This window comes from Cupriavidus sp. 05N39, assembly GCF_056397325.1.
The window spans coordinates 56,838-245,198 of sequence record NZ_JBFTNE010000004.1 but is presented as its reverse complement, the minus strand read 5'-3'; the positions used below and the strand labels follow the sequence as shown (position 1 = coordinate 245,198).

General features: G+C 65.7%; 161 protein-coding genes, 1 tRNA gene, 1 other RNA gene, 4 pseudogenes and 1 riboswitch (1 of these 168 cut by a window edge). Of the genes and pseudogenes, 65 read left to right on the top strand and 102 right to left on the bottom strand.

Translation table 11 applies throughout. The annotated features are described in order from the left end of the window. Positions 1–83: 83 nt before the first annotated feature. A complete protein-coding gene (locus AC1DN0_RS03835; protein ID WP_428177847.1) occupies positions 84–701 on the bottom strand; it encodes a ferritin-like domain-containing protein in 618 nt (205 codons plus the stop codon). A 155-nt stretch (positions 702–856) separates the two neighbouring features. Here AC1DN0_RS03835 and AC1DN0_RS03830 point away from each other — a divergent pair, with 155 nt between their 5' ends. The 5 genes from AC1DN0_RS03830 (at position 857) to AC1DN0_RS03810 (ending at position 6,263) form a co-directional block, all read left to right on the top strand. Further along, positions 857–1,528, top strand: a complete 672-nt coding sequence (locus tag AC1DN0_RS03830; protein WP_441624979.1) for a sigma-70 family RNA polymerase sigma factor — start codon at positions 857–859, stop codon at positions 1,526–1,528. Then, on the top strand, positions 1,525–2,262 hold the full coding sequence (locus tag AC1DN0_RS03825; protein ID WP_477111282.1) for an anti-sigma factor: 738 nt from the start codon (positions 1,525–1,527) through the stop codon (positions 2,260–2,262). The genes AC1DN0_RS03830 and AC1DN0_RS03825 overlap by 4 nt, the downstream gene beginning before the upstream one ends. 107 nt (positions 2,263–2,369) lie before the next feature. Continuing rightward, entirely contained in the window at positions 2,370–3,779 is a 1,410-nt protein-coding gene (gene argH, locus AC1DN0_RS03820; protein WP_477145547.1) for an argininosuccinate lyase, read from the top strand. 205 nt (positions 3,780–3,984) lie between these two features. After that, the gene (locus tag AC1DN0_RS03815) at positions 3,985–4,527 is read left to right on the top strand and encodes a TRAP transporter small permease subunit (RefSeq protein ID WP_477143540.1); all 543 of its coding nucleotides are present in this window, start codon (positions 3,985–3,987) and stop codon (positions 4,525–4,527) included. Beyond that, entirely contained in the window at positions 4,524–6,263 is a 1,740-nt protein-coding gene (locus tag AC1DN0_RS03810) for a TRAP transporter large permease (RefSeq protein ID WP_441624985.1), read from the top strand. Before AC1DN0_RS03815 ends, AC1DN0_RS03810 begins: the two co-directional genes overlap by 4 nt. A gap of 82 nt (positions 6,264–6,345) precedes the next feature. On the opposite strand, the gene AC1DN0_RS03805 is transcribed toward AC1DN0_RS03810, so the two are convergent. The 16 genes from AC1DN0_RS03805 to apbC form a co-directional block, all read right to left on the bottom strand. Continuing rightward, positions 6,346–7,326 carry a quinone oxidoreductase family protein gene (locus tag AC1DN0_RS03805; RefSeq protein ID WP_477145546.1) on the bottom strand — a complete coding sequence of 327 codons (981 nt, stop codon included), beginning with the start codon at positions 7,324–7,326 and terminating at the stop codon, positions 6,346–6,348. Positions 7,327–7,503: 177 nt separating this feature from the next. Beyond that, positions 7,504–9,768, bottom strand: coding sequence for an Orn/Lys/Arg family decarboxylase (locus tag AC1DN0_RS03800; RefSeq protein ID WP_477145545.1), 2,265 nt, complete (start codon positions 9,766–9,768; stop codon positions 7,504–7,506). Positions 9,769–9,921: 153 nt separating this feature from the next. Next, positions 9,922–10,488, bottom strand: a complete 567-nt coding sequence (gene dcd / locus AC1DN0_RS03795; protein WP_017230746.1) for a dCTP deaminase — start codon at positions 10,486–10,488, stop codon at positions 9,922–9,924. 203 nt (positions 10,489–10,691) lie between these two features. Continuing rightward, positions 10,692–11,522: a formate dehydrogenase accessory sulfurtransferase FdhD gene (locus AC1DN0_RS03790; RefSeq protein WP_477111283.1), complete on the bottom strand. Its 831-nt coding sequence runs from the start codon at positions 11,520–11,522 to the stop codon at positions 10,692–10,694. 57 nt (positions 11,523–11,579) lie between these two features. Next, on the bottom strand, positions 11,580–12,122 hold the full coding sequence (locus AC1DN0_RS03785; RefSeq protein ID WP_477111284.1) for a superoxide dismutase family protein: 543 nt from the start codon (positions 12,120–12,122) through the stop codon (positions 11,580–11,582). Positions 12,123–12,135: 13 nt separating this feature from the next. Then, complete coding sequence (locus AC1DN0_RS03780) at positions 12,136–12,537, bottom strand: hypothetical protein (RefSeq protein ID WP_441624994.1); 402 nt, start codon at positions 12,535–12,537, stop codon at positions 12,136–12,138. A gap of 48 nt (positions 12,538–12,585) precedes the next feature. After that, positions 12,586–13,794 (bottom strand): formate dehydrogenase subunit gamma, encoded by a 1,209-nt coding sequence (locus tag AC1DN0_RS03775; RefSeq protein ID WP_477145544.1) that lies wholly within the window; start codon positions 13,792–13,794, stop codon positions 12,586–12,588. A 40-nt stretch (positions 13,795–13,834) separates the two neighbouring features. After that, positions 13,835–14,068, bottom strand: coding sequence for a hypothetical protein (locus AC1DN0_RS03770; protein ID WP_477111285.1), 234 nt, complete (start codon positions 14,066–14,068; stop codon positions 13,835–13,837). Further along, positions 14,065–14,733, bottom strand: a complete 669-nt coding sequence (gene fdh3B / locus AC1DN0_RS03765) for a formate dehydrogenase FDH3 subunit beta (protein WP_477111286.1) — start codon at positions 14,731–14,733, stop codon at positions 14,065–14,067. The genes AC1DN0_RS03770 and fdh3B overlap by 4 nt, the downstream gene beginning before the upstream one ends. A gap of 37 nt (positions 14,734–14,770) precedes the next feature. Continuing rightward, the gene (locus AC1DN0_RS03760) at positions 14,771–17,788 is read right to left on the bottom strand and encodes a molybdopterin-dependent oxidoreductase (RefSeq protein WP_441625002.1); all 3,018 of its coding nucleotides are present in this window, start codon (positions 17,786–17,788) and stop codon (positions 14,771–14,773) included. Positions 17,789–17,844: 56 nt separating this feature from the next. Then, positions 17,845–18,054 (bottom strand): formate dehydrogenase, encoded by a 210-nt coding sequence (locus AC1DN0_RS03755; protein WP_441625004.1) that lies wholly within the window; start codon positions 18,052–18,054, stop codon positions 17,845–17,847. A 207-nt stretch (positions 18,055–18,261) separates the two neighbouring features. Further along, positions 18,262–18,900, bottom strand: coding sequence for a TorD/DmsD family molecular chaperone (locus tag AC1DN0_RS03750; protein ID WP_441625022.1), 639 nt, complete (start codon positions 18,898–18,900; stop codon positions 18,262–18,264). A 107-nt stretch (positions 18,901–19,007) separates the two neighbouring features. Further along, on the bottom strand, positions 19,008–21,176 hold the full coding sequence (locus tag AC1DN0_RS03745) for a 4Fe-4S binding protein (protein WP_477111287.1): 2,169 nt from the start codon (positions 21,174–21,176) through the stop codon (positions 19,008–19,010). Positions 21,177–21,276: 100 nt separating this feature from the next. Next, complete coding sequence (locus tag AC1DN0_RS03740) at positions 21,277–21,930, bottom strand: DUF3306 domain-containing protein (RefSeq protein WP_477102993.1); 654 nt, start codon at positions 21,928–21,930, stop codon at positions 21,277–21,279. A 16-nt stretch (positions 21,931–21,946) separates the two neighbouring features. After that, on the bottom strand, positions 21,947–22,525 hold the full coding sequence (locus AC1DN0_RS03735; protein ID WP_477111288.1) for a DUF3305 domain-containing protein: 579 nt from the start codon (positions 22,523–22,525) through the stop codon (positions 21,947–21,949). 5 nt (positions 22,526–22,530) lie between these two features. Continuing rightward, the gene (gene apbC / locus AC1DN0_RS03730; protein WP_035863737.1) at positions 22,531–23,619 is read right to left on the bottom strand and encodes an iron-sulfur cluster carrier protein ApbC; all 1,089 of its coding nucleotides are present in this window, start codon (positions 23,617–23,619) and stop codon (positions 22,531–22,533) included. A 305-nt stretch (positions 23,620–23,924) separates the two neighbouring features. Between apbC and AC1DN0_RS03725 the strand changes: the two genes are divergently transcribed. Beyond that, on the top strand, positions 23,925–24,557 hold the full coding sequence (locus AC1DN0_RS03725; protein ID WP_035863736.1) for a YiaD family glycine zipper/OmpA-like lipoprotein: 633 nt from the start codon (positions 23,925–23,927) through the stop codon (positions 24,555–24,557). A gap of 313 nt (positions 24,558–24,870) precedes the next feature. Next, the gene (gene metG / locus AC1DN0_RS03720; RefSeq protein ID WP_477111289.1) at positions 24,871–26,940 is read left to right on the top strand and encodes a methionine--tRNA ligase; all 2,070 of its coding nucleotides are present in this window, start codon (positions 24,871–24,873) and stop codon (positions 26,938–26,940) included. Positions 26,941–27,044: 104 nt separating this feature from the next. On the opposite strand, the gene bamE is transcribed toward metG, so the two are convergent. The 3 genes from bamE to AC1DN0_RS03705 form a co-directional block, all read right to left on the bottom strand. After that, positions 27,045–27,593, bottom strand: a complete 549-nt coding sequence (gene bamE / locus AC1DN0_RS03715) for an outer membrane protein assembly factor BamE domain-containing protein (protein WP_477111290.1) — start codon at positions 27,591–27,593, stop codon at positions 27,045–27,047. Positions 27,594–27,651: 58 nt separating this feature from the next. Then, complete coding sequence (locus tag AC1DN0_RS03710; RefSeq protein ID WP_477111291.1) at positions 27,652–31,818, bottom strand: translocation/assembly module TamB domain-containing protein; 4,167 nt, start codon at positions 31,816–31,818, stop codon at positions 27,652–27,654. 64 nt (positions 31,819–31,882) lie between these two features. After that, the gene (locus tag AC1DN0_RS03705; protein WP_477111292.1) at positions 31,883–33,769 is read right to left on the bottom strand and encodes an autotransporter assembly complex protein TamA; all 1,887 of its coding nucleotides are present in this window, start codon (positions 33,767–33,769) and stop codon (positions 31,883–31,885) included. A gap of 202 nt (positions 33,770–33,971) precedes the next feature. Here AC1DN0_RS03705 and AC1DN0_RS03700 point away from each other — a divergent pair, with 202 nt between their 5' ends. The 3 genes from AC1DN0_RS03700 (at position 33,972) to panC (ending at position 36,065) form a co-directional block, all read left to right on the top strand. Beyond that, positions 33,972–34,160 carry a DUF3460 family protein gene (locus AC1DN0_RS03700; protein WP_035863727.1) on the top strand — a complete coding sequence of 63 codons (189 nt, stop codon included), beginning with the start codon at positions 33,972–33,974 and terminating at the stop codon, positions 34,158–34,160. Between the two features lie 34 nt (positions 34,161–34,194). Next, positions 34,195–35,076 carry a segregation and condensation protein A gene (locus tag AC1DN0_RS03695; protein ID WP_035863726.1) on the top strand — a complete coding sequence of 294 codons (882 nt, stop codon included), beginning with the start codon at positions 34,195–34,197 and terminating at the stop codon, positions 35,074–35,076. Between the two features lie 140 nt (positions 35,077–35,216). Then, positions 35,217–36,065 (top strand): pantoate--beta-alanine ligase, encoded by an 849-nt coding sequence (gene panC / locus AC1DN0_RS03690; RefSeq protein WP_035864067.1) that lies wholly within the window; start codon positions 35,217–35,219, stop codon positions 36,063–36,065. Between the two features lie 117 nt (positions 36,066–36,182). Here the strand turns inward: panC and AC1DN0_RS03685 are convergent, their stop codons facing one another. Next, positions 36,183–37,370: a PepSY-associated TM helix domain-containing protein gene (locus AC1DN0_RS03685; RefSeq protein ID WP_477145543.1), complete on the bottom strand. Its 1,188-nt coding sequence runs from the start codon at positions 37,368–37,370 to the stop codon at positions 36,183–36,185. A 220-nt stretch (positions 37,371–37,590) separates the two neighbouring features. Here AC1DN0_RS03685 and AC1DN0_RS03680 point away from each other — a divergent pair, with 220 nt between their 5' ends. Beyond that, a complete protein-coding gene (locus AC1DN0_RS03680; protein WP_477111293.1) occupies positions 37,591–38,142 on the top strand; it encodes an N-acetyltransferase family protein in 552 nt (183 codons plus the stop codon). On the opposite strand, the gene AC1DN0_RS03675 is transcribed toward AC1DN0_RS03680, so the two are convergent. Together AC1DN0_RS03675 and AC1DN0_RS03670 are read right to left on the bottom strand one after the other, a co-directional pair. Continuing rightward, a complete protein-coding gene (locus tag AC1DN0_RS03675; RefSeq protein WP_441635517.1) occupies positions 38,123–38,773 on the bottom strand; it encodes a nucleotide-binding protein in 651 nt (216 codons plus the stop codon). The genes AC1DN0_RS03680 and AC1DN0_RS03675 overlap by 20 nt on opposite strands. A 119-nt stretch (positions 38,774–38,892) precedes the next feature. Next, complete coding sequence (locus AC1DN0_RS03670) at positions 38,893–40,377, bottom strand: cobyric acid synthase (RefSeq protein ID WP_477111302.1); 1,485 nt, start codon at positions 40,375–40,377, stop codon at positions 38,893–38,895. A gap of 153 nt (positions 40,378–40,530) precedes the next feature. On the opposite strand from AC1DN0_RS03670, the gene cobU reads away from it, so the two are divergent. The 5 genes from cobU (at position 40,531) to AC1DN0_RS03645 (ending at position 45,652) form a co-directional block, all read left to right on the top strand. Next, positions 40,531–41,244, top strand: a complete 714-nt coding sequence (cobU, locus tag AC1DN0_RS03665) for a bifunctional adenosylcobinamide kinase/adenosylcobinamide-phosphate guanylyltransferase (RefSeq protein WP_477145542.1) — start codon at positions 40,531–40,533, stop codon at positions 41,242–41,244. Next, positions 41,244–42,242: an adenosylcobinamide-phosphate synthase CbiB gene (gene cbiB / locus AC1DN0_RS03660; RefSeq protein WP_477111294.1), complete on the top strand. Its 999-nt coding sequence runs from the start codon at positions 41,244–41,246 to the stop codon at positions 42,240–42,242. Before cobU ends, cbiB begins: the two co-directional genes overlap by 1 nt. Next, positions 42,239–43,318 carry a threonine-phosphate decarboxylase CobD gene (gene cobD, locus AC1DN0_RS03655; RefSeq protein ID WP_477111295.1) on the top strand — a complete coding sequence of 360 codons (1,080 nt, stop codon included), beginning with the start codon at positions 42,239–42,241 and terminating at the stop codon, positions 43,316–43,318. The genes cbiB and cobD overlap by 4 nt, the downstream gene beginning before the upstream one ends. An 11-nt stretch (positions 43,319–43,329) precedes the next feature. Next, positions 43,330–44,238, top strand: a complete 909-nt coding sequence (locus AC1DN0_RS03650) for a cobalamin-binding protein (protein ID WP_477111296.1) — start codon at positions 43,330–43,332, stop codon at positions 44,236–44,238. Positions 44,239–44,557: 319 nt separating this feature from the next. After that, entirely contained in the window at positions 44,558–45,652 is a 1,095-nt protein-coding gene (locus AC1DN0_RS03645) for an IS5 family transposase (protein ID WP_477111297.1), read from the top strand. A 322-nt stretch (positions 45,653–45,974) separates the two neighbouring features. Here the strand turns inward: AC1DN0_RS03645 and cobC are convergent, their stop codons facing one another. The 7 genes from cobC to AC1DN0_RS03610 all read right to left on the bottom strand — a co-directional run bounded on the left by cobC (position 45,975) and on the right by AC1DN0_RS03610 (position 52,656). Beyond that, a complete protein-coding gene (gene cobC / locus AC1DN0_RS03640) occupies positions 45,975–46,550 on the bottom strand; it encodes an alpha-ribazole phosphatase (RefSeq protein ID WP_477111118.1) in 576 nt (191 codons plus the stop codon). Further along, a complete protein-coding gene (locus tag AC1DN0_RS03635; RefSeq protein ID WP_441625319.1) occupies positions 46,535–47,299 on the bottom strand; it encodes an adenosylcobinamide-GDP ribazoletransferase in 765 nt (254 codons plus the stop codon). Before AC1DN0_RS03635 ends, cobC begins: the two co-directional genes overlap by 16 nt. A gap of 28 nt (positions 47,300–47,327) precedes the next feature. Further along, positions 47,328–48,368, bottom strand: coding sequence for a nicotinate-nucleotide--dimethylbenzimidazole phosphoribosyltransferase (gene cobT, locus AC1DN0_RS03630; protein WP_441625321.1), 1,041 nt, complete (start codon positions 48,366–48,368; stop codon positions 47,328–47,330). Positions 48,369–48,429: 61 nt separating this feature from the next. Beyond that, the gene (gene cobO, locus AC1DN0_RS03625; protein ID WP_477111117.1) at positions 48,430–49,071 is read right to left on the bottom strand and encodes a cob(I)yrinic acid a,c-diamide adenosyltransferase; all 642 of its coding nucleotides are present in this window, start codon (positions 49,069–49,071) and stop codon (positions 48,430–48,432) included. Beyond that, complete coding sequence (locus tag AC1DN0_RS03620; RefSeq protein WP_477145541.1) at positions 49,064–49,675, bottom strand: ATP-binding cassette domain-containing protein; 612 nt, start codon at positions 49,673–49,675, stop codon at positions 49,064–49,066. The genes cobO and AC1DN0_RS03620 overlap by 8 nt, the downstream gene beginning before the upstream one ends. A 5-nt stretch (positions 49,676–49,680) precedes the next feature. Further along, on the bottom strand, positions 49,681–50,679 hold the full coding sequence (locus tag AC1DN0_RS03615; RefSeq protein WP_441625327.1) for a FecCD family ABC transporter permease: 999 nt from the start codon (positions 50,677–50,679) through the stop codon (positions 49,681–49,683). A gap of 15 nt (positions 50,680–50,694) precedes the next feature. After that, a complete protein-coding gene (locus AC1DN0_RS03610) occupies positions 50,695–52,656 on the bottom strand; it encodes a TonB-dependent receptor plug domain-containing protein (protein ID WP_441625329.1) in 1,962 nt (653 codons plus the stop codon). Positions 52,657–52,751: 95 nt separating this feature from the next. Further along, positions 52,752–52,995, bottom strand: a riboswitch (cobalamin riboswitch). 219 nt (positions 52,996–53,214) lie between these two features. Here AC1DN0_RS03610 and AC1DN0_RS03605 point away from each other — a divergent pair. The 6 genes from AC1DN0_RS03605 (at position 53,215) to AC1DN0_RS03580 (ending at position 56,834) form a co-directional block, all read left to right on the top strand. Beyond that, the gene (locus AC1DN0_RS03605; protein WP_045235926.1) at positions 53,215–53,532 is read left to right on the top strand and encodes a hypothetical protein; all 318 of its coding nucleotides are present in this window, start codon (positions 53,215–53,217) and stop codon (positions 53,530–53,532) included. Next, the gene (locus tag AC1DN0_RS03600; protein ID WP_441625331.1) at positions 53,529–53,870 is read left to right on the top strand and encodes a cell division protein ZapA; all 342 of its coding nucleotides are present in this window, start codon (positions 53,529–53,531) and stop codon (positions 53,868–53,870) included. Before AC1DN0_RS03605 ends, AC1DN0_RS03600 begins: the two co-directional genes overlap by 4 nt. Positions 53,871–54,155: 285 nt before the next feature. Next, positions 54,156–54,366, top strand: a non-coding RNA gene (ssrS, locus tag AC1DN0_RS03595) — 6S RNA. Between the two features lie 202 nt (positions 54,367–54,568). Further along, entirely contained in the window at positions 54,569–55,063 is a 495-nt protein-coding gene (locus tag AC1DN0_RS03590; protein WP_441625333.1) for an EVE domain-containing protein, read from the top strand. 136 nt (positions 55,064–55,199) lie between these two features. Continuing rightward, positions 55,200–56,012, top strand: coding sequence for a sulfite exporter TauE/SafE family protein (locus AC1DN0_RS03585; RefSeq protein ID WP_441625335.1), 813 nt, complete (start codon positions 55,200–55,202; stop codon positions 56,010–56,012). A gap of 120 nt (positions 56,013–56,132) precedes the next feature. Further along, a complete protein-coding gene (locus tag AC1DN0_RS03580) occupies positions 56,133–56,834 on the top strand; it encodes an SIMPL domain-containing protein (protein WP_035876034.1) in 702 nt (233 codons plus the stop codon). A 78-nt stretch (positions 56,835–56,912) separates the two neighbouring features. Here the strand turns inward: AC1DN0_RS03580 and AC1DN0_RS03575 are convergent, their stop codons facing one another. The 8 genes from AC1DN0_RS03575 to AC1DN0_RS03540 all read right to left on the bottom strand — a co-directional run bounded on the left by AC1DN0_RS03575 (position 56,913) and on the right by AC1DN0_RS03540 (position 65,255). Continuing rightward, the gene (locus AC1DN0_RS03575) at positions 56,913–57,563 is read right to left on the bottom strand and encodes a nucleotidyltransferase family protein (RefSeq protein ID WP_477145540.1); all 651 of its coding nucleotides are present in this window, start codon (positions 57,561–57,563) and stop codon (positions 56,913–56,915) included. Beyond that, positions 57,560–58,603, bottom strand: a complete 1,044-nt coding sequence (locus AC1DN0_RS03570) for an XdhC family protein (RefSeq protein WP_477111115.1) — start codon at positions 58,601–58,603, stop codon at positions 57,560–57,562. Before AC1DN0_RS03570 ends, AC1DN0_RS03575 begins: the two co-directional genes overlap by 4 nt. A 4-nt stretch (positions 58,604–58,607) precedes the next feature. Then, a complete protein-coding gene (locus AC1DN0_RS03565; protein ID WP_477111114.1) occupies positions 58,608–59,807 on the bottom strand; it encodes a vWA domain-containing protein in 1,200 nt (399 codons plus the stop codon). Next, positions 59,801–60,694 carry an AAA family ATPase gene (locus AC1DN0_RS03560; RefSeq protein WP_441625343.1) on the bottom strand — a complete coding sequence of 298 codons (894 nt, stop codon included), beginning with the start codon at positions 60,692–60,694 and terminating at the stop codon, positions 59,801–59,803. Before AC1DN0_RS03560 ends, AC1DN0_RS03565 begins: the two co-directional genes overlap by 7 nt. Positions 60,695–60,713: 19 nt before the next feature. Further along, complete coding sequence (locus AC1DN0_RS03555; protein ID WP_441625345.1) at positions 60,714–61,307, bottom strand: SRPBCC family protein; 594 nt, start codon at positions 61,305–61,307, stop codon at positions 60,714–60,716. A gap of 67 nt (positions 61,308–61,374) precedes the next feature. After that, positions 61,375–63,789, bottom strand: a complete 2,415-nt coding sequence (locus AC1DN0_RS03550) for an aerobic carbon-monoxide dehydrogenase large subunit (RefSeq protein WP_477145539.1) — start codon at positions 63,787–63,789, stop codon at positions 61,375–61,377. Positions 63,790–63,825: 36 nt separating this feature from the next. Next, positions 63,826–64,344, bottom strand: coding sequence for a (2Fe-2S)-binding protein (locus AC1DN0_RS03545; protein WP_441625349.1), 519 nt, complete (start codon positions 64,342–64,344; stop codon positions 63,826–63,828). Between the two features lie 44 nt (positions 64,345–64,388). Beyond that, complete coding sequence (locus AC1DN0_RS03540; RefSeq protein ID WP_477111112.1) at positions 64,389–65,255, bottom strand: FAD binding domain-containing protein; 867 nt, start codon at positions 65,253–65,255, stop codon at positions 64,389–64,391. A gap of 240 nt (positions 65,256–65,495) precedes the next feature. Between AC1DN0_RS03540 and AC1DN0_RS03535 the strand changes: the two genes are divergently transcribed. After that, a complete protein-coding gene (locus tag AC1DN0_RS03535; protein WP_477111111.1) occupies positions 65,496–66,305 on the top strand; it encodes a LytR/AlgR family response regulator transcription factor in 810 nt (269 codons plus the stop codon). A 51-nt stretch (positions 66,306–66,356) separates the two neighbouring features. Here the strand turns inward: AC1DN0_RS03535 and AC1DN0_RS03530 are convergent, their stop codons facing one another. The 7 genes from AC1DN0_RS03530 to AC1DN0_RS03500 form a co-directional block, all read right to left on the bottom strand. Continuing rightward, positions 66,357–67,910 (bottom strand): malonate--CoA ligase, encoded by a 1,554-nt coding sequence (locus tag AC1DN0_RS03530; RefSeq protein WP_441625513.1) that lies wholly within the window; start codon positions 67,908–67,910, stop codon positions 66,357–66,359. Positions 67,911–67,985: 75 nt separating this feature from the next. Further along, positions 67,986–68,678 (bottom strand): enoyl-CoA hydratase/isomerase family protein, encoded by a 693-nt coding sequence (locus AC1DN0_RS03525; RefSeq protein ID WP_477145549.1) that lies wholly within the window; start codon positions 68,676–68,678, stop codon positions 67,986–67,988. Continuing rightward, positions 68,612–69,577: a Bug family tripartite tricarboxylate transporter substrate binding protein gene (locus AC1DN0_RS03520; RefSeq protein WP_477145538.1), complete on the bottom strand. Its 966-nt coding sequence runs from the start codon at positions 69,575–69,577 to the stop codon at positions 68,612–68,614. The genes AC1DN0_RS03525 and AC1DN0_RS03520 overlap by 67 nt, the downstream gene beginning before the upstream one ends. Before the next feature lie 92 nt (positions 69,578–69,669). After that, positions 69,670–71,127 (bottom strand): malonyl-CoA decarboxylase domain-containing protein, encoded by a 1,458-nt coding sequence (locus AC1DN0_RS03515; RefSeq protein ID WP_477111109.1) that lies wholly within the window; start codon positions 71,125–71,127, stop codon positions 69,670–69,672. 10 nt (positions 71,128–71,137) lie between these two features. Beyond that, positions 71,138–71,839 (bottom strand): GntR family transcriptional regulator, encoded by a 702-nt coding sequence (locus AC1DN0_RS03510; RefSeq protein ID WP_441625361.1) that lies wholly within the window; start codon positions 71,837–71,839, stop codon positions 71,138–71,140. Positions 71,840–72,183: 344 nt separating this feature from the next. After that, positions 72,184–73,023 (bottom strand): HpcH/HpaI aldolase/citrate lyase family protein, encoded by an 840-nt coding sequence (locus tag AC1DN0_RS03505; protein ID WP_441625363.1) that lies wholly within the window; start codon positions 73,021–73,023, stop codon positions 72,184–72,186. Next, positions 73,020–74,192 (bottom strand): CaiB/BaiF CoA transferase family protein, encoded by a 1,173-nt coding sequence (locus AC1DN0_RS03500; RefSeq protein ID WP_477111108.1) that lies wholly within the window; start codon positions 74,190–74,192, stop codon positions 73,020–73,022. The genes AC1DN0_RS03505 and AC1DN0_RS03500 overlap by 4 nt, the downstream gene beginning before the upstream one ends. Before the next feature lie 179 nt (positions 74,193–74,371). On the opposite strand from AC1DN0_RS03500, the gene AC1DN0_RS03495 reads away from it, so the two are divergent. Beyond that, positions 74,372–75,334, top strand: a complete 963-nt coding sequence (locus AC1DN0_RS03495; protein ID WP_477102998.1) for a LysR substrate-binding domain-containing protein — start codon at positions 74,372–74,374, stop codon at positions 75,332–75,334. 139 nt (positions 75,335–75,473) lie between these two features. Further along, on the top strand, positions 75,474–76,448 hold the full coding sequence (locus AC1DN0_RS03490; protein WP_441625369.1) for a Bug family tripartite tricarboxylate transporter substrate binding protein: 975 nt from the start codon (positions 75,474–75,476) through the stop codon (positions 76,446–76,448). Between the two features lie 41 nt (positions 76,449–76,489). Here the strand turns inward: AC1DN0_RS03490 and AC1DN0_RS03485 are convergent, their stop codons facing one another. From AC1DN0_RS03485 to AC1DN0_RS03475, 3 genes are all read right to left on the bottom strand, one after another. Continuing rightward, the gene (locus AC1DN0_RS03485; protein WP_477111107.1) at positions 76,490–78,301 is read right to left on the bottom strand and encodes a cytochrome P450; all 1,812 of its coding nucleotides are present in this window, start codon (positions 78,299–78,301) and stop codon (positions 76,490–76,492) included. A gap of 316 nt (positions 78,302–78,617) precedes the next feature. Continuing rightward, positions 78,618–79,430, bottom strand: coding sequence for a prolipoprotein diacylglyceryl transferase (lgt, locus tag AC1DN0_RS03480; protein ID WP_477145537.1), 813 nt, complete (start codon positions 79,428–79,430; stop codon positions 78,618–78,620). A gap of 86 nt (positions 79,431–79,516) precedes the next feature. After that, positions 79,517–80,527, bottom strand: a complete 1,011-nt coding sequence (locus tag AC1DN0_RS03475; RefSeq protein WP_441625373.1) for a LysR family transcriptional regulator — start codon at positions 80,525–80,527, stop codon at positions 79,517–79,519. 164 nt (positions 80,528–80,691) lie between these two features. Here AC1DN0_RS03475 and ilvD point away from each other — a divergent pair, with 164 nt between their 5' ends. Next, the gene (gene ilvD, locus AC1DN0_RS03470) at positions 80,692–82,365 is read left to right on the top strand and encodes a dihydroxy-acid dehydratase (RefSeq protein WP_441625375.1); all 1,674 of its coding nucleotides are present in this window, start codon (positions 80,692–80,694) and stop codon (positions 82,363–82,365) included. Between the two features lie 121 nt (positions 82,366–82,486). Here the strand turns inward: ilvD and AC1DN0_RS03465 are convergent, their stop codons facing one another. From AC1DN0_RS03465 to AC1DN0_RS03455, 3 genes are all read right to left on the bottom strand, one after another. Then, complete coding sequence (locus tag AC1DN0_RS03465; protein WP_441625377.1) at positions 82,487–83,071, bottom strand: hypothetical protein; 585 nt, start codon at positions 83,069–83,071, stop codon at positions 82,487–82,489. Further along, positions 83,068–83,511, bottom strand: coding sequence for a DNA polymerase III subunit chi (locus tag AC1DN0_RS03460; RefSeq protein WP_276289852.1), 444 nt, complete (start codon positions 83,509–83,511; stop codon positions 83,068–83,070). The genes AC1DN0_RS03465 and AC1DN0_RS03460 overlap by 4 nt, the downstream gene beginning before the upstream one ends. Before the next feature lie 73 nt (positions 83,512–83,584). Further along, positions 83,585–85,147: a leucyl aminopeptidase gene (locus tag AC1DN0_RS03455; protein ID WP_441625379.1), complete on the bottom strand. Its 1,563-nt coding sequence runs from the start codon at positions 85,145–85,147 to the stop codon at positions 83,585–83,587. 140 nt (positions 85,148–85,287) lie between these two features. Between AC1DN0_RS03455 and lptF the strand changes: the two genes are divergently transcribed. Genes lptF through AC1DN0_RS03440 form a run of 3 tightly spaced genes read left to right on the top strand, consistent with a single transcriptional unit; the run spans position 85,288 to position 87,989 of the window. Further along, entirely contained in the window at positions 85,288–86,412 is a 1,125-nt protein-coding gene (gene lptF, locus AC1DN0_RS03450; RefSeq protein WP_477145536.1) for an LPS export ABC transporter permease LptF, read from the top strand. After that, positions 86,409–87,563 carry an LPS export ABC transporter permease LptG gene (lptG, locus tag AC1DN0_RS03445; protein ID WP_276289849.1) on the top strand — a complete coding sequence of 385 codons (1,155 nt, stop codon included), beginning with the start codon at positions 86,409–86,411 and terminating at the stop codon, positions 87,561–87,563. The genes lptF and lptG overlap by 4 nt, the downstream gene beginning before the upstream one ends. A 21-nt stretch (positions 87,564–87,584) precedes the next feature. Next, the gene (locus tag AC1DN0_RS03440; RefSeq protein WP_441625382.1) at positions 87,585–87,989 is read left to right on the top strand and encodes a sirohydrochlorin chelatase; all 405 of its coding nucleotides are present in this window, start codon (positions 87,585–87,587) and stop codon (positions 87,987–87,989) included. A gap of 82 nt (positions 87,990–88,071) precedes the next feature. Here AC1DN0_RS03440 and cobA read toward each other — a convergent pair whose 3' ends face one another. From cobA to AC1DN0_RS03405, 7 genes are all read right to left on the bottom strand, one after another. Further along, positions 88,072–88,842: a uroporphyrinogen-III C-methyltransferase gene (gene cobA / locus AC1DN0_RS03435; protein WP_477145535.1), complete on the bottom strand. Its 771-nt coding sequence runs from the start codon at positions 88,840–88,842 to the stop codon at positions 88,072–88,074. Between the two features lie 39 nt (positions 88,843–88,881). Further along, positions 88,882–90,186 carry a sulfate adenylyltransferase subunit 1 gene (locus AC1DN0_RS03430; RefSeq protein ID WP_441625386.1) on the bottom strand — a complete coding sequence of 435 codons (1,305 nt, stop codon included), beginning with the start codon at positions 90,184–90,186 and terminating at the stop codon, positions 88,882–88,884. A 140-nt stretch (positions 90,187–90,326) separates the two neighbouring features. After that, entirely contained in the window at positions 90,327–91,289 is a 963-nt protein-coding gene (gene cysD, locus AC1DN0_RS03425) for a sulfate adenylyltransferase subunit CysD (RefSeq protein ID WP_477145534.1), read from the bottom strand. An 11-nt stretch (positions 91,290–91,300) separates the two neighbouring features. After that, positions 91,301–92,089, bottom strand: a complete 789-nt coding sequence (locus AC1DN0_RS03420) for a phosphoadenylyl-sulfate reductase (RefSeq protein WP_441625390.1) — start codon at positions 92,087–92,089, stop codon at positions 91,301–91,303. Next, entirely contained in the window at positions 92,086–92,667 is a 582-nt protein-coding gene (locus AC1DN0_RS03415; RefSeq protein ID WP_441625392.1) for a DUF934 domain-containing protein, read from the bottom strand. Before AC1DN0_RS03415 ends, AC1DN0_RS03420 begins: the two co-directional genes overlap by 4 nt. 18 nt (positions 92,668–92,685) lie before the next feature. Beyond that, the gene (locus AC1DN0_RS03410) at positions 92,686–94,365 is read right to left on the bottom strand and encodes a nitrite/sulfite reductase (RefSeq protein WP_441625394.1); all 1,680 of its coding nucleotides are present in this window, start codon (positions 94,363–94,365) and stop codon (positions 92,686–92,688) included. A 29-nt stretch (positions 94,366–94,394) separates the two neighbouring features. Continuing rightward, positions 94,395–95,168, bottom strand: coding sequence for a sulfite exporter TauE/SafE family protein (locus AC1DN0_RS03405; RefSeq protein ID WP_441625396.1), 774 nt, complete (start codon positions 95,166–95,168; stop codon positions 94,395–94,397). Between the two features lie 156 nt (positions 95,169–95,324). Here AC1DN0_RS03405 and AC1DN0_RS03400 point away from each other — a divergent pair, with 156 nt between their 5' ends. Both AC1DN0_RS03400 and AC1DN0_RS03395 read left to right on the top strand, forming a co-directional pair. Beyond that, positions 95,325–96,266 (top strand): CysB family HTH-type transcriptional regulator, encoded by a 942-nt coding sequence (locus AC1DN0_RS03400; RefSeq protein WP_477102999.1) that lies wholly within the window; start codon positions 95,325–95,327, stop codon positions 96,264–96,266. A 181-nt stretch (positions 96,267–96,447) separates the two neighbouring features. Beyond that, positions 96,448–97,599: a 50S ribosomal protein L11 methyltransferase gene (locus AC1DN0_RS03395; RefSeq protein WP_441625400.1), complete on the top strand. Its 1,152-nt coding sequence runs from the start codon at positions 96,448–96,450 to the stop codon at positions 97,597–97,599. Between the two features lie 178 nt (positions 97,600–97,777). On the opposite strand, the gene AC1DN0_RS03390 is transcribed toward AC1DN0_RS03395, so the two are convergent. Further along, positions 97,778–98,191 (bottom strand): DUF1484 family protein, encoded by a 414-nt coding sequence (locus AC1DN0_RS03390; protein ID WP_441625402.1) that lies wholly within the window; start codon positions 98,189–98,191, stop codon positions 97,778–97,780. A 130-nt stretch (positions 98,192–98,321) separates the two neighbouring features. Here AC1DN0_RS03390 and AC1DN0_RS03385 point away from each other — a divergent pair, with 130 nt between their 5' ends. Continuing rightward, entirely contained in the window at positions 98,322–98,876 is a 555-nt protein-coding gene (locus tag AC1DN0_RS03385) for a hypothetical protein (protein ID WP_441625404.1), read from the top strand. Positions 98,877–99,124: 248 nt separating this feature from the next. On the opposite strand, the gene AC1DN0_RS03380 is transcribed toward AC1DN0_RS03385, so the two are convergent. After that, the gene (locus AC1DN0_RS03380) at positions 99,125–100,009 is read right to left on the bottom strand and encodes a LysR family transcriptional regulator (RefSeq protein WP_441625406.1); all 885 of its coding nucleotides are present in this window, start codon (positions 100,007–100,009) and stop codon (positions 99,125–99,127) included. A gap of 129 nt (positions 100,010–100,138) precedes the next feature. On the opposite strand from AC1DN0_RS03380, the gene argC reads away from it, so the two are divergent. The 3 genes from argC (at position 100,139) to AC1DN0_RS03365 (ending at position 102,679) form a co-directional block, all read left to right on the top strand. Then, positions 100,139–101,068: an N-acetyl-gamma-glutamyl-phosphate reductase gene (argC, locus tag AC1DN0_RS03375; RefSeq protein ID WP_441625408.1), complete on the top strand. Its 930-nt coding sequence runs from the start codon at positions 100,139–100,141 to the stop codon at positions 101,066–101,068. 430 nt (positions 101,069–101,498) lie between these two features. After that, on the top strand, positions 101,499–101,759 hold the full coding sequence (locus AC1DN0_RS03370) for a hypothetical protein (protein WP_441625410.1): 261 nt from the start codon (positions 101,499–101,501) through the stop codon (positions 101,757–101,759). A gap of 122 nt (positions 101,760–101,881) precedes the next feature. Next, positions 101,882–102,679 (top strand): alpha/beta hydrolase, encoded by a 798-nt coding sequence (locus tag AC1DN0_RS03365; protein WP_441625412.1) that lies wholly within the window; start codon positions 101,882–101,884, stop codon positions 102,677–102,679. Positions 102,680–102,744: 65 nt separating this feature from the next. On the opposite strand, the gene AC1DN0_RS03360 is transcribed toward AC1DN0_RS03365, so the two are convergent. The 3 genes and pseudogenes from AC1DN0_RS03360 to AC1DN0_RS03350 form a co-directional block, all read right to left on the bottom strand. After that, the gene (locus tag AC1DN0_RS03360; protein WP_477142844.1) at positions 102,745–105,687 is read right to left on the bottom strand and encodes a bifunctional diguanylate cyclase/phosphodiesterase; all 2,943 of its coding nucleotides are present in this window, start codon (positions 105,685–105,687) and stop codon (positions 102,745–102,747) included. Then, on the bottom strand, positions 105,684–106,925 hold the full coding sequence (locus tag AC1DN0_RS03355; RefSeq protein WP_441625515.1) for an ABC transporter substrate-binding protein: 1,242 nt from the start codon (positions 106,923–106,925) through the stop codon (positions 105,684–105,686). The genes AC1DN0_RS03360 and AC1DN0_RS03355 overlap by 4 nt, the downstream gene beginning before the upstream one ends. A 505-nt stretch (positions 106,926–107,430) precedes the next feature. Beyond that, positions 107,431–107,643: pseudogene (locus tag AC1DN0_RS03350) on the bottom strand (tannase/feruloyl esterase family alpha/beta hydrolase); the annotation flags it as partial. 127 nt (positions 107,644–107,770) lie between these two features. On the opposite strand from AC1DN0_RS03350, the gene AC1DN0_RS03345 reads away from it, so the two are divergent. Beyond that, positions 107,771–108,466 (top strand): DUF2076 domain-containing protein, encoded by a 696-nt coding sequence (locus tag AC1DN0_RS03345; RefSeq protein ID WP_477145533.1) that lies wholly within the window; start codon positions 107,771–107,773, stop codon positions 108,464–108,466. A 135-nt stretch (positions 108,467–108,601) separates the two neighbouring features. Here the strand turns inward: AC1DN0_RS03345 and AC1DN0_RS03340 are convergent, their stop codons facing one another. The 4 genes from AC1DN0_RS03340 to AC1DN0_RS03325 all read right to left on the bottom strand — a co-directional run bounded on the left by AC1DN0_RS03340 (position 108,602) and on the right by AC1DN0_RS03325 (position 111,077). Next, complete coding sequence (locus AC1DN0_RS03340) at positions 108,602–109,585, bottom strand: Bug family tripartite tricarboxylate transporter substrate binding protein (RefSeq protein ID WP_441625417.1); 984 nt, start codon at positions 109,583–109,585, stop codon at positions 108,602–108,604. 73 nt (positions 109,586–109,658) lie between these two features. Then, positions 109,659–109,997 carry a uroporphyrinogen decarboxylase family protein gene (locus AC1DN0_RS03335; protein WP_477145532.1) on the bottom strand — a complete coding sequence of 113 codons (339 nt, stop codon included), beginning with the start codon at positions 109,995–109,997 and terminating at the stop codon, positions 109,659–109,661. Further along, positions 109,975–110,511: a hypothetical protein gene (locus AC1DN0_RS03330; RefSeq protein ID WP_477145531.1), complete on the bottom strand. Its 537-nt coding sequence runs from the start codon at positions 110,509–110,511 to the stop codon at positions 109,975–109,977. The genes AC1DN0_RS03335 and AC1DN0_RS03330 overlap by 23 nt, the downstream gene beginning before the upstream one ends. Positions 110,512–110,549: 38 nt before the next feature. Next, a complete protein-coding gene (locus tag AC1DN0_RS03325) occupies positions 110,550–111,077 on the bottom strand; it encodes a cysteine dioxygenase family protein (RefSeq protein ID WP_441625421.1) in 528 nt (175 codons plus the stop codon). Positions 111,078–111,213: 136 nt separating this feature from the next. Here AC1DN0_RS03325 and AC1DN0_RS03320 point away from each other — a divergent pair, with 136 nt between their 5' ends. Further along, a complete protein-coding gene (locus AC1DN0_RS03320) occupies positions 111,214–112,116 on the top strand; it encodes a LysR family transcriptional regulator (protein ID WP_441625422.1) in 903 nt (300 codons plus the stop codon). A 17-nt stretch (positions 112,117–112,133) separates the two neighbouring features. Beyond that, positions 112,134–112,757 (top strand): Crp/Fnr family transcriptional regulator, encoded by a 624-nt coding sequence (locus AC1DN0_RS03315; protein WP_441625424.1) that lies wholly within the window; start codon positions 112,134–112,136, stop codon positions 112,755–112,757. A gap of 713 nt (positions 112,758–113,470) precedes the next feature. On the opposite strand, the gene AC1DN0_RS03310 is transcribed toward AC1DN0_RS03315, so the two are convergent. The 3 genes from AC1DN0_RS03310 to argH (AC1DN0_RS03300) form a co-directional block, all read right to left on the bottom strand. After that, positions 113,471–113,839 carry a BON domain-containing protein gene (locus AC1DN0_RS03310; protein WP_441625426.1) on the bottom strand — a complete coding sequence of 123 codons (369 nt, stop codon included), beginning with the start codon at positions 113,837–113,839 and terminating at the stop codon, positions 113,471–113,473. A gap of 1,275 nt (positions 113,840–115,114) precedes the next feature. Then, on the bottom strand, positions 115,115–116,077 hold the full coding sequence (locus tag AC1DN0_RS03305) for a Bug family tripartite tricarboxylate transporter substrate binding protein (RefSeq protein WP_477111105.1): 963 nt from the start codon (positions 116,075–116,077) through the stop codon (positions 115,115–115,117). A gap of 31 nt (positions 116,078–116,108) precedes the next feature. Beyond that, positions 116,109–117,632, bottom strand: a complete 1,524-nt coding sequence (gene argH / locus AC1DN0_RS03300) for an argininosuccinate lyase (protein ID WP_441625430.1) — start codon at positions 117,630–117,632, stop codon at positions 116,109–116,111. 159 nt (positions 117,633–117,791) lie between these two features. Between argH (AC1DN0_RS03300) and AC1DN0_RS03295 the strand changes: the two genes are divergently transcribed. Beyond that, positions 117,792–118,685: a LysR substrate-binding domain-containing protein gene (locus AC1DN0_RS03295; protein ID WP_477145530.1), complete on the top strand. Its 894-nt coding sequence runs from the start codon at positions 117,792–117,794 to the stop codon at positions 118,683–118,685. Positions 118,686–119,053: 368 nt separating this feature from the next. On the opposite strand, the gene AC1DN0_RS03290 is transcribed toward AC1DN0_RS03295, so the two are convergent. From AC1DN0_RS03290 to AC1DN0_RS03265, 6 genes and pseudogenes are all read right to left on the bottom strand, one after another. After that, a complete protein-coding gene (locus AC1DN0_RS03290) occupies positions 119,054–120,634 on the bottom strand; it encodes an isocitrate lyase (protein ID WP_441625434.1) in 1,581 nt (526 codons plus the stop codon). Positions 120,635–121,147: 513 nt separating this feature from the next. Further along, positions 121,148–123,727: a penicillin acylase family protein gene (locus AC1DN0_RS03285; RefSeq protein WP_441625436.1), complete on the bottom strand. Its 2,580-nt coding sequence runs from the start codon at positions 123,725–123,727 to the stop codon at positions 121,148–121,150. Between the two features lie 202 nt (positions 123,728–123,929). After that, positions 123,930–124,617, bottom strand: a pseudogene (locus AC1DN0_RS03280) (Vgb family protein). A gap of 35 nt (positions 124,618–124,652) precedes the next feature. Continuing rightward, a complete protein-coding gene (locus AC1DN0_RS03275) occupies positions 124,653–125,882 on the bottom strand; it encodes a helix-turn-helix domain-containing protein (RefSeq protein ID WP_477145529.1) in 1,230 nt (409 codons plus the stop codon). 92 nt (positions 125,883–125,974) lie between these two features. Then, on the bottom strand, positions 125,975–126,793 hold the full coding sequence (locus tag AC1DN0_RS03270; RefSeq protein WP_477103002.1) for an alpha/beta fold hydrolase: 819 nt from the start codon (positions 126,791–126,793) through the stop codon (positions 125,975–125,977). A gap of 55 nt (positions 126,794–126,848) precedes the next feature. Continuing rightward, positions 126,849–127,865 carry a hypothetical protein gene (locus tag AC1DN0_RS03265; RefSeq protein ID WP_441625517.1) on the bottom strand — a complete coding sequence of 339 codons (1,017 nt, stop codon included), beginning with the start codon at positions 127,863–127,865 and terminating at the stop codon, positions 126,849–126,851. 334 nt (positions 127,866–128,199) lie between these two features. On the opposite strand from AC1DN0_RS03265, the gene AC1DN0_RS03260 reads away from it, so the two are divergent. From AC1DN0_RS03260 to AC1DN0_RS03240, 5 genes and pseudogenes are all read left to right on the top strand, one after another. Next, positions 128,200–129,234, top strand: coding sequence for an AraC family transcriptional regulator (locus AC1DN0_RS03260; RefSeq protein WP_441625444.1), 1,035 nt, complete (start codon positions 128,200–128,202; stop codon positions 129,232–129,234). Between the two features lie 245 nt (positions 129,235–129,479). Further along, complete coding sequence (locus AC1DN0_RS03255) at positions 129,480–130,082, top strand: DUF1326 domain-containing protein (RefSeq protein WP_441625446.1); 603 nt, start codon at positions 129,480–129,482, stop codon at positions 130,080–130,082. Beyond that, positions 130,079–130,894: a DUF2182 domain-containing protein gene (locus AC1DN0_RS03250; RefSeq protein WP_441625448.1), complete on the top strand. Its 816-nt coding sequence runs from the start codon at positions 130,079–130,081 to the stop codon at positions 130,892–130,894. Before AC1DN0_RS03255 ends, AC1DN0_RS03250 begins: the two co-directional genes overlap by 4 nt. Beyond that, positions 130,887–131,762 (top strand): DMT family transporter, encoded by an 876-nt coding sequence (locus tag AC1DN0_RS03245; protein ID WP_441625450.1) that lies wholly within the window; start codon positions 130,887–130,889, stop codon positions 131,760–131,762. The genes AC1DN0_RS03250 and AC1DN0_RS03245 overlap by 8 nt, the downstream gene beginning before the upstream one ends. A gap of 125 nt (positions 131,763–131,887) precedes the next feature. Then, a pseudogene (locus tag AC1DN0_RS03240) lies at positions 131,888–132,253 on the top strand (LysR family transcriptional regulator); the annotation flags it as partial. Positions 132,254–132,293: 40 nt separating this feature from the next. Here AC1DN0_RS03240 and AC1DN0_RS03235 read toward each other — a convergent pair. Further along, entirely contained in the window at positions 132,294–133,169 is an 876-nt protein-coding gene (locus AC1DN0_RS03235; protein ID WP_441625452.1) for a LysR family transcriptional regulator, read from the bottom strand. Positions 133,170–133,263: 94 nt separating this feature from the next. Here AC1DN0_RS03235 and AC1DN0_RS03230 point away from each other — a divergent pair, with 94 nt between their 5' ends. Genes AC1DN0_RS03230 through AC1DN0_RS03210 form a run of 5 tightly spaced genes read left to right on the top strand, consistent with a single transcriptional unit; the run spans position 133,264 to position 138,287 of the window. Then, positions 133,264–134,142, top strand: coding sequence for an HpcH/HpaI aldolase/citrate lyase family protein (locus AC1DN0_RS03230; protein ID WP_441625454.1), 879 nt, complete (start codon positions 133,264–133,266; stop codon positions 134,140–134,142). A 38-nt stretch (positions 134,143–134,180) separates the two neighbouring features. Further along, on the top strand, positions 134,181–135,182 hold the full coding sequence (locus AC1DN0_RS03225) for a tripartite tricarboxylate transporter substrate binding protein (RefSeq protein WP_441625456.1): 1,002 nt from the start codon (positions 134,181–134,183) through the stop codon (positions 135,180–135,182). A 37-nt stretch (positions 135,183–135,219) separates the two neighbouring features. After that, complete coding sequence (locus tag AC1DN0_RS03220) at positions 135,220–136,413, top strand: CaiB/BaiF CoA transferase family protein (protein WP_441625519.1); 1,194 nt, start codon at positions 135,220–135,222, stop codon at positions 136,411–136,413. A gap of 22 nt (positions 136,414–136,435) precedes the next feature. Further along, positions 136,436–137,296 carry an amidohydrolase family protein gene (locus tag AC1DN0_RS03215; protein WP_441625458.1) on the top strand — a complete coding sequence of 287 codons (861 nt, stop codon included), beginning with the start codon at positions 136,436–136,438 and terminating at the stop codon, positions 137,294–137,296. 25 nt (positions 137,297–137,321) lie between these two features. After that, on the top strand, positions 137,322–138,287 hold the full coding sequence (locus tag AC1DN0_RS03210) for a tripartite tricarboxylate transporter substrate binding protein (RefSeq protein WP_441625460.1): 966 nt from the start codon (positions 137,322–137,324) through the stop codon (positions 138,285–138,287). Between the two features lie 158 nt (positions 138,288–138,445). On the opposite strand, the gene AC1DN0_RS03205 is transcribed toward AC1DN0_RS03210, so the two are convergent. Then, complete coding sequence (locus AC1DN0_RS03205; RefSeq protein ID WP_441625462.1) at positions 138,446–139,075, bottom strand: hypothetical protein; 630 nt, start codon at positions 139,073–139,075, stop codon at positions 138,446–138,448. A gap of 335 nt (positions 139,076–139,410) precedes the next feature. After that, positions 139,411–139,848 carry a YciI family protein gene (locus tag AC1DN0_RS03200; protein ID WP_441625464.1) on the bottom strand — a complete coding sequence of 146 codons (438 nt, stop codon included), beginning with the start codon at positions 139,846–139,848 and terminating at the stop codon, positions 139,411–139,413. 434 nt (positions 139,849–140,282) lie between these two features. Here AC1DN0_RS03200 and AC1DN0_RS03195 point away from each other — a divergent pair, with 434 nt between their 5' ends. Further along, positions 140,283–140,633, top strand: a complete 351-nt coding sequence (locus AC1DN0_RS03195) for a DUF1428 domain-containing protein (protein WP_441625466.1) — start codon at positions 140,283–140,285, stop codon at positions 140,631–140,633. 712 nt (positions 140,634–141,345) lie between these two features. Continuing rightward, complete coding sequence (locus AC1DN0_RS03190) at positions 141,346–142,254, top strand: sterol desaturase family protein (RefSeq protein ID WP_441625467.1); 909 nt, start codon at positions 141,346–141,348, stop codon at positions 142,252–142,254. Positions 142,255–142,378: 124 nt separating this feature from the next. Here the strand turns inward: AC1DN0_RS03190 and AC1DN0_RS03185 are convergent, their stop codons facing one another. The 11 genes from AC1DN0_RS03185 to AC1DN0_RS03135 form a co-directional block, all read right to left on the bottom strand. Then, a complete protein-coding gene (locus AC1DN0_RS03185; RefSeq protein WP_441625469.1) occupies positions 142,379–144,055 on the bottom strand; it encodes a pectate lyase family protein in 1,677 nt (558 codons plus the stop codon). A 66-nt stretch (positions 144,056–144,121) separates the two neighbouring features. Continuing rightward, a complete protein-coding gene (locus AC1DN0_RS03180; RefSeq protein WP_441625471.1) occupies positions 144,122–144,556 on the bottom strand; it encodes a hypothetical protein in 435 nt (144 codons plus the stop codon). Continuing rightward, on the bottom strand, positions 144,556–146,730 hold the full coding sequence (locus tag AC1DN0_RS03175; protein WP_441625473.1) for an RICIN domain-containing protein: 2,175 nt from the start codon (positions 146,728–146,730) through the stop codon (positions 144,556–144,558). Before AC1DN0_RS03175 ends, AC1DN0_RS03180 begins: the two co-directional genes overlap by 1 nt. Then, entirely contained in the window at positions 146,612–147,196 is a 585-nt protein-coding gene (locus AC1DN0_RS03170) for an SCO family protein (RefSeq protein ID WP_441625475.1), read from the bottom strand. Before AC1DN0_RS03170 ends, AC1DN0_RS03175 begins: the two co-directional genes overlap by 119 nt. Before the next feature lie 306 nt (positions 147,197–147,502). Beyond that, positions 147,503–148,423: a glycosyltransferase gene (locus tag AC1DN0_RS03165; RefSeq protein WP_441625477.1), complete on the bottom strand. Its 921-nt coding sequence runs from the start codon at positions 148,421–148,423 to the stop codon at positions 147,503–147,505. A 366-nt stretch (positions 148,424–148,789) separates the two neighbouring features. Beyond that, positions 148,790–149,008, bottom strand: coding sequence for a hypothetical protein (locus tag AC1DN0_RS03160; protein ID WP_441625479.1), 219 nt, complete (start codon positions 149,006–149,008; stop codon positions 148,790–148,792). A gap of 18 nt (positions 149,009–149,026) precedes the next feature. Continuing rightward, positions 149,027–149,611: a glycerol-3-phosphate responsive antiterminator gene (locus tag AC1DN0_RS03155; RefSeq protein ID WP_035868188.1), complete on the bottom strand. Its 585-nt coding sequence runs from the start codon at positions 149,609–149,611 to the stop codon at positions 149,027–149,029. A 5-nt stretch (positions 149,612–149,616) separates the two neighbouring features. After that, positions 149,617–151,170, bottom strand: a complete 1,554-nt coding sequence (locus tag AC1DN0_RS03150; protein WP_477145528.1) for an FAD-binding oxidoreductase — start codon at positions 151,168–151,170, stop codon at positions 149,617–149,619. Continuing rightward, on the bottom strand, positions 151,167–152,846 hold the full coding sequence (locus AC1DN0_RS03145; RefSeq protein WP_441625483.1) for a glycerol-3-phosphate dehydrogenase/oxidase: 1,680 nt from the start codon (positions 152,844–152,846) through the stop codon (positions 151,167–151,169). The genes AC1DN0_RS03150 and AC1DN0_RS03145 overlap by 4 nt, the downstream gene beginning before the upstream one ends. Before the next feature lie 22 nt (positions 152,847–152,868). Further along, on the bottom strand, positions 152,869–154,392 hold the full coding sequence (locus AC1DN0_RS03140; RefSeq protein ID WP_441625485.1) for an FGGY family carbohydrate kinase: 1,524 nt from the start codon (positions 154,390–154,392) through the stop codon (positions 152,869–152,871). After that, the gene (locus AC1DN0_RS03135) at positions 154,389–155,849 is read right to left on the bottom strand and encodes an MFS transporter (RefSeq protein ID WP_441625487.1); all 1,461 of its coding nucleotides are present in this window, start codon (positions 155,847–155,849) and stop codon (positions 154,389–154,391) included. Before AC1DN0_RS03135 ends, AC1DN0_RS03140 begins: the two co-directional genes overlap by 4 nt. Before the next feature lie 269 nt (positions 155,850–156,118). On the opposite strand from AC1DN0_RS03135, the gene AC1DN0_RS03130 reads away from it, so the two are divergent. From AC1DN0_RS03130 to AC1DN0_RS03105, 6 genes and pseudogenes are all read left to right on the top strand, one after another. Beyond that, complete coding sequence (locus AC1DN0_RS03130; protein ID WP_477103004.1) at positions 156,119–157,270, top strand: zinc-binding dehydrogenase; 1,152 nt, start codon at positions 156,119–156,121, stop codon at positions 157,268–157,270. A gap of 726 nt (positions 157,271–157,996) precedes the next feature. After that, positions 157,997–159,304: a bacteriohopanetetrol glucosamine biosynthesis glycosyltransferase HpnI gene (gene hpnI / locus AC1DN0_RS03125; protein ID WP_441625491.1), complete on the top strand. Its 1,308-nt coding sequence runs from the start codon at positions 157,997–157,999 to the stop codon at positions 159,302–159,304. Then, the gene (hpnJ, locus tag AC1DN0_RS03120) at positions 159,301–160,722 is read left to right on the top strand and encodes a hopanoid biosynthesis associated radical SAM protein HpnJ (RefSeq protein ID WP_477145527.1); all 1,422 of its coding nucleotides are present in this window, start codon (positions 159,301–159,303) and stop codon (positions 160,720–160,722) included. Before hpnI ends, hpnJ begins: the two co-directional genes overlap by 4 nt. A 17-nt stretch (positions 160,723–160,739) precedes the next feature. Further along, positions 160,740–161,582 carry a hopanoid biosynthesis-associated protein HpnK gene (hpnK, locus tag AC1DN0_RS03115; RefSeq protein ID WP_441625495.1) on the top strand — a complete coding sequence of 281 codons (843 nt, stop codon included), beginning with the start codon at positions 160,740–160,742 and terminating at the stop codon, positions 161,580–161,582. 55 nt (positions 161,583–161,637) lie between these two features. Further along, a complete protein-coding gene (locus tag AC1DN0_RS03110) occupies positions 161,638–162,633 on the top strand; it encodes a lysylphosphatidylglycerol synthase domain-containing protein (protein ID WP_441625497.1) in 996 nt (331 codons plus the stop codon). A gap of 53 nt (positions 162,634–162,686) precedes the next feature. Next, positions 162,687–163,052, top strand: a pseudogene (locus tag AC1DN0_RS03105) (helix-turn-helix domain-containing protein); the annotation flags it as partial. A gap of 254 nt (positions 163,053–163,306) precedes the next feature. Here the strand turns inward: AC1DN0_RS03105 and AC1DN0_RS03100 are convergent. From AC1DN0_RS03100 to AC1DN0_RS03075, 6 genes are all read right to left on the bottom strand, one after another. After that, the gene (locus AC1DN0_RS03100; RefSeq protein ID WP_441625499.1) at positions 163,307–164,017 is read right to left on the bottom strand and encodes a hypothetical protein; all 711 of its coding nucleotides are present in this window, start codon (positions 164,015–164,017) and stop codon (positions 163,307–163,309) included. A 155-nt stretch (positions 164,018–164,172) separates the two neighbouring features. Then, positions 164,173–165,411 (bottom strand): hypothetical protein, encoded by a 1,239-nt coding sequence (locus AC1DN0_RS03095; protein WP_441625501.1) that lies wholly within the window; start codon positions 165,409–165,411, stop codon positions 164,173–164,175. 17 nt (positions 165,412–165,428) lie between these two features. Further along, positions 165,429–169,178 (bottom strand): tubulin-like doman-containing protein, encoded by a 3,750-nt coding sequence (locus tag AC1DN0_RS03090; RefSeq protein WP_441625503.1) that lies wholly within the window; start codon positions 169,176–169,178, stop codon positions 165,429–165,431. 67 nt (positions 169,179–169,245) lie between these two features. Next, positions 169,246–169,692: a hypothetical protein gene (locus AC1DN0_RS03085; RefSeq protein WP_441625505.1), complete on the bottom strand. Its 447-nt coding sequence runs from the start codon at positions 169,690–169,692 to the stop codon at positions 169,246–169,248. Positions 169,693–169,798: 106 nt separating this feature from the next. Next, positions 169,799–171,280, bottom strand: a complete 1,482-nt coding sequence (locus tag AC1DN0_RS03080; protein ID WP_441625507.1) for a hypothetical protein — start codon at positions 171,278–171,280, stop codon at positions 169,799–169,801. After that, complete coding sequence (locus AC1DN0_RS03075) at positions 171,277–172,770, bottom strand: hypothetical protein (RefSeq protein WP_477102534.1); 1,494 nt, start codon at positions 172,768–172,770, stop codon at positions 171,277–171,279. Before AC1DN0_RS03075 ends, AC1DN0_RS03080 begins: the two co-directional genes overlap by 4 nt. A 549-nt stretch (positions 172,771–173,319) precedes the next feature. Here AC1DN0_RS03075 and AC1DN0_RS03070 point away from each other — a divergent pair. Together AC1DN0_RS03070 and AC1DN0_RS03065 are read left to right on the top strand one after the other, a co-directional pair. Then, positions 173,320–174,486 carry an ABC transporter substrate-binding protein gene (locus tag AC1DN0_RS03070; protein ID WP_441625511.1) on the top strand — a complete coding sequence of 389 codons (1,167 nt, stop codon included), beginning with the start codon at positions 173,320–173,322 and terminating at the stop codon, positions 174,484–174,486. 12 nt (positions 174,487–174,498) lie between these two features. Continuing rightward, positions 174,499–175,392: an NAD(P)-dependent oxidoreductase gene (locus AC1DN0_RS03065; protein ID WP_477102533.1), complete on the top strand. Its 894-nt coding sequence runs from the start codon at positions 174,499–174,501 to the stop codon at positions 175,390–175,392. A 19-nt stretch (positions 175,393–175,411) separates the two neighbouring features. Here AC1DN0_RS03065 and AC1DN0_RS03060 read toward each other — a convergent pair whose 3' ends face one another. Beyond that, on the bottom strand, positions 175,412–176,344 hold the full coding sequence (locus AC1DN0_RS03060) for an alpha/beta hydrolase (RefSeq protein WP_441635340.1): 933 nt from the start codon (positions 176,342–176,344) through the stop codon (positions 175,412–175,414). 349 nt (positions 176,345–176,693) lie between these two features. Between AC1DN0_RS03060 and AC1DN0_RS03055 the strand changes: the two genes are divergently transcribed. Further along, positions 176,694–176,778: transfer RNA gene (locus tag AC1DN0_RS03055), tRNA-Leu, on the top strand. A 141-nt stretch (positions 176,779–176,919) separates the two neighbouring features. On the opposite strand, the gene AC1DN0_RS03050 is transcribed toward AC1DN0_RS03055, so the two are convergent. Further along, complete coding sequence (locus AC1DN0_RS03050; protein WP_035867302.1) at positions 176,920–177,261, bottom strand: cupin domain-containing protein; 342 nt, start codon at positions 177,259–177,261, stop codon at positions 176,920–176,922. 323 nt (positions 177,262–177,584) lie between these two features. Between AC1DN0_RS03050 and AC1DN0_RS03045 the strand changes: the two genes are divergently transcribed. After that, complete coding sequence (locus AC1DN0_RS03045; protein WP_441635342.1) at positions 177,585–178,100, top strand: hypothetical protein; 516 nt, start codon at positions 177,585–177,587, stop codon at positions 178,098–178,100. 10 nt (positions 178,101–178,110) lie between these two features. Here the strand turns inward: AC1DN0_RS03045 and AC1DN0_RS03040 are convergent, their stop codons facing one another. Continuing rightward, positions 178,111–178,980, bottom strand: coding sequence for a LysR substrate-binding domain-containing protein (locus tag AC1DN0_RS03040; RefSeq protein WP_441635344.1), 870 nt, complete (start codon positions 178,978–178,980; stop codon positions 178,111–178,113). A gap of 125 nt (positions 178,981–179,105) precedes the next feature. After that, a complete protein-coding gene (locus AC1DN0_RS03035) occupies positions 179,106–179,360 on the bottom strand; it encodes a hypothetical protein (RefSeq protein WP_441635346.1) in 255 nt (84 codons plus the stop codon). A gap of 381 nt (positions 179,361–179,741) precedes the next feature. On the opposite strand from AC1DN0_RS03035, the gene aspT (AC1DN0_RS03030) reads away from it, so the two are divergent. The 4 genes from aspT (AC1DN0_RS03030) to cls all read left to right on the top strand — a co-directional run bounded on the left by aspT (AC1DN0_RS03030) (position 179,742) and on the right by cls (position 186,644). Next, a complete protein-coding gene (gene aspT / locus AC1DN0_RS03030; RefSeq protein WP_477145526.1) occupies positions 179,742–181,454 on the top strand; it encodes an aspartate-alanine antiporter in 1,713 nt (570 codons plus the stop codon). 97 nt (positions 181,455–181,551) lie between these two features. Beyond that, positions 181,552–183,237 carry an aspartate-alanine antiporter gene (gene aspT / locus AC1DN0_RS03025; RefSeq protein WP_441635350.1) on the top strand — a complete coding sequence of 562 codons (1,686 nt, stop codon included), beginning with the start codon at positions 181,552–181,554 and terminating at the stop codon, positions 183,235–183,237. Positions 183,238–183,352: 115 nt separating this feature from the next. Then, positions 183,353–184,978 (top strand): bifunctional aspartate transaminase/aspartate 4-decarboxylase, encoded by a 1,626-nt coding sequence (locus tag AC1DN0_RS03020; RefSeq protein WP_477102532.1) that lies wholly within the window; start codon positions 183,353–183,355, stop codon positions 184,976–184,978. Between the two features lie 157 nt (positions 184,979–185,135). Beyond that, the gene (gene cls, locus AC1DN0_RS03015) at positions 185,136–186,644 is read left to right on the top strand and encodes a cardiolipin synthase (protein WP_477145525.1); all 1,509 of its coding nucleotides are present in this window, start codon (positions 185,136–185,138) and stop codon (positions 186,642–186,644) included. A gap of 74 nt (positions 186,645–186,718) precedes the next feature. Here the strand turns inward: cls and hutG are convergent, their stop codons facing one another. Next, positions 186,719–187,531, bottom strand: coding sequence for an N-formylglutamate deformylase (hutG, locus tag AC1DN0_RS03010; protein WP_441635356.1), 813 nt, complete (start codon positions 187,529–187,531; stop codon positions 186,719–186,721). Positions 187,532–187,627: 96 nt separating this feature from the next. Then, positions 187,628–188,361 carry the 3' portion of a formimidoylglutamate deiminase gene (locus AC1DN0_RS03005; protein ID WP_441635358.1) on the bottom strand. The gene runs 667 nt beyond the window's last position, so the window shows 734 of its 1,401 coding nt (coding positions 668–1,401); its start codon lies beyond the right edge, outside the window; its stop codon occupies positions 187,628–187,630.

The following is a 188,361-nucleotide window of genomic DNA, read 5'->3' as shown; positions in this document are numbered from 1 at the left end:
GGACGGCGCAGAGCATGGCTTGCCTTACAGCAGCTTATCTCCCGGCCAGGGCGGCAAGCGAGCCCACACCCCCCGCCTGCGGCTCAGCCAACGAACGCGCCCGGCACCGGATCTTCGCCGAGCACGGACAGCAGCACCGCCCAATGCATCGCCTCATCGCCCAGGATGCTGCCCGCGGCCTTGGTCAGCTCGCGGTTATGGAAATTTGGCAGCACGCCCAGATAAGCCGCGGTGGCACCTTTTTCCAGCCCGGCGGCAAAGCGCAGCACATCGGCCTGCGTCTTGAGCTGGTCGGTCGGGAAGCTGTACTCGGCCGGCTTCTTCGCCATCACCGGGCTGCCGCCCAGCTTGGACACGGTGCCCGCCAGCACTTGCGCGTGCGCCTTGTGGTGCGTCTGGAACTTGACCGCGGTATCCAGCACCGGCTTTTGCAGCAGGCCGCTCTCCGCGCCGACCTGATAAGCCGCGATGGCCTGGTATTCCAGCCCGAGGGCTACATTCAGAATGGCGATATCGTCCTTGGTGCTGCCGGACTGGGCCTGTGCCCAGGCGGGCATCGACTCGCCCAGGCTCATCACCGCCAGCGATCCAAGCGCAAATAGGCCGGGGACTTTGAGCAGGCCGCGCCGGCGCGCATCCGGCGCAACAAGGATGCGGCTCTCCGTGTCCTCGCTTGCCTGGCGCTTCGCCGCCTCGGTCATCGACTGCATGCGTTCCATGGTGTTCTCCTGTCTTGGGGTGAAGTGGCGCCTCGATTGCGTTGCGTTATCGAAGGGCAATCCGTTGAAATGCCGGCGCCTTTCACTTCTACGCACTGGCATCGCGATCGGATGCAACAACCGGTGCGATCGATGCCATGCCGCCGGCAAGCCGTGCCTATAATCCGGAAACGTCACTTGCCTCTTTTCACCAGGGATCCCCCACGGTGTCCTCCTCCGCCAACGCGTCCTTTGCCCCCAGGCCGGCCGATGCCGACCGGCTCGCTGCCTTGCTGCAAGCCGCGGCACTGGGCGACCGGCAAGCCCTGCGCCAGCTCTACGACGAAACAGCCACGAAACTGTTTGGCCTCGCGCTGCGTATCACCAACAGACATGACTGGGCCGAGGACGTAGTGCAAGAGAGTTTCGTCAGCATCTGGCATCACGCCGGCGATTACCGGCCGCACCTGGCTGCCCCGATGACCTGGATGACGGCCATCGTGCGCAACCGGGCGCTGGACTGCCTGCGCCGGCAGGCGGCAGCGCGCGCCAGCCAGACCGTGGAACTGGACGACAGCCTGGGCGAGTGGATGGCCGACGATGCGGCCGGCCCGGCCGAACTGGCGCTCGCCAGCCAGGAAGCGCGGGCGTTGAACCAGTGCCTGCAACGGCTGGAGCAGCCGCAACGGCAGGCGATCTCGCTGGCCTACCTGAAGGACATGAGCCATAGCGAACTGTCCGAACAGTTGCAGGTACCGCTGGGCACCATCAAGTCATGGATACGGCGCGGCCTGGAACGGCTGCGCATGTGCCTGGAAAGCCTGTCATGAATCTCAGCCGCCACCCCGACCTGATCGACCGCCTCGCCGCGCAGTACGCGCTGGGCGTGTTGCGCGGCGGCGCGCGCCGCCGGCTCGAGCAACTGGCGCGGCAGGAACCCGCCATCCGCGACGCGATCGGGCACTGGCAGGCGCGGCTGTCCGGCATCGCGGAGCTGCAGCCCGCCGCCGAACCGGTCGACAAGGTGTGGTGCGGCATCGAGCAGCGGCTGGGCTGGCAGCCCATGCCCGACGCGGCCGCCAAGGCTGGCATACCGGAGCACTGGTGGCGGCGCCTGTGGAACGTGCCAGGCTTCTGGCGCGGCGTCACCCTGGCGACGGCTGCCGTGGCCGCGGTGGCGATCGGGCTCAATATGCGCATGGCGCGCCAGCTGGATATCACGCCCCTGGTCAACGCCGTGGCCGTGCTGAACGACGACCGCGCCGAAGCCGCCGTGCTTGTGACGTGGGATGCCCGCTCGCATTCGCTGACGTTGCGCCGCCTGGATCACCTGCCGCTGAGCGACGAGCAGGTATTGCAGCTCTGGGCCTTGCCGGACGGTGGCAAGCCGCAATCCCTCGGCGTGCTCGGACACCAGCGGCAATTGCGCCTCGCGGTGGCGCAGGCGGTGGGCAAGGTGCCGGCGCTGGCCATCAGCGTGGAGCCGCCGGGTGGCTCGCCCGACCCCAACGGGCCGACCGGGCCCGTGGTGTTCAAGGGCCGCGTCATCGACAACACGCTTTAGGCAAGGCTGGGAGACGCCCGGCAGCGATATAATCCCGGTTTCGCCGATTTTTCTCGTTTGCCCCGCGGCCTGCCGCCGGCTTGCGAGCCAACCCAGCCTTACCGCCCATGACCTCCCAACTTGCCAAGAAAGGCGAAGCCTGGTCCGCCCGCTTCTCCGAACCGATGTCCGACCTGGTGAAGCGCTACACCGCTTCGGTGTTCTTCGACAAGCGCCTGGCCCTGTTCGATATCCAGGGCTCTCTGGCGCACGCCGCCATGCTGGCCAAGCAAGGGATCATCGCCGAAGCCGACCGCGCCGAGATCGAGCGCGGCATGACGCAGATCCGCGGCGAGATCGAGGCGGGCAACTTCGAGTGGAAGCTCGACCTGGAAGACGTCCACCTGAATATCGAARCGCGCCTGACCGCCCTGGTCGGCGACGCCGGCAAGCGCCTGCACACCGGCCGCTCGCGCAACGACCAGGTCGCCACCGATATCCGCCTGTGGCTGCGCAGCGAAATCGATACCATCATCGGCCTGCTGGGCGCGCTGCGCGGCGCGCTGCTGGACCTGGCCGAGAAGAACGCCGACACCATCCTGCCGGGCTTCACCCACCTGCAGGTGGCCCAGCCGGTCACCTTCGGCCACCATCTGCTGGCTTACGTGGAAATGTTCACGCGCGACGCAGAGCGCATGGCCGACTGCCGCCGCCGCGTCAACCGCCTGCCGCTGGGCGCCGCCGCGCTGGCCGGCACCAGCTACCCGATCGACCGTGAATTCGTCGCGCAGCAGCTCGGTTTCGACGGCGTATGCCGCAACTCGCTGGACGCCGTCTCCGACCGCGACTTCGCCATCGAGTTCTGCGCCGCCGCCGCGCTGGTGATGACCCACATCTCGCGCTTCTCCGAGGAGCTGGTGATCTGGATGAGCCCGCGCGTGGGCTTTATCGACATCGCCGACCGCTTCTGCACCGGCAGCTCGATCATGCCGCAGAAGAAGAACCCGGACGTGCCCGAGCTGGCGCGCGGCAAGACCGGCCGCGTCAACGGCCACCTGATCGGCCTGCTGACCCTGATGAAAGGCCAGCCGCTGGCCTACAACAAGGATAACCAGGAAGACAAGGAGCCGCTGTTCGACACGGTGGACACCGTGGCCGACACGCTGCGCATCTTCGCCGACATGGTGCCGGGCATCTCCGTCAAGCCGGAAGCCATGCGCGCCGCCGCGCTGCAGGGCTACGCCACCGCCACGGACCTGGCCGACTACCTGGTCAAGCGCGGCCTGCCCTTCCGCGATGCCCACGAAGCCGTGGCCCACGCGGTGCGCGCCTGCGACGACCGCCGCTGCGACCTGGCCGACCTCACCGTGACCGAGCTGCGCGAAGTCACCGGCCTGGGCGACAAGGCGGCGCTGATCGGCGACGACGTGCACGAGGTGCTGACGCTGGAAGGCTCGGTCGCGGCACGCAACCACATCGGCGGCACCGCGCCGGCGCAGGTTCGCGCAGCCATTGCCGCTGTACGCGCGACGCTTTAAGCGGACGCACTGGCGACACTGCAGCGCAGCATGCCAATGTAAGTTTCACGTAAGTAATGCTTTGAAAAAAAGCCGCCAGGGCGCATGCCCGGTGGCTTTTTTTTATCTGGTTCTATTTTTGCGCAATGCGGTAGGTATTAGCCCCAAGCGCCGAAGCATATTGTTACAGATAAACTAATTGCCGCAAAAACAGGGGAGACAACCCATGTATTACTTGCTTGGTCTGTCACGACAGATCGACAGGTTGAATCAGCACGCGGGCAGGCTTGCAAACATCATGATCCTGCTGTCGTGCCTGATCAGCGCAGGCAACGCCCTGCTGCGTTACGGCTTCAACCTTAGTGACAACTGGCCGCTTGAACTGCAGTGGTATATGTTCGCCATCGCGGTGATGTTCGGCGCCTCCTATACCTTCCAGCGCAACGAGCATGTGCGCGTGGACCTGATCTACGGCAACGTATCGGAGCGCGCGCAACACTGGATCGATATCTTCGGCATTATTTTCTTCCTGCTGCCTTCCTGCGTGCTGTTCATGTGGCTGTCGTGGGAATCGCTGTTCCTGCCCTCGTGGCGCATCCTCGAGCAATCCGGTAATTCCGGCGGTCTGCCGCGTTACCCGATCAAGCTGGTGGTGCCCCTCGGCTTCGGCCTGCTTGCCTTGCAGGGCGTATCCGAGCTGATCAAGCGCGTTGCCGCCCTCAAGGGCCTGGTGCGCATCGAATCGAAATACGAGAGGCCGGTGCAATGATTCCATTGGAATATATGCCGCCGCTGATGTTCGGCGGCCTGGTGGTATTCATGCTGATCGGTTTCCCGGTCGCATTTTCGCTGTCGGCCGTGGGTCTTGCCTTCGGCATCCTGTCCATCCAGTTTGGTTACTTCCCGGTCAGCTTCCTGCAGGCGGTGCCGAGCCGCGTGTTCGGCAGCGTGCTGGCCAACGAGTTGCTGCTGGCCATCCCGTTCTTCACCTTCATGGGGGCGATCCTGGAGAAGTGCGGGCTGGCCGAGGATATGCTCGACTCCATGGGCCAGTTGTTCGGCCCGGTGCGCGGCGGCCTGGGCTACTCGGTCATCATCGTGGGCTTTATCCTCGGAGCCATTACCGGCACCGTGGCGGCCCAGGTGATCGCCATGGCAATGATCTCGCTGCCGGTGATGATGCGCTACCGCTACAACATGAAGTACGCCACCGGCGTGCTGGCGGCGTCGGGCACCATCACGCAGCTGGTGCCGCCGTCGCTGGTGCTGGTGGTGCTGGCCGACCAGCTCAAGACCCCGATGGGCAGCGCCGACGTGGGCAGCATGTACCTTGGCGCCTGGGGCCCGTCGGTGATCCAGATCGCGCTGTTCGCGCTCTACACCTTCGTGCTGACCCGCATCAAGCCTGACTGGCTGCCGCCAGTGCCGGTGGAAGAACGCACGCTGCGCGGCTGGCCCCTGTGGCGCAAATGCCTGCGCGGCATCATCCCCTGCGCGGTGCTGATCTTCCTGGTGCTGGGCACGATCATGCTGGGCATCGCCACGCCGACCGAATCCGGCGCCATGGGCGCGGTCGGCGCGCTGGTGCTGGCGGTGCTGCGCGACCCCGGTTTCGGCAAGCTCGACCGCACCATCTACCGCATCGGCCTTGCCGCCACCGGCGTGGCCATCATCGTCGGCACCGTCGCCTTTGGCTCGCACGCCTTCCGCATCCCGCTGGCGGTGGTCTACCTGGTGATTGCCTGGCTGCTGCTGCGTGCCGGACAACTAAGCGCGCTGCGCGCGCTGATCATCGATGCCTACCAGTCCACGGCGCGCATCACGGCCATGGTGGTGTTCATCCTGATCGGCTCCACCTGCTTCTCCGTGGTGTTCCAGGGCGTGGACGGCGGCGCCTGGGTGGAGCATATGTTCACCTCGCTGCCCGGTGGCTGGATCGGCTTCCTGCTGGTGGTCAACCTGTTCATCTTCTTCCTGGCCTTCTTCCTGGACTTCTTCGAGATCGCATTCATCGTGGTGCCGATGCTGGCGCCGGTTGCGGTCAAGGTACTGGCCCCGGTCGTCGCCGACTCGATGGGCGGCAACCCGGAAGCGGCGGCCACCGCGGCGCTGGTGTGGTTCGGCGTGATGCTGTGCGTGAACATGCAGACCTCCTTCATGCACCCGCCCTTCGGTTTCGCGCTGTTCTACCTGCGTGGCATCGCGCCCAAGGAAGTGAAGAGCTCCGACATCTACTGGGGCGCGCTGCCCTGGGTCGGCCTGCAGATGATCATGGTGGCGCTGGTGATGTTCTGGCCGGGCATGGTGACGATGTTCCTCGACAAGGGGTCGCTGCACCATACCAACGCGGCGGAGGTCACGATCCCGCTGGGCGGTGAGAGTAGCGGGCCAGCCTCGGCGCCATTGCCTGCCCGCAGTCCTGGCAGTGGCACGCTGGAGTTGCCGGCAGCACCGGCCGAGAGCGAACCCGCCGCACCGCAGTTCGAGTTCGACAAGAAGAAATAGCAGTGGAATCGCCGGCGGCCGTGGCCGCCGGCAGCAAGAAGGCCCCGCGAGTCGGGGCCTTCTTGCTGCCGTGACACGAATATCAGGGCAGCAATACGATAGCGCCGGTGGTAGCACGCGCCTCCGCTGCACGGTGCGCTTCGGCCACCTGCCCAAGCGGATACCGCGCGCCGACGGCTGCCCGGATCGCACCCTGCCCGATGGCCTGGAATACGTCCGCCGCGTYGGCGCGGAAGGTCTGCGCATCGGCGTTGTGCGGGAACACCGACGGCCGCGTCAGGAACAGGCAGCCCTTCTTGTTGAGCAGTTCGGGCTCGATGGCCGGCGCCGGCCCCGAGGCCGCGCCATACAGCGCCACCAGTCCGAACGGCGCCGCGCAGTCCAGCGAACCCATGAAGGTGTGCTTGCCCACGGAGTCGTAGACCACGCGCGCCTTGCGTCCGCCGCTGGCGTCAATCACCTGGCGCACCCAGTCCGGCTGCGAATAGTCGATGGCGATATCGCACCCTGCCGCCAGCGCGACTTCGCATTTTGCCGGCGAGCCCGCGGTGCCGATCACCGTGGCGCCGAGCGCCTTGGCCCAGCTGCTGAGAATCTGCCCCACGCCACCCGCGGCGGCATGCACCAGCACGATGTCGCCGGCCRCCACGCGATGCGTCTTCCTGACGAGGTATTGCGCTGTCATTGCCTTGAAGAAGACTGCCGCCGCCGTGACGTCGTCAATGCCGTCGGGCAACTTGACCAGCTTGTCGGCCGGCACGTTGCGCCGGTCGGCATAGGCGCCGATGCCGGCATGCATGTAGACCACGCGGTCGCCTTCGCGCAGGCCGGTCACGCCCTCGCCCACGGCCTCGACCACGCCGGCGGCTTCGTGGCCCAGCCCCGTGGGCGACGGCAAGGGATACTTGCCCGCACGCTGGTAGATGTCGATGTAGTTGAAACCGATCGCGGTCTGGCGCAGTTGCACCTGGCCGGCCGACGGCGCCGGCAGCACCGACGTCACCAGGCGCATCACTTCAGGACCACCGAACTCTGTCAATTCCACCGCACGTGCTGATGCCATTTCCGCTCCGTCGAAGTTGCTTGGATAGGTCCAGTCCCGGCCACTACCGCGGGGCACGAGCCAGGATACAGAGCGCAACTCTATCGCAATCTCGCGCGTGGCGCCGGCCTGCCCGCCGAGGCCGGGGAAAAGAAAAAGGGCCTCGCGCATGCGAGGCCCTTTTTCCATCGACTTGCCTTACTTCACGCAATCCACGAAGTACGCCTTGCCGCCGCCTTCGACCTCTTCCTCGACCAGGCCGTGGATGTCGGTTTCGAAACCGGGGAACAGCTTGTTGAAGTCGCGCGCGAACTTCAGGTACTGCACGATGATGCGGTTGAAGCGTTCGCCCGGGATCAGCAGCGGGRTGCCCGGCGGGTACGGCGTGAGCAGGATGGCGGTGACGCGGCCTTCCAGTTCGTCGACCGCCACGCGTTCGATCTCGCGGTGGGCCATCATGGCCCAGGCGTCCGAGGGCTTCATCGCCGGCTCCATATCCGACAGGTACATCTCGGTGGTCACGCGTGCCACGTCGTTGGCCTTGTAGACGCTGTGGATGGCGTCGCACAGGTCGCGCAGGCCGAGCTTCTCATACTGCGGATGCTTGCCGACGAATTCCGGCAGCACGCGCCACAGCGGCTGGTTCTGGTCGTAGTCGTCCTTGAACTGCTGCAGCTCCGTTACCAGCGAGTTCCAGCGGCCCTTGGTGATGCCGATGGTGAACATGATGAAGAACGAGTACAACCCGGTCTTCTCGATGATGATGCCGTGCTCGGCCAGGTACTTGGTGACGATGGCCGCCGGAATGCCGCGATCGCTGAACTCGCCGTCCACGTCCAGGCCCGGGGTGATGATGGTGGCCTTGATCGGGTCGAGCAGGTTGAAGCCATCGGCCAGGTCGCCGAAGCCGTGCCAGCGTTCGTTGGCCTTGAGCATCCACTCTTCGCGGTCGCCGATGTCGTCCTCGACCAGCGCCTCGGGGCCCCACACCTTGAACCACCAGTCGCCGTTGTTGCCGGCATCGTAGTCGCCTTCCACCTTGCGCATGGCGCGGCGGAAGTCCATCGCTTCCTGGATGCTTTCCTCCACCAGCGCGGTGCCGCCCGGCGCTTCCATCATCGCCGCCGCCACGTCGCACGAGGCGATGATCGAGTACTGCGGGCTGGTGGACGTATGCATCAGGTACGCCTCGTTGAACCGATAGCGGTCCAGCTTGCGCGTGTCCGAATCCTGCACGAGGATCTGCGAGGCCTGCGACAGGCCGGCCAGCAGCTTGTGCGTGGATTGCGTGGCAAAGACCAGCGCGTCCTTGCTGCGCGGGCGGTCTTTACCGATCGCGTGCATGTTGCGATAGAAGTCGTGGAATGCCGCGTGCGGCAGCCAGGCTTCATCGAAGTGCAGCGTGTCGATCTCGGTGGCCAGCATCTCCTTGATCTGCTCGGCGTTGTACAGCACGCCGTCGTAGGTGCCCTGGGTGATGGTCAGGATGCGCGGCTTCTGGTTCTTGGCCTGGCTGGCGAACGGGTGCGCGGCAATCTTGCGGCGGATGGTTTCCGGATCGAACTCGCTCTTCGGGATCGGGCCGATGATGCCGTAGTGATTGCGCGTGGGCATCAGGAACACCGGAATCGCGCCCGTCATCATGATCGCGTGCAGGATCGACTTGTGGCAGTTGCGGTCCACCACCACGATGTCGCCCGGCGCCACGTTGGCATGCCACACCATCTTGTTCGAGGTGGACGTGCCGTTGGTGACGAAATACATGTGATCGGAGTTGAAGATGCGCGCGGCGTTGCGCTCCGATGCCGCCACCGGGCCGGTGTGGTCAAGCAGCTGGCCGAGTTCATCGACGGCGTTGCAGACGTCGGCGCGCAGCATGTTCTCGCCGAAGAACTGGTGGAACACCTGGCCGACCGGGCTCTTCAGGAACGCCACGCCGCCGGAGTGCCCCGGGCAGTGCCACGAGTAGGAGCTGTCCTGCGCGTAGGCGATCAGCGCCTTGAAGAACGGCGGTGCCAGCGAATCCAGGTAGACCCTGGCTTCACGGATGATGTGGCGCGCGACGAATTCCGGCGTGTCCTCGAACATGTGGATGAAGCCGTGCAGCTCGCGCAGGATATCGTTGGGGATATGCCGCGAAGTACGGGTCTCGCCGTACAGGAAAATGGGCAGGTCGGTATTGCGGCGGCGCACTTCGTTGACGAAGGCACGCAGTTTCTCGATGGCCGCGGCTTCGGGCCGGTCGTCCTCGCTGACGAACTCATCGTCGTCGATCGACACGATGAACGAGGAGGCACGGCTGGACTGCTGCGCGAACGAGGTCAGGTCGCCATAGCTGGTCAGGCCCATCACCTCCATGCCTTCTTGCTCGATGGCCTGCGCCAGCGCGCGAATGCCCGAGCCGGAAATGTTCTCGGAGCGGAAGTCTTCATCGATGATGATGACGGGGAAGCGGAATTTCATTTGGCATCCTTGGACGGCAAGAAGGACTTGAGCCACATGGCCCGGGGACTCATCCCCCTGGGTCGGCATGTGGCTCGACGTTCAGGCTTCGCGCGCGGCCCGGCTCGCCCTGCTGTGCTACCGGTCGTGCCGCAACGCGCGCATTGTATGCGATCAGGTTTTCGGCAGTGTGACACCCTGCTGACCCTGGTACTTCCCGCCGCGATCGCGGTAGGAAGTCTCGCAGATCTCATCGCTTTCGAAGAACAGCACCTGCGCACAGCCTTCGCCGGCGTAGATCTTGGCGGGTAGCGGCGTGGTGTTGGAGAACTCCAGCGTCACATATCCTTCCCATTCCGGTTCGAACGGGGTCACGTTGACGATGATGCCGCAACGCGCGTAGGTGCTCTTGCCCAGGCAGATGGTCAGCACGCTGCGCGGAATGCGGAAATACTCCATCGTGCGGGCCAGCGCGAAGGAGTTCGGCGGGATGATGCAGACATCGCCCTTGAAGTCGACAAAGGACTTCTCGTCGAAGTTCTTGGGATCGACGATGGTGCTGTTGATATTGGTGAATATCTTGAATTCGTCGGCGCAGCGGATATCGTAGCCGTAGCTCGAGGTGCCGTACGACACGATCTTGCGGCCGTCTTCCTCCCGTACCTGGCCGGGCTCGAACGGCTCGATCATGCCGTGCTGTTCCGCCATGCGGCGGATCCACTTATCGGATTTGATGCTCATAGGGGTATCGGGATGAACAAATGAGGGCAGGCTCGGGCGCGGTCAGGACTCACCGGGAACACTGCTCGCATTTGCTCACAGGCGCGCCGGACCTGCCGGGGCCTTGCGATGGGCCGCATTGTACAACCAAAAACCGGCGCCCCCGCCGCAATAGCACCCGTCCCTGCGGCACATGGCTGGGACAGGCGGCCCGGAGCCCCGCCTCAGGCGGTAGCCTGCTCCGGTAACTGGTGCCGGAAGCGCTCGCGGCCGGTATAGAGCAGGAAATGACGTCCGGTGCACCGCGCGAACAGGGCCAGGTTGACGCGCCGGGCCATCTGGTAGCCCATCTGGGTCACACCCGAGCGCGACAGCAGGAAGGGAATGCCCATCTGGGCGCCCTTGATCACCATCTCGGAGGTCAGCCGGCCGGTGGTGTAGAAAACCTTGTCGGCGCCACTCATATCCTCCAGCCACATCAGGCCGGCGATGGCATCCACGGCGTTGTGCCGGCCCACGTCCTCGATGAACATCAACAGCTCGCGCCCGCGGAACAGCGCACAGCCATGTACCGAGCCGGCCTGCTTGTAGACCGACTGCTGCAGCCGGATGGTATCGACGATGCTGTAGAGCGTTTCCTGGTCCAGGGTGGCGTCGTCCGGCAGGCGGATATTGTCGACCTCGTCCAGCAGCGAGCCGAACACCGTGCCCTGGCCGCAGCCGGTGGTCACCACGCGGCGGGAGGTACGCTCCTCGATACGGTCCACGCCCGTGCGGGTCGTGACGGCGGCGGATTCGGTTTCCCAGTCGACCTGGATCGCGGCGATATCCTCGATCGACTCGACCAGGCGCTGGTTGCGCAGGTAGCCCAGCACGAGTGCCTCGGGCGCACCGCCCAGCGTCATCAGCGTCACCAGCTCCCGCTTGTCCAGGTAGACCGTGAGCGGACGCTCGCCCGGCAGGAAGGCCGGCCGCACGCGCCCCTGCTCATCGACCACCTCGACTTCTTCGATCAGGGGAACGCAAGCATGGGTGAGTTCGGGACGCAGGGGCATGGGTAGGGGAAAAATGGATGGGCAGCGCGACCGGGCGGCGCTGCCCTGCCCCGTCCGTCAGGACTTGGCGATCACGCCGCAGGCGATGCGGCCGCCGGAGTTGCCGGTAGGCTGGGTCTTGTAGTCGTCCGGGTCCTTATGCACGACCACCGCGCGGCCCACCACGCTGTTCGGGCCGGGGGCCACGGTCACGTCGGCCAGCTCGAAGCTGGCCTGGGCGCGCCCGCTGGCGTCGGCCTTGAGGTTGTTGATATCGCCGGCATGATGGTCGGGCATCGACATCGATCCGTGCGGCTTGGCCGTCGGGTTGAAGTGACCGCCGGCGCTCATGGCGTCGGGCGTGGAGCAGTCACCCTTCTCGTGCACGTGGAAACCATGCTCGGTATTGGGTGGCAAGCCCGTCACATCGGCTTTGACCAGCACCGTGTTGCCGCGCTGGGTGAATGTCACGCTGCCCTGCGTCGCGGTGCCGCTCCTGGATGCCAGCGCGGCGACGGCGGTGTCCGAACCATCTCCCATTCCCGTACCGGCGCAGCCGGCCAGGCCGCCTGCCAGGGTTCCCGCTACCGCCAGACCGAAAAGTACGCGTACATGCTTCATGCCGAACCTCCTCTCACGGTGATGTCCGGGGCGATTGTACCGCTCCGGTGCCCGGCGCTGCGGCCGGTTTGTGATCCGAAGGTGCCGCGACAGGGGCGGTGGACGGGCCGCCGGCGGTAGCGGCGGCTTCCCCGGTGGCGGGCGCCGCCGCCACAAATGGTCCCGGATCGGCACACGGCGGGGCTGCCGCGCCGGCCGGTACTTCTTTGCCCTTGGCTTTCATATCGTTGAAATAGTACGCAGCCGTCTTGTCTTGTGAACGGCAGAGCTGGTAGGCGGCCACCTTGTCGGCCCAGGCTGCACGTGCCTTGGCCTCGTCGGCCTTGAGCTTTTGCGCTTCGGTAGGGGGCGGCAGCTTGGCCAGGGCGCCCGTGCCGCCAAGTGCGAGGGCGAGCAGCAGCAGGATGCGTTTCATTGGTCTGATTCCTCTTCCTCGGGATCTGTGGCGCGACGCCGCGTTCGCTCAGGCTTCGCCGGTGCTGGCCCGGCCACYGGCACGCTCGCCGGGTTGCGGCTCGGCCGCCCGCTGCGCCGGGATCTTGCCGGACTTGATATCGTCGTACCAGAGTTCGTGATGCTCCTTGGCCCAGGCTTCGTCGACCCAGCCGTCGCGCATGGCGCGGTAGGCGCCTTCCATGCCGATGGTGCCCATGTAGATATGACCGCAGGCCATCGCCATCATCAGCACCGCCGCGATGCCATGGATCACATTGGCGATCTGCATGGTGGCACGGTAGAAATCCATGCCAGGCACGATCATATCGAGCACCCAGCCGGAAGCGGACAGGATCAGGCCGAACAGCACCAGCCCACCCCAGAACCATGCCTTTTCGCCGGCGTTGAAGCGCCCGCTTGGCACATGCTTGCCGGAAACGAGCCCACCCAGCTTGGCGAGCCACTGCCAGTCCTCGCGGGCGGGCAGGTTGTCGCGCACGAAGATCACAAAGCCGACGATCACGGCCAGCGTGAAGACCGGCCCGACGATGTTGTGGACGTTCTTCAGCAGGTAGGTCAGCCAGCCGAACAAGGTGTGGCCCATCAGCGGCAGCAGAAAATGCTTGCCGAACAACATGACGATGCCCGAAACCGCCAGCGTGACGAATGAGATCGCCATGGTCCAGTGCACCACGCGCTCCAGCGGCGTGAAGCGCTGGATCATGCGGCCGGTACGCGGCGTCTTGAGCGGGATGGTGCCGCGCCAGAAAAAGAAGGCCAGGATCGCGGCGGGCACGGCGACGATCAGCCAGCCACCCCAGACCGTGATCACGCCGTTGCGGAACAGCCGCCACTTCTGGCCGGTGCGCTGGATCAGCACGCCGGCCTCCTTGGCGGGCAGGCTGCTGTAGTGCGCCTGGTCGGAATTCACCTCGCGCCACACCGGCGCGTTATTGCCGGGCTGCGATTGCGTGCGCGCCTGCTGGGCCTGCGCCTCGGCGGCGATATCGCGCTTGGGCACATTGAAGATGTTCTCCGACGCGATGCCCGCGAAGGGCTGGACCGGGTGCGTGGCCGGATTGTTCGCGTCGGCAGTCACCGCGGCGGCAGGCGTGGCGGGCGTGGCCTGTGGCGACGATGCCTGGGCCCGCGCGGCGCCAAGCGGCGCCAGCAAGGCCAGCGCGCAGGCCACTCCCGCCAGGTAGCGGAACCAGCCAGGATTGAGCGTCGGCTTCATATGCCCTCCATCGGCTCGGCCGGGGTTCGCGTTGCCGGGGTCATGGCGTGCGGTTGTATTCGTTCTGGTTCTGGTTGCGCTCGTGGATCTGGTTCTGCCAGCTGGTCTTGTCGCCCGGCGTCCAGCCCTTGGCCACGAAGGGATCGCCCGGCGCGCCCTCGTAAGCCGCCGCGTCGGATTTCTTGTGCGCCGCGGTGGATGTCTGCGGGCGTTCGCCGCAGGCGGCCAGCACGGTGCTGCCGGCGGCCAGCAGGATCATGAGCAAGCGGGTCATGATGGCTGCGCTCCGGACGCGGCTGGTGCGACAGGCGGCGGTGCCGCGGGCGCGGCCGGGGCTCCCTGCGCGGCGCCCTTGTTGCCATAGGCCGTCCCCCAGCCGAACACATCGCCGCCCTTGCCGCGCTTGATCACGCGGTTGCGCAGGATGTCGGCGATCACGTCGCCATCGCCGCCCAGCAGGGCCTTGGTCGAGCACATTTCCGCGCACAGCGGCAGCTTGCCTTCGGCCAGGCGGTTGCGGCCGTACTTCTCGAACTCTTCCTCGCTGCCGTTCTTCTCCGGGCCGCCCGCGCAGAAGGTGCACTTGTCCATCTTGCCGCGCACGCCGAAAGTCCCGGCGCTGGGGAACTGGGGCGCGCCGAACGGGCAGGCGTAGGAGCAGTAGCCGCAGCCGATGCAGACGTCCTTGTCGTGCAGCACCACGCCGTCGTCGGTGCGGTAGAAGCAGTCGACCGGGCAGACCGCCATGCAGGGCGCGTCCGAGCAATGCATGCAGGCCACCGAGATGGACTTCTCGGCGCCGACGATGCCGTCGTTGACGGTCACCACGCGGCGCCGGTTGACGCCCCACGGCACTTCGTGCTCGTTCTTGCAGGCGGTGACGCAGCTATTGCATTCGATGCATCGCTCGGCGTCACAGATGAATTTCATGCGTGCCATGGTCGTTCCTTGCCCTTGATCTCAGTCTCTGTCGCAATCAGGCGAACCGTTCGATCTGGCAGATCGTGGTCTTGGTTTCCTGCATCATCGTCACCGCGTCATAGCCGTAGGTGGTGGCGGTGTTGACCGCCTCGCCGCGCACGATCGGCATCGCGCCCTCGGGGTAGTAGTCCTTGAGGTCCTTGCCCTGCCACCAGCCCGAGAAGTGGAACGGGATGAAGGCGGTATCCACGCCGACGCGCTCCGTCACCAGGGCACGCACCTTGATGCGCGCGCCGGGGGGTGTGCTGACCCAGCAGAAGTCGCCATTGCGAATGCCTCGCTCGGAAGCCGCGCGCGGGTTGATCTCGACGAAGTTCTCCTGCTGCAGTTCGGCCAGCCACGGATTGGAACGAGTTTCCTCGCCACCGCCCTCGTACTCGACCAGGCGGCCCGAGGTGAGGATGATGGGAAACTTCTCATAGAGCTTGTTATCGATATTGCGCTGCTGCAGTGACTTGTACAGCGTGGGCAGCCGCCAGAACGCCATCTTGTCGTCATGCGTCGGGTACTTGGCGACCATGTCGGGCCGCGTGGAATACAGCGGCTCGCGGTGCTGCGGGATCGGGTCGGGGAAGTTCCACACGATCGCGCGCGCCTTGGCGTTGCCAAAGGGGTGGCAGCCATGGTTCTTCAGCACCACGCGCTGGATGCCACCGGACAGGTCGGTCTTCCAGTTCTTGCCCTCGGCCTTCTGCTTCTCGGCGTCGGTCAGCTCATCCCACCAGCCCAGCTTCTTCAGCAGCACATGATCGAACTCGGGATAGCCGGTGGTGATGTCCGCGCCCTTAGAGCATGAGCCATCCTCGGCAAGCAGGCTGACGCCATCGCGCTCCACGCCAAAGTTGGCGCGGAAGTTGCCTCCGCCGTCCATGACGTGCTTGCTGGTGTCGTACAGGTTGGGCGATCCCGGGTGCTTAAGCTCCGGCGTGCCGTAGCAGGGCCACGGCAGGCCGAAATAATCGCCCGTCAGGTCGTAGCCGGTCACCGGATCCTTGCCGCCCTTGCAGCGCAGCGTGCGCACATCGAACATCTGCATATTGCGCATATGCGACTTGAGCCGCTCGGGCGATTGCCCGGTATAGCCGATGGTCCAGTTGCTGGCGTTGATCTCGCGCAGGATGGACTCGGGCTCCGGCTCCATCCAGGTACGCCCCGCGCGCTTGACCTCGAGCAGCTTGAAGTTCTTCGACAGTTCCTTGCCAAACCCCAGGCGATCGGCGAAGGCCTGCATGATGGTGTGGTCCGGCATGGACTCGAACAGCGGCTCGATCACCTTCTCGCGCCATTGCAGCGAGCGGTTGGAGGCCGTGCAGGTCCCGGAGGTCTCGAATTGCGTGCAGGCCGGGAGCAGGTAGACCGCTCGGTTCGGGTTGACCTTGTCGCCTTCGGCCGGCGGCATATTGGCCATCGCCGCGGTGGCCGACGGATAGGGGTCGATGATCACCAGCAGGTCGAGCTTGTCGAGGGCCTTCTTCATCTCCAGCCCGCGCGTCTGCGAGTTGGGTGCGTGGCCCCAGAAAAACACGCCGCGGACGTTGTTGTCCTGATCGATCAGGTCGGGCTTCTCGGTGACGATATCGATCCATCGCGATACGGTGGTGCCGGACTTCTCCATCATCGCCTGCGAGGCGTACTGTTTCTTGATCCATTCGTAATCCACGCCCCACACCGCTGCGAAATGCTTCCACGCGCCGGTGGCCAGGCCGTAGTAGCCCGGCAGCGAGTCGGGGTTGGGGCCCACGTCGGTGGCGCCCTGCACGTTGTCGTGGCCGCGGAAGATATTCGCGCCGCCGCCCGACACGCCGATATTGCCCAGCGCCAGCTGCACCAGGCAGGAGGCCCGCACGATCGCGTTGCCGATGGTGTGCTGGGTCTGGCCCATGCACCACACCAGCGTGCTGGGGCGGTTCTTGGCCATGATCTCGGCAACCTGGTGGACCTGGGCCTCGGGCACGCCGCAGACTTCCTCGACCTTGTCCGGCGTCCACTTGGCGAGGACTTCCTCCTTGACCTTGTCCATGCCGTAGACGCGGTCGTTGAGATACTTCGGGTCTTCCCAGCCGTTCTTGAAGATGTGGTACAGCACGCCGAACAGGAAGGCGATGTCGGTGCCGGAACGGATGCGCACGTAGTAATCGGACTTGGCCGCCGTGCGTGTATAGCGCGGATCGACCACGATCACCTTGCAGCCATTCTCCTTCGCGTGCAGCAGGTGCAGCATCGATACCGGGTGCGCCTCGGCCGCGTTGGAGCCGATATACAGCGCCGCCCTGGCGTTCTGCATATCGTTGTACGAGTTGGTCATCGCACCGTAGCCCCAGGTATTCGCCACGCCGGCCACCGTGGTGGAGTGGCAGATGCGAGCCTGGTGGTCGGTGTTGTTGGTGCCGAAGAACGACACCCACTTGCGCAGCAGGTAAGCGCCCTCGTTGCTGTGCTTGGAGGAGCCGACGAAGAACATCGAGTCCGGCCCGGTCTGCTGGCGGATCTCCTTCATCCTGGCGGAGATCTCGTCGAGCGCCTGGTCCCAGCCGATGCGCTGGTACTTGCCGTTCACCAGCTTCATCGGGTACTTCAGGCGATACTCGCCATGGCCGTGCTCGCGCAGCGCGGCGCCCTTGGCGCAGTGCGCGCCCATATTGATCGGCGAATCGAAGACCGGATCCTGGCGTACCCATACGCCGTTCTGCACCACCGCATCGACCGCGCAACCCACCGAGCAATGGCCGCAGACGGTGCGGCGCACCACGATATTGCTCTTACCCTCGCCGCCGCTCCCCGGCGCATCCGCGGCGTCCGCATGGCGCAACAGCGTCAGTTGCGAGGCCGCCAGACCCGCCCCCACCCCGATGCCGGAGCGCTTGAGGAAACTGCGGCGGTCCATGGTGGGCATCGCGCCAGCCAGGCCGGCGGCCAGGCGGTCGGATAGCCTGCCGGTGGCATGCCCGGCCACGGTGCCGGCCAGTTGCGAGGATGCGCTGCCCTGCGCCGCGCGCTTGCGGGTCAAGATCATGTATCACCCCTGGATGGAAACGAGGTCGAACGGGCGCGCACAAGACGCGACTCGGCTCACACCAGCGTTGTCCGGTAGTACTTGCGAATGTGTTCGGTAACCCGGTAGCCCTCGCCGTCGCCGGGCGTGACATCCGGAATGGCCGCGGCCTGCGTGGGCATGGCCGGTCCGCGCGCGGTCAGCGCAGCGGCCGCGCCGGCGGCGGCAACAACCCCCGTGCCGGCGAGAAAAGTACGGCGTGCGACCCTGGGCTGCTTGTCTTTCATGTGGGGCTCCTCGGCAGATTAAAGCCGATAACCAATCCTGTTATGTATTCTTTTGCCTATTTTAGATTGATATGTGCTGAAAGACCATGCAATACGCGGGTTTTTACTGATACCTGCGTTTAAAAAATACCATGCCCGGCTTGTTTGAAACAAGGTGGCAGGCGAGGCGGCCTCCTTCCGGCGATCCCGGCGATCCGCCTTGAAGGCTCAGCGCATGTCGAGCGCGATCGCCTCGACCGCCATGAAGGCTTTCAGCAAAGCGGCTACCTGTACATAGAAACGGGCTTGCGGATGCGCCGCCATGGCATCGCAAAGCGTCTCCACCCATGGCTGAACATGGCGCGCAAAGAAGTGTTGCTGCTCTGCGAGATTGGAAACACCCGCATCCTCGCCCGCCACCAGGAAACGCATCACTTCGCACAGCGTGGCGATATGGTCCTCTGTCTCGCTGACATTGTCCTGGCGCACCAGGCCATAGCGTGCCAGGTCGTCTCGCAGCGCCACCACAGGGCGTTCGTTGAGGAAACCGGTCTGGTAGTAGGAGCCGTAGAGAAGGACTTCCGGCTTGCCCACGCCGATGAACAATTCCTGGTACTCGTCGGCCGTCTCGGCGGCCGTCGCGATCGATGCTGCATCGCACAAATCATTCCAGGCTTCGCCCAGCGTGGTCGCGGCGTCCTCGCCAATGGCGCGGTTGGCGGCGATATGGTGCAGCAGCGCGGCATCTGGCGCGCGATACAACAGCGTGGCCAGCAGACCGTACAGGTCAGCGCGGGCGGTGTCCTCGGCATTGGCCGTGGCTTCGATGACCGGGGGAATCAGCTGGATGGGCTGGAAATCTGTCATTTCGTGATGGTTCTCAAGGGTACCGGGAGACCGGATTGCTGACTTGGCCGGCGCAAGCGCGCCTTGCCGCTCACGCGGCAAGGCACGCTTGCGTCCCACCGGCTGTACTACCGCACCACGGTACCGCTTGGGGTGCCGCTGCTCTTTTCCATCATATCGACGACGCGGCAGTCGCCACACATCTTCAGGCGTTCGGCAGCCTCGCCGGCGAACGCGGGGTGGTCCGCGAGCCTGGCCAGCATGGCATGCACCATCTGCGCGGTGCCAAACGGCTTGGCGCAGCGGATGCAATGGAAGGGTTGGGTTTCGGCCAGTGTTACCGTGCGGCGCGCGTCCTCGCCGGTCAGCAGCCGCGGCACCAGGGTGATGGCATCTTCCGGGCAGGTGCTTTCGCACAGGCCGCACTGTACGCAGTTGCGTTCCAGGAAGCCAAGCACCGGACGCTCGGGATTATCGCGCAAGGCCTGCGAGGGACAAGCACCGACGCAGGCCATGCAAAGCGTGCAGCGCGTGGTATCGACAGCTACCGCACCCAACGGTGCCCCGGCCGGCAGCGGCACGCTTGCCTGAGAGCGCGGCGCGTTGCGCACCAGGTAGTCGAGCGCGAAATCCAGCGTCTCGCGTTTGGCCGCCGCGGCATGGAACAGCGCCGGCGGGAGCGCCGGCCGGCTGCTCGATTGYGCCAGTTGCGCCAGTTGCGCATCCAGCGTGGCGGCATCAGGGCCATCCACCAGCGACAGGCATTCGCCCTCATAGCCAAGGCCCGCGAGAATCGCCTGTCCTACCGCCATCTGCTCTACCAGCGCCGTGCGATATTGCGGCGCTTCGTCGCCCGTGAACATCACCGCGACGCGGCTGGCGCCCCAGCAAATGGCAGACAACCACAATTCAAGTCCGCTCGCGGCCGGATGGAACAGCGCCACCGGTATCACATTGGGCGGCATGCCCCTCGCCTGGCCGGCGCGCGCGGCGCGGCCAAGCGCCAGGATGGGAGCGTTACCGTATTCCTCGCCGTGCAGCAGCAGTACGGCGTCGCGGCCACCTGCGGCGCGGTAGGCCGAAACCAGCGTGCGCAAGCGCTCGCCGAGATAGTCCGGCTTGGGGTAGGCGTAGCTGATGGCGCCGGTCGGGCACACCGTCGTGCAGGCGCCGCAGCCCATGCACAGGTTGGGCGTGACCTCGATACGGCCGCGCCCGTCATGCCATTGCGAGCGGATCGCCTCGGTGGAACAGATATCGATGCAGGCCGTGCAGCCGGTGGTCTTGTTGCGGCCATGCGCGCAGATTTTCTCCTTGTACTGGAAGAACTTCGGCTTCTCGAACTCGCCCACCATCTGGACCAGGGCCAGTGCCTGCGCCTGCTGACGCACCGGATCCGCGCCGGCGTAGAGGTAGCCTTGCGGCGGCGAGTGCATGGTGAAGGCCGGCGTATCGGCCAGGTCGAACACCAGGTCGAAGCGCTCGGTGGCGGTCTTGACGGGACGATCGAAGTCGATCGCGGCGGCGGCCCCGCAAGCCTTCACGCAGGCGCGGTGGGAACGGCAACGGTCCAGGTCGACCTGGTAGCTGAAATCAATGGCGTCCTCGGGGCACGCCTCGATGCAGGCGTTGCAGCGCGTGCAAAGATCCAGGTCGATCGGGTTGCCGCGCCCCGCGCCGGTCTCCCAGCTTGCCTCGAAGGCGCCGAGCCAGCCGCCGAGCTTGACCAGCTTGCCGCTGTGCACCGGGAAGTCCCGCGAGGCGGGCTGAGTGGCTGCGCCCATGGCCTCACCGGTGCCGCCCAGCAGCACCGACACTTCCATGCCGGATTCGGCCAGCTTGCCGGCCCAGGGCATGGCACGGGCGGCCGGGCCGAGCACCAGCACGGCTCCGCCCGAACGGTAGTCCACCACGGGCACCGGCTCCGGATCGGGTAGCGCGGCAGCGGCCAGCAGCGCGGCGATCTTGGCGTTGGCGGTCTTGGGATCGCGCCGCGCCCCCTGCGACCATCCGCCGGTTTCCCGGATATTGACGAAGCGCACCGGTGCCGTCATGGTGCCTTCGGCCTGGCGCCGGGCAGCTACCTCGGTGAACAAGGCGCGCTCCTGCGTGCAGGCCACGATGACATCGTCCGTGCCATCGAGCGCGGCAGTGAAGTCGCCGATTTCGCGGCGGCACAGCAAGTGGTGCACCTTGAGCGGCGGGCTGGTGCCGCCTGCGGTCGTGGAACCATTGCCCGACAGCGTCGCCCCGTCAAGCGGCATGGTGTCGTTGCAATTGCAAATCAGCGTCGGCATGGCGATGCGGCTGGCCGGCGTGGTTGCTCCCTTTTTAAGGAGTCTTGCGGCCGGCGAATTGTGGGGGGAAGCCCATTGTAGGCCGCCGCGGCGGCAGCGGCTACGCGTGTTTGCCTGGGGCGGAATCGTCCGTCTGGCGCTCCGTGCCCGGCAAACCGGGCCCGGCCGCGACTGGCGTGGGTGCGATTGGATCGCCACCATGTTCTTGCGCGCCCCCCTGCATTTCAGGCGGCACGGCATCCACAGGCTCCGGCGTCGCGGACTGGCCAGGGCTGGCCTGCTCCGCCTGCGGCACCGCAGCTCCGGGCGCATCCGGCGCCTGTTCCGCCGCGCGTGCCGCAGCCAGTTCGTCGTCGGTCGGCGCGAACAGGCCCAGCGTCTCGGACTGGCGCATGCGCCGCAACACATCGAGGGGAATCGGGTCGGGCTTGCTGTAGTCGTCGATGTAGATATCGAGCCCGTCCATCACATTGAAATGCGGATCGGCAAACAAGGTCTTGAGCGCGGCGCGCTTGACGGTTTCGTCTACGCCGCGCGCCACGAATCGCGCGATGCTGTCGCCCGGCTGCAGCAAGGCGGCGTCGGCAAGCGTGGGAAGGGGCTCGGCCGGCGCGGCAGGTTCCACCTGCCACCGGTCAGCGGGGGCTGGCGGTTCGGCCGGCACGGGTGGCGCCGGCTCGGGCGCCAGCGGCTGCCCCTGGCGCGCCGCGGCCTTGCGGCGTGACCAGCGCGACAGGAAAGTGTCATCGCTCATGCGGTACCAGCCTGCATCAGTAGCGCGCCCGGTCCTCCGGCGCCTTGAACGATTCCGGGCGGCGGCGTTTCTTGGGCTCCGGGCGGTAATGCTCTGCCACGTAGGCGCGCAGCCAGTCGAGTTGCTCGGGCGCCAGCGGCACATTCTCGACGGTTTCGCCGGCATCGAGCCAGCGTCCGGCCTCGTTGTAGGAGAGTGTCACGGTGACCGGCAGCGGCAACGGCTCGCCATCGTCCGATGCGGGGACGGCGGCCTGGCCGCCCTCCTCCGCCATGCGCCAGAGCACGAACCAGCAGGGCGCGGTGGAGGTCAGGTTGAGGTAATACCCCTCCGCCTCATCGCGGAACAGCGTGACGCCGTAGCCTGGATACAGCCAGCGCGCGCCATACTCGTCCTGCGCCAGGCAGTGCGGCACGGCACCGAACTCGCCGAGGTCGGGCAGGACGGCGTCGAGTTCCCATTTCCACGGTTGCCAGGGGCTGCGCAGCGCCACGCGGCGCATCACCACGGCCATGGTGACGCCGGGCCGGCCAGCGGGCACAGCATCGGCCCCGGTGGCCGGGATGCCTGCGGCGGGATCGGCTGGCGTGCCCATGGCGTTCAGGTGTTCTGCACCACGATGCTGGGGAACTTGCTGGTCATGTCGCGGGCACGGTCGGCCACCTTCACGGCCACCTTGCGCGCCATGGCTCGGTAAAGCTCGGCGATCGGGCTGTCAGGGTCGGACACCACAGTCGGGCGGCCAGTGTCGGCCTGCTCGCGGATCGAACGGTTCAGCGGCATGCTGCCGAGCAACTCCACGCCGTAGTCCTCGCACATCTTCTCGCCGCCGCCTTCGCCGAAGATATGCTCGACGTGGCCGCAGTTCGGGCAGCAGTAGACCGCCATGTTCTCAACAAGGCCGAGAATGGGAATCCCCACCTTCTCGAACATCTTCAGGCCCTTCTTGGCGTCCAGCAAGGCAATGTCCTGGGGCGTCGTGACAATCACGGCGCCCGTAACCGGCACTTTCTGCGACAGCGTCAGCTGGATGTCGCCGGTGCCCGGCGGCATGTCGACGATCAGGTAATCGAGATCGTGCCAGTTGGTCTGGCGCAGCAACTGCTCCAGCGCCGAGGTCACCATCGGGCCGCGCCACACCATGGGATTGTCCTGCTCGATCAGGAAACCGATGGAGTTGGCCTGCAGGCCGTGGCCTTCAAGCGGCTCCATGGTCTGGCCATCGGAGGACTCCGGGCGGCCGTCGATGCCGAGCATCATCGGCAGGCTGGGACCGTAGATGTCGGCGTCGAGCATGCCCACGCGGGCGCCCTCGGCGGACAATGCCAGCGCCAGGTTGACGGCGGTGGTGGACTTGCCCACCCCGCCCTTGCCCGACGCCACGGCGATCACGTTCTTCACGCCCGGCAGCAGCTTGACGCCGCGCTGTACGGCATGCGCGACGATCTTCATGCTGACGGCCACGCTGGCATTGGTCACGCCCGGCAGTTGCCGCAGCGCAGCAACCACCTGCTTGCGGATCGGTTCCAGCTGGCTCTTGCCGGGATAGCCCAGCTCGACTTCAAGCGACACATCGCCGCCTTCGACCCGAACGTTGCGGGCAGAGCGGGTAGACACCAGATCCCGGCCCGTGTTGGGGTCGATCACGGTGCGCAGGACTTCGGTAACCTGGTCGACGGTGAGGCTCAAGACAATCTCCGCTACTGAATATGGGGAAGGCGCGTACTGTATCAAAGTATGAGCGAAGCGCAGGCGGCGGGTGGCGCGCGGACGACAAGCCCCTCACGCGGGCGTGGAATTACACGCACTTACAACTGTCACAGCAACAGACTTGTGCACCCGGCTTCATCTCCTTATTGTAGTGCGCCAGGAACGCACGCCAGCGGAATACCGCCCGGACTCTTGTGTTCACGTGCCGTCCGCGTTATTTCTAGTGGTGTAGCTCACACCATTTCAACAATCATCTCAACAAGATCCGTCCTGAAGGAGAAAGCATGAAATTCAAGCTTGCCAGCCTTGCCGTTGTCGCCATTCTTGCCGCCGGCTGCGCTACAGAACAAGGCACGCAGACCGCGGTCGGAACCGGTGTGGGCGCTGCGGTCGGTGCCGGCCTGGGCAACCTGATCGGCGGTAACACTACCGGCACGCTCGTCGGCGCGGCGGTAGGCGGGGCACTCGGCGGAGCTACGGGTTACAACTGGAACGCGATCCGCGGCAAGCTGAACAAGGACACTGCCGGCACCGGGACCCAGATCACCGAGCAGCCGGATGGCTCGCTGAAGGTAAATATCCCGAGCCAGGTAACCTTCGACACCGACAGCGCCACCATCAAGCCCTCGTTCCGCTCGGTGCTGGACCAGGTTTCGCAGACCCTTGCCCAGCAACAGGACGTCTCCGCCACCGTGGTCGGCCATACCGACAGCACGGGCAATCCCAGCTACAACATGCAACTGTCGCAGCGCCGCGCGCAGAGCGTGGCGACCTATCTGGGTGACCGCGGCGTGGCCCGGACCCGCCTGGCAGCCGAAGGCCGGGGGCAAACCCAGCCCTTGGCGGACAACGCCACTGAGGCGGGTCGCGCACAAAATCGCCGGGTCGAAATTTATTTGAAACCAATTCAGCGATGATGCTGTCATAGAAACAGGTACCGCTTGTCACCGTTGCTGGCTCGCGATGGGTGGCTGACCTCCCGGGCGGTACCTGATTTCTCCTCCTTTTCCGTTGTGGAAAGCTGCGCCGGTACTAACCGGCGCTTTTTTTGCCCAGATGTTTTTCAGTGCCTTTTCAGGCACTTGCAGCACTCTCTTCCCGCTCCGCCCTGCCGGAGTGCACGCGCTGCCTGCCCCGCTTGCTAGAATAGCCCTCTCACGGTGCCCGCCTGATTCTCGCGGCGGCGCCCCCGCCTTACTGTCCAACCCCCTCCTGACCGGCAATTTTTCCATGACCGCACGTCGCATCCTCGTCACATCTGCCCTGCCATACGCCAACGGCCAGATCCATATCGGCCACCTGGTGGAGTACATCCAGACCGACATCTGGGTGCGCTTCCAGCGCATGATGGGCAACGAGGTGTACTACGTGGGCGCGGACGATACGCACGGCACCCCGGTGATGCTGCGGGCCGAAAAGGAAGGCATCACCCCCAAGCAGCTGATCGACCGCGTGTGGACCGAGCATAAGCGCGATTTCGACAGCTTCATGGTGTCGTTCGACAACTACTACAGCACCGACTCCGACGAGAACAAGCAGCTCTCCGAGAAGATCTACCTGGCGCTGAAGGCCGAAGACCTGATTGCCGAACGCGAGGTCGAGCAGTTCTACGACCCCGTCAAGAACATGTTCCTGCCGGACCGCTTCATCAAGGGCGAGTGCCCGAAGTGCGGCGCCAAGGACCAGTACGGCGACTCCTGCGAGGTCTGCGGCACCACCTACGTGCCCACCGACCTGAAGAACCCGTATTCGGTGGTGTCCGGCGCCACGCCGGTGCGCAAATCTTCCGCCCATTACTTTTTCAAGCTCTCCGACCCGCGCTGCGAAACCTTCCTGCGCGAGTGGGTGGCCGACCTGGCCCAGCCGGAAGCGGCCAACAAGATGCAGGAATGGCTTGGCGCCGAAGGCGAGGCCTCGACGCTGTCGGACTGGGACATCTCGCGTGACGCGCCGTACTTCGGCTTCGAGATTCCCGGGGCACCCGGCAAGTACTTCTACGTGTGGCTGGATGCGCCGATCGGCTACTACGCCAGCTTCAAGAACCTGGCCGAGAAGAAGGGCATCGATTTCGACGCCTGGGTAGGCCCGCATTCCACCGCCGAGCAGTACCACTTCATCGGCAAGGACATCCTGTATTTCCACACGCTGTTCTGGCCGGCCATGCTGCGTTTCTCGGGCTACCGCACGCCCACCAACGTGTTCGCGCATGGTTTCCTGACGGTCGACGGCGCCAAGATGAGCAAGTCGCGCGGCACCTTCATCACCGCGCAGAGCTACGTCGATACCGGCATGAACCCGGAGTGGCTGCGCTACTACTTCGCCGCCAAGCTCAACGCCAGCATGGAAGACCTCGACCTCAACCTCGACGACTTCATCGCACGCGTGAACAGCGACCTGATCGGAAAGTACGTGAATATCGCCAGCCGCGCTGCCGGCTTCCTGGTCAAGCGCTTCGATGGCGTGGTGGACGACGCCGCGCTGGCCCACCCGCTGCTCAAGCAACTGCGTGAAGCCGCGCCGCAGGTGGCGCACTTCTATGAAGGCCGCGAGTACAGCAAGGCGCTGCGCCTGGTGATGGAACTCACCGATGCAGTGAACGCCTTCGTCGACACCGAGAAGCCGTGGGAACTGGCCAAGGACGAAGCCAGGCGTGCCGCCCTGCACGCCGCCTGCTCGGTCTCGCTGGAAGCCTTCCGCCTGCTCACCGTCTATCTCAAGCCGGTGGTGCCGCAGATGGCCGCGGGCGTTGAGCGCTTCCTCAATATCGAGCCGCTGGACTGGCGCGGCATCGACAAGCAGCTGTCGGCCTCGCGTCCGGTGCAGCCGTACTCGCACCTGATGACCCGCGTGGATGCCAAGCAGGTCGATGCCCTGCTGGCCGCCAACCGCGATTCGCTGCAAGCCACCGCCCCCGCCGCCACGGCGGACGATGCCGCCGCCTCGATCGAGCCGATCGCCGAGACCATCACCATCGACGACTTCGCCAAGATCGACCTGCGCGTCGCCAAGATCGTGGCATGCCAGAAGGTGGAAGGCTCGAACAAGCTGCTGCAGCTGACGCTGGATCTGGGCGAAGGCAAGACGCGCAACGTCTTCTCCGGCATCCAGTCGGCCTACACGCCCGAACAGCTGGTGGGCAAGCTCACCGTGATGGTGGCCAACCTGGCGCCGCGCAAGATGAAGTTCGGCCTGTCCGAAGGCATGGTGCTGGCCGCTTCCGCGGCGGACGAGAAGGCCACGCCCGGGCTCTGGATCCTGGAGCCGCACGAAGGCGCTGTCCCGGGCATGCGTATCCGCTGATGTACCGAGGCGGTGAGGCGCGCCCGCGCTGATCCGCCAATGCCGCAACGGCGCCGGCGTCGATTGACGCCGCGCCGCCAGCAAGCCCCGCTGCCCGTAGTGGGCTAGCCGCCCTGCATCTTGGAGGGATCGTCGCTGCGCGAGGTGTGGGTTACCTTGCCGTCGGCATTGAAATGCACGTTGAAGAAGGCCTTCTCCTGCGAGCTTTCCCACCAGCGATAGCCCCAGACCTCCTCCTTCTTGAGCGCGAAGGCTTCCACCTTGGTGGGCTTGCCCAGCAGGCGGCGGATGTCGTCGCGGCTCATTCCGGCCCGCACGCGCGCGAAGTTTTCCGCTGTCAGCACCTGCTCGATGGCGCGCACCTTGCCGTCTGCGCCGATCGTCACCATCCAGGTAGTGCCGCCCTCCGGCCCGCGCGGGTATTCGAGGCGGCGCCCGCCCCCATCCTCTTCCCAGACAATCTCCGGGCGCCCGGCCTGGCGCCGCACGTCCTCCTCGCCCGACTCGCCGACCACGATGCCCTTGAACAGCTGGCTATCGGGCTTGACCGAGTTCCAGGTAGAGCGCGCGGCATCACCCGCCTTCTTCATCGCTTCGTCGACCTTCTGCTGGTCGCACCCGAACAGGGCAAGCACGGAGGAAATCAGTCCCATGGCGGCAAGGCGTCGGTACGACGCGGCAGTATCTGAAGGGGGGCGATAGCGTTGCCCCTCAGGGCCGCGCAGGCGCGGCATCCGAGGTGGCACCGCGGGGGGCATCGTCGCCGGTTTTGCTGTTGATTTCATTGCTGCCATCGGTCTGGCTCCCTTCGGATCTGGCGCGGCCGCCCGCGCCGGTGAACAGATTGCCCCAACTGTCAAAGCGGCGGTTGAACAACAGGGACAGGCCACTGATCGAACCACCCTTGGCAACCAGGGACCAGCGCCGCGAGAATGCCCAGGTCAGCTTGAACACGCTGGAAGCACTGGTCAGGCTCTGCTCATAGCCCACCGAGATCTGCTCGGTCACGGCCTTGCCCACGCTTACCACCTGCTGGTCGTTAAGGCCCGCGGTACTCGGACCGATGGAAAACTCATCGATGCCGAAATGCTGCACGATTCCCTTGCCGGCACGCCCGCCGATCATCCCCAGCGCAGCGCCGCCCAGGGCCGCGCCACCCAGTTGCTTCTGCTGTCCGGCGGCGGCGGATTCGGCACCATAACCGAACATCAGCCATGACAGCTTATCCTCCTCCGGCACATTCGGCTCCGACACCAGCCTGACGCGCGGCAGGCGCACCGTGCCGGTCACCTCCACGCCGGCCTCCACCTCCTGGTTGCGGCGCATGGCGCGGATATTGATGTTGGGATTGTCCACCGGACCGTTGAAATTGACGATGCCGCGCTCGATGTTCAGCTTGCGCCCGAAGGCTTCATAGGTGCCGTCGGTCACACGAATGGTGCCGGTGGCGCGCAGGGGGGTCAGCGGCGCGCTCTTGATGCCGAGCTGGCCGCCCAGGCGCAGGTCCGCGCCGGCCCCGCGGAAGCGGAAGTTGTCTCCCAGGTCGAGCGTGAGATCGATCAGCGGGCTGAAGCGGCTGGCCGGCCTGGTTTCCGGCACGGGCGTGGCGGCAGTCTTGATCTCGCGCTGGTCGCGGCGGCGCACCACCACCACGTCGTCGCCCAGCTCCGGGGCACCGGCCTTGGGCAGGTCGAACAGGCCGCTGTCCACGCGGAACTTGCCGCGGATCACGATCTGGCGGTTCTCGTTCACGATACTGGCATCGCCGGAAACGATCAGGGTGCGCTCGGGGCTGGCAAAGATCTGGAGCTTGTCGGCCACGATCTTGCCAGTCAGGTTGGGATCGGTCTCGCCCAGCTTCACGTTGCCGGTGGCCACGATCTTGCCGTCGCCGCCGCGGAATTCCACTTGCTTGAGCTCAATGGCGTTCTGATCGAGCGCGACGCGCACGATGCCGTCGGTCAGGCGGATGCCCAGGTCGTACAGCGTGATAGCGATGCCACTGCCGTCGATATTGCCGGTGAGCAACGGGTTGCCGACCGTGCCGGCAAGCTGCAGGGTGGCCGCCAGCTTGCCATCGAACGCGTATTGCGGCCCGGTGAACGCTTCCAGCGTCTTGATCTTCGGCACATCCAGCGACACCTTGCCCGCCAGCGCGGAAGCCGGCGTCACCGTCATCAAGCCCTGGTCCTGGAGCAGCCCGGCGGACGCGTCCACCACCAGCTTCCCGAGGCGCGCGGCTTCGACGCCGCCGCGCAGGTTGACGCGGCTGCCGGCAAACTCGGCGCGCAGCGCGCTCTCGCCAAGTCCCAGCGTGGTGAAGCCCCGACCCGCGCTCACTGAGACATCGCCGCTGCGGCGGCGCAACTCGGCGAAGCCGGAGGCGGTCTCGGCCAGCGTGATGTTCCAGCGCCCGTCCAGCACCAGGTCCGAGCGCACCGGCGGCGCCTCGCCGCTGAGCGCCTCGGCCAGGCGCAGCAGGTTTGCCACCTGCAAGCCGTCGAGTTTGCCCTGCGTGCGGATGCGGCCATGATCGAACTCGAAACTGTCCACATTGACGCGGGCGCGCTCGAACTGCAGGCCGGCGGCGCCCAGCCGCACATGCTGGTCGGCCACCAGCAGCTGTGCAGGCGCTATCAGCCGCACATTGACGGTGCCGCGTTCTTCCAGGGTGCGGATGGTGCCGTTCCAGCCGGCCTGGCCCTGCCAGGCACCCTGCCCCGCCAGCGTCAGCTGCATCGGCTTGTCGTGCAGCGCGCCGGCCGTCTTCAGCTCGAAGCTGTGCCTGGCCTGGGTGCCGCTGAGTGTCACGTCGAGCGTGCGCAGCGTGGCAACCGGGCCGCGATAGTCGCGTGCGTTCAGTTGCAGCGCGAGCGTGCCATCCAGGCCCCCGCGCAGCTCCGCGCTGCCGCTGGCGCTGGCGACATGGTGCGGGCCCACCACCAGCGACTGGGCGCTATAGGTGCCCACGATTTCCGGCCGCGCCAGGGTGCCGGTGACGTCGGCATCGAGCTTGAGCACGCCGGCCACGCCGAACTTGAGCCGCTCGAGCTGCGGCGCGTCCACGTGCAGCTTCAGGCGGTCGCCGCGCGCGCCGAAACTGCCGCTGAGCTGAGCCTGGTTGCCGGCCATGTCAATCGTGGCCTGGCTCGGCAGCAGGCGCTCGCCGGCCAGGCGCAGCTTGCCCTCGCCGCGCATAGGCAGCCCCGCATAGACGCTGTCGCGCACCGAGAAATCGAGCCCCACGCGCAACTCCGGCGCAAGTGTCCCGCTGGCAGTGAAATCGGCATTGATGCGGCCGGGCGCCACCGTGGCGACGCGCGCGGGGTCGAAGTTGGTGAGCTTGCCCTTGAAGCTGAAGGGCTGCTCGTCCTTGAGCGAAAGCTTGCCCTCGGCGTTGAGCGTGCCCGAGCCGATGCCGGCGCGCAGCGCGGTCAGCGTCACTGCCTCGGCGTCCAGGCGCGCATCGGCGAACAGCTTGAACTCGCCGCCGGCAAGGTCCAGCGCCGCGCTCTGGCGGCCGGGCTCCAGCCGCAGGATCACCGGGCCGGACAAACGCACGCGCTTCAGGCTGCCATAGAGGGCTTGCGGGTCGAGGTTGCGCACGTCGAGGTCAAAGCCGCCGCGGCCCTCGTGCAGCGCGCCGCCGCCACGGATCTCGCCGCCACCGGCCAGTGCCACGCGCAGGTCGCGCACCGCCTGTGCCGTCTCGCTGACCTCGATGTGCCCCTGCACCGATTCCACCGGCAGGCGCTCGGCGTCGAGCTTGCCGGCGTCATGGTTGACGATGCGCACGTCGCCCGCTACCCGCAGGGGCGCCTCGTCGGTGGCGCCGGCGGGCTTTGCGCCGGCGGCGGAGGCGGGAACCGCCGATGCCGTTGCAACCGGGGCGCTGGCAGCCGCCGACGAGGATACCGCCGCCGCCGGTGCCGGTGCGCCCGCCCCGTCCACCGGCCGCAACTCGGCCTGCACGGACAGGTTGGCTTGCGGCGCCGAAGCGCTGAACAGGCGCGGATTGATATGCTCGCCGTTGACCACCACATGGGTGAACGGCACCTTGCCGAACGGCGTCAGGTCGGCCCCGGCGCGGCCGCGCATTCGATCGCCGCTGGCCTCGACTTCCGCGCGCAGGGCGGCGAGCGAGCCACGCATGCTGGCGCTGATGCTGAAGGACTCCTTCTCCCAGCTGCCCTCCAGCAGGCCCGCGCCGGTCAACGCGAAAGGCGCCTGGCCGGCGATCTGCGCATTGGCGGCGAGCTTGCCATACGGCGTGACCAGGTGTTCCACGCTGGCGCGATGGTGCTGCCCGTCGGAGTGCAGCGAACCCGCCAGATCGGCAAACACCATCTCGCTGGGCGTGGCCGGCGGCCCCTCCAGCAAGGCCAGGCGTGCCAGGGTGAGCGTATCCACGTCCACCGACAGCGGCAGCTCGAGCGACTTGGGCAGCGTCGCAGGCGCGCTGTCGGGCTGGGCCGGGGGCAAACGCAGCGTCACCGCACCGATGCGCAGCCATTTGACATGCAAGCGGGTCGGCGACCAGTTGAACGACCAGTCGCCATCGAGGCGGTCCACCGTCACGCGTGTCTCGCCGCTCGCGAACACCACATCGCGCAGGCGCAGGCCTTGGGCCACCGTGCCGCCCTCCAGCTTGCCGGACAAGGCGCCGTCGGACAGCCGCGTGGCCATTGACCACAGCTGGCGCGTACCCGCCTCGGTGCGCAGGGCCAGCGCCACGGCCGACAGCGCCGCCAGCAGCAGCACGAGCAACACCGCCACCAGCCACGCCAGCCAGAGCCAGACGCGCGCCCGGCGCGGACGCGCCGGTCCGGGTGCGCCAGCATCGCGGGCGGGAACGGGAGGCATGTCGGGGATACTCATGCGGCAAACGCCTTGCGGCTGCGTGGACGGGAGGCGCCGGCCTGCCGGCAGGGTCGCATCGCCATCAGAACGCAACTCCAAGTGATATATGCGGGCGGAACTGCGTCTCCTGGATGCCGTAGCCGATATCGAGCTGCACCGGCCCGACCGGGCTGCGCCAGCGCGCCCCGATACCCACGCCGTTGTAGAGCTTGACGCCCGTCAGGTTGTCGGTGGCGGTCCCCACGTCCCAGAAAACCGCGGCGCCCCAGTCGGGCAGGAACCAGTACTGGTATTCCAGGCTGGCAGTGCCGAGGTATTTGGCGGGCAGCACGCTGGCGCCGTCGCGCGTGCCGATCGACTGATAGCTGTAGCCCCGGATCGAATCGGTGCCGCCGGCGCGAAAGCGCAGCGAGGCCGGCACCTTGGTGACGTCGCCTCTGGTGATATCGGCGCCCAGTTCCAGCCGGGCCACCACCAGGTCGCGTTTGCCCACCGGGATGTACTGGCGGATACGGCCATAGACACGGAAGAAGGTCTCGTCGCTCAGCACGTGCTGGGCCGCCACGCCAACCTGCGTGTTGATGACATTGCCGCGGCGCGGGAACACCGGGTTGTCCACGTCGCGCCGCGTCCATGCGAAAGCCGGCACCAGCGCCCGGCTGAGCTGGTTCGGCTCGCCGAAGGGCTGCAGGTTGTCGTAGTAATAGTCCAGCGAGATGGTGGTGTCGTAATTCTCGCGCGAGCGGGAGCGCTTCAGGCCGGTGCGCAGGCTGGTCAGGTCGGTGCTTTCCAGGTCGATGGTGCGTTCGTAGCTGCTGTAGACGCTGTTGCGGTACGTCCTGCTATCGGGCGGCATGGCCATCTCGGCGAAAACGTACTGGCGTTTTTGCTCGATGCGTGCCTGCGAGTCGAACACCCAGGCACGGTTGAACAGGTTGTAATAGGAATAGCGGCCTTCGACCTGGGCGCCGGTATCGGTGGTGTAGCCCACGCCGCTCGAGAGCCGGTTGACGGGATACTCGCGCACGCGCACATACACCGGCACGGTGACCTTGTCGGCGTTCATGTCGACCTTTGGCTCGGCGTCGCTGGCCGTGCCCGCCTCGGTCACCTTGCCCTGATCCGTCGACTCCTGCTGGCCCAGGTCGATCTGCACGTTGGAAAAATAGGGCTGGTTCTGGATTGCCCGCTGGAATTCCAGCAGGCGCTCCACGCGGTACGGCTCGCCCTCGTACAGCGGATTGACGTTGCGGATGATCTGCTCGGGATAACGCCGCAACCCGCTGATCTTCAGCGGTCCCATGCGGTATGCCGGGCCGCTGGCAAAACGCGCGCTGAGGTCCGCCGCATGTTCGTCCGGCTCGACGCGCGCCTGCGAGCCGGTCATGCGGGCGCCGTAGTAGGTATGGCTCTGCAACTCCACCAGGGCGTCCTCCTTGGCCTTGGACCAGTCCGCCTGCCGGAACGGCTCGCCCACCGGCAGGCCCCATTTGGCCCGGATTTCGGCAATCTGCTCCGGCGACTGGGTGGCGGCGGGGCCGCTCACGCTAACGTCGACCGCACGGATCACGGTGCGCGCGCCAGGGTCCACCGTGATGGTCACGGTGCGCTTATCGCCGCTGCCTTCCACCTTGGCGGTGGTCTGCGGATCGAAATAGCCTTCGGTGGAGGTGAACTGGCGGACCTGCTCGCCAACCGTCTCGACCATGTAGTTGAACTGGTCCGGCGAGATGTCGTCGCGCGCGCTGTAGCGTGACAGGTCCAGGTGGTCTTGCAGGATTTCCTTGATCGCCTTGGGCGCCTCCACCTCGACCTTGTAGGCGGCAGCGGCCGGCCCCGCGGACAGCGCCAGGGCCGCCAGCAACGGACACGCCAGGCGGCGCAGCGCGGCCGCCGCCCCCGGCTCTGCGCCGGAGGCGGCGACAAAGCCGGCGGGCCTGGTACGCGGGGACCCTGGATCCATCCTCATCGATTGGTGCACGTCACGCAAAGTCGATATTTGACCACACCCGGGCGGCCAGCCTGCCCGATGGCGCCAAAAAGACCACCCCCGGGCGGCCGCGCATCAGGGGTGTGGGATCAAAATGGCGGAATCGCGTGCAATCCCGTTACTGACCCTGCCAATACGGTAAAATCCGGGCTCGTTCGACAATTCCCCACTGTTTCCCGTCATGGCTCTCTACGAATCGGATATCACCCAGTTCCTGAAGTCGCTCAAGGATGAGCGCCCTTCCCTCGAAGCGGAACAACGCCAGGGCCGCGCCCTGCTGTGGGACAAGAGCCCGATCAATCTCGAAGAACGTGCCCGCGCCGACGCCTCCCGCGTGGCGCAGAAGCCTTACGTCTATTCGCTGGACTGAAGCCGTACCCGCCCCCTCGAGCGCCCGCCCCTAGATGAACCAGAGCGAGCAGGACAAGCTGAAGCCGCCGATCGAGCTGCCCAGCGTGGCACCCGGACAGGACTCCACGCCGGCCGCCGTCGACGGCATGGCCTTCGCGCGCCTGTATGGCGAGCCGCTGTTCAAGCTGCCCCAGGACCTGTACATCCCGCCGGATGCGCTGGAAATCTTCCTGGAAGCGTTCGAAGGGCCGCTGGACCTGCTGCTCTACCTGATCCGCAGGCAGAACTTCAACGTCCTCGATATCCCGATGGCGCAAGTGACGCGCCAGTACCTCACGTATATCGACCAGATCCGCAAGAGCAATCTTGAGCTGGCGGCCGAGTACCTGCTGATGGCGGCCATGCTGATCGAAATCAAGTCGCGCATGCTGCTGCCGGTGAAGAAAAGCGACAGCGACGAGGAAGAAGAGGATCCCCGGGCCGAACTGGTGCGCCGCCTGCTCGAATACGAGCAGATGAAGCTGGCGGCCATGCGCATCGACCAGGTGCCGCAGCTCGGGCGCGACTTCCTGCACTCGCAGGTCTATATCGAGCAAAGCCTCGCGCCGCGCTTTCCCGATGTCGAGGTCGTGGACCTGCAGGCCGCCTGGGCCGACGTGCTCAAGCGCGCCAGGCTCAACCAGCACCACAAGATCTCGCGCGAGGAATTGTCGGTGCGCGAGCACATGAGCCATATCCTGCGGCGCCTGCAGCATACGCGCTTCATGGAATTCAGCGAGCTCTTCGACGAAGCCGTGCGCTCCGGCAAGGGCGTGCCGGTGGTGGTGGTCAACTTCATCGCCATGCTGGAGCTCTCGCGTGAAGCCCTGGTGGAGATCACCCAGGCCGAGCCGTTTGCGCCGATTTATGTGCGATTGGCGTACATTCCCAGCTAGGCCGCACCGATAGCGGCGCCCGCCTCGGGCCACATGCTCTACAATCCGCCGACAGTCGGCGCCACCAAGAGCACCAGACCGGCTTCTCGGGCGCGCGTATGCGCCAGGGTCATCCCTACCACGACCAGCACACCAACTTCATGAAAGTCATCTCCTCCATTCACGAGTTGCGGGACCAGTTGCGCGGACAGAACCGGGCGGCCTTCGTGCCGACCATGGGCAACCTGCACGAAGGCCACCTGTCGCTGATGCGCCTGGCGCGCCAGCACGGTGACCCGGTGGTCGCGTCAATCTTCGTCAACCGGCTGCAGTTCGGTCCCAACGAGGATTTCGACAAGTACCCGCGCACGCTGCAGGACGACATCGAGAAGCTGCAGAAGGAAGGCGTGTACGTGCTGTTTGCGCCGACCGAGCGGGACATGTACCCCGAGCCCCAGGAATACCGCGTGGAGCCGCCGCACGACCTCGGCGACATCCTCGAAGGCGAATTCCGCCCCGGCTTCTTCAAAGGCGTCTGCACGGTCGTGATGAAGCTGTTCTCGTGCGCGCAGCCACGCGTGGCGGTATTCGGCAAGAAGGACTACCAGCAGCTGATGATCGTGCGCCGCATGGTGAACCAGTTCGCGCTGCCGATCGACATCGTGCCGGCCGAGACCGTGCGCGCCGAGGACGGCCTGGCCCTGTCCTCGCGCAACCGCTACCTGACGCCCGACGAGCGCACCGAGGCACCGGTGCTCTACAAGACGCTGCATGACGTGCGCAATACCGTTCTGGCCGCCAACAGCGCCAGCGCCGACCTGGCCGCGATCGAGGCTAATGCACAGGCTGCGCTGCAGGCGCGTGGCTGGAAGCCGGACTACATTGCCATCCGCAAGCAGGTAGACCTGCAGCCGCCGACCCGCGAGGAATACGTGGCGGGCGAGCCGCTGGTGATCCTCACGGCAGCCAAGCTGGGGGCTACCCGGCTGATCGACAATCTCGAGATCTGACGCCGGGAGCGGCTGGCGCCGCACCTACCCCGTAGCAAAGAGAAGCGGCCCCAGGGCCGCTTCTCTTTTTGTCGTTCAAGGCCCTGCCGGGGCACCGCCCGTGCAGACCCGGCCCGGTCAGGCGGTCCGTGCCCTGGCGCGTTGCAGCGTCCGGGCCACATGGCGCCGATGCCCGCGCCGCCGCTTCCACCAGATCAGCACTCCGGTCACGGCGAACAGCAGCGGCACCAGCCCGAACACCGAGATAAAGATCCGCCCCGGCAAACCGAAGGCTTCACCGGTATGCAGCGGGTACATCCAGTTGAGGAAGGTATCGCCGGCGGGCGCGGCCATCGGATCGCGCACGCCGAGGCCTTTGCCCGTGTGGGCATCGAGCCAGATCCGGGTGGCGCCGCTGCCCTGGCGGACCTCCCCGGGCTGGCGCACGCGGACCTCGAAGGGATCGCCGGCCTTGCGCGGGAAACTCACCCGCGTGACCTGCGCGGCGGGGTAAAGCGCCTGGGYCGCGCTGACCGCTTGCGCCGCGCCGAGCGGCGGCGTTCCGGCGGGCACAGGCGCCGATGCCGGCTTGCCGGGTGGCGTCACCGTCATCACGCCGGCCACCAGCGGCGTCACCCACTTGGGCAGGTCCAGGTACCAGCCGGAAAACGCCATGGTAGCCAGCACCGGCGCCGCGAAGATGCCGCCCGCGCGGTGCAGCGAATAATTGAAGCGTGACCAGGAGCCGCCGTGCGTGATGCGAAAGGCATGCAACACCGCGCGCGGCTTGAGCTTGGGCCACCACATCGCGACCCCGCAGATCACCATCACCAGCAGCAACATGCCGGCAATGCCGAGAATGGTCCGGCCGGTCTCGCCAGACAGCAGGTAATGGTGCACCTGGAACAAGGTGGGCATCAGCAGCGGGCGCGACAGCCCCGGCTCGCCCCAGACCCGCTCCCCTTTCACCGCCAGCGTGACGGGATCGACCATGACCTGGCGCGAACGGCCGGCATCCGCGCCCTTGAGCGGATACCAGGCCACGAACACCTCGTGCGGCGCGGACGGCAGCATCAGCAACCCGGGACGGCCGTAGCGCGGATCGGCCTGCAGTTTGTCGGTCGCCGCCTGTACCGTCGCCGGCGCGACCGGCAGCGGCACCTCGGCCGAGGCGGTCAGCAATCCGGGGTTGAGCAGCGCATCGAGTTCATCGCGCCAGGCGATGGCGGTGCCGGTCAGGCCCAGCATGACGAACAGCAAACCCAGCGTTAAGCCGATGTAGAGATGAATCTTGACGATGACAACGCGCAGGCGGCCGGTGACCATGGGAGGCAGAGAGCAGATTTGGGGGGGTTATGTATTACGCATCACAGGCCGGCAACGCATGGATACGTCACGCCAGTAAAAATGAGAATGCGAAAGATTCGCGATTCTATCAGGCGTTACAAGCCCGCGCGCGACGGGAGCAAGACTGTGGCGGGGCCGCACCGGATTGCGGCAGAATGGCGTGCGCGGCCACCGCCGGCCCCGCGTTCCTGCCCTGAAGATGCCCAGATCGATCGAATTGCTGCCCGCCGCGACCCAAGATGCAGCGCTGATTGCCGGCCTGCACACCCAAAGCTGGCACCACGCCTACCAGGGCCTGTTGCCGGCGGATTACCTGGAACGGGAAGTGCCGGCCGAGCGCCTGCGGGCCTGGCGGGCACGCCTGGTGGATGGCGCCGAGGGGCCGCTGGAGGTCACGCTCGCGCGCGTGGATGGCGAGCCGGCCGGCTTTGCCTGCCTGCAAGCGGAAGCCGAGCCGCAGTTCGGCGTGTACCTGGACAACCTGCATGTGCTGCCGCAATGGCATGGACTGGGCCTCGGCAAGCGCTTGTTCGCGCATTGCGCGCGGCGCGCGGCCAGCGGATGGCCCGGGCAGCCGCTCTTCCTCTATGTGCTGGACAGCAACACCCAGGCGCGCGAGTTCTACCGGCGCCTGGACGGCATCGAAAGCGAACCGTTCGACGATGCGTTTCCCGGCGCCAGCCTTATCGTGGCCGTACGCCGCGTCAGCTGGCCGTCGGTGGACGCCCTGCTCAGGCGGCTGGGCGCTTAGCCAGGGCGGGCTGCTCCAGCCAGCCGATGATGGGCTGCCACTGCTCCCAGTCGCGCGCCACGCGGGATGGCGCCACGTCCCACAAGGTCAGCCCGTGCGCGGCCAGCTGCACGTAGTTCTGCGTATCGCGCAGGAAACCCAGCACCGGCAGCCCCAGCTCCGCGACAAAGCGCTGCAACTGCTCGGCCGCGCGGGTGCGCAGGTCGACCCGCATGCCGATCACGCCAACCTCCACCTCGCCGTGGCGCACGCGCTTGTCGTCCGCCAGGCGAGCGAGGAAATCCTGGGTGGCCAGGATATCGAACAGGGAAGGCTGCAGCGGCACCACCACGCGGTGGGCCAGCTTCATCACGTCGTTGAAGCGCCAGCCGTGCAGGCCGGCCGGGGTGTCGAGCACCACATGGGTGGTGCCCTTGGGCGGACGTGCGATCTGGTCGGAGCTGATGTCCCAGGTGCGGATGGCCGGCGCCGAGGCCGGCCGCAAACCCAGCCAGGCGCGCGAGGATTGCTGGCGGTCCGTATCGCCCAGCATCACGGCATGGCCGGCGCTGGCGAAATAGCCCGCCAGGTTGGTGGCCAGCGTGGTCTTGCCTACGCCGCCTTTGGGATTGGCGATCACGACTACAGGCATGGGTGTCTCCGCAATGGCTTTCCATGGCGGCGCTGCCCTCGGGCGCGCCGCTCCGGGTTCCGCCACGGCCTTGCCGTTTGTCGTAAGCGGGCCCCGGCGGAGCGGACCCGCCTGCGAGTTTAGCAGTTGCCGCGCGCGGGCGGCCCGGCCAGCGGCGAAGTTTGCAAGGGCGCCAGCAAGGTGCCCAGGTCGAGATGCGCGGCGAGCGTGTCGGCCAGCCGCTCCAGCGACGCCTCGCGCAGCGCGGCCAGGTCGACGCCTTCGGCCCGCGCCAGCCCGGCCCAGCGCAGCAGCGCGCCGCAGGCCTCGGGCTGGTCGAACAGGCCGTGGACGTAGGAGGCCAGCACTTGGCCGTCCTCCGACTGCGCGCCGTCCGGGCGCTCGCCTTCGAGCCATAGCGCCGGGCGCGCCAGCGCCGCGCCGGTGGTCACGCCCATATGGATCTCGTAGCCTTGCACGGCTGCCTCGCTGCCGTCCTCCAGGGCCAGCCGGCCGCTCACCACACGCAGCTGCTTGTGCGGCGCCAGGACCGTCTCGTAGTCCAGCAATCCGAAACCTTCGCTGCTGCCGGGCGTGCCCTCGTTGCCGGCCGGGTCGTCCACACGCCGGCCCAACATCTGCATGCCGCCGCAAATGCCGATCACCTTGCCGCCATAGCGCAGATGCCGACGCAGGGCCGGCTCCCAGCCATTGGCGCGCAGGAAGGCCAGATCGGCGCGCACGCTCTTGCTGCCTGGCAGCACGATCAGGTCGGCAGGCGGGATCGGCATGCCAGGGCCGATGAAGCGCAGGTCCACCTGCGGATGCGCGCGCAGCGCATCGAAATCGGTGTGATTGGAAATGCGCGGCAGCACCGGCACGATCACGCGCAGCAGTTCGCCCTGCTTGGCCGCCTGCGAGCCGATGATGGCGTCCTCGGCGTCCAGGTGCAGGCCATGCAGGTAGGGCAGCACGCCCAGCACGGGTTTGCCGGTGCGCGCCTCCAGCCAGTCCAGCCCGGGCTTCAGCAGCGCGATGTCGCCGCGGAAGCGGTTGATGATGAAGCCCTTGATGCGCGCGCGTTCGGATTCCGACAGGCAGTCCAGCGTGCCCACCAGGTGGGCGAACACGCCGCCGCGGTCGATGTCGGCCACCAGCACCACCGGGCAGTCGACCGCTTCGGCAAAACCCATGTTGGCGATGTCGCGGTCGCGCAGGTTGATCTCCGCCGGGCTGCCGGCGCCCTCCACCATGACGACCTCGTAGGCGCTGGCCAGGCGCCAGTGCGAGGCCAGCACCGCCTGCATCGCCACCGGCTTGTAGGCGTGATAGGCGCGCGCATCCAGGTCCAGCCGCGCCTGGCCATGGATGATGATCTGCGCGCCGGTATCGCTGCTGGGTTTGAGCAGCACCGGATTCATGTCCGTATGCGGCGCCAGCCCGGCGGCCAGCGCCTGCAAGGCCTGCGCGCGCCCGATCTCGCCGCCGTCGGCGGTGACCGCGCTGTTGAGCGCCATGTTCTGGGGCTTGAACGGAACCACGCGCACGCCGGCGCGGGCCAGCACCCGGCAAAGGCCTGCCACCAGGGTGCTCTTGCCAGCGTCGGAGGTGGTGCCCTGCACCATCAAGGTACCGCGCAAGCCGCCCGGCAGCGCCTGCGCGGTGGCTTCGGAGAGATTTTTTTGCATCGTGGGATTATCGCATCGAGTGCTTCCCGGCGGCCCTGCGCGCGCCATCGCGGGCGTGCGATCCATGGATGCGCCCGCTACAATACCCGGATGATCCCGGCACAAGCCTCCGCCACCGCCACCGAGCCCGTCAGCGCAACCAGCCACGCGCCGGCCGGCGAACGCACGCCCCAGGCCGCGACCGCGCCGCACGCCGCGGCGGCGGCCGGCCGCGCACGCCAGCTCACGCTGGTGCTCGGCGGGGCACGGTCGGGCAAGAGCCACTTTGCCGAGCAGATGGCCGCCGACCATGCCGCAGCCACCGGGGGCCCCGTCACCTATATCGCCACCGCGCGCCACGACGACAACAGCGCCGATGAAGAGATGGAGGTGCGCAYCGCGCTGCACCGCGCCCGGCGCCCGGCCGAGTGGGGCCTGGTCGAGGCGCCGCTGCACCTTGCCGACGCCTTGTACGCGCACGCGACCCACAATGGCTGCATCCTGGTCGACTGCGTCACGCTCTGGCTCAACAACCTGCTGTTCCTCGACGCCCGCAGTTATCCCGAGCATGGCCTGGTGACGCCGCCGGCCGCCTTCACCGAGGAAATCGACGCGCTGCTGACCGCGTTGCCCACCCTGCCCGGCCACGTCATCCTGGTCTCCAACGAGATCGGCTTCGGCGTGGTGCCGATGGGCGCCATCACCCGCTTCTACGTGGACGAACTGGGCCGCCTGAACCAGAAGCTGGCCGCCGCCGCGGACCGCGTGCGGCTGCTGGTGGCAGGCATTCCCGTCAGCGTGAAAGGCGCCGACCCGGCGTGCTGATGCTGTCTTCGCTGTCCTCGCTGCTTTCGTGGTGGCCGTTTCCCGACTTTACCTGGACCGCCTGCGTGGCCGCCGCCGTAGCCGGCGTGCTGCTTGACCAGTGGCTGGGCGAGCCGCGCCGCTGGCATCCGCTGGTGGGTTTCGGCCGCCTCGCGGCGGCCTTGGAACGCCGCTTGAACCGTGGCGGCGCGCCGCTGCGCCAGCGGCTCACCGGCCTGGCCGCCTGGGCGCTGATGGTGCTGACGCCGGCCGCGCTGGCCGGCATTCTGGTGCATGCCGCCACGCAGTTCAGCGCGGTGCTGGGCTGGCTGTTGCAGGCACTGGCGCTCTACGCCGCGCTGGGCGCGCGCAGCCTGGCCCAGCATATCGCGCCGATCGCCGTGGCGCTGGCGCAAGGCAATCTCGCCGATGCGCGCCAGCTCACGGCACGCATCGTCTCGCGCGACACCGCCGACGCGGATGGCGAGGCGCTGGCCCGCGCCGCTTGCGAATCGGCGCTGGAGAATGGCAACGACGCCATCTTTGGCGCCTTGTTCTGGTTCCTGCTGGGCGGCGCGCCGGCGGTGATCGCCTACCGCCTTGCCAATACGCTGGATGCGATGTGGGGCTACCGCACGCCCCGCCTGCTGCATTTCGGCTGGGCCGCCGCGCGCCTGGACGACGTGCTCAACCTGGCGCCTGCCCGCCTCACCGCGCTCTCCTACGCACTGCTCGGACGCACCGTTCAAGCGCTGCGCTGCTGGCGGGCGCAGGCGCCGGCGTGGTCCAGCCCCAATGCGGGCCCGGTGATGGCCGCCGGCGCCGGCGCCGTCGGCGTGGCACTGGGCGGGCCCGCACGCTACCACGGCGAATGGGAGGAGCGTCCGCCGCTTGGCGAGGGACGCGCACCCGGCGCCGCCGATGTGCACGCCTGCCTCCGGCTGGTTCAACGCACGCTCTGGCTATGGCTGGCCGCCGCCGGCGCCAGCGCCGCCCTCCTCCAATACGGCATCGCATGAGTACACCGATCCGCCACGGCGGCGACCTGCTCGCCGCCGTGCGCCGCTACGGCCGGCCAGCCGAAGACTGGCTCGATCTTTCCACCGGCATCAATCCCGACGGCTATCCCGTGCCGGCCCTGCCCGCCGACGCATGGCAACGGCTGCCGCAGGACGGCGACGGCCTGGCGGAGCTGGCGGCGCAGGCTTACTGCGCGCCGCAAGCCCTGCCGGTGGCCGGCTCGCAGGCTGCCATCCGCACCCTGCCGCAATTGCTCAAACCGGGCCGCGTTGGCGTGGCGGCGCAGGGCTACAGCGAATACGCGCCCGCCTTCGCCCGCGCCGGGCATCAGGTGATGCCGCTGGCCGAAGCGGATTTCGCGCGCGGCGACCTTGCCGCGCGGCTCGACCACCTGGTGGTGGTCAACCCCAACAACCCCACCGGGCGCACGCTCACGCAAGACACGCTGCTGTCGTGGCATGCCGAACTGGCGGCGCGCGGCGGCACGCTCCTGCTCGACGAAGCCTTCATGGATTGCACGCCCGCGCTGTCGCTGGCCGCGCGCTCGGATCTCCCCGGCCTGGTGGTCCTGCGCTCGCTCGGCAAGTTCTACGGCCTGGCCGGCGTGCGCTGCGGCTTCGTGCTGGCAGAGCCCGCCTTGCTGGCGGCGCTGGCCGAACAGCTCGGGCACTGGACCGTGGCAGGCCCGGCGCGCGCGGTAGCGCGCCTGGCCCTGGCCGACCACGGCTGGCAGGCCGCCGCGCGCGAGCATCTGCAGCAGGCGGGCAGGCGGCTCGCGGCGATACTGCGCGCGCACGGCCTGGCGCCCGTGAGCCACCCCTTGTTCAGCTGGGTGCCGCGCGCCGACGCGGCGCTGCTGCACGACACGCTTGCGCGGCAAGGCGTATGGACGCGGCTGTTCGACGCACCGGCCAGCGTCGATGCCACGCCAAGCCTGCGGCTGGGATTGCCCCCGTCGCAAGAAGCGGCGTGGCAATGGCTCGACGCGGCGCTGGCATCCGCATGCGCCGCGATGCCCATGGGCATGCATCAAGACGGCTCAACACAGGCACCTTCCCCGACACAACCCCGATGATCCCGATCCCGATGACTGCCCGTTCCCTGCTGGTCCTGACAACACTGCTGGGCATCGGCGTTTGCGGCAACGCCGGCGCCGCTGTCTCGGTGGTCGACGATGCCGGGCAAACCGTCACGCTGGAACAACCCGCGCGCCGCGTGATCTCGCTGGCGCCACATGTCACCGAGATGCTGTACGCTGCCGGCGGCGGCGCGCGCATCGTCGGCACCGTGAGCTACAGCGACTACCCGCCGCAGGCACGCGACATCCCGCGCGTAGGCGACAACAAGGCACTGGATCTCGAACGCATCGCCGCGCTCAAGCCGGACCTGATCGTGGTATGGCGCCACGGCAATGCGCAAAAGCAGACGGACCGGCTGCGCGCGCTCGGCCTGCCGCTGTTCTACAGCGAGCCGCGCAAGCTGGAGGGCATTCCCAGCAATATCGAAAGGCTTGGCGTGCTGCTCGGCACCGAATCCACCGCCAACGGCGCCGCCGCCAGCTTCCGCCAGCAGGTCGACAAACTGCGCCAGACCTACGCCGCACGGCCGCCGGTAACGGTCTTCTACCAGGTCTGGCAGCAACCGCTGATGACCCTCAGCGGGCAGCACCTGATCAGCGACGTGCTGGCGCTCTGCGGCGGGCGCAACCTGTTCGCCAACGAATCCCTGCTGGTACCGACGGTATCGGTGGAAGCCGTGGTCGCCGGCAATCCCGAGGTGATGATGACCGCCAGCATGGGCGCGACCCGTTCCGACCGCCCGCTGCCCGACTTCGCCATGTGGGAACGCTGGAAACAGGTGACCGCGGTAGCGCGCGGCAACCTGTACGCCATCGACGGCGACCTGGTCAACCGGGCCGGCCCGCGCATCACCCAGGGTGCGGAAGTCGTATGCAAGGACCTGGACAACGCGCGCCGCAAGCGGCCGGCGCAATAGGTAGGACAGGTCCAGGAACGCCCGCCCCATCCCGCCTGCGCGAGAGGGCTGCCATTTGCAGGAGCGAGCCCGCCAAATCAACGATTGGTAGCCGTGTGGAGCGCCCCCAAGGGCGGCCCACACCCCAGCGCAATGCGGAGCGAGCCGTGTAGGTGTACCTGGCCGTATGGGGCGCCTCGGGATCCGGTGAAAAGAGCGGAAAAGAGGGACCCATGTTTGAGTATCGCCTTAACAGGCTGCTGAAATACCTCCGACGGAAGTCAGCCTGGGATCGGGCATAAGCGTTGAAATGAGAACCTCACACGACCCTGAACATTCGATGCGCGGCGCTGACACTTTCACTGAGAGCTTGTTCACCATGCGGCGGCTGGAAGACTTCGTCCCCCGGTCGCATCCGCTGCGCTCGATTCGCGCCATGGCCAATCAGGCGTTGGCAAAGATGGACCGGCTGTTCGCCGAGATGTACGAGGCAGATATCAAGGGTGGCCGCCCCAGCATCGCGCCAGAGAAGCTGTTGCGGGCCATGCTGCTGCAGGTGTTTTACAGCATCCGTTCTGAACGTCAACTCATGGAACAGACGCAATACAACCTGCTGTTCCGCTGGTTCATCGGTCTGGCCATGGACGACGCGGTCTGGGTGCCCACGGTGTTCACCAAGAATCGAGAACGACTGATCAAGCATGACGCCGTGATCGAGTTCTTCAACGAAGTGCTGGCCATCGCGCAGAAGAAGAGCTGGCTGTCCGGCGAACACTTCAGCGTGGACGGCACATTGATCCAGGCGTGGGCTGGCCACAAGAGCTTTGTGCGCAAAGACGGTGAGGACGACGACAACGGCGGCGACTTCAAAGGCCGTAAGCGGAGCAACGAGACCCACGAGTCCAAGACGGATCCCGATGCTCGGCTGTTCCGCAAAGGCAATACTGCCAGCGCACTGCGCTACATGGGACACACCCTGAGCGATAACCGTCATGGCCTGGTGGCCAGCGCCATGGTGACAGTCGCGGACGGTTGCGCAGAACGTGAGGCCGCCAAAGTCATGATCAACGATGCTCGGCAGGCCGTTGAGGATCCAGGCACGGTGCTCACGCTCGGTGCAGACAAGGGCTATGACGCAGCGGAGTTCGTCGAAGCGTGCCTGAGGATGAGGGTCATGCCGCACGTGGCCCAAAACACGAACGGGCGACGCTCCGCGGTGCCCGATCCGATTGCCGCCAGCGCAGGCTATGCGATCTCTCAGCAAAAGCGAAAGCTGATCGAGCAAGGCTTCGGCTGGGCCAAGACGGTGGGTGGCATGCGTCAGGTGATGGTGCGCGGATTGAGGAGAGTCGACCAGATGTTTGTGTTGACGATGGCCGCTTACAACCTCGTGCGCATGCGATCGCTAGGACAAATCCGCCTGCAGCAGCGATAAAGGGACAAAAGCGGGCGGGAAACAGGCGTCAGGCGGTCAAAAAGCCGACGAAGCTACGCCTACGTTTCAGGATGTGGAAAAAACAGAGTCGTCGCCGCGCGAGCGGGAAAACCCGCCGTTGCGCGGGGCGATGCGAGTTTGGGTCCCGGCCGCTCTTTTCGCCGGATCCCGAGGGGGTGTCGCCCCATCCGGCGCGCCTTCTTTGCCTACTTTCTTGGCAAGACAAGAAAGTAGGTCGCCTCCCCGCAGGGGAGGTGAAACTGCCTTTGACTTTAAGCCTTTGACTCTAAGCCTTTGAAGTCAGCCGGTTCCCCCCACCCCGTCAAACCCGGTTCCACCACCGCAGCCGCGGCACGGCGCCGCCGATCGTGAAACGGCAACTCGCTCCAAAGCCAAGATCCCATCCCAGCGTAGTGGCCAACGGTACGCCAAGCCAGTGCGCCGCCAGCATGCGCATCGGCCCCGCATGGGCCACTACCCACAAACGATCCGGCGCGCCCGCCGGCAAGGCATCAGCCCATGCCGCCACACGCGCCATCGCCTCGGCCACCGTCTCGCCGCCGTGAGGCCTGGCATGCAGCAGATCCGCGGCCCACGCCTCCACCTCCGCGCGCGGCACGGCATCCCACGCACAGCCCTCCCACCTGCCGAAATCCAGCTCACGCAACCGCGCATCGGTCTCGAGCGGCAGCCCGAGGTCCCGCGCCAGCAACGCCGCTGTAGCGCGAGCGCGCGCCATCGTGCTGCTGACGATGCGCTGCGGCACCAGGCCATCGAGCATCGACAACATGCGAGCGGGTTCGGGTTCCACTGGTTGCGCAAGCGGCAAATCGAGCGCCCCGTAGCAAACGCCCTGCGCAACCTCAGGCCGCGCGTGCCGGATCAGGACCAGGTCCATGCCGCTGCTACGAGATAGATCAACAACTCGGCCAGCTGCTGCGCCATGCCGAGACAATCACCGGTGTAGCCGCCGATACGGCGCACGTAATAACGCCCAAGCAGGAAACGCAGCACCACCAACGCCACCATCACCACGGCGGCAAACGGCAGCGACACCAGCAACAGCGGCAAGGCACCGCACAGCAGCGTGAACACCAGGCCGATGCCCGACAGCCGCTGCGCCACCGGCTTCGCCTTACCCTCGGCGCGCACGTAGTCCAGCGTGGCCAGATAGCTCACCGCCATCGCGCGGCTGGCCGCATGCGCGGCCACCAGCACCAGCAGCAGCTCCACCATGCCGCTACGCGCAGCAATCGCCACCAGCAACTGCCACTTGAGCAGCAGCGCCACCACCAGCGCGATAGCGCCGAACGCGCCAATGCGCGAGTCGTGCATGATGCGTAGCACATCCTCGCGCCGGTAGCCGCCGCCGAAGGCATCGATGCAGTCGGCCAGGCCGTCTTCGTGGAAGGCGCCTGTCACCAGCAGCGTCACTGCCATGCCCAGCAGCAGCGCCACGCCGGGCGGCCACCATTGCAGTGCGCCCCAGCTCGCCAGCGCGCCGAGCGCGCCCACCAGCAGCCCCACCAGCGGGAAATAGCGCGCCGCCGCGTTCAGGTAGTGCGGCGCAAAGCCAACCCAGCGCGGCACGGGCACCCGCGTGAAGTAGCCAACGGCGGTCAGGAAATAGCGGATTTCATCGAGCATGGGCCATTGTGGCAGGATTGCCGCCGCGCTAGGCGGAAGCCGTGCTGACGCCGGCGGCGCCGAAGGTCGCCATCTCGCGCAGGAAGGCCGCGGCCGAGGCCACCAGCGGATAGGCCAGCGCGGCGCCGGTGCCCTCGCCCAGGCGCAGGTCCAGGGCCAGCAGCGGTTCCGCGCCGAAATGCTCGAGCAGCCGGCGATGGCCGTGCTCATGCGAGCAATGCGAAAACACGCAGTACTGCAGCACCTCGGGAGCAAGGCGCTGCGCCACCAGCAGCGCGGCCGAAGCAATAAAGCCGTCGACCAGGATCACCATCCGGCTGGCCGCCGCGGCCAGGAAAGCGCCGGTCATCATGGCGATCTCGAAACCGCCGAATGCCGCGAGTACGTCGAGCGGCTCCACGGCATCGGCATGAAGGGCCAGCGCCTGCGACAGCACAGCCCGCTTGCGTGCCAGGCCGGCATCGTCCAGGCCGGTGCCACGGCCAATGCAATCGTCGATCGGCGTGCCGGTCAGCCGGCTCACCAGGCAAGCGGCCGACGAGGTATTGGCAATGCCCATCTCCCCGAAGCCGATCACGTTGCTGCCCTCTTGCGCGTGGCGCAGCACGCGCGCCATGCCGGCGGTGAGCGCCGCCTGCACCTGCTCCGCGGTCATCGCGCGCTCTTGCGCGAAATTGCGCGTGCCCGCCGCGATGCGGCAGTTGACCAGACCAGGCGCGGACGGCAGCGGCGCGCGCACGCCGGCGTCCACCACCTCCAGCGCCAGCCCGTGCAGACGCGAGAACACATTGATGGCCGCGCCGCCGGCCAGGAAATTGAGCACCATCTGCGCCGTCACTTCGGCCGGATAGGCGCTCACGCCGGCGTCGGCCACGCCGTGGTCGCCGGCGAAYACGATCACGGCCGGTCGCTTGAGTTCAGGCGTGCCGCCGCCGGTGATCAGGCCGATCTGCAGGGCCAGGTCTTCGAGCCGGCCGAGCGCGCCGAGCGGCTTGGTCTTGGCATCGATGGCGGCTTGCAGCGCCGGGCGCAGGGAGGCGTCGAGCGGGGCAATGTAGGGTAATTGCATGATGTTCGTCGCAGTGATTGGCTGAATGACAAATGGCACAAATGCACAAATGGCCGGAGCCTTACATCTCTACGCCGCGCTGCGCCTTGATGCCCTGCTGGAAGGCGTGCTTGACCGGCGTCATGTCGGTCACGGTGTCCGCCGCCTCGATCAGCGCAGGCGGCGCGCCGCGGCCGGTGATCACCACATGCTGCATCGGCGGGCGCGCGCGCAGGTCGGCGATCACGGTGTCGACATCGAGATAATGCAGCTTGAGCGCGATATTGAGTTCGTCCAGCAGCACCAGCCCGACCGACGGGTCGCGCAGCAGCCCGCGCGCCACCTCCCACGCCGCCTGGGCCTTGGCCACATCGCGCGCGCGGTCCTGGGTTTCCCAGGTGTAGCCCTCGCCCATCACGTGGAAGGCGCACTGGTCCGGAAAACGCCGCAGGAACAGTTCCTCGCCGCTGGGAATCGCACCCTTGATGAATTGCACCACGCCGGCCTGCATGCCGTGGCCGAGCGCGCGCACCACCATGCCAAAGCCGGAGCTGGACTTGCCCTTGCCGTTGCCGGTGGTGATCACGATGACGCCGCGCTCGTCCTGGGCCGCGGCGATCTTGGCGTCCACGACATCCTTCTTGCGCGCCATGCGCGCCTTGTGGCGTTCGTCGCGGGCGGCGTCTTCGTTCGTGGAGGGGGCGTTGGCCTGGGGTTCAGTCATATTGATTTCCGTCTTGTTCCGGATGAGTGGCGCCGTCGGCAATCAGCGCGGTATGGTGGCCGTCGCTGACACTGACAATCGGCGTGCGCAGCGCGTGCGAGCAATACGCGGGAGTCAGTACTTCCGACGCGGGGCCATGCAGGCAGAGGCCGTCCTCGGCCAGCAGCAAGGCATGGGTCGCGTAGCGCCGCGCCAGGTTGAGGTCGTGCAGGATCACCACGACAGCGTGGCGGCCGGCGCGTGCCAGCCGGCCCGATAGGTGCGGATGGCGGCCCACGGCCACGGCGTCGCGCACCGACATCGAAAAGGTATCGTGCACCGCCTGCGGCAGATAGGCGCGGCGCAACGCCAGCGCGGCCGGCGCGATCTCCAGTGGCGCGCGGCCGTCGAGCAGCACCGCGCCGCCGTCGGGCTTGCGCAGTCCGGCCAGCACCGACATCAGCGTGGACTTGCCGACGCCGTTCGGGCCGACGATGCACCAGAGTTCGCCGGCCTGGATGGTCAGGCTCAGGCCATCGAGCAAGGCGCGTTTGCCAGCGCGCAGCTGCAAGGACTGCAGCACCAGCGGCGGACAAGGCGAGACGGGTTGGTTCCAGCTCGTCATGGGGATCAGCGCGGCCTGCGCAACAGCAAGAAGAGAAAAGTCGGCACGCCCAGCAGCGCCGTGATCACGCCCACCGGCAACTGCGCGGGCGCGATCACCGTGCGCGCCACCAGGTCGGCGGCCATCAGCAGCGCGCCGCCGAGCAAGGCCGAGGCTGGCAACAACAGGCGCTGGTCGTTGCCCCAGGCCAGGCGCACCAGATGCGGCACCACCAGGCCGACAAAGCCGATCGAGCCGGCGGACGTGATGGCCACCGCGATGGCCAGCGAGGCCAGCACGAACACCGACATCCGCACGGCGCCGACGCGCACGCCCAGCGCCTGCGCTACCGTCTCGCCCAGCAGCATGGCATTGAGCGAGCGCGCCAGCGGCATCGCCAGCAGCACGGCCAACGCCAGGGCACCCAGCGCGAGCCCGTAGCTGGCGGTACCGCCAAGATCGCCGGTCAGCCAGAACAACATGCCACGCAGCCGCGCTTCGGGCGCCACGCTCAGGATCAGGGTAATCAGCGCGCCCCAGCCCGCGGCCAGGATCACGCCGGTGAGAAGCAGGCGCGAGCCGGCCTCATGGTGGCCGCCCTGCACCTGCGGGTGCAGCAGGTCGCGCCGGGCCAGCGTGGCCACCAGCAGCATCGAGAACAGCGCGCCGCCCGCTGCACCGGCCTGCACCGTCCACAGCGGCCACATCATCAGCATGGCGGTGAGCGCGCCGGTGGCCGCGCCGCCCGAGACGCCCAGCACATAGGGCTCGGCCAGCGGATTGCGCAGCAGCACCTGCATCAGCGCGCCGGTCAGCGCCAGCAGGCCGCCGCAGGCGAAGGCGGCCGCCGCGCGCGGCAGCCGCAGCTCACGCACGATCGCGCCGGCGGTATCGTCGGTGGCGCCTGACAGCGCCTGCCAGACCTGCGTGCCCGACAGCGGCACGCTGCCCACCGCCAGGGACAGCAGGAACACCGCCACGCCGGCGGCGGCAAGCATCAGCCAGACGGCTAGCGCGCGACGCATCTCAGGCGGCCGCCATCACTGGCGCCAGCCCAGCGTGATAAAGCCGGCGCGTCCCTGCGTGTTGTAGGGATAGGCGAGCTGGTAGTTCTTGTCGAACAGGTTTTCCACGCGGGCGGCAACGAACCATTGCTTGTCGATGTTGTAACGGGCAGTGAGGTTGACGATACCGTATCCGCCCAGGGTACGCGATCCGCTATCGAGGCGGGCCGACGAAACAATCCACTCGCCGCCCAGGCGGAAGGCGCCGAACTGGCGGCCCACGTCGAAGGCGGCATGGCGGCGCGCGCGGCGCAGCAACTGCGTATTGCTCTGCTCGTCCACCGGGTTCTGGAAGGTCACGCTGGCGCCCACATCGGTGCCCATCAGCCTGGCGCGCCACGAGGCTTCGATGCCCTGCACCTTGGCCTTGTTGATATTCTGCGCCAGGAACAAGCCGTTGGGCTGCAACGCGGCGGTGATCAGGTTGTCGTAGCGGGTCTCGAACGCGGTCACGCGCAGCAGGCCGGCGCTGTCCGTGCTGTACTGCGCGCCCAGCTCGACCGACTTGGCGCGCTCGGGCTGGATGCCGGGCTGGCCATAGTTGGGATAGTACAGTTCGTTGAAGGTGGGCGCGCGGAAGGCATTGCTGGCGTTGGCGATCAGCTTGAACGCCTCGGTCACGTTATAGCCGTAGCCGGCGAAATAGCTCGCCTGGCTGCCGAAATCCGAGTAATGGTCGTTGCGCGCATTGAGCTGCAGCTGGTGCTTGCCCAGCCGGCCATCGTAGCCGCCGAACACCGACATGATATTGCGGCCCGGCGCGCCATACGTGTTCGAGCTGAATTCCTGCTGCGCATACTCCGTGCCGAACAGCAGCTTATGGGTGGGCGCCAGCGCATATTCGTTCTGCCACGTGTACTGGCGGTTGCGCGTGTTGAAGTTGCTGTTGAACAGTCCGTTCAGGGTGTTTTCGCTATTGTCCCCGCTCTGCGCGATCTTGAAATGCGTGGTCCAGTCCCGGGTGAACTTGCCGTTGACAAAGGCGGATACGGTGTACAACTCGCTGTTCATCCACCAGACATCGGTCGGTTTGCCTGTCGTGGTGTCGTAGGAGAGCTTGCTCTTCGAGTAGTAGGCGGTGACGCCGGCGTCCCAGTCGCTGGTGAAACGATGCTTCACCTGGCCCGATACGCTCTTGTTGTCATACGGGTTGTCGTTCGGGTTCGGGCCTGTGCCCTTCTTTGCCTTGGCCGGATTGTCACCGTTCCATTGGGCCGCATTGATCGCCGAAAAACCGTCTGTCTTGACGGCCGATCCGGTGATATTGAACGAGGTATCGCCCACCTGGCCGCCGTAGCCCACCGTGCCCTGGCGCGTATTGTTGCTGCCGTATTCGATCTGAGCGTTGGCTGCGGGAGCCTGGCCCGCACCGCTCTTGGTGAAGATCTGCACCACGCCGCCGATCGCATCCGAGCCATAGAGCGCCGAGACATTGCCGCGCACGATCTCGATATGGTCGATCTGGTCGGGCAGGATATTCGAGAGCTGGGCCGTGCCGCTGCTGGCAGCCGAGATCCGCACGCCGTCGATCAGGATCAGCGTCTGGTTGGAGTTGGCCCCGCGCATGAACAGGCTGGTATTGGCACCCAGGCCGCCGTTGGCGGCAAACTCCACGCCGGCCTGCGTGCGCAGCAACGAGCGCAGGTCGATGGCTTGCGAGTTGACGATGTCCTGCTGGGTCACTACGGTGGTATGCGGCAGCGCCTCGGTCAACGGCTGGACAGTGCGGGTGGCAGTGACCACCACCGGGTCTAGTTGCGCATCGGCCGCGGGCTGCGAGGCGGATTGTCCGGCGGACTGGGCCATGGCGATGCCAGGCGCGCTCACGGCAAGCAAGGCGGCAAGCGCTGCGGGCAGTTGCCGGGAGACGAAGACGGGGGCGGTGTGACGGCGCGCCGGCAATGCCGGACGGCTCGACCTGTAGGACGATGAGCGCATGATGCGATTGTGGGAGAGATCTGCCTGGTCCGTTCCCCCGCGGACCGTCTGGCGACGAAGCACGCCGCCGGTTCCCGCAAAAAGACAGCAAAAGGCAGCGCACTCTCATCCAGGCCGGTATCCGGGCTGGCGACACCAGTCCGACCGCCTTCCCGAACCTTGCGGTTCAGTGGCTTGTGGGTCGGCCTTGCGATCTTGCGATCGCGGTCGCTTACCGTTGCGGGGGCAGCACAGGTTGGCACGGCCCCGCCCTGGCGGCGGCGGCTGGCTCCCTGTTTCCCGTTGAACTGCAACCCTGTAGTGAATAGGATTACGAGCACCTGGAACGTGCGCGAGTGTAGGCAGTTTCAGGGCAAGCGTCAATGCCGCGTGATTCCGGCGGAAAACCAGTGGCGGGCGCCTGAAAACAGGCATAAAGCCGTCGCCCGGAATGCCGTTAAGCGACGATGCATGCAACTTCGGCGCGCAGGCCCGGTCACACACACCTGCGTTCGCCGTCCTCACGATAGCGCTTGGGCTAAAATCCCAAAACCCGAGACCCTAGATATGACAGGCTCTATGCTCACCGAACTCGAACAACTCGCCGCCAAGATCGGGCGTGTGCTGCACCATGCCGATACCCTTGCGGCGGAGAACCAGCGGCTGCGCGAGGAGATCGAACGCCTGCAGGCCGAGGCCAGCCAGCTGCGCGGCGACCGCGAAGCCATGGCGGCAGACCGCGAGCTGCTCAATATCAAGATCGAGGAAGCGCAGTTGCGCATCCAGTCGATCCTCGACAAGCTGCCCACCGCCAGCGACGCCCGCCAGCTCGACCTGCTGGGCGAAGGCGAGGCGGCCAGCCGCGCCGATCACAAGGCTCCCGGAGAAAACGCATGAGCAACAAGCAAGTCGAAGTGAACATTGCCGGCCAGTCCTACCGTTTCGCCATTTCGCCCGACAATGAAGCCGCGCTGCTGGAAGCCGTGGCACTGGTAGACGACCAGATGACCCGCCTCAAGGGCGGCGTGTCCGCCAAAGGCGTGGAACGCGTTGCCGTGATGGCCGCCATCAGCATCGCCTCCGACCTGCTCTCGCTCAAGCGCAAGCAGCAGGAGGACGGCGCGATTCCCGTCGATGCCGTGCGCGCGCGCATTCGCGAACTCAACGAACGCGCGGACGAAGCCCTGCGGCAGTACGCGCACGTGGGTACCAATGCGCCCGCGCCGCGCAACTGAACGCACCGCAGGCGGTGTACCGCACGGCACAGGGGAGCCGCGATGTGCCCGACATGCCGCGCGCGTCAGCAAAATGTAACGACACGCAACGACGGGCTTGGTATGGAAAGCGGTGCGGTGTATAGTGGAGCCAAGCCGCACCAAGCCACATAGTTGCGGCACCTTAGGTCGGGTTATCGCGCCTGACCGCCGTTTTCATCCCATCCAAGTTCGAAACGGCAAACGTCTGACAGCCCTCCCGGAGCCGTTGTGTTCGGTAGTGCAATAAAGGTCAGACGTTTGACAGTTTCCCTGCCTGGTTCGTCAGGATCATATTCCTTGAACCGATAAGCATTTGTTGGTGCGGGATTATGCCGTGTGGGCGAGCGCGTCGCTTGGTTCATAGTCGCAGTCTGGACTCCCTGAAACAGTGATGTACCCGAAATGCGGCTTCCGCAGCCACTCTGAACCTCACTTGGGTTCAGGATGCCGATCCAGCGGCCGAGGCGGGGACCCCTCTAAAGGCGGTGGTTTTTTAACCACCGCCTTTTCCTTTTGTGCCGCGCTTTCTTGCGCCGCCATGTTTCCCTCCTGCGCCCTGCCCCCGCTTCCTTGCTGATGCGCGCCCACGCCGGCCCGCGTCGGGCAAACGGTTTTCTTTTGGCCGGGCTTGCTGCACCATAGCGCTGTCGCCAACGTCACGCCTGCCCTGCCTGCCCATGAGCCGATCCACGCAAGCCAATGCCACCACGCGCGCCCGCCAGTACTGGCTGATGAAATCGGAACCCGACGAGGCCAGCATCGATACCCTGGCCGAGCGTGGCACCTTGCCATGGACCGGCGTGCGCAATTATCAGGCACGCAACTTCATGCGCGACGCCATGCGCATCGGCGACGGCGTGCTGTTCTATCACTCCTCCTGCCCGCAGCCCGGCATTGCCGGCCTGGCCGAAGTCAGCTCGCAGCCCTATCCCGATCCCACCCAGTTCGACCCGAAGAGCGACTACTACGATGCCGCCGCCAAGCCCGATGCACCGCGCTGGATGCTGGTCGACGTGCGCTTTGTCGGCAAGGGCCCGCTGATCTCGCTCGCCGACCTGCGCGCGCACGAGGAACTGGCGGACATGGCCGTGCTACGCCGCGGCAACCGCTTGTCGATCACGCCGGTGACGCCGGCCGAATGGCGTTTCATTACCACGAATCTGATGCGCTGATGCGCTGAAACGCTTCAAAGATGCGGCGCGGCTGCGGCCGCCCACCATGGCGGGCAGCACTGACGGTCACACAGGCGGCATGACACAATGGCTGCCGACTACATAACTACAACACCAATAAGGCCGATTCCGCATCATGAGTTTTTCCCTGATTCCCGGGCTATTGCTGCTCGGCGCCTTCACCGGTTTTTGCGCCGGCTTGCTCGGCGTCGGCGGCGGCATGCTGATGGTGCCCTTCCTCACGCTGCTGTTCACCGCCATGGCCTTCCCGCATGAGGCCATCGTCCATATGGCGATCGCCACTTCCATGGCGACCATCCTGTTCACTTCGCTGTCCTCGGTACGTGCCCATCACAAGCGCGGCATGGTGCGATGGAAACTGGTGCTCGCGCTGGCCCCGGGCATCCTGATCGGCGGCATGATCGGGGGCGGCAAGGTCTTCGCGGCGCTCAAGACGAGCTGGCTGTCGCTGCTGTTCGCGGTGTTTGTCGGTTTCTCCGCGTGGCAAATGCTGCGCAACCGCAAGCCCGCCCCGCACCGGCAGCTCCCCGGCACGCCGGGCATGCTGGGCGCCGGCGGGGTGATCGGCTTCCTGTCCAGCCTGGTCGGCGCGGGGGGCGGTTTTGTCTCGGTGCCGTTCATGACCTGGTGCAACGTGCCCATCCACAACGCCGTGGCCACCTCGGCCGCGCTCGGCTTTCCCATCGCCGTGGCGAGCGTGATCGGCTATGTATGGAGCGGGCTGGGCCAGGGCGGGCTCCCGGCGGGTTCGCTCGGCTACATCTATCTGCCAGCGCTGGCGGTGATCGCCGTGGCCAGCGTGCTGACCGCGCCGCTGGGGGCGCGCACCGCGCACCGCATGGATGTCGGGCAACTCAAGAAGGTCTTCGCCTGCCTGCTGTTCAGTCTTGCGGCCTATATGCTGTGGAAGGCCTGGCACGCGTTCTGAGCGGCGGCTTGGGCGGTGCAGCGCAGCGGATACATGTAGATACAACGTCGATCGCAAGGTAACGGAACGATCACCTCGGCCGCGCGTCTGATTTGCATCGCCAAGAAAGGGAGAATCCTGATGAAACAACTGCTTGCCGCCACGCTGCTCGGTACCACCGCCATGGTTGCCTCCGCCCAGGGTGGTGGCCCGACCCACGACCCGGCGCCCGCCGGCGTGCTGTCGCTGTCCGCCCAGGCCGCCACCGAGGTACCCACCGACGTGGTGCACATGACACTGGCAGCCGAACAGGAAGGCGCGGAGCCCGGCGCGATTTCCTCGTCGCTGTCGGCGAAGACGCAGGAAGTGATTGCCCAGGCAAAGCGGACCAGCGGCGTGCAGGCGCAATCAGGCGGCTTCACCATTTATCCGTCCAACGACAAGAACGGGCGCATCAGCACCTGGCGCGGCCGCGCCGAGGTGATTCTGGAGTCGCGTGATTTCTCCGCGGTGTCCAAGCTCGCGGGTCAGCTCGCCGGCCAGATGCAGGTGCAGAACATCAGCTTCTCGCTGTCGCGCGAAGCCCGCCACGCCGCCGAGGCCAAGCTGACCGAGCAGGCCGTGGCCTCCTTCCGCGAAAAAGCGCAGGCCACCACCAAACTGTTCGGCTACGGCAGCTACACCATCCGTGAAGTCCAGGTGAGCGAAGCCGGCGCCGTGCAGCCGATGCCGCGCATGTACGCGGCCAAGGCCATGATGGCCGATTCCGCGCCGGTGCCGGTAGAGGGCGGCAAGGCCCAGGTCACGGTGACGGTAAACGGTTCGGTGCAGATGCTGAAGTAAATCCCGCGCGTCCGGACCAGGACGAACCACACACGGGTCAAACGGGCCTCTTCCGCGCAGCGGGAGAGGCCCGTTTTCCTATGCGCGAGCCGTGCTGCCAACGCGCAGCCGCTCCACGATGCGGGCGTAGTCCTCCGGTGTATCCATGTCGGTGGTGAAGCGGTCGTGGCTGGCTTCATGGACGAAGACTTCGTCCGGATGGTCGGCGATCAGTTTGCGGCAGCCGGGATTGACGTGCCCCGCCACCACCTCGGCGGCATAGCTGGCGGAAAAGGCGACCGGGTTGCCCCGCTGCCCCGCGAATACCGGGACCAGGATCGAGCCGCGCGGCATGGCGCCGAAGGCGTCCACCAGCTCCCGGTAATCGCCGGCCTCCAGCAAGACCTGGTCGGCCAGGCAGACCAGCACCACGCTGCACGGCAGCCGCAGCGCGGCGACGCCGGCGGCCACCGAGGTCATCTGGCCCTCCTCGTAGCGCGGATTGGRCTGGAAGCCGACTGGCAGGTCCTCAAGCGATTCGATCACCGCGCGGCCCTGGAAGCCGGTCACCACGACAAGCTGTTGCGGTCCCGCCGCAAGCACGGCGCGTACGGTACGCCTGACCGCGGGTTGCCCTGCCACCGGCAGCAGCAGCTTGTGCCTGTCCCCCATCCTCGATGACATGCCGGCGGCCAGCACGACCGCCGAGAAGGCAGGCAGCGCGGTCGCAGTCTCGCTCATGTCGTTCATGTCGTTTCCCGCTGCCGCGCGATCGCCAGGTACTTGCCCGGCTCGCGCTCGAATTCCACCTTGCAGCCGTCGCAGCAGAAATACAGGCGCTGCCCGCCGTAGTCGACAACATACTTCGCAGAAGCGATATCGATCTCCATCCCGCAGACCGGGTTCACGTAGCGCACCGGCATCGGCTCGACCGATGCCATCGACTCGCACGGACGCACCACGGGCAGCTTGTCGGCCGGCCCCGCGCCCGACACCTCGGCCGCCCGCTCCTGCTCCAGCAGGCGGCGCAGCATCACCAGTCCCGCGACCGCGCCCAGCGCGATCTCCTGCGGGGTCCGCGCATGGATACAGGGTCCGGCCGGCGCATGCAGCGCGGCCAGCCGTTCCGGGGCGATGCCGCGCGCGCGCATGGCCTCGCGCAGCTTGTCCGCCTTGCGCTGGCTGGCTACCAGCAGGACCGCCGCTGCAGGGCTGCGCATGGCGGCTTCCAGGGCATCCTCGTCCCCGTCGCCCTGAGTGGCCACCAGGACTAGTTGCGGATCCAGCAATGCAAAGGCCGCATCGTCGAAGCCTTCGATGACACGCGGCAAGCCAAGCGCGGCGAGCGGCACGGTTACCTTCGCCGCGGCGGCAACGCTCAGCCCCATGCGCTGCGCGAGCACGCAGGCCTCCAGCGCGGTGGGCGTCGCGCCAAGCACCAGCACCACGGGCGGCGGCAGCGTCGGCTGGATGAACAGTTCGATGGTGCCGTTGCTCGCGCACGGCATGGCGTGGTTTTCCACATCCGCCTCCGGCGCCGCGGGCGCGTTGCTGATGCGAAGCAGCTTGGGCTGCCCCGAACGGATTGCCTCCAGCGCGGCCTGGATCACGATGGCGCGGGAACAGCCGCCGCCAATCCAGCCGTGCAACGCGCCATCGGCTTCCACCAGCGCCTGCGCGCCTACCCAGGCCGAGGTAGGCGGCTGCGCCCGTATCACGGTGGTGACGGCGAACGGCAGCGAGGCTTCGATCAGCCGTTGCTCTAGTTGCAGGAGAGTATCGTCGTTCATTGCTTCATTGCAGAATGGACAGCACTTGTGGCAGCACTTGCTGAAGACTTGCGAGATCGCGCGCGCCGGCCAGCAGGTCGATATACGGCAGCGCTGCCAACATGCCGGCGCTGGTCAGCGTAAAGCCGGGCTGGCCCGCGAGCGGATTGAGCCAGACCAGGGTGCGGCAACGCCGCCGGATCCTGTGCAGCGACTGCCGCAGCAACGCCGGCGCGCCGGCATCGTAGCCGTCGCTGACGATGACGACGGCGGTGCGCGAGTGCAGCAGCGCCGCGGCATGCTGCCGGTTGAATTCATCCAGGCTTTCGCCGATGCGCGTGCCGCCCGCCCACCCCGCCGACAGAAGCGCCAGCCGCTCCTGCGAGCGCCAGGGATCCGGATCGCGCAGCGCCTGCGCGATACCCACCAGCCGCGTATGGAAGATGAAGCAATGCACGTCGGAAACGCGCGCGCTCAACACCCGTGCAAGCCGGAGAAAGAAGAAGCTGTACAGGCTCATCGAGCGGCTCACATCCAGCAGCAGCATGATGCGGGGACGCCGCCGCTGCGGGCGCCGCCAGGCCAGGTCCAGCGGCAGGCCGCCGCGCGACACGCTGCGTCGGATCGTCGACGGCATGTCGATCACGCGGCCGGACACGGCGCGGCGTTCGCGGCGTGTCTGTATGCCGCGCAGCCGCTGCGCGAAGCGCCGCATCGCCTCGTCGATGGCGAACAGTGCATCGGGCTGGTTGAGATGGCGAAAATCCGCGTGGGCGAGCGAGGCCTCGTCCGAGACGCCGCGCGCGGCCGCGCTGCCCATACCGGTCGTGTCGTCGCCATATCCACCGGGTGCCAGCGGCGTGCCTTCGCTGTCGTCGGGCCGGCCGCCGTCGCGCTGCCGCGCCATGCGGCCAGCGCCGCCCGCATGGGCCCGCACCAGCGCGCGGCGGTTCGGCCTGAGGAAGTAGGCGTCGAACAGCGCATCGAAGCGGCGCCATTCCTCGGCGCGCGAGCACAACAGCGCGCGCAGGCTCCAGCGCAGCAGCTGGCTATCCATCTGCCCCATGCGCTGCGCCACCTCCATCGCGGCGGCCATCTCGCTGCTGGTGATGCCAAAGCCGTTGGCGCGCAGCCATCCCGCGAACCCGGCATAGCGGGATTCGAGCATGGCACCGAGACTTTGCGCAGGCGCCCGTTCGTCGGCGCAAGGGATGGCGGTCAGCATGCTGCGGCCAGCTTTTCCACGACCGGACGGGTCAGCCCGGCCTGGTCCGCGCGCGTCTTGACGAGGGCGGAGAGGGAATCCATGATCCGCTCGACGCCGCCGGCGTCGAGCGCGCTGATGCCCAGCCGAAGCAGGGCCGACACCCAGTCGAGCGTCTCGGCAAGGCCGGGCCGCTTCTGCATATCCATCTGCCGCAAGGCCTGCACGAACTCGACGACCTGGCGCGCGAGCTTCTCCGGCACCTCCGGCACCTGCATGCGCACGATCAGCAGTTCCTTGTCGAAGCTCGGATAGTCCACATACTGGTACAGGCAGCGGCGGCGCAGCGCATCGGAGATCTCGCGCGTGCCGTTCGAGGTCAGGATCACGAAGGGACGCTCCGCCGCGCGGATCACGCCGAGCTCCGGAATCGACATCTGGAAGTCCGACAGCAACTCCAGCAAGTACGCTTCAAACGCTTCGTCCGTACGGTCTATCTCGTCGATCAGCAGCACCGGCGCCGGCGTCGTGGTGATCGCCTCCAGCAATGGCCGCTTCAACAAGTAGCGCTCGGAGAAAATGTCCTGCTCCTTGTCCGGGACCGGGCGTTCGTCCTGCTCCAGCAGCTTGATCGCCAGCAACTGGTGCTGGTAGTTCCACTCGTAGAGCGCCGAATGCGCGTCCAGCCCTTCATAGCACTGCAGGCGGATCAGGCGCGTGTCCAGCAAGCGCGCTAGCGCTTTCGCGACCTCGGTCTTGCCGACGCCCGCCTCGCCCTCCAGCAACAGGGGACGGCGCATCTCCATGGTCAGCAGCAGGGTCGCCGCGAAGCTGCGCTCGGCAATATAGCCATGCCGCTCCAGGCGCTGCTGCAGCGATATCACGTCGTTCATGCGGCCGGTGGTCATGGCGGGCTCGGGCATCCGGTCAGGTGGCCTTGCGGGAAAAGATCCCGCGCACCCAGTCGCGCAGCATGGCCCAGGCAAGCGCCAGGCCGTTCAACCCGGCTTGCGGCGCGGCCGCCTCCGGCACGGGGGTATCGGCGGCATCCGCAGCGGGCCGTGCCCGCGGCGCCTGCACAAGCGCCGCGAAATTGGCAGCGAATTGCTTGAGGATCTGGTCCCCCACCGCGTTCATCATCCGTCCGCCAAACGCGGCCGCCTTCCCGCTCATTGTCACCTCACTCCTGCCGGCCAGCTCGCAAGCCGCGCCTGCCGCCCGCACGGTCGCGAGCAGGTCCATCGACGCGGCGGAAGAGCCCGTCGAATCCGCGCCCTTGCCGGCCAGATGCAGGCTTCGCGCGGCCGGATCGAGGCCAAGCACTTCGATATCGCCCTTGAACGACATCGTGGCGGGGCCGAGTCGAACGACAATCGTCCCCTTGTAGTGCGTGGCATCCACGCGCTCGGTGATCGTCGCGCCCGGCATGCACGCGGCCACGGCCTCGACGTCCCGCAGGGAATGCCACGCGGCATCGACCGTGGATGCCAGCGGAAATACCTTTTCGAGTACGACTTTCATCGGGCTGTCCTCGAGTTCGTGAGCCGCCGCCGGCCACCGCACGCGGCGCGATGGCGGGCTCCTGGCGTCAGCGCTCCGCCAGCCCGAGCGCGCGGCTTTGCTGCCAGACGCGATAGGCGCTGTGGGGCATGTTCATATGCGTGACACCCAGGTGCGCGAAGGCATCGACCACCGCCGAGGTGAAGCACGGGATCGAGCCGACGTGCGGCGATTCGGCCACGCCTTTCGCGCCAATAGGGTGATGCGGCGACGGCGTGACARTGAAATCGGTATCCCAGTGCGGCGTTTCGATCGCGGTCGGGATGAAGTAGTCCATCAGCGTGGCGCCCAGCAGGTTGCCGGCTTCGTCGTAGGGCATCTCCTGCCCCATCGCCACGGCGAAGCCCTCCGTCAGCCCGCCGTGGATCTGCCCTTCGATGATCATCGGGTTGATGCGCGTGCCGCAGTCATCCAGCGCGTAGAAGCGGCGCACCCGCGTCTCGCCCGAGTAGCGGTTGATATCGAGCACGCAAACGTAGGCGCCGAACGGGAAGGTGAAGTTGGGCGGATCGTAGTAGTCCACCGCTTCCAGCCCCATTTCCATGCCTTCCGGCACGTTGTTGTAGGCGGCCCATGCGACCTCCTTCAAGGTCTTGAACTGTCCGGGCGAACCCTTCAGGGCAAAGCGGTCCAGGTCGAACTCGACATCGTCCGGGCCGACCTCGAACAGGTGCGCGGCGATCAGCCGGGCCTTCTCGCGGATCTTGCGCGCCGCCCGCGCCACCGCCGCGCCGGCAACCGGCGTGGAGCGCGAGCCGTAGGTGCCAAGGCCGTACGGCGCGGTGGACGTATCGCCCTCCTCCACCTGGATCACCGATGCCGGAATGCCGGCCTCCGAAGCAATGATCTGCGCGTAAGTCGTCTGGTGGCCCTGCCCCTGCGTGATCGTGCCCATCCGGGCGATGGCCGAGCCGTCCGGATGCACGCGGATCTCGCACGAATCGAACATGCCGATGCCGAGGATGTCGCACGACTTCGACGGCCCCGCGCCGACAATCTCGGTAAAGGTGCTGACACCGATGCCCATCAGCCACTCGGCATGCTTGTCAGCCCGCCGCGCCGCCTGCTCGGCGCGCAGCGCGGGATAGTCAACGGCGTCCAGTACCTTGCGCAGCGCGGTTTCGTAATCGCCGGAATCGTACTCGAGCCCCAGCGGCGTGAGATACGGGAACTGGTCCTTGCGTATGAAGTTGCGCAGCCGCAGTTCGGTCTTGTCGATGCCAAGCTTCAGGGCCAGCACGTCGAGCATGCGCTCGATCAGGTAGACCGCCTCGGTGACGCGGAACGAGCAGCGGTAGGCCACGCCGCCAGGAAACTTGTTGGTGTAGACGCCATCGACCGAGACGAAGGCGTTGGGGATCGCGTAGGAACCGGTGCACACATGGAACATGCCCGCCGGCCACTTGGTGGGGTCGGCGCACGCGTCGAAGGCGCCATGATCCGCGACGACATGCACGCGCAGTGCCTTGATGCGCCCGTCGCTGTCCGCGGCGAGTTCGCCCTGCATGTGATAGTCGCGGGCAAACGCGGTGGTGCTGAGATTCTCCGCGCGCGATTCGATCCACTTGACCGGCCGCCCGAGCACGATCGATGCCACGATGGAAACGACATAGCCGGGATACACGCCAACCTTGTTGCCGAAGCCACCGCCGATATCCGGCGAGATGATGCGGATCTTCGACTCCGGGATGGCGGACAGCAGGCCAACCACCGTACGCACCACATGCGGCGCCTGCGAGGTGATGTAGACCGTGAGGTCCCCGCGCGCCTTGTCGTAGGACGCCACGCAGCCGCACGTCTCCAGCGGGCACGGATGCACGCGGGGATACAGCATGTCCTGCGTCACGGTGACTTCAGCGTTGTCGAACACGCGGTCGGTCTTGTCCTTGTCGCCGATATTCCACGTAAAGATGTGATTGGGATGCCTGCGCGCGCCATGCGCGCCCGCCTGCTTGTCGCGGATGTCCTCGCGGATCACCGGCGCGTCCGGCGCCAGGGCTTGCAGCGGATCGACCAGCGCGGGCAGTTCCTCGTATTCCACTTCCACCAGTTCCGCGGCATCGGCCGCGACATAGCGGTCGTCGGCCACGACGAACGCCACCTCCTGGTTCTGGAAGCAGACCTTCTCGTCGGCCAGCACCGCCTGCACGTCGCCGGCCAGCGTCGGCATCCAGTGCAGCTTGAGCGGCTTCAGGTCATCGGCGGTCAGCACCGCGTGCACGCCGGGATGCGCGAGCGCGCGCGACTTGTCGATCTTCTTCACGCGCGCATGCGCGTACGGGCTGCGCACCATCACGCCGAACAGCATGCCCGGCATCTTGATGTCATCGACATAGGTGCCCTTGCCCTGCAGGAAGCGCGGATCCTCGCGGCGCTTGCGCGAACAGCCCATGCCTTCCAGCGCGGCCACGCGCTCGGATTCGGCATTCATATTTCCCATCATGCTTCTCCGTTGCGTCGATGTTGGATGACGGCGGGATCACTGCGTCTCGCCCATCAGCGGATGCGAGGTCTGGACCGCCTCGCCGCGCAGCTTGCGCGCGGCGTACTGCACGGCTTTCACGATGTTCTGGTAGCCCGTGCAGCGGCAGAGGTTGCCGGCCATCCAGTAGCGGATCTCCTCCTCGCTCGGGTCGGGGATCTCCTGCAGCAGCCGGTGCGCGCGGATCAGCATGCCGGGCGTGCAGAAGCCGCATTGCAGCGCGTGCTCCTGCATGAAGGCTTCCTGCAGCGCGTGCAGCTCGCCGCCTTGCGCCATGCCTTCCACGGTCAGCAGGTCCGCGCCCTCCGCCTGCACCGTCAGCACCGTGCAGGCCTTGACCGACATGCCGTTCATGTCGACCGTGCAGGCGCCGCAATGCGAAGTCTCGCAGCCGATGTGCGGGCCGGTGTGCAGGCACCGCTCCCGCAATGTGTGGATCAGCAGTTCGCGCGGCTCGACCACCACGTCCGTGTCCTTGCCGTTCAGCCTGAACGACACCATCGTCTTTTTGCTCATGTCGTGCCTCCGGAACCTGCTTATCGGCTTACCGTATCGCCAGTTCAGTGCGCGGCGCGCGAATAAGCAACGCGCAGCGCGCGCTGCGTCATCTCACCCGCCATCGCCGTCTTGTATTCGACGTCGCCGCGCAGGTCCTCGGCCGGGTCGCAGATGGCCATCGCCAGCCGCGCGGCCTCGGCAATGGCGGCATCGTCGAGCGGTTTGCCGCGCAGGTATTGCTCTGCGTCGCTGGCCCTGAGGGCGGTCGGCGCGGCATTGGTCAGCGCGATGCGCACATCCTCCACGGTCTCGCCGCGCATACGCAGCATCACCGCCGTGGCGGCGGTGGCGAAGTCGCCGGATTTGCGCTTGAGCTTGGCGTAGCAATGGCCGCTGCCCGTGGCCCGCACCGGAATGCGGATTTCGGTCAGGATCTCGTCCGCTTCGAGCAGCGTCATGTAGGTGCCGAGAAAGAAGCCGTCGGCCGGCACCACGCGCTCGGCAAGCTTGCCCGCGAGCACGAACGAGGCGTCCAGCGCGATCATCAGCGCCGGATGATCGTTGCCCGGATCGCCGTGCGAGATGTCGCCGCCGAGCGTGCCCCGGTAGCGCACCTGCGGGTCCGAGATCTGGCGCGCGCCTTCGACCAGCAGAGGGCATTTCTCCTGCAACAAGGCCGACCAGATCAGCTCGTTCTCGGTCGTCATGGCACCGATGCGGATCTCGCCACCGTCCTCGCGAATGCCCTTGAGTTCCGCCAGCTTGCCCAGGTCGATCAGGTGGCCGGGCTCGGCGAAGCGCAGCTTCATCATGGGCAGCAGGCTGTGGCCGCCGGCAAGAAGCTTGGCGTCGTCGCCGTACTCTCCGAGCAAGGCGAACGCCTCCGGCAACGTCTTCGGCAAGTGATATTCGAACGGACGAGGTATCACATCGGTCTCCTTGTCATGCGCCAGTTCCCGTCCAGGCCAGCGATGCCCCGGGCGCGCAGTGTTTCTTGCAGCATTTCAGAATGCACCGCAGCAAAGCAATTTGAATTCCCGAACGGCCGTTTTGCCTGCGCCAGGCGTCGGAAACTTGCACGAAATGCAGGTTGCACATACAACAGAAATGCACAAGGGAAATGCCGGGCCAGGCGCACGAGGGGCCCCATGAATGACCAGGAGATGTGAATGGACCGCCATGCGCCCTTCACCGTGACGACGCCCGATGCGCGTCGCCAGGAGACGTTCCAGCACAAACTGGAGCAGTTCAATCCGGGCATCGTCTGGCTCGATGCGCAGGGGCATGTCACCGCGTTCAACGATGTGGCGATGCAAATCCTGGGCCCCGCCAGCGAGCAGTCGCTGGGCGTCAGCCAGGACAAGCTGATCGGGATCGATGTGTTGCAGTTGCACCCGGAGAAGAGCCGGGAGAAGCTGCGCTTCCTGCTTCAGGCGGAGGACGCCAGCGGATGCCCGGTGAAGTCGCCTCCGCCGCTCGCCATGATGATCAACATCCCCGACCGGATCCTGCTGATCAAGGTGTCCAAGATGACGGCCTCGGGCGGTATCTGCGGCACCTGCATGATTTTCTACGACGTGACGGATCTCACGACGGAACCGGATGAACAGCGCGCGGGCGGCAACGTGCCGTCGCCGCGGCGGCTATTCAAGATTCCCGTGTACCGCAAGAACCGCGTGATCCTGGTGGACCTGAAGGACATCGTGCGGTTCCAGGGCGATGGCCACTACACGACGATCGTGACCAGGGACGAGCGCTACCTGTCCAATCTCTCGCTGACGGATCTTGAGCATCGCCTGGATGACAGCGTCTACCTGCGCGTCCACCGCAGCCATATCGTCAGCCTTCCGCACGCGATCGAAGTGATCCGGTCGGAAGAGCATATCCAGCTGGTGATGGACGATGCGGAACACACGCTGGTGCCGGTGAGCCGGTCGAAGGCCACGCAACTGAAGGAGTGGCTCGGCGTGACCTGGTGAGCCAGGCCGGCATGACAGCGAGGCGGCGGCCCTGACCGCCGCCTCGCAGGCTTACAGCGCCGCGAACTGCTGGCGCAGCACGTTCTTCTGCACCTTGCCCATGGTGTTGCGCGGCAGTTCATCGACCAGGTGCACGCGCTTGGGCACCTTGAAGTTGGCGATGCGGCCCTTGAGCGAGCCGATCAGGATGGACTCGTCGAGCTCCGCGCCCGGCTTGCCGACCACCACCGCTACCACCGCTTCGCCGAAGTCGGCATGCGGCACGCCGATCACGGCGCTTTCCGCCACGCCCGGCATCTCGTCGATAAAGCTCTCGATCTCCTTCGGATAGACGTTGTAGCCGCCGGAGATGATCAGGTCCTTGCTGCGGCCGACGATGGTCAGGTAGTCGTCCGGCACCTTGCGCTCGCCGGCCTGGCTGACGATGGCGCCACCAAAGCGGCCCACGTCGCCGGTCTTGAACCAGCCGTCCTCGGTGAACTCTTCCTGCGTCTTTTCCGGCATGCGCCAGTAGCCATGGAACACGTTGGGTCCGCGCACCTCCACGTTGCCGATCTCGCCGGCCGCGCAAACCTTGCCGTCGCCATCCACCACGCGCACGGAAACGCCCGGCAGCGCCTTGCCGACGGTGCCGCCGATGCGCTCGCCGGCATCCGCCTCGTAAGGGTTGGAGACCAGCATCACGGTCTCGCTCATGCCGTAACGCTCCAGGATGGTGTGCCCGGTACGCTCGCGGAAGGCGTCGAAGGTCTCCATCAGCAGCGGCGCCGAGCCGGACACGAACAGCCGCATGCGGCGGCAGGTATCGTCGTCGAAGCGCGCCTCCTGCAGCATGCGCACGTAGTAGGTGGGCACGCCCATCATCACGGTGGAACGCGGCAGGAATTTCAGCACCTGGGCCATGTCGAGCCTGGGCGCCCAGATCATCTTGGCGCCGGCCAGCAGCGCGCCATGCGAAGCCACGAAGAGGCCGTGCACGTGGAAGATCGGCAGCATGTGCAGCAGCACGTCGTCGCTGCGCCAGCCCCAGTATTCGTGCAGCGTCTTCGCGTTGGAAGCGAGGTTGCCGTGGCTCAGCATGGCGCCCTTGCTGCGCCCGGTGGTGCCCGAGGTGTACAGGATGGCGGCAAGATCGCCGGCGCCGCGCGCCACGGTGGCGAAGCTGTCCGGCTGCGCGGCGGCGCGGGACAGCAGCGAGCCCGAGCGGTCGTCGTCCAGCGTGAACACATGCTGCGTGCCGTGGCGGAACGCCACTTTGGAAACCCAGCCGAAGTTAGCGCTACTGCACACCACCACCGCCGGCTCCGCATTGCCGACGAAATAATCGATCTCGGCCTCCTGGTAGGCGGTATTGAGCGGCAGGTAGACGTAGCCGGCGCGCAGCGTGGCCAGGTACAGGAACAGCGCCTCGGGCGACTTCTCCACCTGCACCGCCACGCGCGCGCCCTCGGGCAGCTTGAGCGCGGTCAGCAGGTTGGCCATCCGGGCGGTGGCGCGGTCGAGGTCGTCCCAGCTGTAGTAGAGGCCGTCGTGGGTCTCGATGCAGCAGGCACTGCGATCCGCCGGAAAGCGGGATTCAAATAGGGCGAACAGGTTGGCGTTCATGTTGCGGAAGATAAAAAACGGAATCGGCAATAGCATGGGCATCCCGATCAATAGCCGGCAATGATAGGCCCGTTGCTACTGCCCGGTAAAGCGCGGCGGCCGGCGCGCCAGGAATGCGGCCACGCCTTCGGCATGGTCGCTGCTGCCGCCATAGCGGAAGTGCGCCTCCAGCTCCGCCGCGCTCAGCGGCTCGGGGGCCGGCGCGAGACGCCGGATGCTCTCCTTGTTGATACGTGCAGCCAACGGCGCGCCCGCGACGATACGCTTCACCGTGGCGGCCACTTCCTCGCCGAGCGCCGTGGCCGGCACCACGCGCGTCAGCAGCCCCTTGTCGCGCGCCTCGGCGGCGTCGAACACGCGCCCCTCCAGCAGGATCTCCAGCGTCACCGCGCGGCCAGCCAGGGCCAGCAGCCCCGTCAGTTCGCCGGGGGCCATGGGAAAGCCGAGACGGTTGATCGGCACGCCGAAGCGACTGTCGCCGGCGGCGATGCGCAGGTCGCAATGGCAGGCGATCTCCAGCCCGCCGCCCACGCAAACCCCCTCGATCATCGCCACCGTGGGATGGAGGCAGCCGGCGATGGCGGCCAGTGCCGGCGCGATCACCGCCACGTGATAGCGGCGCAGCGCGGCGGCGTCGCCCCGCTCCCCGGGAAACTCGGCGATGTCGGCGCCGGCGGCGAAGTTGCCATCGGCGCCGCGTATCACCACGCAGCGCAGCGACGGATCGGCCGACAGCTGCGCAAAACCCTCCGCCAGCGCGCGCCACATCGCCACCGAGATCGCATTGAGCTTGCCCGCATGCGACAGCGTGACGGTGGCCACGTCACCGTCGCGCGCGAACTCCACCGCGCCGCGTCTACGATGTCCTTGGGCGTGCCCTTGGGCACCCACATCGCATACCAGGTGGAAACTTCATAGTTGGGCACACCCGCCTCGGCGGCGGTTGGCACATTCGGGAAAGCGGCCGAACGCTTGGAGGAAGCCACCGCCAGCGGCTTGATGCGGCCGGCGCGGATATGCTGGGCCGAGGAGCCGAGCCCGTCGAAGTCCATGTCGACCTGGCCCGCAATCAGGTCGGACAGCGCAGGACCCGCGCCCTTGTAGGGAATATGCGTGATGAAGGTCTTGGTCTGCAGCTTGAACAGCTCGCCCGCGAGGTGGTGGGAGGAGCCATTGCCGGCCGAGGCGTAGTTCAGTTTGCCAGGGTTCTTCTTGGCATAGTCAATCAGTTCGCCCAGCGTGTTGGCGCTCACCTTGGCCGGGTTCACCACGATCACCTGCGGTGGCTGCGCGATCACCGTGACGGGGATGAAATCCTTCTCGATGTCATAGTCGAGCTTCTTGTAGAACGACGGCGCAATGGCATGATGGGCGCCGCCGATAAACACGGTATAGCCATCCGGCGCGGCCTTGGATGCAATGCTGGCGCCCACCGTCCCGCCAGCGCCACCGCGATTGTCGATCACGAACTGCTTGCCGAGCTGCTTGGAGAGCTGGGCGGTAAGGGGACGGGCGAAGGCATCGGTGCCGCCGCCGGCGGGGAACGGCACGATCACGGTGATCGGCTTGGACGGCCAGGTGTCGGCCTGCGCCACGGGAGCAACCGCGCCGAGACCCGCGCCAAGCGCGCAAGCCAGCCCTGCCAGTTGAAACTGACGACGATTCATGAACCTATCTCCTCTCTCTTATGCTGCGGAAAGTCAAATGAAGGACTGCTGAATGGCCCGTGAAAATGGCCCTGTTTACGACCTGACGAGGGTCACAACAGCTTGCTCACCGCGCGACTGATCCGCGGGTTGCCGTTGCCGAGGCGAACCAGATTGTCATCCAGCGCCTCGGTCGCGTAAAGGTAGTTCACCATCATGCCGCACGACTGCGCGCGCCCCTTGCGCGACAGGTCGGCGGCCCAGTTCAGGCGCTCCACGCAGGCGCCATTGCCCAGGTGGAAGCGTGCCACAGGGTCGGCCGGCAGCGCCTGCTGGCGCTCGCGCACCAGGTAGTGCGCGGCCAGCGCCAGCGCTGTGTCGCGCACCAGTACGTCCTCGGAATCCGCCGGCAGCGCCGCCAGCCAGCCTGCGCCGTCGGCGGGCGGGGCGCCGTGCCGCTCGCTCCAGCGCGCCAGGCGCTTGTCGCCCAGCACCTTGCCCACCGACTCGCCGTCGCGCTTGCGCAGCCAGTCGGCAAAGCCGGGAATTGGGGACAGCGTGGCGAACTGCTTGAGCTTGGGAAACTCGCGCTGCAACTCCTCGATCACGCGCTTGAGCAGGAAATTGCCAAAGCTCACGCCGCGCAAGCCCGCCTGCGTATTGGAGATGGAATAGAAGATGGCCCACTTCACGCGGCGCAGGTCTTCCAGCGGCGCGGCCTCGTCCAGCAGCGCATGGACGTTTGCCGCCATCTCGGGCACGAAGGCCACCTCGACAAAGATCAGTGGCTCGCGCGGCATGCGCGGATGGAAGAAGGCATAGCAGCGCCGGTCCGAATCGAGCCGGTTGCGCAAATCCGCCCAGGAGGCGATCTCGTGCACGGCTTCGTAGCGGATCAGCTTCTCCAGCAGCGAGGCCGGCGAGTCCCAGGTGATCGGCTGCAATTCGAGCAGGCCGACGTCGAACCAGTTGGAGAACAGCGCTTCGAGATCGTCGTCGAGCGGGTGCGGGCCCGGCACGCGCTTATGCCAGCGCAGCATGTCGGCGCGCAAGCCGATCAGGAAATGCAGGCCGCACACGCTGGCGCCCTGCTGGCCGTGCAAGGCGGCCAGGCGCTTGAAGAAACGGATGCGCGCGGTCGACATGGCTTGCGGCAGGCCGGCGGCCGCTTTGGCGGCCTTGCCGTCCTCGCCCGCCTCCGTGCTGCCATTGGCCGCGACTTCCGCCAGCACGGCGAGCATGGCCTGGCGCGCATCGTCGCCCGCCGCCTCGTACTCGGCGCGCCAGGTCTGCGCGGCGGTGTTGGCGGCGCCGTCGGTCAGGCGCGCGTCAAAGCACAGGCGCAGTTGCTCGCGCTGCCTGCGCAGCACACGGGCCGGCAAGGTCACGGGCCCGGCGTCCGCCTTGGCAGCGATGCCGGCATCGGGCCTCGCGTTGCCATCGCGCTCGCCCTTGCGGCCCCACCAGCGGCCGAAGCGCGACAACAGGGTCTCGCCCGAGGGCTCGGGCCCGCTGAGGGGAGCACTGACGGGAGCACTGGCTTTCTGTTCGCTGTTGCTGAGGGTATCCATGGGGTACCTGCTATCGATGGATGGATGAACCGGCGCCCGCGGCGGTATCCGCGGGCGCCTGCAACTCTGCCGCGTCCAGCGCCCTGAGCGCGGCGCGCTGGCGCAGCAAGTGTGTCTTCATCAGGGTTTCGGCGCCCTCGGGATCGTGCGCCTTGAGCGCGGAGAACACCGACAGATGTTCGGCGCAGGATTCGCGGATGCGGCCCGGCAGCTTCAGGCTCTTGTGGCGCGACAACCGCAGCACCTTGCGCAAATCGCTGATCAGCCCAGACAGCCAGCGATTGCCGGCGAGCTGCTGGATCGCTTCGTGGATCTGGTAATTGGTTTCGTAGTAGGCGTCGATATTGCCGCCCTGGGCGTATCGCGCCAGATCGGCATGCAGGCTCTCCAGGGCCTCCAGGTCGGCAGCGGTGGCGTTACGCGCGGCCTCATAGGCGCAGCGCCCTTCCAGCAGCGCCATCAGCGGGAAGATCTCGTCGAGGTCCTGCTCGGACAGCGCATTGACGAAGCAGCCGCGGCGTGGCTCCAGCCGCACCAGGCCTTCGGCGGCGAGGACCTTGAGCGCCTCGCGCATCGGCGTGCGCGAGATACCCATCGATTCGGCCACGCTGGCTTCGTCGATCCAGGCACCCGGCATCAGCGCGTGCTCGTCGATCATGGTGCGCAGGCGCTCCGCCACCTCGAGGTACAGGGCCTGCTGGATGATGCGCATGGTGCCTCCGGATGGAAGAATGCAATGGCATCGGGATGGCCTCGGATGTGTCTTGCCAGGCCCAATAATTCATAATTATGAATAACGGTGGCGCAATGACAAGACAATTCGATGCTGCGCAGCGGCATGCGCAGCGTGCGCCGCTCATGTGACAAGGCGCGTTTTGGTTGCTGAAGCAGGCTGCGGAAGCACTTCGCCAGCGCCCTAGCCACCTTCCAGGCCACGCTCCGCACCGGTCGCACGGCGCCTCCAGCGCAGGCCGTTCAGGCGCCGCACCAGCCAGCGCTCGCCCTGGCGCTCGCTGACGCGGCGCAGCACGCGCGCGGATCGCCCACCGCCCCAACCTAGCCGGCCTGCCGCAGGATCTTGCGCGCGCGCTCCAGTACCGGCCGGTCCACCATCTTGCCGTCGACCGCGAGCGCGGCGCCCTGCGCACCGGCGGCGGCGGCCACGATGCGCCGCGCCCAGGCCCGCTCCCGTTCCGACGGCGCCAGCCCGGCATGCACCTGCGCCACCTGCTGCGGATGGATCAGCAGCTTGGCGCCAAACCCGAAGCGCCGCGCGCGCGTGGTCTGCCGGGCCAGCTCCACGGCATCGCCGATGGCCGTGCAAACCCCGTCCACCGGCGCCGGCAATCCCGCCGCGCGCGAATGCATCACCAACCTGGCGCGGAAATAGTCCAGCGGCTCGTCCTCGTCCGCCACGTCCAGGTCGAACATCAGGTCGATGCTGCCCAACAGCAACCGCACCACGCCGGCCGCGCGGCTCACCGCGCGCAGGTCGGCAAAGCCCGCAGCGGTTTCCATCAGCGGATAATAATTGGCGTGCGGCAAGGCAAGCGCCAGCGCGTCGAGGGCGGCGGCATCGGCCTTGGGCAATACCAGGTCACGCGCCCGCCGGGCGCGGCACCAGTCCAGGTCCCCCGCGTGATATTCGCTGTCGGCGGCATTCACGCGCACCAGCAGAGACACGCCGGCGGCGGCCGCCCGGGCCTGCCACTGTAGCCAGGAACCGGCCAGGCCCTCGCGCGCCGACGCTTTGGCGTCGGGCGCCACCGCGTCCTCGAAATCGACAATGACCGCATCCGCCCCCGAACCGATCGCGCGCCCGATGCGCTCGGGGTGCGTGGCGGGCACGAACAGGTAGCTGCGGGCGGGCGCCCTGATGGCAGCAGCGTCGCTCATACCACGCCCGCGCCGTGCAGCGCCGCCACCTGCACGGGCGTCAGGCCAAGTTCGGCCAGCACCGCGTCGGTATGTTCGCCCACCGCCGGCACCGGGTCCATGCGCGCCTCTTGCACGCCGGGCGGCAGCAGCGCGGGCACGGGGCCGGCGGGCGTATCGACCTGGCGCCAGCGCGCTCGCGCGGCCAGTTGCGGATGCGCCCAGACATCGGCCATGGTGTTCACGCGCGCGTTGGCGATGCCGGCTGCTTCGAGCCGCGCGGTGACCTGCTCGGCGCTGAGCGCGGCAAATGCCTCCACGATGCGCGCGCGCAGCGCGGCGCGGTTGGCGCTGCGCAGGGTGTTGTCGGCGTAGTCGGGATGCGTGGCGAGCGCCGGGTCTTCCAGCACGCGCTGGCAGAAGGTGTTCCACTCGCGTTCGTTCTGCAGGCCCAGCATCACGGTCTTGCCGTCGCCGGTGGGGAAAGGGCCATAGGGATAGATGGTGGCATGGGCGGCGCCGGCGCGCGGGGGCGGCTCGGCACCGTCGAAGGCGTAGTAGAGCGGGAAACCCATCCACTCCACGGTGGATTCCAGCATCGAGATATCGATGCGCTTGCCGCGCCCGGTCTGGCCGCGCTCGATCAGCGCCGCCAGGATATTGCTGTAGGCATACATGCCGGCGGCGATGTCGGCCACCGAGGCGCCGGCCTTTACGCCCTCTCCGGGCGTGCCCGTGACCGAGACAAAGCCCGATTCGCTCTGCACCAGCAGGTCATAGGCCTTCTTGTCGCGGTAGGGACCGTCGGCGCCATAGCCGGAGATATCGCAAACGATCAGGCGCGGAAAGCGCGCGCTCAGCGCCTCGTAATCAAGCCCCAGACGCGCCGCCGCACCCGGCGCCAGGTTCTGCACCAGCACATCGGCGCGCGCCAGCAGCGCGTCCAGCACTGGTGCCGCCTGCGCGTGCTTGACGTCCATCGTCACGCTCTCCTTCGAGCGGTTGGTCCACACGAAGTGCGAGGACAAGCCGCGCACCCGGTTATCGTAGGCGCGCGCGAAGTCGCCCACGCCGGGGCGCTCGATCTTGATCACGCGCGCGCCGAGGTCGGCCAGCTGGCGGGTGCAGAACGGCGCGGCAATCGCCTGCTCCAGGGATACGACGGTGATACCTTGCAGCGGTTGGGACATGGCTGGACTCGTTGATGCTTGGGTACGTGGGGGTGGAGGCCGGCGGCGCGAAAGCGCGAAACCGGCCGGCCAGCCCACAATCTAGCGCCTGGCGGCATCCGCTGGGAAATAGGGAATGCCTAGTCGCCCATAAGTAGAATAAATACCTCACACGGGAAACGCCAAACCAAGGACACCCAATGGATATCCGCTCYATGCGCTACTTCGTGGCCATCGTCGACCACGGCAGCCTGACCCGCGCCGCGGAAGCGGTGTGCGTGGCGCAGCCGGCGCTGAGCCAGCAACTTGCCGCGCTGGAGGCCGAATACGGCGTGCCGCTGGTGCACCGCGGCCCCAAGGGCGTGAAGCCGACCGAGGCCGGCAAGACCCTGTACCGGCATGCGCGCACCATCCTCAAGCAGGTGGAAAGTGCCGGCGCCGACGTGCGTGCGGCGGGCGCCGAGGTCTCCGGCGCGGTGGCCATCGGCTTGCCCACCACCGCCGCCGCGGCCTTTGGCATGCCGCTGATCCGGGCGGTGCGGGCGCGCTACCCGCAGGTACGCCTGCAACTGTTTGAGAGCATGAGCGGCTACATCTCGGAGCTGCTCAACAACAACCGGCTCGATTTCGCCATCCTGTTCCGCGACACGGCTTCGCGCGCGGTGGAACCCGAAATGCTGGCCAGCGAGTCGCTGTACCTGATCGGCAACCCGCCCGAGGCGCCAGACGCCGCCGGCCGCCGCCGTGCCCGCCGCGACACCATCGCGCTCAGGCAACTGGCGGGCGTGCCGCTGGTCCTGCCGAGCGGCTCGCAGGGCCTGCGCGAAGTGCTGGAGCGCGGCTTCGCGCAGGCTGGCGCGGCACTCAATGTGGTAGCCGACCTGGACTCCCTGCCCTTCCTGCTGGGCGCAGCGCGCGAAGGGTTGGCCTGCACCATCCTGCCGGCCTCGGCGGTAGACCCGAGCGATGCCGCCATGCCCACGCGCCTGATCCTGCCCGAGTTGCGCCGCACGCTTTCGCTGTGCTGGCCCCGCGCGCTGCCGCGCACGCGCGCGGCGGAAGCGGTGGCCGAGATCCTGCGCGAGATCGTCGACGCGCGCATCGCCCAGGGCGGCTCGCTCAAGCCAGCGCCGGGCGCCGCCCAGCCAGGCTCAGCGGAATAAATAAATCTTATGGCGGTAGTCGGCGATTGAATTTCTCCGGCGCAAAACCCTCGTGTAGAGTCGCTGCCAGCGACAGGCAAGGCGTAGCCATCGGCAGGAAAAGACTGCTATGCCGCCATCCCAACATCGAGGAGACACCATGCAACGCACCCGCCATGTCCTGGCCGGCATCGCCGCGGCGATTTCGCTGTTCGCCGGCGCCGCCGCGCAGGCCGAGACTTATCCCGCCAAGCCTATCCAGATGATCGTGCCGCAGGCGCCGGGCGGCACCAACGACATCGTCGCGCGCCTGGTGGCGGCCGACCTGTCGCAACGCCTCGGCCAGCAGGTGGTGGTGGAAAACCGCCCCGGCGCCGGCGGCAATATCGGCACGCAGACGGCCGCGCGCTCGGCGCCCGACGGCTACACCCTGCTGATGACCATCAGCAGCACCCAGGCCATCAACCCGTCGCTGTACCGCCAGGTGCCGTTCGATCCGGTGCGCGATTTCGAGCCGATCTCGCCGGTGGCGAGCGTGCCCAATGTGCTGGTGGCCAACCCCGCCTTTCCCGCCAGGACGCTGCCCGAACTGATCAGCATGGCCAAGGCCAAGCCGGATTTCTACCGCTATGCCTCCGCCGGCAACGGCACGCTCAACCACCTGCTGGGCGAAATGCTCAACAGCATGGCCGGCATCAAGCTGGAGCACGTGCCCTACAAGGGCGTGGCGCCGGCGCTCAACGATGTGCTTGGCAATCAGGTGCCGCTGGCCTTCGCCAGCCTGCCCTCGGTGCTGGCGCATATCAAGGCCGGCAAGGTGCGCGCGCTCGGCGTCAGCTCCGCCAGGCGCTCGCCGTTCGCGCCAGACATCCCGGCCATCGGCGAGACCGTGCCCGGCTACAGCGGCGACCTGTGGGTCGGCCTGTTCGCGGTCAGGGGCACGCCGAAGGAAGTCACGCAAAAGCTCGCGCAGACCATGCAGGCCGCGCTCGCCGACAAGACGCTGCGCGACAAACTGGCGGCGCAAGGCGCCGAAGTCCTCGCCGGCACGCCGCAGCAGTTCGGCGCCATGCTCAAGGCCGATCTCGACAAATGGGCGGTGATCGTGAAGAAGTCCGGGGCGCAGGTGGATTGACGACGCTGCCGCCTGGCTGATCAGCCAGGCTGGCCATTCAACTATCGCGCCGAGAACATCACCCAAAGGTCCGTCGGCATCATCGTAAAGCCGAAAGCCTCCCCGACCGGGCCCGACTCGGGCGCGTGGCGGATGTCAAAGTTCTGGCAGACCATCGAAATCGCCGCCTTGGCCTCCAGCAGCGCGAGACTGCGTCCGGGGCACAAGCGCGGTCCCGAGCCGAACGGCACGAAGCCGCTGCGATGCTGGGCCGCCGGAGTGGCGCCCAGCAGCCAGCGCTCCGGCCGGAACTCGCGGGCTGCGGGAAAGTTGTGCTCCTGCAGTGCATTGGGCCGGTTCACCAACACCAGCAGCGTCCCGCGCGGCACCCGGACGCCGCCCACTTCCACGTCTTCATTCGGTTCCAGGAAGAAGAGCGGCGCGACCGGCTTGAGCCTCAACGACTCGTGCGCGACCGCCTCCACGTACACCAGCCTGGCGGCATCCCGCATGTCCTGCAGGACGTCCGCCTGCCTCAGCACTATCCCCACCTCCTCCTGCATCCTGCGCTGCACCTCCGGGTGGCAGCACATGAAGTACATCATCCAGGCAACGGTATTGGCGGTCGTATCCTCGCCCGCTACGAGTATCGTGAAGATATTCGCGAACAGTTCCTCGTCGTCCAGCGGCGCCTGCCCCGTCTGCTGGGCCACCAGCATCGCCTCCAGGAAATTGGCCGGCTGCGCGGCAAGCTCCGGCGCCCGCGCCAGCCGCTCGCGGGCCGCGGCGATGAACTCGCCGATGATCTGGTGGATTGCCGCGAGGGCGCGGTCGAACGAGCGATCCGCCGGGAGCCTGACATAGTGCCAGTACGGGAATGGCGCATTGACGCGCCGGTTCACCATCGGCAGGATCTGTTCGAGATGCTGCTGGATGACCTCGCCCTCGCGCTCCAGCGTGTTGATGTCGTAGCCGAAGGCCAGGGCGGTTGTCACATCTACCGTGTAGCGCATCAGGTCGTGCTGCACATCCACCCGCCGCCGCTGCGCGGCCGCCTTATGCCAGCGCCGCTCCAGCCTGCGCGTGACGCTGGCCAGCATCGGCAAGAAGGCACGCAGCCGGTGCGCGTCCAGCGCCTGCGCCACCGGCCGGCGCTGCCTGCGCCATACCTCGCCCTCGGCGGAGAACACGCCTAGCGCGCCCATCTCCAGCGCCACCGCCTCCAGCGCGCCGATACGGCGATAGGTCGCGGGCCGGTCGCGGAGGATCTTGTCGATCAATACCCCTTCGGCGATCACCAGGGCTGGCCGGTTCGCCATGCGGACGCAGAACAGGGGGCCGAATTCCTCGCACCATTGCTCGAAGACGAGATGCATCCGCTGCTGCTGCCATTGCAACTGCAGCGCGCTGCCCAACCAGGGCAGGCCTTTCGGACCGGGAAGCTCCGAGAGCGAGCGCAGGCCGGGGCCCGGGCCTGGGGATGGCGCTGCCGGATCCGGCAGCGCCTGCAGGCGCTGCCACGCAAGGATCTCGTCGCGGTCCGCCATGACCGCGCCGTCCTCGATGACGGCGGCAAACCGCTTCAGGCAGATTTCGGGCCGCTCGACAACGGTGCCGGTGCCGCAGTCGAAGCGCCAGCCGTGGCCGCGGCAAGTGAGCACGCCATGCTCGATGGCGCCTTCGGCCAGCAGCGTGCCCCGGTGCGGGCAATGCCCCTGGTAGACCAACGCGCCGCCGCCGTGCCCGATCACGACGAGATCCACGCCGTCGACCCTGGCAGGCAACGCAACATCGTCGCGCAGCTCCGAAGCGGCCGCGAGGCGCACCCGCGTCGAGGAAGCCTCGGGTCCCGCAGCCTCACGCGCCATTTCCATCGATTTCTCCCCTGGCCGGACTTCAAGCCAGACGGCATGCGCCGCTGAAACCGCCACTGTCCGGCTTGCGACGGCAGTGGCGCACATCGGCGTGGCAGCCTCTGCGGCAAACAGCCCGCCTGAAAGCAAGCATATACACCGCCAGCAGTCCTGCCCAAGCGCCGTTGACGCGCCTGCCGGGGCCACCGTGCCGAGACCACGCGGCCATCACATTAGCGTCGTCGACGCACAGGCGCGGCCAAACCAATGGGGCGGACCCATAAGAAAAGCGGGCCTCGGCCCGCTTTCTTCAATCCGCCGGCAGAAGTGGCAGAGGTCAGCGCACTGAAGCCTGCGCCGCGTGCCCGCGGCGGTTGGCCCAGACCAGCATCGCCACGCCAGCCAGGATCATCGGCAGGCTTAGCCACTGGCCCATGGAGAAGTTAAGCGCCAGCAAGCCAAGGAAGTTGTCCGGCTCGCGCGCGAACTCGGCGAGGAAACGGAAGCCCCCGTAGCCGATCAGGAACACGCCCGACACGGCGCCCATGGGCCGCGGCTTCCTGGCGAACAACCACAGGATGATGAACAGCGCCACGCCTTCGCCGGCGAACTGGTAGAGCTGGGAAGGATGGCGTGGGATGTTGTCGCCGGCCTGCGGGAAGATCATGCCCCAGGGCAGGTCGGTGGCGCGGCCCCACAGCTCGCCGTTGATGAAGTTGCCGATGCGCCCGGCCGCCAGCCCGCAGGGAATCATCGGCGCGATGAAGTCCGTGACCTCCATCCAGTGCCGCCCGCGCAGCTTGCCGAACAGCCACATCGCCACGACCACGCCCAGGAAGCCGCCGTGGAAGGCCATGCCGCCCTCCCACACCTTGAAGATCTCGRGCGGATGGCTCAGGTAGTAGTCGGCCTTGTAGAACAGCACGTAGCCCAGCCGTCCGCCCAGGATCACGCCCAGCACGCCGAAGAACAGCATGTCGTCCAGGTCCTTGACGGTCCAGCCCTGGGCCGCGATATGCGGCTGGCGGATGCGCAGGCGGCCAAACCACAGGAACATGATGAAACCGGCCAGGTACATCAGCCCGTACCAGCGGATGGCAAGCGGGCCGAGATGAATGGCGACCGGATCGAATTGGGGATGAATCAGCATGTGTGCCGTGGAATTGGGTTGAAGGAAGACCGCCGCAGACAAATTCGAACAACAAAATATGAAATACGCCCGGACGGTATCGGATGTCAGTGTTCAGCCTGCGGCCGTGCCGCGCGCCGGATGGCTACATTCGTGCCGGGCTCCGTGCCCGGCTTTATGCCAGCCAATTGCGTCAGCGTCATGGCAGACGCCAGCGCACCGGCAATCTCGATGAACGACCTCAGCACCGGGCTCACGCTGCCCGCTCCGGCCTCGCGCCACACCAGGCCGGTCTCGATATCGGGCCCGGCGTCGCGCAACGGCAGGTAGGACACACCGGTACGGCGAAGGTTGCAAAGCGACGCCGGCACCAGCGCCACCCCCATGCCGGCCGATACCAGGCTGACGATGGTCTGCATCTGGATAGCCTCCTGGGCAATGACCGGCGTAAGGCCTTCGCGCGCATAACAGCCCGTAATGATGTCATAAAACGCCGGCGCGCTTCGCCGGGGGAAGATGATGAGGGGCTCGTGCGCCGCATCCCTGAGGGAAACGCCGGCTGCCCCGGTGCCCTCCCCCGTCCCCGCGCGCCAGCCTTCCGGCACCGCCAGCACCAGCGGCTCGCGCACCAGCGGCAGATAGGAAACGCCATGCGGCATCGCCGGCAACTGCGGGCGGATCACCAGCCCGGCGTCGATGGTGCCCTCCATCAGGGCCTCCAGCTGGATATCGCTGGTGGCCTCGCGCAGCTGCAGTTGCACATTGGGATGGCGCGCGCGAAAGCGCCGCAGCAGGTCGGGCAGGATGCCGTAGTCGGCCGTGCTGACAAAGGCCAGCGAGAGCGTGCCGGCCTCCCCGCGCGCCAGCCGCTGGGCCAGCCCCGGCAGCGCGGCGGCGTCCGCCAGCACGCGCCGCACCTCGGGCAGCCATTGCTGGCCGGCCGGCGTGAGCGCCACCGAGCGCCGCGTGCGGGCGAACAGTTGCACCCCGATCTCCTCTTCCAGTGCCTGGATCTGCTGGGAAAGCGGCGGCTGGGTCATGGCCAGGCGCCGCGCGGCACGGCCGAAATGTAACTCCTCCGCCACCGTCACGAAGTAGCGCAGCTGGCGCAGGTCCACATCGGCTCCTGATATGTTTATCGACTCAATAAAGGTTGAATAATATATTTGACAGCATAAAAGGCAAGCGGCATGCTCTCGTCCACAACATGGCAAGAGCCTGCCCGGTCCCCGGCTACCTCGGGGCGCCCCTCGCAGGCCGGCACATTCCCCCGGAGATTCCCATGGCATACAACAAACGTTCGCAGAACATCACGCAAGGCGTGGCGCGCTCCCCCAACCGCTCGATGTACTACGCGCTGGGCTACAAGAAGGAAGACTTCGACAAGCCGATGGTGGGCATCGCCAACGGCCACTCCACCATCACGCCGTGCAACTCCGGCCTGCAACGGCTGGCCGACGCCGCCGTGGACGCCATCAAGGCCGCCGACGCCAACCCGCAGATCTTCGGCACCCCGACCATCTCGGACGGCATGTCGATGGGCACCGAGGGCATGAAGTACTCGCTGATCTCGCGCGAAGTCATCGCCGACTGCATCGAGACCGCGACCCAGGGCCAGTGGATGGACGGCGTGGTCGTGATCGGCGGCTGCGACAAGAACATGCCGGGCGGCATGATCGCGCTGGCGCGCACCAATGTGCCGGGCATCTACGTGTACGGCGGCACCATCAAGCCGGGCAACTGGAAGGGCAAGGACCTGACCATCGTGTCGTCGTTCGAAGCCGTGGGCGAATTCACCGCCGGCCGCATGAGCCAGGAAGACTTCGAGGGTGTCGAGAAAAATGCCTGCCCATCGTCGGGTTCGTGCGGCGGCATGTACACCGCCAACACCATGAGCTCCTCGTTCGAGGCGCTGGGCATGTCGCTGCTGTACTCGTCGACCATGGCCAACCCGGACCAGGAAAAGGTCGACAGCGCCGCCGAATCGGCGCGCGTGCTGGTCGAAGCCATCAAGAAGGACATCAAGCCGCGCGACATCATCACGCGCAAGTCCATCGAGAACGCGGTCGCGCTGATCATGGCCACCGGCGGCTCCACCAACGCCGTGCTGCACTACCTGGCGATCGCCCACTCGGCCGAAGTGGAATGGACCATCGACGACTTCGAGCGCATCCGCCGCAAGGTGCCGGTGATCTGCAACCTGAAGCCCTCGGGCCAGTACGTGGCGACCGACCTGCACCGCGCCGGCGGCATCCCGCAGGTCATGAAGATCCTGCTCAAGGCCGGCCTGCTGCATGGCGACTGCCTGACCATCACCGGCCGCACCCTGGCCGAGGAACTGGAAAACGTGCCGGACACCCCGCGCGCCGACCAGGACGTGATCCTGCCGATCGAGCGCGCGCTGTACAAGGAAGGCCACCTGGCCATCCTGAAGGGCAACCTGGCTCCGGAAGGCGCGGTCGCCAAGATCACCGGCCTGAAGAACCCGGTCATCACCGGCCCGGCCCGCGTGTTCGAGGACGAGCAAAGCGCCATGGACGCCATCCTGGCCGACAAGATCAATGCCGGCGACATCCTGGTGCTGCGTTACCTGGGTCCCAAGGGCGGCCCCGGCATGCCTGAAATGCTGGCCCCCACCTCGGCCATCATCGGCAAGGGCCTGGGCGAGTCGGTCGGCTTCATCACCGACGGCCGCTTCTCGGGCGGCACCTGGGGCATGGTGGTCGGCCACGTGGCGCCGGAAGCGTACGTGGGCGGCAACATCGCGCTGGTGCAGGAAGGCGACTCGGTCACCATCGACGCGCACAAGCTGCTGCTGCAACTGAACGTGAGCGACGAAGAACTGGCCAAGCGCCGTGCGGCATGGAAGCAGCCGGCACCGCGTTATACGCGTGGCGTGCTGGCGAAGTTCTCCAAGCTGGCTTCGACGGCAAGCAAGGGCGCAGTGACGGACTGAGGCTGAGTGCTTTGGCGCCGGAAAGGAAAAGCCCGCGAGCGATCGCGGGCTTTTTTTTGTGCGGCGGAGACTCGAACACCCGCCTGGCCTGTTCGTCGGCTTCGTTCCGTGCCTGGGGCTTTCACATGCCGCCCGGATCCCGCTCAATTTCTTCCAGCGTGGCATCCAGCCACTCCACCAGCCGGGCCTCCAGCGACTGCGTCAGTTCCGACGCCAGCTGCGCGGTCAGCGGGGCTAGCCGCGATTGCAGCGTGGCCTCCGTATGGGCCTCCACCACCTGCGGCCACTCGGTGCGAAAACGCATCATCACGCGCGTCAGCAACTCGCTGCGCACCGCGCGCAGTTCGTCCGCGCTGGGCGGCGGGCTGGCGTGGGCTGCGGCATGGGAAACCGAATAGGCACCGTCCCGGGCGGATGGGGTGGGCTGGTGCAGCGCGGGCACCTCGACGGCGGGAATGCCCGCCCCCGCCTCGCGCGGCACGACGACATGGGTCAGCGCACCGGGCCAGCTGATATCGGGAGCGGGCTGGGCATGGCTTCGGCCGCCAGCCTCGGCTTCCGACCGGGCGACCGTGCCCGCGCCCGGCCCGTCCTGCACCGGCGGCCTGGCGCCGTCGGCAGGCAGGTCGATCACCTCGGTCAGCAATGGAATGCTGTCGTTGGGCCCGATGCGCGGGATCACGCGCGAGGTGGTGCGTTCGGTCATGCGGCGTCCCCCTTGCCCTGGCTGGCCTGTGCGATATCGTGGTGGGCCAGCGCATAGCCACGTTCGCGGTAAAGGCGGAAACGCTCGCGCCCCGCGGCCCGGTCGCCGGCGTCGCTGCCGACCACCTCGATCATGCGCTCGAAACTGGCGAATTGCGCGGGCGTCTCAACACTGAGGTTGATCAGCAACTGGTGATGCGGGGCCTGGTCCAGCCTGGCTGCCAGCACGATCGGCGTCACGCCGGCATGCGGGCTGTCGACGCCGCAATGGGGCAGGAAATCCAGCGCGGAGAATGTCCACAAGCGCGCATCGAGCTGCGCCAGCTGCTCCGGCGCGCCGTGCACCACCAGCTTCTGGCCGGCGCCGTAGGCCTTGCGGATCAGCCGGCAAGCGTAGCCGAGCTTGTCGGGCACGTTGCTGTGGAAATCGATACGCGTCATGGGTGAAAACCAATCCTGTGAAGATGAAACCGGGCGGGCCGGCGCCGGAAGGCGGCGCCGGCCCGCCCCGCCGTCAGCCGGCGCGATCCATCAGGAACTGCGTCAGCAACGGCACCGGACGGCCGGTGGCGCCCTTGGCGGCGCCGCTCTTCCAGGCCGTGCCGGCGATGTCCAGGTGGGCCCAGTCGTACTTTTCGGTATAGCGCGCCAGGAAACAGGCCGCGGTCACGCTGCCGGCCGGGCGGCCGCCGATATTGGCCATGTCGGCGAAGTTGGACTTGAGCTGGTCCTGGTAGTCATCGTCCAGCGGCATGCGCCAGGCGGTGTCCATGGCCTTGCGGCCGGCTTGCAGCAGTTGATCCGCCAGGCCGTCGTTGCGGGCGTAGAGGCCGCTGTTGACGTGGCCCAGCGCGATGATGCAGGCGCCCGTCAGGGTTGCCACATCCACCACGGCGGCCGGCTTGAAGCGCTCCACATAGGTCAGCGCGTCGCACAGGACCAGGCGGCCTTCGGCGTCGGTGTTGAGTATCTCGATGGTCTGGCCGGACATGCTGGTGACCACGTCGCCGGGCTTGGTGGCGTTGCCGGACGGCATGTTCTCGCAGGTGGGGACCACCGCGATCACGTTCAGCTTGAGGCCCATCTCGGCCACCGCCTGCAGCGTGCCCAGCACCGAGGCGGCGCCGCACATGTCGTATTTCATCTCGTCCATGCCCTCGCCGGGCTTGAGCGAGATACCGCCGGTATCGAAGGTGATGCCCTTGCCCACCAGCACCACCGGCGCCTGTTTGGCCGAGGCGCCGTCGTAGCGCAGCACGATGAACTGGGGCGGCTCGACGGCGCCCTTGGTGACGGCCAGGAAGGCACCCATCTTGAGGGCTTCCAGCTGCTTGCGGCCCAGCACTTCCACCTTGAGCTTGTGGCGCTTGGCGATGCCGCGCGCGGTGTTGGCCAGGTAGGTCGGGGTGCAGATATTGGACGGCAGGTTGCCCAGGTCCTTGGTCAGCTCCATGCCGTTGGCGATGGCCGCGCCGCGCACCACGGCCTGGGCCGCCGCTTTGGCGTCGGCCGCGTCGACCGTCAGCACCACCTTGCGCAGGCCAGGCAGCTTGTCATTGCCGTTGCCGGCGCCGTTGCCCTTGGCGTTGGCGCGCTTGAGCCCGGGATGGCGCTCCAGCAGGCGGTAGCCGGCTTCGCGGATCAGCGTGACGGTGGTAACCAGGCGCCAGGCCAGGTCGCGGGCATTGCCGGCCTGCTGGGGCGCCTGCTGCTGGGCGAGGCACCACAGCACATTGGCGGCACGCGTGCCGGACAAGGCACGCAGGGAAGTGCGCACGGCTTCGGCGAATGCCTTGTCGCCGAACTCGGCTTCCTTGCCGAATCCCACCAGCAGCACGCGGGCGGCGCCCACGCCGGCCACTTCGTGCAGCATCAGCTGCGTACCGCGCTTGCCCTCGAAATCGCCGAGCTTGACGATGCGGGACACCAAGCCCTTTGTCGCCACGTCAAGTGCCTTGGCCACGCCGGCCAGGCTCTGACCTTCAAACAGGCCCACTACCAGGCAATCGGTCTTGGTCGCCAGGAAACCATTTTGGCCCGCTTTGCTCCAATCCAGGGCTTTTGTGCTAAATTCCATCGCGCTTCCTTCCAGGGGCTCGTCCACCACGAAAGCTCCTATTATCCGCGATTTGCTGCCGGCGGTCCGCTATGCTTGCTAGCAAGCACCTCCGGCACCGACATCGCCCGCGCCGGCCGGCAGCCCGGAACCGACTCCGCATGATCTTTCAACAAGCCTTGCGTCGCGAGCTCGCCTACACCGCCGGCGCGGTGTTCCTGGTCATGCTGACTTTCATGCTGACCTCGCTCGTCATCCGTATCCTGGGCATGGCCGCCAACGGCAAGGCCAGCCCCAACGACGTGCTGATGCTGATCGGCCTGGCCACCATCGGCTACCTGTCCATTTTGCTGTCGGCCACGCTGTTCATCTCCACCCTGATCGTGCTCACGCGCTGGTACAAGGATTCGGAGATGGTGGTGTGGTTCTCGGCAGGCATCTCGCTGCGCGACCTGGTCAAGCCGGTGCTGYAGTTTGCCGCGCCCTTCATCATCCTGTCGCTGCTGCTGGGTATCTTCGCCTGGCCGTGGGCCAACCAGCAGACCTCCTTGTTCCGCGACCGCTTCGAGCAGCGCGGCGTGCTGTCGATGATCGCCGCCGGCCGCTTCATCGAGCCGGCCAAGGGCAACTATGTGCTGTTTATCGAAGGCATCGACGCCGACATGAAGTACGCGCGCAATGTCTTTGTCGCCAACGCCGAAGCCGACAAGATCGGCGTGGCGCTGGCCCACCAGGGCCAGTTCCAGACCCTGCCGAACGGCGACCGCATGGTGGTGATGGAAAACGGCCGCCGCTATGCCGGCACGCCCGGCAAGCTCGACTACCGCATCGTCGAGTTCGACCAGTACGCGGTCAAGGTGGACAGCAAACCACCCGAGGCGGAAGGCGACATCCCGACCAAGAGCCGCGACACCATCGACCTGCTGCGCAACCCCACCAACGAGAACCTGGGGGAGTTGCTGTGGCGCCTGTCGCTGCCGCTGCTGGCCTTCAACTTCGTACTGATCGCCATCCCGCTTGCCTATGTCAACCCGCGCCTGGGCCGTTACACGCCGCTGGTCTTCGCGGTGCTGATCTACCTGACCTACAGTAACTTGATCAATCTCTCGCAGGCCTGGGTGCGCTCCGGCTCRATCCCGTTCTCCCTGGCCTGGTGGCCATTCCACCTGCTTGCCCTGCTGGGCGCGGTGATGCTGTTCCGCTACCGCCAGAACCGCAGCCTGGGAGGCTGGCGTGCCGTCTTCGGCCTGCCCCGCAAGGGCGGCAACACGGGGAGCCAGGCATGAGGGTATTGCGGGTCTACGAGCGCTATTTCGGGCAGCTGATCTACGGCGTTTTCGCCTTTATCCTGTTTGCGGTGCTGGCGCTGTTCGTGTTTTTCGACATGCTCAGCGAACTGGAGAGCGTGGCCGGACGCTACACCTCGCTGGTGGCGTTCTTCCACGTCATCCTGCAAGCGCCCACGCGCATCTATGAGGTGCTGCCGATCGCCGTGCTGATCAGTGCGATCTATGTCTTCTCGCAACTGGCCAGCCAGTCGGAATACACGATCTTCCGGGTGGCCGGCCTGAATACGCGCCAGGCGCTGTTCTCGCTGTTCAAGCTGGCGGTGCCGCTGGCCATCGCCACGTTTATCTTCGGCGAGTTCATCGGCCCCAAGGCCGAGCAATACGCGCAGAAGATCAAGCTGGAAGCACTGGGCGCCACCGTCTCCGCGGGTTTCCGCTCCGGCGTGTGGGTCAAGGACCGCGACCGCGACGCCACCTTGGGCCATGAGGTCACCCGCTTCGTCAACGTGGCCGGCCTGCGGCCCGACCAGAGCATCACCGGCGTCACCATCTACGAATTCGACCAGCAATACCGGCTCAGCGTGATCCGCGTGGCCAAGGAAGGCCGCTACCAGGGCAACCAGTCCTGGCAGCTCACCGGCGTCACCGAAACCCATTTCCTGGATTTGCCCAGGGGCGAGCCGGGCAAGGCCGACACCCTGGCGCCGGTCTTCCGCGGCGAGCAGCGAAGCGTACCCAGCCTGGCCATGCGTTCCGAACTGACGCCGCAGATCCTGTCCGTGCTGCTGGTGGAGCCCGAGCGCATGTCCACGCTGGACCTGTTCCGCTATATCCGCCACCTGCGCGACAACAAGCAGGACACCCAGCGCTATGAAATCGCCTTCTGGAAGAAAGTGATCTACCCGCTGACCCTGTTCGTGATGGTGGCGCTGGCCCTGCCCTTCGCCTACCTGCACGCGCGGGCCGGCGCCGTGGGCGTCAAGGTGTTCGGCGGCATCATGCTGGGGCTGTCGTTCCACCTGTCCAACACGCTGTTTTCGCACGTGGGGCTGTTGCATACCTGGCCGCCGATCGTCTCGGCGCTGATACCCGGCACGCTGTACCTGCTGGTGGCGCTTGGCGCGTTGCGCTGGGTGGACCGGCATTAAGACCCGCATCGAGGCCCGAAGATGACCGCGACCCCCGCCCCCCTTGCGCGCCAGGCCCTGGTGCTGTTCGGCCACGGTGCGCGCGACGTGCGCTGGCGGGAGCCGTTTGACCGGCTGCACGCCAAGCTGGCCGCTGCCTTGCCGGACAGCGCCGTGCGGCTGGCGTTCCTGGAACTGATGACGCCTTCGCTGCCGGACACGCTGGCCGAACTGGCTGCGGCCGGCGTTGCCGATATCAATGTGGTGCCGGTCTTTTTTGGCCAGGGCGGGCATCTGCGGCGTGACCTGCCGGCACTGCTCGACGACTGCCGCCAGCGGCTTCCGGGGGTGACGATCCGTTGCGCCACGGCGGTGGGAGAGGATGAGAGCGTGCTGGATGCGATTGCGGCCTACTGCGTGGGGACGCTTGCCAGCAGCAAAGTCTGACGCAGGCGCGCCACGAAAGCCCAAAGAAAAAGCCGGACAACGCCACCTACGTTGTCCGGCTTTTTCACATCGCGCCCACGATTCAGGCTGCGCGAGTTTCCCCGTACGACACGCCGCCATCGGCATCCTGCGGCACCGCCTCGCTGGCCCGCGAAGCCAGCGCCTCGCCAATCATCAACAGGCTGGGATGGGTCGGATCGATCCATGCCGCCGCCTCGCCCGCCGCCATCTGGCGCAGCGTGAACTGCCTGCTGCGCTGGTGCGCCGACGTCGCGGCCTCGACCACCCAGGCGGGCGTGGAAGCCGGCTTGCCATGCGAGATCAACTGCGCCGCAATGGACGCGGCCTGATCGCGGCCCATGTAATACACCAGCGTATCGGCCTTCACATCGGCCTCCACGTCGACCGTGTCGGCTGCCTTGGACTGCGTCGCAAAGGCCACGCTGCGCGATACGCCGCGCTTGGTGAGGGGCTTGCGGATGGCGGACGCGGCCGCCAGCGCGGCGGTAATGCCCGGCACGACCTCATACTCGATGCCAGCTTCTTCCAGCGCCTGCAATTCCTCGTCGGCGCGGCCGAACAGCATCGGGTCGCCGCCCWTGAGGCGCACCACGCGATCATGCTTGCGGGCCTGGTCGACGATCTGGCGGTTGATGAACAACTGCGCGGTGGAGCGTTGCCCGCACCGCTTGCCCACCTCGATCAGCTGCGCCTGCGGACACCATGCCAGCATCTCGGGCGACACCAGCGCATCGTGCAGCACCACCTGGGCTTCGCCCAAAAGCCGTGCACCGCGCACCGTAATGAGGTCCGCGGCACCGGGACCTGCCCCGATCAGGTAGACCTTGCCCATGCCATGCTCCTTCGCGTTCGCTTGATCAGTTCATTCGCCTTAAGCGAACGCACGGATCATGCCTGCGGCCACCGTGTGGTTGGTCGCCTCGTCGATCAGCACGAAAGCGCCGGTCGCCGGGTTGTCGCCGTATGCATCGCAGACGATGGGCTTTTGCAGCGAGATCTGCACCGAGCCGATATCGTTCAGGCCGATGTCGTGGCGGCCGGTTTCGTGCAACAGCGTGTGCACATCCAGCACGCGGTCCACAGACGAGACGCGCGCAAACACGCTGGCCGTGGTGTGCTTGAGCACGTACTTGCGGGCCGGGTTGAGCGATTCGTCGTCGAACCAGCACAGGTCGGCGGTCAGCTTCTTGGCCGAAACGCTGTCCGCGCCGGCGGCAACGAACATATCACCGCGTGACACATCCACATCTTCCGACAGGCGCACCGTGACGGTCTCGCCTACGCTGGCCGATTCGGCCACGCCATTGGGCGTCAGCACCTCGGCCACCACGGCATCGCGATTGGTCGGCAGCACGCGCAGCTTCTGGCCCACGCGCACGGTGCCTGCCTCGACCCGGCCGGCATAGCCGCGGAAATCGTCCGCCTGGGCGCCGTCCTGGCGAATCACCAGCTGCACCGGGAAACGCAACGCATCGTCGCCTTCGGACGCGGCTTCTTCCACCGGCAGCGCTTCGAGCAGCGGCAGCAGCGGCTCGCCCTGGTACCACGGCATGGCCTGGCTGGCGTTGACGATATTGTCGCCACGCAGCGCCGATACCGGCACGTAGCGCACGTCCTTCAGGCCCAACTGGGCAGCCAGTTCGGTGTAGGCGTCGCGGATCTGGTTGAAGCGCTCTTCGCTGAACTCGACCAGGTCCATCTTGTTGACCGCCACGATCACATGCTGCAGCTCCAGCAGCTTGAGAATGGCCGAATGGCGCTTGGTCTGGGCCAGCAGTTCGGCGCGGCCGTCGGTCACGGTCACGCGGGTGGCGTCGACCAGCACGATGGCGGCATGCGCGGTGGACGCGCCCGTCACCATGTTGCGGGTGTACTGCTCATGCCCCGGCGTGTCCGCGATGATGAACTTGCGGCGCGCGGTGGAGAAGTAGCGGTAAGCCACGTCGATGGTGATGCCCTGCTCGCGCTCGGCTTCCAGGCCATCGGTCAGCAGCGAGAAATCGATCTGCTCGCCGGCGGTACGCTTGTTCTTGGCCTTGGTCAGCGCGGTCAGCTGATCGGACAGCACAGCCTTGCTGTCATACAGCAGGCGGCCAATCAGCGTGCTCTTGCCATCGTCGACCGAACCCGCGGTGATAAAACGCAGCAGGCCTTGGTGTGTTGCTTGGGTGCTCATGTCAAATCCTTTCTTCTTCCCTCTCGCAGCGCTCGCTCCGGCGCATAGGCGGGAGGCAGCGCTAGGCGCGTGAGGGCGACGTGTACATTGGTACACGAGCACTCTCGCAACGACGCGATGTGCCCGCCTATGCGTCCGGGTTAGAAGTAGCCTTCTTTCTTGCGGCGTTCCATGGACGCTTCGCTCGTCTGGTCGTCCATCCGCGTCGCGCCGCGCTCGGTGATTTCGGTCACGGCCGTCTCGGCGATGATCTCGATCGGCGAGGCCGCAACGCTGGCCACAGGGCAGGTGCAGCTGATGTCGCCCACGGTGCGAAAACGCACCGAGATCACTTCGCTGACGTCGCCGTCTTGCTTCGGCGTGATCGGCGTGACCGGCACCAGCAGGCCGTTCTTCTTCACCACTTCGCGCTGGTGCGCGTAGTAGATCGGAGGCAGCTCAAGCTCTTCACGGGCGATGTACTGCCACACGTCCAGCTCGGTCCAGTTGGAGATGGGGAACACGCGCATCTGTTCGCCGGCGGCCATGCGGGCGTTATACAGACTCCACAGTTCCGGGCGCTGGGCCTTCGGGTCCCACTGGCCGAACTCGTCGCGGAAGGAGAAGATGCGTTCCTTGGCACGCGCCTTTTCTTCATCGCGGCGGGCACCGCCCATCAGCGCGTCGTACTTGTTGGCCTCGATGGTTTCCAGCAGGGTCACGGCTTGCGCGGCATTGCGCGAGTCGGTTTCCTTGCGCAGGCGCACGGTGCCGCGCTTGATGGAATCTTCCACATGGCCCACCACCAGGCGCGCACCGAGCTCGGCCACGCGCTGGTCGCGGAAAGTGATCACTTCCGGGTAGTTGTGGCCGGTATCGATATGCACCAGCGGGAACGGCAGTTYGGTCTTGCGGTCGCCCAGGCGGAATGCCTTGAGCGCCAGATGCAGCATGACGATCGAATCCTTGCCGCCCGAGAACAGCAGCGCCGGGTTGCGGCACTCCGCCACCACCTCGCGGATGATGTAGATGGATTCCGCCTCGAGCTTGTCGAGGTGATCGTTTTGCACTTGCAGCAGGTGCGCCACTTCCGGCGCGCCAGTCAGTTCGTTCATGATGCCCATTTCGTCTGGCCTCAATGCTTGATGTTCTGTTCGTGAAGCCCGCACTCTTTCGAGTCCTTGCTCTCCCACCACCACCGTCCGGCGCGCACATCCTCGCCGGCGCGCACGGCGCGCGTACAGGGCTCGCAGCCGATGCTGGGGTAGCCCTTGGCATGCAGCGCGTTGACCGGCACGTCATGCCGCTTCAGGTAAGCCCACACCTCGGCCTCGCTCCAGTCGGCGAGCGGGTTGAACTTCGGAATGCCGCGCGCCTCATCCATTTCCTCGAACGGCAGCTCCGAGCGCGTCACCGCCTGCTCGCGGCGCTGGCCGGTCAGCCATGCGTCCGCATGCGACAGCGCGCGGTTCAACGGCTCCACCTTGCGGATGCCGCAGCAGCTCTTGCGCAGGTCCACGCTGTCGTAGAACGCGTTCAGCCCGTGGTTCTTCAGGTAGTTCTCGATGGCCTCGGGGTCCGGCGTGAAGCGCTCGATGTCGTAGCCGTAGTGCGCCTTGACTTCGTCCAGCACCGCCAACGTCTCGGCGTGCAGGCGGCCGGTTTGCAGCGTGAACACGCGGATGCCCGCGCGCACCTGCTCGGAGCCGCGCAGGATCGCATCCGTCACCACCATGTCTTCGGCCGCCAGGCTGGAGGCAAAGCGGGCGCGAAAGAAGCTGCCGGCGATTTGCGCCAGGCGCAGGCCAAGCTCACGCTCCTTGGCTTCGAGATCCGCCACGCTGCCGGTGTACTCCGGCGCGGTCCACAGCGCCGGGGGACGCAGCGAAGAGACGGGAGCCTCGACGATAGCAATCTCGCTCATGCCGTTTCCTTGCCCAGCGCTTCGGCGCGGTTGCGGCGGAACAGCGGCAGCGGCTCGTCCACCGATGCCTGGTAGGCCACGGTGAATTCCGTGAAGCCCTTGATGGCGTCGTCGATGTTCTTGTCGGCGCGCACGGCGAAGGTGTCGAAGCCGCAGCGCTTCATGAAATTGAGCTGGTCGCGCAGCACGTCGCCGATGGCGCGCAGCTCGCCCTTCCAGTTGTAACGGGTGCGCAGCAGATAGGCGGTGGAAAAACCACGGCCATCGCGGAACACGGGGAAATCCACCGCCACCACGGCCACGCTGGCAAACGCGGCCTGCGCGTCGGCCGGCTCGTCTTCCGGCGCCAGCCAGATGCCGGTGACGTCGGCCGCGCGGCCAGCCAGTGCGCCGTCCTTGTGCGCCAGCCATGCGGTCAGCGGGAACAGCACGGCGTCCGTGCCTTGCGCGGCGGCGACGATCTGTTCGTCGGTCAGGGCCGCGCCCTCGGCACCGCGCAGCACGGTCCATGCGTCATCGATGATGACCGGGACCGGGTTGGCGCCTTCGCCGCGTTGCAGTTGAATAATCTTTGCCATGTCGTTTATCTCCGGTGCTCAGGCTTCGGCGCGTTCGCGCTGCTTGTCGGCATAGACGCGTTCCTTGAACGGGGCGATGCCGATACGGCCCAGCACGTCGATGAAGCGTTCGTCGTCATGGCGGTTGGCCACGAAGGTGTCGATGATGCGCGACACCACGTCGGGCATTTCGTCGGCCTTGAACGACGGGCCGATCACCTTGCCGATGGCGCTCTTGTTGCCTTGCGCGCCGCCCAGCGTGACCTGGTACCACTCCTCGCCGTCCTTATCCACGCCCAGCACGCCGATATTGCCCACATGGTGGTGGCCGCAGGCGTTGATGCAACCCGAGATGTTCAGCGAGATCTCGCCCAGGTCGTGCACGTAGTCCAGGTTGTCGAAACGCTCCTGGATGGCCAGCGCGATGGGGATCGACTTGGCATTGGCCAGCGAGCAGAAATCGCCGCCCGGGCAGGCGATGATGTCGGTCAGCAGGCCGATGTTGGCAGTAGCCAGGCCAGCCTTCCTAGCCTCCTGCCACAGCGCGTACAGGTCGCGCTTGCGCACGTCCGGCAGCACCAGGTTCTGCTCGTGCGCCACGCGCAGTTCGCCGTAGCCGTAGCGGTCGGCCAGGTCGGCCACCAGGTCGATCTGCGCATCGGTGGCATCTCCCGGGGGCGATGCCGGGCCGGGCTTGGTCGACAGCGTGACCGCGGCGTAGCCGGGCACCTTGTGCGCATGCACGCTGCGGCTCACCCAGCGGGCGAAGGCCTTTTCTTCCAGCAGGTGCTTTTCATACGAAGCATCGGTATCGGCCAGCTTGTCGTAGGCCGGGGGCGCGAAATACTGCGCCACGCGGTCGAACTCAGCCTGCGTGATGGTGGCGGGACCATCCTTGCTGTGCTGCCACTCTTCCTCGACTTCCTGCGCGAACTTCTCCGCGCCGATGGCCTTCACCAGGATCTTGATGCGAGCCTTGTACTTGTTGTCGCGGCGGCCATAGCGGTTGTACACGCGAATGGCCGATTCCACGTACGACAGCAGGTGCTGCCACGGCAGGTCGTCCTTGATCACCGAACCCAGGATCGGCGTGCGGCCCAGGCCACCGCCGGCCAGGATGCGCAGGCGCGTTTCGCCCTGGGCATTGCGGTAGGCGTAGATGCCGATATCGTGCATCTGCACCACGGCGCGGTCGTCGACCGAAGCGGAGATGGCGATCTTGAACTTGCGCGGCAGGAACGCGAATTCCGGCTGGAAGGTGCTCCACTGGCGCAGCAGTTCGGCCAGCACGCGCGGGTCCACGGACTCATCGGGCGCGACGCCGGCGAAGTGGTCGGTGGTGATATTGCGCACGCAATTGCCGGAAGTCTGGATGCCGTGCATCTCGACGCTGGCGAGTTCGGCCAGCACGTCGGGCACGCGCTCCAGTTCCATCCAGTTGTACTGGATGTTCTGGCGGGTGGAGAAGTGGCCATAGCCGCGGTCATACTCGCGCGCGATATGGCCCAGCATGCGCATCTGCTTGCTCGACAGCAGGCCGTACGGAATCGCCACGCGCAGCATGTAGGCGTGGCGCTGCATGTACAGGCCGTTCTGCAAGCGCAGCGGCAGGAATTCTTCCTCGGTCAGTTCGTCCGACAGGCGGCGGCGCACCTGGTCACGGAACTGGGCTACGCGCTCGTTGACGATGCGCTGGTCGTATTGGTCGTACTGATACATGGTGTGGGTCCGTTCAGTATTCGTTGAATTCAGGAGACGAGCTTGATGGCGACCAGCGTCAGCGTGGTAGCCAGCGCGGCGCGCACCAGCCGCTCGGGCAGCGCCCGCGACAGTTGCGCGCCCAGCCAGATGCCGGGGATCGAACCCACCAGCAAGGCCAGCAACAGCGTCCAGTTCACCGTGCCGAGCCAAACGTGGCCCAAGCCGGCAAGCGCCGTCAGCGGGACGGCGTAGGCGATATCGGTGCCAGCCACCTCGGCCGGCTTCATGCGGGGATACAGCAGGAGAATGAGCGTGGCGCCCACGGCACCCGCGCCGATCGAGGACACCGTTACCAGCACCCCGATCACGGCGCCCACCACCACGGTGGCAACCGCCTGGGCACGGCCTTCGAGCTGGAAGCGCGGGTTGCGTGCCAGCCACGCCAGCATCTGCTTGCGGAACAGGAGCGACAATACCGTCAGGATCACCGACACGCCGATGGTCAGGCGGATCGCGTGCAGCCACTGCGCGTTGAGTTCACCGGCGCTCTTGAGCACCAGGATGGCCACCACCGCGGCCGGCAGGCTGCCGATGCACAGGCGGCGCACCACCTGCCACTGCACATGGCCGTGGGCGCGGTGCGCCACCGTGCCGAAACCCTTGGTGATGGCGGCGAAGGCGAGGTCGGTGCCAACCGCCGTGGCCGGCGAGAAGCCGAACAGCAGGGTCAGCAGCGGCGTCATGAGCGAACCCCCGCCAACCCCGGTCAGACCGACGAGGACGCCTACTAGCAGACCGGAAACGGTATAGGCAAGAGACATTGGGGTTCACCAGGCCGGTGAGCGTCCGGGACTGCCTGGAAACGAGGCACGTGCGCGGAGGTTCCGACCGTTCATTAACAAAGTTCGAGAATCGTAATAAACTGGCCTCATATCTCAAACTAATAAGAAGTTGTTTGTTTATACGAACACGGATATATGAACCTGCACCAGTTCCGTTTTGTGCGCGAAGCCGTACGCCAGAACTACAACCTGACCGAAGCCGCAAAAGCGCTCTATACATCACAGCCCGGCGTCTCCAAGGCCATCATCGAGCTTGAGGAAGAGCTGGGCGTGGATATCTTTACCCGCCACGGCAAGCGCATCCGCAGCCTGACGGAGCCCGGCCGCCGCATTCTGGAGTCGGTGGAGAAGATCCTGCAGGAAGTGGAAAGCCTGAAACGGGTGGGCAAGGACTACGCCGCCCAGGACCAGGGCAACTTCACCATCGCCACCACCCACACCCAGGCGCGCTACGCCCTGCCCCGGGTGATCGCGGAGTTTACCAAACGCTACCCAAAAGTGCGCCTTTCAATACAACAGGGCAATCCGACGCAAATCGCCGACATGGTGCTGCACGACCATGCCGACATCGGGATCGCCACGGAAGGGATCTCCGCCGACAAGAACCTGATCTCCCTGCCCGGCTACCAATGGCAGCACGTGGTCGTCACGCCGCCCGACCATCCCCTGCTGGAAAAGAAGCACCTGGCGCTGGAAGACCTGATGGGCTACCCCATCATCACTTATGATCCGAACTTCGCCGGCCGCCCCAAGATCGACAAAGCCTTCGAGCTGCGCCACCTCAAGCCCGACATCATCCTGGAAGCCATCGACGCCGACGTGATCAAGACCTATGTGGAAATCGGCCTTGGCGTAGGCATCGTCGCCGGCGTAGCCTTTGACGCCGAGCGCGACCGCAACCTGCGCGGCATTCCCGCCGGACACCTGTTCGGCACCAATGTGACGCATCTGGCAGTCAAGCAAGGCGCCTACCTGCGCAGCTTTGTGTATACCTTTATTGAGTTGTTCTCCCCGACGCTGAACCGCAAGCTGGTAGAACAAGCCATGTCGGGCGACCACGAGGCGTACGAACTCTGAAGCACCCAATCCAGCGCGGCTGACCGGAACGCCACCAGCCGCGCCATGCCAGCCCTGCCAGGGCGCCCCGGCTTGCCAGCCGGCGCGCGGCGGGGCCGGATCGCCTTGAATGGCCAGCCCATGTTGGCCAGACTTATCCGCACAACCCCATTGGCCGCCATAAGTGGCCAGAAAGAAACTAATGACCGAGCAAGCCACCATCCACTGGACCGAAAACGGCGAAGAACGCAGCGCGAACTGGCGCTCCGAAGCCGGCGCGCCGCCGCCCAAGCGCGTCGTCATCGCCGACGACACCACCACCGGCGACACCGCCTACCGCCTCGCCTGCGAAGGCACCGCCATGCTCTGGCGCGGCGACTTCCAGAACGCCCGCCAGCTGCTGCAAGCGCTGGCCCGCCGCGCCGACAAGCCCAAGAAGGCCGCCAAGGCCTCCAAGGTGCCCAAGGCAAAGCCCACCCCGACCGAAGCCTTCCACCTGCACCGCCAGGCCCAGTCCCAGCGCGCCCGCACGCTCTCCATGCTGCTGCTGCCCTTTGACGCCGACCACCTGGTGCCGCTGCGCCGCTCGCCCGATGTGCGCGAGGCGTGCCTGGAAGCCTATGGGGAAGTCGATGCGCCGTATGTGGCATCGATGCGCGAACTGCTCGGACTGATCGGCGCGCACGAGTGGCGCAAGAAGGGTGTGGAGATTCCCGCGCTCGCTGAACGCATCCATCCGTACTACGGCGTCTTCTCGCCGGTGCGCGGCGAATACATCGATCTGGTCGCCAAGGCCCAGCTACCCGCCGGCGCCCTCAACCTCGCCTTCGACATCGGCACCGGCACCGGCGTGCTGGCCGCCCTGCTGGCCCAGCGCGGCGTCAAGCGCGTGATCGCCACGGACATGGACCCGCGCGCGCTTGCCTGCGCCAGCGACAACATCCACCGCCTCAAGGCGGCAGGCCAGGTGGAAGTGGTAGAGGCCGACCTCTTCCCGGAAGGCCGTGCGCCGCTGGTGGTGTGTAACCCGCCGTGGGTGCCGGCACGTCCGAACTCGCCGATTGAGCGCGCGGTGTATGACCCGGATTGCCAGATGCTGAAGGGATTTATTGCCGGGCTGGCTGATCATCTGGAGCCGAAGGGTGAAGGCTGGCTGCTGCTGTCTGATCTGGCTGAACACCTGGGGCTGCGTTCGCGGGACCAGTTGCTGGCGTGGATTGATGAGGCTGGGTTGAAGGTGCTGGGGCGGTTGGAGGTGAAGCCTAGCCATCCGAAGGCTACTGATATGACTGACCCGCTGCATGCTGCGCGGGCGGCTGAAGTGACTTCGTTGTGGCGCCTGGGTATTAAGTAAGCTGTAGCACGCTGACAAGCCGGGCGGCGCTCGCCGCCTCGGCTCAAAGACACCAGAGCCTCTCAACCTCCGCTCTGTTGTCTCCCCTCTCCCGTCTGCGGGAGAGGGGCGGGGGAGAGGGCGGGAGCTAGCAAGAGCGACGCGTCTCACCCTGCCACAAGCCCCCTCCTCCCCTACCTCAAAGCAATCCTTGCACCCGATTCAAAGCCGCATCCAATTGCCGCTTCAACGGCATCAGCAAGCAATGCAAACCGTGACTGTCTTCTACATCGTCACTGTCGTAATCCAGCAGTTTTAGAACGGAGCCGAGGCCTGCGCTTACGCGTAGCAGGTCGGCGCAGCCTTCCTGGGCGATGATCTGGGCGTCGCTGCGCAGAGCGTCTAGTTGGTACGCTAGCTCCTGCACGCTTAGCTTTGTGGGGGTGTCCGCTGGAAATGTGATGCGGATCAGGTCGGCGAGTAGGTCGGATTGCCGGGAGAGGGTGAGCGTGCGCTCGGGGTAATGCGAGACAGTTTGGAGAGCAAAGCAGTCGCTCCACCGCACGTCGTGCGGCTTGCTCAATGGCCGGTTGTGGCTGCCGGAAGCTGCCATTTGCGCTTGCCGCATGGCAGACAAGCAGCGGCCCCTCCTAAGGTGGGGTTCATTTGCCCCGGTATTCGTCCGTTTATCGTTGCGGGCCCGCATACCGTCAAGGCCCCTTTAACCCATCTGGAAGAAAGACATGAAGCAAAGCAAGATCGCCCTTGTTGCTACCCTCTGCGCCGCTGGCGCTCTATTGACCGGTTGCGAGACGACGAATTCGATCCCTTACAAGGCCTCCCCCGCCAATGTCATCGCCATCCAGCAGAGCCTGCAACCGAAGAAGGTCAGCGTTGCCGACGTCGGTCTGGCGCCGGGCGTCGATGAGAGCCCGCTGTGTCGTCTGAACGGTCCGGTAAGGGTAGCGCCGGGCAAGACGCCATCGCAGTACATCAAGGACGCCTTCCAGGAAGAGCTCCTGATGGCTCAATCCTATGACGTGAAAGGTGCCCCGATCGAGGGACGCATCGAAGAACTAAGTTTCAGCTCCGTGTCGCCTGCGTACTGGCAGATCACGATGGTCGTGAAGTCGACCGCTGACAAGGGCTATAAGGTCTCGGTCAAATATCCGTTCGACACGAGCTGGACTGCCGCCGGCGCGTGCAAAAACGTGGCTGACGCCTTTGGCCCCGCCGTGCAGGAACTGCTGAAGCAGGTTGTGACGAGCCCGCAATTCCCGGCACTGGCCGGGAAGTAAGGCGTTCTGCGGGACAGGCCCTCTCGCTTCGCTCCGGAGGGCGCGGCTGACATGCCGACGGCATGATGTCCGTTGGGCGGGCGCGTCACACTCCCGCGGCATGGCGGCTTGCGGCCGGAAGTTGCGTTTTTCCGTTATCGACCCCAATCCGGTCAGTCCAATTTCTACAAGCCGGCCATTCGTTCGTCGTGGCGTGCAATAAGGCTACTGTCCCAGCGAGAACGAACCGAAGCGGAAAATAGCAACGCCTACGCCAATCGCAGATCCCACAACACATCAAGTACGTGTTGCGTGGAACGCTCAACGTACCCCGCACGATGTGCGATGCCGAGCCGACGCCACAACGCCGGGCGCAGCGGACGCATGACAATGCGGCTGTCGGGCAATGGCGTAGTGGCCTCATGGGGCAACAGCGCCGCGCCGTAACCTGCCGCTACCAGACTCTTGATCGCGTCGTTGTAGTTGAGCTGAATGCGCGGAGCAGGATGGTGCCCCCCGGTCGCGAACCACTCCGCAGTCAGACGCGAGAGACGCGTGGTCGCGTCATTGAGAATCAGAGGTTGGGCGGCGAGCCATTCAGGCGTGACGCGGGCCGGACACCGCCAATGCGCCGGCACAAAGGCCATCACGGGGTCGCGGCGCCAAGGCTTTATCACGAGTCCGGCCACCGGGGGCTGAGGCAGTGCGATCAGCCCAACATCCAGCGTTCCATCCGCCAGTCGGGACAGCGTTTCATGCGAAGTGAGTACTGCAACCTGAATGTCGATAGCGGGATGTTGCTGGCGCAACACCTCAAGCGCTTGCGGCAACAGGTGCGCGATCACGCCAGTCGACGCACCGAGCCGCGCGCGCCCTTCGAGCCCCTGCACCTGGCGCTGAATATCGTCTAACGCCTGCTCCGCATCGGCCAGCAGTCGACGCGCGCGCTCCACCAGCACCTCTCCTATCGCCGACGGCCTGACATGTCCGCGCTTCCGTGACAGGAGTGGCGCCCCAATGCGGTCTTCTAGTTCAGCGATGTGGAGGCTGACCGTTGGCGGCGCCAGGTGCAACGCACGCGCCGCATCGGCAAATGAGCCACGGTCGGTAATGGCGACCAGAGTGCGCAAACGGTCCAGGCTGATCTCTCGCATGTCGGCGTCCAGATTCAGAAAAACTGAATATTCACGTTATGAAATACAACTTTCCCTATTCTAGCGGTCCATGGAACATAGGGGCTCGTTCTACTTGTTACAACACACAGTCACCGGAGTATTCCACGTATGAGCTCTCCCGTTGTTTTCATCGACGGCGACCAAGGCACCACCGGGTTGCAAATCCACGAACGGCTGCGCAACCGGACCGACCTTAGACTGTTCACGCTTGCCGCTGCGGAACGCAAAGATCCGCGGCGTCGCGCAGAAGCCATCAACGCCTGCGACATCGCCATCCTCTGTTTGCCTGATGCCGCCGCGCGCGAGGCCGTGGACGCCATTGTTAATCCTGCCGTCAGAGTCATCGACGCAAGTTCCGCCCACCGCACACAGCCGGACTGGACATACGGCTTTCCGGAAATGACGCTGGGACAGGCTGAGCGCATTGCGAACGCACGTCGGGTCACCAATCCCGGTTGCTATCCGACCGGTGCAATTGGCTTGCTGCGTCCCCTGTTGCAGGCTGGGCTCATACCAGGCAACTACCCTATCAGCATTCATGCGGTGTCGGGCTACTCCGGACGCGGGCGTGCCGGCGTGGAGGAACATGAGGGGCAGCGTGCCGTCAACGCGCCTTCATACCAGGTATATGGTCTGGAACTCGCGCACAAGCACACCCCGGAGATCCAGCAGCACGCCGGGCTCGCGCAGCGTCCCATCTTCGTCCCTGCGTTGGGTGCGTTCCGCCAGGGCATCGTGCTGACGGTGCCCTTGGAGTTGCGGCTGTTGGCACCCGACGTGGATGGCGCCACGTTACACGCATGCCTCGCACGCCACTATGCCGAGGCGGCCCACGTACATGTCTTGCCGCTGCACGAATCGTGCACCTTAAAGCACCTGGATCCGCAAGTGCTGAACGGTACGAACGACATGCGCTTAAGCGTATTTCCTAACATGGAACACGGGCACGTCCTGCTGTCCGCGGTTTTCGATAATCTTGGCAAAGGCGCATCCGGCGCTGCGGTTCAGAACCTGAACCTGATGCTCACGCAGCAATAGTGGCCGATGGCTCGAGCTAACGTTCGGCCGCACCCATATGCCAACGATTGTTGCCAATCTGGTCTCCGAAACCACGTCCGCATGACCGTCACGCCGCCTGGCGGCAGCGCTGCCATCCACCGCTCCGGCTATACACTCACCATCCTGCGCAAAGACCCCGATGGGCATTGGCGGCTCACGCGCGATGCGAATCTGCTCGCAGCAGAAATCACGGCGACGCCGTCACGAAGGCATCGCCGGGTCATCTGCAGGGATCGAAACTATCGTTGTGCGGTGCACTAGGAAGGAGGCTCCTGCTTGCCCCCCTTTCACGTGCTCGCATGGCTTACATGCGTCGCCGGCTCGCCCCAGGTCGGCCATTACCCCACATGGCGTTCCCGCCCTATATCGCTAATAATGGTCTAACTGCCGTTGCCGGACGAGGGCGACCATGCTTTATAGTCCCGAAGCAATTCATACAGCCGCCCTGCCGGGGAACGCGGGTTGCGGCAAAACCTCGCCGGTCGAGCGCCGCACCACGATGTGCGAATTCGATCCGCTCGACACGCCCGACGACCAGTCGCGCCTGAACGACATCACGGGCGGTCACGACAACCACACGATCCAGCTCGGTCACTATGAATCCGTGCCACCCGCCCCGCAGAAACCGATGGCGTCGCAGCACAAGTCGCACAGGGACGGCGCTGCCTGATGGTAAAGGATGCCGGGATGCCGATGAATGCCCCAATTCGGCCGTCAGTTCGCCAGCCCAGCCACGTCATCGGCAGGGAATGGGACAGTCCCGGACGGCAGATCCAAACCACAGCAATGCGCATGGCGACGAAAACCGCCGGGCTTGCACTATGGCTTGGGAGTCTCTTGCCGTCCCCTGCCCTTGCAGCCCTGCAGAATCAGTTCCTGTATTTCCCCGCTAAGGCTGAGTTGTCAGAACTGGTTGCTGGCGGCCTAAGGGCATGGCCGTCTTCGCAAGACGTCAAGGGCCTGGTTGCAGAACCCACCGGGCCAGTGCGTGCCACGGCGATTGTTTTCCATGGCAATGCCGGACATGCCGGCCACCGCAGAGCGTACGCCGCGGCTCTGGCGCCCCATGGCGCACGCGTGATTCTCGCCGAGTATCCGGGCTACGGACCGCGCCCGGGACCGTTGGGCGAAGTCAGCCTAGTGAATGACGCCGAGCAGATCATCGCGCAGGCCTATCGCCAATATGGCGCACCGCTGCTGGTGATCGGCGAATCGCTGGGGGCCGGCGTTGCGGCGGCGGCCAGCGTGCGCCAGCGGGACAAGACAGCAGGCCTGATGCTGATCACGCCATGGGACACGCTGCAACATGTTGCCGGCTACCACTATCCCTGGCTGCCGGTGTCGTGGCTGCTGCGGGATCGCTACGACAGCGCGGCCAACCTGGCGTCGTTCACCCGGCCCGTTTTGGTGGTGGTTGCGGAGCGCGACAGCATTGTCCCGGCGCGCTTTGGCGTCGCACTGCATGACGGGCTGGTAGCGCCTCGGCAATTGCGTGTAGTGCCTGGTGCCGAGCACAACGATTGGTTCGAGCGGGTAGACGATGCCTGGTGGCGCGATGCCCTTCGCTTCCTGCTCGGGGGGTCGGATTGAGTCCGTCCCCCTACCGGATGACACCCAAATATTGCGTGGTCGGCACGGGCTGGCGCCTTCAGTCACTAAAGCGTGGCGCAGGCCGGACTGCCAGCCCCTTCCTCGATATTCGGCCACACCAACACCTCAAACTGATCAGGCGGAACCGGCTGGGAATACAAAAAGCCCTGGGCAAAATCACAACCCACGGCGATGAGAAAATCGCGTTGCTCCGTCGTCTCCACGCCCTCGGCAATGACCTTCAATCCCAGTTTGTGCGCCAGCATGACCATTGCCTCGCAAAGCGCCTGATTGTCGCCATCAAAGCCGAGGTTATGTACGAACGAGCGGTCGATCTTGAGGTAATCGATGTCGAAGCGCTTGAGATAAGCCAGGGACGAGTAACCAGTACCGAAGTCGTCGATCGAAATCCCGATTCCCACATCACGGAAGGTCAGCAGCTTCTCATTCAGTTCGGCGTCCAGTAACAGGCCCTCGGTGATTTCAACCACAACGCTCTGCCCCGGCATCCCTTCCCGCACGAGATAGTCGGACCATTGATTGCAAACCAGGCCGTCTTGCCGTATCTGCATCGGTGACATGTTGACGCTGATCTGGAAAGACGGATGGAATCGGCCGCGCCATTGACGGGCCTGGTGCACGGCCTGCTTGAACACCCAATCCCCGATCGGAACGATGAGCCCCGTGTCTTCGGCCAATGGAATGAAATCCTGCGGATTGATCGTGCCGCGTTCGGGGTGCAGCCAGCGGATCAGTGCCTCGGCTTTGTAGATTTCCCCGGTCTCCAGGTCGACGATGGGCTGATAGTAGACCTGGAACTGTCCGCCAGGCAGGGCGGCACGTAGATCGCTCGTGAGACGCAGGCGCTTTTCCGCCGCTACACGCAAGTCGGGCGTGAAGTAGCTGAAACGGTTGCGCCCGGCGTTCTTGGCCGCATACATGGCCTGGTCTGCGTTCTTGAAAAGGACATCCAGTTCGCCGGTGTCGTCGGGATAAAGTGTGACGCCGACGCTGGCGGAAATGAAGGTCTCATCCGCGCCGAGCTTGAAGGGCTCGGCCAGCTTGTGGATGATGGCCTTTGCGATCCGTTCAATGCGTTCGGTATCGTCCATGTTGGGCAGAATGACGGTGAATTCGTCACCGCCAAGGCGCGCGACGATATCCGATTCGCGCACGCACGAGATGATGCGCCTGGCGGCCTCGATCAGCAGGATGTCTCCTGTGTCGTGTCCCAGGGAGTCATTGACCTCTTTGAAGCGATCCAGGTCGATCAGCATCAAGGCCATATGCTGCCGGGAGCGATGCGCCATGCCGGCTTCCTCCTCGAGACGGCTGTGAAACATCTGGCGATTCGGAAGATGGGTCAGCGCATCGAAATTGGCCTGTTTCCAGATTGTCGCCTCGAATGCCATCCGGTCCGATAAATCACGACCCACAGCCAGCACCGAGTTCACCTTGCCCGACCGGTCAATCTCTGGCGTCAGGCGGATATGGGTGCAGTGTTCCCGTCCATCCTTGCTGAGCCATCTCAGCTCGAATTGCCCACTTCTCCCGCTTGAAATGGTGTCGGCGATTTTCTCCTCGTAGATCAGCGCGTTGGCGCCGCCGGGAACCTCCGAGGGCCGCTTGCCGAGCGATTCGCCTAGGGTGCGCCCTGCCGAGGCACAGAACGCGGGATTGGCGTAAGTGCGGCGGAGGTCCCGGTCGTAGCGGGTAATCGTGTCCGGGGAGTTCTCAATCAACGTTCGCGACTCCTGCTCCCTGGAGACGAGTTCCGCTGTTCGCTCGACGACGGTCTGCTCAAGGGAGGCGTTGATCTCGTTGATCTTCTGGATTTTCTGGCTGATCGCCCCACTCATTCTTTCGAAACGCTGCGCGAGCCGGCCAAGTTCATCCTTGCCGCCGGCATCAGTGCGCGCATGCGCCTCCGCCTCGGCTCCCGCATCGTTGCCGGTATCGTGCATCTTTCGCACCAGCTCTTTGAGCGGTGCCGAAATGCTGTGGGAAATGAAGTAGGCCAGGAAGATCGAAAGCAGGAACCCCGAGATGCCAACCAGTACGATCTGATTGCGCACGGACTGTGCCTCTGCCGTCAACTTCTTTTCTGGGATTGTGCTGACGACAAACCATGTCGTGCCGGGAATTGCTGCGTACGCGGCAAGGTAGCGCCCCTCGCGCTTGCCCTCGAAGTCGACGAAACCACTCGGCTCCCCGTGTAGCTCGTTGCTTGCGATTTTCTTGATCAGGTCAGGCTCGGCCATCCCTTCGGTGTTCGTGGAAATGCCGTCGGCGCGGACAACCACTTTGTTGTTGCCGGCATCGAGAACGTAGATTTCCGTTCCACTCCCTAGGGCGACGTCATCAAAAATTGTCGAAAAATGCTCGGGGCTGATGACCAGAACCAGATTGCCAATCTGCCGGTTGTTGCTCTTGCCGATGATGGCGCGCACCATCCCGAGATTTTGTTGCCCGACGCCGTTGTCGTAACTGCCCCAGTAAGGCCGGCCATTGCGATCGGGAGCCTGCTTGACCAGATGCAGCACACCCCGGCTCAGCTGCGCGAAGACCTGGGTGTCCATGATCCGGTTGTTCTTGTCGAGCAGATACTTCTGGTTGATGAAGTCAACCGATCCGTAGTGCTGCAGGAGCAGGCGTGTCATGTCCTGGCGCGCCTCGCTCCGCTCCTTTGCACTGCCATCCACAACGCTTGTCAGCGCGCCTTGAACGCGATCGGAGAGTACAAGAAGGCTGCTTTCCGTCTCGATCTGCTCCATCCGCAACGAGATGTTCTTGGATACCTGCTTGACCATCTCTTTCGAGAATACCTCCGCCTTCTCCTTGATCGCGGCGGTCGACTCCACATACGATATGTAGCCCGATATAAGTATCGGTATCAGCGACAGCAGGATGAACGCAGTCATCAGCCGGTAGCGAATTTCGACACGGCGCAGCAGGTCCAGCGAGAGATATGCGAAAGCGCTTCGCAGCGAACCTATGATTGAGCTCATCGGTAGTGCATCTTTGCTTCATTCTTGACAGACTCGTCGAGGAGCTTGGCGGCCTGTCCGGGCGTGATCTTCCTGACCAGCACTTCCTGCATCAATCGATGGAGCTGCTCGATCGAGTTGGAGGGTAGAACCGAATAGTATGGGCTGACGGTCACCGGATAGCGGCTGACCATGTTTGTGTAGTCGACAATCTTCTGATCGCTTGCGAGCGTTCCCGCGACTTGCTTGAATGGGGGGATGTTCTGGCGTTTTCTCTGGAGAATGGAGAACCCCTTCCCGGCAATGAATTCGAGAAAACGCATGGCTGCGGCCTTGTTGGGCGTCTCGCACACCGCAAACCCGGTTTCGCTGCCGATCACAGGCACCACCCGCTTGCCCGGCGCGTTCCAGGGCGGAATAAACACGCCAACCTCGAAAGGGTTGCCGTGCAGCAAAGGGCCGGCTGCCCAACTGCCGTGAAAAGCCATCGCGACCTTGCCTTCCTTGAACAGCCGTATGCCTTCGTCGTAATCCGTCGCCATGAAGGCATCTTGTACGTAACCACGTTGCGGCATCAGCGCAATCCGGGCAAAGATAGCTGCTACCTGAGGCGTGTTCAGGTCCAGCGTGCCATCACCGATTCTCTGCTTCCAGTCTGGCTCGCGCGCCACCACATTGTTGCCAAAGCCGAAGCTGAAGGGGCCGTTGCCGAGCATGTTCGGGAAGCCGCCGCTCCACATGATGGGTGTTAAGCCCGCAAGCTTGAGCTGCTCGCAAACCATCAGGAACTCTTGGAAATTGGTTGGCAGTTCCTTGACCCCAGCCTTCGCGAACAGTGCCTTGTTGTAATAGATCAGCGTTGTAGCCACTCCGCCGGCAATGCCAAAACGCCTGGATTGGCGACTGGTCCAGTCACCCTTGAGAGGGCCGAGCATGTTGCTCCATGCCGATGTCGCGCTCACGTCTGCCAGGATGCCTTGATCGGCCAATTCAGCCGCATAGGCGTTCGGGTTGACACTCACCAGATCCGGCAAGTTGCCGGAAGCAATCCGGGGCTTGATATTCTCTTCGACCGAATTGCCGACCATGAACTGCACATTCACGCGGACGTCTGGATTGAGTTTGCTGAATTCAGCAGCAATCCGGAGCATCTCCTCCGGCCAGTCTGGCGCCCATATCAACGCTGTAATGGAGGTCCTGGCCGGCACGGCTGCGCCCGACGAAGCGTTGTCTCGCTGTTGACAACCGCATAGGAACAATAAAACGAGGCTGACCAGCCCAGCTAGCAGGGAGGAAAACTCGATGCGTCGCGCTTGGGGGGTCACTTTTCGGCTTCGGGATGGGCTATCTGTGCCTCCACAGGCACTTTCGATGTACCGGGAAGCGAACCGATGGCAAGGCATGGCGGCGTCTCTGCCGCGATAACCTGCAACGAAGTCGAGAACGCCGCAGCCCCCGGCGAGGCAACCGATTCCCTACAAGACAGGGCTTGCAAACACAGCAGGAATGCGCAGCCAACCCGCATCGGGAAACGCTTGCTACGGCTGGGCTGCGTATGTTTGGCCATGACGGCGGGTTAGGCGAATTGATCGGAGCGGTGCCTGCACTGCGTATCGACAACGAGCGCAAATACTTTACCGGGGCAAACCCGAATTTCCATGCCATGACGGGTAGTTGCCGGCATGGCCGGACTCAGCATGATAGCCGAATGACCGCCCCTGACGGGGATTCGAACGGTGGATGCAACACACTGGAGACTCCTTGCTATCCGCCGATGAAGTCGCTGTGCGTAGGCAGCGGTCCGTAGCGTGCCTTGATGATGGCCTTGACCGCGTTGTGCTTCGCCTTGAACTGCAGCCTGCCGAAATTGGCGAGCGCTTCGTTGTCGAGCGCGAAGGCGCCGCCGCCCGATGCGTCGTGCCCGCTATCGCTGCCGTAGGTGACGTAGCCTTGTTTGAACGCGTTGGCCACGCTGGCGGGCTGGCTGGTGAACGCGGACCGGCAGGCACATCGGCACCAAGGCCTTTAAGGCTTGCTTAAGTCTCTGCCCTTAAACTGCCATCACACAAGACAACCCGCGAAGACAACCCGCGTAGGAGGTGCCATGACCCCCCAAGAAATGCAAGCACTGGAAGCCTTCCTGACTCAGCTGACCCAAGCCAGGGCCGGCATGAAGGACCCCCAGGCGGACGCCCTCATCGCCGAAGCGGCCGCCCGGCAACCGGATGCCGCCTACCTGCTGGTCCAGCGCGCCATGATGCTTGACCAGGCGCTGGCGTYAGCGAAAGCGCAGATCGCCACGCTGCAGAGCCAGTTGCAGATGGCGCAGGCCGGCGGCGCCAATCGCTTTCTCGACGCGGACAATGCCTGGGGCAATAGCGCCGGCCGCGTTGCCGCAAGCCCCGCCGCGCCGCAGGCGACGGCCGCGCCTGTCGCCGTACCGCCGGCGGCCCCCCAGGCCGCGCCCGCGCAGCCGCCTCGGCCCGGCTTTCTGGGCGGCGGCCTGGGTGGCACGCTGGGCGGCATTGCCACCACGGCTGCCGGCGTAGCCGGGGGTGCGCTCCTGTTCCAGGGTATCGAGAATCTGTTCCATCGCAATAGCGGTGGCGGGGGCGCAAGCGGATTCCTTGGACAGCCAGCCGCAGGTGCGCTGCCAAGCGAAACGACGGTCGTCAACAACTATTACGGCAATGAAGACCGCTCGCCGCTGGGGGAACCCGGGGCGGCGCTGGACAATGGCCTCCTGGATGACGGGCTGGGCAATGACGACTTCACGGATGACGACTCCTTCAACGTCTAGCGCATTCTGGGGCGTACCCCGTCGCCCGCAGCAACGGTTCAACTTCCAGGCGGTGACAGGTACGCCAGACGATTCCTGGCTGAGCCAGCGCGATCACGTCCTGTCCCTGCCGATGTACAACACCGGAGCGCGCCCCTACTGAATCTTGATACTCGCCTGGCTCACCACCGCTCGCCACTTCACAAGTTCTCCCGCCAGGTGCGCTGACAGTTGCTGCGGCGTGCCGCCCAGCGGCGTTGCCCCCATCTCGGTGAATTTGCGGATCACCTCCGGGTCGCGCAGCACTTCGTTCAGTGCCGCGTTCATGCGCATCACGATGGGTTCTGGCGTGTTGCGGGGCGCGAGCATCGCGAACCAGGTCGAGGACATCAGCTTGGGTTGGCCCAGCTCGGCAACGGTCGGTACGTCGGGCAGGGCGAGCGAACGCTGGTTCGACATGACGGCCAGCGCGCGCACCTTGCCGCTCTTGACCTGCCCGAGGATGCCAGGCACTAGTTGGAACATGGCCTGGATATCGTCAGCGAGGAGGTTCGTGGTGGCCTGGCCGGGGGAACTGTATGGCACGTGGATCAGGCGGGTGCCGGTCTCGCGCATGAAGAGTTCGCCGGCCACGTGCATGGAACTGCCATTTCCCGTGGAACCGTAATTCAGCTTGTCCGGGTTGGCCTTGGCATACGCAATGAACTCGGCCAGGTTCTTGACCGGCAGGCTCTTGTTGACCACCAGGATATTGGGCACATCGGCCACCAGCGCCACCGGCGTGAAGCTCTTTTGCGAATCGAACGGCAGCTTGGCATACAAGCTGGGATTTACCGCCAGCGTGCCCGCCCACGAAAACAGGAACTTGTACCCATCCGGCACGGCCCCGGCGGCCATCCCCACCCCGATATTGCCGTTGGCACCGCCCCGGCTCTCGATGATGACTGTGGCGTGCAGTTGCTTGTGCAATTGCTCGGCTAGCACACGGGCCAGGGTGTCGGCCGTGCCGCCACCGCCTGGCGCGGGCACGATGATCTGCACGGGCTTGGACGGGTCGGGCCAGTCCGCCGCCAGCGCGGAGGACTGCAGACATGGAACCAGGGCCGCCGCAGCGGCCAGGCAGGCCAGGACGTGACGCATGTTATCTCCTTGATCTTTGTAGGCGGCAATTAGGCGCTGCCCTATTCTTGGTTGGTACCGGCTCGCGGCGGCGTCAAGCATACAGCGCTTGCTCCTGGGGGGCGCGCGCGGCGCGGACCACGGCGCGTATCGCCGAGTCCGATGTCGCAACTGGCAGAACGCAGCCCGGGCCGACCATCAGGCGGCGGCCGTCCGTTTGCGATATGGCGTTGCGCACCTCATCCGCAATTTCCTGTTCGCTTCCATGAAGCAAGGTGTCGTGCTCGTTCAACCCACCCACCAGCAGGCGCGGGAAGCGCGCCGCCGCCGCCTCCAGGCCAGGCTTAGTCAGGCGGTCGTGCCAATTGAACATCTCGACCGGATACGTCGCCAGGAGATCGAACATGATGTCATCGCCGTGCGCGTGCAGCATGTTGAATTGCGCCTGGCCACGCAACGCCGCGAACACCTAGCGCATCCGGCTCGCAGCGCAGGTCGGCAAATAGCTTGTCCGTACTCAACTTGCGCGCCGTGGTTAGCGGGCTGAACACGGTTTGCAGGATGGGCACCGCGCCACGCAGGGACCGCGCGGCGGCGCGCAGCGCCTCGTTCTGGCGGCCATAGGAGCCCTGTCTCACATCCAGCGGCCGGATCCGAAGCCAATCCTCCGTGGTTCGCACCGGTGGCGCCACCACCGCGCGCGCGCCGTTGGCACTGCCCTGGTATGCCGTGGCGGCGCCCCAGTCTTCAACGCCGTATGTGCCCGGTGGCATGAATTTGACCAGGTCAAAATCCCATTTCCGCTGCCACTCCAATGTGTGCCGCACAAGTTTGTCCACGTCCAGGTCGTCTTCCGGAAAGTGGCGCCACAACGCGACGGGAGTGCGGTCGGTGGCTTCGCCCAGCAGGGCGGCTTCAATGCGCTGCCAATGATTCATGGTCTGCATGTGTTTGCTCGCTTCGATGTTTGCGCAATCCAGCGGATTCAAGGGGCCAGCGCGAGGACTCGGTTTACGCCGGTGGCTACGCGCGCGGCCTCCACGCCGTACACGTGGACGGAGATCGCCACACCCGCGCCAGCGTTGCCCAGCCGATGGACCTGGTCCAGGCCGTCCGTTCCGCTGCTGCCCGCGCCCACGGCGCGCGGCTGCCAGTGAAGCGGCGTGGCGCGCAGGCTCTGGCGGTCGCAGGTGTAGTAGTGCTCTTGCAGTTCTCCCTGAACCACCGTCAGCGCACACCAGGTGTGGTGCGCGTGCACCGGGCTGAACTGCCCGGCCTGCCACACCAGCGCCACGACCGTATAGCGCCCCTGCGGGTCGGCCTGCAGCACGTGGCGCGCATAGCGCTGCGGGTCCGGCTGGCGCTGTGCCGGCGTTAGCCAGTTACCGTCGGCGAAAGATGCCTGCAAGGCGTGTTGCACCGCGCCGGGCAAGCGATCCGGCGGCAATGCCATTGCGGCGTCGATCGCGCGGGTCAGCGCGGCCAGATTGTCGGTTTCCAGAGTCAAGCACATAGGGGTTTTTCCCAGTAACAGTTCGTTTTTCACAAAATCGATGACACAAGGCATTGCTGGCGCTTAGTCTTTCACTGGGTGAAATGCAGGACAAACGAGATGTTTGGAAAACAGTTTTTGTAAAATACGAAACCTTATGCACTACAGCCTGATAGACCTGAAACTATTCGTGGCAGTGGCCGACGCAGGCAACGTGTCGCGAGGCGGCGCCACATGCTTCCTGGCACCCTCGTCGGCCAGCCTGCGCATCAAGCAGTTGGAGCAAGCGCTGGGCACCCGGCTGTTCGTGCGGGAGGCACGCGGCGTTTCGCTGACACGCGCTGGCCAGGTCATGCTGGAGCACTGCCGCCGCTGCCTTGCCGAGCTGGAGCAGATGCACGCCAACCTGGCTCCCTATGCCGAAGGTGTCCGGGCGCAGGTCACGATCTTTGCTAACAGCAGTGCGATCGCTTCGTTCTTGCCGGGGGATCTGCAGACGTTCCTGCGCGACTACCCCGAAGTACGTATCTCCCTGGACGAGCGTCTCAGCCACAACATCGTGGCCGCCGTGGCCGAAGGGCGCGCCGACGTCGGCGTGGTCACATGGGATGACGAGCATCCCGAACTTGTGTTCCTGCCGTACCGTCAGGATGAGGTCGTCATGGTTGTGCCCGAGGGTGACCCGCTGGCCGCGCGCCAGTCGGTAGCGTTCCTGGACTGCCTGAGCCGCCCCTTCGTCAGCCTGCAAAGCGGGGCGGCCATCCATACCTTCATGGTGGGCAAGGCCGCAGCACTGGGACATCACATGGACGTACGCATCCAGGTGTCCGGGTTCGCGGCGGTGGTGGCAATGGTGCGCTCGGGCGCGGGGGTCGGGATGGTGCCGCGCTCGGTGCTGCAGTCGATCAACTGTGACGGCGTGCGCGTGTTGACGCTGCGTGAGAAATGGGCAGTGCGGCCACTAAAGCTATGCACGCGGCGAAACGCGGCTGCGTCCGCAATTTACGTGGGTGCCCTGCTGCGGCAATTAGGCCAGCAGGCTGACGCGCCGGCGGGATAAGCTCGCTGCCGCACAGCATGGCGGGCAACTTGGGCGCGCTCAGGTCGAGTTCGGTCCCGGCTTATTCCGCGCTGGCCGCCATCAAGCGATGGGGCATGCTCATCTGCACATCGAGCACGCGTGCAGTCGAACCAGACGACGTCGGCAATGAGGGGATAGTCGGGATTGCCCTGTTCATGGGCGGCGAGACGACACCGAGCCGGGCCATCGTGCAAAGCGCTGGCCATGGCTACCGGCTAAGCGCCAAGGTACTGAAGCAGGAGTTTACCCTCGGCGGTCCCATACAGCATTTGCTGTTGCGGTACACCCAGGCGCTGATCACCCAGATGGCCTATACCGCAGTCTGCAACAGGCATCACACTATTGAACAGCAACTATGCCGCTGGCTGCTTCTGAGCATCGACCGGCTCCCATCCAATGAGCTGACGATGACGCAGGAACTGATCTCGAACATGCTTGGCGTGCGGCGCTCCGACGTCACCGAAGCGGCATTGAAGCTGCAGAACGCAGGTGTGATTCGCTACAGTCATGGACATATTTCGGTACTCGACCGGCCGGCGCTCGAAAAACACGCGTGCGAATGCTATGCCGTTGTGAAGCGGGAGTTCGACCGCCTGTTGCCTGCCGTGACGGCGGCTTGAAACTCCCGGTGCCCAGGCCATGGCGGGCGCGGTCTTGCCGACCCGCACAGTGTCCGCCATCGTACCGACTTCGCTACGAAACCATGCCATTTTGGCTTTGTTGGGGCGCCACATCTTGGGAACCATGAGGGCTGGCGTTTGTGCTCCGCCTGCGTGGGGGGCGGCGCTATCGGTGCGCTGTCCGGGTGGCGGCTTGGCGGATGGCTTGGCGCACGCATTCGGCGGGGCGGGATCGCCCGGCGGCAAGCGCAGCTTGCGCAAGGAGAAATGATGCTTGTTGCAACTTGCAGCAAGGGAACAAAAGAATCCGTGAAGCTGATGATTAGCGAATTGGGAGGCGTCAGCGTTGCGGAACACCGTGACGTCCTGCCGGATTTCCGGTGGGCATGAAAAGGTGATGTTCCCCGGGACATCAGTCATTGGTCCCCATCGCCCTCGCTAGAACCCTTGGCTAGCTCGCCAAGGGGACCGGAATCTGCGAATCCGATGCGAAGATATCCGCGCCATGCGCCATGACCTGTCCGATGGAATCAGATCGGGCTGTCGGTACGACGCCGGACATTGTGGTCATTCCAATGCCAATCCCGGCCAGACCAGTTTGTGCATGATCGCTCCTGTGTCGGCGCGATTCAGCCTGTCACTGTCAGCGGCGAAGGCCGGCAAGGCTGTATGGCGTTGCCGGCCATGAGGCTCGCCGCGTGCTGTCCGACCCGTCACGACTTGTGGATGAGCAGTTGATTCTCTACTGACTTCACGCCGGTGACGCCGTGGACGACATCGGCTGCCGTCTGCTTCTGTGCCGCTGACGGAACGCTGCCGGTCAGCCGTACCACGCCTTCGCGGGTGCGCACGTGGATGTTCGTGGAACTCAGATTCTTTCGATCGAGCAGGCTAGCCTTGACCTTGGTCGTGATCTCCGTATCGTTGATGCCCTGGCCAGCCGTCTCGTGCGTGGGATTGGGGTTCGTGAGCGATGCCGCCGGGGCACTCGTTGCGCCTTGGCTAAGCGAAGCATGGAAGCCCGTCACGAGCGCAATGCATGCGACACTGGTGGCGAATTTGGTAAGAGGGATGGATTTCATTTGAACTACCTCGATTCGGATCGAATCAGTGATTGCGGACGCGGAGTGCTCCGGTACGCAAACTGCCCTGAAGAAGGCAGCCGCCCGGCTTGGCATCACGAAAGATCCTGTCCTTCGTCACGCAGCCCCCGACAGGCTAAGACTGGCACCATTTCGCCTTCAGGTCGGTACGATGGCGGACACGCCGAGGTTCATACGCGCACTTGGCGGTCGCGGATCGGTGACCTGTATTCCTGAGGGGCTTTGCTTGTCAGCGTGATCGCACGATGCTTGGGTGCGGACGATGCTGGGAGGCCGTCCAGCAGAGCAGAAGCGCGTCTGGCGTGTAGAGCAGATTCGCCCGCGTACCTCCCGCCGCACAGGCTCCGCCCGTCCTACGCAAACCAGGCGGAAAAACGCAGGCCCACGCGGCGAACGCCTCATTCAATTCAATGGCGCCCTCGGCTGTTGGACCGCTACCGTACAGACGTACCCCGTCGAGTGTGAGAATGTAATTTTGCAATCTGCGCGCGCCAGCGACTATCGGGTCGCTGTCGCTAGGCACGCATATCTGGCAGGCGGCAACTGGCGCAATGCACCAGGTCTTTGTTGAGGCGGAACGCTCGGTATCGCTGCACGTTTCCCAAGTCGCTCGCGACCCGCGCGGCGCATGGTATCCAAGTGAGTGTAGAACTCAAGGAGAGTGTTATGAACAACATCATCTGGCTTGTGGGAGCTGTGGTTATCGTCCTGTTTGTACTCGGCTTTTTTGGATTGCGGTAGCGTCTTCGAAGCGACACTGTACAGGCTCTTTGCCTCGGAGGGACGTACCTATACCGGGCCAACGCGCGATTCGTGCTCGCGCCGACATGAAAAATTCTAAGCTGCGAAACCTCGCCATACAGGGGGATCGCATAGTGGCGGGACCTTTCCAGCCAAGCCCGCTTTACGGGCGCCATACGCGCCAGCTTTCGCGCGAGCCCTACACAAGTAGGTTCAGCTGCGCAGGCAATGCGTAGCACTGCGAAGCAGGCTGTCGAGCCGGGATTTCTGGCACGCCGGAAAAATCAGCGGCTGCTCGGGGAAGCACGGACGACTCTGCCTGAATCTCGTCGATAAAGGTATGCGAGGCGAAGCGGGGCATCGGAACCGCGGGTGACGATATTTCCCTGATGACGGGCTTCGTCAGAAAATGCGGCCGACCACGCCTGCAACGCCGCAGGCGTGGTCCCTGGACCTGGTGATGCCGCGTGCTTAACCCTTCGGCGCGATGACGATGAGATTCATCCGCGCCGGCTAGTCAATCTGGACCTTCGCATGCTGAATGACTTCAGTCCAACGCTTGCTGTCTTCGTTGATCAGCTTCTGGAGGTCGGCAGCCGTGCCTGGCAAAGGGCGTGCGCCTTGGGCAGTCAATTGCTGGATCGTGGACTTGTCGTTCGCAATCGAGATCACGGTATCCTGGAGCTTCTTGATCACCTGCGGACTTGTATTAGCCGGAGCCATCAAGGCAGACCACGATTCTGTGTTCGCATCCTTGATACCCAACTCCTCGAAAGTCGGAATGTCAGGAATCGCCGGGCTTCGCTCCTTGCTCGCAATGCCTAGCACGCGAACCTTGCCCGGCTTTATGTAGGGTTGCACCGTTGGAAGATTGACAAAGAGCACCTGTACCTGACCAGCCAGGAGATCCGCAGTAGCAGGGCCAGCACCTTTGTAGGGAACATGGGTGAACGCCGTGCCGGTCCTGAGCATGAACAGTTCACCGACCATGTGGTTCGCCGATCCCATCCCGGCCGATCCCATGTTCAGCTTTCCGGGATTTGCCTTGGCATACCGCAGCAGTTCGGCCATATTCCTGGCGGGGGTGTTTTCTGACACCACCAACACATTCGGGACCGTAGCAAATAGCGCGACCGGCTTGAAATCTCTTGACGGCGAGAATGGCAGGTTCTTGGATAGCAGTGGCTGAATCACTTGATTTGCCGGCGTTGCGTACAAGAGCGTATAGCCGTCGGATTTCGCTCGCGCAACATAGGCGGCTCCGATGTTCCCTCCGGCCCCGGCCCTATTGTCGACAACAACCGGCTGCCCCAACACTTCCGACATCCGTGTGGCAAGAAGGCGCGCTGTGAGATTGACGGTGCCGCCGGGTGCGAACGGCACTACGAGATTGATTGGTTTGTCCGGGTAGGTTTCAGCGTTTGCTGCCGAAACGATACCCATGGCAAAGGCGAAAACCACGACGAACTTGGACATCGCTCGATTCCTCGGTGAATAGGCGCAGGATTTACGCGCCTTGGTCGGACTCAGGGGAAACAAGCGTGCGGGTACGCCGTTCCAACAACGTCTGCGCCTCGACGAGCCGGTGACCAACCGCATCGATGGCATCTGTCTTCGCTTTGAGCGAGCGTCTTTGCTCGCCAATGTGCTGGAGGACGCCATCCGGAGCCGGCGCGCCATACGACCGGCGCGCGGCAACGTTGCGAACCGGATCCAGGCATTCGCCGATATCGTCTTCCGATAGCGAGGCCCTTCGCCCCACCTGTTCGAGCGCTGCGGCATCGATCATTTGGGCCGTAATCCCTGTAGCAGGGATTCCTTGATCAAGCGCTTGTCGAACGACAGCGCCAATGATGTGATGCGCGTCGCGGAACGAGAGGTCGGCTTTCCGGACCAGCAGGTCGGCCAGATCGGTGACAGCCGAGAAGTCCTGCGCAGCACGGTCTGCCATGCGCGGCCGATTTGGCTCAACGCGTTCCACAAGCAGTTTCATCAGTTCGAGAGCCTTTACGGCTTCCTCGCAGCTTTCCCAGCACGTCCTCGTGCTTTCCCGGCTGCTGTCGCCCGAGTGCGAAAAATGGGTAGATTTGACGGCCGTCAGTGCGGCCGACGTCAGTCCGATCAGATGGGACGTCTTCCCCCGCAAATACTCCAGAACGACCGGATTCTTCTTTTGCGGCATGATGCTGGACGTGCCGGCAATGCTGTCGGGGAACGACAGGAATCCGAACTCCGGCGTCGACCAGATGTAAAAATCCTGCACCATCCGGCTGCAAGTGATCATCATGATCGAGAGCACCGCGCTCAACTCCAATGCGAAGTCGCGTGATGCAACCCCGTCCAGCGAGTTCGGCATGGGCCGGGAGAAGCCCAGCAGCAAACTGGTCGACGTCCGATCGATGGGAAACGAGGTGCCGGCCAAGGCACAGGCGCCAAGTGGGCAATTGTCTGTCGTTTCCAGGACATGCATGAGGCGATCGATATCCCGGGACCAGGCATCGACCAGTCCCGACAGATAGTACCCATAGGTGATGGGCTGCGCAGCCTGCATGTGCGTATATCCAGGCATCACATAGGTGGCGAATCTCTCCGCTTGCGCCGCCGCGACGGCAGCGACATCGGTCAATGCCCTGCTGATGCGTAGAATGAAAGCACGAGCGCGAATACGATCGTTGGTGGCGCCCATATCGTTGCGACTGCGTGCCGTATGCAAGCGGCCACCGATGTCCTGACCTACCAGCTTGATCAGATGAGCTTCGTAGTTGAAATAAGCATCTTCTCGTGCTGCGTCGAGCTCGACCGCTTCGGGGCCGTCCTCCTGCATCTTTATCAGAGCATTGGCCAGGCGAATCGACGTCGCCCGGTCGAGAATGCCCTGGTCGTTAAGCATCAACAGATGAGCGAAATTGATTTGAGTCAGAATCGCGAAATTTTTCGCGAAGAATTCTCTGGTCGTGCGGGGCTGAAAAATGTAATCAATAACCTCTTTCGCCGGAGGTTGTTTGAGTCGACGGCTAACTTTCGATTCCATGATGGCAGCACTCTGTTAGAAGGATACAACCAGTTTGGAATGAAGCAGACCATGCGTCAAATCAGTGTTTCGCTGCTATTAATACAAAATTGATATGATAGGATCCGGCGTGCAGGGCCGGAGCGGGTCGGCCAAAATGTGCGCTTTTGAGGACCTCATATGAACTTCAAGCAAGTCGAGGCGTTCAGGGCTGTGATGAAGACGCGTTCGATGACCACGGCAGCCGGACTCCTCCACACCTCTCAGCCGAATGTCAGCAGATGGATCTCGCTCCTGGAGCAGACGGTCGGGTTCACGCTATTCCAACGAATCGGGACGCGGCTGATCCCGACGGCGGAAGCGGAGGCATTTTATGCCGATGTGGAGCGCGCATTTCTCGGCCTGGAGTCTCTGGGAGAAAGTGCGGATTCGATTCGCCGCCGAGGGACCGGCCTGCTCCGCGTGGGCGCGGTAGGCTCGATTGCACACTGCGTGTTGCCGGATGCCCTTCAGATTTTCAGGGGTATGTTTCCGGACATACCGATTGTGGTTAGTCTGGGGCGCTCCGATGTCGTCGCAAAATGGACGGCGACTGGTTTTTGTGACGTTGGATTCTGCTCTATTATCACTGATTTGCCGAGCCTGGATTTTGAACTGATCAATACCGCTCGCGGTGTGGCAATCGTCAATAGTTCGCATAGACTGGCCACGCATGATGTCGTGTATCCAAGCGATTTTGAAAATGAACACTTCATATCGCTGCCCATGGGTAGCCCCAACCGAAACCAGATAGATCGTCATTTCCCCAATGACCTCAGGCATCTTTCCATCGAGACACCATACGCCTCGACAATTTGCACGATGGTTAGCAAGGGCCTCGGAACATCTATAATAAGTCCGATAGATTCCCGAGCGCTTCGGATACAAAATGTTTCCGAGATACCTTTTTCCGAAGAGGTTCCGTTCAATAGCTACGCCGTGACATCGGACCATTTTCCGGTGGGATTCCTGGCTAATCGGCTGACAGACTGTGTGCGCCGTAGCTTCGAGGCCCTAAGGCATTCAAAAGCCTGATTTGGACCCTTGGTTTTCCCAAAGATCCGAACTGCCAAGGGAAGGCGCCATACAATGGCCCGCACGGCAGGCGCAGGGTGGGCCGCAGACTAGCCGACCTATTCGTCGACTACATCGCCTATTCCTCGCGGAGCCATTCGAAGCCACACCATGAAGCCCCGGCCGAGTCGGTTGGCTCCCATTCAGACTTCTGTTTGATCTGCCATCTCCAGAGCGCCGTCCACCTCAATTCCTAGGTGGCGAACCGTGCACTCCAGTTTCACGCGCACTGGAAAACGTTCGATGAGGCCCCCCGCGAGCTATGTCGCCGGATAAAAAAACGCCAACCCGTTTTGGGTTGGCGCTATGTTTGGGGCGTACTACTGGTATCAGAACTGGTTCATGGTGTTGTCTTTACCTGCCGCCTTCAGGGCTGCTTCGCCGCTGAAATACTCTTTGTGGTCGTCGCCGATGTCCGAGCCGGACATGTTCTGGTGCTTGACGCAGGCGATGCCCTGACGGATTTCCTTGCGCTGCACGCCAGCCACATAACCCAGCATGCCCTGGTCGCCGAAGTATTCCTTGGCCAGGTTGTCGGTCGACAGTGCGGCGGTGTGGTAGGTCGGCAGCGTAATCAGGTGGTGGAAGATACCTGCTTCGCGCGACGAGTCGGCCTGGAAGGTCCGGATCTTTTCGTCAGCGAGCTTCGCCAGTTCGGTCTGATCGTATTCCACGCTCATCAACTGGGTGCGCTCGTATGCCGACACATCCTTGCCCGCGGCCTTCATCGCGTCATACACCTGCTGGCGGAAATTCAGGGTCCAGTTGAAGGATGGGCTGTTGTTGTACACCAGCTTGGCGTTCGGGATGACTTTGCGAATCTCGCTGACCATGCCGCCGATCTGGGCGATATGCGGCTTTTCGGTCTCGATCCACAGCAGGTCAGCGCCGTTTTGCAGTGCGGTGACGCAATCCAGTACGCAGCGCGCTTCGCCCGTGCCGGCGCGGAACTGGAACAGGTTGCTAGGCAGGCGCTTGGGGCGCAGCAGTTTGCCGTCGCGCTTGATGATGACGTCACCATTGCCCAGTTCGTCGGCCGACAATTCTTCGCAATCGAGGAAGGAATTGTATTGATCGCCCAGGTCACCCGTCGTGTTGGTCACGGCGATCTGCTTGGTCAGGCCAGCGCCCAGCGAGTCGGTACGGGCCACGATGACGCCGTCGTCCACGCCCAGTTCCAGGAAGGCGTAGCGGATGGCGCGGATCTTGGCCAGGAAGTCCTCGTGCGGCACGGTGACCTTGCCATCCTGGTGGCCGCACTGCTTCTCGTCGGACACCTGGTTTTCGATCTGAATGCAGCATGCGCCCGCTTCGATGAACTGCTTGGCCAGCAGGTACGTTGCTTCGGCGTTGCCGAAACCCGCGTCGATGTCCGCGATGATGGGCACAACGTGGGTGACGTGGTTATCGATTTTCTCCTGGATGGCGGCCTTGGCAGGTCCTTGGGCAGCATCCAGTTCGCGGAACAGGCCGCCCAGTTCACGGGCGTCGGCCTGCCGCAGGAAGGTGTACAGCTCGCGGATCAGCGCGCTGACGGAGGTTTTTTCGTGCATCGACTGGTCCGGCAGCGGGCCGAACTCGGAGCGCAGCGCGGCCACCATCCAGCCGGACAGGTAAAGGTAGCGGCGGTCGGTGCTGTTGAAGTGCTTCTTGATGGAGATCATTTTCTGCTGGCCGATGAAACCGTGCCAGCAACCCAGCGACTGGGTGTACTTGGACGAGTCGGCATCGTAGGCGGCCATGTCGGCGCGCATGATCTTCGCGGTGTATTTGGCGATGTCCAGGCCCGTTTTGAACTTGTTCTGGGCACGCATGCGGGCGGCATACTCGGGGTTGATGGCATTCCATGCGCTGCCGTGGTTCTCTTTCAAACCAGCAACTGCCTTGATGTCGTCTTGATACTGGGCCATGTGAAATTCCTAAGCGCGATTGAAGAAAGGGTTGCGTGTGCCGCTACGGATGTCGAAGCAAGCAGCGTGGAATCATTGTATGGCGATTCTGGCGCATCACGGCGAAGTCTTATATAAGACATAAGAGTTGCTTTATCCTTATTTTTCAATGAGATAGGCTTTGAATTTCATGATGTGGAACGCGTTTTCGAGAAACGAAAACAAACCGCTGCGGAAATTCGGAGTGAATTCCGCAATGTGAAAAGCGCTTTCAGTTGTTAGCAGTGAAGGCAAGCACAGATGGCTTGAGCAACGATCGTTGGGGGGATTTTGCAGACGTCTGTCGAACGAACAGCGTCATGAGTCGGCGCGGAGACGTGTGGCTGTCTTCGTGTCCGCTGTGGTCATTCGATCACCCCGCCAGCGAGGCCTCCCGTCTTGGCGCGCTGGCTGCCATGATGGCGCTCACACCGCCACCGGGTCCGACGCCAACGATCAAGCCGAGACCGTCGGCCAGACCCTGCCAGCGACGATCTACCGAGGTGCGACCAAGACCTTTTCCTCGCTGCGCGTATGTCGCGCGACCTCGCCCGCCTCCAGGCGCAGCGGCTTGCGGCCGAAGCCCGTATAGAGGGCGAGCTGGTCACTGTAGTGCGGTGAGCGGGTGCCATCCGGCGCGACGAACCCGCTTTGCCCCGGTGCCACCACATCCCATGCCTGCGTCTTGCCGGCAGCGGCGGCACTGCCGAGCACGATCAGGTCATTCTCCGTCCCACGGTTCTGGTACTCCGGCACGCGGATGGCTTCGGCCGCGTCCGCCTGCGGAATGCCGAAAAAGTTGTTCGCGCGGAAGGTGAGCATCACGGCTGGCGGTTGCCACCGGGCGATATCGTCCCCGTACTTGGCCGACAGCGATGTCCAGGCGTCGCCCAGTGCGGCGCGAATCACGTCGTCCGGCGCGGCGCCGCCAAACAGGTCCACGCGCTGGGGAATGGCCGAGCGTGGCCCCAGCAACGCCTCATAGAGAACCTTGCTGCCCGTGCTGAGGTTCAGCGAGCCGGTGGGGCCATCCTGCGTCGTCTCGTAGCCGCTGGCCATGTACCACTTGTCGAACGGCGCCGGAACCGCCTTGACGACGGTCCTTGCCAGCATCGACGTGAGCCAGGCATTCATGATTGCCGAGCCGGGCCGGGCGTACTTTCCGGTGTCGCGCGGGTCGTCGTTGATGCCGTTCCAGCCCGCCAGCGTATCGGCAAGGCGGCGGCGCGGGTCATCGGCAGGCAGCGCCGCCGCCGCATTGCGGATGAACGGCAGGAAGTGCCGCACGTTCAGGTCCGAGCGGCTGGTGTCCTTCAGTATCTGCCAGGCATCGTCGCTGTCGAGCGTCGCGTGCGCCTCGATGCGATGCTGGATTTCGACGTTGCGGTCCGCCGCGCCCCAAAGAAAGGCAAACAGATCGGAGGCCGGGTAGCCCTGCTCAGGCGAGTTGTTCCAGTTGGCGATATAGCCCGAGCGCGGGTTGTAGACCTGCGGGTTGGTGGCGAACGGCAGCACGCCGCGCCAGTCCCATTCCCCGGTACCGGGCACGGGCAGGCGCGGGTCGTGCCCGGTCCGACGATGCGGATAGGCGCCGGTGTGTACGTATCCGATATTGCCCTGGCGATCCGCGTAATACCAATTGATGGTCAAGGCCTGTCGTGCGGCCTGGGCTGTCCAACTCTTCCAGTCATGCGCCTGCGCCTGGCGGGTCCACGCCAGGAGCGACTGGACTTCCTTTCCACTCCAGGCGCGCGCCTTGGCATAGGCGGTATGCGTGGCGTCGTCGCGCTGCATGACGATGCCGTGCACGGTGCGGTAGATGTCGAGTGTCACGGGCGCGCCATCCTTGACGTGGATGAGCTCGGAGCGCTTTTGCATCTGCACCCACTTGCCGTTGTGCCAGTAGAAGTCAGGCCGGGTGGGGTCGATGCGCTCGGCAAACATGTCGATGTCGTCGCCAAAGCCGGCGGTCGATCCCCAAGAGATCTTGCCGTTGTGGCCAAACAGGATGCAGGGGTAAGCAAACGGCGTATTGCCGACGATATCGAAGCCCGCGCCATGCAGGCCAATACCGTAGGTGTAGCCAGGGTTGAACCAGCCAAACTGCGGCCCGTTGAGCATGATCGCCTTGGCATCGCGCGCGCGCTGCTTGCCGATCACCCACATATTGCTGGTGGTCGGGAAGCCGGCAAGGCCGTTGGCGCCGCTCTGCGCATACTGGGCGAACACGGTGTCGCGGTTGGCCTGCGCGTCGAGCGCGAGCAGCATGCCGTCGTCGCCGCGCGCGGGCCGCTCGGCCATCGGAGGCGGTCCGTCGTAGCGCGGCAACGTGTAGGCAAGGCCACCGGTGACTGACGCGGCGCCGAGCCGTATCGGGTAAGTACGCTCGCCGGCTGCGATGGTGGTGACCGCCTTCGGGTTGACGAGCCACTTCAACTGAGTGAACAGATCCATGCCGCGCGCTTCGCCATACCGGTCCTTCAGGGCGGTGAGCAGCGCGAGGTTGTCCACCTCGCTGGTGCTGTCGGAGAAGCGGTTCGCCATGGTGCCGACGAACACCATCGCCACGTCGAATGCGCTCCAGTCCGAAGGCTTGAAGCCGGCGTCGTTGAACTGCTTGGGCATCAGGGTGTCGGGCCGCGCACGGACCTGCGCGATCCACGCATTCATCCCGGCGGCATAGCCATCGAGGATGTCACGCTCCCTTTTCGGCAAAGCTGCAATTTGTTGCTCGATCGCCGCGGGCCAGTAGTTGCCGCGCGTTGCCAGGTCGAACTTGGCGAACTGCTCGCCGAACACCTCGGCCACGGTGCCTTGCGTGCTGCGCTTTGCCATCTCCATCTGGAACAGCCGGTCTTGCGCGACGGCATAGGCATAGCCATAGAAAAGCTTGTAGGCGGTGTCCGCGTAGATATGCGGCACGCCATACTCGTCCCGCTTGATCACGACCTGCTGCGCGGCAGGGGCCGAGGCAGCATGGGCCGTCGCAACACCAATGGGAATATCCACGATGCCGCCGAGGGCGAGGATGGCGGCAGTCGATGCAACGCAGGCAAGGCGGGGGCGCAGGGGCATGATGTCTCCGGGGTCTCTTTTCCTTATGGCGCCGGAACATCCTAAAATAAGCCGACCGAGCGGTCAATTAATCAAAACCCATCTGCGCCCGCAACTTGTCGCGCGCCGCTTGAGTCTTGCCGCGCAGCGGCATTGCTGCCGCCGATGGTGGCGCGCCTTGTCGTCCCCGCTTGCGCAACCTCGCCCGCGACGGCCGCTTCGATTACTTGCTCCTGGTATCGGCGGCGACCCCGTCGTCCCCGCCAGCCGCGGCGCCTCGCCTGGGTCGGCGGACAGCTCTGACCTTCCCGCTACTCCCGCCACCGCAGAAGAACTGGTCGCCGCCATCGGACTCGAGTCCCGAGATGCCGGCGCCTGGAGGCATCTCGACCTTCTCCTCGACCACGCCCGTTCGGGGATCGATTCGCCTCAGTTCGCTCTGGTCGCCTTCCCAGGTGCCGTGCCAGAGTTCTCCGTCGATCCACGTGACCCCGGTGACAAAACGGTTGGACTCGATGGTGCGGAGAATCGCCCCGGTCTGGGGATCGACCTGATGGATCTTCCGGTCCCGGTACTGCCCCACCCAGAGCGTTCCTTCGGCCCACGCGAGCCCCGAGTCGCCGCCGCTGCCGGGCGCCGGAATCGTGCCAAGTACGCGGCCGGTTGCCGGGTCGATCTTCTGGATGCGATTCTCGGCGATCTGATAGAGGTACCGGCCGTCAAAGGCCGTTCCTGCGTGCGCGGCGACATCGATTGAGCGTAGCGTCTTGCCGCTCGCCGGATCGAGGGCGTTCAGCTTGTCTCCGGTGGCGAACCAGACTTGCTGACCGTCATAGGTGACGCCATGCACGTTGTCGATACCTGGAAAAGGGACCGTATTCACGGATGATTTCGGCTGCCGAGTGTTTCATTTCTCTGTCCTCGTCACTGGTTGCATGTGTACATCCTAGTCACTTGGCAGGGGCGCGGGGAGTAACAAGGTCGTCGCGAATCCCGGCACGGGCGGGGTCACCCAGCGACGCGCCCGCCCGTGACCAAACGACTGCACCTTGCCTGCTGCCGCCAGCGCATCGATCGCGCGCTGCACGGTCCGCTGGCTGGCGCCAAGCGCCAGGGCCGAGCTCGACCATGACTCACCGTCGGCAAGGAAGGCCAGCACTGCCGCGTGCTTGTCTTCGACGGGACGCGCCAGCACGACGATCTCGCGCGCGTGGCCCGGCACCAGTGCGAATCCTCGCTTCGTGGCGCTCACGCCGGCCACTTCCCGAAGCACGGTGCGAAGCCGCCCGACTTCAACGCGCAACCGCACGCGATGCGATTCATCGGCGTGCTTCGTCCGGAATGCCTGTGCGATGAGCGTTTCCCGGGCTACGTCTTCGGGCCACGCTTCGGCCAGTGTGCGTGCTAGCGCGAACAACACGGGACGCCTGGCGAGCAAGACCGCCTTGCCGGCGTCATGCACGACATTGCGGCATGCGTCCACGACGAGCGCTTTCGACGCCAGCAGCGCTTCCACCTCATCCAGCAGCAGGAGCCGCTCCTCGCCACGCGCAACCAGGCGCGCCGCGGGCGTGTTCAGGATGAGGGATGCGTTTTCAACCTCCGCCGTCAGCGCTGGGATTCCCGCGAGGCGTGCGGCGCGCTGGGCCCGATCGAGCGCGGCACGCGCCGTTTTCGATTGCAGGCGTCGCATTGCGATCCCGGCGACGACCAGTTCGTGCGCGGTCTTCAATGCAGGTGGATAGTCGSCAGGTGGAAAGGGCGAGGAGACGACTCCGGCGAGCGTATGTTCGGCGTCGTCGAGGCGCCCGATCAGGAGGAGGCGCCTGACTTCGAGATACCGCGCATGCGCGGCGTTGACGTGGTCGCCGTGCGCTTCGAGCGTTGATCGGGCTGCGTCGAGCACCCTGGCGGGCCAGCCCAGGTCGCGCGAGGCGAGTGCGATCTCGGCTTCGGCAATGACACACCTGGCGCGGGCCACGGCTTCCTTGGGGCCGAAGGCGCGCGCCGCGCTCCGCACGAGCGCCTTGGCCCGGGGGAGATCCCCGAGCTGTGCCATCGCGATGCCGCGAAGCGCGAGCGCGGGCGCGTCGTCGCGCAAGGCGACCCGGTTCAGCGCGCCGAGGGGGTCGCCCGCAGCGAGCGCACGCGCCGCGGCGGTGATCAGCGAATCCATCTACCTGAATCCCGCCACACTTGTCACGCTCCCCGTTCGAAGTCAGGCGCTAATCTAGCACACGAGTACCAGCCAGCACGCCTGTTCCTGAGTCAGGCGAGCGCCAGCCGCGCTCCCGCACTGCCGATATGCCGCACGATCGCAGCGTTGACTTCGAGCGTATGCGTAAGCGGGCCCATATGACCGGCGCCTTCGATGACAACAAGACTGGCGGCGGGCATGAGTGCCGGCAACGCTTCCGCGATGAGTCGCGTCGGCGTGGGCGCGTGTTCGCCGCGCATGATCAACACGGGAAAATCGAGGTCGCCGTATGCGGCCATAGGCGTCGGCTCCTCGATCAGCGCGCGAAAATCCAGCGGTGCTTTTGGCGTCCAGCGTGCCAGCGCGGCTTGCACGGACGGCCGTAGCGCGGCCCACGCGCCCGGGCCGCTCCAGTAGTCGACAAACGACATGGCCGCGCCGATGTAGTCGCCGGTGCACACCGCCTCCGCGGTTTTCGTGGCAATCGCCCGGATCTCGGCGAACGCGGCCGTCCCGTGCGCGCCGATCGCTTTCAGCAGGTGAAAGGCGGACGGCTCATAGAGGGCAAGGCTGGCAATTCGATGCGGTCGCTCGACAGCAGCATGGAGCGCGACGCCTCCGCCATAGGAGTGGCCGACAAGGTGCACCTTGCAACCGGCACGATCGATGATGTCGATCGTTCTAGCCGCCTCGTCTGCCAGGGTAAAGGCGCGCACGCCGCTCCATGGGCCAGAGCTGTCGCAGCCGTAATGCTCGGGTGCGAAGAGCGCGTGGCGCGGGTCGAGCGCGCTGCCAAGCTGCCGCCATTGCCCCGCACCCGCACCCGAGCAATGCAATGCGATCACGGGCGCCGGGTTCACCGTCGTTGGGTTACGGATCTGCATATCCATCACGGTCTCCAATCAAGTCGCGGTTTTGCCGGTGGCCCGTGTTTTCGATTGCCTGTCAGCCCATGATCGGCGCGAGCGCGGCCCCGATCCGGTGCGCTTGCGCCGGCGAGATCATGGCGTTGAGCGTTTCGCCGAAGCGCGGGATCTGCACGCCCGACACGATGTATTGGAAGCGATAGGCGGCAAGGACGGTGTTCATCACGCTATCCTTCTCGGCCGTTGTCGTGGGCCGGTTGCAAAGTTCGATGAAGTAGCGCGCGTCCGCTGCCGCCTGGGCTTGCAGAATGACATCGATGGCGCGGACCAGCGCAATCAGGTCGTCCACGGCCGCATCGCGTGCTTGCGGCGAAAGTTTCGCGTTCTCACGGACCCATTCCAGTTCATCCAGAATCGCGTGCTGCGACTCCTCTTTCCAGTGGAACAGGAACACATCCTTGAACAGGGGTGAGAGCTCGCTGTCCGGCGCAATGCTGGCCCGGTAGTGGGCTTGCGTGAACAGTTCAATGAGGCAGGTCAGCGCGAGCACCGACCAGGTCGACTTGCCCAATACGAACGACGCGACGTCATCGGGCTGCGGTTCGAACTTGTATCCCGCGGGCATCCGGGCGCCGATCATGGTCTCGATACGGCGAAACAGCGCCTGGTGCTTTAGCTCTTCGTCGGTGAAGCGAACCAGCGCCTCAAGCGCGATCTGGTCGCCAAGCCAGTGGTCGCGGCTCACCTCAAGCATCTTGGCGCCGATGAACCGCTCGACCAGGCCGAAGATATTGGCATACGAGCGACCCTGGATCTGCGACAGCAGGCGGCGCTCGTTGCCGTTCAGGAACGGCAGGCGATCGACGAACGACAGGCCATCAGGCAGGAATTTCTTCGTGAAGTCGAAATCCCGATGGCGAAGCACGTCGCCATCAATGTCCCACCGGACGCGCCTGGACACTTCCACGCATTTGGCGTAGCGCGCGGAATCGACGTAAGGTTGCGAGAGAGGTGGTTGAATACCGGCAACGGCATGCCGGATCCTGAGGGCGGCGGGATCGGTATCGGGCAGAGAAGGTGAATGGATTGCGGACATGACGGTTCTCCTTGGGAGACGGGGTTGGGGTTGCAGCTGGTGCTGCTGCAAAAAATGCGGTCGAGGGACAATTGAGGTCCGACGACGTCGCAGCGTGCGCGCCGGTGCATTCGCAAATCGCCAGGTTCGTCTGGAGTAGACGCATACAACGCGTGCATCACCCGCCTGATTCGCGGAGAACGCCACAACCCTTATTGCTGCCCTGCTTCAATCGAATCTTCTTGCGTGTGTTGGCCTTCAGGCACGGGGCTAGTATCCTGACGGTAAGCACGCGATTGAATAGCCGGTCGTCCGGATTTCTTGTGCGTGGCCCCAACATTGGGCAACCGCTGCCATGGATGCTCTCTCCGATGTGTTGCGCGTCATCCAGTTGACGGGGGCGGTTCACCTCGACGGCAGCTTTTCGGCGCCCTGGTGCGTCATCGGGCAGGCTGATTCGGCGCTTTGCTCGGCATACCTGCCGCCCTCCGAGAACGTCGTCTCGTTCCATCTCGTGACAGAAGGAAGGTGCTGGGCGATGCTGCCAGGCGACCCGGCGAGCACGCTGCAGGTGGAAGCAGGCGATGTCATCGTGGTACCGCAGGGCGAGACCCACGTGTTAGGCAGTTCCACCGATCTGTTGCCGGAATTCCTGGCGCCGATACTGGCCAATCATGTCCAGGCGAAACCGGGTGAAGTCATGACACTCGTCCACGGCGGCGGTGGCGAGATCACTCGCATGGTGTGCGGCTTTCTCTCCATGCAGGACAATTCGCGCAACCCCCTGCTGTCCGCGCTGCCCAGGCTGTTCAAGGTGAGCATGCGCGGATCCGGCGCGTCGTGGCTCGAATCGTCACTGCGCTTCGCCACCGAGGAGGCGGCTTCGGCGCAGGCGGGCAGCGCCACGGTGCTGGCCAAGCTTGCGGAGCTGGTGTTCGTCGAAGCGGTTCGCCGTTACGTCGGCACGATGGCCGATGATCGCAAGGGGTGGCTGGCGGGATTACGTGATCGCTTCGTCGCGCGAGCACTCGCGCTGATGCATGCGCGGCCGGTGTATGCCTGGACCGTGGAAGCGCTCGCCCGCGAAGTTGGCATCTCGCGTTCGGGGCTGGCACAGCGCTTTACCGAACTGGTCGGGCTGCCACCGATGCAATATCTGGCGCTGTGGCGCCTGCAGCTCGCCGCGCGGCAGCTTCGCCTCACTGATTCGTCGCTGGCGTCGATCGCCGAGGCTGCCGGGTACGAATCGGAAGCCTCATTCAATCGCGCGTTCAAGCGGGAGTTCGGCAAGCCACCCGCGACATGGCGCAGGAATACGATCACGATCGGCGCCGCGACCCGGGACAAAGAACCCTCCGGCGACAGTCATCCGCCGGCAAGCGAATCTTAAAATTACTGGAAAATCACACCGGGCCGCAATCCGTCTCGCGTTGGCGCGCCCAAAGCGGGTATCCAATGAGCCAGTTCGACAGCCCCGGGCGAGAATGGCCGGCTGCACTCGCCCGACCGCCTGCCCGACCTTCGTTGACCTTGACTTGTCCCCCCCCGTAGCAGAGGATTGATTTGCTACTTGTCGCCGTGACTGCGGCAACAGGCCGGTGTTCGTGTACCTGTGTACCTTCAACGGAGGTCCATATGAGCTATCACCTGGAAGGTCGTCTGCTCGAGGTTTGCAACTGCAACGTCCTCTGCCCCTGCTGGATCGGCGAAGACCCTGACAACGGCACCTGCGACACCATCGTCGCGTGGCGCATCGACAAGGGAACGGTCGACGGCGTCGATGTCAGCGGCAATACCATCGCGGCTGTCGCACATGTGCCCGGCAATATCCTGCAAGGCAACTGGACGGCAGCGATCTACGTCGACGACAATGCCTCCAAAGCGCAGGAAGATGCACTCCTGAAGGTCTACACCGGTCAGGCCGGTGGGCCGGTCGCCGAACTCGCCAAGCTCATCGGCACGGTCGTATCCGTGGAGCGGGCACCGATCCGCTTCACAGTAGTCTCGGGCAAGGGCACGCTCGAGATCGGCCAGGACTACTTCGCCGAGCTTGAGCCCTATCTCGGCGCGACGGGTGGCCAGACCACCCTCTCCGACACCGTGTTCTCGACAGTGCCGGGAGCTCCGGTATTCGTCGGCAAAGCCCCGACCTATCGCTCCAAGAACGCCGCCCTCGGCATTGACCTCGACATCAAGAACCACAACGCCCTGCAAAGCACCTTCGTCTTCGACGCATGAGCCCGATGGCAGGCTCACCGCAGTCCGGCGCCTCGCGCCATCAGCGCGTGTTCCTGCCGATCCTGGCCGCGCTGATTGCGCTCGCGTGGGTGGCGTTGTGGGCTTGGACTCGCACGCCATACGGACGCTATCTTGAGCACGATGACTGGACCGCATCAGGACCGGCGGCATTCTTGTGCCGTGTCGTTCCCGCCGGCGATGTGGTCGTGCCGGTGGTGCTCTACGCCGCTGCGTGGATCCTCATGACGGCGGCCATGATGCTGCCGACTACCTTGCCGTTGTTCAACGCCTTCGATCGGTTGACGGCCGGGCGCCCGGACCACGTGCGACTGCTCATGCTGCTCGCGCTCGGCTACATGACGGTGTGGGGAGCCTTCGGGCTTCTGGCGCATGCACTACACAGTGCGCTGCTATCCCTGCTCGCCAGCGTACCCGGCCTGGCCTGGCACGGCTGGCTGATCGGCGCCGCGATCATTGCCCTGGCCGGCGCCTTTCAGTTCAGCAGGCTCAAGTACCGGTGCCTGGAGAAGTGCCGCACGCCCTTGAGCTTCGTCATCGAGCGCTGGCGTGGACAGGCGCACGCGTGGCACGCGTTCGCGCTTGGCGCGCAGCATGGCCTGTACTGCGTCGGCTGCTGCTGGGCGCTGATGCTGCTGATGTTCGCGCTCGGCACCGGCAGCCTCGGCTGGATGCTCCTGCTTGCGGCCGTGATGGCGATTGAAAAGAACGTGGGCTGGGGCCGCCGTCTCAGCACGCCGCTCGGTGTCGCGCTGTTGTCTTGGGCAGTCGTCCTGGTGACAACCCATGCTTGAAGAGCCCCGTGGCGTGCCGGCCTCGCAGACGATCATCCTTACCGTGGCGGCGATGCTTGCCTTCGCGGCCAATTCACTGCTGTGCCGGCTTGCGTTGCAGCAAGGGCACATCGATCCGGCCAGCTTTGGCAGCATCAGGCTGGTTTCCGGAGCGATCACGCTCGCGGTCATCGTACGGATCAGGCCGGAGCGGTTCGCGCGCGGCCATGCCGACTGGCGCGCCGCGGCGATGCTGCTTGCCTACGTCACATTCTTCTCCTTCGCGTATCTCACCTTGCCCGCGGGCACGGGCGCATTGATTCTGTTCGGTGCGGTGCAACTGACCATGTTCAGCGTGGGCTTTCGCTCGGGCGAGAGGTTCGGACCCATCGCCTCGCTTGGACTCGTGCTGGCGGTCGCGGGGCTCGTCTACCTGGTCTCGCCGGGTGTTGCTGCCCCGCCACCACTCGGCGCCGCGTTGATGGCGATCGCTGGCGTAGCGTGGGGCGTGTACTCGCTGCGCGGCCGCGGTGTGGCCGACCCGCTTGCCGCCACGGCTGGCAACTTCGCGCGGGCGGCGCCGCTCGCCCTCGTGCTGAGCTTGCTGTTCGTCGCCAACGCGTACACGGACAAGGCCGGAGTTGCCCTGGCCATGGCCTCCGGCGCACTGACGTCCGGCATCGGCTATGTCATCTGGTATGCGGCGCTGAGCAACCTTTCTGCCATGCGCGCGGCCACCGTACAGTTGTCGGTGCCGCTGATCGCTGCATTTGGCGGCGTGCTGTTCCTGTCGGAAGCGATCACACCACGCCTGGCTGCCGCCTCCGCGGCGATCCTCGGCGGCATTGCGATGGTGCTGTTCAGCAGGTCGCGCAAGCCGCGCCCTTAGCCTCCGACACCTGTGCGCAATGGGTTCATCGCGCCACCGGCGTCCCCGGAATACCTTGCCAGAGACCTTATCCGCACTCTGGCCAGGTGCCAGGATCTGCAAAGACCTGTGTGCTGAACTCGCCAATGCCACGCGAGAATTTCAACGACCTGCTTGCCTTCATCGCCGTCGCCCGCGAGCGGAGCTTTGCCCGGGCCGCCGCACAGATCGGAGTATCTCAATCTGCCTTGAGCCACACCATTCGCTCGCTTGAAACGAGACTGGGCGTTCGCCTTCTGACGCGCACCACGCGCAGCGTTTCTCCGACCGAAGCGGGGGAACGTCTGCTGCAGTCGGTTGCGCCTCGTTTTGAAGAGATCGAAACCGAACTCGCGGCTGTTGGCGAGCTCCGGGACAAGCCGTCCGGAACAGTGCGCATTTCGGCGACCGACTACGCGATCAAGACCATCTTGTGGCCGAAGCTGTCCCCCTTGCTGCGAGCGTATCCCGATGACCCTGATCGGCCTACACATCATCCGGCGCAAGGCCTGTTCATAGTCGGGCCGCGAGGCGAGCCTGCTCAAGGAACGATCCGATCAAACGGGTACGCGGCGACGTCCTTTGCCATAGCATACCGAACCGGCGTGGTTCCGGTTCCGAGGGCAGCGAGATCTTGGCAATGTGCAGCGCCGACGTCAGCGGAGACGCGACGTCCGGGACCAGCGACACGCCCAGGCCGCGATCCACCATCATCGCGATCGCGAGCAGGGAACTGAGTTCGAAGCGCTCTTGCGACGGGGCAATGCCGGCCTTGCGCAGGTATTCGTCTGCCTGCTTCCCGCCGCCGAGGGTTCTGTCATATCGGATGAGCGGCCTGGTTCGCAGAAGCTCGTGGGGGTCTGCCTTCTTGTCACGCTCCGCAGCGAGCACGACCAACGGTTCCTGGCGAAGCAGTTCCCATGCAATCGCCTTCGGCATCGAAAAGGGCGGATGCAGGCAAACGGCGGCATCGAGATCCGAACGCTTGACCGCGTCATACAACTCGCTCGACATCGCCGACTGTATGTAGACGGACACGCGCGGGTGTTCGGCTGTGAAGCGCGCCAACGCGTCTGGCAGGAGGCTGTGGAGCGCGGTATTGATCGTCCCGATACGAAGCTCGCGAATTTCATCGGCCTGGCTGATCCAGCCTTTCAGGCTGTCCACTTCCCTGAGCAGGGGGCCGCATCGTTCTGCGAGCCGGCTCCCGGACTCCGTGGGCGCCACCGTCCTGCCGGCCCGTCCCAGGAGCCGGGTCCCGAGTTCCCGTTCAAGCACCTGAATCTGCTGGGAAATTGCCGCCGGGGTGACGTCAAGCCGCCTCGCAGCCTCGGCCAGCGAGCCGGTCTCGACAACCAGGGCGAAGGCTCTCAGATAGGCGGTTTCCATAGAATTTCTATTGAGCGAACGTAGAAAAGCATAGTTTATCTTTGTTGTGGATAGCACGACACTGCATCTCGTCCCACAGAGCTAGGTGTTGGCCATGAGAAGCAAGCTGTTTGTCCCCGGTTCGCGCCCCGAGTTTTTCCCAAAAGCGCTGGCAAGCGATGCGGACGCGCTGTCCTTCGACCTGGAGGATGCCGTTGCCGAAGACAGGAAAGCCGAAGCCAGATCCCTCCTGTCACGGCTCCTGCGCTCCGACGAGGCACGGAGCGCCGGCAAGACGCTCATCGTTCGCGTCAACGGCATTGCCACGGGGCATTTCGAAGCGGATCTTGCCGCAGTCGTAGTGCCAGGATTGCATCTGGTCAACGTGCCCAAGCCGGAGACCGACGACGACGTCCGGCACGCGGCTGAGGCAGTCGAACAAGCGGAACGGGCCAACGGCTTTACCGAAGCCGACGCCAAAGTCCGGTTGCTGCTCAATATCGAATCGCCGGCGGCGTTGCGCCGCGCTGCCGAACTGGCAAGCGCGCATCCACGCGTCGCCGGCCTTCAACTCGGGCTTGGAGATCTCTTCGAACCCATCGGCATTCACCGGCGCAATCCCGCGGCCATCGCAACGGCCATGTTCGCCGTGCGCATGGCCGCGGGAGAGGCCAACGTCTTTGCCTACGACACGGTGTTCGCCAACATTCGGGATACCGAAGGCTTCCGTGCCGAGGCGGAGATGTCCATGCGGATGGGCTTTCTTGGCAAAAGCTGCATCCACCCGAGCCAGATCGCGCTGGCCAACGAAGTGTATCGCCCGTCCGACGAAGAGATCGCGCATTCGATGCGGGTCGTGGCGGCCGCCGCCGAGGCGCATGCAAAAGGGATCGGGGCCTACGTCGTTGATGGAAAGATGATCGACCCACCCTTTGTCAGGCGTGCGCAGGCCATTGTCGATATCGGCAAGCGGCTGGGGCTGATCGCTGCCTGACCGGACTGTACAAAAATCAGACTGACAGGAGACAAACCATGAACACGTCATCTTCAAGCGGGGGCGCAGGACGCTTCGCGCTGATAGCCGCACTTGCCACGGTCGGCTCGCTGGCTGCTTCGCCTCACGCGGGCGCGGAGAGCGCGTATCCGTCCAGGCCCGTCACCATCGTCGTTCCCTATCCGCCCGGCGGCTCGAACGATACCTTCGCGCGGATCGTGGCGAAGGAGATCGGCGAGGACCTGAAGCAGCCCGTGATCATCGACAACCGGCCCGGCGCGAGCGGCAACACGGGGACCGGCATCGTGGCGAAGGCGGCCCCGGACGGCTATACCCTGGTCGCGGTGTCCTCGAGCATGACGACCAACGCGGCGGTGCAGGGCAAACTGCCCTATGACGCGATCAAGAGCTTCTCCCCGGTAGCAATGCTGGCCCAGGGCCCATTCATCGTGGCTGTCAGCAATGCGTTCCCTGCCAGGAGCCCGCAGGACCTGGTGGACGCGATCCGTGCGAATCCGGGCAAATTCAACTATGCGTCTTCCGGGCCAGGGAGCGTCAATCAGTTCGGCACCGAGTTGCTCAAGGCCAAGGCCGGAAAGCTCGCCATCACGCATGTCCCCTACCGGGGCATGGGACCCGCCATCACTGACCTGATCGGCAACCAGACGCAGGTGCTGATCTCAAGCGGACCGTCGCTGCTGCCCATGGTCAGGGCCGGCAAGGTCCGGGCCGTAGGCATTACCAGCCTGAAACCAAGCCCCATCGCACCCGACCTGGTACCCATGGCGAGCGCCGTTCCCGGCTACGAGTTTGAACTCTGGTGGGGCTTTCTCGCGCCCGCAGGAACGCCGGAGGCAGTCATTGCGCGGCTCAATGGGGCCGTGAACAAGGCTCTGGCAAAGCCATCCGTCAAGGCAGCGATCCTCAACGAAGGCGCCGAGGCAAAGCCCGGCACGTCCAAACAGTTCGCAGAGACGATCGCTGCCGATGTTGCCAGGTGGAAGCAGCTTGCCAGGCAGCAGAACATTGTCGCGGACTGAGTGTCCAATTGAATCCGGAGGCTGTATGCAAACCAACATGACTGTCGGAGACTGCGCATTCGGCGCATTCGGCGCAACCCGAACGGGGCCGTCCGGCCCGCTGACCGGCGTGCGCGTGCTTGACCTGAGCGCTTATATCGCAGGGCCGTACGGCTGCTCGCTGCTCGCGGATCAGGGCGCGGACGTCATCAAGATCGAGCCGCCCGTGGGCGACAACCTGCGCAAGTATCCTTCGACGCTGGAGGCCGAGAGCCGGGCGTTCCTCGGCGTCAACCGAAGCAAGCTCGGCGTCGTACTCGACCTGAAGGATCCCGCCGACCTGGATCGGCTGCTTGCGCTGGTGCACAACGCGGATGTACTTGTGCACAACTTCCGCCCCAGCGTCCCGGACCGGCTCGGCATTGGCTACGAGCAGCTCCGCGCCGTCAATCCGCGCCTCATCTACTGCGCCGTCACGGGATATGGCGAAACGGGCCCGCTGAAAGACAAGGCTGGCTATGACCAGGTGCTGCAGACGATGACCGGCATGTGCACGCTGCAAGGCAAGCGTGGCGGCCCGCCTGAAATTCTCTACGGCTCCGTGGTCGACTACTATGCGGCGGCCCTCGTGGCCGGCGCCGTTGCCTCTGCGCTCTACGAGCGTGAAAAGAGCGGCGAGGGGCAATATGTCGGCGTGTCCCTGCTTCGCGCGGCGCTGACCATGCAGTCCGCCCGGATGGTATGGGCCGATTCGGAACCCAGGGATGTGGGACGCGACATGCGTTCCGGCGGGATCACCGGCATCCATCCCACCAGGGACGGCTATCTCTATATCTCCGCCAACACCCCGCACTTCTGGAAGGCGCTGTGCGAGAAGACCGGTCTGACTGCGTTGCTGTCGACCGATCGCTACGATAGCGTGCGCAAGCGTGCCGAGCACCATGATGAGATCGTCCCCAAACTGCATGCCGCGTTACAGCAACGCACGGCCCTGGATTGGGAAGCCGTGTTCGGCGAAGAAGTACCATGCGCGGCGGCGCGGTCGGTGGAGGACATGTTCGACTTCCCCCAGGTGGCCGCGGAGGAAATGATCACGACGTTCGACCATCCGGTGGTTGGCCGCTATCGCGGCTTCACGCGTGGCGTCAAATTCGGCCGCACGCCCGGCCCGGAGCCATTCGCCGCACCTGTGCTCGATCAACACGGAGAAATGGTCCGCGACGCAGCGGACAGGCTGGGGCGGAATGCCTGATTCCACGCATGGCGGCGCTGCCGTGCAGGTGCCGAACAGTTCGGCCACCACGGTCCCGGTCAGCGCGGCACTCGCAAATGCCTGCGACTCCCATCTGCATATCTACGATCCACGCTTCACAGCCATTGCGCCGATCGTGGCGGATGCGACGGTGGAGGACTACCGCTGCGTTCAGGCGCTGATCGGGACCAGCCGCGCCGTCGTGGTACAGCCACGCTCCTATTGGACAGACAACAGTTGTACGCTCGATGCCATCCAGCGGTTGGGCCCGGCCAGTACCCGCGGAATCGCCGTGGTACGCCCGGACGTCACGGACGAGGCCTTGCATGCCCTCCACGCGGGAGGTATCCGCGGGATACGCTTCTCCCTTTATACGGAAATGCATGCCATTGTGGGGTTCGACATGGTGGAGCCGCTGGCAAACCGCATCGCCGAGTTCGGATGGCATTTGCAACTGCACTGGACCGCCGACCAGATCGTTGGACACCGCGACCTGCTGGCGCGGCTGCGCGCGCCCCTGGTCTTCGACCACCTGGCCCGCATGCCGCTCCCCGGGGGAACGGCGCATGCCGCGTTCGCGGTCGTGTCTGATCTGCTGGATCGAGGCAAAGCCTGGCTGAAGTTGTCTGGCGCATACCTCGACTCCCTCGTCGGCGCAGCCCGCCATTACGACGACATGGATCCGGTGGCGAAGGCATGGGTGGGAGCGGCCCCGGAACGGCTCGTCTGGGGCAGCGACTGGCCTCACCCCACCGAGGCGTGGCACAAGCCCGACGATGCCTTGCTGTACGACTTGCTTGCCCAATGGGCAGGTAGCCAGGAAATCCGCCGCAAGATACTGGTGGACAACCCTGCCTTGCTGTATGGATTCGAGGCCGCGTAAGCCGGCCGGACTTGAAGGAGACAAGATGAGAAGAACCCTGCAGGCGCTTTGCAAAGGCCTGGCGATCATGGCTGCTTCGGTGCCGCTTTGCGCCATGGCATTCCCCGACAAGCCGATTCGCATGGTGGTGCCCTATTCGGCGGGCGGCGGCGCCGACAATACGGCGCGTGTCGTCGCGCAGAAGATGGGGGAGATCCTCGGGCAGACGATCGTGATCGACAACAAGCCGGGCGCCGGCGGTGTCATCGGCGCCGACGCGGTGGCTAAAGCCGCGCCCGATGGCTACACCGTCCTCTATGACGCCTCGGCATTCGCGGTGAACGGTGCACTGCGCAAGCTGCCATTCGATCCTGCCAGCGATTTCATTCCGGTCTCGTTGGTGGCGACTGCGCCGCAGATCCTCGTGGTTGCCGCGAATGCGCCCTACAAGACCGTCGCTGACCTGATCGCCTCGGCGAAGAAGACGCCCGGCAAGCTGGCCTACGCGTCCGCCGGCGCGGGGACCGGATCGCATCTTGCCGCGGAGATGTTCAACGAGCAGGCGAAGATCGAGTTGCTCCATGTCCCATACAAAGGCGGTGCGCCAGCGCTCACCGATGTGATGGGAGGACAGGTTGCGATCTATTTCGGGAACACGGCGTCCACGCTGCAATACGTCACCAGCGGCAAGCTCAGGGCGCTTGCGGTGACATCCAGGAAGCGGATACAGGGATTGCCCAATACGCCCACCCTTGCGGAAAGCGGCATGCCGGACTATGAAGTGCTCGAATGGAATGGCGTGTTCCTGCCGAAGGGCACCGCGCAGGATCGCGTGCAAGCCATCGCAGGTGCCGTGCAGAAGGCTATCGCGGATCCGGGTGTGCGTTCCAGGCTGCAGCAAGCCGGACTCGACCCGGTCGGTAACTCTCCACAGGCGTTCAAGAGCTTCCTGCAAGGCGAATCACTGCGCTGGCACACCCTTGTCAAGGCACGCGGGATCCGGGTCGAATAGACAGCCTCACTTTGAGCGTCGCCGTCTCACGGGCACCTGCTTCCACCGGGATCGCGGGTGGCCACCCTTCCCCGGGAAGCGCCGCTCTCACCTGCAWCGTATGTGGCGAGCGCACAGAGGCCGAACTGAAGCGCCTGTGCGCGGCCCCCGAGACAAACTCAGACCCCGCGCACACGCCGCACCAACTCGCTCAGGCCGAGCGAGTGGCCGGGATCGTAGTAATGGATCAGCAGCGAGCGCCGCTGCCCCATCTCCACATCGAGGTTGGCGTGCTTCAGCGCAAAACCGTTGAATACGTAGACACTGCCAAGCTGCACCGGCACGCGCGCGCAGTGGCCTCGACGCAGATCGTGCAGCGTCAGCCATTTCCGCCACTCGAACGGTAGCTTGCGATGGATGCCATGGGTAACCTTGCACATCACATTGCCCAGCGTGGAGACCGCCAGACGGGGGCGCCGATACATGAGCAGGTCACCGTTGCAGGCACAATCCGGCGCCAGTTGTAGCGGAATCAGCATCGTCAGCAGATGGGAATCGTAATGGCGGCAATGACTGTCCCTCCGCTTTACCGGGTCCGCGCAACGAATCACGTGCACGGGTTCCGGACGCAATATTCCCGGTACAGCCTTCGCCGCCATCGCGCGCGTATCCGCACAGACGGCCTCCTCGAGTTGCCGGAATGCGTCGCTACGACGCAGCATTTCCGCTATGGCGTCTGGATGGGGGCGTTCCGACACATTGCCAGGCAGAGAATCAATGGCCGCGTTGATCTCGGCAATCGCCTGCATCGGAACTACACTACGAAAATCCTTGAGGCCAACGCCCCTGTCAAATCGAAGCCGCTTCGCCACGGTATGACCTCGCACTTTTTACCAGGGTTTCATAAATGGATGCAATGTCGATAGCTCCAAGGTGAAAGCGTATAGCAAATCTTTTTTGCCTGCGGGGCGTAGTGTGCGCTGGCGCACGATAGTTGATGATGCGTGCGGAACTCCGGCCCAGGGAAGGGCGGCAATTGCTTTTCCCTCCAGAGCGACAGGAATCGCAAACTGAGTCGCAAGCCAGGACCGGCACCTGTCCTGGCCGACAAGGCGCCGCTTGCGCGCCTTTGCGCCTGCTCGCCTTACCGCGGCCTGTTCGCCGCGTCTTCGGCCTGCGCGCGCAGGCGTTCCTCCTGGGCCCTCAGCTCGGGGGTAAACTCCGCGCCGAAATCGTCGGCCTCGAAGACCGGGCGAATTTCGATCTCGGACTCCCCTTCCATGGGGTTGGGGCAGCGCCTGACCCATTCGACGGCCTCGTCCATGGACTTCACTTGCCACAGCCAGAACCCGGCAACGAGTTCCTTGGTTTCCGTGAACGGTCCGTCGATCACGGTCCGCTGGCTGCCAGAAAAGCGCACCCGTTTTCCCCTCGCGCTCGGGTGCAAGCCTTCGCCCGCAAGCAGCACGCCGGCCTTGACGAGTTCTTCATTGAAGTTGCCCATGGCCGTAAGCAACTCCGTGCCGGGCATCTTGCCGGCCTCTGACTGGCTCGTGGCCTTCACCATCACCATGACACGCATCGCCGTTTCTCCTTGATCGGATTGCCGGAGCCGCACCGCCCCGAACTCGATTCAGGATAGACGGACGGCTCTGACACTACGACGAACCGGGATACCGGAAATCGACACCGCCTTCGGAAAATCCGGGGCAACACGTGGCCAGGTCCGTCACCGACGGCGCGGATACGGGCCCGTGGCGGCTGGCCCGCTTTCGCGCCGGGGTTGTTTTTGCGCACCGGCGCGCCGTGCGGGCAGAGGTTGCGCGGCAGCACCGCGGTGTCATATTCATCACACCGAACGCCGGCGGACGGCAAGCGCGGGCGCCCGCGGCCAGCCACCCCGCCTATATTGAGAATTCTTCCCGCAGCGTGTCGAGACTGGCACCCCTGATTCGTCGTCTGCATGGCGGCACTTGTTGCGCGCCAGTTTGCAGACAATCCCAAAGGAGATCGGACATGAATTACATCGATGGATTTGTTCTCGCCGTGCCCACCGCCAAGCGGGAGACCTATCGCAAGCACGCCGAGGCCGCCGCGGTGGTGTTCAAGGACCATGGCGCGCTGGGCCTGGTCGAGTGCTGGGGTGATGATGTGCCCGAGGGCAAGCTCACCTCGTTCCCGATGGCCGTGAAGCTGGAGAAGGACGAGACCGTGGTCTTCTCCTGGATCCTGTGGCCATCGCGCAAGGTCCGCGACGAGGGCATGAAGGCCTCCATGGCCGATCCGCGGCTGAAGATGGACGAGCCGATGCCGTTCGATGGCAAGCGGATGATCTTTGGCGGCTTCGAGATGATCGTGGACGCTTAGCCGGACGGCCGCGGCGGGCCGGTTTTGCGTGGGAAGGGGGTGCGCCAGGCCGATGAGTGAGGCGGCGTTGCAGCCCTGGATCGACAGCCAGCCTTCTTTGTTGGAAGCAGTGGCGGTTTGATTTGAGGCACCGGGCGGTATGACTCCACCCGGTGTTCGCCTTCATGTCTCCCGCGGAACGATCAAGAGATCAAGAGATCGGGCACTCGGCGTTCCCCTCTCCTGCTTGCGGGAGGGGTCGGGGGAGAGGGCGGGCGCTTGTCCTCCCCTCTGAGGGGGGCCACGCCGGCGCGCATACGAGCCGGACATGAGCGTCGCCAGGATTTCGCCAGTTCGACAGGTGGCCGCCATACGCTGGTAATGGCGGCTCGGGGTTTTCGTACCCACTCCGGCAAATTCCACTTACGGCGCCAATGCTGCGCAGGCGAGCGCAGGAAGGAAGGACGCTTCGAGAAGCGGATACGCCTGCCCGATGGGTCTTATCTCGCCGACATTTCCATGGCCAGGTTTCGTCAGCGTCGCACTAGCGATAAACCCTGATCTATTGCATCGGAGCAGCACATCGCTGGCAGCCGGCTTTATCTATGGCACCGTTAGCGGTATCTTCCTCGCACGCGGCCTTGTGACGTGTCGGCTTACGCGACAGGCGCCGCGCTGCGGCATGCCGGGCTAATCACATGCGCCAGCCCGAACAACTCACCAGCCAGCAGTCATGAACGCAATAGAAAAATTTCAGCTGTTCATCGCCGTCCCTTGCGTCCTGGCATTCGCGCTGATCGAGGCGATCATCCTGTCGCGCCGCCAGCGCTATGACTGGCGGGCTTTTGGTGTGTCGGCACTGGATCTGGTCGTGCGCATCGCGATCGGGATCGCCTTGCCGCTGTCGATTGCCGCGCCGCTGGTGCGGCTGGCGTTCGAACATCGGCTGCTGACGATCCACCCCGTGGGCTGGGTAGCGTTGCCGCTGCTCTTTATCGGGCAGGAGTTCTGCTACTACTGGTATCACCGCGCCGCGCACCGGGTGCGCTGGTTCTGGAGCAACCACGCGGTGCATCACTCGCCTAACGATCTCAATCTGTCGGCTGCGTTTCGCATCGGGGTGCTTGGTAAGCTGACCGGCACGGCGCTGTTTTTCGTGCCGCTGGCGTGGATCGGCTTCGAGCCGGGCGTGGTGTTCGCGGTGCTGTCGCTCAATCTGCTCTACCAGTTCTGGATTCATGCGGTATGGATTCCGCGGCTGGGCTGGCTGGAGGGAATCCTCAATACGCCGTCGGCGCACCGGGTGCACCATGCGTCGAACCTGGAGTACCTGGATGCGAACTATGGCGGCGTGCTGCTGGTCTTCGACCGCTTGTTCGGCACCTACGTGAAGGAGCGCGACGACGTGCCCTGCCGGTATGGGCTGGTGCATCCGATCCACAGCGCCAACCCGCTGCGGATCGAGTTCACGCAGTGGGTCCGCCTGTTGCGCGACCTGGCCGGGGCGCGCAGCGCCCGCGCCTTCTTCGGATACCTGTTCATGCCGCCGGGCTGGACGCCGGATGGCGAGGGCAATACCACCGCGCAGATGCGCGCGCGCAAGCCTGAGTCCGGAGTGGCGCGCGGCGCGGCCGGCGGCTGAATCCAGGCGGCGGTGCGGCACGCGTTACCCGGCCAACGAACCGGCGCGCGTTGCGCATTGGGCTTCCGGTGGCATTGAGCGCTGCCCTTAGGCTCCGCGCCGGCGCGCTATCCGGCCGCCACCTTCATCCAATGTATTCCACCAGGACCACCGCGCCGAACCCCGGAGGCTGGTCCTTCACCGCCGGCACCAGGCTGATCGTGCACTTCTGCCGCGTGCTGCAGCGGAAGTACGGGTGGTTATCCACCCGGCCTGCCGAGCTCGCCGGACTCAGGCTCAGGGTAGCCAGCGCAGTGGTGGAGGCCTCGCCCGTTTGCACGGTGTAGCCTGCCTTGCCGCCGGATCCGAGCGCGCCGGCCGGGACATCCACGATGACGCGCAGGATGATCGCGTGCAGCGGCAACACGATGGATAGCGGGCCGTCGGCGCCGCTCGGCAGGTTGCCGAAGGCGGACTTGAACGAGACGATCTTCTGCTTGACCGTCGCAATCGCCGCCACGTCCCAGCCCACTTCGGCATCGGCGTAGACACTGCCCGTGCCGTTGCCCCGGCAGCTTTCGAGCAGCACTGCGCGGCGGCGCCCGGCCTGACCTCCTGCCTCGGAGAAGACAAACGCCTCGTCCGGGTAGGTGCAGTTGAGGAAATCGCAGTTCCGGTAGCTGGAGCGCCCCTGGCCGGCCGGCGCCTGTCCGGTCGTGTAGTGGTGCCGGCCCATGATCTGGCAATTGTCGAACACCACTTGCGCCCCGGAACTGTCACCCGGCGAGAACAAGGCCGACATCACCCCCGCGGCGAATGGCTGGTAAGCCTGCGAACTGAAATCGCAATCCTTGAACCCGATGTTGCCTTGCTCCCACTCGCAATACATCAGGCCCGCGAACCGGGTCTTCTGCTCGACGCGCAAGCCCGACGCCTTGAACGAACAGACGCCGCGCGCATGGGAGCGCCCGCGCAGGTTGAACAGGTAGGTTTGCGCGGCGGGTTCATAGCCACTGACATCGCAATCGGTCAGCTTGATATTGCCGCCCTTGGCCATGTCGATCCAGGTGCTGGAGCTCCAGTATTTGCAGTGGTCAAACCAGTAGTTCAGGAACTGGTCCGAGGTATTGGCGGTGCCCACGTAGAGAAACGACTGCCATTTGCCGGCCCAGGAACAGCGGCCGAAATGCCACTCGCTGTTGTTGTTCCCGCCGGTGAGGTTGGCGCCATATCTCCAGTTGCCGGTGAAGATGCAGTCGTCGAAGGCGTAGTCCTGCGCGCCGCCCGTACTGGTGCTGTCGATCAGGTCGCTGTTCGGCGCCTTGCCGTGGAACTGGATGTTCCTGAAGCGGAGCACCAGCAGCTTGTCGTTGTTCTTGATGAGCGGCCCCGGCATGGCCGGCTGGTAGATGATGACCACCGTTCCCGGCGCCCCGTCACCCTCGATCGTCAGGCCTTGCGTGCGCTCCCCGAATGCGCCGGAGTCCACCAGCGCGCCCGGCTGCGTGATCAGGTAAGTGCCGGGCGGCAGCACGATGCGCTTGTTGCCGATCCTGTTGGAGTTTTCGTCGCCGAGGGCTTTGCGTTTGAGCGAGGCGACTTCTTTCAGTGCCCTGCTGAACGCCTGGTCGGACGGGCTCGAGCCGGTCGCGTCCAGGCCCGCGAAATCCTTGACGGATACCACGCGCTCTTCCGCCCTGCCCTCTTGCGCGGTGCGCGCGATGGCGCCCCTGCCGATGCCAACGGTCGACGCCAGCGCGGCACCGGCCCCCGCGACCGTGCCTGCGAGCCGTGCAAAGAATTGTCGCCTGAATGGAGTCATGCCGTTTCCGTGTGGTTACTCGTGTAGCTTTCGACCGGCGCAGGCATGGCAACGCCATCACCCTGCTTACTGCGTCATCAGGTACGCCCACAAGGCGGAACAGTCGCTATCCGACAGGACGTACTGCGGCATCGCCTTTACCAATACCACGTTGGCCACGTCGATACTGTTGGCTAGCGCACTGCAGAAAGCGTCGCGGTCGTAAGCCGTGGGCGGGCCGCCCCGGCGCGGGCTTAAGGTACGAAGGGAATCCGACGTCAGCGGCGGGGCAAATGCCTCCCCCCGGCTGGTCTTGGTATGACAATTGATGCAGCGCACGGCTGAAGCGGGCAGCGGCGCGGGATCCCCCCGCAAGTGCGCAGAGAGATCCGTCTCGCCGTGGAACAGCGCCCGCCCCCGCTCCACGTCCCCGCTGCCATCCGCGGCCGCCGCCAGCATGCTGGCGGCGGCCAGCGCCACACCCACGACCGCCCGCCATGCCCTACTGTTCGCGCGGCGCATCAGTGGACGCGAATGACCTTGGCCACGCTCGGCACGCCCGCCGAATTCATGGCGAACAGATAGTAGTAGCCGGGCACGGCGACGCCCGGGTCGGACGGGATCTTGATCAGATTCTCTCCCGCCGTACCGACCGTGAAGGTGACCGGCACCCGGCGCTGCTCGTTGTTCACGGAATGCGTGACCGACGACATGCGGACCAGCGCGAACTTGGCCACCGGGGTATTCGTGGTCACGGAGATCGTGGTGCCAAGCAGGGCGTCCCCCGGCGCCGACGAAATCGTCGGGCGGGTCGCCGCCGTTCCATCCGCATTGAGCAGATAGGGCGGTGACAGGATCTCCACATTGGGATGATTGGTCGTGCAATCACCGCAAAGGCCGCCACCACCGCTCAGCACCCGCCCGTCGGGCAGCAACAGGGCCACGCTGTGGTAGGTCCGCGGGGTTGCCATCGCAGCCAGCTTCTGGAACTTCTCGGTAGCCGGATCCCAGAGTTCCGGGGTGAGCACCGCCCCGTCATCGGAGAACGGCACCGGCACGGTCTGGCCACCGATCACGACGACCTGGCCATTCGGCAAGACCACGCTGTTGCCGAAGGCGCGGGCATAGGCCATGGAAGCGAGCTTGCGCACCACCGGCGTGCCGCTCGTGATATCGATCACGTGTGCGTTCGCGGTTGACGTCGTGTTTTCATAGTCCGGCGCTCCGCCCACCGTAAGGATCTTGCCGATGTCGTACATCACGGCGTTGCCGTTCATGGCATCGCCATCCGCCGCCCGCGTACCGACCGGGGTCACGCTGCCGTCACCGGTGGTGTCGATCCAGTTCATCTGCTTGCTCGGCCCCGCATGGAACACCCGGCCATTGGCCGAGGCGAACAGCCACGCGTGGTTATCCGAACGGTACAGGCCCGCAGAGTCGCCAGTCAGGATGTAGTCGTCCCACACGGCGCTGTTCAGGCGCCACGGGTTGTTCGGCATCCAGGTTTCGCCGTCCTTGTCGCCGATGGCGCCGCTCCAGGAACCGCCCACGGTGAAGACGCCGCCATTGCTCAACGTGACGCTGCCCTCATACCCGCGGCCGCGGTTCATCTCCGGTGCCACGGACCACTTGGCCGTGGCCGGATCGTAGATGCTGGTCTTGGTACTGCTGGATCCGCCGTTGACAAAGATGCGTCCATCGGGGAGATTCGCGATCCCCGGGCAGAACATGTCATGCGCGGTATTGGTGACCAGCTTCTCGGTGGACGTCATGGCGACCGGGTCGAACAGGGCGGTGTAAGTCTGCCCGTTGTCGCCGCCGAACGTGAAGCGATCGTAGGCGGACCACACCAACACCTTGCCGGAAGGCAGGCTCGCCGCCGCTACCGGTACGAGCGACAGTGCCTTGGGCGCCGTCCATTTCGACGGCAGGGTGACAATGTTCAGATTGGGGAGCAGCCAGGTCTGGCCGACGCTGCCGTCGCAGGTGTATTGAGCCACAGCCTGCCCTTGCTGCGCGCTGGCTTTCCCCGTCGCGGAAAGGCACTTGCCACTGTGCACGGCCACCACCGCATAGCCGCCGTTTTGCTGCTTCAGCGTGAACCGCTGGTTGTTGGCGGCTGGTACCTGACATGGCCATTGAATTGCCGCGGCCCCGTTGGCCAGGCTGACACCATTAATGTCCAGGCAATAGCCGGTGTGGCCCACCGTGATCTTGTACCCGGTACCGTCTTGGGCGAATGTCCATCGCTGGTTGGGGTCGCCGCTGCACGCCCAGACGATGACCGGTGCGCCGTTCGCGGTCGAGGCACCCGAGACATCGGCGCACAAGTTCTTACCGCTCAGGCTCATCGCGCCGGTCTGCGCCGCCGCCGGCGCGGAGAACGTCCATGCAAAGAGAACAAGACAGGTACCGATCCACTTAAGCAGTGCCCTCGTGAATCCGTTGGATTGCAGTGAGATGGGAGTCATGGCGAAGTTTGCTGGTGGGTTGGTGGTTTGGTGCTGTTGCTCTGCTGTTGCTCTGCTGTTGCTCTGCTGTTGCTCTGCTGTTGTTGATTGGCCCGTGCCGGATCCGTCAAGCCTGGGCCAAGCGCTCCATGACGTACAGGACTTCTTTCGCTTGCGGCAATGCAGGGCTGCGCCAGCACAATTGCGCAGCCTTGTTGAAAAAATAGACTTGTGTGGAATGCGCATCGAGGTTCGGACCCGGCGCCCTGCCGGCAAGTACCGTCCTGATCTGCTCGACGGCGCCCGTTGGCGCCACCGCGCGCCAGTTGGGGCCGGCGCCCATGCGTTGCAGCCATGCCCGCAGCGCCTCCGGAGAGTCGGACAGCGGATCGATGCTGAGCGAGACCAGGCGAAGCGGATACCGGGCGTTCACGCGCGGCATGCCGTCCTGCACCGCGCTGAACAGCGCGCCCTGCAACGGGCAAACCGAGCTGCAGCCCGTGAATATCGTTTGCAATGCCGTGACGCCGCCCAGCAACATGTCCTGCAGACGCACCCGCCGGCCGAACTGGTCGACCACCCAGCCGTCTAGCGTGGGCAGCGGTGCATCGACAGGTCCCGCGCTCACATGCGCATACATGTCGCGCGATGCGACAGCCAGGATGCTTGCTGAAATGCCGCGCAGCCATGCGCGCCGGGTCCAGGTGGTCATTCCGGTACGTCTCCGAGTCATATGTCGCGCCACTCCGGCCGGCATGGCGCGTAGCGGCATGATCGCAATTGGCGCTCCACGAGGGACTCCCCCAATGGCGCCCTCAGGGAGCGCGCCGCCGAATGTCATTCCAGCCTATCGGGGGAAATTGCCGAGGTGCCGCTGCGCACAGGCAGCGTCCTTGATGGCGAGTGCTTTCGCGACGGGCCCGCGTTGGCCCCGCCGTCATTTCGATAACAACCTTCCCCGCCCCCGGGGTCCATCCATCAAACGCTGACGAAAGTCAGCGGCATCGCAATACGCGCCTCACAAATCACTGGCCCTCTCCGGCCGGCACCGGCCAAGCAGAAGATCCGTCACGCCGACCAGGTTGCCGGCGAAACGTCCGCGGCGGTCGATGTGCGATTCAGGCCGGATCGACCTGACACCATTGGCAGTGAGCGCTTTAGCGATGAAACTCCAGACTTCCTTCGTGGAAAGCACGCCCTTCTTGTGCAAATACCAGGCATTGACGATCTGCGAGAAACCAAAACGTTTTCCGGAGACTCGGCCCGATCTCAACCCCAGGTGGACCCCTAACATCGCGTCGGACTCGACCAGCCTGCCCTTCCTGCCGATCGCGCGCGAAAAATCCTTGTCTTCCAGCCAGCCGTAAAGCACCAGCCGCTCGTCAAAGCGCAGATTGCCGATCGCGGAAACGCGATAGGCCATGTTGCATCCATAGAGCCCGCTCAGCGTGGTGAGCGGGCGCGGTGTACTGGCAACCGCCTCCGCTTGCCGGACAAGGCTGCATGCGTCGTCCCATGACAGGGCGGCACCGACCGCGCCATCGTGAAGCAAGGCGCCGGAGATCCCCGCGACATCGGGCTCCGCTAGAAAGGCCTGCAGGCAGCGCTCTATCCAATAGGGTGACGGCACGAAGTCATCGTCGAAGAAAACGACAAAATCCACGCGCGACAGGACCGTGGCCAGCGCGCGGTTGCGCTGCGCGGGCAAGCCTGCCGGGCCAAAGATATACTCAACCGCCAGTGGCGTTTCCAGGCCAGGCTCGATATCCGCATCCGTGCAGGCGGAAAACAGCGTGATGGCCGGTCGCACGGATTGCTTCTCGAGCAGTCGCAGCACGTGCGTCGATGCCTGCGGCCGGCCTTTCGTGGCCACGATAACAGCGACCCTTGCCGGCGACGGCAAGGGGGCATGTTGATCTGCGGTAGCCAACGTCTTCATGAGCATTACCCGCGATTGGATTTCTTTATTTAGTATAAGTAGCGAAAATTCCCTTTCAACTAGCCATTGGGATGAGTCGGCGCGGCCTCTTTTTTCCGGGAATTAGTGCGCGCTTGCGCACGGACCGCACTTGACATGTGCCGCTTTGAATACCCGCTGCAGGACTCACGCTCTTGCTGCAAGCCCGGACCAAAAACGCCATAGCCAGCCGAGTCGGAACGTGCCCGAATCCTTGCTCTTGTGAAGGCCACTGATGCCGCCAGCGACTTGGGAAATTGACACCTCACCGGCTGGACATCGGGGACAGCGCGCGCGGCCCGGCTGGCGCCGACAGCGCGACGCCGATCACCAATTTGAGTGATGTGATCATGCGTTGCGCATCCCACAATGCAAACGTCGCGGCGATGCGGCGCACAAAACGGAATGGACGAAAATATGGATACCTCGATTCATGACCGCCGCTCTGCTGGCCATCGTCTCACCTGGCGTTGCCGCGGCGAGTTCGGCCAGCAGCGCGCATACCTTGTCGCCATTCCCCGGCAACGCAAAGTAGTGCGCGATCACCTGCAGGTGGGAAGCAGCCATCGATTGCCTCGGTCGGTTTCAGGATTTCAACACGGAAGGCTCCAGGTTCCACAGCTTGCTGTCGCTGGTGGAAACCGCCACGGCGCCTTCCCTGATCGCGCTGCGGATATCGTCCTTGTTGCAGACGAAGCCCGATGTCACGATGGGCGGCAGCGCCTTGCGGTCCTTGGTGGAAAGATGCGAGAGCATGGGCGCGGGCATCAGCTGCACGAGATTGGGATCGCTCTGCTCCAGCGCCTTGACGCTGCGCGGCCAGGTCGAGCGGTCTGTCACGAATACCTTCTGCATCGTGATCAGCCCCGCCCGGTTGGCGCGCTGGATGGTTGCCACCCGGGTGGAGACGAGGCTGGTCACACCGATATCGGCAAGATACTCGACACCGCCCTTGTCTTGCGACAGCCCTTCGCAGCTGTCGATGTTGACGATGACGTACTTGCCCGCCTTGGTCAGCGTGGCCACCACCGGCTGCAGCTTGCGCAGCTCGACGTTGGCGACGATGGAGACTTCGGCATTGCTCTCGATAAAGATGTCGACCTGCTCGACGCCGTAGAGCGTCCCGATGACCGGGTGCCGCGTCAGGCGTGCCCCGAGTGACTTGTCCATGATGCTTACCGATCCGCGTGGTGGGGCAGCTCGTCGCTCAGGCCGAGCTTTCCGGGATTGAGAATGTTCTTGGGATCCAGCGCTTGCTTGACCGCCACCAGCACCGGAAACGCGCTGCCCAGCGATTCACGCATATACGGCGCGYGCAACAGCCCGATGCCGTGATGGTGGCTCAACGCGGCATTGTATTTGATCAGCACCGCATTGGCGGCATCCCAGGCCTGGCGGTACCACTTCGCCCGGTTCTCCACCTCCACCTCGCCGCGCAGCGAAAAGTACAGGCAGGCGCCGTCCACATACGCGTGCGACTGGTGCGCCGAGCCCGCCAGCGTGCCGGGCACGGCGTTGATCGCGTTGACCACATCGGTATAGATGGCGGACAGGTCGCTCCAGGGGCCGGACATTTCCAGGGTGTCGGCGACAAAGCCAGGGCTGCGCTTGAAGCCTTCCGCGCTCTTGCCGGTGAGGTAGCGGGTGTCCAGCCAGCGCTCGAAGATGGTCCCGGAATCCAGGGCATGGCCAAGTTCCTTGCACACGCCTTCGCTGATGGCCATCACCGCATCGACCATCTCGCGGGCGCCCTCGTCGGCGATCAGCAGCACGTTGGTGTCCGGCAGGTTGAACTGCACGCCGCTCTCGAGTTCGTCATAGAGCCGCAGCGCCGCGGGATTCGCGCCGCGCTGCACGATCTCGYGGCATGCGTCCAGACCGATGGCGAAGGTCTTGAAGCCATAGGCGATGGCGCGGCCGTAGTCGGGCAGCCGATGCAGTTTCAGGCGCACGCGCACGATGACACCAAGGGTGCCCTCCGAGCCGATGAACAGTTGCTGCAGGTCGGAGCCGAGCGCCGCGCGCGAGTATCCGCCCACCGTGACGAGGCTGCCGTCGGCCAGCACCACGTCCATGCCGAACACCATGTCCTCGATCTTGCCGTAGCGCGTGGAGAGCTGGCCGGCGCCGCGGCACGCCACCCAGCCGCCCACGGTGCTGATGGCGAAAGACGACGGCCAGTGGCCCATCGTCATGCCGTACTCCCTCTGGATGGTCTGCTCGAAGATGTCGCCGAACACGCCTGCCTCCACTTCGACAATCTGGCTTTCCTTGTCGAAGTCCAGCATCTTGTTCAGTTCGCACACATCCAGCACGATGCCGCCGCGCACCGGCAGGGCGGCCCCGGTCACATTGCTGCGCCCGGCCGATACGGTCACGGGGATCGCCGCCGCGTGCGCGATGCGCATGACTGCCTGGATCTGCCCGATGGTTGAAACCCGCACGATGACGGCCCGCGGGGTCGCGGGCTTACCGGCAGTCTCGGTCATCATCGACCCGGCCCACCAGTCACGCGTCCACGTCACTACGCTGCCGGCATCGGTGAGCACTTCATCCGCCACGCTGCGCAGCGCGTCGATCTGCGCGGCATCGACGGCCACGGCGTCGCGTTGCAGCCCGGGCGTGTCGGACGTTTCCTTGACGGTGGCCGCGTAAGCAGGCGGCGTGTGCGCGCCGACGACGTAGTTGCCACGGTTGTAGCCTCGCTTGATTGCTTCCTTGCTGATCATGCCTTCTCTCCCATAAGAACGGATTTTTCATGTGCGACGGCGCTCAGGTAGGTGTTGACCTGTTGCGCCACGACGGATTCGGACAGGCCGAGTTCGGCCTGCAGCAGTTCGCCCACGCGCGCCGCGGCGCGCGCTGACGCATCGCGCGCCATCAGGCGGGCACGGATGCGGCGCGAAAGGATGTCGTCCACGCTGCCCGCCAGTTCATGGCGCGCGGCGTAGACGATCTCGGCTTCGGTGTAGGGCAGGCCTTCGACGATCGGCTTCTGCAGCCGCGCATCGGCCTGCAGGATGTCGCTGACAAAGCGCGCTTCAGTGCCGTAACGCTCGCCCAGGTGGGCCGACAGGCCGCCGGATGCCACGATGGCCTGCGCGTCGTAACCCGCCGCGCCCAGCAGGTATGCCGATTTGGTCCGGCATTTGCTGCGCTGGCCGATGACTTTCTGCGCGGCGTCGATGGTCTGCTCGGCCATATGCCGAGAGGTGGTCAGCTTGCCGCCGACGATGGTGACCAGGCCATCCGCCGCCGTATGGATTTCATGGTTGCGCTTGATCTCCAGCGTCTTGCCGCCCGGCGGCGCGACCAGCGGCCGGCAGCCCGCGATGCTGCCGAGCACGTCCTCGGCCTGCAGGTCCGTCTTCAAGGCCCAGCGCGCGCCGTCGAGCAGGAAGTCCAGCTCCTGCCGGGTGCAGCAGACATCGTCGAGGTCGCCCTCGTAGTCTTCATCGGTGGTGCCGAGGTAGGAGACGTTGCCCCAGCGGGTGATGGTGGCGCGGCGGTTGCGCCCCGGCACTGGGATGGTCACGGTGCAGTCGTTGCGGACCTTCAGCCAGGGAATGGCGATATGCACGCCCTTGGCCGGCCGGATGTGCATCGTCTTTTCCTCGCCCTTCTTGCGGCCGGTCCAGTCGCGCAGCCAGACGCCGGTCGCCATGATGACGACGCCGGCTCTGGCCCGGATCTCGCGCTCGCCGGCATGGACGATCACGCCATCGACCTTGCCGTGATCGTTGCGGGTGATCTCGACCGCCTTCGCATGGTTGACCACCGCCGCGCCATGGAAGGCCGCGGTACGGGCGATGTTCAGGGTCAGCCTGGCATCGTCCACCCGCGCATCGAAATACAGGAAGCCGCCGAGCAGGTTCTCTTCGTTGAAGGTCGGGCAATGCGACAGCACCTCGGCCTTGGTGAGTTTCTGGTGGAGGATGCCTTCGCGCCAGCCGCCGGCGATGTCGTAGGTCCAGAGCAGGCTTTCAAACGCTTTGGACAGGCGCTTGTCGAACACGCCATCCTTTTCGAGCACGGGGAACAGGAACGGCAGGCGCTGCACCAGGTGCCTGGCATTCCTGCGCAGGCGCTGGCGCTCCAGCAGGGAATGGCGCACCAGCCCGAGGTTGCCCTGTTCGATATAGCGCAGGCCACCGTGCACCATCTTGGAGGATTTGGACGAGGTGCCGGAGGCGAAGTCGTTCTTCTCCACCAGGGCCACGCGGTAGCCGCGCAAGCTCGCGTCCAGCGCCGCGTAGGCGCCGGTCACGCCACCGCCGACGATGAGGATGTCAAACTGTTCGCTGGCAAGGCGGTCCAGCTGCTCCTGGCGGACCAGGCGCAGCGGCTCGGTGGAGGTCATCGCGGCGCGGTCCTTGCCCGGATTTCTGGATGGAAAAACCATCATGTCGTAGAGATCTCCTGACTGCTTATTGATTGTGGAAGGTCTGCGCGTGACGCAGCTCGGACGCCACCCGCGCATGCCACAGCGCGCGGCGTTCGCCGCGCTCGCTGGCGCCGAGCCGGGGCTCGAAGACGGCATCGGTTTCATTGGTGGCGCGGGCTTGCTGCAGCGACTCCCACAGCAATCCCGACGATCCCGCGAAGAAGGCAATGCCGCGCAAGCTGGCCCGGTCGGTTTCGCGCATGCGCCGGATCGGCATGCCGGTCAGGTCCGCCTGGATCTGCAGCAAGGCGTCGCTGCCGGACAAGCCGCCGCCCACGATGAGTTCGGACACCTTCACGCCAGCGACTTCCTCGTTGGCCTCGATGCACGAAGCAACCGCGTGGGCAATGCCTTCGAGGATGGCGTAGGCCACCTCGGCCTGGGAGCTGGCGATGGAAACGCCCGTCAGCGAGGCCCGCGCCTCGGGCTGCATCTGCGGTACCCGCAGCCCCGTCAGCGCGGGCAGGAACGTCACGCCGCGCGCCGAATCGACCGTGGCCGCCAGCGCGCTGATCTGCTTCGCGCTCTCGAACCAGCGCAACTTCTCGCAGACCCAGTTGAGCGCCGAACCGGTAGTGGCCACGAAGGTTTCGACCGAGAGGTGCGAGACATGATGCTGCCGGCGCGCGGTCATGGTCAGGGTGCCGTCGTACAGCCCCGCCCTGGCCGGCAGCTCCGGCCCGGTCATCAGGTCGACGAAGCTGCCGGTGCCGTGCACGCACATCGATTGCCCCCGGTCCAGGCACCCGAGCCCCGCCGCGCCCGCGAGCTGGTCGCCGGCGCAGGCGAGGATCGGCACGTCGATGCCCAGTTGCTCCGGCCGGGTGCGGCCGAAGTCGTCCGCGTCCTGGCGCAGCGCCGGCAAGAGCGCAGCAGGAAAGCCCAGCGCGTCCAGCCAGCCGAGGTGGTAGCGGTGCTCCGCCAGCACGTAGGCACTGGCGGATGTCACGTTGGTGGGCGTGGTTACGCAGGTGCGTTCGCTGGACAGGTGCCACAGCAGCCAGGTATCGATCGTGCCGAACGCAAGACGGTTCTCCCGGAACGCCTCGGCCACGGCCGGGGTGTCGTGGAGATGGCGGGCCGCCCAGAGGTAGGGGGACCGCACGCCCGCCGGGCGGCCGACCTGCTCGATCAACGTCTTGTCCCAGGCCGGCGCCAGCGCGTTGAGTTCGCTGACGTAGCGCGTGTCCTGCCAGACCATGGCGGGCACGAGCGCGCGGCCGGTGCGGGTATCCCAAAGCACCGCCGTGGCCCGCTGCGTGGCCAGGCCCAGCGCCACGATTTGCAACTGCTCCTGCTGCGCGCGCGCAATCGTCGCGCGGCACACGGCGATGGTCTTCTCCAGGATCGCGTTCGCATCCTGTTCCACCACGCCGGGCCGCGGCGCGTCCACCTGGAGCGCCATGTACTCCAGGCAGGAGACATGGCCGTCGGCGGCGACGACAGCCGCGCGCGTTCCGGAGGTGCCTTCGTCGATGGCGAGTATGACGTGCCTGTTGTGCTTCATCGCTGGGTTTTCTCTATCGCCGGGTTGAGGAACGCCGGGGCCGGCTGTTCATCGCCGCTGAATTGCGGGGCATCGGCTTCGTTGTCTGGATTGATCGTGGTGCGCGTCGGGTCCCAGCGGATCACAAAGCAGATGATGCTGGCCGTCAGCGGCACGATCGACAGGATAAGGAAGGTTTTTTCCAGGCCATAGTTCTCCCGGAAGATCGGGAAAATCAGCAGGCCCAGCGCCGCGCCGGTCGAGCCCAGGGCACCGATGATGCCGTTCGCCCCCGCGCGCAGTTCACTGCGGAACGACAGCGACGAAAGGCTCTTGCCATTGGCGCCGGGGCCGCCCGAGTGGAAAAGGATAAACAGCGACGGCACGATCACCGCCACCCAGACCGGCATCTTGCCGTTGAACAGGCCGAGGATCAGCAGCATGACGAAGACGGCGGCGAATCCGAAGGCGGAAGCGCGCCGCAAGCCAAGCTTTCTGCCGATCAGCGGCGACATGAAGCCCCCGAAGATGCCGAAGACATTGAAGACCAGCGCGCCCACGGTGGCGTAGATGAAGTCCTTGCCGAACAAGGCCGCGCTGATCAGCGGCAAATACCAGCCGACCGCGAAATACTGGATGGACTGGCCGATCTGCACGGTCGCCGCAAGGATGGTGCGCGGCAGGTACACGCCGCGGAAGATAAGCAACACATTGGCCAGGCCGCGTTTTGCCTGGTTGAGGACAGGCAGGCGCTCGTCCACCGGCGCGGCCACGAAGGGCCGGCCATAGATCCGGGTCATCGCCCCGGCAGCGTCGTCCAGCCGCTCCTTGCGCGCCAGCCAGATCGGGCTTTCGACCAGGAAGGCAAGCTGCAGGATGAGAATGCCGACCCCGAAGATGGCCGTAGCGGCCACCGAATAGCGCCAGATGGAATCGCCCACCTGCCACGAGTGGAACAGCAAGGCCAGCAGCAGGTTGCTGCAGACGGCGGTGTACCACATGCCCTGCCAGGTATTGAGCCGGCTCTTCAACTTGACTGGCGTGAACTCCGCCAGCACCGCCATGGCAATGGCGAAATCGATGCCGTAGGCGGCGCCCACGAAGAAGCGCCCGACCAGGATGACTTCAAAGCCCGGCGCGAAGACCACCAGCAGCGCACCGGTCACCGCCAGGAATTTCGCCAGCACCAGCGGACGAACCCGGCCCCAGCGGTCGGCCATCCAGCCGCCGATCGGGTTGAAGGCAATGGCCACCCACGAAGCGAACGAGGTCAGCAGCGCGACCTGCGACGCGGCAAGATGCAAATCCCGCGTCATGGGCCCAAGGCCCGCGCTCAATGCGGAATTGGAGAATGCGTCAAGGAATAATCCCCCCAGCGCGAGCCACCAGATGAGGCCGGCTCTGCCTTTTATGCCTGGGCAGGAATCAATAAACGAGATGACATCATCGATGCCACGGATCTTGATCGTGGATTGCACAGCGGTCTCCTTGTTTTATTTCTGTAAGAGGCCGCAGCAATCTGCACGCAGGGAGAGACCATCTTACAGATGGTCTCTTATCTAGATCTGCAGGCGCACTTTAGGTTGAAAGTTTCCGAGTGTCAAGGGAGTAATCGGGCGCTGCCTGGCCTGCCCCGGACCGGCGGCGCGAGGCGCCGCCAGCCGGTTTTGCCAGAACTTGCTACATTGCTCCCTGCGGCCAACGCAGCCCCGGCCAGCTTCAGACGACCGATCCAAGGAGATACCGAATGCCCATCGAGAGCACCCGCACCGCCCTTCAACTCCGCTCGCTGATCAAGCGCGGCGGCGAACTGGAGTTGTCGCTTGCCAGCGTCGACATCCCCCAGCCCGGCCCGGACGAAGTGCTGATCCGTGTCGAAGCCTCGCCCCTGAACCCGTCCGACCTCGGCCTGCTGTTCGGCGCCGCCGACATGAGCACGGCAAAGGCCAGCGGCACGGCCGGCCAGCCCGTCGTCACCGCCCGCGTCCCTGAGGCGGCGATGAGGAGCATGGCGGGCCGGGTGGATGTGTCCATGCCGGTCGGCAATGAAGGCGCGGGGGTGGTCGTCGAGGCGGGCTCATCGGCCGCGGCGCAGGCGCTGCTGGGCAAGACGGTGGCGGCCATTGGCGGCGCGATGTACTCGCAGTACCGCTGTATCCCGGCGGACCAGTGCCTGGTCCTGCCGGAAGGGGCGACACCGGCCGAAGGCGCCTCGTCGTTCGTCAACCCGCTCACGGCGCTCGGCATGGTCGAAACCATGCGGCGCGAGGGACATACCGCGCTGGTGCACACCGCTGCCGCCTCCAATCTGGGGCAGATGCTTAACCAGATCTGCCTCAAGGATGGCGTCGGCCTGGTGAACATCGTGCGCAAGCAAGAGCAGGCGGATCTGCTCAAGGCGCAGGGTGCGGTTCACGTCTGCAACGCGGCCTCGCCCACCTTCCTGCAAGACCTCACCGAAGCGATCGCGGCCACGGGCGCGACGCTCGCCTTCGACGCCACCGGCGGCGGCAAGCTTGCGGGACAGATCCTGAGCTGCATGGAGGCGGCCTTGAGCAGGAAAGCCGGCGAGTACAGCCGCTATGGCTCGACGACGCACAAGCAGGTCTACCTCTACGGCGGCCTGGACACCTCGCCGACCGAGTTCACCCGCAACTTCGGCATGGCCTGGGGAATGGGAGGCTGGCTGCTGTTTCCCTTCCTGCAGAAGATCGGACCGCATGCGGCGGGCGCGCTCAAGCAGCGCGTGGTGGCGGAACTGAAGACGACCTTTGCCAGCCACTACTCGAAGGAGATCTCGCTGGCCGAGGTACTGGACCTGGACGTGATCGCGGTCTACAACAAGCGCGCGACCGGCGAGAAGTATCTGATTAATCCGAACAAGGGGCTGGCTGGGTAATGACCCGCGGCGCGGCATGCCGCGCTTGCCGGCTTTCAGTGCCCGCGCCGGGCACTGAAAAGGATCTGCCCGAGCCGGTCGGCAGCGCTCCGTAACCCGCTGCCTGTCGGACGGCTGCCGTCCTGGCGCGCTTCAGGACGGCAGCGCCATGTACAGGATCGGGAATGGATTACCGAACGGGTCCGGCGCGGAGCGGCCGATCCGGCGTACATGCTCGTGGAATCCAGCCGCGTGCCCGTTCTGCTTCTTCCCAGACAACAAAGCGCTGTGCGAGGCCGGCCGCGATGGCGAGCAATATGATCAATGACGTCATTTGCGCCAAACAGGGTTAGCAGGCACCCGGGGGCGGCAGCCATGCCACGCATTGTCATGAAACGATAATCACTTTCTGTCAGCACATTTCATTTGAAAATGATTACCAATAGCATAAGCGAAAATTAATCGGCATAACCTTACAAACTCATTTCAAAACAAATATTATTTTTAAGGAATTCATGGAATTTCTTATATCGATTGCCCTATGATTAACCGGCAGAAAATCCACGCACAATGAATGCGGTGATTGGACCGGGAGCCTTCGATGCAGGTGACTTTTTTCCAGCGCGGTTGCATCCGGCTCGAACTGCCTGTTGATCCTCGCATTGATCTTCCCGCGGCCCTTCGGATGGAAGTGCCTGGCGGTGATGCCAGGGGGAGCAACGCCGTTCGTGCCAGCGGCTGCCCAAGATGAACTGGGGCACACTGCCGGACGTCGCGCTGGCGTGCGTGGCGGCAGGCTATGCCATCGCCGCGGTACTGGCCAGCCGGCGCGCGCCGGCGCAGGCCGCCATCCCTTGCGCCGCCCCGGAAGACGCCGGCCTGCACCCGGTCAGCGTGCTCAAGCCGCTGTGCGGTGCCGCCCCCCAGCTTTATGAGAACCTTGCAGGCCTGTGCCGGCAACGGCATCCGGCGTTCCAGCTGGTGTTCGGCGTCCATGCGGCGGACGATCCCGCCATCGCGGTGGTGGCGCGGCTGCGCGCGGAATTTCCGGCATGCGACATTGCCCTGGTGACCGACTCCCGGGTGCACGGCAGCAACCTCAAGGTCAGCAACCTGATCAACCTGCTGCCACAAGCGCGCCATCCCTGGCTGTTGATTGCCGACAGTGACATTGCGGCGCCCCCGGATTACCTGGCCCGCGTCACCGCGCCGCTGGCCGACGCCGCGGTTGGCGTGGTGACCTGCCTGTACCGCGGCAGGGCCGCAGGCGGACTATGGTCACGGGTCGGCGCGCAGTTTATCGACGACTGGTTCGCGCCCTCCGTGCGCATCGCCCACGGCGGCGGCTCGCGCCGCTTCTCCTTCGGCGCGACGATTGCCCTGCGGCGAGAGGTACTCGACGCCATCGGTGGATTCGCGCCCCTGGCCAACCGGCTCGCCGACGATTTCTGGCTTGGCGAGCTGACCCGCCGCAGCGGCTTGCGTACCGTGCTATCGGACGTCGTGGTGAGCACGGACGTGACGGAAACGCATCTGCCCGCGCTGTGGGCGCACGAACTGCGCTGGCTGCGCACCATCCGTTCCATCAACCCTCCCGGCTTTGCCTTTACCTTCATCACCTTTACCTGGCCCGTGCTGGCGCTGGCCGCCTGGCTATCGCCGCAGCCTCTGGTGCTGGCCGTGGCGCTGGCCGGTATCTTGGCGCGCAGCGTGCTGGCGGGCAGCGCCGCCGCGGCCTTGCGCGCGCCGCTGCGCGACGCGCTGCTGCTCGTCGAATGGGCGGCCGCGCTGTTCGGCGAGAAGGTGCGCTGGCGTGACCAGGTCATGTCGGTACGCGATTACCCCGCCGCTGCCGCCGCGCCCCGCCCGGAGTTCGCGAGCCCGCACTCCGGCCCTGTTCCGCAACAAGGCACCGGCACGCAAGCGGTCACTGGCTTTGCCGCCGGCATGATGGCGCTGCCCCTTTCCCTGCAGGCCGATGGCGCGGACAATGACGAGCGCGACCGCTCTCCCGCCCCGTCTGCAAACGGCATGTTTCCACAGAGACCGCTATGAGAACGCTCTTCCTGCAGGCCCCTTCCTTCGATGGTTTCGACGGCGGCGCCGGTTCGCGCTACCAGGCCAAGCGCGAGATCAAATCGTTCTGGTATCCCACCTGGCTGGCCCAGCCCGCCGCGCTGGTGCCCGACAGCCGCGTGCTGGATGCGCCGGCCGACGGCCTGGACGCACAGGCCACGCTAGATATCGCCGCCGGCTTCGACCTGGTCATCATCCACACCAGCACGCCGTCCTTCCCGACCGACGCGAAGTTCGCCGAGGAACTGAAGAAGCGCAAGCCTGGCGTGCTGATCGGCATGGTGGGCGCCAAGCCGGCGGTAGACCCGGGTGGCACGCTGGGCGCCAGCACCGCCATCGATTTCGTGTGCCGCGAGGAATTCGACTACACCTGCCAGGATGTGGCGGCGGGCAAGCCGCTCAAGGACGTGCCGGGCCTGAGCTACCGCCTGCCGGACGGCTCGCTGGAGCACAACGGCCCGCGCCCGATGATAGAAAACATGGACGCACTGCCCTTTGTGGCGCCCGTGTACAAGCGTGACCTGAAGATCGACAACTACTTCATCGGCTACCTGAAGCACCCCTACGTGTCGATCTACACCGGCCGGGGCTGCCGCTCGAAGTGCACCTTCTGCCTGTGGCCGCAGACCGTGGGCGGGCACCGCTACCGCACCCGCTCGCCGGAGAGCGTGATCGCCGAGGTGAAGTGGATCAAGGAGAACATGCCTGAGGTGAAGGAGATCATGTTCGACGACGACACCTTCACCGACTTCAAGCCGCGTGTGGAAGAAATCGCGCGCGGCCTGGRCAAGCTCGACGTGACGTGGTCGTGCAACGCCAAGGCCAACGTGCCGTACAGCACGCTCAAGATCATGAAGGAAAACGGGCTGCGCCTGCTGCTGGTGGGTTACGAATCCGGCGACGACCAGATCCTGCTGAACATCAAGAAGGGCCTGCGCACCGACATCGCGCGACGCTTCACCGAGGACTGCCGCAAGCTCGGCATCACCATCCACGGYACCTTTATCCTGGGCCTGCCGGGCGAGACCCGCGAGACCATCGAGAAAACCATCGAGTACGCCAAGGACATCAACCCGCACACCATCCAGGTATCGCTGGCGGCGCCCTATCCGGGCACCACGCTGTACCGCCAGGCGGTGGAAAACGGCTGGCTGGAAGAGAACAAGGTCATCAACCTGGTCAACGACAAGGGCGTGCAGCTCGCCGCGATCAGCTACCCGCACCTCTCCAGGGAGGAGATCTATCACGGCGTGGAGACCTTCTACAAGCGCTTCTACTTCCGCCCCGGCAAGATCTGGGAGATCGTGCGCGAGATGCTGGGCAGCTGGGAGATGATGAAGCGGCGCCTGCGCGAAGGCGTGGAGTTCTTCCGTTTCCTGCGTTCGCACGAAGCGTGAGCCCGGCGCAAGACAAGATGACAGGGCAGACCGCGGTGGCATCGCCACGCGCGCTGATCCTCACCGCGGACGATTTCGGGCTGCATCCCGCCGTCAACGAGGCGGTTGAGATGGCCTGCCGCGATGGCGTGCTCAACGCGGCCAGCCTGATGGTGGCCGCGCCTGCCGCCGCCGACGCGGTGGCGCGCGCGCGCCGCCTGCCCGGCCTGCGGGTGGGGCTGCACCTGGTGCTGGCCGACGGGCCCGCGATGCTGCCGCCCGCACGGATCCCGGCGCTGGTCGACGCGCAAGGCCGCTTCGGCTCCGCCATGGCACGTGACGGCTGCCGCTTCTTCTTCCTGCCCGGGGCGCGGCGGCAGCTTGCCGCCGAGATCCGCGCGCAGTTCGAAGCCTTTGCAGCCACCGGGCTGGCACTGGACCACGTCAACGCCCACAAGCATTTCCATCTGCATCCCACCGTGCTGTCGCTGACGCTGGCGATCGGCCGCGAGTTCGGCCTGCGCGCCGTGCGCCTGCCGCGCGAGCACCGCGCGCCGCTGCTGCTGCGGCCCTGGCTCGCGCTATTGCGGCGCCGCCTTGCCGCCGCGGGCGTGGCGCACAACGATTACGTGGTGGGCATCGCCAATAGCGGCGCCATGGACGAAGCCACGCTGCTGGCCGCGCTCGCGCGCCTGCCCGCGGGCGTGGGTGAGATCTACTTCCATCCCGCCGTGGTATCGGGCGCCGAAGTCACGGCCACCATGCGCGGCTATCGCCATGCCGACGAACTGGCCGCGCTGCTGTCGCCACGCGTGCGCGCCGCGCTGGACCGGACCGCGCCGCGCCGAGGCGGCTTCGCCGACGTGCTGGCCCCGGCATGAAGGGCACGGCAATGCTGGCGGCAACACCAGCGGCAACCCTGGCCGCAAACACGCGATGAAGCGGCTGATCTACCTGTCCGGCCTGCTCGGCCTGCTTGGCCTGACCCTGCTGATCAGCCACGAGGGCGCGAGCGACGTGGCCCGCATCGTCGCCGATGGCGGCTGGCTGTTGCTGCTGCTCGTGCCCTTCCACGCGCTGCCCCTGCTGCTGGACGCACAGGGCTGGCGCGTGCTGCTGACCTCGGCCGATCCCGGAGAGCGCGCCGGCCTGGGCTTCCTCTGGTGGGTGGCCACCGTGCGCGAAGCCGTCAACAGGCTTCTGCCCACCGCCAGCGTGGGCGGTGAACTGGCCGGCATCCACCTGACCCGCCTGCGCATCCACGACACCACCGCAATCACCGCCAGCATCGTGGTGGAAGTCATGGTGACGCTGTTCGCGCAATACCTCTTCTCCGCGCTGGGCGTGATGCTGCTGATACTCGCGATGCACGATGGCGGCCAGGCGTGGGTGATCCTGCTCGGACTGGCGCTATCTCTCCCCGTGCCGGTACTGTTCGCGCTCTCGCTGCGTCACAGCGCCATCTTCGAGCGCCTGGAGGGTGCCGCCAAGCGCCTGTTCGGCGGGGACCACAGGCTGGTGGCGCTGATCGACGGCGCTCGCCTCGACGCCGCCATCCGCGCGCTCAATGCGCGCCACGGCGAACTTGCGGCCGCGCTCGCCTGGCAGCTCGCCGGTTTTCTCGCGGGCACGCTGGAAATCTGGTTCGCGCTGATGCTGCTGGGCCATCCGGTGCCGTTCTGGCAGGCCATCGCCATCGAATCGCTGACCCAGGCAGCGCGCCATGTCGCCTTCTTCGTGCCGGCCGGGCTGGGCGTGCAGGAGGCCGTCGTGATGCTGCTGGGCCATCTGCTCGGGGTGGACCCGCAAGTGTCGCTGTCGCTGGCGCTGGTCAAGCGCGCACGCGAGGTGCTGTTCGGCGTGCCGGCATTGTTGTCATGGCAATGGGTGGAACTGCGCCGCTGGCGGCGGGAGGCGGCGGCGCCAAGGTAAGTGCCAACCCGCGCCGCACGCAACTCCGCTGTCCGCCTGGCCCCCCGCAAATCCTGGCGGAAGCGCAGGCCAATGTCATCATGCCGCGCCGCCGCGAAGAAATGACCAGCGCGCGCGTGCGCGGCCATCTGCAGCATACGCAACCCGGCTGGCCGGACCTTGCCGCCACCGCCGACGCGCTGCACATGTCGGTCTCTACGCTGCAGCGTCGCCTGGCCACGGAAGGCACCTCATTCCAGGCGCTGAAGGATGAACTGCGCCGCGACATCGCCATCGTCCGGCTGAACACCAGCAAGGTGCCGCTGGCCGCGCTGGCGCAGGAACCGGGATTTACCGACAGCGCGGCATTCCAGCGCGCATTCAAGGGATGGACAGGTAGTGCGCCGGGAACGTATCGCCGGGGTGACAGCGGCGGCTAGCCGGCCGGTGTCCGCAGTACGATCACGGACTGCGAAGGGGGTACCGGATTACGGGAGGGGATTATCGTGCCGACTGCATGGGCACGACGTAGCTCGGCGTTCTCGCCGAATCGCGAGCTTCCTGCAAGGCCACGCCTCCCTGGCGTCGAGGCGTGGTACGGACAGCGCAGACTACGGCCCGCCTATCGCGGGCACGTGATGATTCCGTTCGATGCGCCGCGCGGGCGACTCGACTGCTGACGGCTGCCGGCGACTCAGCGCGAGGCCACCAGCACGCCGGTGTTGCCGTCCCAGACCAGCTGGGTGTTCAGGTCGCGCGTGGTATTGAGCTTGCCGTTCACGTAGAGGTTGGTCTTCATCGCGTAGGTGCCCTGCGGAGCGCTATCCGGCAGCTTGAGCTCGAAGGAATTTTCGAAGCGGCCGGCCGAGTTCGCGGTGAATGGCTTGGTGCTGGCCCGGATAGGGTTGCCGTCGGGGGCGTAAACCTGCAGCTCCTCGCGGACTTCCTGCACCGGCTTGTTGGTGCCATTGACCAGCTCCACCGAGGAACTGACCTTGACCGGCTGGCCGCGCTTCACCACCTGGCTGCTCAGTTGCGGCGAATAGGACACCACCATCGGCTCGCGCGGCGCCGTGCCGCGGGTCTTGCGGTAGTCGACATCGGCCTGCGCAGCGGTCTTGGTCTGGCGCGACTGGACATTGATCGCCAGGCACGCGACGGCGCCCGTTGCGCCACCCAGCGCGGCGCCTGCGAGGGCGCCCTTCGTGCCGCCGAGAATGGCACCCAGCATCGCGCCCGCGGCCGCGCCGACCAGCGCGCCGGTGCCCACGCCGCAGGGATCTTCTGTAGCCGCACTGCTCTGCGGCCGGCCGGGGCCGCCCGGCTGGGAAGCCGCGCAGCCGCCCAGCAAAGCCAGGACCGAAAGATAGACAACGGCGTGCTGGGCCGGCTTGATGCGTTTCATCGGGGTATCCAAGGTGGGTTAGCAGTAGGTGTGGAACGAGGTCAATCGAAACAAACGGGAAAGATGTGGTGAGACCAGTCGGCAGCTACGCGGCAACCTTGGCCGCGCGTGCGCGGCGGCCATGCAGAAGCCGCCCTGCGCGGCGCGGCTCCCGGTCACTTGATGGTCGTCTCATCCCTGAGGTATTGCAGTTCGCGCTCGCGGATGCGGCGCCCCAGGCTGATGGCTTGCGGGTTGTTGGGGTCGATCCGCCGGGCGCTTTCAACATAGGTCTTGGCCGCGTCGAACTTCATCTGCGAAAGCGCCTGATCGGCATCGCGCAGGAACGACTGGGCCAGGTCGGCCTGGGGATTGCGCGCGGCCGGTGCCGGTGCCGATGGAAGCGCCGGCGGCCTGACCCCGGTCGCCTGGACTACGGCGGTGGCCGGGTCCGCGGACGCGCGGTTGGCCTCCTGTGCGCGTGCGGCATCCTGCGATCGCGCGGCTTCCTGCACCTGCGCGCGCAGCGCCGCCAGATCCAGGTCTTCGCGATTGCGCGCCTGCACCTGGTCGAGCGCGGCGCGGGCAGCGCCGATATTGCCTTCCGTAATGTGCTGGCGCGCTTCCGCGCCGGCCGCCGCGGCGGCGGCCAGGGCCTGCTCGACCTGCTGGCGCAAATCCTTGGCGGTTGCGGTATCGGCGCAGGGCGCGCCAAGCTGGTCCAGCCCATTGCGGGCGCTGAGCAGCCGGCGCTCGCTGATGCGGCTGGCGATGGTGCGGAAGCTGCGCTGGCACGCCGCCAGCGCAGCCTCTGCCTTGTCCGCGGCGGCCTGCAGATCCACCGCCTTGACACGTGCCTGCCCGCTGCAAGAGGCCGCGGCAAGCCCGGCCTGGGCGCGCGCCGAGGCCGGATCGCCCGCTGCGAGGTGCCTGGCGCCGGCGACCAGCGCCTGCTCGCAGGCCTGGTTCTTCTCCCCCGACTTGCCGACCATGTACAAACCAACCACGGCGGCAGCCACCACGCCTGCGGCCACCATCAGGCCGCGGCCCTTGCGGGGGGGCTTGGGTCTGGATTCGGCTTCGGCCCTGGTTTCGGGCTTGGTTTCGGCCTTGACCTTGGCCTTGCCTTCGTCTTTCTCCTGGGCCTTAGGCTTGGGCTTGGGCTGGGGCGGCGGCTTGGCCGCCACAGGCTGGGGCGCGGGCGCGGCGCTCACCGCTTCCTGCGCGGCCGGCGTCGATTGTGCCGCAACCGGTGCCGACGCCTCAGGCGCCGGCATGGACACGCCAGCCACGGGCTGGCTGGCCGGCGGCGCCTGAGGCGTATCCGCGACGGCGTCGCCCACCGCCTTGCCGCAGTAGGGGCAGTGACTTACCGCGTCGTACAGACGCGCTTCACAAGCTAGACAGTTTTCCAAGACTCACCCCAACGACATCAGGACAGCGGCGGCGGCATCAGCGGCGCGGCCGCGAACGGCGAAGCACCCTGCAGCACCACGGCCAGTTCAGGCACCTGGTTCAGCTCCAGCCAGCCGGCCAGGCCGGCACGCCAGACCTTGGTGCCCGCCAGGGCGATCTGCCCGGCCTGCAGCATCTGCCCGATCTGGCTGGCCTGGAACGGACCGTACTGCTGGCCGTTCACGCCGAGGTGGTACTGGTGTTCCACCAGGGGCGGCGGCATGCCGCCCAGCGGCGGAGGCGTGCCAGGCGCGGGCGGCATGCCCGGCGCGGCCATCAGGCCTGGCATGGCCGCTTGCGGGATCGTTGCCTGCGGGATGGCCGTGGCGGCGGCCGCGGGCTGCCCTTGCAGCAGCGCCTCCAGGCGGCCGGGTTCCAGCATCTCCGCATTGAGCATGAACTTCAGGCGCAGCGGACCGTCGTCGTCGGCCTCCCGCACTTCCCATTCGTAGGCATCGGCGTCCGATTCCGCGATCACCGTGGCCCAGGGCTTGAGGTTGCCCAGCAGCCGGTTCACCGCTTGCTTGACCTCGCTGTCGGACAGGCCCTGGCGGCGCGCGCGCTCGTTGAGTTCGGCGGCGGCCTCGGCCGCGATGGCGCTGGCAAAGCCCTTGCGCTCCTGCTCGGCACCGTTGCCGTCGGCCACCAGCTTGGACGTGTAGACCGCGCTCTCGTAGTACTCGCACAGGGCGGCCAGTGCCGCGGTCTGCCAGGGGCCCATCTCGGCGATGCGATCCTGCACGCGCTCGACGATGGCTTCGCGGTAAGCCGGCGGCAAGCCGTTCTGGCGCACCGCGCGCTCGTTGCCGATGCGCCGCACGTCGCCGCGCGCTACCGCGAACTGGTACTGGCCGGGCGGCACCACGCGCTGGCTCGAGCGGGTCAGCACGCCCAGCATCACGGCGTAGAGGAACTGCTTGAAGTCTTCCGCCAGGCGGTTGAGCTCATCCGTGTTCGGCGCGATCGGATGGCTGAACTGGGTGGCGTCGATATGCGTGTGCGTGGGGCTCTTTTCCGCCTCCTTGCGGTAGCTGGTGCGCCAGCCTTCCAGCCCGCGCAGCACCGTCATGGGCACGCCCGAGAGTTCGCAATAGCAGACCGCGCGCCCCGGCACGCCGGTCTCGACGATGGAGAGCTGGGCCGTGGTAATGCCGGCTTGCGTCGGAATGCAGGCCTCCAGCTCGACGCTGAACCTGCGCTTGAATTCGTCCGCGCCGGCCACACCGATAAAGCATTTGTACTGGTCGGCCTTGACCGTGAAATCGCCCGCCATGTTGGCGTCGATCCACGGCATGGCACAGGCCAGCAGCTTGCGGAAATGGTTCATGCGCTCGGCCGAGCTCATCTGCTCCAGCGCTTCGAGCAGCGGATCGGTGGCGGGCGCATCGCCGTCCACGGCGCTGACCAGCACCAGCTGGCGCTCGGCCATGCGCTTGACCTTGGTCAGTATCTGGCTGCGCTGGTCGGTATCGGCCAGCATCGGGAACAGGGCCTTGGAGCCGCCCAGGTCCTTGAAGGCTTCATCGGCCCACTCGCGCAGCTGGATAGCGCCGGGCATCGGCACCTCACGTTCGCCCGCGTCGATGGCGATCAGGGTCGCGTGGTCCTTCTTCAGCTCGTGCTGCAGGATGGCGTTGGCGCGCTGCAACTGGGCCAGCATGTCCAGGACCGATTCGCGCCCGGCCTGCAGCTCGCCCACCAGCCCGTTCCACACCGGCTTGCCCGCGGCGTCCACTCCCACGCGGCGCCCCAGCCAGGCCGACAGTTCGGTAAGCAGCAGCGCGGCTTCCTCGGCCGCCTTGGCGCGCAGGTGGAACTTGAGCGCATTGGCAATTTCGATGCGCAGGTGGTCCATCACCTGCACGGCCTGCTTCTCGCCGCCGCCGAAGAAGCCGCCCTTGGTCTGCTCCAGGTTGGCCAGCAGGCGCTCCAGTTCGCGGCTGCGCACGGCTTCCTTGATCTCGCGGTAGCGCTCGGCATTGTTGTTGAGCGCGGCGGTCAGTCCGCTGCCCGGCGCTTCCAGGCGGTCGTTGATCTGCTCGACCAGCGACAGCACGTACTCCAGGCCGCCGAAATCCTTGTTGTCCAGGTAGCCGTAGAGCTGGTCGCGCATGACGCGCTTGATGCGGTCGAGCACTTCGCGGCGGCGCTTGGAGACGCGGTCCTCCGTCGTATCCGCCGCGGAGTCCTGGTCGCGCACCGCATCGCGCTCGAGCTGCTTGATCGCTTCGCGTACCTGGGTAGGCCATTCGGCCCGATCGAAGCCGCTGCGGATCTCGTCGATCCGCGTATTGACACGCTGGTCCACGCCCGCGACCAGCAGGCCGTGCTTGTCCTGCAACAGTTCCTCGACCAGGAAATAGTCGAGGAACTCGCCGCTCGAACGCTTCAGTTCCACGCTCTTGTCGGAGAACTCGGGGAAGTCGCTGAACGGCGCGGCGCGCAGGGCCATGTGGTTGGCCATGAACTCGTCGCGCTGCTTGTCGGTGGCGCGGTTGGCGCCAAGGTCGTTGCCGCCGACGCCGAAGAAGGCCTTGAGCATTTCGCCGGCCCAGCGATGCGCGCGTTCGTCGCGGCGGGATTCCTGGCGCGTGTCCAGCACCGCCTGGCCCATCGCGGAATAGCGCTTCGAATAAGACAGCCGCATGTCCGCGAAGCGGTTCTTGGGTACCAGCGCGTCATGCAGGAAATTCTTGTGGTGCGCCTGGTTGACTGCCACGGAACGCTTGCGGCGCGCAAAGTCGCCCGAGGCGAAGTCCTCGAACAAGGCGTCGGCCACCATGTGATAGATATCGCCCACATCCTTGGTGTGCTGCTGCGCCAGGTTCCCGGAATCGATCAGGTACACCTCGTTGTAGGGCTCGCGCTTGAGCTCCGGCTGGTCATAGGCATCCCAGCGGCCCACGTAGCCGCGGTTGCCCAGCATGGCCGACTCCAGCTCCATCAGCGCCGCGTAGCCGTTGGCTTCGGTGCGGTCCTTGTTGGCGCCCGAGTATCCGGTGGGCAGGAACAGCATCAGTTCCACGTCGGCGCTGCCGACCTCGGTGCCGGCGAGCCAGCGGGCCAGCAGGCCCATGTCGAGGAACGCGCCCGATCCCGTGCCGCCCGCCACCGAGCCGACCACGACGATGCGGAACTTGCTGGTCTCCATCTTGAGGCCAAGCTGGTTCAGCTGGCGCTCGTGGGACAGCCCGGCCTTAAGCCCCTTGAGCTTCAGGCGGATCTTGTCGCGCAGCTTGGCGTACTTGTCGAAGAAATACAGGCGCGAAACGGCGCGGATCTGGCCAGCGCCCTTGGACGGGTCAATGCCCAGCTCGCGGATCTTCTTGGGCGTGAGCGGCGACCAGGACTGGATGTGGGGAAAGCGCGCCAGGGAATCGTCGTCCCGGCTGTACTTGTCCATGTCGAAGGACTCGACGATCTTGTCCTCGTCGCTGAACTTGACCAGCTCGTACTGCAGGTCCTCGGCCTGGGCGCGGCCGCTGTCGATGACGGCGCCGGAGTCCAGGTCGAACTGGATAAACTGCGCCACCGGGAAATCCGCCAGGCTTTCGACGCGCGTGCGCATGCCCGAGCCGCCCCAGAGCGTGTTGAGGATGCGCCGCCGCACCCGCATCAGCACCTCCATGCCGGTGCCGCCGACGCCGATGAACAGTGTCGGGCGCAGCTCGATGCTCTGCTCCTGCTTGCGCTCGGCGCGAATACTCTGATTGATGGTGTCGGACATGTTCTCTCCCCTTCCTGCGCTCTTGGCTTACTCTTGCTTGCGGTCTTGATGCGGCCTTGATGCGGCCTTACTTGCGGCCCGAGACCAGCATCAGCACCAGCGCCACCAGGCCCACCAGCGCCACCGGGCCCATGATCAGCGGCGTCAGGAACTTGGCGGCATTGACGGCAGACAGCACCACGCCCGTCGCCAGGCTGGAGAGGAAGACGAACAGCCACCAGGCTGACGCATTGGCCTTGTTGGGCGGCACGCGCTTGCCCACCAGCGTATTGGCATAGGCGTTGCGGGCGAAGAAGAAGCCGATGAACAGCAACAGCAGGATGCCGCCGCCGATCAGCAGGTCGCGCGAGCCCGTGTCGGCGGTGGCGCCCAGCTCGTTGAGCGAAGCCGGCTGCGAGACTTCCGTGCTCGTGTTCACCATGGCTGGAGCCCCTGCGGCCGGAGCCTGGGCGTTGCCACCTTCGACCGGCGCGGGCAATGCGAAACCGGAATTGTTCTGCTGAGTCTGTGCCATCCCCTCGTTCTCCCTGTTCAATATCAATGCGAGTTCAAAGCGAACTCAAATTCGGATTCAGTGCGGTAACAAATGCGGTATCGGGGGCGATATCAGGCCGGGGCCGTCAGCGCCCGCTGAAGCGCAGCGAATGGCCCTCGGCCGCGTTGCGCACCTGCGGCTTGCCCAGCCCGCGGCGAACCTCGCCGATGGGCTGGCCCGCGTCGTCCTTGAGGACGAGGCGGGCGAACGGCTTGAGCACCACGTGGCGCGGCACCCCGTCCACCAGCAGTTCGTAGCGCTTGCTGCGGCCCGACACCAGCCCGAGCGCACCCGCGCCCAGCACCAGCGCGAGCAGCCCGCCGATCGCCACCAGCAAGGGCAGCAGCGGATACTGGATGCGCACCAGCAGCGGCACGCGCGCCACCGAGGCGCGCACGCTCTCCGGTGGCGTGAAGACTTCGGAAATGGGATCGCCCGGGAACAGCTCGCGCATTTCGCCGGCAAAGCCGTCCGACAGCGCCAGCTGCTGGCCCGCGAGCCCGATCTCGACGGTCATCGGCAGCAGCACCTGCTTGCCCATGGCCGACATGGCCTGCGCCGACCACGGCGAGGGCACCTGCGCCATCGGCAGCGCGAACTGCGCCTGCACCGGCTGGCTGGCACCGGGCTGCAGGTCCTTGACCGCCGCCGGCTCCACCTGCACCGGCACGCTCTGGCCACCGGCGCCCAGCGTGGCATTCACGCCAGCCGAGCGGATCACGTAGGGATAGAACAGGTTCTGCAGCGAGGCCTGCAAGGCCACCGTGGGCACGAGACTGGCCGCGTCCACGTCGAGCACGATGGTGCGCTGGTCGGTACCGAGGCTGGCGCGCACATTGGGCGTGTTCCTGACCAGTTCCGGCACGATCCGCACGGCATCCTGGTCGATCGGCTTGAGCCGCGCCGGCGCGCGCGTCAGCACCTTGGACAGCCGCCCTTCGGCCATGATGCGGCCGAGCGCGTCGGCCGCCGGCTGGCCGTAGGCCAGCGCATACACCATCAGGCCCTTGGCCGCGTACTGCTTGCCCTGGACCGGCATCTTGAGCGGGAATGCCAGGGTCCGGGTGATCGACGGCTCGAGGTGGAGCAGGCGGTAGAAATCGCGGTTGCGCTCCGCAGTCTGCGCGTCGTTGTTAGGGCTGTTCTTGTTATTGGTGAAGATCCAGATGATGCCCGGCGCCGCCTTGAACGGACCGGTGATGGTCTTGGTGACCGCCTCCTGGAAATCGGTGTCGGCCAGCGCCTCGCCCGCGCCCTTGCGGGCCACCGCCAGCGGCGCCAGGCGCCGCGCCACATCGGCAGCGCCTGTGCCCTGGGAAAGCAGGGCCGGCGAGGCATTGCCGGCGGTGCTCTGGCTGAACGCCAGCAGATACACCTTGTCCTCGGCACTGGCCGCGGCGCCCGCGACGGCAGCCACCAGCGGCTTCAGCCGGGAAGCGGGATCGGCATAGAAAGGCTCCATCCAGCCGGAGTTCTGCACCAGGAAGGCCTGTTGCACGCCCGCGGCGCGCGCCGGCACGGCACAGCACAAGATCGCCGCGGCGACCCCAACGACAAATCGCTTCATGCTTGTAGCTTCCAGCCGTCGATGCGAGTGATCAAGGGGTGGTAGGCCCATAGCAGGCCATCATGGACGAACAGGCGCAGACGCCACGGCTCGCTTACGGAGAACGAGTGGAAGGCGATTTCCGTCGATCCGTCGTCCATCACCAGCTTCGCGGGCGTGCGATCGACCGATTGCAGCACCTCGTCCAGGCTTTTCGCCGTCGCGAGCTTGATCCCGACCACCACGCCGTCTTGCGATTCGAGCAGCGGCATCACCACCTCGTCGGTGGCGCCATCGTCGCCATGCTCCGGCTCGACCCAGGGATCGGTCTTGAAGCGGGCTGCGAAACGGTAGTTCACGCTGCCCGAGCACAGGCGCGGCGCTTGCACCGGATGCCGGGCGGGCTGATCGATGCCGAGCTCCAGGTAGCAATATGTGCCTGCGGCATCGTCAAAGCACAGCTGCGACAGATGCCCCACCGGCGAAAGGCTGGCGCAGCCGAAGCGGAAATCCGGCCGGAGATTGTCCGGCCAAGGCCTGAAGCTGGCTTCGCAATCGCCATTGGAAAGCATGCGCAGCAGCAACTGGCCACGCTCGGCGGGCCAGATGGCGATGCGGCCGCTGACCAGCGGCGCATGGAGCGCCCCGGTATCCAGGCCGGCCAGGGAAAGCGCCACCACGGGCCCCGGCGCGCCCTGCGCGTCGGCGCTGGCAAAGCGCACCGAGCCGGCGCCGGCGTCGAGCGGCACCCAGATCCGTTCTGCGAAATGGATGGGGGCGCCAAGCGCCTTGCCCGCGCCGATGTAGTCGACCCCGAAACGCAGTCCCGGCACATCCACGCGCACGCAGGCCAGCCCGGAATCGGTACCGAAGAAGATGCGGCTGGCGCTGCCATCCAGCGCCACTTCGGCTCGCCAGTCCTCGCGCGGGATGCCGGACACCTCCAGCATGCCGCGGCCCTCGTAGTCGACGGGTTCCCAGCGGCCGCTGGCAGGCAGCCGCGCATAGAGCAGCCCCTTGGCAGGATCCAGCGCAAGCAGTACCGGCGCCCGGGTGCCAGCCGGCAGCGAGAAAAACTCGTAGCTGCCTTCCGGCGGCATGCTCAGGCTGTCATCCGGGTCCGTATCGGCGCGCCGGAGGAACGGCTCGCTCAGCCGCAACGGCCGCGCTGCCTGCCTCAGTCCACGGGACGGGCGCGCGCTGCGTTGCAGGATGTCGGCGGCGCCGTGCGGCGGGATCCAGCTTGCGGCCGGCGCCGCCGCGGGCCGCAGCAGGGCATGTCCGGTCTGTGGATCGAACTTGAATTCAGGCGGATAGAGACCTGGTGCCGCCGCGCTTGAACGCCCGCATTGCATCAGCACGCGCAAGTCGTCCTTCGATACGGCTTCCGGCACGGCATGTCTCTGCGTGGTCCGGTCGAGCACGAAGCCACCCCCCTCTTCCGCTGCCATCCAGTCCCCAGAATTCAACTGCCATGCCTTGGAATGCCTGCCCCTATCTTCTGCATTCATTTATCGTTGCCTTCTTTGCTGTCCTTCCCCGCCAGCACGCACCGGGGCGATCAGCCCTTCCGGTAGCGCGGACCCGCGGCGCTGCGCGTGCAGCCCCTCCCCATGCCTGGCCTCGGACACCCGACGGCCGGGGAATGCTCCCGGCGCGATTGCCCGGCGGCCCGCTTGCACCGGCTTTCTATCTGTATAGGTTCTGTGCGATGCTTCCCGCCGTGCGCAAGGTGGGTCTGTGCGATTGGAATGGCGGGTCAGCGCGGCACCTCGCCCGGGTTCCTGTACCCCCACCTTCCCAGCAATAACGGCACGGCAATGGGAATGTTTAGTGCTATTTGCCTCAAAAGAAGCAACTGCGCATTGTCCGGATTTAGGAAGGTTCCTAGCACCCCCCATTCGAAGGGCTTTCCCCTCATTGGCGGGGATTGGCGTTCCGCCCGCATTGACCGGAAACCCGGCGCGGGCGGCCGGGGCGCCCCTCCCGCATGGGGCCGATAAATCGTTAAGATAGCCTTCGCCGCATTACCCAAAAAATAGAACACGAGGAGATCATCCATGCCCCACCCGCGCATCCGCGCCACCCTGCTGGCTTCCGCCCTGCTCCTGGCCGCCCTGCCCGCGCGCGCCGACATCCGCGTGGGCATCGACGTCTCCACCACCGGGCCCGCCGCCTCCATCGGCATCCCCTCCAAGAACGCTGTGCTGATGTGGCCGCCCACCCTGGGCGGCCAGCGCGCGCAATACGTGATCCTGGACGATGGCTCCGACCCCGCCGCCGCGGTGCGCAATGTGCGCAAGCTGATTTCCGAGGAGAAGGTGGACGTGGTGGTCGGCCCCAACATCACGCCGACGGCCATCGCCGCGCTCGATGCGGTGGCTGAGGGCGAGACGCCGATGGTGGCGCTGGCCGCGTCGGCCGCCATCATCGAGCCGCAGACGGACCCGAAGCGGCGCTGGGCGTTCAAGATGCCGCAGAACGATTCGCACATGGCCACGGTGCTCACCGAGTACATGAGCAACCATGGTGTGAAGACGGTGGGCTTCATCGGCTTCAACGATGCTTACGGCGAGAGCTGGTGGCGGGAGTTCTCCAGGCTGGCGGAGCTGCGCAAGATCAAGGTGGTGGCCAACGAGCGCTTCTCGCGCAACGATACTTCGGTAACCGGGCAGGTGCTGAAGCTGATGGCGGCCAACCCGGATGCGATCCTGGTGGCCGGCGCGGGCACGCCTTCGGTACTGCCGCAGAAGACGCTGGCCGAGCGGGGGTATAAAGGGAAGGTGTACCAGACCCACGGCATCGCCACCTGGGACTTCCTGCGGGTAGGCGGCAAGGATGTGGACGGCACGCTGTTCCCGACCGGGCCGGTGGTAGTGGCCCGGCAACTGCCGGACGGCCATCCGGTGAAAAAAGTGGCACTGGATTTCGCGACGCGCTATGAGGCGAAGTACGGCGTGGACAGCATCACGCAGTTTGCCGGGGATGCCTGGGGCGCGTGGATGCTGCTGGACGACGCCGCGCGCCGTGCCGGCAAGAGCGGCGCGCAGCCGGGCACGCGGGAGTTCCGCCACGCCATGCGCGATGCGCTGGAGACCACCACCAACCTGACCATTCCCAATGGCGTGATGAACCTGAGCGTGAAAGACCATCAGGGCTTCGACCAGCGCTCGCGCGTGATGGGCGTGATCCGCGACGGCAAGTTTGCCTACGCGGCCGAGAAATAAGGATGTCTTGACATGAGCAATACGACAGCAACCCCCTCCCAACCCTTGACGATCGGCTTTATCGGGCTGGGCGCCATGGGCACGCCGATGGTGCGCCACCTGCTTGCCGCCGGCCACGGCGTGCGCGCCTGCGTGCGCCGGCCCGAGGCGGCCGACGCGGCCCGCGCGCTGGGCGCGGTGCCCTGCGCCACGCCCGCCGAAGCGGCGCGCGGCGCGGCGGTGGTGTTCACCAATGTCACCTCGTCCGAGGATGTGCGCTCGGTGCTGCTGGGCGAGCACGGCGTGATCGAGGGCGCTGCGCCGGGCACCATCTGCATCGACCATAGCACCATCTCGCCCATCGTCACGCGGGAGATCGCCGCGCGGCTGGCCGAGCGCGGCATCGAGGCGCTGGACTGCCCGGTCTCCGGCGGCACCGTGGGCGCCGAAGCGGCCAGCCTGACCATCATGGCGGGCGGCAAGGCCGAGATGCTGGACCGCGTGCGGCCACTGCTCGCGCTGCTGGGCAAGACCATTACGCATATCGGCGACCACGGCGCCGGCCAGGTTGCCAAGCTGTGCAACCAGATCGCGCAGGTGGTCAATATCGAAGGCATTGCCGAAGCCATGCGGTTCGCACAGGCCCAGCAGGTGGACAGCGGCCGCGTGCTGCAGGCCATGGCCACCGGCATGGCGGGCAGCCGCATGCTGGACATGATGGGGCCGAAGATGGTCGCGCACGACTTTGCCCCGGGCATCGAGGCACGGCTGCACGACAAGGATTTCGGGCTGGCCGCGGAGATCGCCCGCCAGCTCGGGCTGGAACTGCCCGCCATGCAGGCCACCTCGCGCCAGCTCGGCACGCTGATGGACAAGGGCTGGGGGAAGGACGACACCTCGTCGCTACTGCGGGTGCTGGAGGGGTGAGCTGCCGCGCCGCCGGGCGCTAAGCCACGTCCATCATCCTCAGGACCGCACGCAGCAGCGGGCTGTCCGTTTCGGCGAAATCGTCCATCACGTTGAAGTGGTGCCTCCCCGGCATCGGCACATGCGCCGCGCCTGGCGCCGCCGCGTTGGCGGCCCAGCCAGCGCGCAGCAGATCCGTCTGCCGCTGGTATTCCTCGGGCTCCAGCCCGCCCACCGCCGTCACCAGCGGTGCGTCCGTGGCGGGCGGCAGGAAGGCCGGCGAGAGCCGGGCCACATCGCTCTCCGACAGTTTCAGGTCGACCTGCAGGAAAGCGGCGCGCCGAAGCGGCTCCAGATCGTGCAGGCCGCTGACCGACACCACGCCCTTGACCAGATTCGCCGGCAGGTCGCTGCCCACGCGCGGCCACAGGGTGGTGAGCATCATCGCCGCCATATGGCCGCCGACGGAATGCCCGGCCACGAAGATGCGCGACCCGTCATGCCCAAGCCGGTCCGCCGCGCGGTACAGCCATGCCACGCTGCGTACCGCCTGCAGCAGGATGGTCTCCACCGTCACCGCCGGACACAACGAGTAATTGACCACCGCCACCGACACGCCGCACCGTGGCAACGCGCTGGCCACCAGGCTGTGGTCGCGCTTGTCCAGCGCGCGCCAGTAGCCGCCGTGCAGGAATACCAGCAGCGGCGGCGCCTGCCCGGCAACGGCGCCGGGGTCGGCGGGGAAGTAATCGAGCCGCTCGTCCTCGCGGTACGGGCCAGGCTCGCCATCGGCATAGCTCAGGTCTTCCAGCCAGCCGCCCCGCTCGCGCACCTGGCGCGACAGCGCCGCCCAGCGTGCCATATGGATAGCGTTGTCGGGCACCCTGGCCCGGTTGTTGTACTGGACGTCGAAGAAGGCGGGGTCCTGCGACGGCAGCTGCGCAAGACTGGCGAAGGACGGCAGGTCTGACATGGTGCTCCGGGCTTGGATTAGAGACGCGGGCGGCCTTGGCGGCCCGCAGGGGCGATGGCTGCAATCATGCTAGCCGAGTTCGCCAGCTGCCTGGAATCGACAAGATCCCGGATATCGCCTTGCCGCCGATGGTCGTAAAACGTCACCCGCGTGCCGGCCAGGGCCACCGGCAAGGTCCGCCCGCCGACGCCCGAATACCATGACCGGAGCCGCGCCATGCGGACCAGGCAAGGTCGCCAGGGATTCCCTGGCCCGGCCTAGTTGTGACCGCGCTGGATTTGCGGCATAATTCCCGGCTCAGCACCATGCTGGCACGCCGGTTCCCGGCAAATCGGCCAGCATCCACTCAGCCCGGGTGGTGAAACAGGTAGACGCAGGGGACTCAAAATCCCCCGCCGCAAGGCGTGTCGGTTCGAGTCCGACCCCGGGCACCACTGAATTTCCCAAGAAAATGCACCCGCTCCAATAGGGAGCCGTCGCCCTGTTGCGACTGCGTATGGTGCGGCCGCCTGACCGGCTGGCCCGATCCGGGCCGGCCTTTTCAGTACCAGCCCGTCCTCCGGCCGCCAAGGCGACTACGCCCCGGCCCGATCCAGCAGCACGATGGTCACCAGCACGGAGGCGTTGCTGATCGCCGTCACATCATGCTTCACGCCGGAAGCCAGATAGACGAGATCGCCCTGGCGCAGCAGCCGGTGGCCACCGTCCACGCCGACATCCACTTCGCCTTCCAGGCATTGCATGGTGACCGGCCCGGCTACCGCATGGGCCGGCATCCGTTTGCCGGCGGCCAGCACCAGGCGCATGACTTCCAGGCGGCTCTCCTTGAAGAGTGCCGTGGTGGGCGTCTGCTCAAGGCGCGCGCCCAGGGGCAGCACGCTGGCGATCTGGCCGGAGGATAGATGAGGGATGGACATCGGTGGCTCCTGGTTGTCTGCGGCGCGGCGCCTGCGTCCGCCGGACACCTCCGGTAGTGACTCCCGCCCCATTGGTGTCCCGGCCCATTCGTTCTTCAGCCGTTCGCGTCGCGCTCTGCACTGATGGTAGTACGCGCATGGGCTTTGTCCCAATGACAACGCGTGCTCCCGAGCCGGCGGAAAATTGCCGATTCGCCTGCCTGTCGCTACACGGTTTGGCAGGTCCCTCGACTATGCTGTGATTGGGCACCATGCCCGAACGCGCCGCCCGGCAGAGGCAGATTACCCTGGGAGCGCCGGCGCGAGAATGCGGGAGAACTGTCATGCAACAGCGCCTGGCCGGTTTGATTTGCGCGGCCGCCATCATGGCTTGCGCCTGTGCCACCTTGCAGCCCGAGCAGACCGGGAGCAAGTTGGTCGGAAGCCCGGAGAGCAGCGTGCGCGATGCCTTTGGCGCACCTGCCGAGGTCTACCGCCTGGCTGACGGCACCACGCGCTGGATCTATTCCCGGCAGCCGCTTGGCTTCTTTGTCTACACGGCAGATTTCGATGCCAGTGGCAAACTCAGCAGCTTCCGTCAGATGCTGACGGAAAAAGAGATCTACCAGGCGCAGATCGGCGTCTGGACCAAGCGCGACATTGAAGAGCACTTCGGCAAGCCTCGGGTCCCGATTCAGTATTACCCGCTGATGAAGCGGGAAGCCTGGTCCTATCGTATGTACAAGGACGCCAACCTGCCGGCCCACTTCAGTTGCTACTTCGACGACAACGGCGTGTTGCAGCAGACCATGATCATCGCCGATCCGCTGGGCGGCGGGAGTCATGGCAGAGGCAAGTGAGCGCGCTGCCTTACGGCTGCGCCACCAGTTCCTTGATCCACGCATGCACCACCCGGACGTCCGGCGAGGTCTCGAACCGCTCGGATGCCATCAAGTAGTACGAATGCGCCGATGACAAGCTAACCGGCGACAGCCGCACCAGTTGCCCGGACTTGAGCAGGTGCAGCAGCAGCGAGCGACGCCCGTAGGCAATGCCTTGCCCGCGCATGGCGGCGTCCAGCATCAGACCGGTATCGGTAAAGGTAGTCACGCGAGGGCTGCGCGGCATGGGCAGCCCGGCCTCGCGGAACCACGGCTCCCAGGCATGGCGGCTGTGCGACAGGAGCATGGCTTCGCCGAACAGCCTGGGCAGCGCACGCTGCCTGAGCGTGGCGAGGTAGGACGGCGCCGCCACCGGAAACCACTCGTCATGGCCCAGGTCGAGATGCGGCTCAACCGGCCTGGCCCGGGCAAAGCGCAGTGCGATGTCGGCCTCGCCATGACGGGGCACGATCATCTGGCTGGTGGGGTCCAGCGCGATGGCGATCCGGGGATGGCTGCGCTGGAATTCCGCCAGCGCGGGCACCACGCGAAAGCGGGCGAATGAAGGCAGCACGCTGACGCGCACCGTGCGCGGATCGGCCGCCGGGCCGAAGGCTTCGCCCAGCGTGGAGAGTGCTTGCCGGACCGGCCCGAGCAGGCGTTCAGCCTCGGGCGTGGGCGTCACGATGCGCGTGGTGCGCGCGAACAGGGCCACGCCGCAGCGTTGTTCGAGCTCGCGGATGCGATGGCTCACCGTGCTGTGGGCCACGCTGAGTTCTTCGGCAGCCCGGTGAAAGCTCCGCAGGCGCGCCACGGCATCGAAGGCGAGCAGCAGCGGGATCGGCGGGATGTGCTTCATGACGGGTTGCGCGGGCAATCCGCCGGCTCAGCGCGTGCGGACATAGCCTTGGTTTTGGTGATCTCGGGTGCGAAGCCGGTCGTGGCGGCGGGACGGGCGCAAACGAGCCGGCTCGCGATGCGCGATCATAGCGCACGCGCAGTGCGCAACACCCAGCCAAACAAGCCGGCGAAAGCCAGCGGGCCCCACACGGACAGCACTTCTCCCAGGCCAGGGAACAGCATGCGCTGCGGCAGTGCGGCATCGCCCGCCTGCGCCCAGTCGGCAGCCAGCAGGGCCAGGCACCCCCCCTGCACCAGCAAGTTGCGGCCTGCGCGCTCCGTGCCCAGGGCGGCGGCGGCGGCCAGCGGCGTCAGGCCGAAAGTCAGTACGGACAGCATAGGCATCTCCCGGCGCGGTGGCGCGCCGCATCGTGGATGGAATGCCGCCACTGTAGGGCCGGATCGCTCGCGATTTGATGAAAGTTGCGGCGCGATTATGCGGCTGCGTCGACCAATCCCCCCAATTGCTGGCCCTCGCCTCCCACGGCTCCGCACCGCGTACCACATGGCTCGAGGCCGCCCCAGCGCATGTTGACGCCGCTGCTTAAATCACAAACAAAAGCTTTCAGCACGCGCCCCAAGTTGTGGCAGTGATAATGGCCCACGCCAAATCTGCGCGGCGCCCGCCGGGAAGGATCGCGGCCAGAAGCTCTTGCCGCGGCCCCGCTGCGCGGGCGCCCCGTGGGCCCAGTGATTTCTCTGCAGAGCCGCTGCCGCGCCATGGAAACCATCGTCCACCTGCTTGCAACGCAACCCGAGATCGCCTTGTTCCTGGCGCTGGCCGTGGGACATGCGGTGGGTTCGATCAAGATCGGGCCGTTCCAGCTCGGCGGCATCTGCGGCACGCTGATTGCCGCGCTGGTGATCGGGCAAACCGGGGCGCGCATCGACACCGACGTGCGCAACGTCTTCTTCGCCTTGTTCATCTTCGCCCTGGGCTTCACCGGCGGCCCGCAGTTCTTTGCCAACGTCACCCGCAGCTGGCGCATTGGCCTGCTGTCGCTGGTGGAAGTGGCCGTGGTGCTGGCGCTGATGGCGCTGGCGGTGGTGGTGCTGAACCTGGACCAGGGCACCGCGGCGGGCCTGCTGGCCGGCGCGGCGACGGAATCTGCGGTGATCGGCACGGCCTCCGAGGCCATCGGCAGGCTGGGCCTGTCCCCCGAACGGATACGCGAGCTGCAGACCAATATCGTCACCGCCTACAGCGTGACCTACCTGTTCGGGCTGATCACCATCGTGCTGTTCACCAGCCAGCTGGCACCGTGGCTGTTGCGCATCAACCTGCGCGAGTCGGCAGCGGCGCTCTGGCAAAGGCTCGGCGGCGAGTCCGACATGGGCGCGCGCCAGTACAGCGCGCTGCCGCGCCTGGTGGGCCGCGTGCTGGAAGTGCGCGCGGCGGCCGGGCAGACCGTGCTGGCGGCGGAGAAGGCAGTGGCGCTGGGCGTGACGATCCGGCGCATCCGGCGCGACGCTCATACCTTCAAGCCAACGCCCGATGAGGTGCTGCGGGCCGGTGACGTGGTGCTGGCGTATGGCCGCCGCGACGCCATGGTGCCGTTCGCGCGGGCGGTGGGCATCGAGCTGCCCGAGGCGCCGGAAGCGGCCGGGGAAGCCGGCATGGACACGGTGGTGCAGACCGAGCAGGACGTGCTGCTCACGCGGCGCGAGATCAGTGGCGTCACGCTGGCCTCGTTGCGCGGCATGGCGGATGTCGGCATGGGCCGCGGCGTGTACATCGACGCCATCAGCCGCGTCGGGCGCCCGATCCCGCCGTTGCCCAATACCGTGCTGGAGCGTGGCGACGTGCTGAGCCTGAGCGGCCCCTCCGAGGCCGTGGACCGGGTAGTGCCGGAACTGGGCTACCGCGTCGTGCCCACCATCAAGACCGATTTTGTGTTTCTCGGCGTCGGCGTGCTGCTGGGCATGTTGCTGGGCAGCCTGAGGCTGCAGCTTGGCGGCGCGGAGTTGACGCTGGGCACCSGCGGCGGTTGCCTGGTAGCGGGCCTGGCATTCGGCTGGCTGCGTGCGCGCGTGCCGCTGATGGGCTCGCTGCCCTCGTCGGCGGCGGAGATCCTGAAGGATTTCGGGCTGGCCACCTTTATCGCGGCGGTGGGCCTGTCCGCCGGACCGGACGCCATCAAGCTGGTGAAGACCTATGGCCTGGCGCTGCCCGTTGCGGGCGTGCTGATCTCGATCGTGCCGGCGTCGCTGTCGCTGCTGATCGGCCACTGGTGGCTGAAGATCGAAGCCCCGATCCTGCTCGGCGCGGTGGCCGGACAGCAATGCAGTACGCCCGCCATCATGGCGCTGACCAATGCAGCCGGCAACAGCACGCCGGTGGTTGGCTACACCATCACTTACGCCATTTCCAACGTGCTGCTGCCATTGATGGGACCCATCGCGGTCGCCGTGGCCGGCGCACTGGCGCATTGATTGCGCACCGGCCCGTGACCGCCATCGGCGCCCGGGCAGCACGCTCGTTTGAGCGCATCGCCTGATCCATTTATCCATCACGCAGCAGGAGTAAAGCATGGAGTGGTTGCACAGCATCTTCCAGAAGTCCCCTGAGGCGGCGTTGTTCCTGTCGCTGGCGGTCGGCTACGCGATCGGCAAGATCACCTTCGGGCGTTTCCAGCTCGGCGGCGTGGCCGGCTCGCTGCTGGCCGCGGTGGTCATCAGCCAGGTCGGCGTGGAGATCGACAACGGCGTCAAGGCGGTGATGTTCGCGGTGTTTATCTATGCCGTGGGCTACGAGAGCGGGCCGCAGTTCTTCAACTCACTCAACCGCAGCTCGCTGCGCGAGATCGCGATGGCGATCTTCATGGCGGTGGTGGGGCTGGCCACGGTGGTGATCCTCGCCAAGCTGTTCCATATCGACAAGGGGCTGGCCGCCGGCCTGGCCGCCGGCGGCATGACGCAGTCGGCCATCATCGGTACGGCGGGCGACGCCATCACCAAGCTGGGGCTGCCGCCCGACCAGGTGAAGCTGCTGCAGTCCAACGTGGCGATCGGCTATGCCGTGACCTATGTGTTCGGCTCGCTGGGCGCCATCATCGTGTGCGTGAACATCCTGCCGCGCTTCATGAAGACGGACCTCAAGACCGACGCCAAGAAGGTCGAGCTGGCCATGCACGGCGGCACGCCGCAGTTTGGCCCGGGCCAGCGTGGCGCGCTGCCGCGCCTGGTGGGCCGCGTGTTTCGCGTAACCGGCGCCGCCGGCAAGACCGTGGCGGCGATCGAGACCAAGGGCGCGGACCTCGTCACGGTCGAGAAGGTGATGCGCGGCGGCAAGCCGGTCGAGGTCAGGCAGGACCTGGTGCTGCAGGCCGACGACCTGGTCCTGATGGTGGGCCGGCGCGACGCGATGGTGCCCACCGCGCAGATGATCGGCGAGGAAGTGGCCGACGCCGAAGGCATGGGCGTGGTGATGCAGACGCGCCGCGCGGTGTTCACGCACAAGGACATGAACAACAAGTCCATCGCCGAGATCGTCGGCATGGTGGAGCGCGACCAGCGGCACGGCGTGTATATCGAGCATATCGAGCGCTACGACCATCCGCTGCCGATCCTGCCCGACCTGAAGCTCCAGCACGGCGACATCCTCACCTTCTACGGCACGCCCGACGACACCGCCCGCGCGGTCAAGACCGCCGGCTATGAACTGGTGCCGAGCGAGAAGACGGACTTCGTCTACTTCGGCGCCGGCGTGCTGGTGGGCCTCTTGATCGGCCTGCTGGTATGGCGCGTGGGCTCGATCCCGCTGACCCTGGGTTCCGGCGGTGGCGCGCTGTTGTCCGGCCTGGTATTCGGCTGGGCGCGGTCCAAGCATCCGATGTATGGCGCCATGCCGACGGCGGCCTGCCAGTTGCTCAAGGACTTCGGGCTGGCGGCCTTCGTGGCCATCGTYGGCATCAACTCCGGGCTGCAGGCGGTGACCACGCTCAAGCAAAGCGGGCTGACCATCTTCCTGCTGGGCGCCGTGGTGACGCTGCTGCCGCTGTTCCTCACCATGCTGTTCGGGCGCTACGTGCTCAAGTACGACAACGCGGCGCTGCTGGCCGGCGCGCTGTCGGGCTCGCGCAGCGCCAACCCGGCCTTCGGCGGCATCCTGGACAAGGCGGAAAGCCCGGTGCCGACGGTGCCCTTCGCCATCACCTACGCCCTGGCCAATGTGCTGCTGACCTTGCTCGGTCCCCTGGTGGTCGGCCTGGTCTAGCGCGGCTCGCCTTGACGCTGGCGGCCACCCCCTCGCGCAAACGCGCATTTGTATTCCCGGACCCGGCCCGGCCGGACCGGGTCTCCTCCAACAAGCCTTACCCCTGGAGCATGTCATGACCAAACCTGACCTTTCCAAGCTGGCGAACCTGTCGCCCTTCGAGCTCAAGGACGAGCTGATCAAGCTCGCCAGCAGCGACGCGGATCGCATGATGCTCAATGCCGGGCGCGGCAACCCGAACTTCCTGGCGACCGTGCCGCGCCATGCCTTCTGGCAGCTCGGCCTGTTCGCCATGCGCGAATCCGAGCGCTCGTTCTCCTACATGCCCGAGGGCGTCGGCGGCTTTCCGCGCCGTGCGGGGATCGAAGAGCGTTTCAACCTGTTCGCGCGCGAGCAGTCCGAGACCTCCGGCGTGAAGTTCCTCGCCGGCGCCGTGTCCTATGTGCGCGACCAGCTCGGGCTGGATGCGGGCGACTTCCTGTACGAGATGTGCGAAGGCATCCTCGCCTGCAATTACCCGGTGCCGGACCGCATGCTCAAGCTGTCCGAGAAGATCGTTGCGCAATACATCCGCAAGGAGATGATCGGCAGCCATCCTTTCACGGGCAAGTTTGACCTGTTCGCGGTCGAGGGCGGCACGGCCGCGATGACCTACCTGTTCAACACCATCCGCGAGAACCACCTGCTCAAGGCCGGCGACACGATCGCGCTTGGCATGCCGATCTTCACGCCGTATATCGAGATCCCGGAGCTCAACGACTACCAGTTGCTGGAACTGTCCATCGACGCCGACCCGCAGAACCGCTGGCAGTATTCGAACAAGGAGCTCGACAAGCTGCGCGACCCCAAGGTCAAGGCGTTCTTCCTGGTGAACCCGAGCAAYCCGCCGTCGGTGCGCATGAGCGACGAGAGCCTGGAGTACCTGGCCTCGATCGTCGAGGAGCGGCCGGACCTGATCATCCTGACCGACGATGTGTACGGCACCTTTGCCGACAATTTCGTCTCGCTGTTCGCGATGTGCCCGAAGAACACGATCCTGGTGTACTCGTTCTCGAAGTACTTCGGCGCGACCGGCTGGCGGCTCGGTGTCATCGCCACGCACCAGGACAATATCTTCGACGCGCAGATCGCCGGGCTGCCGAAGCCGCAGCGCGACCAGCTGCACAAGCGCTACAACTCCATCACCACCGAGCCGGACAAGCTCAAGTTCATCGATCGCCTGGTCGCCGACAGCCGCACCGTGGCGCTGAACCACACCGCCGGCCTGTCCACGCCGCAGCAGGTGCAGATGGTGCTGTTCTCGCTGTTCTCGCTGATGGACACGCACGACGAGTACAAGGCGGCGATGAAGCGCCTGATCCGCAGCCGCAAGGCCGCGCTGTACCGAGAGATCGGCATTGCGCCGGACAACGACGATCCCAACGCCGTGGACTACTACACGCTGCTCGATATCGAGCAGCTCGGCGGCAAGGCCATCGGGCCGGAGTTCGTCAAATGGGTGCTCAACTCCGCCGAGCCGGCGGAGCTGCTGTTCCGGCTGGCCGAGGAGGCGGGCGTGGTGCTGCTGCCGGGACGCGGCTTCGGCACGCGCCATCCGTCCGGCCGCGTATCGCTGGCCAACCTCAATGAATCGGACTACGTGAAGATCGGCCGCTCGATCCGCAAGCTGTTCGAGGAATATGTGGAGCGGTACAACGAGGCCACCGGCAGCACGGCGCGCAAGGACGTGACGAAGAAGTAAGCCACCGCCGGCACGTTGCCGCGGGCCGGTGCCGGCGTTGTCCGGCATCGGCCCGCGGCGTCTTGAACACGGACCGGCATGCCGCCGGCGTCGAAGCGCCGCGTGGCTCTGGTATCGTGGGCGGTCCGCAATCCACCGTCCGCCGCCACCGAGCCGCATGCCTGCTTCCTTGCCCGCCACCTTCCTCCCCGCTGCCTGGTTCGACTGGCTGCCGGGCGCCATGCCGGCCGACCTGTCGTGGTGGTGGCCGTCGGTCTTCATGCTGGCCGAATGGGCGATCCGCCTGGCCATGCTGGTCTATGTGCCGCAACGCCGCGCCCCGGCGGCGGCACGCACCTGGCTGCTGCTGATTTTCTTCCTGCCGTGGCTGGGATTGTTGCTCTACGCGCTGTTCGGCCGCATCTACTATCCCAAGTCCCGCCGCATCAAACTGGYGCGCATCAACCTGGGCATCGCGAGCGTGCGGGACCGGGTGGCGCGCTTCGCCCCCCTGCAGCCGCTGCCTGCCACGGTTGCCGCCGGTGCGGCCGGCCTGATCGAGCGGCTCGGCTCCCACTCGCCGATGCGAGGCAATGCCGTGGCGCTGCTCGATGACTACGATGCCACGGTAGCCGCGATGATCGCCGATATCGACGGCGCCCGGCACCATGTCCACCTGCTGGTTTACATCTACGCCGCCGACGCCACCGGACGCGCCTTTACCGACGCCCTGCTGCGGGCGAACGCGCGGGGCGTGCGCTGCAGTTTGCTGGTGGACGCGCTGGGAGCGCGCGCCGGTTGGCGCGCGTTTGCGGACACGCTGCGCGAGGCAGGCGTGGAGGTGGTGCAGGCCCTGCCGATGCGCTCGCTGATGGCCGTGCTCAAGGGCAAGAGCGCACGCTTCGACCTCCGCAATCACCGCAAGATCCTGGTGGTGGACGGCAGCATCGGCTACATCGGCTCACAGAACGTGATCGACGCCGAGTCGATGCCCGGCCTGCCCAATGAAGAACTGGTGGCACGCGTGACGGGGCCGGTGGTCTCGGAGCTGCAAGCGGTATTCCTGGCCGACCGCTACCTGGAAACAGGCGACAGCAACTTTGGCATCGACAGCTTCCCGCCCATGGAAGAGCAAGGCCCGCACGTCGCGCAGATGCTGCCCAGCGGCCCCGGCTACGGTACGCAGAACGCGCAGATGGCGCTGATCAGCATGATCCACCACGCGCGCAGCGAGGTGGTCATCACCACGCCCTACTTCGTGCCCGACGAAGCCTTCCTGCAGGCGCTGCAACTGGCCTGCTACCGCGGCGTTGACGTGCACCTGGTGTTGTCGCAGCGCATCGACCAGCGCTTCACGCAGGCCGCGCAGGAAGCCTACTTTGGCGTACTGCTGGACGCGGGCGTGCAGATCCACTTGTACCGGCCGGCCTTCCTGCATGCCAAGCATGTGACCATCGACGACGAGGTGGCGATGGTGGGATCGACCAATATGGATATCCGCTCCTTCGCGCTCAACGCGGAGGCCGCGCTGGTGATCTACGACCGCGAGGTGGTGGCGCGCATGCGGGAGATCCAGCGGCGCTACCTGGCCAGCAGCGAGCCGGTGGTGCGCGCCGTGTGGCAGCAGCGGCCGCTGCATACGCGCACCTGGCAGAACCTTTGCCGGCTGGCGGATTCGTTGTTGTAGGGACGCGGATGTGAAAACGCGACCCGTGGCGCTGTTGGCGCCGCGGGTCGCGTCAGGCACTCCGAGCGGCTGGCTTAGCGTGCTTCCACGTAGCCCAGTACGGTTTCCAGCATCGTCTTCAGCGCGGGCTGGATGCGCGTGGCCCGTGCCTCGTCGTAGGCGAAGGGATAGGTCTCGCTCATGTAGGCCGACTGCGTCAGCTCAAGCTGCACGGCCTGCACGCCCTGTGCCGGCGCGCCGTACTGGCGCGTGATGTAGCCGCCCTTGAAACGCCCGTTGAGCACCGAGGTATAGCCCGGCAAGGCGCTGGCGATGTCCAGCAGCTGGTTGGCCAGCTCGGCGTCGCAGCTCGCGCCGTTGGCCGTGCCAAGGTTGAAATCGGTCAGCTTGCCTTCGAAGAAGCGCGGCAGCACCGAGCGGATCGAATGCGCGTCCCACAGCGCCGCGGTGCCGTGCGCGGCGCGCAGGCGGGCCAGTTCTCCGGCCAGCGCGTCGTGGTACGGGCGCCAGATGGCGTCGCGGCGGGCGGCGATCTCGTCGTCGGCGGGCAAGCTGCCGTCGGCGTAGACCGGCGTCTTGTCGAAGGTATCGACCGGGCACAGGCCGGTGGTGTCCTGGCCGGGATACAGGTTGGCGTTATCGGGCGGGCGGTTCAGGTCCACCACGTAGCGCGAGTGCGTGGCCACCAGGATGGAGGCGCCGAGTTCGCGCGCGAAATCGTAGAGGCGTTCCAGGTGCCAGTCGGTATCGGGCACGGTGCGCGCCTCGGCGGTCAGCCGGTCGGACACGGAGGCCGGCAGGTGGGTGCCTACGTGCGGCATCGACACCAGCAGCGGGCGCGTGCCGCGATGCAGGGTGAAAGCGGGGGTATCGGTCGAGAAAGACATGTTTTTGGTTTGCAACGTGAAGGTGCAGGTGCAGTTGCGCATCGGCGCGGCCTGAAGCTTGTATCGTCAAGCATCAGGCCGCGTCCAACGCCGGGGTCAGTCGGTCAGCAGGCTTGCGCGCGCCGCGGCGAAGCCCTTGCCGGCCTGGGCCTGCAAGGCGTGCGCGCCATGCAGCACGCGCGTCCGGCCCGCCGTGCGGACTTCCGCTAGTGTCTCATGTCCGTGGTTGGTGAACACATGCACCGCCAGCGCCTGGCTGCCGGACAAGCCGGCCAGCGCCGGATGCGCGCCGTCGAGCACCACGAAATCCGCCTGCTGTCCGGGCGCCAGCGCGCCGACGGGCCGGCCCGAGGCGCGCGCACCGCCGGCGGCGGCGTCAAGGTAGAGACGATCGGCCACCTGCTTGTGCGCGTCCGACGCCAGCACATTGCGTTTTTGCAGCGCGAGGCGCTGGCCGTACTCGAACAGCCGCAGTTCCTCCGCCACGCTCACGCTGGCATGGCTGTCCGAGCCGATGCCCCAGACGCCGCCCTGCCCCAGGTAGGGCGCGGCATCGAAGACGCCGTCGCCAAGGTTGGCCTCGGTGGTGGGACAAATGCCTGCCACCGCGCCGCTGTGCGCAAGGCGCCGCCGTTCGTCCCAGTCCAGGTGAGTGGCGTGCACCAGGCACCAGCGCGCATCCACCTCGGCATGGTCGAGCAGCCACGCCACCGGGCGCGTGCCCGTGAGCGTGATGCACTCGTCCACTTCGCGCTGCTGCTCGGCGATATGGATATGCACGGGCGCCTGCGCATCCAGCGCGTGCAGGCCTGCCACGGCATTGGCAAGGC

What these genes read in the sequence shown, in the direction of transcription:
- AC1DN0_RS03170 (WP_441625475.1), bottom strand. Translation starts at nt 147,196, where the DNA reads ATGACCACCTGGACCCGGCGCGCATGGCTGCGCGGCATTTCAGCAAGC.
- AC1DN0_RS03370 (WP_441625410.1), top strand. Translation starts at nt 101,499, where the DNA reads ATGCTTTATAGTCCCGAAGCAATTCATACAGCCGCCCTGCCGGGGAAC.
- AC1DN0_RS03260 (WP_441625444.1), top strand. Translation starts at nt 128,200, where the DNA reads ATGGATGCTCTCTCCGATGTGTTGCGCGTCATCCAGTTGACGGGGGCG.
- AC1DN0_RS03130 (WP_477103004.1), top strand. Translation starts at nt 156,119, where the DNA reads ATGCCCATCGAGAGCACCCGCACCGCCCTTCAACTCCGCTCGCTGATC.
- AC1DN0_RS03455 (WP_441625379.1), bottom strand. Translation starts at nt 85,147, where the DNA reads ATGGAATTTAGCACAAAAGCCCTGGATTGGAGCAAAGCGGGCCAAAAT.
- AC1DN0_RS03235 (WP_441625452.1), bottom strand. Translation starts at nt 133,169, where the DNA reads ATGGAAACCGCCTATCTGAGAGCCTTCGCCCTGGTTGTCGAGACCGGC.
- argC (WP_441625408.1), top strand. Translation starts at nt 100,139, where the DNA reads ATGAGCTCTCCCGTTGTTTTCATCGACGGCGACCAAGGCACCACCGGG.
- lptG (WP_276289849.1), top strand. Translation starts at nt 86,409, where the DNA reads ATGAGGGTATTGCGGGTCTACGAGCGCTATTTCGGGCAGCTGATCTAC.
- AC1DN0_RS03580 (WP_035876034.1), top strand. Translation starts at nt 56,133, where the DNA reads ATGAAACAACTGCTTGCCGCCACGCTGCTCGGTACCACCGCCATGGTT.
- AC1DN0_RS03410 (WP_441625394.1), bottom strand. Translation starts at nt 94,365, where the DNA reads ATGTATCAGTACGACCAATACGACCAGCGCATCGTCAACGAGCGCGTA.
- AC1DN0_RS03525 (WP_477145549.1), bottom strand. Translation starts at nt 68,678, where the DNA reads ATGTGGCGCGCGCTGGCGGAGGGTTTTGCGCAGCTGTCGGCCGATCCG.
- AC1DN0_RS03070 (WP_441625511.1), top strand. Translation starts at nt 173,320, where the DNA reads ATGCCCCACCCGCGCATCCGCGCCACCCTGCTGGCTTCCGCCCTGCTC.
- hutG (WP_441635356.1), bottom strand. Translation starts at nt 187,531, where the DNA reads ATGTCTTTCTCGACCGATACCCCCGCTTTCACCCTGCATCGCGGCACG.
- cbiB (WP_477111294.1), top strand. Translation starts at nt 41,244, where the DNA reads ATGCTGTCTTCGCTGTCCTCGCTGCTTTCGTGGTGGCCGTTTCCCGAC.
- dcd (WP_017230746.1), bottom strand. Translation starts at nt 10,488, where the DNA reads ATGAGCATCAAATCCGATAAGTGGATCCGCCGCATGGCGGAACAGCAC.
- AC1DN0_RS03245 (WP_441625450.1), top strand. Translation starts at nt 130,887, where the DNA reads ATGCTTGAAGAGCCCCGTGGCGTGCCGGCCTCGCAGACGATCATCCTT.
- AC1DN0_RS03555 (WP_441625345.1), bottom strand. Translation starts at nt 61,307, where the DNA reads ATGAAAGTCGTACTCGAAAAGGTATTTCCGCTGGCATCCACGGTCGAT.
- AC1DN0_RS03285 (WP_441625436.1), bottom strand. Translation starts at nt 123,727, where the DNA reads ATGCCCCTGCGCCCCCGCCTTGCCTGCGTTGCATCGACTGCCGCCATC.
- ilvD (WP_441625375.1), top strand. Translation starts at nt 80,692, where the DNA reads ATGGCATACAACAAACGTTCGCAGAACATCACGCAAGGCGTGGCGCGC.
- AC1DN0_RS03725 (WP_035863736.1), top strand. Translation starts at nt 23,925, where the DNA reads ATGAAATTCAAGCTTGCCAGCCTTGCCGTTGTCGCCATTCTTGCCGCC.
- AC1DN0_RS03140 (WP_441625485.1), bottom strand. Translation starts at nt 154,392, where the DNA reads ATGAAGCACAACAGGCACGTCATACTCGCCATCGACGAAGGCACCTCC.
- AC1DN0_RS03530 (WP_441625513.1), bottom strand. Translation starts at nt 67,910, where the DNA reads ATGAACGCCAACCTGTTCGCCCTATTTGAATCCCGCTTTCCGGCGGAT.
- AC1DN0_RS03615 (WP_441625327.1), bottom strand. Translation starts at nt 50,679, where the DNA reads ATGCGTCGCGCGCTAGCCGTCTGGCTGATGCTTGCCGCCGCCGGCGTG.
- argH (WP_441625430.1), bottom strand. Translation starts at nt 117,632, where the DNA reads ATGGAATCGAAAGTTAGCCGTCGACTCAAACAACCTCCGGCGAAAGAG.
- AC1DN0_RS03740 (WP_477102993.1), bottom strand. Translation starts at nt 21,930, where the DNA reads ATGAGCGATGACACTTTCCTGTCGCGCTGGTCACGCCGCAAGGCCGCG.
- AC1DN0_RS03770 (WP_477111285.1), bottom strand. Translation starts at nt 14,068, where the DNA reads ATGACCCGCTTGCTCATGATCCTGCTGGCCGCCGGCAGCACCGTGCTG.
- AC1DN0_RS03460 (WP_276289852.1), bottom strand. Translation starts at nt 83,511, where the DNA reads ATGACGCGTATCGATTTCCACAGCAACGTGCCCGACAAGCTCGGCTAC.
- AC1DN0_RS03565 (WP_477111114.1), bottom strand. Translation starts at nt 59,807, where the DNA reads ATGCTGACCGCCATCCCTTGCGCCGACGAACGGGCGCCTGCGCAAAGT.
- AC1DN0_RS03500 (WP_477111108.1), bottom strand. Translation starts at nt 74,192, where the DNA reads ATGTCCCAACCGCTGCAAGGTATCACCGTCGTATCCCTGGAGCAGGCG.
- AC1DN0_RS03395 (WP_441625400.1), top strand. Translation starts at nt 96,448, where the DNA reads ATGACCGAGCAAGCCACCATCCACTGGACCGAAAACGGCGAAGAACGC.
- AC1DN0_RS03590 (WP_441625333.1), top strand. Translation starts at nt 54,569, where the DNA reads ATGAGCCGATCCACGCAAGCCAATGCCACCACGCGCGCCCGCCAGTAC.
- AC1DN0_RS03505 (WP_441625363.1), bottom strand. Translation starts at nt 73,023, where the DNA reads ATGAGCGACGCTGCTGCCATCAGGGCGCCCGCCCGCAGCTACCTGTTC.
- AC1DN0_RS03360 (WP_477142844.1), bottom strand. Translation starts at nt 105,687, where the DNA reads ATGAGCTCAATCATAGGTTCGCTGCGAAGCGCTTTCGCATATCTCTCG.
- AC1DN0_RS03695 (WP_035863726.1), top strand. Translation starts at nt 34,195, where the DNA reads ATGAACCAGAGCGAGCAGGACAAGCTGAAGCCGCCGATCGAGCTGCCC.
- AC1DN0_RS03815 (WP_477143540.1), top strand. Translation starts at nt 3,985, where the DNA reads ATGTATTACTTGCTTGGTCTGTCACGACAGATCGACAGGTTGAATCAG.
- AC1DN0_RS03645 (WP_477111297.1), top strand. Translation starts at nt 44,558, where the DNA reads ATGCGCGGCGCTGACACTTTCACTGAGAGCTTGTTCACCATGCGGCGG.
- AC1DN0_RS03380 (WP_441625406.1), bottom strand. Translation starts at nt 100,009, where the DNA reads ATGCGAGAGATCAGCCTGGACCGTTTGCGCACTCTGGTCGCCATTACC.
- AC1DN0_RS03145 (WP_441625483.1), bottom strand. Translation starts at nt 152,846, where the DNA reads ATGATGGTTTTTCCATCCAGAAATCCGGGCAAGGACCGCGCCGCGATG.
- AC1DN0_RS03605 (WP_045235926.1), top strand. Translation starts at nt 53,215, where the DNA reads ATGCTCACCGAACTCGAACAACTCGCCGCCAAGATCGGGCGTGTGCTG.
- AC1DN0_RS03675 (WP_441635517.1), bottom strand. Translation starts at nt 38,773, where the DNA reads ATGCCTGTAGTCGTGATCGCCAATCCCAAAGGCGGCGTAGGCAAGACC.
- AC1DN0_RS03415 (WP_441625392.1), bottom strand. Translation starts at nt 92,667, where the DNA reads ATGGCAAAGATTATTCAACTGCAACGCGGCGAAGGCGCCAACCCGGTC.
- AC1DN0_RS03780 (WP_441624994.1), bottom strand. Translation starts at nt 12,537, where the DNA reads ATGAAACGCATCCTGCTGCTGCTCGCCCTCGCACTTGGCGGCACGGGC.
- hpnI (WP_441625491.1), top strand. Translation starts at nt 157,997, where the DNA reads ATGAACTGGGGCACACTGCCGGACGTCGCGCTGGCGTGCGTGGCGGCA.
- AC1DN0_RS03035 (WP_441635346.1), bottom strand. Translation starts at nt 179,360, where the DNA reads ATGCTGTCCGTACTGACTTTCGGCCTGACGCCGCTGGCCGCCGCCGCC.
- AC1DN0_RS03560 (WP_441625343.1), bottom strand. Translation starts at nt 60,694, where the DNA reads ATGACCACCGGCCGCATGAACGACGTGATATCGCTGCAGCAGCGCCTG.
- AC1DN0_RS03060 (WP_441635340.1), bottom strand. Translation starts at nt 176,344, where the DNA reads ATGTCAGACCTGCCGTCCTTCGCCAGTCTTGCGCAGCTGCCGTCGCAG.
- AC1DN0_RS03075 (WP_477102534.1), bottom strand. Translation starts at nt 172,770, where the DNA reads ATGAATGCAGAAGATAGGGGCAGGCATTCCAAGGCATGGCAGTTGAAT.
- AC1DN0_RS03085 (WP_441625505.1), bottom strand. Translation starts at nt 169,692, where the DNA reads ATGGCACAGACTCAGCAGAACAATTCCGGTTTCGCATTGCCCGCGCCG.
- AC1DN0_RS03710 (WP_477111291.1), bottom strand. Translation starts at nt 31,818, where the DNA reads ATGAGTATCCCCGACATGCCTCCCGTTCCCGCCCGCGATGCTGGCGCA.
- AC1DN0_RS03385 (WP_441625404.1), top strand. Translation starts at nt 98,322, where the DNA reads ATGAAGCAAAGCAAGATCGCCCTTGTTGCTACCCTCTGCGCCGCTGGC.
- AC1DN0_RS03585 (WP_441625335.1), top strand. Translation starts at nt 55,200, where the DNA reads ATGAGTTTTTCCCTGATTCCCGGGCTATTGCTGCTCGGCGCCTTCACC.
- AC1DN0_RS03340 (WP_441625417.1), bottom strand. Translation starts at nt 109,585, where the DNA reads ATGCGTCACGTCCTGGCCTGCCTGGCCGCTGCGGCGGCCCTGGTTCCA.
- cobO (WP_477111117.1), bottom strand. Translation starts at nt 49,071, where the DNA reads ATGACTGAACCCCAGGCCAACGCCCCCTCCACGAACGAAGACGCCGCC.
- AC1DN0_RS03330 (WP_477145531.1), bottom strand. Translation starts at nt 110,511, where the DNA reads ATGCAGACCATGAATCATTGGCAGCGCATTGAAGCCGCCCTGCTGGGC.
- AC1DN0_RS03195 (WP_441625466.1), top strand. Translation starts at nt 140,283, where the DNA reads ATGAATTACATCGATGGATTTGTTCTCGCCGTGCCCACCGCCAAGCGG.
- AC1DN0_RS03045 (WP_441635342.1), top strand. Translation starts at nt 177,585, where the DNA reads ATGCAACAGCGCCTGGCCGGTTTGATTTGCGCGGCCGCCATCATGGCT.
- metG (WP_477111289.1), top strand. Translation starts at nt 24,871, where the DNA reads ATGACCGCACGTCGCATCCTCGTCACATCTGCCCTGCCATACGCCAAC.
- AC1DN0_RS03735 (WP_477111288.1), bottom strand. Translation starts at nt 22,525, where the DNA reads ATGGGCACGCCAGCCGATCCCGCCGCAGGCATCCCGGCCACCGGGGCC.
- AC1DN0_RS03825 (WP_477111282.1), top strand. Translation starts at nt 1,525, where the DNA reads ATGAATCTCAGCCGCCACCCCGACCTGATCGACCGCCTCGCCGCGCAG.
- AC1DN0_RS03320 (WP_441625422.1), top strand. Translation starts at nt 111,214, where the DNA reads ATGCACTACAGCCTGATAGACCTGAAACTATTCGTGGCAGTGGCCGAC.
- AC1DN0_RS03175 (WP_441625473.1), bottom strand. Translation starts at nt 146,730, where the DNA reads ATGCGCATTCCACACAAGTCTATTTTTTCAACAAGGCTGCGCAATTGT.
- AC1DN0_RS03200 (WP_441625464.1), bottom strand. Translation starts at nt 139,848, where the DNA reads ATGCGTGTCATGGTGATGGTGAAGGCCACGAGCCAGTCAGAGGCCGGC.
- AC1DN0_RS03750 (WP_441625022.1), bottom strand. Translation starts at nt 18,900, where the DNA reads ATGACAGATTTCCAGCCCATCCAGCTGATTCCCCCGGTCATCGAAGCC.
- AC1DN0_RS03705 (WP_477111292.1), bottom strand. Translation starts at nt 33,769, where the DNA reads ATGAGGATGGATCCAGGGTCCCCGCGTACCAGGCCCGCCGGCTTTGTC.
- AC1DN0_RS03205 (WP_441625462.1), bottom strand. Translation starts at nt 139,075, where the DNA reads ATGCAGGCGATTGCCGAGATCAACGCGGCCATTGATTCTCTGCCTGGC.
- AC1DN0_RS03670 (WP_477111302.1), bottom strand. Translation starts at nt 40,377, where the DNA reads ATGGTGCAGGGCACCACCTCCGACGCTGGCAAGAGCACCCTGGTGGCA.
- AC1DN0_RS03755 (WP_441625004.1), bottom strand. Translation starts at nt 18,054, where the DNA reads ATGAAAGACAAGCAGCCCAGGGTCGCACGCCGTACTTTTCTCGCCGGC.
- hpnK (WP_441625495.1), top strand. Translation starts at nt 160,740, where the DNA reads ATGACAGGGCAGACCGCGGTGGCATCGCCACGCGCGCTGATCCTCACC.
- AC1DN0_RS03295 (WP_477145530.1), top strand. Translation starts at nt 117,792, where the DNA reads ATGAACTTCAAGCAAGTCGAGGCGTTCAGGGCTGTGATGAAGACGCGT.
- AC1DN0_RS03220 (WP_441625519.1), top strand. Translation starts at nt 135,220, where the DNA reads ATGACTGTCGGAGACTGCGCATTCGGCGCATTCGGCGCAACCCGAACG.
- AC1DN0_RS03835 (WP_428177847.1), bottom strand. Translation starts at nt 701, where the DNA reads ATGACCGAGGCGGCGAAGCGCCAGGCAAGCGAGGACACGGAGAGCCGC.
- AC1DN0_RS03365 (WP_441625412.1), top strand. Translation starts at nt 101,882, where the DNA reads ATGGCGACGAAAACCGCCGGGCTTGCACTATGGCTTGGGAGTCTCTTG.
- AC1DN0_RS03040 (WP_441635344.1), bottom strand. Translation starts at nt 178,980, where the DNA reads ATGAAGCACATCCCGCCGATCCCGCTGCTGCTCGCCTTCGATGCCGTG.
- AC1DN0_RS03065 (WP_477102533.1), top strand. Translation starts at nt 174,499, where the DNA reads ATGAGCAATACGACAGCAACCCCCTCCCAACCCTTGACGATCGGCTTT.
- AC1DN0_RS03635 (WP_441625319.1), bottom strand. Translation starts at nt 47,299, where the DNA reads ATGCTCGATGAAATCCGCTATTTCCTGACCGCCGTTGGCTACTTCACG.
- AC1DN0_RS03090 (WP_441625503.1), bottom strand. Translation starts at nt 169,178, where the DNA reads ATGTCCGACACCATCAATCAGAGTATTCGCGCCGAGCGCAAGCAGGAG.
- AC1DN0_RS03440 (WP_441625382.1), top strand. Translation starts at nt 87,585, where the DNA reads ATGACCGCGACCCCCGCCCCCCTTGCGCGCCAGGCCCTGGTGCTGTTC.
- AC1DN0_RS03650 (WP_477111296.1), top strand. Translation starts at nt 43,330, where the DNA reads ATGACTGCCCGTTCCCTGCTGGTCCTGACAACACTGCTGGGCATCGGC.
- AC1DN0_RS03570 (WP_477111115.1), bottom strand. Translation starts at nt 58,603, where the DNA reads ATGAACGACGATACTCTCCTGCAACTAGAGCAACGGCTGATCGAAGCC.
- AC1DN0_RS03165 (WP_441625477.1), bottom strand. Translation starts at nt 148,423, where the DNA reads ATGAAGACGTTGGCTACCGCAGATCAACATGCCCCCTTGCCGTCGCCG.
- AC1DN0_RS03400 (WP_477102999.1), top strand. Translation starts at nt 95,325, where the DNA reads ATGAACCTGCACCAGTTCCGTTTTGTGCGCGAAGCCGTACGCCAGAAC.
- AC1DN0_RS03335 (WP_477145532.1), bottom strand. Translation starts at nt 109,997, where the DNA reads ATGCTGCACGCGCACGGCGATGACATCATGTTCGATCTCCTGGCGACG.
- AC1DN0_RS03310 (WP_441625426.1), bottom strand. Translation starts at nt 113,839, where the DNA reads ATGAAATCCATCCCTCTTACCAAATTCGCCACCAGTGTCGCATGCATT.
- AC1DN0_RS03620 (WP_477145541.1), bottom strand. Translation starts at nt 49,675, where the DNA reads ATGACGAGCTGGAACCAACCCGTCTCGCCTTGTCCGCCGCTGGTGCTG.
- AC1DN0_RS03600 (WP_441625331.1), top strand. Translation starts at nt 53,529, where the DNA reads ATGAGCAACAAGCAAGTCGAAGTGAACATTGCCGGCCAGTCCTACCGT.
- AC1DN0_RS03680 (WP_477111293.1), top strand. Translation starts at nt 37,591, where the DNA reads ATGCCCAGATCGATCGAATTGCTGCCCGCCGCGACCCAAGATGCAGCG.
- AC1DN0_RS03430 (WP_441625386.1), bottom strand. Translation starts at nt 90,186, where the DNA reads ATGAGCACCCAAGCAACACACCAAGGCCTGCTGCGTTTTATCACCGCG.
- AC1DN0_RS03265 (WP_441625517.1), bottom strand. Translation starts at nt 127,865, where the DNA reads ATGTCCGCAATCCATTCACCTTCTCTGCCCGATACCGATCCCGCCGCC.
- AC1DN0_RS03325 (WP_441625421.1), bottom strand. Translation starts at nt 111,077, where the DNA reads ATGTGCTTGACTCTGGAAACCGACAATCTGGCCGCGCTGACCCGCGCG.
- AC1DN0_RS03100 (WP_441625499.1), bottom strand. Translation starts at nt 164,017, where the DNA reads ATGAAACGCATCAAGCCGGCCCAGCACGCCGTTGTCTATCTTTCGGTC.
- AC1DN0_RS03390 (WP_441625402.1), bottom strand. Translation starts at nt 98,191, where the DNA reads ATGGCAGCTTCCGGCAGCCACAACCGGCCATTGAGCAAGCCGCACGAC.
- AC1DN0_RS03545 (WP_441625349.1), bottom strand. Translation starts at nt 64,344, where the DNA reads ATGAGCAAAAAGACGATGGTGTCGTTCAGGCTGAACGGCAAGGACACG.
- AC1DN0_RS03255 (WP_441625446.1), top strand. Translation starts at nt 129,480, where the DNA reads ATGAGCTATCACCTGGAAGGTCGTCTGCTCGAGGTTTGCAACTGCAAC.
- bamE (WP_477111290.1), bottom strand. Translation starts at nt 27,593, where the DNA reads ATGGGACTGATTTCCTCCGTGCTTGCCCTGTTCGGGTGCGACCAGCAG.
- AC1DN0_RS03180 (WP_441625471.1), bottom strand. Translation starts at nt 144,556, where the DNA reads ATGCGCCGCGCGAACAGTAGGGCATGGCGGGCGGTCGTGGGTGTGGCG.
- AC1DN0_RS03305 (WP_477111105.1), bottom strand. Translation starts at nt 116,077, where the DNA reads ATGTCCAAGTTCGTCGTGGTTTTCGCCTTTGCCATGGGTATCGTTTCG.
- AC1DN0_RS03155 (WP_035868188.1), bottom strand. Translation starts at nt 149,611, where the DNA reads ATGGACAAGTCACTCGGGGCACGCCTGACGCGGCACCCGGTCATCGGG.
- AC1DN0_RS03700 (WP_035863727.1), top strand. Translation starts at nt 33,972, where the DNA reads ATGGCTCTCTACGAATCGGATATCACCCAGTTCCTGAAGTCGCTCAAG.
- AC1DN0_RS03830 (WP_441624979.1), top strand. Translation starts at nt 857, where the DNA reads ATGCCGCCGGCAAGCCGTGCCTATAATCCGGAAACGTCACTTGCCTCT.
- AC1DN0_RS03785 (WP_477111284.1), bottom strand. Translation starts at nt 12,122, where the DNA reads ATGAAGCATGTACGCGTACTTTTCGGTCTGGCGGTAGCGGGAACCCTG.
- AC1DN0_RS03250 (WP_441625448.1), top strand. Translation starts at nt 130,079, where the DNA reads ATGAGCCCGATGGCAGGCTCACCGCAGTCCGGCGCCTCGCGCCATCAG.
- AC1DN0_RS03760 (WP_441625002.1), bottom strand. Translation starts at nt 17,788, where the DNA reads ATGATCTTGACCCGCAAGCGCGCGGCGCAGGGCAGCGCATCCTCGCAA.
- fdh3B (WP_477111286.1), bottom strand. Translation starts at nt 14,733, where the DNA reads ATGGCACGCATGAAATTCATCTGTGACGCCGAGCGATGCATCGAATGC.
- AC1DN0_RS03230 (WP_441625454.1), top strand. Translation starts at nt 133,264, where the DNA reads ATGAGAAGCAAGCTGTTTGTCCCCGGTTCGCGCCCCGAGTTTTTCCCA.
- AC1DN0_RS03190 (WP_441625467.1), top strand. Translation starts at nt 141,346, where the DNA reads ATGAACGCAATAGAAAAATTTCAGCTGTTCATCGCCGTCCCTTGCGTC.
- AC1DN0_RS03160 (WP_441625479.1), bottom strand. Translation starts at nt 149,008, where the DNA reads ATGGCTGCTTCCCACCTGCAGGTGATCGCGCACTACTTTGCGTTGCCG.
- AC1DN0_RS03810 (WP_441624985.1), top strand. Translation starts at nt 4,524, where the DNA reads ATGATTCCATTGGAATATATGCCGCCGCTGATGTTCGGCGGCCTGGTG.
- AC1DN0_RS03610 (WP_441625329.1), bottom strand. Translation starts at nt 52,656, where the DNA reads ATGCGCTCATCGTCCTACAGGTCGAGCCGTCCGGCATTGCCGGCGCGC.
- AC1DN0_RS03080 (WP_441625507.1), bottom strand. Translation starts at nt 171,280, where the DNA reads ATGAAGCGATTTGTCGTTGGGGTCGCCGCGGCGATCTTGTGCTGTGCC.
- AC1DN0_RS03185 (WP_441625469.1), bottom strand. Translation starts at nt 144,055, where the DNA reads ATGACTCCATTCAGGCGACAATTCTTTGCACGGCTCGCAGGCACGGTC.
- AC1DN0_RS03510 (WP_441625361.1), bottom strand. Translation starts at nt 71,839, where the DNA reads ATGCGCATCATCCAGCAGGCCCTGTACCTCGAGGTGGCGGAGCGCCTG.
- AC1DN0_RS03405 (WP_441625396.1), bottom strand. Translation starts at nt 95,168, where the DNA reads ATGTCTCTTGCCTATACCGTTTCCGGTCTGCTAGTAGGCGTCCTCGTC.
- AC1DN0_RS03420 (WP_441625390.1), bottom strand. Translation starts at nt 92,089, where the DNA reads ATGAGCGAGATTGCTATCGTCGAGGCTCCCGTCTCTTCGCTGCGTCCC.
- AC1DN0_RS03465 (WP_441625377.1), bottom strand. Translation starts at nt 83,071, where the DNA reads ATGACCGAACGCACCACCTCGCGCGTGATCCCGCGCATCGGGCCCAAC.
- AC1DN0_RS03270 (WP_477103002.1), bottom strand. Translation starts at nt 126,793, where the DNA reads ATGGATATGCAGATCCGTAACCCAACGACGGTGAACCCGGCGCCCGTG.
- AC1DN0_RS03110 (WP_441625497.1), top strand. Translation starts at nt 161,638, where the DNA reads ATGAAGCGGCTGATCTACCTGTCCGGCCTGCTCGGCCTGCTTGGCCTG.
- AC1DN0_RS03315 (WP_441625424.1), top strand. Translation starts at nt 112,134, where the DNA reads ATGGCGGGCAACTTGGGCGCGCTCAGGTCGAGTTCGGTCCCGGCTTAT.
- AC1DN0_RS03535 (WP_477111111.1), top strand. Translation starts at nt 65,496, where the DNA reads ATGGACCGCCATGCGCCCTTCACCGTGACGACGCCCGATGCGCGTCGC.
- AC1DN0_RS03225 (WP_441625456.1), top strand. Translation starts at nt 134,181, where the DNA reads ATGAACACGTCATCTTCAAGCGGGGGCGCAGGACGCTTCGCGCTGATA.
- AC1DN0_RS03515 (WP_477111109.1), bottom strand. Translation starts at nt 71,127, where the DNA reads ATGGATACCCTCAGCAACAGCGAACAGAAAGCCAGTGCTCCCGTCAGT.
- AC1DN0_RS03520 (WP_477145538.1), bottom strand. Translation starts at nt 69,577, where the DNA reads ATGAATCGTCGTCAGTTTCAACTGGCAGGGCTGGCTTGCGCGCTTGGC.
- AC1DN0_RS03050 (WP_035867302.1), bottom strand. Translation starts at nt 177,261, where the DNA reads ATGTCCATCCCTCATCTATCCTCCGGCCAGATCGCCAGCGTGCTGCCC.
- AC1DN0_RS03485 (WP_477111107.1), bottom strand. Translation starts at nt 78,301, where the DNA reads ATGGAAATGGCGCGTGAGGCTGCGGGACCCGAGGCTTCCTCGACGCGG.
- AC1DN0_RS03210 (WP_441625460.1), top strand. Translation starts at nt 137,322, where the DNA reads ATGAGAAGAACCCTGCAGGCGCTTTGCAAAGGCCTGGCGATCATGGCT.
- panC (WP_035864067.1), top strand. Translation starts at nt 35,217, where the DNA reads ATGAAAGTCATCTCCTCCATTCACGAGTTGCGGGACCAGTTGCGCGGA.
- AC1DN0_RS03490 (WP_441625369.1), top strand. Translation starts at nt 75,474, where the DNA reads ATGCAACGCACCCGCCATGTCCTGGCCGGCATCGCCGCGGCGATTTCG.
- AC1DN0_RS03290 (WP_441625434.1), bottom strand. Translation starts at nt 120,634, where the DNA reads ATGGCCCAGTATCAAGACGACATCAAGGCAGTTGCTGGTTTGAAAGAG.
- cobD (WP_477111295.1), top strand. Translation starts at nt 42,239, where the DNA reads ATGAGTACACCGATCCGCCACGGCGGCGACCTGCTCGCCGCCGTGCGC.
- cobC (WP_477111118.1), bottom strand. Translation starts at nt 46,550, where the DNA reads ATGGACCTGGTCCTGATCCGGCACGCGCGGCCTGAGGTTGCGCAGGGC.
- AC1DN0_RS03790 (WP_477111283.1), bottom strand. Translation starts at nt 11,522, where the DNA reads ATGCCCCTGCGTCCCGAACTCACCCATGCTTGCGTTCCCCTGATCGAA.